Source organism: Glycocaulis sp. (assembly GCF_050485565.1).
GTDB lineage: Bacteria > Pseudomonadota > Alphaproteobacteria > Caulobacterales > Maricaulaceae > Glycocaulis.
Genome location: NZ_JBJHBQ010000002.1, coordinates 1 through 223141, shown reverse-complemented (window position 1 = coordinate 223141; position 223141 = coordinate 1). Strand labels below are relative to the sequence as shown.

The following is a 223141-nucleotide window of genomic DNA, read 5'->3' as shown; positions in this document are numbered from 1 at the left end:
GTTATGCCCTCCGGCGCTGGCAGATCATTCCAGATGGCCAGTGGCGCGGCATCAACCTTTTGAATTACCGCGTACTCCTGCCCTGCATACTCTTCGTCACGATAGCGCGCGCAGACCTGACGCAGGCTGGCGCCCTGCCCGTCATCGCCCTGTCGGCGGGCGGGATAATGCTGGCGCTCATCCTGTCGCTCGGCGTGGCAAGACTGCTCAAAGCTACAGCGCGCGAGACGGCGGCGCTGGTGGCGGTGTGCTGCGTGTGGAACGTGGTCCTGTTCTTCACCCTGGCCGACCGGCTGCAGGGCGCAGCCTCCACGCAGTGGACAGGCACCATCGCCGCCCCGGCGCTGGTGCTGGCAACGATCATCATCGTCATGGCCTTTGCTGGCACGCGCGATGGCGGCATGCGAAAGGCGCTGCCTGCGCTGGTGAGGGACCCGGTGCTGATCGCATGCCTGCTTGCCGTGGCCATCGCGCTGATCTGGCCTCTATTGCCGCCCCTGATGACGGCAGAAGCGGTGGATACCCTGCTCTCCCCGCTGGATCTGGCCGGTTATGGCTCGCTGGCACTGGTGCTGATCTGCATGGGCGCGGGGCTAGATTTCGCCGCCCTCAAGGGCCGCATCCGGCTTCTGTTCAGCGCGGCGGCGATCCGGTCGATTGCGGTGCCGCTATTCGTGCTCGCCGCTGCGGGCATGCTGGGTATAAACGGCAATGCAGAGACCCTGCTGGTGCTGGCCACGGGCGGGCCATCGGCGGCCTTTGTCTATGCGGTGGCCACCGAGTTCGAGGGCGAAACGGGGCTGACCGCAGGCATGATAACGCTCACGGTTCTGGCCAGCGCGATTGCCCTGCCTATCCTCACTGCGCTGACGCTTCTTGGCTGACGCCTATTGCCGGGCGGCCCGCACACCACTATACCGCGCAACCGCATGTGCGGCGGAGTGCTTGAATGGGACAGGGTGAATACAGCTACACCTTCCCCCATCGCGGACTGATAGCGGCGTCCGCTCTCAACCGCGTTGATCTGGAACTCCTTTTCGACAGCGCCCGCGCGCACCTCACCCGCAACCGCACCGAAGACAAGAAGCACCCCAGCCTCAAAGGGCTGACGGTCATCAACCTGTTCTTCGAGGCGTCCACGCGCACGCTCGCCAGCTTCGAGATCGCCGCCAAGCGCCTGGGCGCGGATGTCGTGAACTTCTCTGCTGGCAATGCCTCGCTGAAAAAGGGCGAGAGCCTGGCCGACACCGCCAACACGCTGGCCGCCATGCAGCCTGACCTGCTGGTGGTGCGCCATCAGAGCCCCGGCGCGGCAGCCTTCTTCCAGCAGACCACGGGCATCTCCACGATCAATGCCGGTGACGGGGCCAATGAGCACCCGACACAGGCCCTGCTGGACCTGTTCACCCTCACCGAACACCTCGGAGATATGGGCGGCAAGCGCATCGCGATTGTGGGCGATATTCTCCATTCACGCGTCGCGCGCTCGAACGTCGCCCTGCTTTCGCTGATGAATGCCGATATCCGCCTGTGCGGCCCCGCCAGCCTCCTGCCCGCCGACGCCGACCGCTGGGGCGCATCTGTATTCCATTCGGTTGAGGCGGCCATTGAGGGTTGTGACGCGGTGATGGTGCTGCGCCTGCAACGCGAGCGCATGAGCTCCGGGCTGATCCCGTCGGCACGCGAATACGCGGCGATCTATGGCCTCGACTATGCCCGCCTGTCGCTCGCCAATCAGGACTGCATTGTCATGCATCCCGGGCCGATGAACCGGGGCATCGAAATCACCTCCGCACTGGCCGACGACACGGATATCTCCGTCATCCTCGATCAGGTGGAGGCAGGCGTCGCCGTGCGCATGGCGGTGCTCGAACTGCTTGCGGGGCGCGGCATGCAGGAGATGGTGCCATGAGCGGCGGTATCTTCATCGCGGGCGCACGCCTGATCGATCCGGCATCGGGGCGCGACATGGAAGGTGATCTGCGCGTCGAGAACGGTGTGATCGACGCTATTGGCCCCGGGCTCTCCCCCGAAGCGGACGATCAGGTGATCGAGGCAGACGGCGCGGTGCTCGCCCCCGCCCTCATCGATATCGGCGCGCGTGCATCCGAGCCGGGCCGCTCCGGCATTGAAAATCTCGACACCACCATCCGCGCTGCTGCCGCAGGGGGTGTTGGCACGCTGGTCCTGTCCTCATCCAGCGGGGCTGGCCTCATCCGGCCTGAAGACATTGACTGGATCAGCTTTCGCGCGCTGCAGGCGCCGGTGCGCCTGCTCGGCGCGGCGCGCACGCACACAGTAGCTGGCGAGATGGCCGAGATCGGCCTGATGCTGCGCGCAGGCGCGCTGCTGGTCTCTGATGGCGGTGATCTGATCGCCGACACGCGCTTCCTGCGCAATCTTTTAAGCTATGCCAGCGCGTTCGACGCCTGGGTGGGGCTGACGGTGGAAGACATGCACCTCTCCGCCGGCACCATCGCCCATGAAAGCGCGATGGCAGTGCGTCTCGGTCTTCCTGCGCGTCCGGGCATTTCCCAGCGCCTTGGCGTGGAACGCCTCGCGGCGCTGGCCGAGTTGACGGGCGCGCGCATCCTGTTTGAACGCCTGACGACCGCTGACGGACTCGACGCGATGAAAACCGCCCGCAAGCGCGGGCTGGACGTCGCTGCCAGCGCGCCGCTCACTCATTTACTCTTCAACGAGGTGGATATGGGCGGGCTGGACCCCGCCTACCGGCTCGACCCGCCCCTGCGGAGCGAAGCCGACCGGCAGGCTTTGCTGGCCGCCATCGCTGACGGGCTGATCGACGTGATTGTGTCTGACCACACGCCGGTCGCGCTGGAGGCCAAGGCCAATCCCTTCTCAGATGCCGCGCCGGGATCATCCAGCCTCGAAGCGCTGATCCCAGTCCTGTGCACGCTGGATGCGGACGGACAGCTGCCGCTGGCCGCTGGCCTGAAAGCCCTCACCAGCAACCCGGCGGAGCTTTTGGGCCTGTCGCAAGGGCGGCTGGACGAAGGCGCGCCGGCCGATCTGGTGTTGTTTGATCCGCAAGCGCCCAATGTTTACGGCAAGGACGGGCTGGAAAGCCCCGCACCATCCGCCTTCTCGGGCCGCCGCCTCCAGGGCCGTGTCTTGCTGAGTGTCGTTGACGGGGCCATGGTGTACGCCCGGCCCGGATTTGCGGAGTAAGCCTTTTGCCAGCCGAAATCTTCCTGATCCTCGCTGCCGTCGGCGGCTATCTGCTCGGCTCCATCCCCTTTGGCCTGGTGCTGGTAAAGCTTGCTGGCCTTGGCGATATCCGCACCGTTGGCTCCGGCAATATCGGCGCGACGAACGTGCTGCGCACAGGCCGCAAGGATCTCGCGCTCGCCACTCTGGTGCTCGATAGCGGCAAGGCGGGCATCGCCGCGCTGATCTTCACCTTCGCGGTCTCGCCCACCGCCGGTCTCATCGCAGGCGGCGCGGCCTTTCTCGGCCATTGCTTCCCGGTCTGGCTGGGCTTCAAGGGCGGCAAGGGCGTGGCCACCTTCCTTGGCGTGCTGCTGGCCGTGCTGTGGCCGGTCGGTCTGCTGGTCTGCGCCACATGGCTCGGCATGGCGCTGGTGTTCCGGATTTCATCCCTTAGCGCACTCACCGCCTCCGCCATCGCGCCCGTACTGGCGCTGGCCTTCGTCCGGCCTGATGTGGCGCTGCTGGCCCTGTTCCTCGCAGCGCTGCTCTGGTGGCGGCACAAGGATAATATCGCGCGCCTCGTTCGCGGCGAGGAACCGCGCATCGGGGCGAAGAAGGCGTGAAGCGCACGCCGCTCAGCCCCGCCGGGCGCACCGCCTGGCTGAGACTGGCGCGCACGCGCGGGGTTGGCCCCGTCACCTTCAACGAGCTCATCAAGCGCTTCAAAACCGCCGAAGCCGCGCTGGATGCCCTGCCCGCACTGGCCAAAAAGGGCGGGCGCGCGACCGCGCTAGTGCCGGCCTCGCGCGATGAAGCCGAAGCAGAGCTGGACTGGCTGGACCGTATCGGCGCGCGGCTATTGTGTGCGTGCGAGCCGGACTTTCCGGCAGGACTGGCCGCCCTCGATCCGCCCCCGCCCGTCATCACCACGCTGGGTCCGCTTGATCTGACTGACCGCACCGCCTGCGCCATTGTGGGCGCGCGCAGCGCGTCGGGCGTGGGCCTGCGCTTTGCCGGTGATCTGGCGCGCGGGCTGGGCGAACACGGCGTTGTCGTGGTCTCGGGGCTGGCGCGCGGCATAGACGGCGCGGCGCATGCGGCAACGATAAACACCGGCACCGTAGCCGTGCTCGCTGGCGGGCTGACCAGCATCTACCCGCCAGAGCACCGCGATCTGCACGCGGCAATCGCCGAACAGGGCCTGCTGGTGAGCGAATCCCCGCCCGGCTACTCCCCGCAGGCGCGCGATTTTCCGCGCCGCAACCGGCTCATATCCGGGCTGTCCATGGGCGTTGTTATCGTGGAGGCCGCCGAGCGCTCCGGCTCGCTCATAACGGCGCGCTATGCGCTCGAACAGGGCCGCGAGGTGATGGCCGTTCCCGGCTCCCCGCTCGATCCGCGCGCCAAGGGCACCAACCGGCTCCTGCGCGAGGGCGCAGCCCTGATCGAAAGCGCCGATGATGTGATCACCATCCTCTCCGGCCTGCGCCGGGACAATGTGCAAGAGCGCGAGCGCAGCGATTATGAGGACGAGCCCGTACTGGACCCCGATGACAGCAGCGCCACCGACGCCGTGCGTGAGCGCGTTGCCGCCCTGCTCTCGCCTGCGCCTATCTCGCGCGACGAGCTGGTGCGCCTGTCCGGCGCGCCTGCCCGTATCGTGGCGGCAGCCCTAGTTGAGCTGGAACTGGCCGGACGCTGCGAGGTCGATCCCGGCGGTATGGTGCGCCTAGCCTGCTGAGCGGACTTTCGCGTTTCCGCCGCCGTTCATTTCGGCCAGAACCGTATCCAGCGCGGTATCAATTGCCAGTTTCGACTGATCGAGATCAGCCGCGCCAGCAAGCGCCGACATTGACCGCAACAGGTCAGCAAGATAGTCGGCAACCAGATTTGACGAAGCACCGGCAGGCAAGTCTGTGGGGTCGTTTTTCATCGGAGGGGAACCCGCTCAATCTGCTGCCCATCCAGTTAGCGGAAAATTACTTAACGTGCAATTTATAACAAACACATCTTTAACGTGCATCTTGCGATGACGATATCCGGCCATGTTGACTTGCGCCGGAACCACCCCCACTTTCGCGCGCCGGGCGGCCAGCCCCATCCCTCATGCAAAGGGCATTTAGCATTCCATGACTGTCGTCGTCGTTGAGTCGCCTGCCAAGGCCAAGACCATCAACAAGTATCTGGGCAAGGATTTCGTAGTCCTGGCGAGCTTCGGCCATGTGCGCGACCTGCCCGCCAAGGACGGTTCGGTCCGGCCCGACGAAGACTTCGCGATGGAGTGGGAGATCGATTCCCGTTCGGCTCCCAAGGTGAAGGCCATCGCCGATGCGCTCAAAGATCACGACACGCTGGTCCTGGCCACTGACCCGGATCGCGAGGGTGAAGCCATCTCCTGGCACCTTCTCGAAGCGCTGACCAAGCGCCGGGCGCTGAAAGACAAGACGGTCAAGCGCGTTGCCTTCAACGCCATCACCAAGAGCGCCGTTCAGGACGCCCTCGCCCATCCGCGTGATGTGGATATGGAGCTGGTGGAAGCCTATCTGGCCCGCCGCGCGCTCGATTATCTGGTCGGCTTTACGCTCTCACCTGTGCTGTGGCGCAAACTGCCCGGCGCGCGCTCAGCAGGCCGCGTGCAATCGGTGGCGCTGCGCCTGATTACCGAGCGCGAAGGCGAGATCGAACGCTTCGAGCCGAAGGAATACTGGTCCATCGAGGCAGATGTCCGCGCCGACGACTCGGACCCGTTCCGCGCACGCCTCTCCCAGTTTGACGGCAAGAAGATCACCCGCCTGAGCATTGGCGACGAACCGACCGCGCGCGCCGCCGAGGCCGCGGTGAAGTCCGCAGACTTCACCGTCGCTGCGGTCGAGGCCAAGCCGACAAAGCGCAACCCGCCCGCGCCCTTCACCACCTCCACCCTGCAGCAGGAAGCCTCACGCAAGCTGGGCTTTGACGCCCAGCGCACCATGCGCGTGGCGCAACGACTCTATGAGGGCATTGATATTGGCGGCGAGACGACCGGTCTCATCACCTATATGCGGACCGACGGCGTTTCGATGGATGGCAGCGCCATCCATCAGGCCCGCAAGGCCATTGGCGAGCGCTATGGCGAGCAATACGTGCCGGACGTGCCGCGCGCCTATTCCTCCAAGGCCAAGAACGCGCAGGAAGCCCACGAGGCGATCCGTCCGACCAGCTTCCTGCGTCATCCCTCCTCGCTGCGTCTGGAAGCCGATCAGGCCCGCCTGTACGAGCTCATCTGGAAGCGCGCCGTTGCCAGCCAGATGGAAAGCGCGCGGCTGGAGCGCACCACGATTGATCTGGAAGCAGACGGAGGCAAGCTCGCCCTGCGCGCCACCGGCTCTGTCGTGACCTTTGACGGCTTCTTCGCGCTCTACCGGGAGGGGCTGGACGATGATGCCGACGAAGACGGCGAAGCACGCCTGCCTGCGGTGAAACAGGGCGCTAGCGCCAAGGCCGATCAGACCTTTACCGAGCAGCACTTCACCCAGCCGCCGCCGCGCTACACCGAAGCCACGCTGGTGAAAAAGATGGAAGAGCTGGGCATTGGCCGGCCCTCCACCTACGCCTCCGTGCTCTCGGTGCTGCGCGACCGCGACTATGTGCGCATGGAAGACAAGCGCTTCGTGCCCGAAGACAAGGGCCGGGTCGTTATCGCGTTTCTGGAAAACTTCTTCACCCGCTATGTCGAATACGACTTCACGGCGGGCCTTGAAGACCAGCTCGACAAGGTTTCGGCTGGCGAGATGCCCTATAAAGAGCTGCTGCGCCGCTTTTGGGAGCACTTCTCGGCCAACGTCGAAGGCATTGCCGATTTGCGCGTCGGTCAGGTGATCGATGCGATGAATATCGCGCTGGCCCCGCTCATCTTCCCGGCCCGCGAGGACGGCAAGGATGCGCGGCTATGCCCGTCCTGCAATGTCGGCACGCTGTCGCTGCGCCTTGGCAAGCACGGCGCGTTTGTCGGCTGCTCCAACTATCCTGACTGCCGCTTTACCCGCCCGCTCGGCGGCAATGGCGAGGGTCAATCAGCCATCGAGGGTGACGGCGAGATCGGCCTGCACCCCGAACACGGCCAGATGATCTATCTCAAAGACGGGCGCTTTGGACCCTATCTGGAGATGAAGCTGGAGGGCGAGGACAAGCCGCGCCGCTCTTCCCTGCCCAAGGGCTGGGACCCGGCTTCCATCAATCTGGAAAAGGCGGTCATGCTGATCGATCTGCCCCGTCAGGTCGGGCCGCACCCTGATGATGGCGAAATGATCGAGGCCGGGCTTGGCCGCTATGGCCCCTTCGTCAAGCACGGTAAGACCTACGCCAACCTGCCTTCCATCGATGAGGTTTTCGAGATCGGCATCAACCGCGCCGTCACGCTGATCGAGGACAAGAAGGCCAATGGCGGGCGCGGACGCGCCAGCGCCGAACCGCTAAAAGAGCTGGGTGAACACCCCGATGGCGGCCCCATACAAGTCATGGCCGGGCGCTATGGCCCCTATGTAAAGTGGGCAAAGGTCAATGCCACCCTGCCCAAGGACGTAACGCCCGAGACCGTGACGCTGGAACAGGCGGTGGAACTGATCAACGCCAAGGCTGGTTCTGCCAAGGGCAAGCGCAAGGCACCGGCGAAGAAAGCCGCAGCGGCCAAAAAGCCTGCCGCGAAAAAGAAAACCGCCACGAAGGCGAAAGCAGGAAGCAAGTGACCCAGTCCCACGATCCTTTCAGGGATGGCGGATTTACCAGGGAAGCCGTGCTCGAAGCGATCCGGCTGGGCGAAGGCCGCTTCACCAAGCGCGAGATCGCAAGGTCTCTGGCCTTACGCGGGGATGCGAAGATTGCGCTGAAATCAGCGCTCAAAGTGCTGGAGACAGACGGCGAGATCACCCGCACAGGGCAGAAATCCTATGCCATACGCGGCGGCCTGCCGCCGGTGACCGTGGTGGAGATCGTGGACCGCGATGTCGATGGCGAGATGCTGTGCCGCGCCGTGCGCGCCGAGGGTGACAGCCCCGTCATCCGGCTGGCGCCCGGTCAGGGCAAGGGCGGCAGACGCGAAAGCGCGCTGGGCATTGGCGACAAGTTTCTGGCGCGCCTGGAAAAGGACGGCGATGAATACTACGCCACCGTCATGCGCACGCTCGGCCAGTCTGCGCACCGCATTTTGTGCGTCTATCGAGAGACGGGGCGCGGCGGCGCGCGGCTGGTGCCGGTGGACCGGCGCACCAAGCACGAGCTGATCCCCGCCAAGGGCGAAGGCACAGGCGCGAAGGACGGCGATCTGGTTATGGTGCGCCTCGCCTCCGAACGCGCGCGTGGGCTCAAAACCGGGGCTATCGAGGAAGTCATCGGCAGCGCGGACAGCCCGCGCGCTGGCTCCATCATCGCCCTGGCCGAACACGGCATTCCGCAAGGCTTTGGCGATGCCGAAGAAAAGGAAGTGCGGGCCATCAAGCCGGTCACGGCCAAGGATCGCGAAGACCTGACAGACATCCCCCTCATCACCATCGACCCGGCCGACGCCAAGGACCATGACGACGCGGTCTGGGCCGCGCCCGATGATGATCCGGCCAACAAGGGCGGCTGGGTGGTGATCGTCGCGATTGCAGACGTTGCCGCCTACGTCACCGGCGGTTCAGCGTTGGACAAGGGCGCAAGGAAGCGCGGCGTGTCGGTCTATCTGCCCGACCGGGTGGTGCCGATGCTGCCAGAGCGTCTGTCCAACGATCTGTGCTCGCTGCGCGAGGGCGAGAACCGCCCCTGCCTCGCCGTGCGCATGGTGTTCGACAAGAACGGCAACAAGCGCGCCCACCGCTTCCTGCGCGGCTGGATGCGCTCGGCGGCCAAGCTCTCTTACGAGGAGGCACAGGCCGCCATTGACGGCAAAGGCACCGGCAAGGCCGAGACGCTCAAAAAGCACGTGCTCGAACCGCTCTGGGGCGCGTATGCCGCGCTTCAAAAGGCGCGCGCGGTCCGCGAGCCGCTGGATATCGATGCACCGGAACGCAAGGTGCGCATTGGCGAGGACGGTTCGGTAATCGCAGTGGAGCGGCGCGAGCGCTTCGACGCCCACAAGCTGATCGAAGAAATGATGATCCAGGCCAATGTCGCCGCCGCAGAAGCACTGGAAGCGGCCCGCACGCCGCTCATCTACCGCGTCCATGACGAGCCGGGCACCGAGAAGATCGAGGCACTGGCTGACTTCCTGCCGACCGTGGGGCTTAGCTGGGCCCGCGGCGAGCGCCTGACCACGAAGCGCTTCAATCAGGTGCTGGAGCGGGCAAAGGGCGGGCCGCACTACGAGACGGTCAACGAGGTGGTGCTGCGCAGCCAGTCCCAGGCCATCTATGACACGCGCAATCTGGGCCATTTCGGGCTGAATCTGGAAAAATACGCGCACTTCACCTCGCCAATCCGGCGCTATGCAGACCTTACGGTTCACCGCGCCCTGATCCACGCCTTCAAGCTGGGACGGGACGGGACAACTGACGAGGAACGCGCCTCGCTGCAGGTAATCGCGGAAGAAACCACCTCCAACGAACGCCGCGCCATGGCCGCTGAACGCGATGCCGCCGACCGCTTCATTGCAGGTTTCCTCGCTGACCGCGTAGGCGCGGAATTTGAAGGACGCATTACCGGCGTCACGCGCTTTGGCGCCTTCATCCGCCTGAGCGAAACCGGGGCTGATGCACTCTGCCCGGTATCGCGTCTGGGCCGGGAATATTTCCATCACGATCCGTCCGCACACGCCCTTATCGGCGAAAATACCGGCGCGACCTACCGGCTGGGAATGACCGTCAATGTGCGTCTTAGCGAAGCAACACCCGTGACGGGCGGCCTGCTGGTGGACATACTGACCCCGCCAGAACCGGGCAGAAAACCAATGGGACGCCGCAAGGGCGGACGCCCTCCAGCGGGCCGGGACAGAGGCAACAAGGCGAGACGGCGGCGGTAGAGACGAAAAATACAGTGGCAAAATCCAACCCTTTCGATCCCACGCGCCACTCGGAAGGCAATGAACGCCCCGGCGTGAAGCCGCACCCCTCCGTGCGCAAGCCTGCGCTGGCAGCATCCCTGATCCTCACGCGCGAGCGCGCCAACGGAACGACCGAGATATTGTTCGGGCGGCGCTCGGGCGAGCATGTCTTCATGCCGCGCAAATACGTGTTTCCCGGAGGACGCGTTGACCGGACGGACGGCTATGCGCCGCTGGCCAGCGAACCGGCTGAGCCGGTGCTGGACGTGCTGACCCGCTGCATGAGCGAGCGCCGCGCCCGCGCCGCAGCCGCAGCGGCCATACGCGAGACGGCAGAGGAAACCGGGCTTCTGATCGGCGAGAGCGCGCCCATTTCGCGGGCCGGTCCGCAATGGAAACCCTTCACCCAGGCGGGCCTCGCCCCCGCCGCCGCGCCGCTGGAACTGGTAGCGCGCGCGATTACGCCGCCGGGCCGTCCGCGCCGGTTTGATGCCTGGTTCTTCCGCGCATCCGAGGAAGCTGTCGCCGGACGGGCGGATGATTTTCTGGCCGCAGAGCTGGAAGATGTGCGCTGGGTCTCGCTGGAGGATACCGGCGCGCTGGATCTGCCCATCATCACCCGCTTCGTGCTGGCCGAACTGGCCAGCCACATGAAGGGCCCTGCCCCCATTCGCTGCGCGCGCGTGACGCCCAAGGGTCCACGCGTCGACGAGCTATGAGCGCCCCGCGCAATACCAGGCGCGTACGCCCGGCAGCCGGAATTTTCGTGGTGGATGGCACCACAGGCCGTTTCGCCCTGCCCGCTCTGCCAGACGCGCTGCCAGACGCGCTGCCGCTGGCATTTTCGCCCGTGAGCGCACGTGCCGTAACCCATACGGGCGATGACCCGGATATATCATCACGCGCCCTTGGCGTACGCAGCCTGAGCCCCCGCGCCTTCACCGATGCGGCCTTGAGCGCGGCCCATGCGCAGCTGGGTCTGCTGTTCGCCTCTCCTGCACACGACGCCATGGCACAGCCCCCGCAGCCGGGCCTGTGGGGACGCGCAGCCCGCCACGGCCTTGCGCCGGACCGGCAGGGCCTGACCTATCTGGGACGCAGCGTGTTCACCCGCCCCAACGGCACGAGCTGGCATTTGCGCCTGTTCGCCATCGCCGCCTCGCGCGCCGTTCAGGCCCTGTTTCCTGTAGGGTCCGGCGGACGCGCCGTCTGGATCGAGGAAGAGGCGATGGAGGCGCACCTGGCCCAGCCGGAGCTGACCGCGTTCGTGCCGCTGGCCAGAGCCGCCGCATCGGGTGTGATCATCACGCCGCTGCAGGTGAGAAAACAGGCGGGACGGCTGCGCACGACCGGGCTATAGACTGGCCGCATGGCCCTCTCCTTCCTGATCAGCGACACCCATGCCCGCACCCGTTCGCTCTTCGTGGCGATCATGTGCGGTGGCCTTGCCGGGTGCGGGTTCGGCCTTCTCATGCCGCTGATCTCGCTCAATCTGGAAGCGATGACAGGCTCTGGCGCGCTGGCAGGTGCCAATGCCGCCGCCGCAGCGCTGGCCATGATCCTCACCACACCCTTCATTCCGGGCTTTTTCTCGCGCATCGCCCCGCGCGTCCTGCTGGCCGGCAGCCTCGCCCTGATTGCCCTTTGCATACTGATCTTTCCCGCCGTGCGTGAGGTGTGGGTGTGGTTCGGCACACGCTTCCTCATCGGCATCGCGGTCACCATCGTCTTCATCGCCAGCGAGACCTGGATCAACCAGCTGGCCAAGCCCGAACGGCGCGCTTCGCTGCTGGCGGTCTACGCCACCGTTCTGTCGGCGGGGTTCGGCTCCGGCGGGCTGCTGCTGGCATTGCTGGGCGCAGAAGGCTGGGCGCCATGGATAGCCGGAGCAACGATATACGCGCTGGGCGTGATCCCGGTCGTGTTCCTGCGCGGGCCGGGCCTGGTGCCGCCGAGCAGCGAAGAGGGCAGCCCGCTGGCCATGCTGAGCACGGCGCGCCTTGCCCCGGCTGCCATCCTCGCCGGCTTCCTGTTCGGCGCGCTGGAAAACAGCTTCTTCGCGCTGATGCCGGTGTATGGCGACCGGATCGGCCTGACGACCGTTATGGTGGGCCTGCTGATGACGACCGGCGCGATGGGCGCGCTCTGCCTGCAGATACCCATCGGAAATTTTGCCGACCGGGCCGGACGCCTGCGCACGCTGGGACTGATTACCATCGGCGCGGTTGCCATACCGCTCCTCATCATTGCGTCGAGCGGGTTCGGCTTTGCCCTCTTCCCGCTCATATTCCTCTATGTCGGCCTTGCCAGTGCCTTCTACACGGTCGGGCTGGCTGTAATCGGGGAACGGGTGCAGGCAGGCCAGCTGGCAGCAGCCAATGCCGCCTTCATCTTCGCCTATGGCACAGGGTCGCTGGTCGGGCCCATGATGGCCGGACTGGCCACGGACTGGATCAATCCGCACGGCTTCCTGCTGGCGCTGAGCGTGATCGCGGCAATCTATCTGCCCATGGCGCTTCGGAACTGGCGGAGCTGAACGCATCAGCGCCATTGACACCCTAGCGAACATGCGTATTTTCGCGCGCTCGCGAAGCGTCAGGTCCGGTCTGGCGCGGCAACCCAGTTTCAGGTGAGTGACATGGCCAAGCCGACAACCATCAAGATCCGCCTCAATTCGACGGCTGGCACGGGTTACTTCTACGTGACCAAGAAAAACGCGCGCACCATGACCGAGAAACTCGTGCTGAAAAAGTACGATCCGGTCGCGCGCAAGCATGTCGAGTTCAAGGAAGGCAAGATCAAGTAGATCTGCCCCTTTAGCGCATCTGCCGATTTGAGGAAGGCCGCGTGATGCTCACGCGGCCTTTTTCTGTGCCACCATCACCTGATTGCGGCCCGCTGCCTTGGCCTGATAGAGCGCGGCATCGGCGCGCGCGACAAGGCGTTCTGGCGTATCGCCATGCATGATCTCGGCTACGCCCGCGCTGGTGGTCGCGTCCACGCTGACCCCGGCACTGGAAATCCGGAAAGGCGTGCGCGCGATGGCCGCCCGCACGCGCTCTGCCGCTTCCGTGGCTTCGCGCTGGGTGGCACCGGCCAGCACCACCATGAACTCCTCGCCGCCATGACGCCCGGCAATGTCCAGCGCGCGCAGCTGGGTGTTCATCCGCTCGGTAAAGGCACGTATCACCTCGTCGCCGGCCTGATGGCCCCACGTGTCGTTGATGCGCTTGAAATGGTCAATATCAAACAGGATGACCGAGACCGTTTCGGCGCTCGCCTCCCATGCATCGACCGCCTGACGCAGGCGTGAGCCCATATAGCGGCGGTTATAAAGCCCGGTCAGCGGATCAATGACCGCCATCTCGAGGCTCTCTTCCAGACGCTCACGCAGCTGCTCGGCATAGCGCTTGCGCTTTAGCTGCGTGTTCAGGCGCGCCGCCAGCTCGCCCGGATCAACCGGGCGCGTCACCACATCGCTAACCCCCAGATCCAGCGCACGGACCATGTCCTGCGGCGTATCGGGGTCGACCACGCAGATGATCGGCGTGTGCCGGGTTACGGCGTCGGAGCGGATGCGCGCGCAGACCCGCAGCGCATCAAACTTTGCCGTCGCCAGATCGATCAGCACCAGCTCCGCCCCGGCCCGCGCGGCCTTCACCACGCCTGCCGGATCGCCAATCGGGCGCGGCGCAAAACCCTTGGGCAGTTTGGCAGACAGGCGCTCGGCGGCAATGTCGTCGCCAGCGGCCACGATAACAATCGCCGGGCCGTCCAGATCACCGTCCTCAACGCCATCATCGGTCAGCGTAGCCTCGTGGCGCAGGCGCAGCTCGTCGAGCACTTCCTTGAGGCGCAGCAGCGAGCGCACCCGCGCAAACAGGGCAACATCATTGACCGGCTTGGTGAGAAACTCGTCCGCGCCAGCTTCCAGCCCCTTCACCCGGTCCTCGCGCTGATCCAGCGCCGTCACCATGATGACAGGGATATGGCGGGTGGCGGCGTCGGCCTTCAGGCGGCGGCAGGTTTCAAACCCGTCCATGCCTGGCATCATGATGTCGAGCAGGATCATGTCCGGCATGGTGTCGCGCGCCTTTTCCAGGCACTCGGCTCCGGAAGACGCCAGCACGACATCAAAATACTCGGCCGACAGCCGCGCTTCCAGCAAGCGTCTGTTGGTCTCGATATCGTCGACTACGAGGATGCGCGCGCTCATGGGTCTGGCGCCTCCCTAACCGATAAATTTCCGGATTGTCTCGATAAAGCTCGTCACCGTGATGGGTTTGGAAAGATAGCCCTCGCACCCGCCCTCGCGGATGCGCTCCTCATCACCCTTCATCGCAAAGGCGGTGACGGCCACAACCGGGATACCGGAAAGGTCTTCATCGCTTTTGAGCCATTTGGTGACGTCCAGACCGGAAACCTCCGGCAGCTGGATATCCATCAGGATGAGATCGGGGCGGTGCTCGCGCGCCATATCAATGGCTTTCAGGCCCTCACGCGTCTGGAGGGTCTCGTAGCCGTGGGCCTCGAGCAGATCATGAAATAACTTCATGTTCAGCTCGTTATCTTCAACGATCAGAACTTTTTTGGACATGACCTGCAGCATGGCGACCGCGCGCTTCCCCCATTTGCCCCGCCTTTTGGCGTGAACCTTTTTCCATCCACTGCCGAGTAAACCCGATTTTCCTTAATCAACGATGAGTCGGGCGCTAGGAACCCGGTAAGGAACAAGATAAGAACGTGGCGAGGCCAAGGCAGGCAAGGGGCTGCGCATGATCCGCATCGGTGTCGATCTGGGCGGCACGAAGACAGAAGCCATCGCGCTGGGCGCTGATGGCACGCTTCTGGCCCGCAAACGGATCGCTTCTGCCTCCCGATACGCTGATGCCATCGAATCGATTCGCGCCCTTGTCGCCGATATCCGCCAGAGCGCAGGCAGCACCGCCGCGAGCGTTGGCATCGGTCATCCCGGCTCGATCAATCCGCGCACCGGGCTCGTCCGCAACGCCAACTCCTCCCACCTCAATGGCCAGCCCCTTCAGCGCGATCTGACAGACGCGCTGGGGCAGGAGGTGCGCTGCGCCAATGACGCCAACTGCTTTGCCCTGTCCGAAGCCACCGACGGCGCAGGCGCGGGGGCGCATTGCGTGTTCGGCGTGATCGCAGGCACGGGCGTAGGCGGCGGCATCGTCATTGGCGGACGCCTCCATGAGGGCGGCGGCCTTATCGCCGGTGAGTGGGGCCACACGGCCCTGCCCCGACCGTCCATCGAAGAAGTTCCCGGCCTCCGATGCGGATGCGGCCGCCTCGGCTGCGTGGAAAGCTGGTGCTCCGGCCCGGCGCTGGTACGCGACCACCAGCGAGTGACAGGCGAAAGCTTCACAGCCGACCAGATTGCAACAAAGGCCGCCGGGGGCGACGTGGCAGCGATGGCCACGCTCGACCGGCACGCTGACCGGCTGGCGCGCGCACTCTCCACCATCGTCAATGTGCTGGACCCGGATGTGATCGTGTTGGGCGGTGGATTGTCCAACCTGCCGGGCCTGGCCGCCGATCTGGAAACCCGCCTCGTGCCACATGTTTTCACCGACGAGTTTCGCACCCGCGTGGTGGTGAACCGGCATGGCGACTCCTCCGGTGTGCGCGGTGCCGCCTGGCTATGGCCGCTGGAAGCGCGATGAGCGGATATTGCCGGACCTGTTTTGCGCCAGCCTCCCCGCCGCGATGCGGGGCGTGCGGCTCGCGCAAGGTTTTCACCCATGACGAGCTTGATACGCTCTCGATAGCCCATATCGATTGTGATGCATTCTACGCCTCCATCGAGAAGCGTGATGATCCGTCGCTGGCCGACAAGCCGGTGATTATCGGCGGCGGAAAGCGCGGCGTGGTGGCCACCGCCTGCTATGTGGCAAGGCTGCACGGGGTGCGCTCGGCCATGCCCATGTTCAAGGCGCTAAAAGCCTGCCCGGACGCCGTGGTCATCTCCCCGCGCATGCAGGTCTATGCCGCCGAAGGCAAACGCATCCGCCAGATGATGGAGGATGTCACCCCGGCGGTGGAGCCCTTGTCCATTGACGAAGCCTTTCTCGATCTGACAGGCACGCAGCGCCTGCATGGAGCTTCGCCCGCTCTCACGCTGATGAAGCTGGCGGCACGCATCAAATCGGAGGTGGGCGTCACCGTCTCGGTGGGCCTTAGCTACAACAAGTTTCTCGCCAAGACGGCATCCGAGCTGGACAAGCCGGACGGGTTTTCCGTCATCGGCCAGGCCGAGGCGGCGGATTTCCTGCGCCCAAGGCCAGTGCAGAGCGTGTTCGGTGTCGGCCCGGCCTTTGCCGCCACGCTGAACCGGGATGGGCTCAAAACGCTAGGCGATGTCATCGCGCGCGGTGAGGAGGCGCTGATGCGCCGCCACGGGCCGTCGGGCGCGCGCCTCTGGCGGCTGGCGCAAGGCATCGACACACGCGCCGTTACGCGCGATGGCGAGCGCAAGAGCGTATCGGCTGAAACCACCTTCTTTGATGATATCGCCAGCCATGACGAGCTGGAAAAGCGCCTCTGGCCGCTTTGCGTGAGGGTGGCCGACCGGATGAAGGCGCAAGGCATTGCGGGCCGTGTCGTCACGCTGAAGCTGAAGACGGAAGGCTTCAGATCACTGACACGCCGGCGCACCCTGTCCCAGCCTGCCCAGCTGGCCGACACGCTGTTTCGCAACGGCCGGGAACTATTGCGCGCGGAAGCCCAAGGCCGGCGCTACCGGCTGATCGGCATAGGTTTCAGCGATCTGGAACCGGCCACGGGTGATACGCGCGATCTTCTGGATCCGGACGGGCCCAAACGCGCCGCCGCCGAGCGCGCCATGGACAAGGCCCGCGCCCGCTTTGGCCCCTCCGCCGTCATCAAGGGGCGCTCCCTGAAGGACAATTAGCGTTTGTTCACTCGGCCGCCCGGCGCTTCGGTGCTTGGCTGGCCACCGATACAAGGATGCACGACATGATCCATCGCTGTCCCTGGCCGGGCGAAGACCCGCTCTATGTCGATTATCATGACACCGAATGGGGCGTGCCGGAGCACGATGACGAGGCGCTGTTTGCCAAGCTGATCCTGGACGGATTTCAGGCCGGCCTCAGCTGGATCACCATTTTGCGCAAGCGCGAGGCGTTTCTGGAGGCTTTTGACGGCTTCAACCCGGAGACGCTGGCGCGCTATGGCGAGGCCGACATTGCCCGCCTGCTCGGCAATGCGGGCATCATCCGCTCGCGCGCGAAGATCGAAGCCTCGATAGGTAATGCAAAGGCCTATCTGGCCATGCGCGAACGCGGACAGGGTTTCAGCGACTATCTGTGGGGCTTCGTGGATGGCGAGCCCGTGCAGAACCGTTTCTCCACGATGAAGGAAGTACCTGCCGAAACACCGGTCAGCCAGGCGATGAGCAAGGCGCTGAAGAAGGAGGGCTTCAAATTCTGCGGCCCCGTCATCGTCTATGCCTTCATGCAGGCGACCGGGCTGGTCAATGACCATCTGGTCAGCTGTCACCGCCATGAGGAAGTGAAAAACCTGTCGAGGTCATAATGAAATCTGCCTTGAAACTTGCCATTCTTGGCGTTGGCCTTCTCACACTCGGCGCATGCGCCAACCGTCCACCCGTCCACGCGCTTGACCGCACTTGCGAGATGGGCGGACGCCATGGCGCTTCCGGCATACTGGAGCACCAGTGCACCGACGGCGACGGTGTCGTACGCGAGCGTCCGCAACCCATTCATCGCGTCATCAGCGGCCGTCGCAACGGCTGAATCGCGCGAAAGACCATCTTTTGTTGTGCGCAAGCCACATGCACGCAGAGCCATAATCGGCTATGGCCAAGGATCACCCGCCTCACAATGGTCGACACTGCACCGCTGTGAAGGCTAGGGTAACAAGATAGCGATCAGGAATCGTTCGGGGAAACCGATGAGTGAAGCCGTCATTCGCGCCACAGGTCTGTGGACGCCGCCCCATTCCATATCCAATGAAGAGCTGGTCGTGGCGTATAACGCCTATGCCGAGCACTATAACGCCCAGCATTCTGGCGAGATCGAACGCGGCGAGCTGGAGGCGCTGACCCCCTCCTCTGCCGAGTTTATCGAGAAGGCGTCGGGCATAAAATCACGCTATGTCGTTGAAAAAGATGGCGTGCTCGACATCACCCGCATGATGCCCAACATCGCCGAACGCTCCAATGACGAAGTGGCGATACTGGCCGAGATCGGCGCAAACGCTGCGCGCGATGCGCTGGAGCGCGCCGGCAAAACGCCAGACGATGTGGACGGCATCATCGTGGCCGCCTCCAACATGCAGCGCGCCTATCCGGCCGTGGCCATCGAAGTGCAGATGGCGCTGGGGATGGAGCACGGCTTCGGCTTTGACATGAATGTCGCCTGCTCCTCGGCCACGTTCGGCATGCAGGCCGCCGCCGACATGATCGCGGCTGGCAATGCGCGCGCCATACTGGTCGTCAGCCCGGAGATCACATCGGCGCACCTCAACTGGCGCGACCGCGACAGCCATTTCATCTTCGGCGATGTGGCCACAGCCGTGCTGCTGGAGCGCGCCGAGCTGGGGACAGGCGGCTGGCGCATTATCGGCTCGCGCCTGAAGACGCAGTTCTCCAATAATATCCGCAATAATTTCGGCTTCCTGAACCGCACCGAGCGCGCCACTGGCGACAACCGGGCGCTGCAGAACGGCTCGCCCAAGGATGACAAGCTGTTCGTCCAGGAGGGCCGCAAAGTGTTCAAGGAGGTCGTGCCGATGGTGTCGGACATGATCCGCGAGCACATGGACGATCTGGGGCTCGAGCCGGACCAGATGAAGCGCGTTTGGCTGCATCAGGCCAATATCAACATGAATCTGATGATCGCCAAGAAGGTGTTCGGGCGCGAGGCCGGCGGCGAAGATGCCCCGACCATTCTGGATGAGTTTGCCAACACATCCTCTGCCGGTTCGATCATCGCCTTCCACCGCCATTCCGACGATCTTCAGAGCGGCGACAAGGGCGTCATCTGCTCCTTCGGCGCTGGCTATTCAGCCGGCACGGTTTTTGTGGAGAAGCTTTAGATGAACCTGGCCGGCGAGACAGATCTCGCCGCGCGGATTCTGGCCAAGACCAACGAATATCTCGATTTTCCGAGCGTCGTTGGCCACGAGACACCGTTTCTCGATCATCTCGCGCGCGATTTTGCGGGGCTCGGCTTCACGCCAGAGCGCCTGCCCAATCTGTGCGTCATCGACACCGGCAAGCCCGGCCCGGTCTTCATCGCCCATATCGACCGCCATGGCGCGGTGATCGCGCCCGATGGCGCGCCGGTCTATGCCGCTCACGCGGTAAAGAACGAGAAATATGGCGAGGAAGCCGTCGCCAGCCAGGTGCTCGCCACCCGCGTCAATGAACGCTATGGCGGCGAGGAAGTCTTCGCCTATGACCGCAAGACCGGCGGACGGCTCGCCTATGGCGATGTCACCGGCGCGCGGCTGGACGGTGGCGGACGCATTGTCCTGGATATAGCGGGCCTGCCCGCCCTGCCCGCCGGCACACCCTTGAGCTTTGCACGTGCGCTGGACCGCAGTGCGGGTGGCCAGGTCTCCGGCCAGCTGGATAATCCCGTGTCAGTCGCTGTCCTGCGCATGGCGGCAGAGCTGGGGCTGGGCGGCGTCATTGTCTTCACCGCCGAGGAGGAAATTGGCCGCTCCGCTGCGCACTTCCTGCAATGGGCCGGTGAAGCGCTGTCCGCGCGCAAGGATATCGTCGTTCTGGATACCAGCCCGTTTGAGGATTCTGCTGCCATGCTGGCAGGCGCGGTGATACTGCGCCGGCGCGATGCCAGTGCCAGCTTCCACGAAGCGATGGTGGAGCGCGTCGAACGCGCCGCCGCCAGTGCTGGCGCGCCCATCATCTTCAAGGATGCCTTCATCGAGGCGGAAAATGCCGCCCGCGCGCGCCGTGGCCAGCCGCTCAAAAGCATCGGGGTTACAGAGCTTGGCAAGATCACCGCCCAGTCAAAGGGCGAGTTCACCGGGGCCAGCCTGCAAGTGCCGACGGTGAACTATCACTCCAATCAGGAAACCACCTCGCCGCGCGCGCTGGTGGCAATGCTCAAGACCGCGCTGGCCCTGACATCCTGACAAAAAGAACCCCGCCAGCGAACTGGCGGGGTTTTTAGTCAGGGAGGAACGGTAAACCAGGGTCGTCAGGCGCTCTCGCCATGCAGCGCGATATCGACCCCGGTAACTTCGTATTCTTCCTCGATGCGCAGCTTCACCACGCGCCCGATCAGGAAGAGAATGACAAAGGTGGCAATGGCGCACCACGCAGCGGCCGCAAGCGCGCCCCAGGTCTGCGTCCAGATCAGCATCCAGTTGCCCTCGATCGCGCCCGGCGTGCCGCCAATGGCTTCGACGGCAAACACACCGGTCAGCACCGCGCCGGCGAACCCGGCAATCCCGTGCAGGCCGAATGCGTCCAGGCTGTCATCGTATTTCAGTGTGCTTTTCAGGGCCGTGACGGCGAAATAGGCCGCCACAGCGCCAACAGCCCCCAGAGCAAAGGCCGCCTGCGGGCCAACAAAACCCGCTGCGGGCGTGATCGCGACAAGACCCGCCACAGCGCCGGAGGCTGCGCCCAGCACGGTCGGCTTGCCGCGCAGGATCCATTCCAGAGCGCACCAGACCAGCGCCGCCATGGCGGCAGCAATCTGCGTCACGAGGGCAGCATGGGCGGCAATTTCATCTGCTGCCAGCGCCGAGCCGCCATTAAAGCCGAACCAGCCAACCCAGAGCAGACCCGCCCCAATAACCGTCAGCACCAGATTGTGCGGCGGATGGCCTTCCTTCGGCCAGCCCCGGCGCGGCCCCAGCACCAGCGCCAGAACGAGCCCGGCAACGCCCGAATTGATGTGCACGACCGCGCCGCCCGCAAAGTCGATGACGCCCGCCTCATCCAGAAAGCCGCCGCCCCAGACCCAATGCGCAATCGGCGCATAGACCACCAGCAGCCAGACCGGCACGAAAATCACCCACGCCTTGAAGCTCATCCGCTCGGCCGCCGCGCCGGAGATAATCGCGACCGTGATGATGGCGAAGGTGAGCTGGAACAGGATGAAGACCGGCTCTGGCAACCCGTCCGCATCGCTGCCCGGCTCCAGCCCCGCCAGGAACAGCCGGTCCAGTCCGCCAATGAACGCGCCCTCCCCCGTCAGCGCGAGAGAATAACCAACCAGCGCCCATGTGATCGTCACCAGCACCGCAGCGGCCAGCGAATGCATCAGCGTGGACAGCACGCTCGTGCGCCGCACCATGCCGCCATAGAAGAGCGCAAGCCCCGGAACGGTCATCATCAGCACAAGCGCCGAAGCAGTGAGAATCCAGGCGGTATCGCCTGCGGAGAAGGCAGCGTCTTCCATGTGCGGATTACCCCTTGGCAGAAAACATGCGCCAAGCGTGCGTCCGCCTCTCGAAGCTTGTCAGCGTCCGGAGTTGTATTGCGCCGCAGCAAGGCCGGGCCTGCCGCGCGTTTGGGCGCGCCTGCCTGCTATTCGAGCACGGCGGTAGTGGCTAGCCGGCGGTGCCCCGCTTTGCAGCGAGCACGAAGGCTGCAATTTTGGCCGTGTCCTTGGTCCCCGGCTCCCGCTCCACGCCCGACACCGCATCCACGGCCATCGCGCCTGACGCAGCAATGGCATCGGCCACATTGTCTGGCGTCAGGCCGCCCGCCAGTATGAAGGGCAAGGCGTCAATGCCTTTGGCGAGGCTGTAATCATAGCCCTCGCCCCAGCCGCCCGGCCGGTCCGCGCCTGCGGGCGGTTTCGCATCAAAGAGGAGTGCATCGGCAAAGCCCGCATAGCGGCGGGCGCGCGCCACATCGGCGGCCCCGCTGACCGGCACGGCCTTCCACACGCCCTCGCGCGCATAATTGCGCACATCAAGGCAGCGTTCAGGGCTCTCCTGCCCGTGTAGCTGGATGATGTCGGGCGACAGCACGCGCAAGACCTGACCCAGCAGCGCGTCATCGGGGTCAACCAGCACCGCGACCGATTTCGCGCTGCCTTTGAGCGCCGACAGGCTGGCCGCCTCGGCCAGCGACACGCCGCGCGGACTTTTGGGGAAGATGATGAAGCCGAGATAATCGGCGCCCGCAGCCACGGCCGCACGTACCGAAGCCTCATCACTCATCCCGCAGATTTTCACAAGCGCGCTCATGGGAATGGTCCTAGCCCGCCCCCGACGGCCAGAAAAGAGACTACTTCTTCAGCAGGTCGCGGATCTCTTCGAGCAGCTCTTCATTGCGCGGCTTGGCGGGCGGCGCGGCTGGCGTCTCGTCCTTTTTCGCCTCCTGCATCCGGTTCATGCCCTTGATGAGCAGGAAAAGGGCAAAGGCCACGATGATGAAGCTGACAACCGCGTTGATGAAGACGCCATAATTGATCGTCGCCGCACCAGCCTCGGCCGCCGCCGCGCGTGAGGCATATTCCACCCCGTCCAGCGCCACGAAAAGTTCGGTGAAATCCACCCCGCCCAGCAGAAGCCCGATAGGCGGCATCAGGATATCGTTCACAAAGGACGAGACGATGGTGGAGAACGCGCCGCCCAGAATGAAGCCGACCGCAAGATCGACCACATTGCCGCGCATGGCGAATTTCTTGAATTCATTGAGCATGTTCAGGTCCTCCCGGTGAATCCACGGAGGAGCCTAGGCTGATTTCGGATAAGCGCCTAGCCGCAACGCCGCCGGGACGCGCGCCTTATGCCTTGCCGTCGACGCGCTCGCGCAATTCCTTGCCCGTCTTGAAGAAGGGCACATGCTTTTCCTTCACGGCCACGCTGTCGCCCGTGCGCGGATTGCGGCCTTGACGCGGCGGGCGATTACGCACCGAAAAGGCACCAAACCCGCGCAGTTCCACGCGCTCCCCGCGCTCCAGCGCCTGGGTGATTTCCTCGAATATCGAATTGACGATCCGCTCGACATCACGCTGGAAAAGGTGCGGATTGGCAGCGGCCAGTTTTTCGATCAGTTCAGACTTGATCATGGTTTCGCGTCCCCGGGATGACGAAGAGAGGAACCTTGGGACGGGTACCGGCCAAGGTCAATCGCTTCAAGGCAAAAAGAGTGGAAGCGGCAAAAGAAAATGGCCGGACCCGTAAAAGGTCCGGCCATTGCCTGTTACGCATCGATACGGACTATTCGTCCTTCTTGGTGTCCTGCTGTTTCAGCGCGGCACCGAGAATATCGCCGAGCGACGCACCGGACTCAGACGAGCCGTACTGCTCGACCGCTTCCTTCTCCTCGGCCATTTCCAGGGCCTTGATGGAGACAGATACGCGCCGCGCGCCCTTGTCGATATTGGTGATGCGCGCATCAACCTTGTCACCGACCGAATAACGCTCAGGGCGCTGCTCGGCGCGGTCACGCGACAGGTCGGACTTGCGGATGAAGGATTTCATCTGCCCGCCTTCGCCGAAGGAGACCTCGATACCGCCCGTGGTGATCTCGGTCACGGTGCAGGTCACCGTCTCGCCGCGCTTGAACCCGCCGGAATCTTCCATCGGATCGCCAGCCAGCTGCTTGATGCCGAGCGAGACGCGCTCTTTCTCGACATCCACGTCCAGCACCTTGGCTTCGACGATGTCGCCCTTGTTGAAGTCGGCAAGTGCCTCTTCGCCAGAACGGTCCCAGTCGATGTCGGACAGGTGGACCATGCCATCAATGTCTTCGCCGACGCCGATGAACAGGCCAAACTCGGTGATGTTCTTCACCTCGCCCTTCACGACCGTACCGGCCGGATGGGTTTCAGCGAAGATTTCCCACGGATTGCGCTGGGTCTGCTTGATGCCAAGCGAGATGCGGCGCTTCTCCTCGTCCACGTCCAGCACCATGACGGTGACTTCCTGGGAGGTGGAAACGATCTTGCCGGGGTGGATATTCTTCTTCGTCCAGCTCATTTCGGAGACGTGGACCAGACCTTCAACGCCCGATTCCAGCTCCACGAACGCGCCGTATTCGGCAATGTTCGTCACGCGGCCTTCAAAGGTCGCGCCCACCGGATACTTGGCGGCCACAGCATCCCACGGATCGGACAGAAGCTGCTTCATGCCGAGCGAGATGCGCTGGGTGTCCTTGTTGATCTTGATGATCTGGACCGTCACCGTCTGGCCGACCTCGACCACTTCGCTGGGATGGCCAACGCGGCTCCAGCTCATGTCGGTGACGTGCAGGAGGCCGTCAATGCCGCCCAGGTCCACGAACGCACCGTAATCGGTGATGTTCTTGACCACGCCTTCGCGGGTTTCGCCCTCGGCCAGATTGCCCACAAGCTCGGCGCGCTGCTCAGCGCGCGACTCTTCGAGCACGGCGCGGCGCGAGACAACGATATTGCCGCGCGGACGGTCCATTTTCAGGATCGCGAAGGGCTGTTCCTTGTTCATCAGCGGGCCGACATCGCGCACGGGGCGGATATCAACCTGGGAACCGGGCAGGAAGGCCGAAGCACCGCCCAGATCAACCGTGAAGCCACCCTTCACGCGGCCAACAATGGCACCGTTGACCGGCTCCTTGGCCTCGAACATTTTCTCAAGACGGTCCCAGGCTTCCTCGCGGCGGGCCTTGTCACGTGACAGCACCGCTTCACCGAGCGCATTTTCGATGCGCTCCAGGTAAACTTCGACCTCGTCACCGGCTTTGGGCGTGGTCGAGCCGGGGCCGGTGAACTCGCGCAGCGAGATGCGGCCTTCGGTTTTCAGACCCACATCGATCACGATCATGTCGTGTTCGACGGCGGTCACGGTGCCACGCACCACAGAGCCTTCTACAAGGTCACGGCCTGCAAAGCTCGCTTCGAGCATTGAGGCAAAATCGTCGCGGCTAGCCGCAGAGGAAGATGTAGCATTCATGCGAAAAGACAGTCTCCAGCTTATGCGTTTGTATTCCGGCCGGCCGGTTGTCTCCGGCGGTCTTGCTGCTTTGGAGAAAACGCCCCCTCGCAGCCGGAATGGTTAAGGTCTGGACACGTCTCCGCCACCGGTGCCCGGCGCTCCGGGCCCGTCGATCTCAGAGGAAAGGGGGTTGGAGGAGCCGGAGGGCCGATGACAAAATCGTGCCCGGTTAAACGCCCCGCCTGCCAAACGGGCAGAAGCGAAGCGCGCGCGTCCTTACTCCATCAGGGCTTTAAGCGCAAGCGGGAGAGGGTGTCATCGCCTCTCCCGCACGCACAAATGCGGCCCATAACGAGGCTCACGGCACAGCGCGCTAGCCCTTCAGCGATTTTGGGACTTCCGCCCTTTGCCAGAAGGCCAGCATGTTGCCATCCGGGTCCAGAAAGTCGGCAGACCAGCCGCCGGGCGCCTCGCTGACCGGCGTAACGATGGTTACGCCCTGCTCTGCCAGCGCGGTAATCAGATCATCAATGCCGCCTGCTTTCAGATCAAACACGACAATCGGCGTGTTGCCGGGGCGCACATCTTCGGACTGGAAGAAGATGAGCTGGGTACCCGGTATCAGATCGGCAATTAGCCAAAACGGCTCGGCTCCCTCATGGCGGGACACATCTAGGCCCAGCGTGTCACGATAAAAACGTTCTGTGCGCCCGATATCGGCCACGTTGAAGACTACGGCAATTTCATGGGGCCTGGGTATCATGGTTCAATCCTTCACAATTGCGCCTGCGCCTGTCGCGGGCGGACGCATCCCTGTTGCCGCCGCTTCGCCTTTTGTGAGCGCCTATGTGCGGAAAATCAGCAGATTGCCATCCGGGTCATAGGTGCCAAACGTGGCACTCCGCCGCGCGAGCATCGCGGGCATGCCCCTGCGCAGCAGGCCATGGGCAAGGTCAGGACGCAGCGCCGCAAACCCCTCCATCTCCACGCCGCCCGCCTGTGCAGCGCGCTTTAAAGCACGCAGGCGCTGGCGCAGGGCCGTATCGGAAAGCCCCAGCGCACTGCGGATTTCGGCGCGTGTATGCCCCGTCAGGGCGAGCGCAGCGACAGGACGCAAGGATGGGGAGAGGCTGCGCACCCATTCGAATACCGGGCTATTGGTCTGTGCATCCGCCGTGTCATCGCCATCCGGCGGCACATGCCCAGCCTCGCGCGCCTTGCGGCGCGCGGCGCTGCGCGCATCCATCCGGGCCTGATTACGGATCACGCCGCGCAGCCAGCGCCGGATCTGCACATCATCAAGATCAGCCCGGCCCGCTTCCAGCGCCGCCAGCAAAGCGTTCTGAACAAGGTCCTCGGCCTCATGGATGAGGCGCGAGCGCTGGCGCGCAAACGCCAGCAGATCAGCGTATGCCGGCTGCATCGCCGCCCTAGTGCGCGACCAGCAGGGACGGCCCGTCCTTGGCCCCCAGCAGGGTGCGCGTCACACCGCCAAAGATGAACTGGGCAAGGCGTGACTGGCCATAGGCGCCAGCGACCAGCAGGTCTGCGCCAGATGCAGCCTCAAGCAGCGCATCGCCCAGACTGCCCTTGGCCTCGACGGCCTGTGATTTCGCCTTGATACCGCGCGGGGCGAGCCAGTTGGCCAGCCGGTTGGGCGCGGCCGCTGCGCGGTCGGCATAATCGAGATTTTTCGGGCTGTGCAGGATTGTCACCTCCACGCCCTTGGTGAAGAAGGGTTCAGCGGCGAAGGCCGCGCGCGAGGCTTCACGCGAACCATCCCACGCCACGCAGATTTTCTTCGGCGGTATCGCCCCGCCGCGCGGCACGAAGAGCGGGCACGCCTCGTCAACGAGGCAGGAAGCCGTAAAGCCTGATAGTGGCCCCTTGCCGGCGGCGGCGTCCGGACAGGCAACCAGCATGCGCACCAGCCTTGCCTGCTGGGCGGCCTCTGACGGGCTGTCGGTAACGCGGCGGAAGGAAGCGTTCACGCCCCGGTCGTCCAGCGTTTCGAGATGGCGCTTCATGCGCGCCTCAGCCTCGACAGCGGCCTTGGCCGCCTCTTCGCGGACGGTTTCAATGGCGCTGGTGACCACCGAAGCACCGGCTGCGCCCGGTCCGGTCCACAGCATGTAGCTGGCCGGGTCCGGCTCCACGAACACGGCGCGTATATCGGCCTTGATCAGCGGGGCCAGCGCCATGGCGGCGGCCAGCGGCGTGTCATCGGCTTCATCACCCTGCAGGGCTACGAGAATGCGTTCCGGGTTCATGCCAGCCTCCATGTGCGTGTCCTTGTGCTTGAACTTACGCTAATTCCTTCTAGACCGGGAGGGGAGAAGCTGGCCCGCGACACGATTACTCACATGGCTCAACGCAAGACACCCACGCCCCCGCCCAGAGCCTGGCAGCGCATGCTGTCCGGGCGGCGTCTCGATTTGCTGGACCCCTCCCCGTTCGACATCGAGATTGAGGATATTGCGCAAGGTCTGGCGCGCGTGGCGCGCTGGAACGGGCAGACGCTGGGCGAGCACGCCTTTTCCGTCGCCGAGCACAGCCTGATCGTGGAGCGGCTGTGCGGCCAGATGGAACCGTCATGGCCGGCGAAATGGCGTATGGCAGCCCTGCTGCACGATGCGCCCGAATATGTGATCGGCGACATGATCTCACCGTTCAAGAGCGCGCTTGGCTTTGACTATCAGGCGTTCGAGGCAAAGCTGGAGCGCGCCGTGCACACCCGCTTCGGCCTGCCCGCCCAAATGCCCAAATATGTGAAGACCACCATCAAGAAGGCCGACCGTTTGTGCGCCTTCTTCGAGGCAGTGCAGCTGGCCGGGTTCAGCGTGGAAGACGCACGCGAGTTTTTCGGCAAGCCGCCTTTGGGTTTGCGGGTAGACATACCCGTGCGCTCCACCGCCGAGGTTCAGGGCGATTATGTCGCGCGCTTCGAAGCGCTGCTGCTCGCCATGGACGAGGAAGACCGCCCCGCAGGGCGAAAGGCGGGGCGCTCATGAGTCCCTCGCGTCCGCCCCTTCCGGTATCCAAGGGTCTGGTGGTCGGCCTGAACGCCGTGATCTTTGCCAGCGAGAATAGCGAGCCGCGCGTGCTGGTCACGCAAGGTCTTGCCACGCCCGAAGCCGCCCTGCCCTTCGGCCCGTTTGATCCCGATGCCCACCGCACCTTCGAGATCGGTCTGCGCGAATGGGTGCGCGGCCAGACCGGGTTCGAGCTCGGCTATGTTGAACAGCTCTACACGTTCGGCGACCGCGGGCGCGAGGCACCGCTAGCGGCCCTGACAGGGACCGCCGGCGCGCGCGTGATCTCGCTGGGCTATCTGGGCCTTGCCCGTGAAGCGCGCGAGCTGTCGGGCCTCGGCGCGCGCTGGGCGAGCTGGAACGAATTCTTCCCGTGGGAGGACCATCGCCATGGCCGCCCGCCCGTGATTGACGAGCTTCTCGCACCAGCGCTGCGCAGCTGGGCCGACGAGGCCGGTGCACCGGGAGGACGCGCCGCCCGGCTGGAGCGGGTACGTACGAATTTCGCGCTGGATGGCCTTGTCTGGAACGAGGAGCGCGCGCTCGACCGCTATGAACTCCTCTACGAGGCGGGCCTAGTTGCCGAGGCGGCACGCGATCAGGGCGAACCGGAACGCGCAGCCGCCGGCACAGGCCAGATCATGGCGTCCGACCACCGGCGCATTCTGGCAACCGCCATTTCACGCCTGCGCGGCAAGGTGAAATATCGCCCTGTAGTGTTTGAATTGATGGGAGAAACCTTCACCCTCTCCGAGCTGCAGCGCATGGTGGAGGGCATTGCCGGATTTGCCCTGCACAAGCAGAATTTCCGCCGTGCGCTGGACCGGGCAGGCTTCGTCGAAGGCACGGGCCGGTTCGAGGCGCGCACCGGCGGACGCCCGGCAGAGCTTTACCGCTTCCGCAAGGAGGCCATCAGCGCTGGCCCGGCACTGGGGCTGGCGATTCCAAGGTTGAAGTAGATCGCAGGCAAATCGGGTTGAGCACAGCTGTCCTCCCCCGTTTACGGGGGAGGTGTCGAGCGTCAGCGAGACGGAGGGGGGAGCTTTTTTGAATTACCCCCCCCTCGCCGCATCGCGGCACTCCCCCCGTGAACGGGGGGAGACACCAGAGACAGCCCGCTTGACAATACGAACGAACGTTCGCACATAAGCGGCATGCCACACGAAAAATCCACCCGGACCCGTATCGTCGAAACCGCGCTGGAGGAGATGTCCGCAGGCGGGCTTGCCACCTTGTCCATCGGCCATCTAGCCAAGGCGTGTTCCATGTCGAAAAGCGGGCTGTTTGCCCATTTCGGCGGCCAGGAAGCCTTGCAGGTATCGGTAATCGAGGCGGCCATCGAGCAATTCCGCCAGCAGGTGGTTGAGCCTGCCCGCCAGCAGAGCGGGACACTCGCGCGTATCGAAATGCTGGGCGCGAACTGGACAGACTGGCTATTGCGCGACCCAACGCGTCCCTGCCCGATCCTGCAGGCTGCTTTCGAAGCCCCAGCCCTGACGCCAAAGGCCGCAGAGCAGGCCCGGCAGGCCCGGCGCGGCTGGACAGACTGGGTGGAGCGCCTCGCCAAGCTGGCCATCCACGAGGGCGGGTTTGCCGCCGCTACCGACGCCAAGCGCTTCGCCTTCCAGTTCGAGGCCATCGGCGTTGGGTGCCAGTCCTGGTCCGTGGTTCAGGGGCGCGACGAGGCCGGACGGCTGACCCGCGCCAGCTTCACCGCCCTAATTGACAGCGCACGGGCGTGATCCGGCCATGAAAGTATCGATTGCCGTGGCCAACACGATGGCCGTTATCGCGCCGCGCCGCTTTCGCAATGTGGTGGCCAGCCGTTTCGTGCGCCCGCGTGCGCGCCAGCAGACCGATACGGGCCGGGAGTTTCTGGCAACGCTGGAAACCGGCTGGATCGAGGGTCCGCTGGGCCGCCAGCGCATCTATACCGGCGGCACCGGCCCGGCCGTCTTCTTCCAGCACGGCTGGGAGGCCGACGCAGCCGATCTCACCAGCCAGGCAGAGCACCTGCTGGCCAGCGGCTTTCGCGTGGTGCTGCTTGACGGGCCAGCTCATGGCGCTTCGGAGGGCGAGATTGCCACCCTGCCGCTCTTTGCCGAAGGGATTGGTGCGGCGGCCGCCACGCTCGGCCAGCCCTTCGCCGTCGTTGCCCACTCCATGGGCGCTGCCGCCTCGGTGATCGCGATGAGCGAGGGAGAGCTTGCCCCGCAAGCCTTCGTGGCGCTGGCATCCCCCTGCTCGCTCAGCGACAATATCGCGTTTCAGGCCGGATCAATGGGGCTGTCGGGCCGGGCCATCAGGCTGATGCAGGACGGGGTAGAGGCGCGGCTGAAAACGCCCATTTCCCGCTTTGACATAGCCCGCGACGCACCGGCCATGACCGCCCGCGCGCTTTTCGTCTACGGTGACAGGGATGCGATCGTCCCTGCGAGTGCGGGCGAAAAAGCCTCAAAGCACTGGCCGGGTGCCAGGCTGGACATCAGGCCCGGCCTTGGCCATCGCGGCGTCTTGCGCGACCCCGGCGTACTGGCTGAAGTGGCGCGCTTTCTGGACGGGGTGCGGGGGTAAAGCCCCTACGCCCCGATAATCCCGCCATCAAGGCGCCGAATCGCCACCGTGGCCGAGCGCGGCAGCGCGTCACCGCCATCCGGCCAGTGACTATCAAAATTGCCGCTGGCGAAGTCCTCCGGCGAGGTTGTCGCGCCGGGGTGCTGGACATTCACAAAGATGGTGCGCTGGTCTGGCGTGGTCACCACGCCGGTAATTTCCTGGCCCACCGGACCGGTCAGGAAGCGCCTGATCTCGCCGGTCTCCGGATTGGCCGCCAGCATGGCGTTATTGCCGAACGGGGTGTGATTGCCCTGATACATCACGCCTTCGGAGATATCGGTCTGGATCCAAAGGCGGCGATCAGCATCCATCCACAGCCCGTCCGGGCTGGAGAAGATGTTGGTGTCGTCCAGCGCATTGCCGTTCATGTCGCGGCTATCGCCTTCGGGGCCGGCCACCACGAACAGATCCCAGTTGAAACGCGTGGCGGTCTGATCGCCATCCTCGTGCCAGCGCACGATCTGGCCAAAGGAGTTCGGCCCGCGCGGATTGACGCCATCGGTCTGGTCTTCGCTGCGCTGCGTGTTGTTCGTCAGCGTGAAATAGACCGCGCGGGTGTCGAAATCGACCGTGCCCCATTCGGGCCGGTCCATCGGGGTCGCGCCCACAATGTCGGCGGCGGTGCGTGTGTTGATAAGCACATCGCCCTGATCGGCAAAACCATTGCTGGCATCGAGGCCGTTCTGGCCAAAGACCAGCGGCAGCCACTCACCCGTGCCATCATCATTGAACTTGGCGACATAGAGCGTGCCGGTATCGAGAATTTCGCCGCGCGTGACGCCGGGCTGGTAAAGCCCTTCGGAAACAAACTTGTAGATATATTCAAAGCGCGCATCATCGCCCGAATAGCAGACCACGGGCTGGCCCGCCTCGGCAGGGGCGAAAACGACGCCTTCATGGGCAAAGCGGCCAAGCGTGGTGCGTTTCACCGGCGTGGAGTCCGGATCAAACGGGTCGATCTCCGTCATCCAGCCAAACATGTTGGGCTCGTTGCGGTAATCGCCTGAGGGCGCGTCAGCCTTGGTGGAGGCGTCAAAGCGTACAAACCCGTCCGCGCCATCATCGGCCAGGTGCCAGTTGTGACGGCCGACATCGGTGCGCACGCCATAGCGGGCATGCTCACGCGGCAACTCGCCGTCCAGATTGACGAAATAGCCCGACCAGTTCTCTTCCGCCGCCATATAGGTGTTCCACGGCGTCACGCCGTGCGCACAGTTGGACAGCGTGCCGCGCGTATGGGTACCTTCCGGGCTGTAGAGCGTCGTCATCTTGGCATGACCGCGAGCCGGACCGGCAATTTCCATGCGGGTCAGCCCGGTGATACGCCGATTGCGCGGATCGGGAACGATCTGCCAGTTGCCATGGCCGTCATCACGCATGCGCACGACCGAGACGCCATGCGCGTTCAGCTCTTTGAGCACATGGTCGGCGTCGCGCGGTCCGGCGTGATTGGGCGTCGCCCAGGTGTGCAGCTCGCTACCCTGCGCCGAGCCATAATGCAGGAAGCGCGGCTCGATATATTCGTGATTGACGACCAGCAGCCCGTCCGTGGAGCTCCCCTCCCACGGATCATTGCCCTCGATCGGGAAGAAGTGCATGCCGTCATGGTGCATGCCGGCCTGATGAGCCTGATCCTCGCCGGTATTGTCCAGCCCGAAGGCGGGCATATGGCCGCTGATCGCGTCGCCCCAGCGATAGATGACTTTCGCCTCATACCCTTCAGGCACGACGAAGCGGTCCGTCGCATCCACCGGCACCGGGTTAAAGCCGAGCGTCGGGCCTGCAGAGGCCGCTTCGGCCTCATTCGCCCCGCACGCTGCCAGCGGAGCGGCAAACATGCCCGCGACCGTCACGCTCAGACCACCGCGCAAAATCGCCCGTCTGGAAAGCCGCGCTTCCACCACATCAGCAAACGGGCGATTTGCGGACTCATTGGCTTCCGGCTCGAAATCGGGATCGAGTCGTGTGGCAAGATCAGTCATGGCAGGCTCCGGGGAGTTTCTTCTTGGGATGCGATATGGGCCTAGCAGGCCAGTGTGACGAGGGTGTGATACAGGCAAAATGGTTTTCAGGGACGCTTTGCCGCAGTTTGCATGCCCCGCCCCTTGCCTTTGTCCGGCGCACACGCCAAGCCTTGCGCGATGAGCGATATAGCCCCCTCACCCATTCTGCCATCACACGATGACGTGAACCTGGACCGCGCCACAGCGATCCTCGGTGAAGGTGCACTTGTGGCGGTGCCGACCGAGACCGTTTACGGGCTGGCCGCCGACGCCACGAACCCGCAGGCCATTGCTGCGCTCTACGCAGCCAAGGGCCGTCCACGCTTCAACCCGCTGATCGCCCATGTGGACAGCGTTGAGCGCGCCCTGTCACTGGTTGAACTGTCACCTGTGGCGATTGCGTTGGCCAAAGCGGTCTGGCCCGGCCCGCTGACACTGGTGGGCCGTCACCGCGATGACAGTCCGGTGTGCGATCTGGCGCGGGCGGGCCTTGATACGCTGGCCGTGCGCTGGCCGGATTCGCCCGCCATGACAGGACTGGTATCGCGCCTGAACCGTCCACTGGCCGCGCCAAGCGCGAATCGTTCGGGCAGTGTCAGCCCGACAACGGCGCAGCACGTGGCGGACAGCCTGGGCAGCCGCGTCAATCTTATACTCGATGGCGGGCCATGCCGTATGGGACTGGAAAGCACGATACTGGCCGATACGCCGGACGGGCTTGTGATGTTGCGGGCCGGCGCGCTGGAGGCTGAACGCATCGAAGCACTCACGGGGAAAGCCCTGCAGCGGGCAGACGCCCAAGCCGCCATTACCGCGCCCGGCATGCTCAAGAGCCATTACGCGCCGGACTGCCCCTTGCGCCTGAATGTTACCGCGCCCGATCCGCACGAGACCTATCTGGCGTTTGGCAAGTGGCGCGGCACGGGCGCGCATGGCGTGCTGGACCTCTCCCCCACAGGCAATCTGGTAGAAGCGGCAGCACGGCTCTTTGCGCACTTGCGAAAAGCTGATGCACTGGGCAAACCCATAGCAGTGGCCCCGATCCCGCCAGAAGGGTTGGGCGAGGCCATCAATGACCGGCTTGCCCGTGCGGCCGCCCCGAAGGACAGCTGAGGCAAACAGAACCCACATGGACACTCAGGCAGCAAAATCACACTTCCCGCGCTCACAATGGATACCTGATGGTGTCTATGTCGTGCGCTTCCGCAGCCCGCTGGATCAGTCCGGCGGGGTCGTCACCGTCCGTAATGGCCGCGCGACGGGCGGCGATAGTGGCTATTATTATGACGGCTATCTGGAAGATGGCCCGGACGGCCCGGTTGCCCGCATGCTGTTTGTGCGCCACCGGCCAGAGACCATTTCAGTGGTCGGGGATGTGAGCCGTTTCAGGGTCGTCTTTGATGGCAGGATCGATGGCGCGCTTTACCTGCTGGAGGGCCGCATGGATCGCGCACCCGGCCTGAAGCTGACCGCCGTGATGACACGCCTGCCCATCGAAATTGAGGACTAGTTTCCTGCCATGAGCGGTCTGCCGCCTGCCCTCGCATCACTGACCGCATCGCTGGACCCCAAATCGTGGTCAAGTGATCCAGCCGAGCTGGAAAGCCATGCGCGCGACTGGCGCGGACGCTATGCGGGCGGCACGCCGCTAGTCCTCAAACCGGCATCGACCGCCGAGGCCGCGCGCATGCTGGCCGCCTGCAATGAGGCGCGCATCGCCGTGATGCCCCAGGGCGGCATTACCGGGCTGGTGGGTGCTTCCACCCCCGCCAATGAAGTTGTCATCTCGATGAAGCGGATGAATGCCATCCGCGAGATCGACACCGCCAACGAGTCCATGACCGTGGAGGCTGGCGCGGTGCTGCAAACCGTGCAGGACGCCGCCCGGGATGCGGGCAAACTCTTCCCCTTGAGCCTCGGCGCTCAAGGCTCTGCCATGATTGGCGGCCTGATCTCCACCAATGCGGGCGGCGTGCAGGTGCTGCGCTATGGCATGATGCGCGAGCTGGTGCTGGGGCTGGAAGCGGTGCTGCCAGACGGGCGCGTGCTGAGCGGGCTGTCAGGCCTGCGCAAGGACAATACCGGCTATGATCTCAAACAGCTTTTCATCGGCGCGGAAGGCACGCTCGGTCTCGTCACGGCCGCCACGCTGAAGCTCTTCCCGCGCCCGGCATCAGTGAGCGTCGCCATCGCGGCGGTCAGCAGCCCGGAAGACGCGGTGAACCTGCTGGGCCATCTCAAAGACCGCACGGGCGGTGCGGTCAGCGCGTTCGAGCTGATTTCCGGCTTCGCCATGGAGCTGGTCTGCCAGCACGTGCCCGGCGCCCGCTCGCCCCTTGAAGGCTCCCCGGACTGGATGGTGCTGATCGAGCTGTCGAGCGCAGAGGAGGAGCGCGCCGCCATTCTGATGGAAACCGCGCTGGAGAGCGCGTTCGAGGCCGGGCTGGTGTCTGACGCCGCACTGGCACAATCGGACGCGCAGGCCGCACAGTTCTGGGCGTTGCGTGAAAACGTGCCGGAAGGCGAACGCGCGCATGGCAAGGCCGCCAAGCACGATGTGTCCGTGCCGGTGTCGCGTATGGCAGCATTCATGCGCGAAGCAACCCAGCAGGCCGAAGGGCTGGTTGAAGGCTCGCGCGTGATCGCGTTCGGCCATGTCGGCGATGGCAATGTGCATTTCAATCTCGCCGCCCGCGAGGCCGGGGCCGGAGAGGATTTTATCGCACACGCTGCGCCCGCCACCCGGCTGATCTACGACCTTGTGGACAAGCATCACGGCTCGATCTCGGCAGAGCACGGCATCGGCATTCTCAAACAGGCCGAGCTGAAAGCGCGAAAGCCCGTAGAGGTGGAGCTGATGCGGACCATCAAGGCGGCGCTGGACCCCAACAACATCATGAACCCGCGCATACTCACCGGGCTGGAGTGAATCTGGACGGCCCGTGCCATTGGCAATTTCGGGGAACGCCCCTATTTCGATAGACACAATCACTGGAAATTGCAGGCGAGACCAAAACTTCATGCTGATCCTTCTCTCCCCGGCCAAGCAGCTCGATTTCGAACCGGCCCGCCCGGAGCTGGAGACCAGCCAGCCCGCGCTTCTGACCCGCACGGCAGAGCTGTCAAAGACCACATCGAAGCTGTCGCGTACCCAGCTGCGCCAGCTCATGCACATTTCCGATGATCTGGCCGCGCTGAATGTGGAGCGCTTCAAGGCGTTCGATCCCGAAAGCCAGGATGGCAAAGCCGCCGCGCTCGCCTTCGCGGGCGAGGTTTATCGCGGGCTGGATGCGGGCAGCCTGTCCAAGGACGATCTGCAATGGGCGCAGGACCATTTGCGGATTCTCTCCGGGCTCTATGGCGCCCTGCGTCCGCTGGACGCCATCCAGCCCTACCGCCTCGAAATGGGCACGCGCCTGAAAACGAAGAAAGGCGCGAACCTTTACGATTTCTGGGGCGACGATATCGCGCAAGAACTCACCCGCACGCTGGAAGGTCACGCTCATCCGGTCATCGTCAATCTGGCGTCGAACGAATATGCGAAGGCCGCACGCCTGACGAAAATGAAGGCGCGCGTCATCACGGTCGACTTCAAGGAAGAGAAGGACGGCCAGCTGCGCGCCCTGATGGTCTATGCCAAGAAGGCACGCGGCCTAATGGCCCGCTGGATCATCGAAAACCGGGTGGAAGACCCGGCAGCGCTGACCCGCTTCAATGTGGACGGTTACAAGCTCGACAAGGCCGGGTCAAAGCCGGACCGGCTCCTGTTCACGCGCCCGCAGCCGCCCTTGAAGAAAGGCTAGGCGCTACGGCGCAGCCTTGACAAAACCGGCGCAAACCGTCTTCTGCACCGCAACAATCCCCGACACAGGGCCGCATGGCCAAGGAGACAGGCATGGGTGGTCTGAGGACCGACTTGAGCGGACAGGCCGCAGTGATTACCGGCTCGACCTCCGGCATCGGTCTGGCGCTGGCGCGCGCGCTCGCGGCCAATGGCGCGAACGTCATGCTCAATGGTCTGGGCGATGAGGGAGAGATCGAGAAGACACGCAAGTCCATCGAGACCGAGTTCGGCGTGAAAGCGGCCTATAACGGCGCAAACATGCTGGACGCCGGCGAGATCGAGAGCCTGATCGCGGATACGGTGAAAGCTTTCGGCCGGCTCGATATCCTCATCAATAATGCCGGCATTCAGCAGGTTGCCCCGGTTGAGGAGCTCGCGCCGGAGAAGTGGGACGCGATTGTCTCGATCAACCTCACCTCCTGCTTCCACACCATCCGCCATGCCGTTCCGGTCATGCGCAAAGCCGGGCGCGGGCGCATCGTGAACATCGCCTCCGCGCACGGGCTTGTCGCCTCGCCCTACAAGTCGGCCTATGTCGCGGCCAAGCATGGCGTGATTGGCCTGACCAAAACGGTCGCGCTGGAAGTGGCCGAGGCCGGCATTACCTGCAACGCCATCTGCCCCGGCTATGTGCGCACCCCGCTGGTGGAAAGCCAGATCGCCGACACGGCAAAGGCGCGCGGCATTTCCGAGGAAGAAGTGGTGCGCGACGTGATGCTGAGCGCGCAGCCGACGAAGAAATTCGTCGAGTACGATCACCTGAACGGCCTCTTGCTCTATCTGGTGTCGGATTCCGGCGCATCGGCCAATGGCGCGGCCTTCCCGGTTGAGGGCGGCTGGGTGGCCGCCTGATGGCCATGCGCGCCAGAGCGGTCTCGCTGGCCCTGCAGGGCGGCGGCTCGCATGGTGCCTACACCTGGGGGGTGCTTGATGCCCTGCTGGAAGATGGCCGCATAACCCCCGAAGCCATAACAGCTACCAGCGCTGGCGCGATGAACGCCGTGGCGCTGGCCCATGGCTGGCTGGAGGACGGGCCGGACGGCGCGCGCGAAAGCCTTGAAAGCTTCTGGCAAGAGGTGTCCCGGCGCGGCGCAGCCTTCCGGCCCATGGTGCCGGGCGGGACATTCCTGAAGCTGATGCCGTTCTTCGACGCCTTCTCGCGCCTGACCAGCCCCTATGATCTCAACCCGTATAATCTTGATCCGCTAAAAGACATTCTGGACGCGCAGATCGATTTTGAACGGCTGCGCGCGCAAGACCAGATGGCGCTATTCGTCACCGCGACATGCGTGACGACGGGCCGCGCCGAAGTCTTTACCGGCAATCCGGCCCTGTGGCCGCTCTTCTACGCCGACACGCCGGGTGACCTGCTGATCGTGCACATCAATCCGCTCAAACGCCCCGGTACGCCCAAATCGGCCGACGACATCATGAACCGGGTCAACGAGATCACGTTCAACGCCTCGCTGATGGCCGAATTGCGCGCGGTCGCCTTCGTCAAGCGGCTGATCGAGGATGATCTTCTCAAGGACGCCGAAAAGGCCCGCCTGCGCAATCTGCACATTCACGCCATCCGCGCCGACGAGGCCCTGAAAAACTACTCGGCGGCCAGCAAGTACGACACGAGCTGGCACTTCCTGACCGGTCTGCGTGATGCGGGACGTCAGGCGGCGAAGGACTGGCTGGAGAACTGCCATGTCCATGTCGGCAAGCGCTCCAGCATCGACGTGCGCGGTGACTATCTCGGGCGCTGAGCGGCCCACTCCAGCCAGTCGCCGCCTTCCACGCGGGGATAGCCTGTCACTGGCAGGTTCCACACATAACCCCATGCCTCGGCATCTGGCGAAAGGAGGCGGACGCGTTGGCGCAGATAGCGCGAGCGGTCGGGCGCCTGCGGATCATAGTCCTCGAACGCGTCGAGCCGCGGAATGACCGACGGGTCGGCAACTTCAAACAGCTCGCCAATGACCGCGCCTTCTCCGGCCACCAGACCCGGATAACCGCCCAGATCATGGATCACACCGGGGATGCGGCACGGGCCGAGCGGCCTGAACGCGGCCTCCAGCCCGAACTCGGCAAAGCCGGACGCACCCTTGCGCAACAGGCCATAGACCGCGAACGCGTCTCCCGCCTTTACGGCGCTCATGCCCTGGCTTTGAAGAGCGGTTGCAGCTTTGCGTAGGTCAGCGAACGCCACAGCCACTCAAACGGCCCGAAGCGGAAGAGCTGCAGCCAGAGCGTCGAGACCACGAGCTGCGCTACCCAGATAGCCAGCACGATCTGCACCATCTCCACCCGGCTCACCTCACCGAACCAGCCAAGACCGATCCCGCCAATCGACAGGAAGACCAGTGTGAGTGACTGGGAGAGGTAGTTGGTGAAGGCCATGCGCCCCATGCAGCCAAACGGATAGCGGATCAGCTTCATGAAGGGCAGCTTGCAGATAATCATCACGACGGCCGCATAGCCGAGCGCGGTAGCAAGGCTCGACCAGTAATTGACGACCGTGTGGACCCAGAACTCCCGGAAATCGAACCCCGCCGCGATCATGTGCTGGCCACCCCACCACGATGCGGCAAGACCAACCGGCAAAGCAATGATGGCGACAAGCGCATAGCGGGCGATGTCCCACTTCGCCGTCAGGAAGCCGAGCTTGAACAGGGCCATGCCGATGAACATGACGCCGATAATGCGTCCGCCAAACAGGCCCGCACCCATGATCTGCCCCATGAAGGCACCGAACGCGTTGATGCCGAGGCGCTCCAGCCCGCCCGCCTGATAGGCAGCGATCACCTCCTGATAGGCTTCCGGCGTCGGCACGATGCCGATATCGGTGCCGCTCATATCTTCAGGAATAAGCGCCATTGCGCCTAGCGCAGCGAAGAAGAGCAGCCCGGCAATCGCGATCCAGAACAGGCCCCAGAACAGCAGCTTGCCAACGCTCATGCGGCGGAAATAGACCGCGATCATGCCGAAGATGGCGTAGCTGACGAGGATGTCGCCATACCAGATCACGTAGGCATGGATCAGGCCGATCAGGAGCAGCCAGCGCATGCGGCTAAAATGCACCTTGCGCGAGGCATCCGGCTCTTCGCCCACCATCAGGATGATCCCTGCCCCGAACAGCGCGGAGAAGAGGGTGATGAATTTCATGTCGAAGAAGACGTGGGAGTAGAACCAGACATCGATCGACGCGCCGGTAAAGAGCGGGTCCGACGTCAGGGACTGCATCGCTTCCATGGGAACGAAGAAGAAGGGGATGTTCATCACCAGGATGCCCATGATGGCAATGCCGCGCAGGACATCCAGGCTTTCATGGCGGTTCTCGGCCGTGACCGGGCTGGCGCTCATACGAATATCACTCCCCGCAAGAATCTGGGGCGCACGTTCGCCGCAAGGCACACAGTCTGGCAAGTAAAACCAGCCGCAGCCCCTCTACCTTACGAATATTTCATCCACCAAACGGTCAAAAAGCCTTGAGCAGCCGGGCAGGCACCGCCATAAGCGGCGTCAGGGATAGGGACCGAACCAATGCTCAGCATGGTCATTGATATACTTCATTGGGTCGCGGGCGCCGTACTGGCACTCGTGGGCATTGGCTATGACCGTGCTGAAGACTGCGCGCCGGCCGTCCGCCAGCACAGCTTCGATGAGGCCCGCTTCGTGGACGATGCGGCAGCCTTCCATTTCCACACCGCCGACGTCCGCGTAGAGCAGGTCCGCACCCCCCACGGTGAGGTGATGATCGTGGTACACACCGGCGCGGTTCAGGAAGTGTCGGGCTGCGCCGCAGCTCCCGCACGCCTGCCATCGGCACCGCCTCCACCGGTCTTGCGGCTTTAAATTTTCTTCATCTCGCCCTAGAACCAGCTTTTACGGTCAGCGTTGGCGCTGACCTGCCCCACGTGCTGTGATCGAGGCGAATTATGCCTGCCGACGATAACTCCGCTGCCAAATCTGCAAAATCCGCACAGCCGGTAACCCCAGCCGTGCTCAAGGATCCTGCAGAAGGTAAGGTGCCTGCCACGCGTACTGACGCCCGGCTGACTGCGCCGCCTGCACGCCCGGCTGGCGGCGGCGGATGGATTGCCTTTGCCGGGGCGGCCTGCGCCGCGCTGTGGCTCGGCGGCTCAGGGGCCTATCTCTACGGCTATGTGATTGATGACTTCACCGCGCTGAGCCCGGCTCAGCTGGCAGGCATCGCCATCTTTGCCGGCGCGCCCGCCCTGCTCTTCCTTCTCTCAGGTCTTCTGGGCGGCACCGTAGCGCGCGCCAGCGCGCAGATACGCTCGGTGGAGACCACTATAGCCCGCCTCGCCACACCGGCTGACACCCTGCAGGGCGAAGTACGCCAGATGGCCGATGCCGTCAGCCTGCAGGTCGGACGCATCAATACTGCGATGGACAGCGCACTGGCGCGTCTGGCAGCGATGGAAGAAGTCATCACCCACAATGCCGACAGCCTGGAGGACACATCAAAGGCAGCGCGCGAACGGGTAGAGTCACTCATGCGCGCCCTGAAGAGTGAGCGCGAGAAGCTCGCCGAAATCGCCGACAGTCTCGACGACAAGGCAGCGCTGATCGCGGCGGCCATCCAGGAACAGGGCGAGATGGTTGCCGCTGCCGCCGAGCTGGCAAACGAGAAGGCCAATGAAGGCGCCCTCACCTTGCGCGCTGGCGCCGAGCGCCTGTCCGGTGCCGGTGACGACACGATCAAGTCTGCCGAAAAAGCCTCCGAGATACTGGCCAAGCGCGCTGGTGACATGCGCGAACTGGCCGATACGCTCAAAAGCCGCAGTGACGGGCTGGACGCGGCCTATCTCAAGCACCGCGAACGCCTTGCCGAGGCCAGCGAGGCCCTGCGCAAGGAGCAGGAGAAGATCGCCTCGGCCCTCGACTTCCACAAGGCCGAATTGGCCACCCTGTCCAAGACTGCCGGAGCAGGCGCGGAAACCTTGCGCAAATCGGCCGAGGAGAGCGGCGCTGTCTTCACCCGCGCGGTCAATGACGCCATCACCCGCGCTTCCGCCCTGTCGAAAACGATTGAGAGCGAAACCCGCCTTGCCGCCGAAGCCAACGAGGCCATTCTCAACCGCCTGACAGAAACCGCCAGGGAAGCGCGCGAAGCGGCCACTGAGTCCGCTGAACGGTTTTCCGGGCAGGCGAGCGCCGCAGAAGCCGCGCTGGAACGGGTCAGCGAGGCCGGGTTTGAAGCCGCTCGCCGGTCCGACGAAGCCTTCCAGGCGCGCCTGCGTGAAGCCGAGCTTCTTGTCGATAAAGCCGCCAAGGCATCCGAAGAGGCAGGTGAAACGGTCCGCAAGCAACTCGCCGACACGCTGGAAGCGGCACGCAAGCAGGCCGACCATGTCGAGATGATGCTGCGTGACATGCGCTCGCGCTTCGACGATGCGCCCGCCGCAGCCCGCCGGGCAACGCTGGAGCTTGAACGCGCCCTGTCGGAGGGCCTCGCCAAGCTGAACCAGACCGCCGAAGACGCCTCCGAAAGCGCGCGCGAGATCGACACCATGTTCCAGGCGCGCGTGCGGCATAATTACGAGCTGCTGTCGGACTTCATGCTGCGCATGGGGTCGGTCGCCGGCGGACGCAAGCCGATCGATATCGCGCCCGATGAAGTGCCTGACCCGCTGAACGCCCGGCGCCGGACTGCCCGGCCGGCACCTGCGCCCAAAGACGATGAAGTGCGTCTGGAGGCGCGCGACCAGATCACCGGCGATGACGAGGACGAGACCGCCGAAGACCGTCCGCGCGATGAAAGGCTGGCGACCCAGGCCCGCCCCGAAGGCGGGTGGCGCTGGAAAGACCTGCTGGCCAATATGGAGCCGGATGAGGACGAGGAACCGCCTGCCAGCAGCCGGTCAAAACGCCCCAAACGCCCTGGCTAGCCTGCCTCGCCGGATGCAGCGCTGCCCGCCTGCGCGGCGGCATTGACCTGTTGCGACGCCCAGTCAGCCAGCTCGCTGGACATCTCCGATGCCGCGCGGCTGAACGCATCCACGATCAGGGCCTGACGATTGCCATCGGCGCGGCGCGACGTCTCGAATGTACGTGTACTGGCCACTTCGCGGTTGGCCGCGTCTACCAGGCGGGCGCGGATGGCCACATCCACACGCGGGGCCGCGTTGCTGCCCTGATCATAGACCGCCTCGAACCGGCGCAGCTCCAGACGCAGATCCCAGCTGCTGGCCACGCCATCATCCGGCCTTGCCGCGACGACAACGGTGGAGCGCCGGTCGATCGTGTCGATCACCAGCTCCTGGATGAGCACCGGCACCGCACTGATCCAGTTCGCCCCGGCCATGTAGGCGATCCGCCCCTCACCGGCATCGAGCGCTATGCGGTCGCCCGAAAGCGCGCGCGGCGCGATGGGCCGGCCAATGCGCACGACGGGCAGGTCATGGCTGGCCACTTCCGTCTCCGGCACATGGTTTGACAGACGGTAGAGTGCGCTCGTCTCTGACTCCGGCAGGAGCGAGATGCACCCGGAAAGCGCCAGCGCTGCGCCTGCCAGCAACAGGTTTCTTGCGGTCATTGGGGCACCTCGACTTCCTCGCCACGCCGCCGGGTCAGAAGCCCGCCGGGATCGTTTTCAAGATCGGCTGTCAAACGTTCAAGATTTTCAACCAGCTGCCGCAAGTCATGCGACGCCGCATTGAGCTGGTAAACGCCGTCAGTGGCGAATGTTTCCAGCCCCGGGCGCAGCGCGACCAGCGCGTCATAGGTTTCCATCGATGCCTGATTGACCGCGATGGACGCAGCCTCGGTCTCAGCCACCATCGGCCCCACCTCGTCGATCAGGAAGCGTTCTGCGGTCACGCCGAACTGTTCAATACTGGCCGCCGCCGTCGACATGTCGTTCGCAGCCCGCTCGATGGAGGCGATGGTATCGCGCATTTCGGCCATCATCGCGCCGTTCTCGGCCAGTTGACCTGAGACCACAGCAAGGTTCTCCAGCAGGGACGAGAACTGTTCCTGATTTTCTTCGTTGAGCAGCCGGTTTAGCAGCACGCCCGTGGTCTGGACCGTCTCCAGCAGCGTCTCACCGCCCTGAACCAGCAGATCAAGCTGGGTCTGGCGGGCATAGATGCGCGCCGGCCGGTCGCCAAAGCGGGTTTCCAGCAAGGGCGAACCGCTCTCCCCGCTTGAAATCTGGATGTAGGACAGGCCGGTCAGCCCTTGCGGCTCCAGCTGCGCAAAGCTGTCCACCCGGATCGGCGTGGTGGCGTCGATCCTGACGCGCGCAATCACTTCGCTTGTGTCATCAGGGTTCAGGCCCAGATGGGTAACCTCGCCGACCTGTATACCGTTAAAGCGCACCTCCGATGATGTGCGAAGCCCTCTGACCGGCCCCTCAAACACCACATCATACTGACGGAACTCGCGGTCGAACGAAGCCTGCGACAGCCAGACAAAGAACAGTCCGCCGGCCAGCGCCAGCAGGATGACGAACAGGCCGACCAGTGCGTGATGGGCACGGGTTTCCATTGTTCAGCTCCTCAATGCTGCCCGCCCGCGCGGGCCGCCAAAATAGCTCTGTATCCACGGGTGGGTATGCTGTGCCAGCCGCGCAATCGTATCCACCGCAATGATACGCTTCTCCGCGATCACGGCCACCCGGTCGCAAACAGCGTGCAGCGTATCAAGATCGTGCGTGACCAGCAGTATGGTCAGTCCCAGCGTCTGGGAGAGCTCGCGGATCAGCTCGTCAAACGCCGCAGCGCTGATCGGATCCAGCCCGGCCGTCGGCTCGTCCAGAAACAGGACGTCAGGGTCCAGCGCCAGCGCCCGCGCCAGCCCTGCCCGCTTCTTCATCCCGCCCGACAGCTCGGACGGATACTTGTTGGCGGCCTCCACCCCCAGGCCAGCCAGACCCAGCTTGAGATCAGCAATCTCGTCCATCAGGGCGGGCGGCAGCGAGACGTGCTCGCGGATCGGCACCAGAATGTTTTCCTTCACCGTAAGCGAGGAGAACAGCGCCGATCCCTGGAACAGCACGCCCCAGCGCCGCTCCAGTGCCGAACGCTCATCCGCTGACAGGCGCGACAACGCCACGCCATCGTAGAATATCTCGCCGCCATCGGGCTTTTTGAGGCCAAGAATGGCGTGAAGCAGCACCGACTTGCCGCTGCCCGAACCGCCGATAATGCCCATGACCTCGCCGCGCCGCACCTCAAGGTCCACACCATCATGCACGGTATGGCTGCCGAACCGGGTAACCAGCCCCCGCACCTCGATGACCGGACGCGCGCTCATATGTCGGCCTCAAGATACATCAGCGCGAACAGCGCATCGATGACGATGACCATGAATATCGCCTGCACCACGGACGCGGTGGTGCGCTGGCCAAGGCTTTCCACGTCGCCGCCAACCTTCATGCCCTGACGGCAGCCGATAATGGCAATCACCAGCCCGAACACGGGCGCCTTGGACATGCCCACCATGAAGTGGGACCAGTCGATCACATTCTGCAGCCGGGTCAGGAAGAAGGCCGGTGATATGTCCAGCGTCACCCAGGACACCAGCAGGCCGCCAAACAGCCCCGCCAGCATGGCCGCCAGCGTGAGCAGCGGCGCCATGACCACACAGGCAATCACGCGCGGCACCACCAGAACCTCATACGGGTTCAGCCCGATGACCCGCATGGCATCGATTTCCTGCTGCATCTTCATCGAGCCGATGGAGGCGGTGAAGGCGGAGTCCGAGCGGCCAGCCAGCATGATCGCCGTAATCAGCACGCCAAACTCGCGCAGGACCGAAATGCCCACCAGATCGACCGTGAAGACCGACGCGCCGAACGTTTCCAGCAGGCTCGCCCCCATGAAGGCCACCACCGCGCCGATAAAGAACGACAGGGCGGCGATGATCGGCAGGGCATTGATGCCGACGGTCTCCATCAGATGGACGGTCGGGGCCCAGCGCAGGCGCGACGGGTTCAGCAAAGACGCGCCGAGCGTCATCAGCGTGCGCCCGAAGAAGCCGAACGTGTCCCAGGCTTCGTCCAGCACCTGTTCGGTGCCTGCGCCCACCCGCGCCAGCAGGGTCTTCAGGCCCCAGCCCGAGCTTTCCTCCGGCGGACAATGGTCCATGCGCCTGTGGACTTCCCGGAGCAGCCTGGCAGCGACCGCATGCTCGCCGGTTATGCTGCTTTCCGGGATCGCGTCATTGCGCTGCCGGAGCGGGCGGCCAAGCAGATAGGCGCCGGAAGTGTCGATGCGGCCCAGCCCGGACACGTCGAGGCGTAACGCTTTCGCCCCGGAATCGCGTTCCAGCGCGCGGACCTGCCGGTCCATCTGACCGATGGTTTCCAGAAGCCAGTCCCCGGTGGGCTCAATGACAGCTCCGCCCTCCGTCTCGCGCAGCGCAAGGCGGGGCGGTGTCAGCGTCTGTGTCCCCGTGGCAGCCATAACCCTCCAGCTACAAGCAGCGCGGCTGCCTGGTGTTATCCGACGCTTCGCCGCCATTCCCAAGACTCAACCGGGCGATCTTGCAACATTCTCCGCACAATGACGCTTATCGGCCACGCCGTATCAGCCAGAATGCGCACAATCCGCCCAGTCCTGCCGGTATGGCCATCAGCGCGAACCCGGCCGTGCCGAAGGCAGCAAACGCCAGACCAGAGACGAAGGTTGCACCGGCCAGCACCAGCCCGCCCGAAAGGGCAGAGTTCACCGCCTGCGCGGTAGCCGACAGGCGTTCAGGCGCATGGTCAGCGGCATAGCGCAGAAAGCCCAGATAGGCGGCGGCAAAGCTGAAAGCGTGCAGTCCCTGCAAGGGGAAGAGCGCCCACAAGGGCGGCGACAGGGCCAGCGTCAGCCAGCGCACCACAGCCACACCGCCCGCCAGCGCCATCATCGCCGCCGGGCTCCAGCCTTTAAGCAGCCGCCCCCAGACCGCAAAGAAGATGATCTCCGCGCCTACCCCCGTCGCCCACAGCAGGCCAATCGCCCATGCAGGCACACCATCAGCGCGCCACGCCAGAGCCGAGAAGGCGTAATAGAAGCCATGTGCGCCCTGAATGAGGGCAGAGGCGGCAAAAGCCAGCGGCAGGCCCGCACCCAGCAGAACGCGCAAGGGAGGCGGCTCCTGACGCTCTGCTCCGGCTAGGGCATCGATGCGTCCGGCTGGCAGAAAAGCGGCCGCCAGCGCCGTCAGCGCCGCACTGGCAAGCACCCAGACCAGCACCGCTTCGCCGCCAAACGCGGAAATGAGCGCCCCTGTCCCCAGATTGCCAATGACAAACAGGGCAGAACCAAAGGCGCGCGGCACGCCGAACGCAAACCCCTCCTTGCGGGCCTGCCCCATGGCAAAGGCATCCACCAGCGGGATGACGCCTGTCATCGCCGCACCGCTCAAACCTGCCAGCACGAGGATGATAACAGGCGGCGTGTCGGGAATATGCGCCAGAAACACGCACAGCGCTGCCAGCGAGAAGGCCAGGATCGCATCGCGCCTGCGCGTCGCCCTGTCAGACCAGAATGCCCCCAGCGGGGCGACCGCCACCCGTCCCACCATGCCGGCAGCAGCGGCGATGCCTATCAGCTCCGGTGACAGGCCACGCTCGGCATACCAGACCGGCATGTAGGGCAGATACGCCCCGAAGCCGAGATAGAACGCGCCGTAAAACAGCGCAAAACGGGTATCGATGCGGGCGAAGAGTGCGGCGGGGCTAATCACCCGCGCGGTGTAGCGCGGCGCGGGCAGCGCGGGCAATGGGGGTGGGCGGTCGCCCCATCATCGGTGTCATCCCCCGGCCGAGCGAAGCGAGGTCCGGGGGACCCATGCCTGAAAAGCTGATGTCTGCCCTCTTCCTTGCTGGAATGGGTCACCCGCATAAAGCGGGTGATGACACTGGAGGGGAGTCAGCCCCCCACAGTAAACACTGTTCACATTGGCTCTTGGCGGATCGGGATTGCCCGTCTAGCTTCCCGCGCCAATGAAAGACCTTGCTGATTATCCCCTGTCACAGCGCCCCTTGCGGGTGCTGGTGACCAGCTATCGCTCCCACCCGCATGTCGGCGGGCAGGGCATTTATGTGCATGAGCTGACGCGGGCGCTCAAAGCCGCTGGCTGCGAGGTGAGTGTGGCGTCCGGCCCGCCCTACCCCGAGCTGGATGCCGGCATCGAGCTCATCAAGCTGCCCTCGCTTGATCTGTTTGCCGTCGATAACGCCATGCTGGCCCTGCGCTGGCGGCATCTGACCAGCCGGGCCGACCGCGCCGAGTGGCTCGCCCACAATACCGGCGCGTTCGGTGAAATGACGGCATTTGCGCTGCGTCTGGAGGATTTCATCACGCGTGAGGGCCACCGCTTTGACATCATCCACGACAACCAGACACTGGCCATGCCGATGGCGCGCATCGCGCAAACGCTGCCCGTTATCACCACCCTGCACCACCCGATTGCAATTGATCGCGATTTCGCGGTGGCCGGCGCACATACCCGGCTTGGCAAGGCCCTGTCCTGGCGCTGGCATTCCTTCGTGAATGAGCAGGCAAAGGCCGCCCGCGCCCTCACCCATTTCATCGCCGTTTCCGATGCCGCTCGGCGCTCCTACGCCGAGCGCACGGGCATGGATCCGAGCGGCGTACGCGTCGCCTATAACGGCATTGATCATGCCAGCTTCACGCCCGACCCGTCGGTAAAGCGCGAGACCGGCCTGATCGTCGCCAGCGCCAGCGCGGATGTGCCCATCAAGGGGCTGGACGTGCTGATCGCGGCGCTGGCACGCCTCAAGGACAAGCATCCGGCTGCCCGCCTGACCGTCATCGGACAGCTGCGCGAGGGACCAACCAAACGTATGCTGGAGCGCACTGGCCTGTCTGACAGGGTGAATTTCGTATCCGGACTGACGCGCGAAGAAATCGCAGACCTGCACCGGCGCGCCGCCGTCTTCGTGTCGGCGTCGCGCTTTGAAGGCTTTGGCTTTCCCCCTGCCGAGGCGATGGCTTGCGGCGCGCCGGTTATCGTGTCGGATGGCGGCGCGCTGCCCGAAGTTGCCGGAGATGCCGGGCTGGTCACGCCGGTCGGCGATGACGAGGCGCTGGCCGCAGCGATTGCCCGCGTGCTGGACGACGAAAGCCTGCGCGCTGCCATGAGCCGGGCCGGGCTGAACCGGGTGCGCACCCTCTTCCGCTGGGATCTGCATGCAGGGCTTTCCATCGGACTTTATCGCGATGTGCTGGGCCTCGCCGACGCCGGAGTGATTGCGGCATGATGACGATTGATCCTGATCGGCTGGAGCTTGCCGACGGCCAGCGCGTGCTGGACCTTGGCTGCGGGCGCGGGCGCCATCTGCATGCGCTCTACTGGCACGAACGCGCGCTGGATGTGACGGGGCTGGACCTCGACTTTGCCGATCTGGGCGCGGCGATTGACGGCTTTTTCGAGCTGCCGCCGCCGCCGGAAAACCCTCCGCGCACAGCCGTGTTCACGGTCGGGGATGCGGGCCGCCTGCCCTTTGCAGACAATAGTTTTGATGCCGTTATCTGCTCTGAGGTTCTCGAACACCTTCCCGATGTGCCACTGGCGCTGAGCGAGATCGACCGGGTTCTCAAACCCGGCGGCAAGTTTGCGCTATCCGTACCGCGCTACTGGCCGGAAAAGATCTGCTGGATGCTGTCTGAGGCATACCACAACACGCCGGGCGGGCATGTGCGCATCTTCAAGGATGGCGCGCTACGCAAACAGGTGGAGGCGCTCGGCTATTCCTTCCGCCACCGCCACTGGGTACACGCCCTGCACAGTCCCTACTGGTGGCTGCAATGCGCACTGTGGGAGCGGCGCGAGCAGAGCGGCATGGTGGCCGCCTACCGCAAAATGCTCGAATGGGATTTGCTGTCTGCGCCGCGCCTGACACGCTGGAGCGAGAAGGCCCTCAACCCGCTTCTGGGCAAGTCCGTTGCCCTCTATTTCGACAAGGCCCGCCCATGAGCCCGCGATCCGTCATAACCGGGCTTGATATCCGCGCCTGCGCCGACCGCATCGAAGCGCTGCAGCAGCGCGACGGCGCTATTCCGTGGGTGGAAACCGGCGTGTGGGACCCGTGGAACCACGGCGAAAGCGCCATGGGCCTTGCCGTGGCCGGACGGGTGGAAGGCGTGCACTTGGCGCTGGACGCGCTGGCGGCCCGGCAGGAAGCCGATGGCGGCTGGACCGGCGAGCTGGGTGCGGGCATTCCCATGGACGAGGCCGGCGAGCGCATTGCGCCCCCGCCCGTGCCGGTAACCGCGCGTGACACCAATTTTGCCGGCTATGCCGCCGTGACCGTTTTGCGTTGCGCGCTGGCGCTGGACGAGCCGCGCCTGATCGCGCGCTATTTCCCCATGGTCGCCCGCGCGCTGGATTTCGTGATGAATTTGCAGACCCGTCATGGCGATGTGGTCTGGCGTGCGCCCGATATCGGCCAGCCGCTGGAAGACGTAGACGCGCTGCGGGCGGGCAATTCCTCCCTGTTCAAGAGTTTTGAATGCGGCCTGCGCATGGCCGAAATCCTTGAAAAGCCCCGCCCCGACTGGGCCAGAAGCCGTGCGGCCATTGCCCGCGCCCTGACAGCGACGCCTGAACGCTTTGACCGCAAGGGCATCGACCGCTCCTCCTACGCGATGGACTGGTATTATCCGGTGCTGACCGGTGTGGTGACCGGAGCGGATGCCCGCGCACGCCTGGACGAGGGCTGGGACAAGTTCGTCGTCGCCGATCTGGGCTGCCGCTGCGTCACCGGCGAACCCTGGGTGACGGCAGCAGAAACCGCCGAGCTGGCACTGGCCTGCCTCAGTGCGGGGCGGCGCGACGCGGCACGCACACTGGTCAACGAGCTTGCGCCGCTGGCAGCCCCCGATGGCGGTTACTGGATGGGCTGGCAGTACGAAATTGGCGATGTCTGGCCCAAGGAACGCCCGTCATGGACCGCTGGCGCGATCATTCTGGCCGCCGACGCGCTGGACGCGCTGTCACCGGGTTCAGACCTGCTGGTGCGCCATGCCCGCGCGGATGCGTGGACTACAGGCGGCGCAGAAATTCGAGCGAATTGATCCGCTCCAGCGGCTCAAACAGCCCCGACGCCACAGCTAGCTTCCAGATCTCGTAAGGCGGCCGCCCGCCATCAGCCGGGTCCGGGAATACATCATGGATGGCCAGTATCCCGCCGCGCGCCACCTGGCCGGCCCACGCGCGATAGTCGGCCAGCGCCGTATCCATCGCATGCCCGCCATCGATGAACACCATGGCCAGCGGGGTGGCCCAGTTCGCGCCAATAATGGCTGACGGCCCGACCAGCGCGATAACCGTCTGCTCCAGCCCTGCCAATGCAATCGAGCGGCGAAAAGCGGGCAGCGTATCGACGCGGCGAAGTTCGCCGTCGAAATGGGCCGGATCGTGATAGCCCTCGCCCGGTTGGTGCTCTTCAGACCCGCGATGGTGGTCGAGCGCGTAGACGATACGCCCGGTCTCCTGCGCAGCCTGACCCAGCCACACGCTGGACCGCCCGCACCACGACCCGATCTCCAGAACAGGCCCGGGAACGTTCAGCGCACGGACATGGCGCGCCAGTGCTTCACCCTCCTCGCGCGCGAGAAAGCCTTGTACGGACTCAGGATCGAAACCGGTGCGCGTGTTCAAGGCAGGGTCAGCCGGTCAGGGCGTTGTTGGCTGCCCAGCGGCGGTCAGCCAGTGCGTCGGCCGCCTCGACAAGCCCTGTGATCGTACGGTCCAGCCGGGCGAGTGCCTCGCTCACCGTCACGCGCTGATTGGAGGTCAGGCCGGCACGCTCATCGACCGATACCGCCTGAAAGAAGGTGCGCGCGCGCCGGGCCGACGCAAGAACGGTTTCCACAGATGCGATATCCCGCACCAGCAGACTTTCGGGCAGCGGCGTGCGGGTGCTGGCCAGCACAATGGCCGCTTGCGAAACATCATCAACAAGATCACTGGCCAGAACGATGTCACCAGCCAGATAGGATGCGAGCGCATCGCCTGCCTGGCTGACATAATCGCCAATGGCATCGCCGCGCTCAGGCGCACCGCCGACAAGGCGGCCCAGCAGCCCGCGGGCCGAGCCGTCACCGCCCAGCGTCCACCCGCCAGCTTCTTCCTGGCGCATGCGGAAGGCCGCGATAGCGGTCCGCAGATCTTCCTGGGCGCTGATGGGCATTTCAGATTGCGGGCGCGCTGCGATGTCTACGGGCTGGCTGACGCATGCCGTCAAAAGCATCGCGCCTGCCATGGCGATCAACAATCCACCTAGCCTACGCGTTGCTGTCACAAGGCCCCCGGCCAGTAGCTGTGCTGCGATACACGGGCGTATCGCTTCCGCATTCGGATAAAACCTCATAGTGTTCCGATACTCAAAGCTAAATCGCATCCCAGACTGTTTATAGGGCCGCCCAATGGACACTTTGCGCAGACCAGAGAGGATCGGCCTTTACCCTCCGACTGAACCCTATCGCACCGGCATGATGGATGTCGGCGAAGGCCATACGCTCTACTATGAAGAATGCGGACGCGCCGATGGCGTTCCAATTGTTGCGCTGCACGGCGGACCGGGCGGCGGAGCAGCCCCCTCCATGCGCCGCTTTTTCGACCCTCACACCTATCGCATCATTATTTTCGACCAACGCGGATGCGGGCGGTCCAGACCCTTCTCCGACACACGCGCCAATGATACGCACCGGCTGGTTGCCGATATGGAAACCATCCGCACAGCGCTTGGCGTGGAGCGCTGGATCGTTTTTGGTGGTTCCTGGGGCGCTACCCTGTCGCTGGCCTATGCCCGCGCCTGCCCTGAACGGGTGATGGGCCTCATCCTGCGCGGCGTGTTCGGCTGCACCAGGGCGGAGCTGGACTGGTTCTACCGCAACGGCGCCAACCAGATTTTCCCTGATGCCTGGCAGGCGCTCACCAGCCGCCTCACGCCCGATGAGCGCGATGATGTCCTCCGCGCCTATCACGCCCGACTGCAGGTTGATGATCCCGACGCCCGTCATGAAGACGCGCTGGCATGGGCGCAATGGGAGAATGCCCTCATCAGCCTGTTGCCTGAAGGCGATGGCCCGGCCCCCGACCCGCGCCGCGCCGATGCGCTGGCACGGATGGAAACCCACTATTTCGTCAATAACGGCTTTCTGGAACGCGATGGCGTGCTTCTGGACGACACGGCGCACCTGACCGGCATTCCCGGTGTCATCGTTCAGGGCCGCTATGACATGGTGACGCCCGCGCGGACCGCCTGGCAGCTTCAACGCAACTGGAAATCAGCTCAGCTGCACATCATTCCCGACGCCGGCCATGCCGCAGGTGAGCCGGGCATCGTCGATGCGCTGGTGCGCGCGACCGACCGGCTGGCGGCAAAGCTGGGATAACAGCCCTTCGCGGCCTTGCCGCACCTCACACCCCCTCCGGAAAGAAAAAGCCCCGGAGCCGCGATGCGGTTCCGGGGCTTTTCAGGCGTTGCGTAAAGCTAGCCTTGCAGGCCCGGCAGGGTGACGCCGAAGGCCGAGGCGATACCCGCCGCAAGGATCAGGAACACGGCGATCGGCACCAGGAACCGGATCAGGAAGCGCCAGGTGTTGAACACCAGGTTGGATGCGCCAGCCAGTTCGTGGCGCATCAGCGAACGGGCAACGACCCAGCCGGTGAAGACCGCGATCAGCAGCCCGCCCAGCGGCAGGAACACACTGCCCGAAAGCGTATCCAGCAGATCGAAGAAACCACCGGAGAACGCCGCACCGCAACCTACCAGCCAGATGATCACGCCGAAGAAGACGGCCGAACCGGTCCTGCCAAAGTCGGTATGCTCTTCGGCGAAGGCCACCACGACCTGCAATAGCGAGATCGACGATGTCAGCGCGGCGATGAAGGCCAGCACGAAGAAGGCTGTACCGACATACTGCCCCCCCGGCATCTGCGCGAACGCGCTCGGCAGAGTCTGGAAGAACAGGGCCGGGCCTGCGGCCGGGTCCAGCGCGAAGGCGAAGACGAACGGGAAGATGGCCAGACCAGCCACGATTGCCACCATGGTGTCTGCACCGGTGATGATGACCGACGAACCTGCCAGATTGTCAGTGCGCGGCAGATAGGAGCCGTAGGTAATCATGATCGCGCTGCCGACACCGATGGAGAAGAATGCCTGGCCCAGCGCAGCCAGGAAGGTCTGCGGGCCAATCTCGGAGAAGTCCGGCGTGAACAGATACTCCAGCGCGCCGCGCATATCGGCGGTGAAGGCCGCATAGATCACCAGTGCCAGCAGCATGGTGAAGAAGAGCGGCATGAGGATCGTCACGGCACGCTCGATCCCCTTGGTCACGCCCAGCGAGACGATGCCCACCGTGACGATCATGAAGGCCGTGTGCCAGCCAATGACGGCATTGGTGTCGCCGATCAGCTCCTCGAACCGGCCTGCAACAACGTCAGGCGTCAGCCCCATGAACTGGCCGGTGGCCATCTGGAACACATAGGCCACGACCCAGCCGGCAACGACCGAATAGAAGCACAGGATGAATATGCCGCCCGCCATCGCGACCCAGCCGGCAACCGACCAGATTCCGGGCGCACCGGCGTTAAAGGCCATTTTCTGGACGGAACCCACCGCCGAGCGGCGCGCATGGCGGCCCACCGAAAGCTCTGCCATCAGGATAGGCAGTGCGATGAACACCACGCAGACAAGGTAGATGACGATGAAGGCGGCGCCGCCATTCTCACCGGCCACGTAGGGAAAGCGCCAGAAATTGCCGAGGCCCACTGATGAGCCGATGGCCGCCATCAGGAAGCCGAATCGTGTTCCCCAGGTGCTGTGCGCACCGCCGCCTATTGCCATGTGAGCTCCCCCGCTATGCAAGCGTGTGTGTTATGGTCTGATTTGGCGGGGAGACTTCCCCAGCAGGCTTGCAAGGTCAAGCGTGCTTAGCCGAAAAGACCTGCACCTCGCGGCGGCTCGGCCGCGCGATGGATGTGTGCACCAAGGATCAGCCCAAGCCCTGTCAGCACTGTGAGCATGACTGAACCGCCATAGGAAATCATCGGCAGCGGCACGCCCACAACCGGCACCAGCCCCATCACCATCGCCGTGTTGATGAACACGTAGAGGGCGAAAGTGGTGGTCACCCCCATTGTCACCAGACGCAGGAAGACGGAGCGGCACGACATCGCGATTATCAGGCAATGGCCCAGAATGAGCGCGTAGAGCACGAGCACGGCGATGCCGCCGATAAACCCGAACTCTTCACCCAGCATGGTGAATATGAAGTCGGTCTGCTTCTCGGGCAGGAAGTTGAGATGGGCCTGCGTTCCCTGCATGTAACCCTTGCCCGTCAGACCGCCAGAACCGAGCGCGATCTTGGACTGCATGATGTGATAACCCGCACCCAGCGGATCATTCTCAGGGTTCAGGAAGGTCATCACCCGTGCACGCTGATATTCTTCCAGCCCGTAGCGGATGAAGGCGATGCCCCCGGCCACACCGGCGATCATGCCCGGCACGATGACTTTCCAGCTCAGCCCGGCGAGGAAGACCATCACCACGCCTGTGGCCCCGGTCAGCACCGCCGTGCCGAGGTCTGGCTGCTTGGCAATAAGGCCGACCGGCAGGGCGATCATCAGGGCTGGCACAATCATCCCTCCCGGCGTCGACACGTTCTCAGGCGGCAGATCGTGGTAGTAGCGCGCCAGGGCCAGCACCAGGGCAATCTTCATGATTTCAGAAGGCTGCATGCGAACCGGACCTATATCGATCCATCGCTGCGCGCCCATCGCCGTCGCTCCGAACAGCTCCACCATGACCAGCAGGAAAAGCGCCGCGAGATAGGCAGGATAGGCCAGGCTCATCCACATGCGCGGCGGTATCATCGCCACCACCAGCATCACCATCAGCGCGGCGCCAAAGCGAGTGGCGTGGCGCACCGCCCAGGGGTCCCAGGCCCCGCCTGCAACCGAGTAGAGCATCAAAATGCCGATACACCCGGTCAATATGACCAGCAGCACAAACGCCCAGTTCAGCTCGAACAGCTTGGCGCGCAAATCACGTGGCACAGGCTGGGTGAATACCGGCACAGCTAGCCTCCCTGAGCCAGATTGATCGGTTCATGGCGGGCAGAGACAATGCCTGAGCGCCCAGCCGGGTCCCGCAGGATCAGCTCGCGCAGAATGTCGCGCGCAGGCTGGGCGGCGGAACGCGCACCCCCGCCGCCATGTTCGACAACCAGCGCAACGGCGTAGCGCGGAGCTTCGGCAGGCGCATAGCAGATGAAAAGCCCGTGATTGCGCAGACGCCAGGGCAGATCGTCCTGACTGCGCACGCCGCGCGCGCGCTCCTCCGCGCTGATCGAATAGACCTGGCTTGTACCGGTCTTGCCGGCCATACGCACGCCTTCGACACCCAGCCCGCCAAGCGACCAGTAGGACGTGCCGCCGGGCTCGTGGACCACACCCACATGCGCATTGTGGACCGCTTCGATATGAGCATCGTCAAAATCAAGCCGGGCAAACTGCGCAGGTCCACGCCGGGGGTAGAGCGTCGGTTCGACGGCCCGGCCCGTTGCCATGCGCGCCGTCATTACGGCGAGCTGCAGCGGAGAGGCCAGCACCGCACCCTGCCCGATACCGACATTATAGGTGTCGCCCATCGACCAGCCCTGCCCGGTACGCGCCCGCTTCCATTGCGGGCTGGGAAACAGGCCGCCAGCCTGCGACAGCATGGGGATGCCCACATCGAAAAGCTGGCCAAACCCCAGCTCCAGCGCCGTTTCGCGAATGCGCTCAATGCCCAGGCGCGACGCCACCTCGTAGAAATACGTGTCGCACGACACCTTGATGGCATCGTGCATATTGACCGGGCCATGCCCTTCGCGCCGCCAGCAATGGAAGCGCCGATTGCCCAGCTGCACCGACCCCCGGCAGGTGACGCGCTCGCCCGGGCGCATCACGCCGTGCCTGAGCGCAGCCAGCGAGATCACCCCCTTGATGGTCGAGGCCGGCGCATAAAGACCGTTCACCGCCTTGTTGAACAGCGGTCTGTACGGGTTTTCGTTGAGGTCGCGGAACTCCCGGCTGGGAATGCCCAGAACGAACAGATTGGGGTCGAAGGATGGCGTCGAGGCCATCACCACGATCTCGCCGGTGTGCACATCGAGGCCCACAACAGACGCGCTCTGCGTGCCCAGCCTTTCCGTAGCAAAGCGCTGCACTTCGGAATCGATGGTCAGCGTAACGTCACGGCCCGGCTCGGCCGGCCGGGACTGGTCTGGCAGCTCACGGATCACGCGGCCGAACGCGTTCACCTCAACCTTCAGGGAGCCAGCAGAACCGCGCAATTCCGCGTCACGCGCGATCTCCACCCCGGAGCGGCCGACACGGAAAGCGGGATGGCGCAGAAGCGGATCATCGCCCGCAATCTCCGGCGGAGCCGATTGCACATATCCGCCGATATGCGCGAAGGCCGCCGGCATAGGATAGGTCCGCACCTCGCCCACATCGGGCATCACGCCGGGCAGGTTTGGCAGATGCAAATTGACCCGGCTGAACGTCTCCCAGTCGACGCCTTCAGCAATGGTCACCGGCTGAAAGCGCGGCGTACGCGCCAGATCGCGCAATACCCGCTCCCGGCGAGCCTCACCAATATGCATGTACTGGGACAGCCGATCGAGGGCGAGCGCCGGGTCTCCGGCCTGCTCGCGGATCAGATAGATGCGGTAGCTGTCGCGGTTCTCGGCGATGGTTTCGCCAAACCGGTCGAGGATGCGGCCACGCGTTGGCAGCTGGATGCGGAAGGAGAACTGGTTGTTGTCAGAGAGAACGCGGTATTCGTCCTCCTGCAGGATCTGGAGCGTGTAGAGCTGGGCGCCAATACCGGCAAACGCGCCAACACCGCCCGCCCCTACCATGAAGGTGCGCCGGTTGAACTGGGCCTGGGCTTCCTGCTTGTCGCGCCGCATGGTCGCTCTTGGTCAAACCCTCATGAGAATGTCGTGCGTTCACGCTTGCGCGCAAACAGCCAGCAAAAGGCTGGAAACACGATAAGCGTTATCACAGCTTCGGTTACAAGGCTTGTCGGGTCTGCAGGCTGTCCGATGGACAACGAGCCCGTGACCCACGCCACAAGGCTGGCAATACCCGTCATTACCGAGAAGCGCGCAACGAGCAGGATAAACTCGCGCGCCGACGGCTCGGTGGAGCGCAGCCGCGCAATCGCAAACGCCAGCAGATAGGACAGCGCCCACATGCCGAGCGGGCCGCCGGTGAGCAGATCCTGAAACAGGCCGACGATGAAGATCAGCCAGGGCGGCACAAAATGCGGACGACGCACCGACCAGACAAACAGCGCAATCAGCGGGAATAGCGGAGCTGGAAAGCCCTGCCCTTCAGGAAGGCGCAAGGGCGCAGCGACCGCCAGCAGGCTCAGCGCGAAGGTCAGCGCCATTGCCGTCAGCACCGGCCAGGTGGAGTTGCGTTCCAGTGATGCGCGCATCTACTGCCCCTCCCCGTTATCGGCCGAAGGCTGGGCTGCGCTTGAAACAGCCGGTGCCGGGACGCCCTGCCCCTCAATCTCTTCGGGTTGTCCGTCAATGGTCAGAGCCGGAATGTCCTCCACCGGCGCTGCCACGGGCGTGAAGGGCCATATCCAGATCAGGTCGATCGGTGTCGCGCTGGAATACAAGACCACACGCCAGGCACCGCGCCGGTCGAGCACAGCCTCTCCGATCGGCAGGCCGCGCGGCAGGATATTGTCATCCCCGGAGGTGACAATCCGGTCACCCTCACGCAGGTCCGGCGCGCGGCCAAGATAGTCCAGACGAGGAAAATCGGTGTTGTCGCCAACCAGCATGGCGCGCGCATTGGACCTGTCAGCCATTACCGAGACGCGGCTATTCAGGTCTGTCAGCAGGAGGATGCGCGATGAGCGTGCGCCGACATCAATCGTGCGCCCCACCACGCCGTAAATGTTCAGCGCCGGATAGCCGGGTGCCACACCGTGCTCGGTGCCAACACCGACCAGACGCGTGCGCACGAACGGACCGCCGGTCTCTGTGACAGCCCACGCAGTAATGCGCTGGCGCGGCATGGGCGGATCCAGATTGAGCAATTCCTGCTGGCGGCGCATCTGTTCAGAATAGTTCAGCGCCACATCGCGCCAGGCGCGCAGCTCCGACATTTCCTGACGCAGCTCGCGGATTTCACTGGCCAGCTCCATCTGGCGGCGCCACCACGGACCGACATTGTAAAGCCCGCGCAAGGGCTGGGCGGCCACTTCCAGTAGCGGCAAGGACAGATCATTGAACGTGGCGCGGAACACCGTTACGGCCTCTACCCGGTCTTCCGACCGGTCGGCGGCTACCAGAACTGCCGACAAGGCAAGAAGCATGAGGAGAAGGGTCCGCGAAAAGCGGATCGTGTCGTCTGCCCCTTGCCGCGCTGAACGCCATTGCGCCACCGCCCGGCACCTCCTCTAGAGAATCAATCCCGCGCCGCCTAAACGGCTTCAGACAGTATGGGCCGCCAAATCTTGAGATTTTCCACCGCCTTGCCGCAGCCGAGCACGACGCAGGACAATGGCTCATCAGCAAGGCTTACCGGCAGGCCCGTACGGTCACGCAGTTCAGTATCCAGATTGCGCAGCAGCGCGCCACCCCCGGTCAGGACAATACCCTTGTCGACAATGTCGGCGGCCAGTTCCGGCGGTGTCGCTTCCAGCGCCTGCTTGACGGCCTCGACGATCTGCTCGACCGGCTCTGACAGCGCATCGGCAATCATCGCTTCGGTGACGGCGATCTCGCGCGGCACGCCGTTCATCAGGTCGCGGCCCTTGATCTCCAGCGTCAGCCCCTCGCCCTTCGGGGGCGGGCTGGCCGAGCCGATTTCCTTCTTGATGCGCTCTGCGGACGTCTCACCGATCAAGAGGTTCGCGGAGCGGCGGATATAGTTGATGATGGCTTCGTCCATCTTGTCGCCGCCGACGCGCACCGAGCGCGAATAGACGATGCCCGACAGCGACATCACGGCCACCTCGGTGGTGCCGCCGCCAATGTCGACGATCATGGAGCCGGTCGGCTCATCAATCGGCAGGCCCGCGCCAACGGCAGCGGCCATTGGTTCGTCGATGAGATAAACCTTGCGCGCGCCAGCACCCAGCGCGCTTTCATGGATGGCGCGGCGCTCCACGGCGGTTGCACCCGACGGCACACAGATGACCACCTGCGGCGAGACGAAGCTGCGCCGGTTGTGCACCTTGCGGATGAAGTGGGCGATCATTTCCTCGGCGACGTCGAAGTCGGCGATCACGCCGTCGCGCATCGGGCGGATGGCTTCCACATTGCCGGGCGTCTTGCCGAGCATCAGCTTGGCTTCTGCGCCTACAGCCTGAACGTGCTTGCGCCCTTTTTCTATCTTGTAGGCCACCACGGACGGCTCATTGAGAACAACACCGCGCCCCTTCACGTAGACAAGGGTGTTGGCGGTGCCAAGGTCGATGGCAATATCTGCGGAGAGAAGCCCGAAAACGCTGGAGAACATCGGTAAAGAAACCTGTGAGCCGTTGGCCATGAGCCGCCTCGCGCGAGCGAAGCGGAGCGCTATTTACCCTTGTGCGACGCGCCGTCCGTTAATGCAAGTGAGGACGTGCCGTCACTTGCGTCTGCAGCGCCTGTTCTTACACCTTCCGCAGCCTGGCCAGTCTGGGTTGAGCGCAGCCATTTGCGTGCCATCAGCATGGCAACAAGCCAGCCAAAAGCGGTCAGTGCAAGGATGGCCGCCACCCACAGCCCGCTGCCCGACAGGAGCGCAATCACCCCGCTGCCGGCAAACGTGACCAGCGCGATCTTGGGCACAATGCCGATCCCGGTACCGCCCATGAAGGCCAGAAACGTCATCTGTGACACGCCTGCGGCCATATTGACGACGATGAACGGGGCGGAGGGCACATTGCGGATGATCGCGCTCGCCCAGAATCCGTTCTTGCCGACGAATGCCGAGATGCGGTTGACGGTCTCACCGCCATAGCGGCGCACGACATCAGCGCCCAGCAAGCGGCCCGTCCAGAAATTGACCCCGGCCGACACCATGGTGCCGAGCCAGCAATAGACAAATCCGGTTGTCGGCCCGAAGGCCAGCACAGCGGCGGCAAACAGCGCAAACTGCGGCGCGCCCACATAGGAGAGGAGAGTGAACGCCAAAATGGTCAGCGGCAGCGCATACCAGCGCGACGACGCATCTTCGAACCAGACCTGGACATCGCCCGGCTCGACATTGAAGACGAAACGGCCAATCAGGAATATGGCGAGGACCAGCGCGAACAGGGCGATTGATACCGTGATGGCGCGCGCCGCACGCGCGTCCATTCCGGTCAGAAAGCTCATCAATCGGTTCATGAAACTCTCATAGCGCGTTCAATTGCGCCTTGCCATGCAGACCATGTGCCGCGCGCTGTTACTCCAGCCCCAGCGCCTTGCGCAGATAGCGGCCCGTCTCTTCCAGCTCGTGCTGACCGGCCTTTGCGCGGGCGGCGTGCAGACCGGCCCTGTCCTTCTCGAAATCAGCGACCCAGCGGCGGGCAAAATCACCTGAAACGACATCGGAAACGATATCGTCGAACACCGGCTTCACCGCGTCTGCAATGCGGGCCTCCACCTCGTGCGCGCCGAACTCGGCCGTGTCGGAAATGGCCGCATACATGCCCGCAATGCCGCGCCGGTGGATCAGCTCGGCGATATATTTCAGCTCATGGACGGTATCGATATAGGCCATGAGCGGGCTGATCCCGGCGGCCACCAGCGTTTCGTAACCTTGGCGCGCCAGCGCGCACATGCCGCCCACGAGTACGGCCTGCTCGCCCAGAATATCGGCCAGCGCCTCTTCGCGAAAACTGGTCGGGAAGATGCCGGCGCGCCCGCAGCCCAGCCCTTTGAGATACGCTTTGGCTATGGCTTCGGCCTGCCCTGACGCGTCATAATGAACGGCCCAGAAGCCGGTCAGACCGCCGCCGCGCTCAAAGCTCTCGCGCACCGCGCCGCCCGGCCCCTTGGCAGCGGCGAGGATGACATCACAGTCGGCGGGCGGATCGATCAGGTCATAATCGATGGAAAACCCGTGACAGAAGATGAGCCCCTGCCCGGCCTTGCGGTTAGGGGCGATATGGTCGGCCCAGATCGCGCCGTGTGCTTCATCGGCTGCAAGGATGGAAATATAGTCCGCGCGGCTAGCCGCCTCATCAAGGCTGACCACCTCAAACCCGTCGCCTCGCGCTTTGTCCGCTGAGGGTGAGCCATCGCGCAGCGCCACCAGCACGCCCTTCACACCACTATCGCGCAGGTTCAGCGCATGGGAGCGGCCATGATTGCCATAGCCGATAATCGCCAGCGTGACGGCCTGCAGCGGGGCCAAGTCGATATCGCGGTCATAAAGCGCGTCAGGCAAATTCATGGCGTATCCGTCTTGTCGAGATTGGCGATCATGCGGGCGAGGTTTTCGTCCGGCGTGACGGCGTCAAGCCGGGTCCAGTCGGCGTGCTGATTGGCAAACCAGGTGAACTGGCGCTTGGCATAGCGCCGGGAGTCGGTCTTGGCACGCTCCACAGCCTCTTCAAGTGTCAGCTCGCCGTCCAGATGCGCCAGCAGCGGGCGCATGCCAACCGCTTTCAGCGCCGGAAGCTGGCGGTCCAGACCTTTCGCGTGCAAGGCGCGCGCCTCGTCCAGCGCGCCGGCCTCTATCATGGCGTCAAAGCGCCGCTCTATGCGTGCGTAGAGCGCTTCGCGGTCAGGCCGCAGGGCAAAGCCCGCCCAGCTGCCCGGCGCAATTAGCGGCCGGGTATCGGCATGCAGCACGCTCAAGGGCTTGCCCGTTGTGCGCACCAGCTCGATCAGGCGCACAAGGCGCTGGCGGTCGCCAGGCTTGATCCGGCCTGCACCTTCAGCATCCAGACGCTCTGCCTCCGCGCGCAGGGCCGCATGACCAGCTTGTTCCAGCAGGCTCACCTCGGCACGCACCTTCGGCGGGATATCCGGCGCAGGCGCGATCCCATCTATGAGGGTTTTGAAGTAAAGCCCCGTGCCGCCGACGAAAATGGCAGGCACCCCGCGCTCCCTGAGCGGTTCTGCAATCTCCAGCGCCGCTCTTGCCCAGCGCCCCGCCGACCAACGTTCGGATGGATCGGCTTCGCCAAAAAGATGATGCGGTACGCCTGCGCGCTCGGCCTCGTTCGGCTGGGCAGACAATATGTCCAGCCCCCGGTAGAGCTGCATGGAATCGGCATTGATGATCTCGCCGCCCACACGCTGCGCCAGCGCCACTGCGAGCGCTGTTTTCCCCGACGCGGTCGGGCCGCCAAGAAAGATGAAGGGCGGCACGGCCACCTCCAGCAAAGCCTTATGGTCTAAGGCTTTGCAGAACAAACTGGCCCTGCCGGTTCAGGCTGAACAGCACCGGGCGGCCAGAATCGCCCGCCGCCGTGCGAGCGATCTGGCGGGCGTCATCCACCGTACTCACCCGCGTCCAAGCGATTTCCTCGACAACATCGCCAACACGCACCTTGCCCGCAGCGTCCGAGCCCGGCTCAACGGCTGTAACGACCAGCCCGCGCGCGTCCGGGTGCAGGCGATGCGCGCGGCGCAGCGCGTCGGTGATAGGCGCAAGCGTCAGGCCGAACACGGCGCGCGATGACGGCGCTGTACCCGGCTCATCCCCGTCTGCGCCCACCGGACGCTGCGGAGCCGCATCAGGTTCCTCGAGACGGGCAACTTCCACCTCCAGCGTCAGGGGTTCGCCCCGGCGCAATACATCGATACTGACACGCGACCCGATAGCGGTGTCAGCCACCATGCGCGGCAGCCGGCGATCATCAGGCACGATCTCGCCATTGAACGCCAGGATAAGATCGCCGCGTTCAATACCGGCCGCATAGGCAGGCCCGTCAGGGTCCACCCGGCTGACAATGGCCCCGCGCGGGCTGGCAAGGCCCAGCGCTTCTGCCGTGTCGGCGGTCACGGCCTGCACATTGACGCCCAGCCAGCCACGGCGGGTCTCGCCGTACTCTGATAGCTGGCGGATGATCGGTGCGGCGATGTTGGAGGGGATGGAAAAGCTGATACCGACACTGGCCCCTGTCGGCGAGAAAATGGCCGTGTTCACGCCCACGACCTGCCCGTCCATGTTGAAGAGCGGGCCGCCGGAATTGCCCCGGTTGATGGCCACATCGGTTTGCAGATAATCGTCATAGCGCCCGCCAATCTCGCGCCCGCGCGCCGAGATTACGCCAGCGGTGAGCGAGCCGCCAAGCCCGAACGGATTGCCAATGGCGATCACCCAATCGCCCACCCGCGCCGCATCGGAATCGCCAAAGCGCACGAAGGGGAAATTGCCGCTGCCGCCGCGAATGCGCAGCACGGCCAGGTCTGTGGCTGGGTCCACGCCGACAATATCGGCCGGCAGCGTGCGTCCGTCGGTGAAGACGACCTCTACGTCATCGGCTTCCTCGATAACGTGATTATTCGTCACCACCAGCCCGCGCGCATCGATGATGAAGCCGGAACCTAGCGAGTTGGCCACGCGCGGATTGTCGCCCAGAAGATCGTTGAAGCGTTCCAGTGGAGAGCCTGGCGGAAACGTTGGCAGATTGGCCCCGGAGCGCATGCGCTGGGCAGCCGATATGTTGACCACCGCCGGTGAAAGCTGATCGGCCAGGTCTCCAAAGCCTTCGCGTGGCTGGGCCATCGCCTGGGGCACACACAGCAGGAAGGCGGCGGCAATAACAGCCAGAACGGCACGCATGGGCGACTCCGGTAGCAAGACAGGTTCAGCTTAAGCTTAACGCGTTGTCCGCCATCCAACACCCCGCGATGCAGATGAGCCCTACCCCAGCGCGCGGCCAAGCCAGACGAGAATTACGCCCGCAGCAACCGCGCCCACGCCCGCCAGCCGCAGCGTGCCGGGTGGCACGCTGGCCGCCGCTTCGGCCATCCGCCGGGCGAGAGACGGAGCCAGCGCGTAGAGAAGGCCCTCGACAACCAGCACGAGGCCGATGGCAAGAACGATCCAGCCGAGCATGGCTCCGGCACTCATACCCCTAGTTCGGCGCCCCCGCCTGGTTCTGGAAGTAGCGGAAGAACTCCGAATCCGGGCTGATGATGATCGGCGTATTGTCCCGCAGGGCGAGATCATAAGCCAGCATCGAGCGGTAGAAGGCGAAGAAGTCCGGATCCTGCCCATAGGACTCCGCGAAGATCGCCGTCCGGCGGCCATCGCCCTCACCGCGGATACGTTCCGCTTCGGCGCGGGCATTGGCCAGGATGACCACCGCTTCACGATCCGCTTCGGCGCGGATCTGACGGGCGCGTTCCTCACCTTGCGAACGGATCAGCTGGGCTTCCTGCTGGCGCTCTGAACGCATCCGCTCAAACACCCGGTCCGCGATCTGCTGGGGCAGATCAGCGCGCAGGATGCGCACATCAATGACCTGAATGCCGAGATCCTGGGTGGCCACCTGTGCTTCGGCGGCGAGGCGGATGCGGTTCATCACCTGCGCGCGCTGGCCGGAAATGACCTCGCTGGAGGGGATGGATGCGATCACGCCGCGCAAGGAATCGTCCATGATGGCCGACAGGCGCTGCTGCAGGCCGCGCTCATCGCGCACGGTCTGATAGACACGCAGCGGATTGACGATGCGGTAGCGCAGGAAGGCGTCAACGACGAGACGTTCCTGGTCAGCGGCCAGTATCTCGGCCGGTGCCAGGTTGAACTCGACATTACGCTTGTCGAAATGCAGCACATCATCGACGAACGGGATCTTGAAGTGGAGACCCGGCTCCTCATCACCCGGCTCGTTGATGACCGCGACCGGGTTACCCAGCCGCAGGACAAGAGCCGACTCGCGTTCCGACACTGTGTAAGTGGCCGACAGGCCCACGATCACCGCGACAACGAGCAAAACGCCCAGGCTGATTAATACGATACGAGGCATATCAGCGCTCTCCCGTTCTGGATGCGGACCCGGTTTGCGTGCGGGCGGGACTGCGGTCCCGGCCCAGCTGGTCAAGCGGCAGGTAAGGCACTGCGCCGCTTCCGGCCTGCTGATCGAGAATGATCAGTTCAGACCGTCCCAGCACCTGCTCCATCGTTTCGAGGAAAATGCGCCGGCGGGTAACGTCCGGTGCCAGGCGATACTCGGTGAAAATCTGGTTGAAGCGGTCGGCCTGACCTTCGGCCTCGGCTATCACGCGCTCGCGATACCCGCGCGATTCCTCCAGCAGGCGCACGGCGTCACCGCGCGCTTCCGGGATCACCTGGTTGGCGTGGGCGGTCGCCTGCAGGGCGGCACGCTCGGCATCCTGACGGGCCGCGTCAACATCGCGGAACGCGTCGATAACGCTGGCGGGCGCAGACGCTTCACGCAGCTGGACCTCCAGCACCTGAATGCCGGAATTATAGTTGGCGAGCGTATCCTGGATGATCTGGCGCGCGCGGCGGGCAACATCGGTCCGGCCCGCCGTAATGATGGGCTGAAGCTCGGTCGTGCCGACAACTTCACGCATCGCGCTTTCGGCAACGGCTTTCACCGTGCCTTGCGGATCACGCACATTGAACAGGAAGTCGCGCACACCTTCGGGGTAGGTCAGGTCAACACGCCACTGCACCACGAAATCGATCTCGACGATGTTCTCGTCGCGGGTCAGCATCAGGCTTTCCTGCGGCGTGGCACCGACGGCGACCTCGTTGGTCGTCGTCACTTCCGGCAGCATCACCGTCTCGAACGGCACCGGCAGCTTGAACTGCAGGCCCGCGCCCGTGGTGCGCACATATTCGCCAAAGCGCAGGACCACACCCGCCTGTTGCGGACCAACAACGTACCAGGCAGAGCCCGGCCATGCGAGCCAGACAAAGAAGATACCCGCCGCGATCAGGCCAAGGCCCGGACCGCTGGAATCCTTGCCGCCACCGCCGCCGAACATGCGCCGGATACGTGCCTGCAACTGGGCAATGAACTGTTCCAGATCCGGCTCGCCGCCGCCCTGCCCGTTGCCAGAGCCACGCCGTCCGCCGCCGGGGCCTTGCCCCCACGGATTCTGGTTATTGTTATTGCCGCGCCGTCCGCCGCCGCCAGAGCCCCAAGGCCCCCCGCCGCCGCCTGCATTGTCGTTCCAGGGCATATACGTCCTCGTAACGGAATGAAAATTGATCGGTGTTGCCACGATATGTGGACGGATCGGCCCGCCGGTTCAAGTCAAACCGGCACCGGACGCAGTGCGCGATGCGTCACACCCGCTCCAGAACCCGCACCCCGAACCCGGCATCATCGCCCGGTGCCGGGTCGAAACGTTCGGCGCCAACCTCGCGCCATTCGAGCGGGTTCAGCATCGGAAAATGCGCATCACCCTCCGGCTCGAGATCGACTTCGGTCAGATGGATGCGGCTGACAGCGGGCAACAGGGCCGCATAAAGCGCCGCGCCGCCAATCAGGCATACTTCGCTGGCACCATCCTTCACCGCAACCTTGCGCGCAGCCTCCACCGCATCGTCCGCATCGGAGAAAACTTGCGCGCCTTCCAGTGCCGTGACGCTGCGTGAGACAACGAAATTGGCCCGGCCGGGCAAAGGCTTGCGCGGCAGGCTGTCCCACGTCTTGCGGCCCATGATGACCGGCTTGCCAAGCGTGACCGCCTTGAAATTCTTCAGATCAGAGGGAATGCGCCAGGGCAGATCATTGCCCCGCCCGATCACGCCATTCCTGGCCACCGCAACGACGATTGAGAGGGGGACGTCACTCAACACCGCCGCCCTACACCGCCACCGGCGCGGATATGCCCGGATGCGGGTCATAGCCGATGATCTCGATATCCTCATACTCGAAGGCGAAGAGATCGGTGACGTTCGGATTGAGCTTCAGCGTGGGCAGCGGACGCGCCTCGCGCGCCAGCTGACGCTCCACCTGCTCGACATGGTTTGAGTAGATGTGCGCATCGCCAAATGTGTGGACGAACTCGCCCGGTTTCAGCCCCGTCGCCTGCGCCACCATGGCCAGCAGCAGGGCGTAGCTCGCGATATTGAACGGCACACCGAGGAACAGGTCCGCGCTGCGCTGATAAAGCTGCAGCGAGAGACGCCCGTTCGCGACGTGGAACTGGAACAGGGTGTGGCAGGGCGGCAGCGCCATGGACGGCACATCGGCCGGGTTCCACGCCGACAGCACGAGGCGGCGCGAAGCCGGATTGGCCTTTATCTGCGCCACAAGGTCTGCCAGCTGGTCGATCTCTTGCCCGTCCGGCCCGGCCCAGCGCCGCCATTGCTTGCCATAGACGGGGCCAAGCTCGCCATTTTCGTCGGCCCATTCATCCCAGATCGTGACGCCGCGCTCCTGCAGCCATTTCACATTGGTCATCCCCTTGATGAACCAGAGGAGCTCGATCGCGATGGAGCGGAAATGCACCTTCTTGGTGGTCAGCAGCGGAAAGCCGTCAGCCAGATCACAGCGTATCTGGCGGCCAAACACGGTACGCGTGCCCACCCCTGTGCGGTCATCGGAAGGCGTGCCATTCGCCATCACATCGCGCAGCAGATCGAGATACGCCGCCTCAATGCCGGAGCGATGGGTCTGCGCGGGATGATGTTCGGCAAGGGCCATGGGCGGGACTTCTGATTCGGTGGTTTGTACGATTTGCAAGTGTGACGTCCGGGGAGGCTGCCGTCACCCGCTCGCGGAGGCTGTCCACAGCTAATTGCGCCTCCCTCCCTAAAATTGCCGGTGGCCCCTGCTGTTCACTTATGAACAAGATTTAATCAACGCAGCCGATTTCCCGCTTGCCTCCCCCTCTTCTGGATGGCAGCTTGCCCGAACCGGAACAAAAAGGGAATACTTCAATGATCGGATATGTGACTGTCGGCACGAATGACCTTGAACGCGCTTGTGCTTTCTATGACGCGCTCGCCAAGGAACTCGACACCCCGCGCATGATGGAGTTCGACACCTTCGTGGCCTGGGGCAAGCCGGGCGGAGCCGCCGGCATCGCTGCTACAAAACCGTTTGATGGCAATGCGGCCAGCGTCGGCAATGGCGTGATGGTGGCGCTGGAAGCGAAAGACAAGGAGCAGGTCCATCGGCTCTATGACATCGCGCTGGCCAATGGCGGCACGTGCGAGGGCAAGCCCGGCCCGCGCGGCGACAATTTCTATGCGGGCTATTTCCGCGATCCCGACGGCAACAAGCTGAATGCTTTCATCATGACCGGCCCGCTCGGCTAGTAAGCTAGCGGGTTTCCTCCCCGGAGGGCGGGCAGCTTGACGGCGCTGTCCGCCCCAGCCGGTTCAACAGGCTTGCGGGCAGCAAATGCCCACCTGTCCAGCCGACATCAAGGCCCGCCTCGCGCAGGCGCGCAGCCGTCCACACATTGCAGGTGTTGAAGGCGTGATAGGTGGAGCGGCCGGTGAAGAAGGCGCTGCCGCGCGCATCCAGCCCTTCGGCCACAAATCGGGGCGCGCCCGCCTCGTCCAGCGCCAGCTCGGCCTCCAGCGCCTCGACAATGATGGCAAGCGCCTCACCGGACAGGGCCACATCGCGGTATTCGCTCAAGTAAGCCTCGCGCGGATCACGGCCCAGCGCCGCGACATGCACGACAGAGCGCGTCGGCCAGGCAATGGCGGCAATGCTGTTGAGCGGGTTCACGCCGTCCACATACGCCCCCGCATCGCCCCAGCCGATTGAGAACCAGCGCGCATCGGGAAATGCCGTACGCACGGGCCCGTCACCGGGAAACGCATCGGCAGGCAGATAGAAATTGGCGTGCCAGCCAGTCGAACTGATGGCGGCCAGGTGACAGTCATCCGCGCTTGGCGCCGCTACCGGCGCAGGCCGGGTGCAGGCCGACAGCGCGAGCGCGAGGGCCGCCAGCAGGCCTGCCAAGGGGTAGAGCCGTGTCATGCCCTTTCATATCACGGCCAAACGCCCTATATTCAAGGGGTCCGCCTCGGCGGTCTATGGTGATAAACGTGCGTGTAATAACCAGACCGGACCCGGGTGCGATTCCCGGCGGCTCCACCAATCTCTTTTCCGCTGCGTTGGGCGGTGAGCATGGGGCCGATCAGGATCGACGGATGGGTAAAGACGTTGCTTTCACCCGCATGGGCTCCGTTATCAGCCCATTGTTAAAGTTGCCAACGACAACTTTGCTGAAGAAGTGCGTCTCGCTGCGTAAGCAGTGCGATCATTTCGCATCTTAAGTCCTCGGCTCTAGCAAGCCGCAGGCGGGGTTCGGGGGGCGCCTGGCAACAGAAGCCCCCTACTTCTCCAGATTTGCCGGCTGTCTACCGTCTGTGTGACCGTTCGCGGATCAGCACCGGCAGGAGCTGCGTCAGGGCCATATACAGCCCCGCGCCGAACGCCCAGCTGAGCGGCACGAACAATATGCCCAGCACATCGCGCGCTTCGGGGAAATTGCCGCCAATGCCCAGCACATAACCGCCAGTGGAGAGCTGATATATGCCGGCTGCATCCGGCGAGATGAGCCGCGCCGCTCCTGCGGCGATCACGAACAGCACCGCAGCGTAAAGAAGCCCCAGCACGCTGACGATAGTGGCTGTGCCTACGCCCGACATCGCCCCATAGCGCAAAGCCTCCACCACCCGGCGCGGATTAAGGGTGCGGGCGGCGCGGCGCGCAGCCTGACTGGCGATCTCTGAGGGAAGATAGTGGCCGGGCGGCCCGACGAGATCCAGGGTGCGGGCCACCGTTTCCGCGCTGGCATTGCGTCCGCCGTTAAGCGCCTCGATCACGCGCAATTCCACGTCGCGCCGATACTGACGCGCGAGGCTGCGCGGCAACCGGCCGAGCAGGATATCGGCTTCGTGCATGTATTCGGCGGCCAGAGCGCGGGCCGGTTCGTGTTCAAGCTCAGTCAGTCGTTCCAAGGCGGCCACCCCGTAATTTGCCGGTTAACCCTGACGGTAGCCGCATACTGGCGGCCACGAAAGGTGCGGCGGCGCGGATTTTCAACGATGCAAGGCGATTATCACGCCGGTTTGACATCCAGATGAAGCCCGCCTGCCGGACGCAAGGTGACCTGCATGGCCAGCTCGACCGCGCGTGCATCGGCCTGCGGCGCAAACTCCAGATCACGCACCATCGTGGCCAGCATGATGATGGCCTCCATCATGGCAAACCCCATGCCGATGCAGGCGCGCGGCCCGCCGCCAAAGGCCAGGAACTGGTAGCGGTCCGTGGGCCGCCGGTCGCGCAGCCAGCGATCCGGATCAAAGCGGTCAGGCTCATCCCAGAGCGTGGTGTGCCGGTGCAGGCAGTAAAAGGCGAGCAGCGCCACATCGCCCTTGCGTACAGGCCGTCCGCATATCTCCGTCGCACGCACCGCGCGCCTGGCCACCATGGGCGCGGGCGGATAAAGCCGCATCGCCTCTTCCAGAACCTGACGGGTGAAATAAAGCTGGCTGACATGCTCTGCCGATGCTGTCCCATCGCCCAGCACGGCGCGCGCCTCTTCGCGCAGGCGGGCCTGCGCTTGCGGCTGGTTGGCCAGCAGGTAGAGCGCCCATGTCAGGGCAATGCCGGTGGTTTCATGGCCTGCTGCCACAAACGTCATCACGCTATCGCGGATATCGGTGTCCGACAGGCCCTCGCCCGTTTCCTCATCACGCACCGTCAACAGCAGGCCCAGCAGGTCGGTGCCGGCATCAGACGCGGCCCGGCGCCGGGCAATCTGGCCCTCCACCGCCCGCCGGAAGACCTTGCGCGCCTTGCCTGCGCGCGCGGTCATCAGGCGCGGTGTCCATTCAGGCACCGGCGCAAGATCGGTAAGGCGCATGCGCCCGATTTCCTCCAGCAATATCTCTATCGCCAGCCTCACCTCGCCCCGGTCAAAGCCTTCCACATCAGAAAACAGCACGCGCTCGATAACGGCGAAGGTCGCATCGCTCATCACGCTCATGATTTCAGGCGTTTGCGGGGGTTTTAGCCGCTCCACCGCCATCGCCGCAGCCTCGGCCATGATGGGCGCGAACGGATCAAGGCGGCGTTTGAGGAAGGCAGGCTGCAACGTCATGCGCTGACGCCGCCAGCTTTCCCCGTGCGCGGTCAGGATGGCATCGCCCAGCACGGGGCGCAGCATGCGCTGGATCAGGGGCGATTTGCGCCAGTCCTCGAAATTGTCCTGCAGAACCGACTTCATCTCCGCCGGACCAGACAGATGATGAACCGACCGGCCGAGATATGGCCCGGTCAGAATCGTCTTGTCGAAGAGCGGAGCAGGCAGGATGGAGAGCGGATTCTCCCGCATCATCATGCCGGTTTTGAGAAGATTCGTGGGCCGTTCAAGCGGCGTCACCCGGGCAGGCTGAAAGCCGTCCGTCATACCGGTGTCACCCTTGGCTGGCATGGGTTTTTCCATGCGGCGATGTTTAACGCAGCAAGGCCGCTCCGGCTATTGGCGAATGTGCCAACAGTGTTGACCGATTGACGCAAGGAACGCGTCGGCTAGGCTCGGTTAAGAAAGCTCAAGGCAGGGGGAGACGCGGTGAGCAAGGACCTGATGCGGTATGACCGGCTTGCGCAGGACGCGTTGCGCGGCGTGATCCGTCAGGCGCTCAACAAGGCCGGCAGCCCCGAAGGTCTGCCCGGCGCCCACCATTTCTACATCTCCTTCAAGACCTCTGATCCGGGCTGTGACATCGACCCCAGCCTGGCCGAAGCCTATCCCGACGAGATGACGGTCGTGCTGGAACACCAGTTCTGGGATCTCGCGGCGGAAGAAGAATATTTCGAGGTGACGCTGAAATTCGGCGGCGTACCGAAATACCTCAAAGTCCCCTATCGGGCGGTGACGCGCTTCCACGATCCGGCCGTCGGCTTCCATCTGCATTTTGACTATGAGGCACCCGACGCAGCCAATGGCGCGGCACCCAGCGTGGCGGCCGGTGGTGGCGGCGCTGACGGCGAAGAAGGCACCGTGGTCAGCCTGGACGCCTTCCGCAAGAAGGACTGAGGTTCGGCTTAAGCGCCTCCCCGTCAGAGCAGCTTCATCTTCCTGAAAACGTAGGTGAGGATCACCGCGGCCACGATGATGAGCCCGGTGACAGCCGCAAACGCCCATTCCTCCTCGGCGAACGGGATGCCTTCGACATTGATGCCGAGCAGGCCGGTAAAGAGCGTCAGCGGCAGGAAGATCGCCGCCAGCGCCGACAGCAGCACCATATAGCGATCCATTTTCGCGCCGCGCGCCTCGACGATCTGATCCTGGATCAGCGCGGCCCGTTCGCGCACCGCTTCCAGTTCTTCGAGCACGCGGGTCGTCTTGTCGGCGGCCTCACGCACCCGCGAGCGGTCCCGGTCGATCAGCCAGCTCAAATCCTCGATGGAGAGCGTGGTCAGCGCATCACGCTGCGGGCCGATATAGCGGCGCAGGCGGATCGCCCGGCGGCGAACCTTCGCCAGCGCCCCGCGCTGGACCGCCTCCTCTTCCAGCAGGGCATCTTCGAAATCATCCAGCTCATCATGAAGCTCGCCGACATGGGGCTCCATCCGGTCGGCAAGCCGCTGGGCCAGCTTGGCCACCAGCTCACCGGGACTGACCGGCGCAATCCCGCGCTCAATCGCGCCAACAAGATCGCCAACCGCATGCAGCGGACGCACCCACACCCCGATCACCCGCGAACGGTCCACCCACAGCCGGACCGAGACCATGTCCTCCGGCTCGGCACCCTCCATCAGGTTTACCCCGCGCAGGATGATGATGGCCCCTTCCCCATGAACGGTGCAGCGCGGGCGCGTATCATCAGCCAGCAATGCCGATTGCAGGAAGCTGTCCAGCCCGCTTTCGCTCTCCAGCCAGGGCTGAGTGCGCGGGTCTTCACGTTGTAGATGCACCCACACGAAGGGCCGGCGTCCCTTGCCCTTGCTTTCTGTCTTCAGAACATCATCGGAAGGGGTTAGCGCATCGAGAGAGGCCGCTTCGGCTGCGCCTTTACCGTCCATGGCAAAGCACAGGACAGGCGGCAGACCGGTGGCGGTGTCAGGACTATCGCTCAGGGCCATTCTTCGGCCTTCCGTGAGTTTGCCTCAGGCCGCTTCCGGCACCAGCGGCACGGCGCGTACGCGCACACGCGCCCGCTCACCCAGCACCTTTTCGACGTGCAGGCGCTCCACCTGGCTGTCATCGTGGAAGACGACGCCGGTCAGCGCGTCCAGTACCGCCTTGGCGACATTGTCGACATCATGGACGGGTGAGCTTTCGGTGCGCTCGATGATGATGGTGACCTCATACGGTCCCCATTTCGGGCGCACGCGCTTGAACTCGGTGCGGAAGAACTCCCCGATCAGCGTCTTGAAGCGGCGCGACTGCGAGGTCAGCGCATCGACCCGCAGATGAAGCGATCCTGTTGGCGTGGCTACCTGCACCTTCCCTCTCCCGGACCATTCAAGGCCCTCATCCTGCAGTGCGTAGCCGTCTGCGGCTTGATCCCTCATGGCCCGATGCTACACACCCGATTCGATATATTCACCAGTGTCTGCGCGCTTTGGTCTTGTGGCAAGGCGCACAGGCAAACCAGACCCGCTGAGGAACACCATGTCTGCCATGCGCACCGAGACCGACTCCTTTGGCCCGCTTCAGGTTCCCGCCGACAGGTATTACGGCGCGCAGACCGCCCGCTCGCTGATCAATTTCAAGATTGGCGGCCAGACCATGCCGGTCCCGCTGGTGCGCGCGCTGGGCGTGGTCAAGCATTGTGCCGCCAAGGCCAACATGGCGCTGGACAATATCGATCCCAAGCTCGGCAACGCCATTGCAGCGGCGGCGCTGGAAGTGGCTGAAGGCAAGCTGGACGATCATTTTCCGCTGGTCGTCTGGCAGACCGGTTCCGGCACCCAGTCAAACATGAATTCCAACGAGGTGATCTCCAACCGCGCGATCGAGATGCTGGGCGGGGAGATGGGCTCGAAAGACCCGGTCCACCCCAACGACCATGTGAACCGCTCCCAGTCCTCCAATGACGTGTTCCCGACGGCGACCCACATCGCCGCTGCGCGCGAAATGCACTCAACGCTCGTGCCCGCCCTCAAAACCCTGCGCGATGCGCTGAAAGCCAAGTCGGATGCCTTCAAGGACATCATCAAGATCGGCCGCACGCATTTGATGGACGCGACGCCGATCACGCTGGGTCAGGAATTTTCCGCCTATGTGGCGATGGTCGATAACGGCATCCGCCGCGTGGAAGCGGCCCTGCCCGCGCTTTACGAGCTGGCGCAAGGCGGCACGGCGGTTGGCACCGGCCTCAACGCGAAGCCGGGCTTTGATGTGAAGTTTGCCGAGGAAGTCGCCAAGCTGACCGGCCTGCCCTTCGTGACGGCGCCCAACAAGTTCGAGGCGCTCGCCACCAAGGACGCGCTGGTGGAGGCACATGGCGCGCTGAACTCGCTTGCCGTATCGCTGTTCAAGATTGCCAATGATATCCGGCTTCTGGGCTCCGGCCCGCGCTGCGGCATTGGCGAGCTGTCCCTGCCTGAAAACGAGCCGGGCTCGTCCATCATGCCGGGCAAGGTGAACCCCACCCAGTGCGAGGCGATGACCATGGTCTGCACGCAGGTCATGGGCAATAACGCCGCCGTCACGTTCGCCGGCAGCCAGGGCCATTTCCAGCTCAACGTGTTCAAGCCGGTGATGATCTACAACGTGCTGACCTCCACGCGCCTGCTGGCCGACGCGGCGATCAGCTTCACCGAGAACTGCGTGGTCGGCATCGAGGCCAATGAGGCGCGCATCGCCGACATCATGGAGCGCTCGCTCATGCTGGTGACGGCGCTGGCCCCGAAGATCGGCTATGACAATGCGACGACGGTCGCCAAGACCGCGCACAAGAACGGCACCACCCTGCGCGAGGAAGCGATCCGGCTCGGCTTTGTCACTTCGGAAGAATTTGACGAGGTGGTGCGCCCCGAGCAGATGATCGGACCGAAATAATTGGCCGAAATCGTCAATCTTCGTACCGCGCGCAAGCGCAAGGCCAGAGCGGCGGCAGCCAAGGACGCTGCCGCCAATCGCGCCGCCTTTGGCCAGACGAAGGCGGAAAAGCTGAAACGCAAGGCCGAGACCGACAAGGCCGCCCGCGATCTCGACGGCAAGAAGCGGGAGTAAGAATACGCTGTCATCACCCGCATTATGCGGGTGATCCATGCCTGTAAAGAAACTACGCCCTCGTCCTTCGAGCGCCACTGCGTCCGCTAGGATGAGGGCTTAGGTGTGCTTTTCCCTCACCCTGAGGGTGAGCGAAGCGAACGTCTCGAAGGGCGAGGGGAAAGCAACCCCTCAGGCATGGGTGGCCCGGATAAACCGGGCCATGACACTTATGTAAGATCCCCCTACTTCCCCCTCAGAGCCGAAATAGTCCGCCCCGGCGCGATCTCTTCCACATCACAGATCAGGTGGAGAAGCGCCGGCTTGCCGCAATTTTTCGCCTGCTCGAAGGCGGCGGGGAAATTGTCGAACGACTCCACGCGTATGCCTTCACAGCCAAAGCTCTTGGCGTAGGCCACAAAGTCCGGATTTTTCAGCTCGGTTCCTGAGACGCGGCCCGGATATTCGCGTTCCTGATGCATGCGGATCGTGCCATAGGCGCCATTATCGGCGACGATGAAGATGACATTCGCGCCGTACTGCGCGGCGGTCGCCAGCTCCTGCCCACACATCAGGAAGCAGCCATCGCCATTAACCGAGACGACCAGCGCGTCCGGCTTGGCGAGCTTGGCTGCGATGCCCGCGGGCACGCCATAGCCCATCGCGCCGGAGGTCGGCCCCAGCTGGGTGCGGCATTGCTTGTGGCGGTAAAAGCGATGCAGCCAGGCGGCGTAATTGCCTGCGCCATTGGTGAGGATCGCGCTTTCGGGCAGATTGTCCGACAGCCAGCAGAACATTTTCGAGAGGTTGAAGCCGCGCTTCACCTCTACGACCGAGGAGAAAGCCAGAAACTCCTCGTGTGCGGCAGCGGCCTCACCGGCCCAGGCGCTGGAATCCACCTTGATGTGGGCGAGCGCGTCAGCGGCAGCCGCCACCGTGGCGTTAATGGCAAGATCAGGCTGGTAAACGCGGCCCAGCTCCTGCGCGCCGGGATGGATATGAACCAGCGTCTGGCCCTCCAGAACGGGCGGTTTTAGAATGGAATAGCCCGAGGTCGTCATCTCGCCGAGGCGCGGGCCGAACACGATCAGAAGGTCTGCCCCCTTCACCCGGTCCACAAGCTTCGGGTTGGGCCCGACGCCGAGATCACCGGCATAGTTCGGGCCCATATTGTTGTAATGATCCTTGGAGCGGAAGGAGCACGCCACGGGCAGATCATTGTTTTCGGCGAAGCGGCGCGCCTTCTCCACCGTCTCGCCGCTCCACTTGGTGCCGCCATAAATCACGAACGGACGCTTCGCCTCTGCCAGCAGGGCTTCGAGCCTCGCGATATCGCCCGGCGCAGGCGCGGCATGAGCGGTTTCCACCCTGCGGATGGCCGGCGCGTCGGCCACCTCGGTGAGCATGTCTTCAGGCAGCGACAGAACCACAGGGCCGGGACGGCCATTCATCGCAGTGGCGAAGGCTCTGGCCATGTATTCGGGCACGCGGGCGGGATCGTTTATCTCGGCCACCCATTTGCACTGATCGCGGAAGAAATGCGTGTAGTCGACTTCCTGAAAGGCTTCGCGATCCTTCATGTCGCGCGCCACCTGTCCGATGAGCAGGATCATCGGCGTGGAGTCCTGAAACGCCGTGTGGACACCGACGCTGGCTTGCGTGGCGCCGGGTCCGCGCGTGACCATGCAGATGCCGGGACGCCCCGTCAGCTTGCCATGGGCTTCCGCCATATTGGCCGCACCCGCCTCCTGACGGCAGGTGATGAAGCGGAAATCCTTGCCCTTGTCGTAAATGGCGTCCAGCAGCGCCAGATAGCTCTCACCCGGCACGCCAAAGGCCAGATCGGCACCATTGGCAAGCAAGGCATCGGCGAGGTGCTGGGCACCAGTCTGACGGGGCATGGGATTTCCTTTCAGAAAAATATCTGCGCTGCCCCGCTTGCTAGCCGCGACCGGCTGGCGGGGCAAGTTCGGGCTGCGTTGTAGCTCACCTCGCCGCAACTCGCGAGATTGAGGACTGGCAAGCTATCCCCTTATCCGCACGCCAAGCGACACGGTACGCGGCTCACCGGGGAAATAGCGATAGCCGCCAAAGGCAAAGTCGGCGCGCTCGGCATAGCGTGTATTGGCCGCGTTGCGCAGCGAGGTGAAGAGCTCCACGCCCTCGCGCACCTGCATCGCGCCGCGCAGATTGACCAGATGGTGACCGGCATAGACCGCATCATTGGCCGCATCGGCGAAATACTCGCCCACATGCACCCATTCGGCTTCGAGGCGAACCGCGTCCACCGGTTGCCAGTTCGCCCGCAGATTCCACAGCCATTCCGGCGCGGTATCCACGCGGTTGCCGCGCTCGATCACCTCGAATGCCTGCCCCACCGGGCGGTCAAAATCGTAATTGTGAATGGCCCAAGTGAGCGCGCCGGAAAGCGTAAGCCGGTCTGTGAGTGGCCACACGGCCTCAATCTCCACACCCTCATGTGTCGTGCGCCCGTCCGTGACATTGAGGCCGTCCGCATCACGGAAGAACACATTGCGCTTGATCATGGTGAAGGCGGTCAGCTCCAGCGCCAGACCGTCAGGATGCGACAGGCGCAGGCCCGCCTCCAGGCTGTCGAGCACTTCGGGTTCGATATTGTCGATCTCCTGACCGGGCTGAAGCCGGTAGAGCTCGTCGGTCTGCGGTGCACGCACGCCGCGCGCGGCACGCGCAAACGCCCGCCAATTGTCTGCAAAGCGCCACACAAGCCCCGCATGGGGCGCAAAAGTCGTGAAGCTGTCGGAGCGGTCCGGCAGACGCAGGAAGCGCCCTATCGCGCCGTCATCGGTGTTGTTGGTGTAGTCAAACCGGGTGGTCTCCAGCCGCGCTCCACCTTCAATCTCCAGCACGTCGGTGAGGGCGTGGCGGCCCATCGCGAACACCGCGCCGGTCAGCGCCTCCACGTCATAATCGTAATGGATGCCTTGCGGGAACGCGCCGAAGCTCGGAAGGGTCTGATCCTCGATCAGATAGCCGCGCGTCCACTCGCCATCCGCGCCGATGGTCAGGCTGCCTTGCGATGTCTGGCGCGTCAGGGCGGACTGTGCTCCGATACTGTCATGGCCGGTAAATTCCAGCGCGCGCGAGGGCAGGAAATGAAGCCGGAACTCCATATCATTGCTGCGCGCATAGACGGCCCCTGAAAGGCTCCACAGCTCCGATATGGCGTGATCGGCGTGCAGGCTGACCCGCAAAGCGCGCGCATCGCGGAACGCTTCAGGGTTTGAATTGCGCCGCGACAGCGCTTCATCGCGATAGGCTTCAAACCCGTTCACGAAGGTCGCGGTTTCCTGCTCCAGATGGATCATGCTGGCGCGCGCGCTCCAGCGCGTCGGCCCCTGCCCCCAGTCCAGACGCGTCTGAAGGCCGGCACGCAACAAGGAGGCATCGTCCCGCCACCCGTCTTCAGAGCGCACGGAAAGCCCGATATAGCCATCGCCAAGGCGGGTTGCGCCGCTGGCCTCTGCCGTGACGCGCACGCGCCCATAGCTGCCCACTTCCAGCTCCGCCCTGCGGGGGGCAAGGGCCGGGTCCGGCGTGATGACATTGACCAGGCCATGCAGCGCGTTGGAACCATAGACCGCACCGCCCGGCCCGCGAATGATCTCCACCCGTCCGGCCAGCTCGTCTACCGCCTCGAACAGGCCGTTAATATTGGCAAAGGCAGGCGCGCGCAGGGAAATCCCGTCTTCAAGATAGAGAAACGATCCCGCGCCCGCGCCAGCGCTCAACACTGGCGAGCGGATGGCGGTGAGATGCTCTGCTCCATTGCCGCGATGGATATGAACCCCCGGCGCGCGGTTGAGCAGTTCGGCCACGTGCTGGGCGCCCACGGTCTGGATCGTGTCGGCATCGATCACCGCCACCGGCACTGCCGAGCTGTCGCGGACCTGAGCACTGCGCGTGGCGCTGACCACGATCACCTCGTCTGCCACCCTGCCCGGCACATCCTGCGCCATCGCGCTGCCGCCGGCAGCGGCCAGCACCAGTGCACAGGCGCGCGCCGCGCTTGACGCAAGGCCTTGCCAGCCTAGGGTTACGCCAGTTTTTTCGGGGGTTGAAATCATGAGTCTTTTCCGGTGCCTCCTGGTCGGCCTGGTCGCTGTTTTCGCGTTGCCGGCCAAGGCTCTGGCCTATGAGCCCAGAGCGTTAGTTGAGCTTATAGGCCAGGATGTCGAGTACGACAGCGCAGTCCCCTTGCCCGAAGACGTCACTGGTTTTGCCGTTGGCGAGATCATTTACACCCCCGACATGATCGCCGCCTATATGCGGACGCTAGCCTCCACGTCAGATCGGGTGACGGTCGACAGTGTCGGCCGCTCCCATTTCGGCCGCCCGATCATGCGGGTCACAATTACGTCACCAGAGAACCACGCGCGGCTGGACGAGATCCGCGAGGCCCAGCACGCCATCTCCGCCGCCGGCAACACCGCCGCCATCCCGGACGACCACCCGGTGGTGATCCAGTTCACGCATGGCGTGCACGGATCAGAGCCCTCGGCCTCCGACGTCATCATGCCGCTTCTCTACTTCCTGGCCGCCGGACAGGGTGCGGAAGTGACTGATATGCTTGATCGTTCCGTGATCCACCTGATCGGCCCGATCAACCCGGACGGCGCGGAGCGCTTTGCCAGCTGGACCAATATGCACCGGGCGCGGGTGCCGGTGGCCGATCCGCAGCACCGCGAGCACTTCAATGAATGGCCGTGGGGGCGGACGAACCATTACTGGTTTGACCTGAACCGCCAATGGCTGCCCGTAACCCAGCCCGAAGCGGTGGCGCTGGTGCGCGCGACGCGTGAATGGATGCCCAATATAGCCGGGGACTTCCATGAGATGTGGCCGAACAGCACCTATTTCTTCTCTCCCGGTCCGCCCGACGGCCTGCACCCTCTGCTTTCTAGGGCCGGACTTGAACTTAACCAGCGCATGAACAGCTTCCTTAGCGAGCAGCTGGACAGCGAGGGCGCGCTCTATGTCAGCGAGGAGTTTTTCGACGATTTCTATCTCGGCTATGGCTCCAGCTATCCCGGTCTGGTCGGCTCGGTGCCTTATCTGTTCGAGCAGAGCTCGGTGCGCGGCATCGTTCAGGAAACCGAATTTGGAACATTGCGTTACGACGAGAAGGTAGGCCAGCAGGCCCGTGTCGGCCTGGCCCTGATCCGCGCCGGCCTTGCCAATCGCGAACGGCTTCTATCCTTCCAGCGCGATTTCTATCGCGAGAGCGCCCGGCTGGCGAACGCCGCGCCCAATCTAGCCTATGTGTTCAGCTCCGCCGATAGCGGAAGACTCAATGATTTCCTCGATATGCTGGATGTTCATGGCATCGAGGTTCATCGCCTCAGAGAACGCACCCGGCTGAGCAATACAGATTTCGACCCCTCAAACAGCTATGTAGTACTGGTCCGCCAGCGCGAGTTCCGCGTGGTCGAAGCCCTGTTCGAAACCCGCATCGTCGACGACATGACCGAGTTCTACGATGTCTCCGGCTGGACCCAACCCTTGGCCTATGGCCTTGATTTTGCTGCGGTTCGCCCCGGACTCTTTGCGCCGAACCTCGCCGGTGAGCGCGTCACTCCGGCTGACCGGGCCGTCCCGGCCCCTGAGCGCACCGATTATGCCTATGTCATTGACTGGACTAACTTTTATGCGCCGCGCGCGCTCTACCGCTTCCTGGAGGCAGGCATCCGCGCCCGCATGGTGCCTGATGCCATCACCGTAGCTACGGCGGATGGAGAGGTCTCTGTCCCGCGCGGTTCGGTGGTCATTCAGGTGCGCCAGCAGGACGTCGATCCCGATACTGTCCACGCCCTTGTCCAGAGGACAGCCGGAGACGGCGTGCGCGTGATCGCGGCCACCAGCGGGGCGACGCGTCAGGGCTCTGATCTGGGCGGCTTTGCGCTGAGCAATGTGCGCCGTCCGGAGATATTGCTGCTCACCGGGCGCGAGCAGGATGTAAACGCAACCGGCGAAATCTGGCACCTGTTCGACCACGAACTGAACATGCCGGTTTCCATGATTGATATCAGCGAGTTCGCCCGCGCTGATCTCAGCCGCTACACCCATATCATCCTGCCCAACGGTGGCTATGGCGGGCTTGACGAGGCCGACGCCGAACGGCTGGGGCAATGGACGCGTGCCGGCGGCGTGCTGATCGGCATTCAGGGCGGGGCCGATTTTGCCATCCGCAATAGCCTCACGGCTGCCAGCTGGGCGGAGAGAAGCGGGGACAATGGGGGCAATAATGCCCTCGCCTATGACACCCTGTCCCAGTGGGATACCGAGGAGCGTATCTCCGGCGCTATCTTCGGCACAGATGTGGATCTCTCCCATCCGCTGCTCTACGGGCTGACCTCAAGCCGCCTGCCAGTGCAACGCCAAAGCACGCGGGGCTTTGCGCCGGGCGACAATCCCTTTGCGATTCCAGTACGTTATAGCCGAAATGGCCTGCTGTCCGGCTACACCTCGCAAGCAAACATCCAAGCCTTACAAGGACTTGGCGCGGTGCATGCCGAGCGGCGCGGGCGCGGCGCGGTGATCCTGTTTGCAGACAATCCCTATTTCCGCGCCTATTTCCGCGGCTCGGCGCGCGTACTGACAAATGCCGTCTTCTTCGGGGACACATTCCGCAATCCGGCCCGGCGCAGGCCCACCGCCGAGTAGACAAGTGCAGGCGCCGTCACGTCTTTTCGTGGCGGCGCTTCAATTCCTCCGCGACGTCGGTGAGGGATAGTCCGCGCGCTTTTAAAAGGACAGTGAGGTGGAAAATCAGGTCCGCCGCCTCGCCCGTCAGGGCGGAGTTATCCTCGCAAACGCCAGCGAGCGCCGTCTCGACGCCCTCCTCCCCCAGTTTTTGCGCTACCTTATTGATTCCCTTGGCCAATAGCCGGGCGGTATAGCTTTCCTCCGGCGAACTATCCGCCCTTCTATCCACGATTGCCGTTAGCTCACCGATGAAAGCCAGCGCCGGGCCGGGATAATCACCAAAGCAGGAGCGCGTGCCCAGGTGACAGGTCGGCCCCTCGGGGACCGCCTGCACCAGCAGCGCGTCACGATCGCAATCAACGGCGAGGCCAGCCAGGCGCAACACATCGCCGGAGGTCTCGCCCTTGGTCCAGAGCCGGTTTTTCGAGCGCGACCAGAAGGTTACGAGGCCCTTTGCTTGCGTCACCTCCAGCGCCTCGGCGTTCATATAACCCAGCATCAGCACCTCGCCGGTCGCGGCGTGCTGGACGATGGCAGGCACCAGCCCGCCACCCTTTTCAAAGTCGATTTGCTCCGCAGAAAGCGGGGAGAGTTCATCGCTCATGGGCGCACCTCGATGCCGGATTGTGCGAGATAGGCTTTCAGATCGGGGATGGAAATCACGCCCTTGTGGAAGACGCTGGCCGCTAACGCCCCGTCAACATTGGCCTTTTTGAACGCGTCCGTGAAATGGTCCATCGCGCCCGCCCCGCCAGACGCAATCAAGGGTACTGAACACACCTCACGGGCGGCAATTAGCTGTTCAATATCATAGCCTTGGCGCACGCCGTCCTGGTCCATGCAATTGAGCACGATCTCGCCCGCCCCGCGCTCTATCACCTCTTTTATCCATGATAGCGTGTCGCGTTCGCTGGTCAGGGTCCGGTCCGGGTCGCCGGTATATTGGTGGAGCCGGTTTATCCCCCCAATTTTTCGGCTATCCATGCCGACAACCACACACTGGCTGCCAAATTCTTCCGCCAGCGCATTGATCAGATTGGGGTTTTCAAGGGCCGGGGTGTTGATGGATATCTTGTCTGCCCCCGCATGCAGGCGCGCACGGGCCGCCGCTACTGACCGTATGCCGCCGGCCACGCAGAACGGTATGTCGATCACCTGCGCCACGCGGCCCACCCAGAGGGGCTCCACCTCCCGGCCCTCAGGGCTGGCCGAGATGTCATAGAAGACCAGCTCGTCCGCCCCCTGCTTGGCGTAAAGCCTTGCCAGATCTACAATATCGCCGACCACCTCGTGATCCTTGAAGCGCACGCCCTTGACCACCTTGCCATCGCGCACATCGAGGCAGGGAATGATGCGCCGGGCTAGCATGCCAGCGCCTCGGAGAGCGTGAAGCGGCCCTCAAAGAGGGCGCGGCCGATGATTACTCCGCCCATTTTGAGGGTCTTGGCCTGCCGGATATCATTCAGCGTGGCGACACCGCCGGAAGCCTGCCAGGCGATCTCTGGCCGGGAGGCCACAAGGCTCTGATAAAGCGGGATATTAATGCCCTCCAGCATGCCGTCCCGCCCGGTGTCGGTCGCCAGCGCATGGCGCAGCCCGTGGCGTTGATAGGCTTGCAGCAACTCCCCCAACGTTATCCCCGCTTCCTCGGTCCAGCCCTTGACCACCGGGATGGGGATATCCCCCTTCATGCGCACATCGAAAGCGGCGGCAATAGCCCCTGCCCCATAGCGGACAAGCCAGCCCGAAACCCGCGCAGGATCGGTGACGGCGAGCGAGCCGATCACCACCCGCGATGCGCCAGAATCCAGCAATGATTCAATGTCTTCGCCCGTGCGTACGCCGCCGCCCGTCTGCACCTTGATGCCCGTCGCGGCCACGCTCTCGACGAGGGATAACTGCCGCCTCTTGCCGTCGCGCGCGCCGGACAGATCAACCAGATGCAGCCATTCTGCCCCCGCTTTGAGGTAGCTGCGAGCCACGGCTGCGGGGTCATCGCCATAGTCGGTAACGGCGGCGAAATCCCCCTTTGCCAGGCGCACTACCCGCCCCTCGAGGACATCTATGGCTGGATAAAGTATCACGCTTTAACCCTTGATAAAATTGGACAATATACGCGCGCCGACAGCGCCGGAGCGTTCGGGGTGGAACTGGCAGCCGGCAATGTGTCCATGACGGACCATCGCGCTTATCCGCGTTCCGTAAGCCGTCGTGGCGAGGGTCGATGCGCCTTCGGGCACGTAAAACCCGTGGACAAAATAGACATGCGCCCCCTCCTCTATCCCGGTCAGAAGCGGGTCTGAACCGGGCTGAAAGCTGAGGGTATTCCAGCCCATGTGCGGCCACGGACCCGCATCAGACGGGCCCAGACGCTCCACCCGGCCGGGGATAAGCCCCAGCAGGGAAACGGGAGCACCTGCGCCGCTATCCTCGTCACTTTCCCCGAACAGAAGCTGCATACCCAGGCACACACCTAGCAGGGGCCGGGTGTCGGATCGCAGGGCATCGGCCCAGCCGCTAGCCTCCAGCGCGCGCATTGCGGGGCCAGCCGCGCCCACGCCCGGCAGGATAAGTTTGTCCGCGCGCGCCGCCTCTCCCGGTGTGGCGGCGAGGACAGGTTCGACGCCGAGCCGGTTCAGCGCATAGCGCACGGAGGCGATATTCGCGGTCGAGGTATCGATGAGGGCGAGGGTCATTCCATCACCTCTGTCATCCTCCGGCCGCGTAGCGGTCCGGGGGAGCCATGCCTACCAAGTGCATGTAATCCAGAGCTTTCAGGCATGGGTGGCCCGGACAAGCCGGGCCATGACAACGGTATATTGCCGTTCAAACTCCCTTGCGTTTTCCCGGCGCAAGCCGGGATCCAGCTTTTAGCTCCGCAACGCATCCGCGTTGCGATGTTCCGCGAAAAGTCGCGGGCGCGCGTTCGCGCTCTTCGGACGGCGTAACGCCGTCCGCAAGGCCGACCGGCCGCCGGGCACTTTTGCCCGAAGCGACGCACGGATGTGCGGAGCATCAGCAAACGAAACTGGGCACCGGCTTTCGCCGGTGAAACGCGCGGTGAAAGCATGGACAAACCAGCCCCGCACCCCATCACAATACCCCCTTCGTGGAGGGGATAGAGGCGCCCTCAATCCGGATGGCCTGGCGAAGCGCGCGGCCAAACGCCTTGAAGCACGCCTCGATCATGTGGTGGGGGTTATCCCCGCTCACCTCGACATGGATGGCCGCTTTCAGGGTTTCGGAAATCGAACGGAAGGCGTGCGCGCACATATCCACCGGGTAATCCCCCACCCGCTCGCCGGGAATCTCGCCATCGAAACGCAAGAAAGGCCGCCCCGACAGATCGATCCAGACGCCCGCACGCGTCTCGTCCATGGGCAGGGCAAAGCCAAAACGGGCAATGCCGGCCTTGTCGCCGAGCGCCACGCGGATCGCCTCGCCCAGCGCCAGGCACACATCCTCGATCGTGTGGTGGGTATCGACCTCAATATCGCCCTCGCACACCACGTCGAGGCGGAAGCCGCCATGGCGGGAGACCTGTTCCAGCATGTGATCAAAGAAGTGGACGCCGGTTTCAAACCGCCCGCCCTCACCGTCGAGATCGATGAAAAGCGCGATGTCGGTTTCCTTCGTGGTGCGCCGGATGGAGGCCGTACGCGGGGCTTTGAGGCCACCCAGATAGGTGGCCAGTGCCTTGGCTTCGGCGAGCGTCAGCACCCAGGCGGTGAAGCCCTCGCTTGTCTCCTCCAGCTTCAGCCCCAAAGCGGCGAGGCGCTGCGCCAGAGCGCCCTTATCGGTGCCAGAAAGGGTGAGTTTATCCCCCTCTCTATCCACCTGCGCCCCGGTCAGTTCACCCATTCGCGCAGCACAGACACACATCAGCGAAACATACTGATCCCATTCAGCTTTCGCCGATGCAATCCCGGCTGGCGAGAGGCGCGATACTATGTCGGGGGCCAAATGTGGGTATGGCAGGGCCGATTTAACGGTGAGTTTGGCCGCCAGCGCGGGATTTCGCGTATCTATCACCACATTATCGCTGATCTCGCGGCCCAGCCGGTAGAGCGTAACGCCTTCTTTCGACGGGCTTTCCAGCGCCGCGAGGCCCTCAGCCAGACGGCTGGCATCGAAGGATGTATCCACACCTTCGAGCGTTTGCTGCGCTGCAGCGGCGTTCGGGGCGAGGACGAGCGCGGCGGGGTCGCACCCCAGAATATCCGACAGCCGGGCGAGGAGGGCTTTGCGGGATAGTTCCGCCCTTATCCCCGCCCCTTTGGAGAGGTCTATAATGGCGCTCATGTCAGATCATCTCCTCTTGCGCCTTTTCCCGGCGCACGGCCATGGCGAGCCGGTGCGCGTCCAGCCCTTCAAGGGCGGCCAGCCGCTCGACCACCGGCGCGATGGCGGCAGCGCCCCTCGCCTCGAAACGCAAGACGCTCGTGGTCTTCTGGAACATCTCGACACTCACCCCGCCATAGGCGCGCGCAGCGCCAGCAGTGGGCAGGGCATGGTTCGGCCCGGCGGCGTAGTCGCCAGCGGCCTCCGGCGTCCACGGACCGATGAATATGGACCCGGCGTGGCGGATCTCACCGCAGAGCGCTTCCGGATCGGCTGTCTGGATGATGAGGTGCTCGCCCGCATAGGCATTCGCGGCCGCCACCGCGTCCGCTTCATCCCTTACGAGGAATGCCTTGGACGCGGAAAGCGCCGCAAGCGCGATGTCACGCCTCGGCAGACCCTCAAGGCGGGCTTTCAGAGCGCTTTCCACCAGGTCGACGAACCCTTCGGAGAAGGCGATGAGGACGACTTGAGCCAGCCGGTCATGCTCTGCCTGGGCCAGCAGATCGAGGGCGACAAAGTCCGGGTCCGCGCTGTCATCGGCGATGATGATGACCTCGGACGGGCCCGCGGGAAGGTCAGTCGCCGCGCCGCCCGGCGTCTGCGCGAGAAGGGCCTTGGCGGCTGCGACATAGGCATTGCCGGGCCCGAAAATCCGGTCAGCGCGGGGCAGGCCCGCAACGCCAAGGCCGAGGGCCGCCACCCCGTGCGCGCCGCCAAGCGCATACACCTCATCAAGGCCAAGCAGGCCCGCCGCGCCAAGAATGGTGCGGTCCGGGCCGCCCTCCCCGACTGGCGGGGTGAGGACGGCAATGCGGGAAACGCCCGCGATTTGCGCGGGGATGGCCAGCATGACCAAAGTTGAGACCAGCGGCGCGGTGCCCGCAGGCACGTAAAGCCCGGCCACGTCCAGCGGCGTGACGCGCCGCTCCGCCACGCCGCCGGGCCATGTTTCGAGGCAATAGGATTTATATCCTTGCTGCGCGTGATAGCGGCGCACGGCATCGGCGGCAGCAAGGATCGCGCCCTTGTCTTCCGCGTCCAGCGCATCGGCAGCGGCTTTGAGATCACTGACCGGTACGCGGAAATCGTCTGGCGCATAGCCATCGAGTGCTTGCGCATAGCGGCGCACGGCTGCTTCGCCCTCGGCGCGCACCTCGGAGAGGATGCGGCCAGCCACCGCAAACGCATCCGAGCTGTCGCTCGGACGGGCCATCAGGGCCGCGCATTCCTCAGGCGACAGCTCCGCCCAGACATATCGGGTCAGCAGGCTCATCGCTTACGCCATCATCTTTTCGATCGGCAGGACGAGGATGGAGCGCCCGCCCGCGGCCTTGATCTGTTCCAGCGTCGACCAGAACACTTCCTCCGTACACACCGCATGGATAGCGACCACATCATCGCGGCCCACCACAGGGGCCACGGTTGGCGCATCGGCGCCGGGCAGCACGGCGCGGATCTCGTCCAGCCGGTCTTTGGGGGCGTTCAGAAGGATGTATTTGGTCTGGCGCGAGGCGATCACGCCCTTGAAGCGCTCCACCAGCAGGTCCAGCGTCGCGCCCCCGCCATTGAGGGCTTCCGGGTTGGCGATCAGCACCGCCTCGCTCTCCAGCACGGTCTCGAACGCGGCCAGCCCATTGGCTTCCAGCGTAGCACCGGTGGAGACCAGATCGCAGATCGCATCGGCGATATTCATGCGCGGGGCGACCTCTACCGAGCCGCCCATCTCCACGATCTCGGCTGAAATGCCGCGCTCTGCCAAGAATTTGGCCGTCAGGGCGGGATAGGAGGTGGCGATGGCGCGGCCCTCAAGATCTGCCACCGACTGCACAGGCCCTTCCAGAGGCGCGGCGAGTTTGAGCGTGCATTTGGCAAATCCCAGCCGCTGGACGATTTGCAAGCCCGCCACGCGCGGCGAACGCGCCGCCGCCTCGGCCAGCACATTCTCACCGACAATGCCCACCCCGCACGCACCGGACGCGACGAAGCTGGGGATATCATCATCGCGGATCAGCATCAGATCGAGCGGCACATTCTCCGCCCGGCGCATCAGCGCGTCACGCGCATAGGCGAGCTTCACGCCCGACTGTTTCAGGAGATCAAACCCTCCTTCAGCGAGCCGGCCGCTCTTTTGCACGGCCAGGGTCAGGCGTCCGGCGCTCATCGGGTCTTTTCCTTCATGCGGTCGAGGATCAGGCGGTAGCCCTGGTGCGGTTCCTGCGCGAGGAAGCGCGCCACGCGCGTGACCGTTGTGGTGGAAACGCCGGTCTCGGCGCTGATCTCCCGGTAGGACCGGCCCGCCTCCAGCAGCTGCGCCACGCGCCAGCGCTCGGCCAGCGCGTCTCGCTCGCCGGGCGTGGTGAGGTCGGTGAGGAAGCGCGCCATCTCGCCTGCATCCTTTGCCGCCAGTAGCGCCTCGCACAGCGCGTTGAAATCACGGGTCTTTGTTTCCCTGTCGAGGCGCATCACGCCCTCCTTTTCATCCCTTTTCCGCCATCGCCATACGGGCTCCCGGCAGATTGTCCTTCCCACGCCCGGCACTCCCTCCGCCCAGCCCGGCCCGTATGCGCCTGCCCTGTTGCGCCGCCGGGTGACACAGGGCGGACGTCGCTGGGCCAGACATCGCTGGTACGGACGTCAGAGAGATGGCCAACACAGGGCCAGACGCCGCTAACCCGGACACCTCATCCAGCCTCGCCACGCTGCACCAGACCACGCCGCCCCAGACCACGCCGTGACACCTCTATAACGTGTTAGCGCGATAATACAATGGGTCGAGAGCAGTGGGCGGGAGATGAGAGGTGGAGGTGGGCGCGCGGGTGCAGCGAGGTATGGAGGTGGAGGTGGGGGTGGGGGGGCGTGGGGGTGCGGCCGAAAAGGGCGGAGAGGAGGGGGACGCGTGGGATGGAGGTATGGGGCTTTGAAATTCCCTCTACCGGGGACTCCGGTCAGGGCGGGGGACCCATGGAATAGAGTAGGGGTTGGAAGCTGGACCCGGCTCTGCAAATGAGGCGAAGACCTCTCTGCCGCCCCGCCTGCCCACGTGAAAACAGGGACGCCGGTATCCATGGCGACCTGTTCCTGAAGAACAGGCTGGGTCTCCCGTCGGGCGGGAGACCTAAGGTATTGATGCATTTTCAAAGATTCTGCCCGTTTTGCCGTGGACCTCTCCACCTTAGCCCGCCCCGGCCCGGCTCTTGCTTGTTCCTTCCCCAAAGCCCGCAAGGGCCGAAGAGGGATGTGCCGTGATGAAACAGGTTCTGGCCGCATTGAGTTTGGCAATCGCCGCTGGCGCGCCCGCACTCGCGCAAAACGCCGGCGAGATTGCGCGCGTGCAGGCGGGCGCTTCGTGCACCGGGTGCAATCTGTTCCAGGCGGATCTGGCCTATCGCAACCTGCCGGGCGTGGACCTTTCAGGCTCGCGCCTGCGCCAGGCGGATCTCTCACTCTCCACCATGAATAATGCGCGGCTGGCACAGGCCGATCTGTCCATCGCCAATCTGTTTGGCGGCCGGTTTACCGGGGTCAGCTTTGCCGGGGCCAATCTGGAGCGCGCCACGCTGGTCGGCGGCTATTTTGGCGGCGCGGATTTTTCCGGCGCCAACCTCACCGGCGCGAATATTTCCGGCGCGGAAATGCAGGGTGCGCGCGGGCTAAGCCAGAGCCAGCTCAACACCGCCTGCGGGGACGCCTCCACCCGCCTGCCGGGCACTCTTCGCGTTCCAGCGTGCACGGCTTCGCGCTAGACATTTCCCATTACTGCAATTTAAGTCGCTCTTGCCTGCGCCGGGGAGTAGGGAAAAGGGCATGAAGTTGCGCATATTAGCCATTGCTGCGCTTTTTCCGCTGACGGCGCTGACCGCGCCGCTCGCAGCGGCTGGCGATCTGGCGGAAAACGCGCAAACCGTCCGCGCCGAGCGCGACGCTGATCCACAGCGCCGCCTGGTCATTGGCGGTGAGTGCGCCTCATGCGATTTCAGCGACGCCAATCTGGCCGGCGCCCATCTCTATCGCGGCAATTTCGCCAGCGCCGATTTTTCCGGCGCGCAATTGCTCGGCGCGCGCTTTGCCAATATGCGCCTTGATGGCGCGAATTTCTCTGATGCGTCCATGCGCGAGGTGCGCCTGTCTAACGTGACGATGAGCAGCGCTAATCTGGCAGACGCCAACATGACCGACATGCGCGCCCATCAGGTGACGCTGCAGGGTGCCAATGTCAGCAATGTGCGCATGACCGGGGCCAGCCTTGTGCAGGTAAGCCTGCAGGGGGCCAATCTGCGCGATGCCGATCTGAGCGCGGCCACGATACGCTCCAGCGATATGCGCGCGGCCAATCTGAACAATGCGCGCCTGACCAATGTGGTGATGCAGCACATCATCATGCACCAGGCAAACTTGCGCGACGCCGCAATGGAAGGCGCATTCCTCGATCATGTGGACCTGACCGGCGCACGCCTGCGCGGGGCCAATTTGACCGGCGCGCGCTTCCGCTCGGTAAACCTGACCGGCGTGGACCTGTCACGCACGCTGGGCCTGACCGCGCAATTGCTGGAAAAGGCGTGCGGTGACGAAACAACGCGCCTGCCTGACAACATGAATATTACGCTGGCTGCCTGTGAGGACGCCCCGCCCGGCATCCGTCCGGTGGATGAGCGCGCCTTTATCGCTGAAGCCGAGGCGCGCCGTCTGGCGCAGCTGGAAGCCGCCCAGGAAGCCTTTGCCGATGCGCTGGCCAGCGTGCAGTCGCGTGCCATGGCCGCTGGCGGGCTTGAACGTGAGGCGATGGAGACCGCGCGCGAAGCCTTGCGCGAAGCGGCCCGCGCACAGGCCGAGCTGGCCCGCGCACGCGCGCATTCGGGCTGGCAGTTCGAGATGCAACGCTCTGAACTGGGCGAGCCCATGCAGTTCTGGCTGGAGGGCGCGACACCGCCCCAACCGCCCACGCCCCCTGCCCGCTCCGAGCGGCCCGACCGGCGGTAGCTACCCTTTTTTAGTTTCCGCAACGCATCCGCGTTGCGATGTTCCGCGAAAAGTCGCGGGCGGCCGGTCGGCCTCTCGGGCCGCAGAGCGGCCCGCAAGCGCGACCGCGCGTCCGAGCTAATGCGAGGCGCGACGGGGCGGATGCCCCGGAGCATCAGGGAAGAATGCCCTACCCCTTCTTCGCGTCGGGCAGCACGGTGCGCAGGTGCAGCTCGCGCAGCTGGCGCGCTTCCGGATAAGCTGGCGCGTTCATCATCAGATCGCGGGCCTGCTGGTCTTTGGGGAACATCACGATCTCGCGCAGGTTTTCGACGCCCGCCAGCAGCATGACGATCCGGTCCACGCCCGGCGCGATACCCCCGTGGGGCGGAGCACCATAGCGGAAGGCGTTCAGCATGCCGCCAAAGGCTTCCTCGACCACTTCGGGGCCATAGCCGGCAAATTCGAAGGCTTTGAGCATCACATCGGGGCGGTGGTTACGGATCGCGCCAGACGACAGCTCCACCCCGTTACACACAATGTCATACTGCCAGGCTTTCAGGCCCAGCAGCGTGTCGGAGTCCTTGGGGTCGAGCGCCATGAAGGCCTCGGCCTCCATTTGCGGCATGGAGAACGGGTTGTGGGAGAAATCGACCTTCTTCTCGTCCTCATTCCATTCATACATCGGGAAGTCGACGATCCAGCAGAAGCGGAACACGTTCTTCTCGCACAGATCGAGCTCACGCCCGACAATGTCGCGCGCGCGGCCCGCAAAGGCGTACATGTCTTTGGGCTGGCCCGCGACGAAGAAGACGGCTTCACCCGATTTCAGACCAAGCTGGTTGCGGATGGCGTCGGTGCGCTCCGGCCCGATATTCTTGGCGATGGGGCCAGCGCCTTCGAGCTGCCCGCCCTCTTCGCGCCAGAAGATATAGCCAAGGCCGGGCTGGCCTTCTTTTTGCGCCCAGCTATTCATCCGGTCGCAGAACGCGCGTGAGCCGCCCGTCGGTGCGGGGATCGCCCACACTTCGACAGCCGGGTTCTTCTCGATCATCCCGGCAAACACCTTGAAGCCGGAACCGGCAAAATGCTCGGTGACGGCCTGCATTTTCAGCGGGTTGCGCAGATCCGGTTTGTCGGAGCCATAGGTGCGGATCGCCTCGGCGTAAGGAATGCGCGGGAATGCGTCATCGCTCACTTCGCGGCCATCGGCGAACTCACGGAAAAGGCCCGCCAGCACCGGCTCGATCACGCCGAACACGTCTTCCTGGTCGACAAAGCTCATTTCCATGTCGAGCTGGTAGAACTCGCCCGGCGCGCGGTCGGCGCGTGCATCCTCGTCGCGGAAACAGGGCGCGATCTGGAAATAGCGGTCAAAGCCGGAGACCATGATGAGCTGCTTGAACTGCTGCGGGGCCTGCGGCAGGGCGTAGAACTTGCCCGGATGGATGCGCGAGGGGACCAGATAGTCGCGCGCGCCTTCAGGGCTGGAAGCGGTCAGGATCGGCGTCTGATACTCGACGAAATTCTGCTCGATCATGCGGCGGCGGATGGAGTCGATGATTTTGGAGCGCAGCACGATGCGCTTGTGCAGGCTCTCGCGGCGCAGATCGATATAGCGGTGTTTCAGGCGCACTTCCTCGGCCCAGTCCGGCTCGCCGAACACGGCCAGCGGCAGCTCTTCGGCCTCGGACTGGACGGTCAGCCCTTCCACGCGCAGCTCCACCTCGCCGGTGGGCAAATTCTTGTTCACCGTGTCCTCGCTGCGGGCAACCACCTTGCCGGTCAGCGTGACCACGCTCTCCACACGCAGGCGCTCAAGGCGCGCAAAATGCTCTGAATCCGGCTCCAGCACGCACTGGGTAAGCCCGTAATGATCGCGCAGATCGATGAACAAGAGGCCACCATGATCGCGCTTTCTGTGCACCCAGCCAGAGATGGTGACATCATTGCCCACGTCGGTCTTGCGCAGCTCGCCGCAGGTATGGGTGCGCCAATGGGTCTTGGTAACGGACATGGGTCAGGGCTCTTTGGAACGAGAGTGGAAACGGGTGACGGAACCCGCCCGGAAACAAGGGACGGAAATCAGCGCGGAAAAGGCATCGCCACGCCGCCAATGTCAAGGCGGGGACGCGGTTTCAGGCAAGATCAAGACGCCCCAGCGGCGCTCCGACCAGTCCGCTGACCAGAGCCGCCTGTATGCCCGGCGCGGGCCAGACCTTGGAGACAGGCCCGACCAGCCGGTCGCGCAGGAAGGGGATGAAGCGGCTGTCAGACTGGTAGACCGGCGTGAAGAAGGCCGTCAGCACCTGATAGAGCCAGACATGGAAGCGCCGATAGGCGATCGCGCGGGCGATGGCGCCGGGAACATCCGAACTCTCGCGGAAGGCCAGCGCGAGCGCCCACGCATCCAGCAGGGCCATATTTGCCCCCTGCCCCAGCTGGGGGCTGGCCGAGTGCCAGGCATCGCCGATATGGATGAGGCCCGTTTCGCCGGGTTTTTTCAGCGTGCGATGCGCATAACGGGCAAAGATGAGCTGGTCTGTGTCCGTGATCTGCTCCAGCAGCGGCTCGACGGCCGGCCAGACGGCGCGCACTTGCGCCTTCCATGCCTCCAGCCCCGCCTCGCGCCACGCGGCCACATCCGCGCCTTTTATCGACCAGAACAGCGCCGCCTTGGCCTTCGGGTCATGCGGCGCGGTGCCGATGGGCAGGACGCCCGCCATGATGGAGGCGGCGCGGTATCTCTGCTCCAGCGCGTGGGGGTTCAGCTCGGACGCATCCGGCCAGTCAAGGCTCGCCCAGAGCGCGCCGTATTCCAGCTCCTTGCCCGTCGGCGGGGCCAGCGGCGTGCGCGTGCCCAGCGCATCGACAATCAGGTCAAACGGCCCCTCGCGGCTCCCATCGGCCATCACCAGCGCGCGCTGGCCGTTTGCGCCAAGCTCGCTGCCAATGATCTCGGCGGATGTATGGACAGGAATGGCCTCGGCCAGCACGGCGTCATAAAGGATCGAGAACAGCGCCGCGCGGTGAATGCCGAGCCCCACGCGCAAGGGCTTGCCAAGGGCGCTGTAGCGCACGTCCAGCACTGTCGCGCCCGACCGCACCGCCTTGCCAAGAAGGCGCTCCACGCAGGCCGCATGGGCCTTTAGCGCGGTGTCGAGACCCAGCCTTTCCAGCACCGCCAGCCCCGTCGGCTGGATCAGAAGACCAGAGCCAATCGGGCGCGGCGTTTCAAACCGCTCATAGAGCGCCACGCGGTGGCCATCACGATGCAGCAGCAGCGCAGCGGCAAGCCCGGCCGGGCCACACCCGGCAATGGCGATGTTCTTTGGCGGCATGCGCCCTCCCCTTTTACGGAATCGCTGCGCGTTCCATCATAGCCCCCTCACGCGGCAAGGGAGAGCGCCCTGCGAACGCATATCTTCCATTCCGGCTACTGGTTCATCTCGGTGATGATGGGCCTGCTGGTCGTTGCGCCCGCCACCCTGATCCCCGGACGCTGGGCGACGGTTGGCGCGATCTGGCTCTATTGCCGCGCCATGACCGGCTGGATGGCCCTTTGCGGGCTGAACCTGCTGGTGCGCCGCCTGCACGTGCTGCCCGATACCGAGCCTGCGGTGATCGCGTCGAAACACCAGTCCTGGGGCGACGGGATATGCCTGGTCTCGCGCCATCGCGAGCTGACCTATGTGATCGGCGATCACATGCTCAAATACCCGCTGGTGGGCTGGATACTCACGCGCGCCGAAGCCGTGGTGGTCGATAATGCGGGCGGCAAGCGCACCAATGGCGGCCTTGATACCGGCTTGCAGGCGCTTCAACGCTCTGGCCGTGATGTGCTGATCTACCCCGAAGGGGGATTGAGCGAGGTTGGCCGCAAGAAGCGCTACCGGCTGGGCGTCTATCAGCTGGCAAGGGTGCTGAACCGGCCCGTCATCCCGGTTGCTACCAATCTGGGTGTGTTCTGGCCACAGCAGAAATGGGAGTTCCGTCCCGGCCTCGCGATCATCGAATTCCTCGATCCCATTTATCCCGGCGATGACCCCAAAGCCTTCATCGCCGCGCTGGAAACCGCCATCGAGACGCGTACAGCGGAGCTGGTAAAGGCGGGGCGGAGGGGGATGGGGTAGCTCTTTCGTCGTTCCCGCGCAGGCGGGAACCCAGAGCCATTTGGCACTGCCTTCGCTCCATGATTTCTGGACCCCCACCTTCGTGGGGGTGACGAGGTTGAGAGGCCAGAGGGAAAAATCACTCCCCGCCGAACCGCGCCTTCCACTCCTCCACCGAGGCATCCTCGATCTTGGCAAAGAGCACATCGGGCGGGGTGATGGCGTGGCCGTGCGGCAGGGCGTCCAGCAGGGTCTTGTCCTGCCAGTCCGGCCAGCTGCGCCTGTCTTCAGGAACGCCGAGCGCGTCCAGAACCTTCTTGGCCGTGTCGGGAATGATGGGCTGGGCGATAATGGCAAACAGCGCCGCCAGATTGAGGCCGGTGCGCACGCCCACGGCCGCCGCATCGACATCGCTCTTATACTTTACCCACGGCTCGGCCTTCGTCAGGTATTCATTGCCTGCAGCCCAGATGGCGCGGGTCTCGGCCGCCGCCTTGCGGTACTCCATCGCCTCATAATGGGCGCTGAGCGCTTTTAGCCGTTCGGACAGCTCGGCCGCGATCCAGGCTTCCGCCTCGCCGGGTGTGCCGGCGGCTGGCACCTGGCCGTCGAATTTCGCCGCGCAGTATTTGGTGATCCGGTTGACGAAATTGCCCAGCACATTGGCGAGATCGGAATTGATGACGCCCTGAAAGCTCTCCCAGGTGAACTGGGTGTCAGAGCCTTCCGGCGCATTGGCCGTCAGATACCAGCGCCAGTAATCAGACGGCAGCAGATCCAGCGCCGCATCCATGAACACGCCGCGTTTCTGGCTGGTGGAGAACTTGCCGCCATACCAGTTGAGCCAGTTGAAGGCTTTGAGGCGGTCAACGAGCTTCCACGGTTCTTCAGAGCCGAGGATCGTCGCGGGGAAGCTGACCGTGTGGAAGGCGACATTATCCTTGCCCATGAACTGGACGTAGGAGACATCGCCCGCGCCCTTGTCGTTGCGCCACCAGCGCTCCCAGTCATTCCCCGTCGCCTTCGCCCATTCAGCGGTCGCCGCGATATAGCCGATCGGCGCATCGAACCAGACATAGAAGACCTTGTCTTCAAAGCCATCGCGGGGTGCGCCATCCTTTGTCACCTTCACGCCCCATGAGAGGTCGCGGGTGATGGTGCGGTCGCGCAGGCCCTCATCCAGCCATTTATAGGCGATGGAGCGGGCGAGCTGCGGCCAGTTCGTGGCCTCGTCCACCCATTGGCGCAGGCGCGGCTCCATCTGGCTCTGGCGAAGCTGGAGATGGCGCGTATCGCGCACTTCCAGATCACGCGAGCCGGAAATGGTAGAATAGGGATTGATGAGATCGGTCGGTTCGAGCAGCTTGCCGCAATTGTCGCACTGGTCGCCGCGCGCTTTCTCATAGCCGCAATTGGGGCAGGTGCCCTCCACATAGCGGTCCGGCAGGAAACGCTTGTCGGCCTTGGAATAGATCTGCTTTTCAACGATCTCGGCGATCAGGCCGCGGCTTTCCAGCACTTCGGCGAAGTGCTGGGTCAGCTGCGCATTTTCCGGCGAGGAGGTGCGGCCGAAATAATCCCAGGACAGGGCAAAGCGCTCGCCAATCTCTTTCTGGATTTCGTGCTGTTCGTCACAATAGGTGCGCACATCCTGGCCCGCAGCAGCGGCGGCCAGCTCTGCCGGCGTGCCGTGCTCATCCGTGGCGCAGATATAGAGCACCTCATGGCCCCGCATCCTCTGGAAGCGCGCATAGACATCGGCGGGCAACATGGAGCCGGCCAGATTGCCCAGATGCTTGATTCCATTGATGTAAGGCAGGGCGGAGGTAATCAGTATGCGGGCCATGGCGGCGAATCCCCGATGGGCGTATGGTTAAGGCTGGCGCGATTTGCGCCAACAAGGACAGTTCGAGGGCGGAGCAATAGCCGCCCCGGACGGGGAGGAAAACACTCATGCCCAGAATTTTCGGTCACGACCTTCTAGCGGTCATTGCCGCAGCGGTCGCTATCTACGTCATAGGTTTTCTCATCTACGGCCTTCTCTTCTCCACCTTCTGGATGGAGCAGTACGGCTATACGGCCGACAGCTTTGCCGGCCATGAATGGAAAATGTTCCTGGGGCCGGTCATGCCCATCCTCACCGTGCTGGGGCTGGCCGCCCTGTTCCAGACGGCGGGTGCCAGCGGATTGAAGGCGCATTTGCGCATTGGATTCATCGTCTGGGCAGGCTTCTCATTGAGCACGCTGCTTTACGGCTTTGCCTATGGCATCGCGATGACCAAGGGCGCGCTCGCGCTCGATGCGGTGCATCTCCTGCTGGGCATTCTGGCGGCTTCGGCCATTCTGGTCTGGCGCAAGTGAGGCTTTGACACTGTGTGCGGCAGCGGCGCGCTTGCCCGGCGCGCCGCTTTCGTTTTATGACGCAGCGCGCAATGCGCATTGGCCGGCGTAGCACAGCGGTAGTGCAGCGGTTTTGTAAACCGAAGGTCGGGAGTTCGATCCTCTCCGCCGGCACCATTTTTTTCTTGTCCTCCCTCGCCTCCGCTCGGTCGGTGCGGGCAAAAGTGCCCGGCGGCCGGTCGGCCTTGCGGACGGCGTTACGCCGTCCGAAGAGCGCGAACGCGCGCCCGCGACTTTTCCAATCTAAGCGCTGACCCATCCACCGGGGTCCCCCGCCCCGCCTGTCCCCGTGAAAACGGGGAACGGGGGACCCAGAGATAAAAAGCTGGGTTCCCGCCTGCGCGGGAACGACGAGAAGATGAGCAGGCTGCCGGGATTGATGCCTCCTCACGCGCGTTTCACCGGCGTAAGCCGGTGCCCAGTCTGTTTCTGGATCCCGGCTCTCGCCGGGAAAACGCGAACATGTTGGACCGTCCAATCACCGCCGCGCCCCTCCCCCTCGTCATTCCGGCCGCAGCGAAGCGCTTATCTGGAATGACGAGATCGGACGTTGTAGCGGTTGTCATTCTCCGGCCGAGCGCCAGCGAGGTCCGGGGAACCCATGCCTGCAAAGAACAATGCAAGCTGAAATTCTCAGGCATGGATCACCCGCATGCGCGGGCGATGACAATCTGTTGGAGTGGCCGATGCCCCTTAAACGGACCAGGCATCCCGAACAAAAAAAATGGCCCGGCAGAGCCGGGCCAGTCAGGGAGGACTTGTCACCAGCGGCGAGGGATTGGCCCCTCGCCTGCCGGAAATCTGTAGGCGCTAGAAAACTAGCGCTGGGACTGCATCAGCTCGACGGCAGCCGCGAAGCGCTCGTTGAGCGGCTTCAGTGAGTCTTTCATCATCGAGGACACGTGGTCGGAGACCGTGTTCACGCTGGCCAGATAGGCTTCCAGCGAGGATTTGGTGTAGTCGGACTGGATCTCGATCACTTCCTGGACCGACTTGGCAGAGGCCAGCGACTTGGCGGCAACCATGCCGTCCTCCATCGACTTCTTGGCATAGCCGGCGGCCAGAGCGTTCAGCTCTTCAAAGCCTTTCGAGGCGGTGGTCGCAGAGGCGATCACGGCTTCGACCGAGTTCTTGTGGAAGGCGCTGAGATCGTTCACAGCGGCCATCGACTTCTCGATGCCGTCTTTCACAGCGTCGTTCGACGCGGCGGTGAAGGTTTCAAACGTTTCCTTGGCGAGATCTTTCTTGGCAGCGGCCATGACAGTGTTTCCTTGTGCAGCGCCCGTATACTTACGGGGGGCGGAGGGCTTACGGGACGCGGGTTTCTTCGGGGACGGCGCCGCTTTCTTCGCAGGTGCGGCAGCCGTTTTGGCTTTGGTTTCAGTTTTCGCAGCAGGCGTCTTGGCCTTCGGGGCGCTGGCCGCCGCCTTCGTCACAACGGGTTTTGCTTCCGGTGTGGCGGTCTCGGCTTGGGTGTTTACAGCGTCGGTCGGCATGGGACTGGGTCCTGCTGGCTAGTTCGCAACTGCAGCAAATATGTGGAATCGCCCCTGCAAAGTCAAGAAATTTTTGTGCAGCGCACCATTTCCCTTTTGTGTAAGGCGGTTAACGGCCCGTCAACGCATTGCGGTGATCGTGCGGGCCTATGAAACTTCGTCATCTCGCCGCCTGTCTTGTGGTGTTTGCGCTCGCGCTTCTGGTGCCGGGCGCGCCTGCCTTTGCGCAGGACCGGTACGCCGCCTTCGTGGCGGACATGGATACCGGCGAAGTCCTGCATGCGCGCCGGCCTGATGCGTCGCGCTACCCGGCCTCGCTGACCAAGATGATGACGCTCTACATGCTGTTCGAGGCGCTGGAGCGCGGCGAGCTGACCCTTGCCACCCAGCTGACCATGTCGGCTGAAGCCGCCTCGCGCCCGCCCTCAAAGCTGGGTGTGCCCGCTGGCGGCACGATCAGTGTCGAGACGGCGATCCGCGCCCTCACCATACGCAGCGCCAACGATGTCGCCGTGATGGTGGCCGAGCGGCTGGGCGGCAGCGAGACAAACTTCGCCTCCGCCATGACCGACCGCGCCGTGGAGCTGGGCCTGACGGCGACCGTGTTCCGCAATGCCTCCGGCCTGCCTGATGCCCGCCAGCGCACCACCGCGCGCGACATGGCGCGGCTGGCCCACGCCCTGCACCGCGATTTCCCCCAGTATTTCCACTATTTCAACGAGCGCAGCTTTTCCCATGCGGGCCGCACCTACACCACGCACAACACGCTTGTTGGCCGGGTGCGCGGCGTGGACGGTCTGAAAACCGGCTATATCCGCGCGTCAGGCTTCAATATCGCCGTCACCGCAGAGCGCGATGGCCGCCGCCTCGTCACGGTGGTGATGGGCGGCGCTACCGGACCGGTGCGCGATGCGCACGCGACCGAGCTGGTCGAAGCGGCCTTCTCCACATTTGATGCCCGGCGCGACGGCATGATCCTGGCCAGCCTCAACTCCCCGCGCATCAGCCCGATCCGCGAACAGGAAATCCTCACCGCCGAGCTGTCCGGCCTGCCCGGCCCCACCGCGATGGGGTCAGCCGCTGCCGGTAATGGCGAGGCGGCTCCGCCGGTGCGCATCGTGGTCGAGGATATCCCGGATCTTGCCCGTCCGGGCCGCGATGCGGGCAGTGACAGGGTACGCTTTGACTCAACGGCTCCGGCAACGCTACCCGTAGCATCCGCCAGCCAGCCCGCCCCCAGAGCGTCCAGCGGCGGCTGGGCGGTGCAGGTGGGCGCGTTCGGTTCGCGCGCCGTGGCGCAGGCACGTCTTGAGACGGTGCTCGGCCTTGCTCCTGCCCTGTCCGGAGCCACGCAGGTTACCGAAGAAGTGGTGCGCGATGGCCGCTCGCTCTGGCGGGCACGCTTTGAAGCGATAGACCCGGCCACGGCCCGTCAGGTCTGCGCCGACCTTGCCCGGCTTAACGAAGCCTGCTTCGCCGTCAATCAGGGCGCGTAAGACCTAATCCCCGATCAGCAAATCACGCGCCATCTGCACACGGCGGGCGAGCGCGCCGCTGCCGCCGGTATCGGGGTGGACCTTCTTCATCATCTCGCGATAGGCGCGCTGGATCTCGTCATGGCTGGCACCAGGCTCTACACCCAGCGTGGCGCGTGCCTCGGCAATGCTCATGGTCTCGCTTTGTGAGGCGCGTGATTGGGCGCGGCCCGTGCCATCCTGCCCGCCACGGCCAAGCCCCGGACGCCCGCGCCATGTGCCGGTCAGCAGAAAGCCGATCCCGGCCAGCACCATCGGCACACCCAGAATACCCATGCCGCGCATCGTCATCAGCACGCCGAGCAGGATCACGAAGACCGCCGCCACGCTGCGCCCGATCTTCACCACGGACGAGGGCTTGGCCCTGGCAAACAGCCAGGCCAGCAGCACCATCGCGCCCAGCGCGATCAGAACTCCAAACAGAATATTCATTCCGGCGCCATCAGAAGGGGAAGGGTTTTCCCGCCAGTGCCGGCAGTTTGAGCACGATCAGCAGATCACGCAATTCCTGGCGCGCGGCGACATGGCTCATGGTGAAGGGAATGGCCGAGCCGCTCTCGGTCAGGTCCAGCAGGGTCAGGCCCACCGGGAACAGCTCGCGATAGATGACGCGCTCTGAAAAGCCCGGCGCAATGCGAAAACCGATCCGTTCAGACAGCTTGCGCAGACCATCGGCCACACGGCGCGTATTGCGCGCATCCAGCGTGGAGACCCGGTTGCGCATCACCACCCAGTCGATGGGCTTTTTATCGCGCGCGACGCGTTGCTTGCGGCAATTCCACACCATTTCCGAATAGACGCTGGGCCGGCCCACTTCGAAGGTTTCCGGGTCGACATCGGCCAGCAGGTCGAAATCGACAAAGCTGTCATTGACCGGGGTGATGATGGTGTCCGCCGAAGAATGCGCCAGGCGCGAATAATGCGTGTCATGGCCGGGCGCATCGATGACGATGAAGTCGCTGCGGGCCTTCAGGCTGGCCAGTTCACGTTCCCAGGCGGCACGCTCCTCGGCCTCGGCCACATCCATGTCGCGCGACAGGCTGGGGCGCATCACCACCTGATCGGGAATGGGCAGGTCCACGCCGCGCGTATTGGCCCAGCGCGTGCGGTTTTCCAGATGGCGGGTGAAGCTGGCCTGACGCAGATCAAGATCAATCGCCGTCACCATATGGCCCATGCGCATCAGGGCAATGGCCACGTGAATGGCAACGGTGGACTTGCCCGCCCCGCCCTTCTCATTGCCCACGACGATCACATGCGCCTCGCGCACGCCCGCGCGCGGTGCCTGCGGCGTGGTGTTACGTGAAATCTGCAGGCCGGCCGGTGAGTTCATGGGCGGAGTGGTTCCGAAACGACGCGTCTTCACTCAACAGATAACCCTGCCCGCGCGCCACGCAAACACATGATGCAGACAGTCAGTGAATCACTGTGAGGAGAGAATGGGCGTGCCGTCAAATGCCGTCACCGCACACCAGCTCTGCGCGGCCTGTATCACCCGGCAGGCAGCAGCCGCCTCGGACGGGCTGTCAAAGGGGCCAGCCAGCAGGCGCAGATAGACGCCGCGTTCGCCGAGATCAGCCGGCACATAGCGCGCCTGCAGCCCGGAAAGCGAGGCGTGCTGACCCTGCATCGCCCGCCAGCCCTCGGCCACATGGCGTTCCTCCCGGTAGGAGGCCAGATGTATGCCATGCAGCAGGCTTAGAAGGCTCTGCCCCTCGCCCGCATCAGGAGCCGGCACCAGCGCCAGCGACGCTTCATCGGCCTCTGCGGGCGGTTCTTCGGCCAGCGGCACACCGCGCGCGAGCGCGGCTTCCAGCGCGTCCATTTCGCCGGTTACATGCGCCAGCACAGGGTCATTGACGCGCGCCGCCGCGTTCAACGCGGCGGCAAGGCGGAGCGCCTGCTGCGCATCGGGCGGAGCATCACGCCCGGCATGGCCGCCGGTGACGCTACACGCGCCCAGCGCCAAAGCGCCGAAGATGGGAAGAGCCAGTCTGATCATGTCGCGGGCAATGTGCGCCGAGTCGGTGCCTTGCCTCCAGCATATTGCTCCGTCTAGCTTCCCGGCGCTGTCTTGCGGAGTTCCTTCATGCTGCCTGCCCTGCACTGCCCCGCCGTCCATACTGCCGAGGGCCTCGCCCGCGAGATCAGCCAGTGGCGCGCAGACGGCCACAGGGTAGGCTTTGTGCCGACCATGGGCGCGCTGCATGAGGGCCATATCGCGCTGGTGCTGAAAGCGATGGAGGTGTGCGACCGCGTGGTGGTGAGCATTTTCGTCAATCCCACCCAGTTTGCCGCGCATGAAGACCTGGGCACCTATCCGCGCACGCTGGAGGCCGATTCCGCCCTGCTGGCCGCTGCCGGTTGCCATCTGCTCTATGCGCCCTCGGTGGAGGAGGTCTATCCGGACGGGTTTTCCACCACCGTATCGGTAGAGGGACCTTCCATCGGGCTTGAAAGCGATGCCCGGCCGCATTTCTTTGCCGGCGTGGCGACCGTAGTGGCGCGCCTGTTCGGACAGGTCCGCCCCGACATCGCCGTGTTCGGCGAGAAGGATTATCAGCAGCTCATGGTGATCCGCCGCATGGTCAGCGATCTGGCTTTGCCGGTGACAGTGCTGGGCGTGGAGACCAAACGCGAGGCGGACGGGCTCGCCCTCTCCTCGCGCAATGTCTATCTCTCGCCCGCCGAGCGCATGCGCGCAGGCCGCCTCAACGTGATCCTGCGCGATCTCGCCCACGCTCTGGAGGATGGCGAACCGGCGGCAAGAGCGCTGGAACATGCGCGCATTCTGGCGTCATCGGTGTTTGACGCGGTCGACTATATCGAGGTGCGTGACGCTGACCGGCTGGAAATTGTCGGCGAAGGTCCGCTGGCCCGCCCGGCGCGCGTGCTGGCCGCCGTTCGGGTCGGCAAGACGCGCCTCATCGACAATGTGCCGGCAAACCCGGCACGGCGGGGGTAGTTTTTAGTTCCACAACGCATCCGCGTTGCGATGTTCCGCGAACCCCCGATCGGGGCAGGCAGTCGCGGGCGCGAAGGCCCGTCCCCGGCCCCGATCGGGGGATCGCGCTTTTCGGCGCTGCGCGCCGGGAAGTCGGCAGCACTCAACGCTACCTTTTCCTGCGTTTCCCCGACGAAAGTCGGGGTCCAGAAAAACGCTGGGCACCGGCTTTCGCCGGTGAAACGCGCGTGAGGAGGCATCAATCCCCGGCAGCCTGTTCATCTTCTCGTCGTTCCCGCGCAGGCGGGAACCCAGAGCCACGACCACCGTCTGAGCCCTATGATCTCTGGACCCCCACCTGCGTGGGGGTGACGAGGGGAAGGGCGAAGAGCCGGCAAAACCCCTACCACGCCCCCATTTCGATCAGCTTGGCGCGCAGATCATCGGGCAGATCCTCGCCCCCTGAAGCGGGCGAGGACAGGTCAGGCGGGGCGTCGGCGCTGGTCAGATAGCGCCAGCCCTGAAACGGCTTTTTCGGGCGCGGCGCGGTGCGGATGAGTTCGCGGTCCAGCCAGATGCAGCAGCGCGAAATGCCGTCACTGCCGGTCACTTCTTCCAGCCCGATAATGCGCTGGCGCACCTGTATCACGCGCTTGATGACCCAGTAGAGCGAGCCGCCATCGAGCAGCTCATCGCCCCGCTTCGGGCTCATGCGCGTGACGTGATACATGGGCTTGTCGCCGGGCGCGATTTTTGCGCGCCACGCCTCGAGGTCCTCGATCGTGTCGGCACCGACGCACAGCTTGATGAGATTAAGGCTCATGGAGCCAGAGCTAGGGCGAAACCGGCCTTGCGTCAAAGCCTCAGGCCCGTTCCAGTGCACCCGCCAGTGTCATGTCGGAAGCCGGCGGCTCTTCGCGGCGCCTGCGCACCGCACCAGCGGCTTTCGCCGTGCGGGATATGGCCAGCTTCACAGCTGCGCCCAGCCCGCGCGTATCGGCGCTTTTCGGGTTCAGCCCGGCCCGGCGCATCAGGCCGTTGGCGTGCAGCACGCCGTTCTTCACCAGCGATTCCTGCGTCACCACTTCCAGCACGAGCGTCACCGACAGCTCATTGCCAAAACTGATCCGGTGGGGGGCATGCAGCGGCCAGGCGGCAAAGCATCCGCGCTCCATGGTGAGACGCGCGGCCTCGCTGTCCCATGACGGGTCATAGGGCAGATCCTCGCTCCCCTCGCCCAGCAGCACGCCTTCCAGCGCCCGGTCACTGACCCAGGGATCACGCGGCGGGTAGATGAAAACCTGCTGCGAACCCCTCACCTGGAACATCATGGTTTCGGAAATGTCCGAATGCAGGAAAACCTGTGTGCCCGGCGAGGCGATGACAACGCCGCCATAGGCGCGCAAGGGTGCCCAGCCGGGATTGAGATGGCGCAGCTGGTCCATCATGGCGGCGAAAACCGGTTTCAGCGCGCTATCAGTATCCAGCGCGTGGCGGGCATGCACCCATAGCCGGGTCTGGTGCACGGCCTCGATCAGATGATGGCCGGGCAGATGCCGGCAGACCGGCACATCGCGCCAGCTCGACCGCTCGGCCGGATCGCGCCCCATCGTGCAGACATCCAGATTGTCCCGGTCGTGCCGGTCCAGCATCGAGGCCAGCGCCTCATCGGTGAAGAGCGGCAGGCGGGCAAGCTGGTGGCGGGCGCTGACCACGCCTCTGGCAAACTCGCTGCGGTGATCCTCGCTCCAGTCGAGCAGTGGCGGGGCCACGCGGGTGCGCGTTGCCGTGGCCATCAGGCGCGCACGCCCAGCGGCGCATTGGGGTCTATCTCGAAGCGGTAGCCACCCTCGTGCGGCGTCTCCACCGGCACGCTGATCCCCGCCTTGCGCATCAGCGCCCCGGCAACATAGCGCGCCGTGCGGTTCAGCCCATGGGTTTGGGCGATGCGCGGCGGTTGCCAGCCAAAGCGGCGGCGCATCACGCCATTGAAATACATCGCGTTATTCTGCACCCGCGCTTCCGGCGTCGTGTACTCGGTCGCCAGCGAGATATTGAGCGTGCCCCTGTTCTCCACGCGGTGGGGCGTGTGCAGCGGCCAGCAGATCATCTCGCCCGGTTCCAGATCGAAATACTTCACGTGATTTTCCGCTTCGGGGCGGTAGTTCAGCTCGTCATTGAAGGCGTGCAGCAGCACTTCCTCGCGCTCGGCATCGCTCGCCACATCATCATGGTGGGGATAGACGAAGACGCGCTTCTTCCCGCTGATATGCCACAGCATGGTGTCGGTACGGTCCATGTGAAACGGCACCTTGGCCTGCGGCGAGGAGACGATAAGCCCGCCCAGTATGCGCACCGGATGAAAGCCCGGATTTTTGTCCTGCAGCTCAGTGAACATCTGGTCCAGCAGGGCGCGGTATTCGTCGTGAATGCCGAACAGATTGCGCAAGTTTATCCAGAGCCGGCCGGACTTTACCGCGCGGATCAGCTCCTTGCCGGAAAGCCTGCCCGGATCGCCTGTCTTCCAGGAGCTGCGGCTACCTGTCTCGTCCATCGTGGCAAAATCGGCGTATTCGCGCGGGTGAATCTCGATCAGGCGCTCGATCGCCGCCTCGCTGAACAGGGGCGAGGTGTGCAGATTGTGCGTGGCGCGGGTAATGCGCTCACGAAAATCGCTGCGGGTCTGATCAGTCCAGTTTGCCAGAACGTGCATGGCCGAAACCTTTTTCGCTTCTGTCCGGATCAGGGACAGCGTGAGGGGATCGGGCATACATCATGCGAAGGACGTGCCAGTTTTAGCCCGGGCGGGCGGTCGCCCTTGCGGCGCTGCGCGCCGGTGAAGAGGCTAGAGAGCGGGTCGGCTTAAGGCCAAGAAGCCGGGGTTCCCCGCCCCGACCGGGAACCCAAGAAAATCAATGAGGCTGGCATCCCATTTGCGTTTTCCCGGCGAAAGCCGGGACCCAGAAAAAAGAACTGGGCACCGGCTTTCGCCGGTGAAACGCAAGTTTTGGGACAATGAAAGGCTATGGGGCCCGGCTCGGCGGCGCCCCTGCAGAACTTCTAAATACGTCCCAACGTCGTCATTCCGGCGCAAGCCGGAACCCAGCCTTTTTACAACAACTGGGTTCCAGATAAGCGCTGACGCGCTTTCTGGAATGACGAATGAGGGGAGTGATGAGGGAAAAGCCCCTAACCCTCCTCCGCCAGCGCGACCAGCACATCGCCTTCATTAACCTGCTGGCCCTCGGCGGCGTTGACCGCATCCACCACGCCGTCGCGCGGGGCGGTGAGCGCCATTTCCATCTTCATCGCCTCCATCACGGCGAGCGTCTGGCCCTTGGTCACCGCGTCGCCCGGCTTCACAGACAGGCTCAGCATCTTGCCGGGCATCGGCGCCTTGATGGCATCGCCGCCCGCCAGCGCATCGGCATCCACGGCGGCGTCGTGATCGCGCACCAGCACGGCCTGCCCCTGCAGGGTGACGAGAAGCCCGTCGCGGTGATGCTCCACCCCGGCCAGCAGCGTATCGTCCCCATGGACGAACTCCACCACGCCGCCCTGCCCGCCGGGATAGTATTGCGCGTCACTGAGCTGGAGCGCGTCACCGTTCACGCTGACGCCGCCTTCGGTGAGGCGCACGGACAGACGCTCCCCGCCCGCATCAAAGCCGTACTCCACGCGCGGCGCGGCGTTGAGGCGGAAACCGGCCAGTGTGTCCCACGGATCGCTGCCGCCCTCTTCGCCTGACAGCACCAGCGCCGCCACGCCGTAATGCAGCGCAGGCAGGCCCGGCGGCACGAGCTCGTCCAGATGGGCCTCGATAAAGCCGGTATAGACATCGCCTGCGCCGAAGTCCGGATGCGCCAGCGCGCGGCGCAAGAAGCCTGCATTGGTACGCACCGGCCAGACGCCGACATCGCTGTCTATGGCGTCGATCAGGCGCTCGATGGCTTCCTCGCGGTCGCCGCCATGGGCGATGATCTTGGCGATCATCGGGTCATAGAACATGGTGACTTCGCCGCCCTGCTCCACGCCGGAATCCACGCGCACGCCCTCACGGCCCTCGGGCAGGTCGAGGCGCTCCAGCACGCCGGTGGAGGGCAGGAAGCCGGACACCGGGTCTTCGGCATAAAGCCGCGCCTCGATGGCGTGCCCCGAAAGCGTAATCTCGTCCTGCGCCGGGACATGCCCGCCAGAGGCGACCTCCAGCTGCAGGCGCACCAGATCAAGCCCGGTGACCATCTCGGTCACGGGGTGCTCCACCTGCAGGCGGGTATTCATCTCCATGAAGTAGAAGCCGTCCGCGCGCAGCGCGCCGGAGCCATCGACGATGAACTCCACCGTGCCTGCGCCCGCGTAGTTCACAGCCTGCGCGGCGCGCACGGCGGCTGAGCACATGGCTTCGCGCACCTCTTCGCTCATGCCGGGCGCGGGCGCCTCTTCCAGCACTTTCTGGTGGCGGCGCTGGAGCGAGCAGTCACGCTCGAACAGATGGACCACCTGGCCATGGCTATCGCCGAACACCTGCACCTCGATATGGCGCGGGCTGGTGATGTATTTCTCGATCAGGACGTTCTCATCGCCGAAGCTGGAGGCGGCCTCGCGCCTGCAGCTTTCCAGCGCGGCGGCGAAATCGGCCGATTTCTCCACCTTGCGCATGCCCTTGCCGCCGCCACCGGCCACCGCCTTGATGAGGACGGGATAGCCGATTGTGTCAGCCTGCTTTTTGAGGAAATCCGCGTCCTGATTATCGCCGTGATAGCCGGGCGTGACCGGCACACCGGCCTCTTCCATCAGCGCCTTGGCCCGGTCTTTGAGACCCATCGCCTCGATGGCTTCCGGGCTCGGGCCGACAAAGATGATTTTGTTCTTCGCGCAGGTACGGGCGAAGGCGGCATTCTCCGACAGGAAGCCATAGCCGGGATGGATCGCGTCCGCGCCGGTGTCTTTGGCCGCCTTGATAATGCGCTCGGCGATCAGATAGCTTTCGCGCGCAGGCGACGGGCCGATATGCACCGCCTCATCAGCCATTTTCACGTGCACCGCGTTCGCATCGGCATCGGAATAGACCGCGACCGTGGCAATACCCATCTGGCGCGCCGAGCGGATCACACGGCAGGCGATTTCCCCGCGATTGGCGATGAGGAGTTTGGTTATCATGGGCGCGCCCTCAATTTTCTGATCAGGTCTGTTGCGGCGTTGTCGGCGATCAGGCGCGCAGACGCAAGCGCGGAGCGGAAGCACGATGCACAGCCGCCACCAGCACGAAGCTGATGATCATCAGCAAATACCAGGAGCCGAGCTTGGCGAACGAGACCATGTGCCAGCCCGCCTCCTGCCCCGGATAGGTCCAGGCGCGCGCGAACGTGCCGATATTCTCGGCAAACCAGATGAAGAGCGCCGTCAGAATCGCAGCCAGCAATAGCGGCATGCAGCGGTGCACCCTGTCTGGCCGGAACCAGATCACGCACGGGCCATAGATCAGCGCACTCAGCGCAAACAGGCCGAGGCGTATGTCCAGCGTGAAGTGGTGGGTGAAGAAATTGACATAAATGGCAAGAGCCAGAAGGCCCTGCAGCCACAGAGGCGGGAAGCGGTCAAACCGAAACTCAAACAGGCGCCAGACCCGCGCGATATAGCTGCCGACCGCCGCGTACATGAAGCCGGAAAAGAGCGGCACGCCCGCGATGACGAGAATGGCACCCTCTGCTTCGGGATAGATCCACGACCCCATCGCCACCTTGAAGATTTCCATGATCGTCCCGACAACGTGGAATACGGCGATGACGCGCGCCTCCTCCCAGTTCTCCAGCCCGAAGGCGAGCATGCCAATCTGGATGAGAATAGCGGCAAGGGTCAGGAAATCATAACGGGCGAGCGGCGCATCGGCCGGGTAAAAAAGGAAGGTCGCCAGAAGCAGGGCGAGCATGAGCGCACCGAACAGGCAGGCCCAGCCCTGCTTGATACCAAAGGCCAGAAACTCGAACGCATAACCGCTCCATCGCCCGCGCACGAGGCGCGCACGCAAGGTTTCGCGACGCGCGTGAAACGCTGCTTCCAGCTGGCGCAAGGAGAGCATGGGGAGGGCCGGCGCGGCGCGTTACTTCACCCAGCCCGGCTTGCGCTTTTCAAGGAAGGCGGCAAGGCCCTCGCGGCCCTCCGCGCTGACGCGCCGGTCGGCGATGAGTTTGGCCGTGTGCTTGCCCAGCCGGTCATCGATCTCCTCACCATAAACATCGTCCACCAGCGCCTTGGAGGCGGCGACCGCACCCGGCGCAGCGGCAAAGACCAGCTTGGCGACCATTTCCAGCGCATCATCGAGATCATCGGCGCTGTCCACCACATACTGGGCAAGGCCAATTTTATGGGCGAACTCGCCGTCAAAGCCCTCTGCTGTGGCAAACAGCGCCTTGGCCCAGCGCGGGCCGATGGCGCGCACCACAAACGGCGAGATAGTGGCCGGCGTCAGGCCGAGGCGCACTTCGGAGAAGCGGAATTTGGTGTCTTTCACCGCGATGGCGACATCGCAGGCCGCTACCAGCCCGGCCCCGCCGCCCATGGCCGCGCCCTGCACCAGCGCCACGGTCAGTTGCGGCAGATCGTGCAGGCGGCGCAGCATGCGCGCCAGTCCCAGCGCGTCTTCCTCGTTATCGTCATGGGTCCAGTCGGCGGCCGCCTTCATCCATTCCAGGTCTGCCCCGGCGGAGAAGCTGGGACCGGCCCCGCGCAGGACCACCATGCGCACCTCGTCAGTATTGGCGCGCAGCGTCTCGAACATGTCCGACAGGGTGGCGATCACATCGGCGTTGAAAGCGTTGTGCTTCTCTGGCCGGTTCAGCGTGATAATGGCGGTGCCGCCCGGCGTGACGGACAGAAGGACATCGTTCTGGCTCATGGGGGAGGCTCCTCGTCGCTGCGCGCGTAAATCGCGTGCTTTGCGCCATCATTAGGCCAGTGACGCGCCCAAAGCAAAGCGCCCCGGCCAGATGACCGGAGCGCTTTTCATGTCAGCACGGGAAAAAGGCGCCAATCCCCCGATCAGCGCCCCTGCCCATCGTCTTGCAACTGCCTAGCGGCGGAAGATGATGCTCTTGATCAGGAAGAGCACGATCAGGGCTACGAAATAGCCCAGCGCCAGAAAGGCAATATACTGCCAGTAGCTCATATCGGCCACCGCCGGCATCGAGAAGGCCGCCTGGTCACGCACCATCGGCAGCACCTGGTCGACCACCACATGGATGATGACACCCACCACGGTGAAGATCAGGATTGCGCCAAAGCTCTGCATCATCAGCGCCATCACGACGGCAATCACGCCCATCTGGATGCCAAGCTCGGTCCAGTTACCCGGCCCGTGAATGTCCAGCCCGACACGCAACCACGCCCATACAGGCTCCAGATAGCCCCATACAGTATCAAGAATTTCCATTGTATTTCCCCTCATTCGCCAGCCCGAACGGGCAGTCCCGCCCCGAACCGTGCCAAATTCTTACCAAAAAGCAAACAAAAACGCACCTTGCACGGGCGGGTTGAGCGCCCGTCATGCATAGTGCAGAGCAGCAATTCTACCGTTTAAGGAGCAATCGCTTCAGCAATGCCAGCAGGCTGATGACGATCAGATACCCTGCCAGCAGCGCCGCCACATACCGCCAGAACGGCATGGAGAGCACGTCCGGCAGGCGCAACGCCGCGTTGTTTGCCAGCACAGGCAGCAGCGCATCCACGACCAGATGGACCAGCGTTGCCCCGAACACGAAAACGATCAGCCGCCCCCAGGAGGGCAGCAGGAAGGCCGCCACAAGGGCGATGATAAGCCCCTGGACCCCGTTGACCGTGCTAAATCCCTGCCGGAAAAAATCCAGTACGGGTTGAAGTGCATCCATGAAATTCGCCCCCCGGCTTTGCTTGGATATGGTTAATCCATAAAACCGGGCCGGGACGCGATTGGCAAGGAAAAGCTGGCCGCGCGCGCCGCTGCTTACTTCCCGGCGCGTCCGAGCGCACGCATCTTGTCCAGCATGCGCTTGCGGTTTTCAGCGCTGAAATCAATGGCACCGAAAATCGTGTGCTGGACGGGTTTGAACCCCGCCATCTGGAAAATGCCGGCCTCCAGCGCTTTCAGGGAATGGGCGCGGTAGAAGATGTTGTAGGCAAAACCGGGCATGCCCATCGTCATCACGATCCGCGCCGACTTGCCGCGCATCCGCTTGGCCGGCCACGCGCCCTTCACCTCGGTCTTTACGAGGAAATCATTGCGGGCCAGATGCTCCAGAAATGCCTTGGTGCGCGCAGGCAGCGTGCCAAGCCATAGCGGATGGACCAGCACCATGTGATCGGCCCGCTCCAGCATGGCCTGAACGGCAGCGACATCGACCGGCGGCGGCGTGACGAAGGCTTGCGCATTTTCCAGAAACGCGAAATCCAGCGCGCCGATATCCACCCGCGCCACCGCATTGCCGCCCTCGTGCGCGCCCTCCTGATAGGCATTGCACAGCGCGTGACAGAACCGCTCCTTGGAAGGGTCTGGATGTCCGTTAACAAGCAGGATGGAACGCGCCATATCTCAAATCTCCACAAGAGGTGTGGGGACATTAGCGTGCAGCGCTCACAAACGCCATGCGGCAGTTTGGAAGGTTCAGCCTGCCTCGCAGCGGCTAAAGCCTGAATAACTGGCGGAGCCGGTCAGGTTATGGGTCTGCAGCATGGCAACAGCGACGATCGCGTAGTGATTGTCTGCCACCACGACGGGGCCATCCGGCCAGGCGGGGCGGAAATTGACCCGTGTCTGGTAATCGCGAATACGCACGACGGCGTTGGGCCGGAAGCTCGACGGAGCCGTGACCTCCCGGAAGGCCACCATGGCGGTCTCCGGATCAATGCCCACCTCCGCGACGACATTTTCCGCGATGTCAAAACTGAACCCGCCGCCCGCAAGCGGAACCCTGACCGGCTGGAACTGGTAGATGGCCAGCCCATCTTCCCAGCGCACAAAGCGCGGCGTGTCAGCGCTCTCCAGAAGGCGCTCCGGCGACGGCCGGATCATCTGGCGCGGATCGTCCGGCAAACGCTCGGCCAGTTCCGGCTCGACAGGCTGGGCGGCAGCATCCACCCAGCTCGCGGCCTCCGCCTCCTGCTGGTAGAGGAAACCGCCATTCTCGTCCCAGCTGGGCGCGTAGGCAAAGCCGCACACCTCGCCTGCGCGCTCATTATGGATCTGGGCGGTGGCCAGAGCGCGCTGGAACAGGTCTGCGGGCGGCTCATCGGCCAGCGCAGGGCTGGTAGACAATAGAAGGGCGGGGAGAATCACGGAGCAGCGCAGGAATTTTTTCATGGGCGCATGATTATCCCGGCGCGCGCAGCGGGAAAGCGGCTTTTGCGCTTTCCTACCAAGATTTAATCGCCCGGAAGGGTGGGGCGCTTCCCCGCCTGTCATTCTCGGGCCGAGCGGCAGCGAGGTCCGGGGAACCCATGCCTCTTTTTGTTTCGCAACGCATCCGCGTTGCGATGTTCCGCGAAAAGTCGCGGGCGGCCGGTCGGCCTAGCGGCCCCTGACGGGGCCGGACGGGTATGAGCCGTTCCAGAACCGGGGTCCCGGCCCCCGAGCCGGGATCCATTTTCTCGTTTTCCCGGCGAAAGCCGGGATCCAGGAAAAGACTGGGCACCGGCTTACGCCGGTGAAACGCGGAGAGTGACTACGGCCTTACCCGCTTCATACGGCAACCAGCTCACGTTCGATCTGGTCTTTCAGCGCCGGATGCAGGCAGGTGCGCGGCACGGCATCGACCGTCAGCCCCAGCCGCTCGGCGAGCAGCACATCAAGCTCTGCCAGACGGAACAGGCTCGGCACCGTCTCGAAATCCAGAACGATATCGAGATCACTATCCGGGCGGTGTTCGCCGCGTACACGGGAGCCAAACACACCGATAGCCGCCACCCCGAAGCGTTGGCGCAGTTCGGGCTTGAGCGCTCTCAGGCGGTCAATCAGGGTCGGATCAGACGTGCTCATACCGGCAGTATAGCACTCCCCCGCGCACCCTTACATCCTGAACACGCCAAACCGCGTCTTCTCGATCGGGGCGTTGAGGCAGGCCGACAGCGCAAGGCCCACCACGTCGCGGGTCTGGGCGGGTGCGATCACGCCATCATCCCACAGCCTTGCGGTGGAATAATAGGGCGAGCCCTCGGCCTCGTATTTCTCGCGGATCGGGGCCTTGAAGGCGTCTTCATCTTCCGCGCTCCATTCCTCGCCGCGCAGCTCCATGCCATCGCGCTTCACCGTTGCGAGCACGCTGGCGGCCTGCTCCCCGCCCATGACCGAGATGCGGGCATTGGGCCACATGAAGAGGAAGCGTGGGCCATAGGCGCGCCCGCACATGCCGTAATTGCCCGCGCCATAAGAGCCGCCAATGATGATGGTGATTTTCGGTACCCGCGCGCAGGACACGGCCGTGACCAGCTTGGCCCCGTCCTTGGCGATGCCGCCGGCCTCATACTTGGAGCCGACCATGAAGCCGGTAATGTTCTGCAGGAAGAGGAGCGGGATGCCGCGCTGGCAGCAAAGCTCGATGAAATGCGCGCCTTTGAGCGCGCTTTCAGAGAAGATCACGCCATTATTGGCGATGATGCCGACCGGCATGCCGTGCACGCGCGCAAAGCCGCACACCAGCGTGTCACCGTAAAGCGCCTTGAACTCGTCAAAACGCGAACCATCCACCAGCCGGGCGATCACCTCTCGCACATCATAGGGCGTGCGCACGTCTGACGGGATCACGCCGTTGAGCGTGGCCGGATCGATGGCCGGGGCTTCCGGCTCGGCCAGATCCATGTCCACGCGCTTGACCGTGTTGAGCCCCGCCACGATGCGCCGCGCGGTCTGCAGGGCATGATCGTCATTGGCGGCATAGTGATCGACCACGCCGGACCGGCGGGCATGCACATCCGCGCCGCCAAGGTCTTCAGCCGAGATCACCTCGCCGGTTGCGGCCTTCACCAGAGGCGGACCGCCAAGGAAAATCGTCCCCTGCTTCCTCACGATGACGGTCTCATCGCTCATCGCAGGCACATAGGCGCCGCCTGCCGTGCACGAGCCCATGACGACAGCCACCTGCGCGATGCCTTCGGAAGAGAGCGTGGCCTGATTGTAGAAGATGCGGCCGAAATGCTCCCGGTCGGGGAAGACATCGGCCTGGAAGGGCAGGTTCGCGCCGCCCGAATCGACCAGATAGACGCACGGCAGACGGTTCTCGCGGGCAATCTCCTGCGCACGCAGATGCTTCTTCACGGTCAGCGGATAATACGTCCCGCCCTTCACCGTGGCGTCATTGCACACGATCATCACCTCGCGGCCCGACACCCGGCCAATGCCGGCAATCATGCCCGCGCCGTGGACATCGCCCTCATACATGCCGTTGGCCGCCAGAGCGCCAATCTCCAGGAACGGCGTGCCGGGGTCCAGCAGGCGCTCCACGCGCTCGCGGGGCAGCAGCTTGCCGCGCGCCAGATGCTTCTCGCGCGCCCGCTCCGGCCCGCCCAGCGCGGCTTCAGCGGTGCGCGCCTGCAGCTCGGCTACCAGCTCGTCCATGCGTGCGGCATTGGCCTTGAAACTGTCGGAGGCGGGATCGAGCTTGGAGTTGAGCTGGGTCATGGACGGCTTCCTGATGCGGCAAATCTTACTACGCGCTGCTCTTAGCCGGTAAAGCCCGCAAAGAGCAATGTGAGGCATGCGGACAGGAAAATGCACCAGGCTTGCATCCAGCCTGATAATGCGCTGCATCATGGACGTCAGGCACATGGCTCACCAAAAGGTCCACTCTCATGCTGAAAATCCTCACTGGCATGCTCGCTGCGCTGGTTGGCGCTACATCTGCCCTCGCCCAGCCCGCTGCATCAGGCAGCGATACGCAGGTCATGGTGCTAGGCACCTTCCATTTTGACGGGGGCGGCCGCGATTACGTGAACCCGGAGGTGGACGACTTCCTCTCCCCGCAGCGCCAGCAGGAAATCGCTGACATACTGGACCGCATCGAAACCTTCCAGCCAGACCGCATCATCGTGGAGCTGGAACCGGAACACGAAGACTGGATCAATGAACGCTACCGGGCGTGGCGCGCGGGCGAAGCCGAGCTGACCGTCAATGAACGCGACCAGATCGGCCTGCGGCTGGCGGCGCGTATGGGCCATGAACAGGTATGGGCGGTGGACTATCAGAACGGGATGGACTTCCAGGCCATGATGGGCGCCGCGCAGGCCGCCGGACAGACACACCTGCTCGAAGGCTTCCAGCAGACGATTGGCGACGTGGAAGCATTTTTCTCGCGGAACGCCGATGGCACTATCCGGGAGCGGCTGATCGACGCCAATTCGCCCGAAGCGATGGGATTTCACCAGATGTATCTGACACTGGCACAGGCCGGCACGGTCGATGATCCCGTTGGCGCACACCAGATGGCCGCTTGGTGGGGGCGCAACATGGTCATTTTCGCCCGCATCGCGCAGATCTCCCAGCCGGGCGAGCGGGTGCTCGTTGTCTATGGTTCAGGCCACAAATACCTGCTGGACCAGTATCTGGAGGGAGCGCCCGGATTTACCCTGATCGACCCGCTGGACTATCTGCAATAGCCGTCCAGCCCGACCGGCACTGATATCGCGCTGGCATGCCCGGCCTCCCCGTCAGGAGCAGGTGCCTCACCTGCCCTTGAAACCGGCCGCCCACAACCTTTAGGACAGGGGCATCACAATCCTGGAGGGAATTATGAACGTCTTACACAACAGCCTTGCCACCCTGGCCATCGCTGCGCTGACCGCAGGAGCCAGCCACGCCCAGACGGACCACCCGGCGAATGCCATTTATGACGGGCTGACGCTGGGCATCGAGATCAATACCGATGAAATGTGCGAGATCGCCGATCCCGATCCGATATTCGGCAATGTCGTTGCCTCGCTGGATGCGCACGGGCTCGGCTTTGAACGTGAATCCGAAGACACCACCTCCATGGTGCAGGTGAGCGTACGGGTATATGGCAGCGAAAATCATGGCTGCTCGGCCTTTGCTGCCGTGGAATTGCTGCAGCAGGTCGACGGCGTGGCGGTCGATTACTCGGACGAACCCTTTAGCGGGTGGGTCACGCTGGGGGCTTTCTATTCGCCCATGGTGCCTACCGGCCTGACCGGTGACGCGTTCAACACCGCCCTGGCGCAATGGCTCGGTGAGGATCTCTTCGGACTCTGGGGCATGCTGCTCGAAGACCAGGACAATGAGGACGAGTAGATCACCGCATTGACCACTGGCATGCCCGGTCTCCCGGTCTAGAGTAGGCATCTCACCTGCCAGCCGGGAGACCCTCCATGTCCTATACCAGCTTCGCCTTGTCATCAGAGGGCCCCATCGCCCGCCTGACCCTGAACCGTCCCGACAAGCGCAACACGATGACGCCCGCCTTCTGGCGCGAACTGCCCGATGCGGTGAACACCCTGTCGGATGCGGGCGAAACGCGCGTCCTGATTCTGGACGCTGAAGGCCCGGTCTTCACTGCGGGCATGGACATATCGGTGTTCTCCGACCCGAACGCGCTGACCACCGACACGGCAGCCACGCGCGAAGCCTTCATGGACGCTGCCATGTCCTTGCAGGATGCGTTCACGGCGTTTGAGCGTGCACGCTTTCCGGTCATCGCCGCCATGCAGGGGCCGTGCGTGGGCGGCGGGGTGGACATGGTGACGGCGTGTGATCTGCGCTATGGTACCAGCGATGCCTGGCTGCGCATCGAGGAGACCAATATCGGCATGATGGCCGATGTCGGCACGTTGCAGCGCCTGCCGCGCCTGATCCCGTCGGGTATTGCTCTGGAGCTGGCGTATACGGGCGAAACACTGAGCTCCGAACGCGCGTATGCGCTGGGCCTTCTCAATGGCGTGCTGCCCGACGAAGCGGCCCTGAAAGCGCATGTAGACGCCGTGGCAGCGCGCATTGCCAGCCGCCCGCCTCTGACGATTGCGGGCATCAAGAAATCCCACCTCTATTCGCGCGACCACTCGGTGGCCGACAGTCTCGAACATGTGATGACACTGCAGGCTTCCATCTGGAATCCCCATGATATCGTGGAGGCGATGGCTGCCCGGTCAGACAAGCGCGATGGCAATTTCACGCCGCTCGCGCCGGTCAAAAGGCTGGGTCAGGACACGTAAGTTTCAAGGAACCGGGGAGTTCAAACATGACCAATACCCTTCGCCAGCGTCTTTCAGGCGCCGCCCTGTCGGCCCTTCTGCTGGCTGCGCCGATAATGGCCGCGCCAGCCCTTGCCAGCGTGGCCACGCAGGACGCAGCAGCCGAGCAGAGCGAAAGCCAACGCCTGAACGCCTGGTTTGAACAGGTCGAGCAGCAATCCCTCGACCGCAGCCCGCTGATGAAGGCCTATCGCGGCATTATCGATGAGGACTATGGGCTGTGGGGCGATTTCAGCAATGAATTCGCCGAGGAAAGCTTCCAGATCGGCGAAGATAATCTCAGCTATATGCGCGAGAATTTCGACTTTGACGCGCTGGATTCCTCCGCCCAGCTGAGCTGGCGGCTGTTTGAGTACGGCCAGGAGAACGCGCGGGCGAACAATCCCTTCCGCCGTCACGGCTATGTCTTCCACCAGATGAGCGGCATGCATGCCAACATCCCGGTTTTCCTGACCACCATTCACCGCATCAACTCGCTGGAGACCGCCGAAGCCTGGGTCAGCCGTGCAGGCAGTGTGGACGAGGTGATGAACACGCTGATCGACGAGGCCGAGGCCCGCTTCGAGATGGGTATCCAGCCGCCGCGCTGGATGTATGACTACATCATCGAGACCGCGCAGAACGTGATCTCCGGCGCGCCGTTCGACGGCGAAGGCGATAATGTCGTCTGGGAAAGCTATGAGCGGAATATCAACCAGATCGATATCAGCGCGGAAGACCGCGTGCGCCTGCTCAATGAGGGCCGCGAAGCCCTTCTGGGCTGGGTCGCACCCTATGAGCGCCTGATCGGCGTGATGACGGCCCAGCGCGAGAGCGCGGCCGCCGGTGACGGCGTGTGGCGCCTGCCCGATGGCGAGGCTTTCTACAATGCCCGCCTGGCCCACTTCACCACCACAGACCTGACAGCGCAGGAAGTCCATGATCTGGGCGTGGAGAATGTGGAGCGCATCCATCGCGAGATGGAAGCCATCATGGAAGAAGTGGAATTTGAGGGCAGCCTGCAGGACTTCTTCGTGTTCATGCGCGAAGACCCGCAATTCTACTATCCCAACACCGATGAGGGGCGTCAGGCTTATCTCGATGAGGCAACCGCCATCATCGAGCGCATGAATGAGCGCCTGCCCGAATACTTCATCACCCTGCCCCAGCACGAGCTGGAAGTGCGCCGGGTGGAGCCCTTCCGCGAAGCGTCTGCCGGCAAAGCCTTCTATTCACGCCCCGCTGCCGACGGCTCACGCCCCGGCATCTATTACGCAAACCTGCGCGATATGGCCGATATGCCGATCTACCAGATGGAGGCGCTGGCCTATCACGAGGGCAATCCCGGCCACCATATGCAGCTGGCCATCATGACCGATCTGGAAGACGTGCCCTCCTTCCGCCGGTTTGGCGGCTATACCGCCTACACCGAAGGCTGGGGCCTCTATACCGAGTATCTGCCGCTGGAAATGGGCTTTTATGAAGACCCGTATTCCAACTTTGGCCGCCTTGCGATGGAGCTGTGGCGCGCCGCCCGCCTCGTCGTCGATACCGGGCTGCACTACAAGCAATGGTCCCGCGAGCAGGCCATCGAATATCTGGTGGAAAACACGCCCAATCCGCGCGGTGACGCCACCAACGCCATCGAGCGCTATATCGTCATGCCCGGCCAGGCGACCGCCTACATGATCGGCATGCTGGAAATCCTCGCATTGCGCGAGCGCGCCGAGACAGCGCTTGGCGATGATTTCGATATCCGCATGTTCCACGAAGTGGTCCTGCGTGATGGCGCGGTGCCGCTGGCGATACTTGAAGAGCTGATCGATGAATGGATCGCCGAAGTACAGGCGGGCTAGGAACGACACGCGTGATCGAAGGCGCATGCCATTGTGGACAGGTGCGCTGGTCAGTCCCCGGTGATCCGGACTGGCTGACGAGTTGCACCTGTTCATACTGCGCACGCACCGGCGCGCTATGGGCCGCCTACGCGGCCCATGAGGTGACGCTGGACTACCAACCCAGCGCCGTGATCCGCTACGAGCAGGGCGACCGCACCCTCGCCTTCATCTCCTGCAGGACATGCGGCTGCACCACCCATTACGAGAGCAATGACCCCGCGCCCGATGCCCGCATGAAGGTGAATATGCGCATGGCCGTGCACTACGATTTCACCCATCTGGCTTTGCGGGTGTTCGACGGCGCGGACTCATGGCGGTATCTGGACGAATGACCGGGTAGCGCGTTACGCAACCCGGCAGGGGTGCGACCATCATGGACATGAAGCTTGGCTTTCTTCCCTTCCTGAACCGGCTTGAGAAAGCCGCGCTGAAGGCTGTGGAGGCCGAGGTGGAATGGTTCTGCCTGCCTGCCGGCCAGACCCTGTTCGAGGCGGGCGAGCCGGCCGATGCCTTCTATCTGGTGCGTTCCGGCGCGCTGGCGGCCTTTCGCACCGGGGCGGACGGGCTGCCCGAACTGGTCGGCCATATCCGCGCGGGCGAGCCGATTGGCGAGATGGCGCTGGTCGAGGACCGGCCCCACTCGGCCAATATCTACGCCCTCAGGGACAGCGAGCTGATCCGCCTGCCCAAGGCCGCGTTCGAGAAGCTTACCCGCCGCCATGCCAGCCTGATGCGCGAGCTGGCGCGCATGATGCTGTTCCGCCTGCGCGGCGGCACGCTGCGCTCCAAGGCCGAGCCGCGCGTGTTTGCGCTGATCTCCACCTCGCCGACCATTGATCTGACCTTGCGCTCACGCCAGCTGAAAGACGCGCTCGCCGCGCTGGGGCGCAAATGCACGATTATCGGCGAGGAAGGCGATGTGATACCGCCCTCACAGCTCGACGAGGCCGAGCGCGCCGGCGATATCATCATCCTCACCGCGCGCCTGAATGACGTCTCGTGGGCGCGTCAGGCGATTGGCCGGGCAGACCGGGTCTGGCTGCTGGCGCGTGGCGATGCCCGGCCCTCTTTGCCCATCCTGCCCGAAGACCCCTCACCGGCCGCAAAACTGCGCCTGATCGATGTCGTGCTGCTCCACCATGGCGGTGCCAGAAGTGTCGCCACGCCGCAGGAATGGATGGACGCCGCCGAGGCCGCGCGCTGCTTCCACTGGCGTCAGTTCGAAGCCGGCGATGTCGCCCATCTGGCGCGCACCATGGCGGGATGCTCGGTGGGGCTGGTCCTGTCGGGTGGCGGCAGCCGGGCCTATGCCCATATCGGGGCGATCCATGCTTTTCGCGATCACGGGATCGAGTTCGATTTTCTGGCCGGCACCTCCATGGGCGCGATCATCGCCGCCGGTGTCGCCATGGGCTGGAGCAATGACGAGATCGATACCCGCATCCGCAAGGCGTTTGTGGAATCCAGCCCCTTGAGCGACTGGACACTGCCCGTAGTCAGCCTGGTGCGCGGCAAGGAGGTGGAAAAGCGCCTGGCCGAGCATTTCGGCGATATCGACATTGCCGATCTGCAACGCCCCTTCTTCTGTGTCTCCTCCAACCTCACCGATGGCAGCGTGCGCGTGCACCGGCGTGGGCGGCTGCGCGATGCCTTGCGCGCCTCTCTCGCCATTCCGGGGCTTTTGCCGCCCGTGATCGATGGCGAGAACGTGCTGGTCGACGGGGCGGTGTTCAACAACTTCCCCATCAAGGAACTCAAATCCAGCCATCGCGGCGCGAATATCGGCGTGGACGTGACCCGCAACAAGGCAATCAACCCGAAAGATTTCATCAATCCGCCGGGCTTTTTCGGCTGGGTGCTGCGCCATGGCCTCTCTGATCCGCCACCCATCGCCTCGCTGCTGATGCGCGCGGCCACCGCCGCCACGATGGACGAGCACGCCGAAACGCGCGAGGCCGCCGACATGCTGGTCCTGCCCGATATCGAGATGGATCTGCGCGAATGGCGCCGATACGACGACGCCATCGTGGCGGGCTATGAAAGCACGATGGCCATGCTCAACAGCGCCGATCACCGCCTGATGGCGCGCCTGAAACCGGGGGGTTAGCGCGCCTGCACGATGGTGGCCGACGTATCAACCGCCGACCACGCCGTATCACAGGTGACAATTTTGCCGCCACGCGTTTCGCCAAGGGCCAGGCAGGCGCGGTCACCCAGAGACAGGCCGAGCGCGCGGGTGCGCGGCCTCAGCGACGCCGCTGCCATGGCCTGCGCCTCGTCAAAATCGATAACCACAAGCCCGATGGACGCGATGGCCGCCTTGACGGCTTCCTGCGGTGCGCCCTTCTCCATCAGCTTGCCCGCCACCTCGCTCAGATTGACCGCAGACATCACCGCGCCCGGCAAATAGCGTTCGACATGCCCGGCGCCCGGCTCGCCAAGCAGAACCGCCAGCAAGGCGGAAGCATCAAGAACCGCGCCCTCACCCGTTTTCACGGGCCGCCTCCGCGCGGCGGTCCGCGATCAGCTCCTCAGACAGGCTGAGACCGGGTTCCAGAAACGGCCTTAGAAGCGCGCGTGCCTTGTCGGCTGCGCGCGAGGGCGGCAACAGCTCCAGCCCGTCTGCGCCAGCATTGAGCACCAGATTGCTGCCCTCCTGCAGGCCGAACCATTCCCGGAACGCCGCCGGTATCAACACCCGCCCGGCACTATCAACGGAAACTGTCACGCTATCGGGTTGTATCGGCACCGCATTGGCTTTCTCCTCATCGGCCACGAGGACATTGCGCACGTGCTGATAGCGGATATCCAGCGCGCGGGCGATATCGGCGCGCTTCAGGCCCTGCTTGGCCAGCGCACGTATCCGCGCCGACTTTGTGGGCAGATGGGCCACAGAGGCTCTCAAGTCCTGCACTGTCTGATGCACCATGACACTCTCCATCAGGTTTGCTGGAGATATTGACGCAAACAATCATTTTTGTCAATTTCAGGTGTTAATAGTGTAAAATATCTAGTCCTGGCGTTTCACCGGCGCAAGCCGGTGCCCAGTTTATTTCTGGACCCCGACGTGCGTCGGGGAAACGCGATGGCGTTCCTCTCGCTCTTCGTCACCCCCGCGCAGGCGGGGATCCAGAGATCATAGAGCGAAGACTATGCATGCGGCTCTGGGTTCCCGCCTGCGCGGGAACGACGAGAGGGGACACGAAATCGCGTCTTACGCGCTCTCGCCGAAGAGTTCCCGGCCGATCAGCCAGCGGCGGATTTCGCTGGTGCCTGCCCCGATCTCATAGAGCTTGGCATCGCGCAGGAGGCGGCCCGTCGGGTATTCATTGATATAGCCATTGCCGCCGAGAATCTGGATGGCATCGAGCGCGCATTGCGTCGCGGCCTCGGCCGCAAACAGGATCGCGCCGGCGGCGTCCTTGCGCGTCGTCTTGCCCGCGTCACAGGCTTGCGCGACGGCGTACACATAGGCGCGCGACGCGTTCATGCGCGTGTACATGTCGGCGATCTTGCCCTGTACCAGCTGGAACTCGCCAATGGCTTTGCCGAACTGCTTGCGCTCATGGATGTAGGGCATGACCACATCCATGCATGCCTGCATGATGCCGACAGGACCGGCAGAGAGCACCGCGCGCTCATAATCGAGCCCGCTCATCAGCACGCGCACGCCCTGACCCACGCCGCCAAGCACGTTGTCTTCGGGCACTTCGCAATTATCGAAGACAAGCTCGCCGGTTTCAGAGCCGCGCATGCCCAGCTTGTCGAGCTTCTGGGCGACGGAGAAACCCTTCATGTCCTTCTCGATCAGGAAGGCGGTGATGCCCTTCGAGCCGCCATTGGGATCGGTCTTGGCATAGACCACCAGCACGTCCGCGCTCGGCCCGTTGGTGATCCACATTTTCGAGCCATTGAGGACGTAGCGGTCGCCTTTCTTCTCGGCCTTCAGCCGCATGGAAACAACGTCAGAGCCTGCGCCCGGCTCGCTCATGGCGAGCGCGCCGACATGCTCGCCGGAGACGAGTTTGGGCAGGTATTTCTCCCGCTGCGCGTCATTGCCATTGAGCTTGATCTGGTTGACGCACAGGTTTGAGTGCGCGCCGTAGGACAGGCCCACCGAAGCCGATGCGCGGGAGATTTCCTCCATCGCGATCACATGCTCGAGATAGCCAAGGCCCGAACCGCCATATTCCTCGCCGACGGTAATGCCCAGAAGGCCCATCTCGCCCAGCTCGCGCCAGAGATGATGCGGAAACTCGTCCTTCACATCGATCTCGGCGGCCAGGGGCGCGATTTTGTCGGAAGCAAAGCTGCGCACGGTGTCGCGCAGCATCTCTGCGGTCTCCCCCAGGGGGAATTCCAGCGTCGGGTATTGGTTCGATATCATGGCAGGCGGGATACCACGCCCGCCATTATGGTCAAGCGTGGACTGCCTTTACTCGCCTTCTGGCGGGCTGGCTTCGTTCGCCGTATCGGCGCTTTCGGCGGCCGCTTTGGGCTGGCGCGTGCGGGTGAGGAGTATCCAGGCCGAGGTGATGGTCAGGGCTATGCCCATAGCCGCCGCGACCGGACCCAGAAGGCCGAAATCGACAATCTCCGGGTCGGTGCCGCGCTCGATAATCGTCCACAGGCCAAAGCCCGTCATCGCCACACCGACAGCCAGATTGGCCACAAACAGCCATGTGCCATTGCCGGGCGCTTTGGCCGGTGCAGCCGGGCCGGGTCCGGCTTGCGGCAGTTCAGGCGCCGGAGCGGCCGTACCCATCAGAACGCCGGGGTGAATCTCATCGCTATCAACCGCCTCGTCTTCTTCGGGCATGTCGGCGGGACGGCCCACGGCCTGCACCTCACCGGAGAAGCCGGCGCTGGGGGCGGGCGAATCGGCGCTGATGGCAGTCGGCTGCACCGCTTCCGGCGCAGGGGGCGTGACAGGAGGCGTGACAGGGACCGCGATATCGGTGCGCGTAATCGTCACCGAGGAGATCGCCGCATAAACCGGCACCGGGCCGACCTTGTAACGCGGCTGTTCCGGCTCGGCGGCGGGCTGGGGCGCTGGCGCCGGGGCTTCCGGCTCGGCGCGCTGCATGAAGCTGAAGCCCAGACGGGCATCGCTTGCCACCGGGGTTTCCTCGCGGGCGGGCGCATCTGCCGGAACGGCCATGGTCTCTGCCATTTGCGCGTTCATGCGCGCAATCACGCTGCCGGTCGGGTCGTCCAGCTCGTCAGGGGCAAGAGCCGGCGCTGGCGAAGGCGTTTCCTCTTCAGCCGGAGCTGGTTCGGTGGCCGCTTCGGGTTCTGGTTCTGCTTGCGGTTCAGCCAGCGGCTCTTCAACGGCCTCCGGCTCTGGCGTGTCATCCTCGAGCACCATGCCGCCCGGCTCTGGCGGGTCGATAAATTCCAGCTCCAGATCGACTAGCGGGCCGATGCGCGGCGCGGGGTCGGCAGCTTCGGCTTCCGGCTGCGGCGGCGCTGCGGGCGCAGGCGCCGGTTCGGCTTTCTCCTGCAAACCTTTGAGATAGAGAGCCTTTTCAGCGGCGCGGCGGCGCACAAGGCGCTCGGAGACGACCAGACGGCCATCTTCCTCGGCGCGCACCCAGGTTTCCAGCGCGGCAGCCGCCTCCAGATGGCGGCCATCGCGCGCAAGACGGGCCACGTCCGACACCTTGAATGCGCCCGGACCGATTGAGCAGGCAAAGGATACCAGCGCGTCGCGCACCGAACCTGGCAGGTCCTCGCCCACGGCCTTGTCGATGGCCTGTTCGGCCTGGATCACATCATAGAGAAGCAGCAGCTCGGCATCTTCACGGCTGATGCGTGCGCCTTCCTTGGCGGCGGCTGTATGACCGTAGCCCAGCGCCCAGCGCCGCCCACGGCGCAACGCGTCGCCCAGAAAGGGTTCATGGGTCTTGATGAGTTCGCGCGCGGCGCGGCTGGATTTCAAGCGCGGCTTCATAAGTGTCCCGTTCCGAAACGCCCGTAAGGGGCCTTTGCGGTATCGTTGCAAATTGGTTGCCGCGTTACTGGCTGCGGCCCAGAACGTCCACCGTCGACAGGGCGGTGAAGGGCGCAAACACCCCGCCGCCGACACCGCCACCAATCAGAAACACAGCGCCATCAAGAACCGAGGCGGCGGCCTCTGTGCGCGCGGCTGTCAGCGATCCATCCTGGCGCCAGCTGCGCGCGCCCGGCTCTATCGCGAAAACCGTGGCGTATGTGGAGCGCAGATCATCGCCGCGCCCACCCAGCGCCAGCAGGCGGGTACCGTCAAAGACAAGCGCATGACCGGCGCGGGCAGCGGGCAGGTCCGGTCCGCGCCGCCAGTCCTGCCTGTCGATATTATAGATATCCACGCGGGCAACGGCCCGGCGGTCCACAATGCCGCCCGTCACCCAGATTTCACCGTCCACCAGCGTGATACCGGCATCGCGGCGGCGCAGATCGGAGGGCGCTTCAAGAGCGGCCCATTCGCGTGTATCGATGTCAAAAACGAAGATGCCGCCCGGCTCCTCGATGCCGCCAACGGCATACAGCCGATTCTCATGGGCCACCATGGCGAAGGCTGCGCGCGCGGCCGGCATCGGCGTCTCGCTCTGCCATACATCCATTTCCGGATCGTAGGACCACATCTCCGCTATCGGCGCGCGGCCCGATTCCGAGCTATAGCCGCCCGCCGCCCAGATGCGCCCGTCAGCGGCGGCAAACCCGAAACGCTCCAGCCCTTCCGGCAGCGGCGAGAGAGGGCGCCAGCGATGGATCTCGCTGTCATAAACCTCGAAATTGTCGCGCGGCGTCACCCGCCCTGCCCCGCCTGCGGCATAGATATGCCCGTCCATCGCCACGGCGGAGAGACCGGCGCGTGCGCTCTCCAGCTCTGGCCCGCTGCGCCAGCCCGCATGCAGGACCAGCCCGCTGCTGGCCTCATCCTGGCCATGGGCAGCAAACGGCAACGGGCTGGCTACAACCAGTACCAGAGCGGCAGCAGACAGGCAGGCAAGAGAGACAAAACGGCGCAAAGACAGCACCCTCCGCACAGCGAACGACCAGAGCTCAACCTTCCCTCACCGGAAGGCAGGATTATGGCCAAGAGCCTACTGTGTGCAGCCCGGCAAGGCGAGTGGTCAGATGAAGCGCGCGGACCAAAAAGAAAACGCCCGGTCCGCGAAAGGCGAACCGGGCGTCTTTTTCATATCTCTCCGGCAGAGAGAAAATGGTGCGGCCGAGAAGACTCGAACTTCCACGGGTTGCCCCACAGCGACCTCAACGCTGCGCGTCTACCAGTTCCGCCACGGCCGCAAACTGGGAGACGGGCGTTTAGCAAGACCCAAGAGGAAAGGAAAGCCCTTCACTGCGCGAGCGCGCGCGATTTTCGCGGACACCAGAGGCCGCGTCAGACCGCGAAATAGTCGTGCACATCAGCCGCTTCGGTGATCGACACGGCGATATGGTCGCCCTGGATCACGATCTCGCCGCGCGCGATGGGGTGGTTATTGGCGAGAATCCACACTTCCTCGTGCTCGGCAGCATCAAGGGGAATCACCGCGCCGCGTCCCATCCGCAAAAATTGCTGGATGGGCAGGCGCGAACGGCCCAGAAGAACCGCAATTTCTATCTGCACAGCGCCGAGCTGACTCATTGGATGCTGGTACCTTGTCCCGCGTTTTGTCCCGCCGCACACCCTCACTTGAAAGCGGCGCGTTTACACACGATGTTCCGGGCCGGTTTCCGAGGCGTTAAGCAATGCAACAAAAACCAGCTGGATGGGCAGTTTCTGCAGCCCCGGTCGACTATGACGCCGCCGTCGCGGCGATGGAGGCGCGCGTGGCCGCCATTCATCGCGGTGAGGCGGGCGAGCTGGTCTGGCTTTTAGAGCACCCTGCCCTCTACACCGCCGGCACCAGCGCGGACGCCTCAGACCTGCGCGAGCCGGAGAAATTTCCCGTCTACCGCTCCGGGCGGGGCGGCGAATACACCTATCACGGGCCGGGCCAGCGCGTGGCCTATGTGATGATGGATTTAAGGGAGCGCGGCCGCGATGCGCGCCAGTTCGTCAATAATCTCGAAAACTGGATCATTGGCGCGCTGGACCGGTTCAATGTGAAGGGGGAAAAGCGCTGCGACCGGATCGGGGTGTGGGTGGACCGCACGCCCGTGGGCGGCCCGCCGCGCGAAGACAAGATTGCCGCCATCGGTATCCGCCTGCGCCGCTGGATCTCGTTTCACGGCATCGCGCTGAATGTGGAGCCGGACCTCTCCCATTTTGGCGGCATCGTCCCGTGCGGCATCACCAATCCCTCTTATGGCGTGACGAGCCTGACCGATCTTGGGCTGCCCGTGACCATGGACGATGCGGACTTCGCGCTGAAACAGGCATTCGTGGAGATTTTCGGCGCCGTAGAGGACGAGGCACCGCCGGTTTAGGGGGTAACGATAACGTTTTCTCCCCCCGTCTACGGGGGGAGTGGCCCGAAGGGCCGAGGGGGGGGGATTTTGAAAAGAAAAGTTTCCCCCCTCCGTCTGGCAAGCCAGACACCTCCCCCGTAAACGGGGGAGGAAACCCGTTCGCAGCATCTGGAAAAGCCCCCCCTCACACCTTGCGGGGCAGGCGTGCAAACCAGAAGCCGATAGCAAATATGGTCAGCCAGAAGGCGACTGCCGACGGCCAATCTCCAGCCGAGAACGCGGCCAGCGTATCGGCCTCATTCTCGATCATCAGCTGCTGGAAGCCGGCGATGAGCGCCTCATCCTGCCCGGCGGCCTGCACCTGGGCGGGATCATTGATGTCCACGCCCTGCGCTTCGAGATATTCCATGAAGCCCGGCAATATCGCCAATGTCACCGCGAAAACGGCAACGATTGTCTTCACCGCCACGCCCGCCGCCAGCGGCACGATCACCAGCGGTCCCTGCCGCCCGGCATCGCGCAGCCGGTTGATGTGAAGCGCGGCAAGGCAGAACAGGATCACCAGCCAGCCAAACATGGCCAGCCCTGCGTCCAGCAGGGTCAGGCGCAGCGCGTCGGCAAGGGCGATAAAGCCAAGGCCAAGCCAGTACGTGTCGGCGTCAGCGCGCGTGTCGGGCAGAAGTATGGCTCTGAAATTGAACGGCACGCGGGGGACTCCAGGCTGCGGTCTGTCGGCAGACCCGCTTCTAGCCCAAGCCGCTGCGCCGTCAAATGCAAACGGGCGCGGGTTTGGCACCCGCGCCCGCCTCGCAAGCTCAAAGCAGAGCTGTTTTCGGCCTACTCGCCAGACACCGCGTCTGCGGCAGCGGCTACGACGCCTTTGGGATTGGGGCCGTGCTGGTTCACGCCCGGCTGGCTGTCCATCACAAAGAAGATGATGAGCACGATGAAACCCACCAGCGGGATCAGGCCGATCAGCAGCCACCAGCCCGACCGGCCGGTGTCATGCAGGCGGCGCACACCCACCGCGATACCCGGAATCAGGCTGCCCAGAGCGAACAGGCCGGCCAGCATCGGAAAGCCGAAGAGCGCATTGTCGATGGAGAAAAGCACGATGTAGACGATGATGTAGAACAGATACCACCACCAGTATTCACTGCGGCGCGCACGGCCCTGAAAGCCAGCATAGTTCGTATAGACCGATTTTACGGCATCCATAAAATTCATGGTGTTATCCCTTCGGGGCTGGTCAAAAACACGGGGATCGGCGCGCGCGGGGCTTGAGGGGGCCGGAAACGCGATTCAATCCTTGGTCCAGCGTCGGCCCCCAAGGCAGGGATGGTCAACAAAAAACCGGAAAAAAAGTTACTCCAGCTCTACCAGCAGCTCGTCTGCGGCAACGCTGTCGCCCGCCTTCACGCTGACGGTTTTCACCATGCCGTCGCGCTCGGCGCGCAGCACGTTCTCCATCTTCATGGCTTCGACGGTGAGCAATACCTCGCCCGCCTTCACCTCGCGGCCCGGCTCCACCGCCACCGAGACGATCAGGCCCGGCATCGGGCTGATGATCTGCTTGCTGGTATCGGGCTCGGGGCGTTCGGGCAGGCGCGCGGCCAGCTCGGCAATGCGCGGGGAATAGACCCGCACCAGCGCGGAAAAGCCCCGGTGGCGCAGCCAGTAACCTTGAGTGCGGTCTTCCACCGACAGGCTGAAGCTCTCCTTGCCGAGCTTTGCCTCGAACAGATGATTGCCCGGCTGCCAGCCGGTTTCCAGATTGAGCGGTTCCGCGCTGAGGCCCGGCATGTAGACGGTGGCGGCAAATCCGCTCTCCCGGCCCGGCTCTACCGTGATTTCGACGGCAAACTGCTGGTCATCGATCAGCACCGTCCAGTTATGCGGCTTGCCATTGCCCACGCCCGGCGTGATGCGCCCGGCAATGCGCGCCGCGCGCTCCACGAAGACGGTGTGGATCAGGGCCGATGCGGCCACAAAGGCGCGCCACTGGCTTTCCTTCGGCGCGGTGCCGTGAAAGCCATCGGGGAAATGCTCCTCGATATAGCCGGTGTGGATCGCGCCTTTGCGAAAATCGCCCTCGTCCAGCACAGCGGCCAGGAAAGGCGCGTTGGACTGCAGGCCGGCCACGTCCAGCCGGTCCAGCGCAGCCGCGAGGGCGTCGATGGCTTTCTCGCGCGTATCGCCCTGCCCGATCACCTTGGCAATCATCGGGTCGTAGAACATGGAGATTTCATCGCCCTCGCGCACACCAGAATCGATGCGCAGCGTGCCCGGTCCGCTGGGGCCTTCAGCCGGTTCCACATAGCGCACCAGACGCCCGATGGAGGGCAGGAAGCCGCGATACGGGTCTTCGGCATAAAGCCGCGCCTCAACCGCCCAGCCCTTGATCGCCACATCCTTTTGCGCCAGCTCCAGCTTTTCGCCAGCGGCGACGCGGATCATCTGCTCAACCAGATCAAGCCCGTGGGTTAGCTCCGTGACCGGGTGCTCCACCTGCAGACGCGTATTCATTTCAAGGAAGTAGAAGTTCTTGTTGGGGTCGACGATGAACTCCACCGTGCCGGCGCTGTCATAATCGACCGCCTTGGCGAGCGCGACGGCCTGCTCGCCCATCTTCTCGCGCGTCTTCTTGTCGAGGAAGGGTGACGGCGCTTCTTCGAGAACCTTCTGATTGCGCCGCTGGACGGAGCACTCACGCTCATTGAGGTGGATGACATTGCCATGCTTGTCGCCCAGCACCTGTATCTCGATATGGCGCGGCTTTTCGACGAATTTCTCGATCAGTATGCGCTCATCACCGAAGGAGGATTTGGCTTCGGAACGCGCGGCGCGGAAGCCCTCGCGTACCTCGCTCTCATCCCACGCGATGCGCATCCCCTTGCCGCCACCGCCAGCCGACGCCTTGATCATAACCGGATAGCCGATATCACCGGCCACCTCGACGGCCTGCTGGTCATCGACGATCTCGCCCTTGAAGCCCGGCACGGTGCTGACACCGGCGGCGGCCGCCAGCTTCTTGCTTTCCAGCTTGTCGCCCATGGCCGAGATGGCGTGCGGGTTCGGACCGATCCAGCCAATGCCCTCTTTTTTCAGGCGCTCGGCAAACTTCGCGTTCTCCGACAGGAAGCCGAAACCGGGATGGACGGCCTCTGCGCCGGTTTCCTTTACCGCCGCGATGATCTTTTCCATGTCCAGATAGGACTGCGCGGGCAGTGATCCGCCGAGAAACACGCGTTCATCGGCCATCTCCACCGCCAGGCTGTCGGCATCGGCCTCTGAATAGACGGCGACGGTCTTTATCCCCATGCGCTTGCAGGTCTTGATGACGCGAACGGCAATCTCGCCGCGATTGGCGATGAGGATTTTCTTGAACATGAATGTGCCAGCCGGACTGAAGGGACAGGAATGATTGTGCGGGAGGGTTTAGCGCGCCCCGCAAGATAATCGCAAGCGCCCGGCGCGCGGCGGCGCCATCAGGAGGCGGAGAGCTTGCGATGGGCCTGGCGCGCGCCATAGAGGCTAAGGAGCACATAGGTGCCTGAGAAAGCGATCTGCGGCCACGATCCCATCATCACGCCATAACTGCCCCAGAACAGTGATGAGGCCGCCGCCAGCAGCAGGACAAGGCGCATATCGCTCTGCAGGCGCGAGGCGACCGCCACCACCGATCCGATGACGGCCACCAGATCAGCCCAGCCGGGGTTCAAAAAGAGCAGGATCACGCACGCCCCGCCCAGCAGAGCCCCCAGCACCGGCAGGCCCGCCCGGCCAAGCTTCAGTGCCGCCAGATCAAACAGCGCATAGGCCCAGCAGAACAGCACGCCCCCTGCCCCGCCCAGAAACACATAGTGCGTGCCTGCGATGAGGTTTCCCGTCATGTCGGAAATCAGAAAGCCGGGCTTTGTCTTCATCCGCGTGGACAAAAGGATGAAGGCAAAGCCCACAAGGCCAAGCGCATTGATGGCGATGAGGGCGGTGTCCATGCACGATCATCCAGGGCTGTTGACCGCCCGGCGATACGCGCACCCTGGCGCTCTTGCAAGCGCGCCTTGACGGGTGATGACAGCCGGAGGCAGCCTTGGGCCAATGCGGGCGCGACGCAAATGACGCCCGGCACACGCACGGGAGGAGACCGGCCATGGCCGCTTCACACATCAAGGTAACGCCCAGCGGCGCGAGCCTTGGCGCATCGGTTACCGGCGTTGATCTGTCAAAACCGCTAAGCGCAGACGAGATTGCCGCCATCCGCGCAGCGTGGCTGGAGCATCTGGTGCTGGCCTTCCCTGACCAGCCCATGAGCCATGAGGATCTGGAACGGTTCACCCGGTATTTCGGACCCTTCGGCGATGATCCCTTCATCGCGCCCATCGAGGGCCATCCCCACATTATCGAGGTGAAGCGCGCGGCGGACGAGAAGGCGTCCGTCTTTGCTGCCGCCTGGCATTCGGACTGGAGCTTTCAGGACACCCCGCCCGCGGGCACTATCCTGCATTCCAAGATCACGCCGCCCGTGGGCGGAGACACGCTCTTTTGCAATGGCTATGCGGCCTGGGAGGCGCTGTCAGACGAGATGAAGGCGAGGCTGGAAGGGCTGGAAGCGATCCATTCCGCTGCCCTGGCCTATGCGCCCGACGGGGTCTATGGCGAGAATGACGCCAAGGACAGGTCCATGACCATCCGCGCCGCGCCGGAGGCCCGCAACACCAAGGCCCACCCAATCGTGCGCGTGCATCCGGAAACCGGGCGCAAGGCGCTTTTCATCAATCCGGGTTATGTGAAAACGGTCAAGGGCCTGACCGACGAGGAAGCCTTCTTCCTGCTGGTGGAGCTCTACGCCGTCACCCATGATGAGCGCTTTGTCTACCGCCATGAATGGGAGCCGGACATGCTGCTGATGTGGGACAATCGCTGCACCCAGCACATGGCGACGGGCGGCTATGACGGCCATGCCCGCCTGATGCACCGCACCACGGTGGCCGGGCCGTAGGTTCGCGCGATCAAAAATAACCGGGTTCCCGGGCTTGACCCGGGATCCATTTCTTATCTCCGCAACGCATCCGCGTTGCGATGTTCCGCGAACACCCGCCTGCGCGGGCACAGGCAGTCGCGGGCGGCCGTTCGGCCTAGTGGCCCCTGACGGGGCTGGGCTGGCTCCCCGGCGCGATAGCGCCGCAAGCGCGACCGCGCGCCCGCAGCTTTAGCGAGGAGCGACGCACGGATGTGCGGAGCATCAGAAAAAAGGCATGGGTCCCCCGGACCGCTACGCGGCCGGAGGATGACAGAAAATGTAATGCCCTCCCCCGTGAACGGGGGAGAAACCACTAGCAGCCCCTACGGCTTTCTGAACCGCAGGGTCATGCGGTCGCTTTCGCCGATGGACATGCGCTCCTCGCGATCCTCATCGGTACCGGCAAGGGTAGGCAGCAGCGCCCACACACCGATCTCGTGATCGGCCGGATCATCCGGGTTGGCGTTGATCTCTGACGACGCCTCCAGAATGAAACCGCGCGCCTCGAAGGCCGCGATGACATCGGCTTCACGCAAATAGGCCCGCGAGCCATCGGCGCGCTCATCGGTTTCATCGGCTGGCGCACGGTGCTGGACCACGCCCACCGTTCCGCCGGGCCTTAAAAGGGTCCAGGCATCATCCACCGCCACATCCATCTCGCCAAAGCGGGCCATGTTGTGCAGCGCGCGGACATAGAGCACCACGTCGGCCGTACCGGCTGCGCTATCGGGAATGGAGCCCAGCGTGTAGGTGCCGGCGGCCTGACCACCCCATTCGGCGGCCATGCCGGGGAAGCCCGCTTCCCAGCCTTCAAACCTGGCGCGCTGCTCCTCGCTCATGTTCGGGAAAATCTGCTCGAATATGCCCATGGAGTAGTTCAGGCCGTAATACTCGCCTTCAGCCGCGAGCCAGGGCGCAAGGATGCGGCCATACCAGCCCGTGCCTGGCAGCGCCTCGACCACGGTGTCGCCCGGCTGGACACCGAAGAACTCCAGCGTCTCGCGTGGATTGCGGTACTGGTCACGGGCGCGGTCGGCCTCGCGCCGTGGATCGGCCAGAACCTGCTCCAGCGACGGCGCGTCCATCGCCGCCTGAACCTCGTCTTCGACCGCACCGGCAAGGTCAGAGAGCATGTCTTCGGCATCTTCTGCAGTGCTCTCAATCGCATCGGCGGCTTCATCGACAGCTTCGTCGACAGCTTCATCAGGGGCCTCGTCGACCGTCTCTGGCGCCTCGCCATTGCAGGCGGCCAGAAGAGCAAGGCTAGCAACACTGGTGAGAAATACACGCATGAAGAATCCTCCCTGAAAGCGGCCGCTAACCGGCCTTATGGGGCGAAATCTACCACGTCAGCGGTGCTTTTGCATGGAATGCCGCTAGAAAAGCGAGCCTTGCGCCGAAGAACCGGCCTTGGCGGGCCTGGATTTGCTGGCCGGTTTTTCCTTGCGCGGCGGGGCTGCACCGCCCGCAATCGCGGCCGCGCGCTCGCCATCATGCAGGCGCAAGGTGACACCGTCGCCGGGCGCCAGATCACCGGCAGAACGCACCAATCTGCCCTTCGCATCCTCGACAATCGCGTATCCGCGTTTCAGGACATTGTGATAGGAGAGCGCCTCCAGCGTAGAGGTCAGCGCCGCCAGCCTGCGGCCATCATCGCCAAGCCGTCTAAGCTTGGCCGCACGCATGCGCTCTCCGGCCTGTGCGAGCCTCTGGCGGCGTTCAGCGATCTCGCGCTTGAACGCCAGCGGGCGAAGCTGCACCGACAGGCGCTCCACTGCCGCCCGGCGGCGTTCGATCCCCAGCGCCTGAAACCGGACCAGATCGCTCGTCGCGTAATCCAGTTTCTGGCGCGCATCGCCCAACAGGCTTTCGGGCCGGGGCAGACCACGCGACGCCGAACGCAGATCGGACTCCTTGCGTTCCACCGTGCGCAGCAAGGCACCTGACAATCGCCCGCGCGCGCCCTCAATGCGCTCCATCAGCTCGCGGCGCACCGGCACGGCCATTTCGGCTGCGCCTGTAGGCGTCGGCGCACGCCGGTCAGAGGCAAAATCAATCAGCGTGGTATCGGTTTCGTGGCCGACAGCGGAGATGAGCGGTATCGCGGAGGCCGCAGCGGCGCGGACCACCACCTCCTCGTTGAAGGCCCACAAATCCTCCACCGAGCCGCCGCCGCGCGCGACGATCAGCACATCGGGGCGCGGCACCAGCCCGCCGGGCTGAAGCGCGTTGAAGCCTTCGATACCGGCGGCGATCTGGGCCGCTGCCCCCTCGCCCTGCACCAGCACCGGCCAGATGAGGACATGCACCGGAAACCGGTCATCCAGCCTGTGCAGAATGTCGCGGATCACCGCGCCCGTGGGCGATGTCACCACCCCCACCACGCGCGGCAGATAGGGGATGGCGGCTTTTCGCTCTGGCGCAAACAGGCCCTCGGCGGCCAGCTTGCGTTTACGCTCTTCCAGCAACGCCATCAGCGCGCCTGCGCCCGCAGGCTCCATGCGCTCGATGATGATCTGGTATTTGGACCTGCCGGGGAAGGTGGAAAGCCGCCCCTCGACAATCACTTCCAGCCCCTCTTCCGGGCGGAAGGACAGCGCCGAGACCGACCCTTTCCACATCACGCCGTCAATGACGGCTTCAGCGTCCTTCAGGTCCAGATACATATGGCCGGATTTCGGAACCGTCACCCGGCCCAGCTCGCCGCGCACGCGCACATGGCCATACTCGGTCTCCACCGTGCGTTTGAGCGCGCGGGCAAGATCGGAGACGGTATATTCCGGTGCGTTGGTAAGGTCGGTCATCTCGGCTCTTGAGTCGTTTCGGCGCCAGACTAGCCGTAATGCCGCCCGGCGGTCGACAAGAGGCGTGCAGCCCCGCTAAGAGACAGCCATCGCTTTAAGGACAGCAGGGGCGGCCATGAACATCCTCATCATCGGCTCTGGCGGGCGCGAGCATGCGCTGGCCTGGAAGATCGCGCAGAGCCCCCTCGTGGACACGATCTGGTGCGCGCCCGGCAGCCCGGCCATTGATCTTCTGGGGCCGTGCTTTGATGTCGCCGCCGATGATGTGGAGGGTATCCAGAAGCTCGCTTTGCAGCTCGAACCGGACCTCATCGTGATCGGGCCGGAAGCCCCGCTCGCCAAGGGCCTTGCCGACATGCTGCGCGCGCGCGGATTTGACGTGTTCGGTCCCTCCCAGGCCGCAGCCCAGCTGGAAGCCTCCAAGGGCTTTGCCAAGGACCGCATGGCCGCCTATGGCGTGCCGACCGCGCGCTATGGCCGCTTCACCGATGTGGCGGCTGCAAAGGCCTTCCTCGACACGCTCTCTGCGCCCTTCGTGCTGAAAGCCGATGGCCTCGCCGCCGGCAAGGGTGTGGTTATTGCCGAAACGCGCGAAGAGGCCGAGGCGGAGCTTTCCGAGATGCTGTCTGGCAAGTTTGGCGGCGCATCGGCAGAGCTCGTCATCGAGGAGTTCATGGAGGGCGAGGAAGCCTCCATCTTCGTCATCACCGACGGGATCAATTATCTGACCCTGCCCGCCGCTCAGGATCACAAGCGCATCGGTGATGGTGATACCGGCCCCAATACAGGCGGCATGGGCGCCTATGCCCCTGCCCCGGTGATGACGCCCGCACTGATGAAACGGGTGGAGGAAGAGGTGACCGTGCCGATGCTGCGCGGCATGGCCGGTGACGGCATGCCCTATCGCGGCGTCTTGTATATCGGCGTGATGGTGACACCGGACGGCCCGAAAGTGGTCGAGTTCAACTGCCGCTTTGGCGATCCGGAATGTCAGGTGCTGATGATGCAGATCGAGGCCGATATCGTGCCGCTTCTGCTCGCGGCATCCACCGGCGGCATGCGCGCCAGCGAGTTTGCGCAGCTATTGCCGGTCGAAGCCAATCCGAAACCCGCCGTGACAGTGGTGATGGCCGCGCCGGGCTATCCCGGCACGCCTAAAAAGGGCAGCACAATCAGGAATTTGCACCATGCCGGTCATGGCGAAGGCGTGATGATCTTCCACGCCGGTACCGCGCTCGATGCAGACGGCAATTTCATCGCCAATGGCGGCCGCGTGCTGAACGTCACCGCGACCGGCGAGACGTTGCGCGAAGCTGTGGACAGGGCCTATGCGGCCATTGGTGAGATCGACTGGCCCGAAGGCGTCTACCGCCGCGATATCGGGTGGAGAGGGTTGTAAGCAGCCTGTCATCCTCCGGTCGCGAAGCGATCCGGGGGACCCATGCCTCTTTCGGTTCCGCAACGCATCCGCGTTGCGATGTTCCGCGAAAAGTCGCGGGCGCGCGGTCGCGCTTTTGGGCCACTTGGCGACTCTCAGGCATGGATGGCCCGGATAAACCGGGCCATGACAGCGGAGAAAATTACCCCTCCACCTCTTTCGGCTCGACCATTTTCACCGCAAGGATGGAAAGGCCGTAAAGGCCGAACATCGCCGCGGCGAGGAATATCTGGCTGATCGGATCGGGCGGGGTCACGCCGCCGCGACCGCCTCGATCTCAAGAAGCCACGCTTCATCGTAGATGCCAGCGATTATGATGGTCAGCGCGGGCGAATGATCGCCAAGCACCTCCATGCGCACCGCCGCGTTTTCGTCGCGGAAACGGCGGTCTGAGAGAAAAATCGTTACCTTCACCAGATTTTCCGGCCGCATGCCTGCAGCAGCGAGACGGGAGAAGACGTTGCGCCAGGCGAGCCGCGCCTGATCAGCGAAACTGTCCGGAACAGCCCCGGTCTCGTCTGCAGGCACCTGCCCGCTGATAAAGAGAAGCCGCGTGGTCCCGGCCACTTCCAGAGCCTGCGCGTAAGAGGCGGATGTCGGGTCAATGAATCGTGTTTTCATCGGGGTGCCTTCCGGTGAGATGTGGACGCTGCGCCGCGATCCAGTATTGATCGGCTGCATGGTGTGCCTATCGCGCGAGTGCCTGACGGGTCCACCGGCAGAATGCCGGAACAGCCGTTTTTTTTGCCGAAGGACAGAAAGCCGATGGATGCGATTGATCAGCAGATCATCGAGATGCTCCGCCGCGATGCGCGAGCGCCGCTGAAAGTTATTGCAGCCGCAGTCGGGCTGGCCCGAAGTTCGGTCGCAGAGCGCATTGCGCGTCTCAAAGCGGCTGGCGTGATCATCGGGTATCGCGCCGAAATCGCCCCGGAACACGCAGGCGGGGCTGGAGCGGTGGTGCTAATCGAACTCACCAGCACGCCGCAGCCCGAAACCGTGGCACGCATCGTGGCCGATTCTGCGGTCATGCGATGTTACTCGCTTGCTGGCGGAATCGATCTTCTAGTCGAGATCAGCACGGCGCACGGCAAGGGCCTCAACGAAATCCGCGATCGCCTTTGCGCGCTATCTGGTGTCAGCGCGGTCCGGACCCATTTCATCCTGAGGCGGGAGAAAGGGTGATCGGGGTGGAAATGCAGCCCCCTACCCCTCAACCTCTTTCGGCTCGACCATTTTCACCGCAAGGATGGAAAGGCCGTAAAGGCCGAACATCGCCGCGGCGAGGAATATCTGGCTGATCGGGTCTGGCGGCGTCACAAAACCCGCAAAGACGGCAATGCCGACCACGGCAAACTTCCAGAAGCGGATGAGCTGCCCCGAATTGACGATCCCCACCTTGCCCAGCAGGGAGAGCAGGACCGGCAGCTGGAAGGATATCCCGAACGCCAGAATGAGCGTGGTGACGAGATTGAGATATTCCGACACGCGCGGCAGGAGCTGGATGGCTGTGCGGCCCTCCTCTCCGGTCTGCTCCTGACCCAGCGCAAAGCCCATCACGAAGGGCAGGATGAAGTAATAGACAAAGGCGATGCCGGCCGCGAACAGCACCGGCGAGGCAATCAGGAAGGGCGCAAAGGCGAGGCGCTCATTCTTGTAGAGGCCGGGGCGGACAAAGGCCCAAACCTGATAGGCGACCATCGGGAAGGCCACGATGATGGCGCCAAACAGAGCGAGCTTCAGCTTGACGAAGAAAAACTCCAGCGGGCCTGTGAAGATGAGCTGGAGCTGCAAATCCTCACCGCGCACCTGACGTGCCGCCTCTTCAAACGGCACCAGCAGGATGTTGTAGATCCACTCGGCAAAGGCAAAGCAGAGCACGAAAGCCAGCGCCACCGCGCCCAGCACCCAGATCAGGCGGGTGCGCAGCTCGGTCAGATGCTCCATCAGCGGCGCGCGCGAGGATTCCACCTCGTCATCGGTCTCCGGCCCTTGCGGGGCTGCCAGCTTCTCGCCTGACATGGCCTAGGCGTCCTTACGCGTTGCAGACGGCTCGGCATCCGCCTTGCTGGTCTCACTGGCATCCGTGTCCAGCGGCAGCATCGCCTCATCACCCAGCGCAGGCTTGGCAGGGGCAGCCGCGCGCGGATGCGGCTTGTCCAGCGCAGAGCGCTTCAGATCGGCTTCCGCCGCGCGCAATTCTTCGGTGACTTCGGAAACCGGATTGGCCTTCTTGAGCGCCTCGACTTCCTTCTTCAGCTCGGCCAGCTCCGCCTCGCGGCCAAGCTCGTCAAAACTGTTCTGGAAATCGCGTGCCATGGCCCGCATCTGGCCGATAAAACGCCCGGCCTTGCGCATCATCAGCGGCAGGTCTTTGGGACCCACGACCACAAGGGCGAGGATGACGATGATGATAAGCTCGGCAGCGCCAAAGCCGGGGTTCATGGAACTCTAGCTCCCGGTGCTCCTACGAGCCCGTCCGCTCGTCTTCGCGCGTCTCTGCAGAGATGCTGGCGGCGGGGCGCTCTTCGGCGGCGTCCTCGTCCTTGCTGTCATCTTTCAGCCCCTTGCGGAAGGCCGTGATGCCCTTGGCGAAATCACCCATCATCGCGGAAATCCGTCCGCGCCCGCCAAACAGGACGAGCACGAGAATGCCAACGATGACAAAAATGCTCCAATGCGGTCCCATATGCGCTCTCCGTGCGGGAATGCCGTTACGGCCACTGGCCTATACCCGTAAAGGATTATCGCGCAAGGGTCCAATAGCGGGTTCAGGTGGGGCTGGCCCGTTGCTTTTCCCTGATCCTTCGAGACACTCGCTTCGCTCGCCCTCAGGATGAGGGAAAAGCTCCACGCCCTCATCCTGAGGAGCCCGAAGGGCGTCTCGAAGGATCAGGGCGACTACCCCCTACTCCTCGCGCTCGTCCTCGGCGCCTTCAAGGAAGTCGAGATGGAAGTGTGCGCTGTCTTCATCGTCCAGCGGGTCTTCGTTATCGGCAAGCCGGGCGGGGTCCGGAATATCGAAATTGGCCGGCAGGCGTGAGGAGAGCAGCCCGGCGGCCTTCAGATCACCCAGCCCCGGCAGATCAGTGATCGCAGCGAGGCCGAAATACTCAAGGAAGGCGTCGGTCGTGCCGAAGGTGACAGGACGGCCCGGACTGCGGCGGCGGCCGCGCAGGCGTATCCATTTCAGCTCAAACAGGAGATCGATCGTGCCCTTGGAGACGGCAACACCGCGTATCTCCTCGATCTCGGCGCGCGTGACCGGCTGGTGATAGGCGATGATGGAGAGCGTCTCCAGCGCGGCCTGGGAGAGCTTTTTCGGCTCCTCGCGGATTTCCGCCAGCAAATGGGCGAGGTCCGGCGCGGTTTCAAACCGCCAGCGCCCGCCCACCTCGCTCAGCCGCACACCCGCATCGGCATATTTCTCCTGCAGGGCGGCGATGGTGGCGGGAATGTCAGTGCCCGCAGGCAGGCGCGCGGCCAGCGTTTCAGCGTCCAGCGGCTCGGATGCGGCAAACAATAGCGCCTCGGCCATGCGCAGGGCCTGCTGCGAGGGTTCGGCGACAGCATGCGGACCAGCCTGCCCGTCCCCGCCCTGCGGGCCTTGGCGCGCGCGCAGGCGGGCAATCGCTTCGGCAATCGGATCGCTCATGGACGCCCCTCCTGCCCGCGCATCCAGATCGGGCCGTAGACCGCCTCCTGACGCAACGCCGCCTCACCATCCTTGGTGATTTCCAGCGCCGCCAGCAGCGAGGACGCCATCAGCGATTGCGGCGGCGGCGCATCCGGCCCCAGCTCGTCCGCGCCCGGCAACAGGCTGTCCAGCCGCTCCCAGCCCGTCAGGCGCTTTGAGAGCAGGCTGAGGCGCGCGCGGGCCGCTTCCAGGCTGTAAACCTTCGGCTTTTCCGGCTCATAGGTGGAGAAGGCAAACTTCTCGCGCGTACCGGCATAGGCTTTCAAGAGGTCAAACAGGCTCGCCTCGTATTGTGGTGCGCGGATGGAGCGCACGCCTTCGGGCGCACCGCGCTCGAACACATCGCGCTTTAAGAGATGCCGGTCGTAAAGCGCTTCCCCGCCCGCCCGCATCGCATCAAGACGCATCAGCCGGAAGGCGAGCGCAGCCGCCATCATTTCCGGCTCCGGCTCATCACTTTCCGGGCGCGGTTTCGGCAATAGCAAGCGCGACTTCAGATAGGCGAGCCACGCCGCCATGACCAGATAATCAGCCGCAATATCAAGGCGTTTCTCGCGTGCCGCCTCGATGAAAACGAGATACTGTTCAGCCAGCGCCAGGATGGAGATTTTCGCCAGATCCACCTTGTTCTTGCGCGCCAGGTGCAAGAGCAGGTGCAAAGGGCCTTCCCAGCCCTCGATATCGAGGATCAGCGCGCTGCCCGTGTCCTCGGCCTCGCCTGCCGCTTCAAAGCGGACATCTTCCTCGAACAGATCACTCACGGTGCTGGTGCCTCCAGCCCGGCCTCGATAAAGCAGCGCGCCATGGCGTCATTGGTGGCGGCAGCGTCCAGCCCCTGGGCCGTACCGCGCGCCTCTTCGGCCGCCTTTGCCCGCTCCAGCGCCTTGCCGGAGAGCGTGATGGCGGCGTGTGCCACCTCCACCATCTCTGCGCGCTCGCCATTGCAGTGGAGCAGCATGTCGCAGCCCGCGCTGAGCGCCCGCTCGCCGCGCTGGCGCAGCGTGCCGTCGAGCGCCTTCATGGAGAGATCATCGCTCATCAGCAGGCCGTCAAAGCCCATCTCGCCGCGAATAATCTGCGCGATGACGTCTTTGGAGAGCGTGGCGCAGTTTTCCGGGTCAATCGCGGTGTAGGTGACATGGGCCGTCATCGCCATTGCCGCCATTTCCGCCACGCCCTTGAAGGCGGCAAAATCGGTTTCGTGCAAGGTCTCGTGATCCTCGCGCACGACCGGCAGCGCAAAATGGCTGTCGGCATCCGCGCGGCCATGCCCCGGTATATGCTTGATGACACCGGCCACGCCCTGATCCTTCAGGCCCGCCAGCGCCGCGCGCGCCATCTCGGCAACCGGGCCGGGTTCGGCGTGAAAAGCACGGTCGCCAATCACCGCGTCGGCACCGGGAACGGCAAGATCGACCACCGGCGCGCAGTCGCAATCAATGCCCAGATCACGCAGCTCCTGCGCCAGCAGGCGGTGGTTCAGGCGCACAGCCTCCAGCGCCAGTTCCGGCTCACGATCCCACAGCTCGCCAAAGCGCGCAGCAGGCGGCGCAGCGCGCCAGAGCGGGGCTTTGAGGCGCTGCACGCGCCCGCCCTCCTGATCGATGAAGATCGGCGCATCGCGGCCCACACAATCGCGCAGCTCGCCCATCAGCCGGATGATCTGCTTTGGCCGGTCGATATTGCGGGCAAAGACGATGAAGCCCCACGGGTCCGCATCGCGGAAGAAGGCTTTCTCCTCCGGCGTCAGGCTTTCACCCATCAGGCCGTATATAGCCGCCGTCACGCTCATCGGGCCGCCACCAGACAGTCCTGCCCGCGCGAGGAAAGCGTCTGGCAATAGCGCGAGGCGTCATCGCGCGTTTCAAACGCGGCAATACGCAGACGGTGATAAATGCCGCGCGCGCCCAGATTGGCCTCGACAATGGAGGGGTTCCGCCCGGACGCCAGATCAGGAAAGCGGGTCACGAACGATATCCACGCCTCTTCGGCCTCCTCGACCGTGCGGAAGGCGGCGATCTGCACCACGAAATTGCCGCTGGCGCTGGTGGCCGGCGGGGCCGGACGCGGCTCTTCGCGCGCAGGCTGGCGCTCCTCTGCGGGGCGCTCTGCGGGCTGGCGCGTTTCCGGTTCGGGCGGTGTGTCCTCGACAACCGGCTCGCCCGGTTCAGTGGCTTCCTCGCGCGGCCCCTCCTCACGTGGCAGCGCCAGCCGGTCGGCATCTTCGGTCTCAACGGTCAGGGCCGGACGCTCCGGCTGGACCACCGGCTCTTCCGGGCCGGGCCGGACAGCCGGATCAATTTCCACCGTCTCGACCGCGCCGCGTTCACGCTCGCGCAGGGCATAGGCTTCAATGTCCTGACCCGGCGTTTCAAACCCGCCCGGATCCTCCGGCGCGGTGCGCCAGGGCTGGCTGTCAGCGGTCAGGATGGGCGCGGTATTACGCTCGCGCACGCCCAGATTATACGCGCTCCAGACAACGCCGAGGAACAGCACCAGCACGATGGCGGCGGCCAGCAGCAGGATTGGCCCGCGCCGCCCCTGCCCGTCATCGCGGGCATCGAACGTGTCGTAGGCGTCCGGATCGTAATCGGTCGAGTTTCGGTCCCGAGAGGGCATGGTTTTCCCGTTGACGGCGATGGGCGCGAATCAGTGCACGCGCCTCTGGTTAACAGAGTATCAATTAGTGGCCGGCCATGCGCGGGTGCAGCGCGCAGCTTCCACAGGTTTCAGCGCCAGGCTTCCACGTGGAAGAGCTGGCGATGTTGATCGATCGCATAGCGGTCTGTCATCCCGGCGATGTAGTCGCACACCACACGCGCCGTCTCCGGACTGCCGGGCGTATCGGCCTGCCGGTGGAACTCGGTCGGCAGCAGGGCAGGATCATTGAGGAATGCCTCAAACAGTTCTCTCACGATCCGCTTGCCCTTCTCCTTGGCGCGCTTGACCTTGTATTGCAGATACATGTTTGCGTAGAGGAAGCGGCGCACCGCCGACAGCTGCACCAGCATGGTCTCAGAAAAGCTGACCACCGGGTGGTCCAGCGCGCGCACCGCTTCGGGACTATCCACGCCCGAAGCCGCCAGCCGCGCGCGGGTTTCCTCCAGCACATCATTGACCATCAGCCCAATGAGGCGGCGGATCGCCTCGTGAATGGTCAGGCTGGTGCCGATATCGGGATATTGCTCACGCACGGCCCGGAACACATCGCCCACCAGCGGCAATTCCATCACCTCGTCGAGCTTCAAAATCCCGGCGCGCAGCCCGTCATCAATATCGTGATTATTGTAGGCGATATCGTCTGACAGGGCGGCAATCTGGGCCTCAACCGAGGAATGGGTGTGCAGCTCCAGCCCGCGCCAGTCCTCATAGGCGGTAAAGCCCCAGGGCAGCTTCGCCGGATCATCGCCCTTCTTCATCAACGGGCCGTTATGCTTGACGACGCCCTCAAGAGTTTCCCAGGCCAGATTCAGCCCGTCAAATTCGGGATAGCGCCGCTCCAGCAGGGTGATGACGCGCAGCGTCTGGGCGTTGTGGTCGAACCCGCCAAAGCCCTTCATCGCGTCGGCAAGCCCGTCCTCGCCGGAATGACCAAAGGGCGGATGACCGAGATCATGGGCGAGTGCGGCGGCTTCCGCGAGGTCCTCATCAACCTGCAGGGCGCGCGCCAGCGTGCGGGCAATCTGGGAGACTTCCAGCGAATGGGTCAGGCGGGTGCGGAAATGATCGCCCTCATGGGCGACGAAAACCTGCGTTTTCTCTTTAAGGCGGCGAAAGGCCGTGGAGTGGATGATGCGGTCCCGGTCACGCTGGAAAGCCGAGCGCGTCGCGCTCTCGGCCTGGTGGTGCAGCCGCCCGCGCGTTTTCGCCGGATCGCAGGCATAGGGCGCGCGGACAAACACCATCAACATCACTCCTTCACGGGGCCAGCCCTTCCATCGGCGGCCCTCTACGTCCATATATCGGGTGTATTGCCAGTCGGGAACCGTTGAACGCCATGAGCGAAGCCCAGATCAGCCTGTCAGAGACAGCCGCCCGCCGGATCCTTCAGATCCTGAAAGGCCAGGACAAGCAGTTCCTGCGCGTCTCGGTGATTGGCGGCGGGTGTTCCGGCTTTTCCTACCAGTTCGATCTGGAGAGCGAGCGCAGCGACGACGATCTCGCCATCGAGCGCGACGGTGCCACCGTACTCGTCGACACGATGAGCGTGGATTTCCTCAAAGGATCAGAGATCGATTATGTCGACGAGCTGATCGGCGCGTCCTTCCGCATCCACAATCCCAACGCGACGGCTGCCTGCGGCTGCGGGACGAGCTTTTCGATCTGATTTCTCCATAACTTTCCGGGGGCTGAACCATGGACGTTATCGACGCTCTGAAGCGCCGCATTTCCACGCGCGCCTTTCTGGATACGCCGGTCAGCGAGGCGGAGGTGCGCGAACTTCTCGACGCCGCGCGCTGGTCGGCCTCTGGCGGCAATCTCCAGCCCTGGCAGGTGCATGTGGTGGCCGGTGTTGCCCGCCAGCGCGTGATCGACGCGGTACAGAAAAAGCTCTCCACCGATCCCTTCACCAACGAATCCGCCTTCCCGGTCTATCCGGAAAGCCTTTGGGAGCCCTATCGCTCGCGCCGTTTTCAGGTCGGCGAGGACATGTATGAGCTTCTGGGCATTCCGCGCGAGGACAAGGGCGCGCGCCTGGCGCACCTGATGGCGAACTATGATTTCTTCGGCGCGCCGGTGGGCGTGTTCTTCTCGATCGATGAGCGCATGAACCCCAATCAGTGGGCGCACTTAGGCATGTTCATGATGAGCTTCTGCCTCGCCGCTGAGGCCAAGGGCCTTGCCACCTGCATGCAGGAAGCGTGGACGGTGCATTGCGAAACCGTGGCAAAGGCGCTTCGTATCGAGAAGCCCCAGATCGTCTATTGCGGGCTGGCGCTCGGCCATGCCGACAAAAACGCGAAGGTGAACCAGTTGCGCACACGGCGCGCGGACGTGGATGAATTTGCGAGCTTTGAGGGGTTTTAGGGGTCCAACCATTGTCATCTTCCGGCCGAGCGCAGCGAGGTCCGGGGAACCCATGCCTGAGAAGAACGATCATGCTGGAAGACCAGAGGCATGGGTGGCCCGGATAAACCGGGCCATGACAGGAATGGGAGTCCTCAGCCCCCCTAAACCCCGCACGTGAACTCCCCCGCGCAGAAGGTTGAGATCGCCCACATATACCCGGTCAGAAGGCCCACCCAGAGAAGGGACGGCAGGAAGACCCACGCCACGCCTGCGCCGGGCCTGCGCGTCCAGAACACGATCCAGCCGATGAGAAGCCCTGCCCCGGCCACGAACGGTCCGGCCAGCAGGAAATACAGCACCACACGCATGAGATCGCGGTCCGCACCGCTTTCCACCGCGCCGGAATAGGCCATCATCGATGCGGCGCTTGTCGCCGCGCCGAACAGCGCGACCGCCGCTGCAGCCACACTTGCCAGCAACAGGGTGAGAACTGCTAGAAAGGTGATGCGCCGGCGCCGGCCGGAAATGTCGTCCACCGGGTCTGCGTTCATGTCCGGCCCCGATCAGCCTGAAATACCCAACCCTCGACCAAGGCAGTCTAGCATGACTCTCTCAATCGCCACATGGAATGTGAACTCCATCAAGGCGCGCCTGCCCAACGTGCTCGAATGGCTGGGCGAGGCAAAGCCCGATATCGCCTGCCTGCAGGAGATCAAATGTCAGGATGAGGGCTTCCCGCGCGAGGAGATCGAGCGGCTGGGCTATAATATCGAGACGGTGGGTCAGAAGAGCTATAACGGCGTCGCCCTGCTCTCACGTTTTCCTATCGAGGAAGTGGCCGAGCGCGCCCTGCCCGGCGGCAATGGCGAGGAAGAACAGGCCCGCTATATCGAGGCCGTCATCAGCGCGCCGGGTGGCCCGGTGCGCGTGGCGTGCATCTATCTGCCCAATGGCAACCCGGCTCCGGGGCCGAAATACGATTACAAGCTGGAATGGATGGCGCGCCTGCACGCGCACGCGGCGAAGCTCCTGACCTATGAAGAACCGCTGGTTCTGGCGGGCGATTACAATGTCATTCCGCGCGATGCCGATGTGCATGATCCGGCCGCCTGGGAGGGCGATGCGCTGACCCTGCCGGCCAGCCGCGATGCCTTCTTCGCGCTGCAATGGCTGGGCTTTACCGAAGCCTTCCAGCATCTCGATGGCCGCGCGCACCAGTACACATTCTGGGACTATCAGGCCGGTGCGTGGCAGAAGAATAACGGCATCCGCATCGACCACCTTCTGTGCTCGCCGCAGGCCGCTGACCGCCTGAAATCCATCGAGATTCACAAGGATGTGCGGGGCAAGGAAAAAGCCTCCGACCACGTGCCCGTGGTCGGGACTTTTGACCTCTAAAGCCGCCTGTCTAGGCCCGCTGAAAATCGTAGAAATCGCCGCCCAGACCCATGATGCGCGTGAGCGCATCCAGCGCCGCACGGCTTTCATCCACCAGCGCGGGATCGGTCAGCTCCGTCAGGCTAAGGCTCTCACGGTAATGGGTCTTCGCCCAGTCCGTCAGCGCGGCAAACAGCCGGTCATCGAGCATCACGCCCGGATTTACCGCCTTGAGCTGCGCCGGAGTCAGCACGACACGCAGGCGCAGGCAGGCCGGTCCGCCGCCATTCCTCATCGACTGGCGCACATCGGCAAAGTCCACGCGCCCTATCGGGCCGTTGCCTGCCACCATGCGCTCGCAATAGCGCCGCGTGGAGGCGGTCTCTTCGGTCTCTGTGGGGGCTAGCAAGACCATGCGGTCTTCGCCCGGCCAGCTCAAGAGCTGTGAGTTGAAGATGTAGCTGGTTATCGCATCGCCAATCGGTACATCGGCCTCCGGCACTTCCACGAAGACCGGATCAAACAGCCCCTTGGCCGCCGCGCGGATAGCATCGAGCGTGGCTTCAGTGTCCTCGAATGCCAGCTCGTGGAAAAACAGGACCGGGCCATTGCCGACACACACCACATCATTGTGGAAGGCGCCCGCCTCGATGGCGGCGCGCGACTGGCGCACGATGACGGTGCGTTCAGGGTCCAGCCCGTGGCGGCGGGCAATCGCCTCACACGCCTGCTTGGTCTGGCGGGCCGGAAAGCGCGCCTGCCAGCTTTCAAACGCATCACGCCCATAGACCAGGATTTCCACGCCCGGCGCGCCATGCTCGGCGCACAGGCGCACATGATTGGCCGCACCTTCATCGCCAAAGGCGGCCTGCATCGGCAGCGGGTCATGCACCGCAAACCGGCTGTCATCGGGGAAGATGGCGCGCAAGGCCCGTGCCGTCTGCGGCCCCTCGATGGAGCGATGCAGGGTGGAGAGAAGATTGGCCGCGCTCATATGCAGCCGGCCATCTGCCGTGTCTGCGCTGGGCGAAACAGTGGCCGCATTGGCCGCCCACATCGGACTTGCCGAAGCCATATTGCGCGCCAGCACCGGCGCGCGGCGAAAGGCGCTCTCCCAGACTTGGGCGTCGCTGCCGGTAAAGCCCAGCGCGCGAAGGCCGGGGATGAAGGGGCGCTCATGCGGCGGCAGGAAGCCCTGCACCAGCCCGGCATCGGCAAGGCGTTTCGCCTTGGCCAGCCCCTCCAGCACACCGGCGCGCGGAGCAGCAATATTGCCCGCATTCTTCGCGCTGGCGAGATTACCTTCGGCGAGGCCGGCATAATTATGCGTCGGGCCGACCAGCCCGTCGAAATTGGCTTCCACGGCACTCATCAGATGCCTTTCACCGGCAGGGGCGCAAGCTCAGGCGCGGCCTGTGTCGCGACCGGATAGGCGCAGTAATCCGCCGCATAATACGCGCTGGGGCGCAGATTGCCGGACTGGCCCGGCCCGCCAAACGGCATGGAGGACGCAGCTCCTGTGGTGGGCCGGTTCCAGTTGACGATGCCGGCGCGCGAACCCGCCCAGAAGCCCTTCCACAGAGCCGCATCATCGCTGACCAGCCCTGCAGCAAGGCCATAGGCGGTGTTGTTGGCCACTTTGAGCGCATCCTCAAAGCTCTTCGCCCGGCGCACCTGCAATAGCGGACCGAAGACCTCGTGATCGGGCGTTTCAAGGCCGGTCACATCGATAAGTGAGGGGCTGACAAAGGCGGGGCCGGCATCGAGCCGCTTTGCTTCCAGCAGCACCTTGCCGCCGAGCGAAGCCAGATCAACTTGCGCCTTGATGACGGCATCAGCGGCATGCGGCGTCACCAGCGGCCCCATGAAGGGTTCAGGATTGGTATTCCACGCCCCGATGGTCAGGCGCGCGGCCATGTCCGCAACCGCGCTGACCACCGCATCACCGGATGCGCCCTCCGGCACGATAAGCCTGCGCGCGCACGAGCAGCGCTGGCCCGCGCTGATATAGGCCGAGAGGATGGCGATGCGGGCCGCCGCGTCGGAATCCTTCGCATCCCAGACCACGAGCGGATTATTGCCGCCCATTTCCAGCGCGAGCTGGATGCCGGTGCGCCCGGCAAACTTTCTGTGGATGAAGGCGCCCGTCGTCCAGGAGCCGGTGAAAAGCACGCCGTCGAGCTCCGCATCATCCAGCGCGGCTGCGCCGGTCTCGCGCGCACCCTGAACGAGATTGAGCACGCCTGCGGGCACGCCCGCCGCCTCCCAGCATTCCACCATCAGCGCAGCCGTGGCGGGCGTCAGCTCGGAGGGTTTGAAGACCAGCGTATTGCCTGCCAGCAGCGCAGGTACGATATGGCCATTGGGCAGATGGCCGGGGAAGTTGTACGGCCCCAGCACGAACAACACGCCCAGCGGCTTGTGGTCCAGCACGGCTTCGCCAAACTCGGACGCTTCCACGCGCCGCCCAGCCCGCTCCTCGCGCGCCTTGATCGAAATGGCGATCTTGCCGGCCATCGCGCCAGCCTCGCCTTGCGCTTCCCATAAAGGTTTGCCCGTCTCGCGAGAGATCAGCTCGGCAAACGCATCCTTGCGCTCGACCAGGATCGCGCCGAAGCGCTCCACAATGGCGCGGCGGGTGTCGAAGTCTGTCAGCGCCCAATCGGCAAATGCCGCGCGGGCCGCGGCAAAAGCCGCGCGCACATCGGCCGGGGCGGCAGCATTGCCACTCCACACCGTCTCGCCGCTCGCGGGATCCAGAGAGGCAAAGGCCTCGCCTGCGCCCTTGCCCCATTCGCCGTCGATAAAGAGGCTGTTGCCGCTCATGTATTCACCCATACTCTTGCTGTGTTCCCATCGCCCAGATCGAGCGCGCGCCGCACGTCATCACCCAGCGCGACCGTGTTCTCGCTGACGCGGACCTCGCACCTGACGAGGCGGAAATCATCCATCCGGTCGGTGGAGACCATCGCCTCTACCGTCTCACCGCCGGCCTCGCCGACCGTCAGCACCCGGCTTTCGCGCAGCGTGCGGATACGCTCCACCGGGCAGTCCACCAGCGGGCCGCCATCGAAAATATCGACATAGCGGTGATATTCGAACCCTTCCCACTCCAGCAGCCGCTTTGCGTTCACGCCGTGCGGATGGGTCTTGCCCATCACCTCACGCACGCCCGGCGGCAAGTGATCGAGATAGATCGGATGGGTGGGCATCAAATCGAGAATGAACTGGTTGTCGGTCGAGGCGCTCATCCGGTCGGCCTCGTCAAACGTCATGCGGAAGAAGGGCCGGGTGACGTGGTTGTAGAAAACGGACTCGCCCGCCTCATCGACGACGCCGCGCAATTCTGCCACCACGCGCTCGCCGAACTGCGACCGGTCTGCGCCGATCAGCAGATAGCGTGACTGCGCCATCAGCCGCCCTGCCCCGCGCCCGCGCGCCGCGTCCGACACGAAGAGCGAGCCAACTTCGGTGCAACCGGCAAAATCATTGACCAGCATCATCGCTTCCATGTCGAAACGCTGGCCCGCCTCCTTGGACGCTTGCGCGAAGGTCATGATCTTGAAGTCGAAATACGGCTTCTTGATCCCTACTGCGGCTTTGACCGCCGCCGTGCCGAGCACCTTTCCGCTCTCGGTATCCTCCAGCATCAGCTGATAGGCCGCGTCGGAACGGTCAGGGATTTTCCCGGCAAACGCCTGCTCAGCGCGGCTGAGCTTTTCAGCCAGCGCATCGGCGCTGACGGCCAGGCTGGTAAAGCCCGTCCCGGCCGAGGCAGCCAGTGCGGTAAAGGATGAATGATCCGCGCTACGCGCCGAACGCACCATCAACATGGCCGTATATTCCTGTTCCTAAAGGGCACGGGCGAGCGCCCGCGCCTCGCGGGCATCGAACTCGCCTTTGGCAAATTTCATCAGCATGACCGCCGACAGCTTCGCCTTCTCGGTGAAACTTGAGAGCTTGGCGATCTCCCGGTCTGAATGGATATCAGCGCCGCGAACGCCAAGCGTATCCACATTCGGACAGCCTGATGCCCACAGATTATTGCCCTCGCAGACACCGCCGGTCGGGTTCCATTTCAGGTCCAGGCCGATGGTGCGGCCCGCCTCACGCGTCCATTCAAACATGCGCAGGTTTGCCGGCGTCATCGGCTTGGGCGGGCGGGTAAACCCGCCATGCAGATCGGCCATGATGCCGTCGCGTGTGTTGATCTCGGCTACCGCCTTCTCAAGACCGGAAAGCACCCAGCGCGCATCATCCTCATCACCCACGCGTACATTGAAGCGAACGACGGCCATATCCGGCACCACGTTGGGCGCGCCGCCGCCATCAATGCGCGAGACATTGATCGTCACCGCTTCACGCTGGCCGTTGAGCCCGTCTATCGCCTTGGCGAAGGCCGCCCCGGCGACAATGGCGTTGCGGCCCAGATGATGCTCTCGCCCCGCATGGGCAGCCCGGCCCTTCACCCGCAGGGAGAAATTGCCCGAGCCTTTGCGCGCGCCGGCCAGAGACCCGTCAGCCAGCGCGGGCTCATACGTCATGCCGACATGGGCCTTGGCACCGAGCGCCGCCAGCACCGGGCCGGAGCCGAGCGAGCCGATTTCCTCATCCGGGCTGATAAGCACGTCAAAGCCCAGATCCTTCGCCCACGGGCTGCGCTCTAGCGCCAGCAGGCCATGCAGCATGACCAGAAGCCCGCCCTTCATATCCGCCACGCCGGGACCGTTGAGCGTATCACTGTCCACATCACGGCAGGTCTGGAAGGGGTGATCGGCGGCAAAAACCGTGTCCGAATGACCCGTCAGTACCACGCGCACCGGCGCATCGGGGCGAGCCGAAACTTTCAGCGCGGGCGTGTACTCCACCGGCCTGATCTCGCCATCGGGCTTGACGGTTTCAGATGGCGCCAGTTCGACAGTTTCCATACGGGCGTCGAGCCGTGAGAACGCGTCCTTCAGCTCGGCCTGCATCGCCTCCAGTCCTGCCGCATTGCGGCTGCCCGAATTGATATCCGCCCAGCGCCGGACGGTGGCGATCATGGAATCGCCTTGCCCGTCTATCCAGCCGAGGACGGATTTCTCATCCGCCGATAAGGTAAGCGCGCTCATCTATGCCTGCCCGGTATTCTGCTGCATGCCGTATCAGACGTGTGAAAGCGCCTGCTCGAGATCGGCGATCAGATCGTCTGGATGCTCGATGCCGATGGATACCCGCACCATGCCGGGCGAAAACTTCAGACGCTCGCGCAGGGCCGGATCAACGCCCGAATGGGTGGTCGAGCCGGGATGACAGATAAGCGTCTCGGTGCCGCCAAGGCTGACCGCCAGCTTGATGACCTTGAGCGCATTGAGCATGCGGAAAGCCCCCTCCTGACCATCAACCACGTCGAAGGCGAATGTGGAGCCGTGAAACTCGCCCGACTGGCGCTGATGCACGGTGTGATCGCGTGATCCCGGCTCCAGGAAGCCGAGATAGCGCACCTTCTCCACCTTCGGGTGATCTTTCAGATAGGCAGCGACCTTTGCCGCACCGTCAAACGCGGCCTGCATGCGCAGGGTTACAGTCTCCAGCGAGCGGGCCAGCATCCAGCACGTATTGGGATCGAGATTGGTGCCAATGGCCGACCGCAGCTTGCGCACCGGAGCCATCACTTCGCTCGAACCCATCGCTGCACCGCCAATAAGGTCGGAATGCCCGCCAATATATTTGGTCAGCGAGTAGATGACGAGATCCGCGCCGTGCGCCAGCGGCGACTGGCCGATAGGGCCAAGCACGGTGTTGTCGACGACCACTACCGGGCGATGGCCCTGCCCCTTGGCGATCTCGTCGGCCAGCGTCTTCATCAGCGCCAGATCGACGATCTCGTTGGTCGGGTTGGTCGGGGTCTCGGTATAGATCATCGACACGCGCCCGCGCTCCATCGCGGCTTCGGCCTGTGCGCGGATTTCGTCGTCGGGCGCGCCCGCAACGAAGTCCTCCATCGCGATACCGTAATTGGGCATGATATTGCGGATCAGCGTCTCGGTGCCGCCATAGAGCGGGGTCGATTGCAGCACCACATCGCCCGCCTTGGCAAAGGCCAGCAGGACTGTGGAAATCGCGCCCATGCCGGAGGAGAAGACACACGCCTCCTCCGCGCCATCAAACAGGGTCAGCCGGTCTTCGAGCACTTCCACATTGGGATTGTTGAAGCGCGAATACATCAGGCCCGGTGCGGCCGGATCACCGTCCACCGCGCGTCCGCCCATCACGCGGAAGAAGGCCGCGCCCTCTTCCGCACTCGAAAACACGAAGGTCGAGGTCTGGAAGATGGGCGGCTTGATCGCGCCTTCAGAGAGCTTGGCGTCAAAGCCATAGCTCATCATCAGGGTTTCCGGCCGCAAGGGCCGGTTGCCCAGGGCGCGCTTACGATAGGGGGTTTCGGGTTTGCTCATCTGAGGGCCTTTTCAAATTCGGTTGGTGTCATGTCGCGGCGCAATTGCGCACGGCGCACAGGAAAGCAGGTATCCCGCCCGGCCATGACGTCATGGCCCTGTCTTGCGCCGTGGCGGCAGGCGGGTCAACCCGGCGCGAAGACGCTGCGCCAGCGCAGCAAAGGATTACTGGCCAGCGGGGCCTTGGCGCAAAGAAGAACGGCCCGGTGAAAACACCGGGCCGTCCATCAGGCATTCAGACTATGGAGCGTGCGACTAGCGCAGATCCATCGTCACTTCCGCACGACGGTTGAGCGGCTCGCGCACACCGTCACGGGTTTGAACAGCCAGTTGGGTCTGACCAAACGCGTTCAGAGAGATCGAACCCGTCGGGACGCCCAGACGAACCATCTCGTCACGAACCGCGCGGGCGCGGCGCTCGGAGAGGCCCTGGTTGTAGGTGGCCGAACCAGACGTGTCGGTGTGACCGTCGATCTGGACGCTGGCCACGCCGCAGTTGCGGGCGTTGTTGACAGCGTTGTTGACCACTTGACGGGCTTGATCCGTCAGGTTGGCACGATCCCACTCGAAGTACACCACGAACTGCGCGTCTTCGCATGCCGGCGGAGGCGGCGGCGGAGGCGGCGGAGGAGGCGGAGGCGGCGGGGGCGGCGGGGGCGGAGGCGGCGCGGGCGGAGCGGCAAACAGATAACGCAGGCCGATCCAAGCCTCGTGGCCACGCAGCGAACCAACGCTACCATTGCCGTAGGAGGTGGAGCCGTAACCGAAATAGCGATACTCGGTATCGAGCATCACGTTGTCGGAGAGCACCCAGCCGATACCGGCCAGGAGGTGGTAGCCCAGAGCGCTGTCATCGCCACGGATTTCAACCGGGACAGACCCAGGCACGACCGTACCCGTGCTGACGCCAACGGCGGAGAAGTGCGAACGCACATAACCGAGACCCGCGCCGACATACGGACGATACCAGTCAGAACCGGCAAAGTCGTAGATGGCAGACGCCATCAGCGACCAGGCGTGAACAGAGCTGGTGCTCTCTTCAAAGTTGCCCATGGCACCGGTCTGGTTGAAGCGGTGAGCCAGCTCACCCTCAAAGCGCCAGTTGTTGGGACCTTGATAGCCAAGCGCGAGCGCTTCGCGGAAATTGCTTTTGCCGCTGATTTGACGGCTCGGATTGGCCGTGAACTCAGGGCTGGTGACATTGGCATCGCCAGGAGCGCCATAACCAAGAGCACCGCGGACGTACCAGCCTTCCTGAGCTGCCGCTACGGACGGCAGAGCAAGAAAGGCACCGACAGCAGCAGCTGTAAGAAGCCTATTTTTCATAATTCCCCCTCCGGACGCGGAATACGTCCTTCGTTGAGCGTGATGTACAAAGCGCCGTTTGGACGCACGAAACAGCCGGAACCCGGCGCTTCTGCTAATGGATTAGCGGATTTCTAACGAAGATGCCAGTGCTTCGGTTCCAAAAAGAATACCGCTCACGCCAGTATTCCGCGTTCTTTCAGCCCTGCAATGTCAGTTTGTGACATCGCGAGGCGTTCTTGCAACACTTGGAGCGTGTGCTCTGCGAATCGTGGCGGGGCCTTGTCATATCGCGGCGGCGTCGCCGCCAGACGCATCGGATTTGCCACCAGCGTCGCCGTTCCCGACCCCGTAACATCCATTGCGAATGTCAGCTCGCGCGCCAGCGCCTGTGGCTCTGAAAACACACTGTCGAGCCCTTGAATCGGTCCGCACGGTATCCCTGCAGCGTCGAGCGCAGCGCGCCAGTCGTCACTGGACCGGCTGCGCATGATGCGGGCGATTTCGCCGCACAACTCTTCGCGGTATTCGACGCGGGCCGCGTTGCGCGCATAGCGCGGATCATCGGCCCATTGCGGGCATCCCAGCACGCCGGCAAAGGCGCGGAACTGCCTGTCAGCGCCGACCGCGACCGCAATGCGGCCATCCGCAGTCGGAAAATCCTGATAGGGAACAATATTGGGGTGCCGGTTCCCCATCCGGCCCGGCACCTTGCCGCCGACAAGGAAATTACACGCCTGATTGGCCAGCATGGCCGCCTGCACGTCGAACAGGGCCATGTCGATATACTGCCCGCCCTTGCCCTGATCGCGTGCGACAAGAGCGGCGAGTATCGCACCAGCGGCATAGACACCGGTGAACAGGTCAACGATCGGCACACCAACCTTCACCGGTGCATCCTCACCCGTCACGCTCATCAACCCGCCCATCGCCTGGATCAGAAAATCATAACCGGGCAGGTGCGCATTCGGGCCGGTCTGACCAAATCCCGTCACCGAGCAGTACACAATAGAGGGATTGTCAGCTTTGAGCGTTTCGTAATCCAGACCAAAGCGCTTCAATCCTCCGGTCTTGTAGTTTTCAATCACGACATCGCTTTGCGCGGCGAGCTTGCGGATGATCGCCTGCCCCTCAGGCTCGCGCAGATTGACCGCGATGGAGCGCTTGTTGCGGTTGGCGCACAGATAATAGGCGGCATCGCCCTGCCCGCTGGCTTCGTCGGGCATGAAGGGCGGCCCCCAGCCGCGCGTATCATCCCCGCCATCAGGATTTTCCACCTTGATGACGTCCGCGCCCAGATCGCCCAGTATCTGGGCGCACCACGGGCCTGCCAGCACGCGCGAAAGGTCGAGCACCTTGATATGGGACAGTGCGCCGTCGGTCTTTTCAGTCATGGGTTTTCGTTTCTCACAAAGGCCATACAAGAAGGATCATGGGTACGCCCACCGCCACGACGACGACTTCCAGCGGCAGGCCAAGCCGCCAGTAATCGCCAAAGCGGAACCCGCCAGGCCCCAGGATAAGCGTGTTGTTCTGGTGGCCGATCGGCGTCAGGAAGGCGCACGAAGCCCCCACGGCCACGGCCATCAGGAACGGGTCGGGACTGACTCCCATGGCGGCAGCAAGGCTGATCGCGACGGGACACATCACCGCCGCAGTCGCGGCATTATTCATGAAGTCCGACAGCGTCATCGTGACCACCAGAATGATCGCCAGCACCAGAACCGGCCCGGCCTGCCCGGTGAGGGACAGGAGCTGATCGGCCAGAAATCCGGCAGCGCCCGTAGTTTCCAGCGCTCCGGCAACCGGAAGGAGCGCGCCCAGCAACACGATGACCGGCCAGTCGACATTGTCGTAAACATTGCGCAGCGGAATGATCCGCAGCACCATCACAGCCAGCACGCTGGCGGCAAATGCCAGGGCGGCGGGCAGCGTTCCGGTTGCCGCCAGCGCCACAGCGCCGCCCATGATGACGGCAGCGGCAATCGCCTTGCGGGCGTCGGGCAGGCGCAAAGGCCGTTCTGCCAGCGGCACACACCCCATGTGAGAGGCAAATTCTGCCAGCGCCTCCTGGCTGCCCTGCAAGAGCAGTACGTCGCCCTCTTTCAGCTTCATCGTGCGCAGACGCGCCCGCGAATGCGTGGCATTGCGCGAAACCGCCAGCAGATTGACCTGAAAGCGGGTGCGCAGGCGGATATTGCTGGCCGAGCGCCCGGCAAGCGCCGAACCGGGCGATATCGCATACTCGGCAAGGTGAACTTCATCAGCATGGACAATGCGCCGGCGGTCGCCGGGCGCTGCCTCTTCGGGCTGGACGGTCTCGTCTGCGTCTTCCTCGTCCTCAGGGACCGTGGAGGCTTCTTCTTCAAGCTGCAGGCCCAGCGCCGACAGCGCCGATGTCAGCCCCTCCGGATCCGCCTCGATGACAAGCAGGTCTCCGGCCTTCACCTTGCGGTTGGCATGGGGAGAGGGATAGCGGGTCTCGTCGCGGATGAGGGCCAGAACCTTCGCACTGGCTTCATCCAGCTTGGCCTGAAGCTCGCGCAGCGTCTTGCCGTTGGCCGAGCTGTCATCGAGCACGCGGGCCTCGGTAAGATAGCTGCCCGTCTCGAAGCCTTCCGCTGACGGAGAATGACGGCGCGGCACCAGCAGCCATGACAATGCGAACACGAAGAGAATACCTGCGCCCGCCACCGCCAACCCCACGGGCGCAAAGTCGAACATGGCGAACGGCCCGGGACCGGCCTCTGCCCGAAAGCCCGACACGATCAGGTTGGGCGGGGTTCCGATAAGCGTTGTCATGCCCCCCAGGATCGACGCGAAAGAGAGCGGCATCAGCAGGCGTCCCGGCGGCAGTCCCTGCTTGCGCGCGATCTGCAACGCTATGGGCATGAGCAGGGCCAGTGCGCCGACATTGTTCATGAACGCCGACAGGAAGGCGGCCAGCACCGACAGCGATATCAGCATCACCGCCGGGGGCGCGTTTTTCGGCAGCACGGTGCGCGCGATCACATCCACCGTCCCGGCCGATTGCAGCGCGCCGGACAGGATCAGCACGCACGCCACGGTAACGACGGCCGGATGACCGAACCCGGCAAAGGCATCCCCTGCAGGCACGAGGCCCAGCAGGACACAGGCCACCAGAGCCGCCAGCGCCACCACATCATGGCGCAGCCTTCCCGAAAGGAAGAGCGCCATCGTGGCAGCAAGTACTATTCCCAGAAGTATGATCGGCAGGGCCATTTGGGGTTCACCCACAGGTGCGCGCTTAAGTCCATGACGTCATGGACTTAAGCGCGCCGCCCTGCAAGGGGCCGGACTAGAAAGGTGTCAGGTCTGCCATCGCGGCAAAGATTGCCAGCGAAACCGCTGCCAGCCCTGTCAGGACTATTCCGCCCAGCGTGCCGATGGCCATGCGCCCTGAAGACAGGCGTGCACCGGCCACCAGGAACAGAGCCGCCAGACCCGCAAGCCCGCCCAGCAATATGGCCCAAGCGCCTATCCGGGCCGGACCGGCAAACCCGGCGATCAGCAGGATCGGGGATATCTCGCTGGTATGCCAGGCGGCATAGCCAAGCACCGCAAGACCGCCAACGCCAAGCGCCGCTGCAACAACGCTGGCCGCCCGCGCGCCGCCGGTATTGGCAGACGCGTTGCGGTCAATACGGCGCAGAACGAATGCCACCGGGAACACGATCAGCGCGATACCGAGCAGGAGCGCAGAGATGCCGCCCCATGCGAGGAAAGCGATGAAGCTTTCCGGCTCTTCTTCCACGCCCACAATCGCGCGAGCTACAAAGCGCGATGTCATCGGAATGACGAAGGACGGTTCGCCATTGGCTGTTTCCACACACGAAATGTCCAGCTCGGCAGACGGATCGTCGAAAAACGCCACCATGACCTCGGCCGTACACTCGTCCGAACGGGTAGGCCCGTGCCCGGCGAACGGCACTTCGAGATACTGGCCATTGGTAAAGCCCGGCATGATCTGGCGGGCAAGATCAGGCGGCGTGACCGGATCCCACGCCCCGTTCACGATAAGTGACGGGCCGTCAAAGCTGACAGGCATATAGTCTGCCCGGTCGCGCAGCCCCATCCCGTACTGCTCGCACAGGGCCTGACTGGCCGCCGCGCCCTCAACAGAACCGATGAGGCCGGCAAGCCCCGGCACCTCGCCCATGTCTTCGGCGATCACCTGCGCACTCTGCCAAGTGTAACCATCATTGCAGGAAATGGCCGCATTCATGCCCGGGGAGAAATCCCCGCCGACTAGGTCTCCGCCGCCGCCCAGCGCAATGGCGGTGAACACCGTCTCGTCGCGGCGCTCGGCCGCGCGCACCATCGCGTTCAGAACAGCGGCCAGTCCCGGATAGGTGCTCTGCTCATACATCATCATGAAGGGCGCAAAGGCGATGGCCTGGCCACCAACGCTCACTTCGCCGCCGGGGAAGACTTCCGTGTCGGACACCGTCACGACAACCGGATTTTCCTGCAGCGAGGCGATAGCCGCATAGGTGCGCGCCTCCAGATCCGGATAGGCGCGGGCACAGGCCGCATCGCCCTCACACGTCGTCACGATGTGCTCCAGTACGCGCGCCGCCCAGCGGTGAATGCGCATCAGGTTTTCCAGATCGTTGGGAACGATGGCATCCAGCACCAGCGCGCGAATACCCTCCGCGTCGACACGCGTCAGCATCTGGCCCAGATGGGAGCCATAGGAAATGCCCCAGACATTCCAGCTTTCATAGCCCAGCGCCTCACGCAGCGCGCGCACATCGCGGGCATTTTCCACCGTGTTGTAGGCCGACAAATCCACGCCCTCGGCCAGCGCGCGCTCAAAGCAGCGGGCAAGACGGCGGCGCTCGAACTCTTCCTGCTCGGCCGTGTTGCGGGCAACGTTCAGCGCAGGCTCTTCAAGAGAATAAAGCGGGCAGAAATCACCCGATTGCGTGATGCCGCGCTGCTGCAGGATGTACACATCGCGCGTCTCGGTGGCCGCATGATCGACAAAGCGCTCCACATAGCTCGGCACACCGACGCCCGGCCCGCCGGTCAGATAGATAATGGGGTCGGCCAGCGGCTCGTAGGCCTCCTCCTCGCCATCATCTGGCTCGTCACCGTCTTCATCTTCCGGCCCGCGCGCGTGGATTTTCACGTACAGAAGCTGGATGACGCGGCTGGTCTCGGCCTCACGGTTTTCGCGCACGGCCAGCAGCCCGCAGCTTATCTGGCCCGGCTCATAGTCAATGGTGTCGCGGAAGGGACAGATGACGGGGACGGTATCGCCTTCGGCAAGATTATGGAGGGTCGGTGCGGGCAGGCTTTCCAGCAGGGAGGACGCCGCCTCTTCAGGCGCAGGCGCTTCGTCGGCCGCCTCTTCTGATCCCGCCTCCTGGCCAGCCGTTTGCGCGTCTGCAGGCGGATCAAGCTCCTCCTGCGAAGCCCAGCCAGCTGCCGAAACACCGAAAATGAGCGTCAGCGCCGCCAGAGCGCCCTGCCAGTCGCGAACCATCTTATTCCCCCATCGCGTGCGCCGCGCCCTCACTGACCGGCGTTAACCACCCGCCACACTAGCGCAAGCAAGACGGCCCGCAAGCGGGCAATAAAACGGTCACACCCGCTCCACCACCATCGCGCTGCCAACGCCGGACCCGCCATGGGCGACGATGAGACCAAGGCTGCCGCCAGAGCGCTCCAGCCCGCCCAGCATGGTGGCTAGCAGGATCGCGCCGGATGCTCCCATCGGGTGGCCCATGGCCAGATGCCCGCCTTCCGGGTTCACCTTGTCCATGTCGGGCTTGTAATCGCGTTCAAACTTCACCGGCGTGGCCGCGAAGGCTTCCATGAACTCGATGCGGTCAAAGTCGGAGAGTTTCAAGCCGGTCTCTTTGAGAATTTGCTCCATCGCGGCGAAGCCTGCGGTGAGCTGCAGGACCGGATCACCGGTGGCTTCAACAGCCGCGCGGATGCGCGCCTTTGGCTTGATACCGGCCGCCTCGCCCGCGCCCTTGGAGCCGACCAGCGCCAGCGCCGCGCCATCGCACACGGGCGGGCAGTTGGCGACCGAATGGACATGGTTGATCGCGTTCAGCTCCGGGCGGGCTTTCAGCATCACCGCATCGAAACCGGCAGCGCCCATCTCGGCGAAAGCGGGCGCAAAACGGCCAAGCCCTTCTGGCGTGGTACCTGCGCGCACGCTTTCATCCCGGTCGAGCATGACCTGCCCGTCTTCACCCTTGATGGCGATCACCTCGGAGAGGCCGCCCCTCTCCCACGCAGCCGCCGCGCGATTGTGGGAACGCGCCGTCACAGCGTCGAGATCATCCTTGGAAAAGCCTTCCATCGTCGCCATCAGATCAGCAGACAGCGCGACCGGCACATAGCGCAGCGCGGCGGCGGTTTTAGCGTCAGCATAATAGTGCGCCTTGTCGCCCATGAACGGCACCGCGCTCATCATCTCCACCCCGCCTGAAAGGCGAAGCCGGTCATCGCCGCTTGCATCTGCTTCGCTGGCCGCCATGCCGACCGCCGTCAGGCCGGACACACAGTAATTATTGATGGTCAGCGCCCGCACCACATCGGGAAGGCCCGCATGCAGGCGTGTGACGAGCGCAATATGGCCGCCTTGCGCGCCCACCTGCCCCACACAGCCGAGCGTCAGGCTGGCCGCCTGGCTGACCGCATCCGCGCCATTGCGCGCCGCAAGCGCTTCGATGAGCTGGCCTGTCAGGGCGTGGGGTTTCAGGGCGGCAAGCCCGCCATCGTCCTTGGCCTTGCCACGCGGCGAACGGACAGCGTCATAAATATAGGTCTGGGTCATGGGGAAGCTTCTCTGATAACAAACTCTCTTTTGTCATCACCCGCTTCATGCGGGTGACCCATGCCTGCAACGAACGAACACGCGGAACGGTCTCAGGCATGGGTGGCCCGGACAAGCCGGGCCATGACAATGATTGGACCTAAACCCCGATCACGAAAGACACATTCGCCGTGCCGGAGCCGCCGACATTGAAGGTGGCGAAGGTTTTCGCGCCCTCCACCTGCATATCGCCCGCCCTGCCCGAGGTCTGGCGCGCAGCGTCCAGCGCCATGCGCACGCCGGTCGCGCCAACAGGATGGCCAAGCCCGATCAGACCGCCGGACGGGTTCACCGGCAACTTGCCGTCAAAGGCGATTGTTCCGTCCTCCACCGCCTTCCAGCCCTCGCCGGGCGCGGTGAGGCCGAAATGCTCGATCGCCATGTATTCGGTGACGGAGAAGCAGTCATGCGTCTCGATACCGTCAACATCATCGGGGCCTGAAATGCCCGCCCGCGCATAGGCATCCATGATGGCCTTGCGCGTCCATGGCAGGGCGTAGCCACCCTCTTTGCGCGACTTTTCCAGCTTGGCTTCCATCAGCAGAGGCGCAGTGGTGTGGCCCCAGCCCTTCAGGCGCGGAATGGCCGCCAGCTCCAGCCCGCGCCGCTTTGCATACTCACGCGCGGCCTTCTCGCCCGCCAGCACGATAACGGCAGAACCGTCCGTCACCTGCCCGCAATCAGAGCGGCGCATCCAGCCTTCGATGACCGGATTGGCCTCGTCATCGCGCGCGAAACTACCCTCGGCGAACTGCCAGGCCCGCGTCTGGGCGTTGGGATTGCGCTTGGCATTGTCGAAATTGATTTTCGAGATCGCGGCCAGATGCTCGTATTTCAACCCGTAGCGGCGGTCATATTCTTCGGCCAGATCAGAGAACATGGCAGGCCAGAGATAGCGCGCGCCCAGAGCCTCGCGCCCCGCCCACGCGGCTGAGCCAAGATGCTGCGCCGCCGTTTCGCCCGGCACGTTGCGCATCATCTCCACGCCGACCACCGCGACCGTATCGTAATGGCCAGCGAGGATGTCGCTCATGGCCGCCAAGATCGCCATCGAGCCGGAGGCGCAGGCCGCCTCGTGGCGGCTGGTGGGCTTGCCTTCAAAGCCCGGATCGACATGGCCCATGAAGCCGCCCAGCAGCCCCTGCCCGCAGAACAGCTCACCGGCGAAATTGCCGACATGCACCGCGTCGATCTCTGCGGCGTCCATGTTGACATCCGCCAGCGCCGCGCGCGTGGTGTCCGCAATCAGGTCGAACAGCGATTTGTCATTGCGCGTCCAGTTGGCGGCAAAATCGCTCTGCGCGCCGCCGAGGATGAAGACGGGCCCACTCATGCGCCCTGTTCCTTCGCGATTTCGACGAGCCGCCAGCGCAGCACCTTGTTCAGCGGATTGCGCGGCAGCGCGTCCACAAGGATCATCTGCTCGGGCAGTTTGAAATTGGCGATCTCCTTGGTCTTGAGGAACTCGACGATCTCTTCGAGCGTCACCGTCTCACCCTCCTTGGGCACGGCTGCGACCCAGATGCGTTCGCCCATCACCTCGTCAGGCATGCCGAACACAGCCGCCTCGGCGAGCTTGGGGTGGCCTTCCAGCAGCGTATCCAGCTCGGCAGCGGAAATATTCACCCCGCCGCGGATGATGATGTCCTTGGCCCGCCCCCGGAAGGTGAAGAAGCTATCGTCATCAGCGGAGATCTGGAACAGATCGCCCGTGCGGAAATAGCCCTCGCGATCGAACACTTCCTTGAGCTCAGCATCGGTGGACCCCCAATAGCCTTCAAAGACCGACGGGCCGCGCACCAGCAGCTCGCCATCCTCGCCCGGAGCAGTGACAGTCTTGCCGGTCTCGATGGAAACCAGCTTTGTCTCGACGCGCTCGTGCATGGGGTTGGCAAAGCTCGCACTTTTGTGGCCGAAGCGCGGAAAGGCCGTGGCCCGCAAGGCGGGATCAGGCACGTCCTCCGGGCCGGAGCACAGCGAAATACCCTCATTGGAGCCGAACAGATTGACGATCTCGACGCCGCGTTCCTGCCAGCCCTTGACCATGAATTCCGACAGCGGCGCGGAGCCGGACCCGATCACGCGCAGCTTTGACAGATCGAACTGGTCCAGCAGCCCCTCCTGCTTCAGCAGCATGGTCAGTACCGCAGGCGGCGCGATGGTCGCCGTCACCTTCTCGGTGACAAGCTGCTTGAGGAAGACCGGCAGGTCGAACGGGTGATGGAGAACCAGCGTGCCTTCGCTGAGGAGCCAGGAGACAAGCATGCCGCCAATCGCGGCCATATTGGTCATCGGAAACGGATTTAGAAGCACGTCATGTTGCTGGATCGCCATGCCGTGATAGGTCGCCGGGCCGATGGCCAGCCAGTGATTATGCGAACGCGGCACACCCTTTGGCACGCCTGTGGTGCCAGACGTCCAGCAGATGGTGAAACAATCGTCCGCCGTGCCTTTTTCCTTCGTGGCCGAACCGCCAAGGCCAAAGAGACCTTTGCGGGTATTGGCCCGGCTGATCTCGGCAGAGAAGTCGACAAGCCCGTCCCCGCCGCCATCCATGGACAACACTTTGGCGCGGTCTCCGGCCACCGCCTTGCAACCCTTGGCAAGCTCGCGGTCCTTGAACATTTTTGACGCGATGAACGCACGCGGACGCACCGAGTCCATGGCGTGGCGCAATTCATGGCCGGCATACTGGACCGGTACGGGGCTGAGAATGATGCCCAGCTTGGCGCACGCCAGATAGATCGACAGCGTGTCGGCGACATTGGGCATCTGCATGACCACGCGGTCGCCCTTGGTCAGCCCCTGCTGTTTCAGGGCGGCGGCGGTGCGCTCCACCTCATCGGCGAGATCGGCCCATACCAGACGGCGCGGCTTGCGGCCCGTCAGCGCTTCGCGATCAGGCGGATCGATAACCGCCAGCGCCTGGGGGCGGCTTACCGCCGCGCGCAGGAAAACGTCGTAGAAGGTGTCGTCGCCCCACCAGCCAGCTTTGCGGTATTCGGCGATCTTCTTCGGCGTTGCGAGCTTCATGGGTCTGGACCTCCCCGTACTGGTTATAACAGTCATCACAGCAAAGAACCCGCGCGCGCCTCGTTTGCCGGGCGCGCTTCGGGTCTTGCGTCAATCTGGCGGGCTAAAGCCGTTCAGGCCCAGCCCATTTCCGTTCCCGGCACCCAGGTGGAGTGGAAGCCGGCCGGCACCCGCGAGGGCAGGATCACACGGGCCACCGGCCCTTTCGCGATGTCCTTCGCGTCAATGACATGACACTCCGACTGACCATCCACCTCATTGGTGATGAAGGTGATGAGATAACCATCATCCTCGTCGCCATTGGAGTTAAGGCGCGGCGCAAACGGACTTTCGGACCCGTACCAGCCATCCTTGAACTTCAGGCTCTGGGACGACCCTGTCTGGGTGTCGAACTTGATAAGCCCGTCAAATACCATGGTCTCGCGATTGGTCGGAATGGAGACATGGTAGGAATAGCGCGATTTGCGGCCCGCCACATCCGCGCTGACGGTCGGAAACTCGGCATTGCGGTCGTCCAGCCATTCCTCGCGCGTCTCACCGGTTTTCAGGTTGAACTTCCAGCGGTGGAAGCGCGCTTTCAGGAGCAGGAAGGCCATCATGCGCGAATACATGCCCTGGCCGGGCTTGGATTCCGGGCACGGCTCGGTCACCCGGCAGCCCTCCATCACGATCCAGTCGCCTTCCTCCCACGAATTGGTGACGTGGTAGATGTAGCAGGGCGAGGCTTCGAACCAGCGCACATCGCCTTCCTTCCCGTACTTCGGGATCACACCAAAGCGTGACGGCATATCGGGATAGAAAGTCACCTTGTGGATGCCGCGCGGCAGAAGCTCGGGATCCCAGAACAGCGGCAGATCGTGCAGGATGGCGTAGTTTTCCGTCATCGCCATGTCGTGCGGCAGGCGCGGACCCGGCACGTCGATAGGCACGTTGCGGATCATCTGACCTTCGCGCGACACCACATGATAGGTCATGTAGGGCGGTTTGGTGTTGTAATCGAAGAAGAAGAGCTCGCCGGTGACCGGATCGGTCTTGGCGTGGGCTGACACCTGACGGGTCAGCGCGCCGCCCCAGGTCTGCTCGCCCAGCGTCTCGCCGGTCGCCGGATCAAGGCGCACCGGAACGCCCGCCTGATACCACAGCGCCAGCACCTCGCCATTATGCCAGATGAGGTCGGTATTGCCCGAATCCTTCAGCCAGCCGTCCGAGCCCGCGCCCGGAGGGGCATTCGGGTCAGGATGGCCCATATAGCCCGGCCATTGCTCCTCGCCTTTGGCGGCATTGGCGTTGAAATGCGCAGTGCGCACAAAGCGCGAGCGATAGCTCGCCTTGCCATCCTTGAAGGCGATGGTGTGGACCATGCCGTCGCCATCAAACCAGTGATGCTTGGACTTGGGCGCATACACCTGATTGGGACCATTGCGCATATAGGCACCGCACAGATCGGCCGGAATCTCGCCAATGACTTTCAGCTCATGGGCCGTGGTCTCATGGGCCACCGGCGCGTAGAGGCCGCGCAGATAGGCATTGTCGATATCGGCAAGCCAGGAGGGCGCATCGCGCTCCATACGGCCATTGGGATCATGCACCGGGGCGTTCATTATGCGCACTCCTTTCCAAACCGAGACGGGGCGCAACACCCCCGTCCTCGTGTGATCCATATTCACGCGCGAGCCGCGCCACGATGGCGCCTAGCGGCTCAACCGCACTGACAGACCCGACCCCCTGACCGGCAGACCAGACATCCTTCCAGCCTTTCAGGATTTTCGACGGATCATCAAACTGCACCCGGCCCTTTTCGGGCAGGTTTTCCGGGTCCAGCCCGGAACGTTTCAGGCTTTCCTTCAGCCAGCTGGCCGGCACGCCCGTCACCGAGGCGGACACTACAATGTCGGACGCGCCAGAACGCACCACCATGTCCTTGTAATCGGGATGGGCAAGGCTCTCTTCGGCCGGAATGAAGGCAGTACCCATATAGGCCAGGTCCGCGCCCATCGCCTCGGCAGCGCGTACGCCGCGCCCGGTCGAGATACCGCCCGCAACCGCAATGATGCCGTCGAAAAAGCCGCGCACGGCCTCGATGAAGGCGACATTGGCCACCTGACCGGTATGTCCGCCAGCGCCCGCACACACCAGCACCAGCCCATCCACGCCAGTCGCCGCCGCCTTGGCCGCAAACTCCACCGAGTTCACATCGGCAAATACCAGCCCGCCATAGGCATGAACCGCTTCCACTACGCGCTGCGGGCCGCCAAGCGCCGTAATAACAATCGGCGGCTGATACTTCTTCACCAGCTCCAGCTCGGCATCAAAGCGCGGATAGGAGGAATGGCAGATCATGTTGTAGGCCCAGGGCGCATCCTCATCGGTCAGCGCCTCCGAGATAGCCTTCATCCAGGCTTCCACATCTTCTATCGTGCGGCAGTTCGGCCCCGGAAACGAGCCGATCACACCAGCGCGGCACGCAGCAAGCACCATGTCCGGCCCGGACACGAGAAACATGGGCGCGGCTACCAGCGGCAGGCGCAGACGGCGTTCAATCGTGTCAGGCAAACGGCTCAAGCGAACTATCCCTGCAGTGTTGTGGCCTTCATGTGCGAGGTCACTTTGTTAGCGAAACTAACTCTAGACGGTTTTGCCGGACGCCTCAACCCCGCAAGGGCGTTTGCGTAATGAAATTCGTTGGTTTCTAGTGCTGGGATGGATTCCCGTCTCAAACAGATGATTCAGAACAATCCCGTCTCCCATGCCATGGACGTGGTGGGAGAGGCGTGGACCATGCTGATCCTGCGCGAGGCATTCCGCGGCGCACGCCGCTTTGATGACTGGATGGAGCGGCTGGCGATTGCCCGCTCTGTGCTGGCGCGCCGGTTGAAGACGCTTACCGATGCCGGGCTGCTGGAGCGCCGCCCCTATCAGCAGCGCCCGGAGCGATTCGAATATGTGCTGACCGCCATGGGGCGCGATCTCTACGGCGTCGCCATCATGCTGATCTTCTGGGAGCAGGACTGGTCGCCGCGCTCTGATCCCGCACGCGCGATACGCCTGGTAGCCCGTGACGGGTCAGGGCCTATCGACCCCATCATGGCAGGCGAAGACCTGAAAGCCCCCATCCTGCCCGGCGATGTCCTGCCCCGGCCCGGGCCCGTACCCGGCAAGGCCCCTGCGCTGAAAGAAATGCGCCGGCGCAAGGTGCAGCCCGCCATGCGCGCCAGCGGCAAACCCATCGAGCTGGGCATTGAGCTGTTCGGCGATTACTGGACCAATCTGGTGCTGGCGGCCTGTTTCTACCGGGTGCGCCGCTATGATGATTTCCTCAAAACGCTGGGTGTCTCCACCAGCGTGCTGGCAGACCGGCTTGAGGGGCTTGTCTCGCACGGCATTCTGACCCGCAAGCGCTACCACACACGCCCTGAGCGGTTTGAATATGTGCTAACCGAACGCGGACGCGCGCTCTACCCCACCGTGCTGGCCTTCTTCGCCTGGGGCGCGCGCTGGCTGTGTGAACCGGGTAAGCTGCCCGTTGAACTGGTCTCGCAGGCCACGGGGCAAACCGTCCTGCCAGTCCTGCGCAATGCGGTTACGGGCGAGGAAATCGATCCGCGCAGCGTGCGCCCCGTTCCGGCTCATTCGGCCAGTCAGCGTGCGGCCATGAGCGCCGCGCAGTAGAACACGGCAAGGAGGCTCCCATGAAAGCCCCGCGCTTCGAGAATATAGACGCTTATCACGCGGCGCAGGCAGAAACCGACCGCCAGATATGTGATACGCTCCGGCGGGTGATCGATGACGCCCTGCCCGAAGCCGAGAACAGGATCTGGCACGCCCACCCGGTCTGGTTCCTCGATGGCAACCCGGTCACGGGCTATAGCAAGCTGAAATCCTGCGTGCGCCTGCTGTTCTGGAGCGGGCAGTCCTTCGAGACACCCGGCCTGAAGCCTGAAGGCACGTTCAAGGCCGCCGAGGCACGCTACACGGCACCTGATCAGATTGACGAAGACCTCCTGCGCCGCTGGCTGGCCGAGGCGCGCACCGTGCAGTGGGACTACAAGAATATCGTCAAACGCAAAGGACGGCTGGAGCGGCTGGTTTAAAATGAGAAAAGGGCGGCACAGCGGTTTCTCCCCCCGTTTACGGGGGGAGTGGTCCGAAGGACCGAGGGGGGGATTTCACAAAAGCTCCCCCCTCCGTCAGCTGCGCTGACACCTCCCCCGTAAACGGGGGAGGAAAACGAACACCCTCCCACCAAAAAGGGCGGCACCTTGCGGCACCGCCCTTCCCGTCTTGCGTCTGTCCCCGAAAGACTATCCGCCCAGACGCATCCGGAACTGCGCGCCGAACGTGCGCGGCGGCGCAAACACCGTGAACCCGATATCGAGGTTCTTGATGATGTGGCTGGGATAGAGCTCGTCAGTGAGGTTGCGGCCCCACAGCGAAATATCCCAGTTGGCATCGTCCGGTCCCCAGCTCAGCCGGGCATCGACCGTGCCATAGGAGCTCACCAGCGTTTCAGGCGCATTGGACGGATCGAAGTAATAGTCCCCCGTCCAGTTGTAATCGACACGCGCGCGCGCCGTGCCTGACGCCACCGGAAGCTCCAGCGCTGCGTAGACATTGTACTGGTGCTCTGGCGAGCGGGTCAGCTGGTTGCCGTTATAGGGCAGCACGCCGAGACTGGAGACCGCGTCTGACGTGTACTGGGCATCCAGATAGGCATAAGAGCCGCCGAACTGGAAGTAGTCATTGGCCTGGAAGGCGAACTCCGCTTCAACCCCGCGGATTTCCGCGTCCGCATTCGAGGTCGACAGGGCAAGACCCAGCAGTTCGTAAACCTGCAAGCTCTGATAGTCCGTGTAGAACGCCGCCAGATTGAAGATGCCCCGGCCTTCGGCGAAGGTCGATTTCATCCCCACCTCGAAATTGTCGAGAATTTCAGGGTCGAGCGGCGTCGTGGCCTGCGCCGCGCTTTGCGCCTGGCTGGGATAGAGGCCGGACTTGTAGCCCCGGTCATAGGACGCATAGAGCATCACATTGTCCGATGCCTGCCAGTCCAGTGCCAGCCGCCAGGTCGGCTCGGTCCAGCTTTCGCTGCCCGAAGCGCCGGCCGGATAGGCTACCCCCGGGGGCGGGCCGAGCGGAATACCCGGGAAAGGCCCGCCGGGCGTCGCATTGTCCACGCCGCGGGCGAAGATTTCCTTGGAGTCGTAGGTAAGCCGGCCGCCCACGGTCAGGTTCAGCGTATCGGCCAGCGGCATGGTGAGCTGGGCAAACACGGCGGCAGACTGGTTCGTGGCTTCCTGGAAGAAGGTCACATCGCCCGATGCAATCGGAGGCAGCGGCGCACGGGCGTCCACGATAAACTGCTCATTGCGGTCCACTTCCTCGTGGAAGAGGTAGAGGCCGGCCACCCAGAAGGCACCATTGTCGAGCGTGCGCGACAGGCGGAATTCCTGCGTGAACTGCCAGGCTTCGTCTTCGTTGATGTCTTCAATGCGCAGCACATAAGGCGGCACAGGCAGACCGCCCAGATCATCAAACCAGGAGAATTCAAGACCGCGATAGGAGGTCAGCGAGGTGAAATCCATATCGCCGAAACTCGTGTCGGCGCGGAAGAGAACACCCCAGCTATCGCGCTCCTGGAAGGTGGACGGGTCTGAGAAGCTCTGGCGTTCATTGAGACCCGCCCGGATCGCGCCGATCAGCGGAACGAAGGCCGGGTTCGTATTGGGTCCAAGCACCGGAACGCGCGCCTGACCGTCGGTTCTGTCACGCGCATAATCGGCCTGCGCCAGGAAGCTCCAATTGCCGGCATCCCAGCTTACCGCCCCGCGAACGCCCCAGGTGCTCGCCCCGCCAAGGTCAGACCCCGAAGGCACGCTTTGCGAATAGCCGTCATGGGCCTGATAGAGAAAGGCCAGACGCCCCGCAGCGCCTTCGCCCAGCGGACCATTGAGCACGGCGCTGAACAGGCGGTCATTATAGTCGCCATAGCCGAAGGTGAACTCTCCAAAGGACTGGGTGGCGTCCGGGCGGGCGGAGATGATGTTGACCGCGCCGCCAGCCGCGTTGCGGCCATAGAGCGTGCCTTGCGGGCCGCGCAGCACTTCCACGCGCTCGATATCAAAGAAGCTGAGCGCACCGCCACCGGCCCGGCCGATATAGACCTCGTCGATCGATACCGCGACAGACGGGTCGCCGGCCGCAGAATCCGACGTGGAGCCGATGCCGCGGATATAGAGCTGCGGCTCACCGATATTGAACCGTGTCATGGTGAAGCCCGGCGTACGGTCGGCAATGCCCTCAACGCCCGCAATGGACGAATCGCGCAAATCCGCTGCGCTGAATGCGCTGACGGCTACCGGCACATCCTGAACGGACTGCTCGCGGCGCTGGGCCGTCACGGTGATGATTTCGGCAGACTGCGCAATCGCGGTGCCTGCCGAGGCCAGCGCTCCGGTCAGTGCCATGGCACCGACAGACAGGCGCAGCCACGCTTTTGATCTGTTCACTTGGAACCTCCCCTGTGTCTCTTTTGGATTCCGGCCATGGGAGCGGAATCGCCCGCACGACCGTATCGCCGCCACCATAACTTCAATAAACGAACTAACTCAAGGTGACTTTTTTAAAGAAACTATCATCAACGCAGCTGGTGTGGCGAAAAAGCCGCCTCAGCCGGGGCGGCGCATCTGCACCACACGGAAGCGCGGAGCGACGAAAGCGAGATCCGTCAGGCTGGCATTGCCCGCCGGATTGAGCCCGGTGACATGATAATCTGAGTACGCGCCCATGAAGTTCATCGGCATGCCCCGGTCGATATTGATGCTGAGCGAGGCCCCGGCGGCGAGATAGTCCGGCTCGGCGGCGTCGATGAAGCTTTCATCGGTCGAATAGAGATAGGAGGCGATGGCCCCGCGTGTGCGGGCCTGCGAGGTGGCAAGGCGCACGCCCTCTGCCGCGCTGTCCACCGGAATCACGAAGCTGACCGGGCCGAAGCGCTCCTCGCCGTAGAAATCCTCGTTCTTCGCGTCGCATTCGATCAGGACCGGGCTGGCCGTCCGTGCATCCGGGTAGTCCGAGTTCGAGACCGGGCCGGAACGGCGCAATATATTGCCCTCCGCCTCGCCCTTCGCCGTCATCGCCTCGACATTCTCGATAGTCGCGTCGGCCTGCACGGCGGCAGCGATGGCAGGCCCCAGCGTGTTGTCGCCCGCGATCTTGTCGATGGCAGACACCAGCGTCTCCACCGCGTCGTCATAGGCAATCGTGCCATCGGGCGTCTGCACGCCCGAACGCGGAATGAAGACATTCTGCGGCGCGGTGCACATCTGGGCGGCGAACGTCACCATGGCGCGCGCGACCGTGTGCGCGACGCGGCCAAAATCATTGGCGGAGTGAATGACGACCGAGTTGCAGCCCGCCGTCTCGGTGAAGACCAACCGTCCGGGGCAGTTGTTTTCGATCCAGGTGCCAAAGCGCTGGGAGCCGGTATAGTCCACGATCCGGCAATCAGCCTGCTCCAGCAGCTTCATGGTGATCTGGTCCAGGGGTTCGTCGGCGGCCAGCAGCACAAGGTTCGGGTCATAGCCCGCCTTCTCCAGCACTTCGCGGCAGGTGCGCACCGCCATCGCGACCGGCAGCACGCCCGTCGGGTGCGGCTTCACGATCACCGGATTGCCGGTCATCAGATTGGCCGTCATCGCGGGGTAGGCGTTCCACAGGGGGAAGGTCGCGCAGCAGATCACCACCGCCGGGCCCAGCGGCACGCGCATATAACGCTTGTTCAGCCTGACCGGTTCGGGCTCCAGAAAGCGCTTGGTCCAGCTTGCCGTCTCCGGCACGTCTTCCATCGCCTTCATGGCATAGACCAGCGCTTCCAGCCCCCGGTCGAGCGCGTTGGCGCCGGAGCCTGAGAACGCCATCACATAGCCCTGCCCCGCCGTGTGCATGGTGGCATGCGCGTTCTCGAAAGCATTCCTCTCCATCGCGAACAGCATTTCGGTGATGATGCCGGCGCGTTCCTCGATGCTGGCCTTCATCCACCCCGCCATGGCCTTGCGCGAAGCGGCAAACAGCGCCGCCGGATCGGATTTGGGATAGGTGATGCCCAGCGGCTGGCGCGTATAGGGCGAAACCTCCGCGCCCAGCGTGCCGACAGTGCCGGGCTGATCGAGATCGAACGCCTTGCCGAGCTGGGCGTCAAAGCGGGCCTTGCCGAGGCGCGGTGCGTCTTCACCGTGCAGTTTTGCGCTGGGCGATTCCCTGAACGGGCTCCAGTGATCGCGCGTACGCACCGCCTTCAGGGCCGTATCCAGCGTCTCGCGATGTTGCTCGTAAAGATGTGCGGTGTGCGCCATGGACCAGACCCCTATAGTGAATTTTTTCTCTTGCGAAACGATTGCATAACCGACGGTTCGCGATAACGTTGACGAAGAAAGTATCTTTATCGAAGTTACCGGGCAACCCGCCTGCGAGAGGTTTTACGGCGTGCAAGGCATGGACAGCATTTTCATCACGGGTGCCGCCATGACCGCGCTCGGCAAACATCCCGCACGCTCGGTGAAAGACCTGACGCGCGAAGCGGTAACGGCTGCGCTGGCCGATGCCGGGCTGACGCCAGAGCGCATTGAAGCGGCCCTCTTCTCCAACACACGCCAGCCCATGCTGGAGGGCCAGAATGCCGTACGCGGCGAAATCGCGCTTGCTCCCTTGGGCATTGAAGGCATCAGAATCGTCAACGTGGAAAATGCCTGCGCGTCCGGCTCCTCTGCCGTCGCGCTGGGCACCGCCATGATCCGCGCAGGCGAAGCCGAAACCGTGCTGGTCGTTGGCGCGGAAAAGATGGTCTTCCCAGACCGCACCGAACAGGTCATGGCCGCTTTCCGCGGCGGCACCGATATCGAACGCATCGAGGAAACCGCTAGCACGATGGCGGCTCTGGGTGCCGGCCTGATCCCGGCAGACGCCGCAGAAGCGCCCCGCAGCTTTTTCATGGACATCTATGCCGGCATCGCCCGCGCCCATATGGAAGCGTTTGGCACCACGCGCGAGCAGCTCGCCATGGCCGCCGCCAAAAACCACACCCACGCCGCCGCGAACCCGAATGCACAATACCGCACGCCCTTCACCATGGATCAGGTGCTGGCGGACAAGCCGGTGATATGGCCGCTGACGCGCGCCATGTGCGCGCCGGTCAGCGATGGCGCAGCGGCCCTCGTGCTGCAATCGGCGAGCGCCGCAAAAGGCAATAAGCGCGCGGTCAGGCTCGCAGGCATGGGCTGGACGACGGCCCGCGCGCGCGCCATCGATGACTGGGACGGGCATCTGGGCAAGCGCGCGGCTGATCTGGCTTGCGAGGCGGCGGGCCTTGGCCCTGCCGACATGCATATCGCCGAGGTCCACGACGCGACAAGCTTTGCCGAAATCCTGCAGATTGAAAATCTGGGGCTCTGCCCGCGCGGGCAAGGCGGGCCGTTCACGGCCTCCGGCGCGACGGCGCGCGGCGGCCACATTCCGGTCAATGTAGGGGGCGGGCTGGTCGCCAAGGGCCACCCCGTAGGGGCCACGGGGATTATCCAGATCGCGGAAATGTGTGCCCAGCTGAGAGGGGAAGCAGGCAGTATGCAGGTTGAAGGCGCGCGCGCTGGCGTTTGCGAGAATGGCGGCGGGTTTCTGGGGGTGGAGGAGGCCGTCACGCTGGTGACGGTGCTTACAGTATGAAACGCAATACGCTGGACACCCAACCCATAGCCCTGTTCTGGGACGCGGTGCGCCGTTTTCCCGACCACGGCGCAGCATGCGAGTACGACGCCGAGGGCCGCCTGATCGGCAGGATCGGATTTTATGCCCTGTCTGAACGGGTGCGCAGCCTGGCCTCCCATCTGGCCAGCCGGTTCCCGCCGGGCGCGCGTATCGCCCTGTCCGCCCCCAACACGATCGACCATGTGGCGGCCTATCTGGCGATCCAATCGGCGGGGCTGGTCTGGGTGCCGCTGAATCCCAGCAACGGGCCGCAGCTTAACGCCGCCGCTCTGGAGAAGGTGAAGGCCGATCTTGTGCTGGCCGGACCGGCAGAGGCGGACATCCTGCGTTCATGCGCGCCCGGCGTGGAAACCATCCCGGCTGATCTGCCGCCCGCTCCCGGCTTTGAGCCACTGGCGCGCAAGCCCGAAGACACGATGGCCATCAAGTTCACGGGCGGATCCACCGGCGAACCCAAGGGCGTGATCCAGTCCAACCGCTCGGTGATGGCCAATATCATCAATATGGAGGATCGGTTTGGCCGTGAGGGCATGCCGGTATTCCTCGCCTGCTCCCCCCTCACCCATGGCGCATCGCATTTCGTCCTGCCGGTGCTGGCGCGCGGCGGGCGGCTGGTGCTGGTCCACAAGAGCGACCCGAACCTGCTTTTGCGCCTGCTGCATGATGAGGCGGTGACCGAAAGCTTCATGGCACCGACCCTGATCCTGCGCCTGTGCGCGCTGATGGACCGGCCGGTAGCTGCCCCGGCGCTAAGGCGCATCATCTACGGGGCTGCCCCGATGCCTGCCGACCAGTTGCTGCGCGCCCAGCGCACGTTCGGCCCGCGCATCGCCGGGCTTTATGGCCAGACCGAAGCGCCCATGACCATCGCGGCGATCACCGAGGCCGAGCTGGCAGAGCCGCGCCTTGCCAACTCGGTCGGCAAGGCGGGGCGCATATGCGAGATCGCCATTATCGGCCATGAGGGCGAGACACTTCGCCCCGGCCAGACGGGCGAGATTACGGTCAAGGGACCGCTTCTGATGGACGGTTATCTGGGCAATCGGACGCGCACCCAGGACACGCTGCGCCGGGGATGGCTGCACACCGGTGATCTGGGCCATCTCGACCGTGACGGCTATCTGTTCATCACCGGACGGGCCAGCGACATGCTGATTTCCGGCGGCTACAACATCCATCCGGCAGAAATTGAGGCTGCGCTGCTGACCTTGCCCGGCATTGATGAGGCGTGTGCCTTTGCGGTCCCCGATCCGCAATGGGGAGAACGGCTTGAGGTCGCGGTCACCCCCGTTCGCGGCCAGACCCTTGATGGCGCGCAGCTCATGCCGCTCGCGCGCGAGCTGCTGGGGCCGGTAAAATCGCCCAAGGCGATCCACGTCCTGGCGCGCCTGCCGCGCAATCCGGTTGGCAAGGTGACGCGCTCCAGCGTACGCAGCGTTGTGTATCCCTCTTCACCGGACAAGCACGCCAGCAAGACATGACCCTGCCCGACCGACTGATGCACCATTTTGGCAGCGACGAAGCGCACAAGCGCTTCTGGGGCCTGCTGGACGCGCGCGTGCTGGAACTGGGGGACGGGCGTACACGGCTGGAAATTCCGGTCGCGAAACACTGGCTAAATCTCAATAACGCTGTCCATGGCGGGGCGAGCGCCGGCTGGCTGGATCAGGTGGCGGGTCTTGCCACCAACACGCTGTGCGGCCCCGGAGAGGTCTTCGTGACGGCAACGGCCAACCTGCAATACCGCCGCCCGTTTGCGCCCGATGACGGCCCAGCCCTTGCCAGCGCGGAAGTCACCGCCAGGACGGGCCGCAAGGCAACCACCCGTGCGCGTATCGCCAACCGGCACGGCGATGTGACGCTGGAGGGCGAGTTTCTGTTCATCCTGACGGCGCGGCGCGAAACCGTGACGCAGCCGCCAGCCCATCGCGCCGATTGATAGCGCCGCTGGTCGGCGCTAGGTCTTCAGGCTGATATTCACGCAAGGAACGCCCCACCATGATCCATCCGGCAGCTTTGACCTCTCTGGCAATGGCCTTGATGCTCGCAGCCTGCGGAGAGAGCGACGCCCCTGCCCCGGGACCGCAGCCCCAGACCCATGGCGGCGCACCGGAGACCACGGCAACGCCGCAGGAGGCCGCCGCCATCCTTGCAACGCTGGGCGAGCCTTACGCCTCTGCCAATCTGGATAATGGCCGGCGCCTGTTCCGGCGCTGTGCCTCCTGCCACACGCTGGGCAGTGGCGAGCGCCATCTGGTCGGCCCCAACCTGCATGGCATGTTCGGGCGCGAAGTCGGCGGGGCGGAAGGCTTCCGCTTCTCGCGCGCACTGGAGCAGGCCGATTTCGTCTGGACAAAGGCCGAGCTGGACGAGTGGCTGGCCAATCCGCGCACCTATCTGCCCGGCAACCGGATGAGCTTTGCGGGCCTGCGCAACGATGCAGACCGCGATGACCTCATCGCTTTCCTCGCGGTGGAGACGCGGCGCTAGTCAAGCGCGCCAAGCTGAGCGGTTATCGCCCACCCGCCTTGTTGTTCAGTTACGGCGGCGCTGATGATGTTCTGTCCCGCGCGCAGGCGGACCGGCACGCCGTCAAAATGGCCCACCGTACCCAGGAAACGAAAATCACGGGACTGAAAGCTGGCATCGCCCACATAAACCAGATCTCCGTTGACATAGATTCGCGTCCGATCCGAGAACCCGAAGCGCAACAGCATCATCGCGTCGTTCTCGCTGTGGATCACCGCTTCAGCGAGAACCGTGTCGTGTTCAGATGATCTGGTGGCGAGTTCGGAAAGATTGGCGATACCACGATGGCGCGCTTCAACGGTTCCGGCCACGCCAGGCAGTGTGCTGCGATCCAGACTGTAGACACCAGCCAGTTGCGCTTCACCAAACGGCGCGGAGACCCGCCACTCCGCTATCAGCCCTGAAACATGAGCAGCGGACTCGTCCGGCAATGAAAACCCGCCAACAAACTCAAGCAGTTCAGGCGTAGCTCCGGCAACAACCTCCACCGCGCGTATATCGCGCGCCGAACGCAGGCCCCAAAAGCCGATACGGCCTGAAACGGTCTCACGCTGAAGGGCAAATATGGGCAGGACCGTATCGCCAACACGCAGAACGGCGCGGTCGCCTGCAAGGGACAGCTCGATATCGACCCAAGTCTCAAGCGGGAATTCCGCCCGGCCGGTAAAGCCCTCACCCTGGAATATCTGCCAGGCGTCGATCGCGTTATGGCGAGGTGTGTAGTGCCAGGCATCCAGCTCGCCGGCCCGGTGATGGCGCAAATAGACGATCTCACCATTCTCCGCATCTTCGGCGCGAAACAGAATGCCGCTGAACCCGCGCGACGCATCCATGCGTATTTGTGCCCGGATTACGCCATCCTGCAGGGGTGGGACATCCGCCCAAACCACGCCCCCTAACAATCTGACGGTATCATGTGCGTCTGCGACCAACGCGATGTCAGCACCAGCATCGGCGACAAGACGGACATCATCGGTTGAATGCGAAGCCGTGATGGCCAGGAAAATCGGCACTAGAACTGAAGAGATCATGCAAGCCTGCCCCCGATGTGCGGGTGAGCGTTCTTGCTCACCAAGCCGAAAAGCAGACTTACATGCAGCTTGCCTCCACCGGCTCGTTACAAAACCGTAGGCTCACAAACCTGTGAGAATGACCAGCCTACTCGGCTGGCTGCTGGCCCGGAGCGGCAATCGCATCGGAGCCGCCAAGGCTCTGGCCGCGCTCACGCGCTTCCTTCTCCAGCTGGCGCGACACCCAGTTCGGCGTCTTGGTGTACTTGCCAAACACCGCATAGGCGGTCGGCACCACGAACAGGGTGAACAGCGTTGCCACCAGTACGCCGGTAAAGATCACCACGCCAATGGTGATACGGCTTTCAGAGCCCGGCCCGTAGGCCATGACCAGCGGAAACGCGCCAATGGCGGTGGAAATGCCGGTCATCAGGATGGGACGGAAACGCGTGGCCGCAGCCTCCAGCGTCGCCTCGGCAACGCTCATGCCCTCCTCGCGCATCTGGTTGGCAAATTCCACGATCAGAATGCCGTTCTTCGCCGCCAGCCCCACCAGAATGATCAATCCGATCTGCGAATAGATATTCAGTGAGGAACCGGCCATGTAGAGGCCAAACAGTCCGCCTGCGACGGCCAGCGGCACGGTGAGCATGATGATGAGCGGCTGGATGAAGCTTTCAAACTGCGCCGCCAGCACCAGGAACACGATCAGCAGCGCCATGCCGAACGCAAACAGCATCGCGTAGTTGGATTCCAGAAACTCGCGCGCGCTGCCAACATATTCGGTTGCCATGTCAGCAGGCAGTTCGGCGCGGGCATAGCTGTCCAGCCAGTCTATCGCCTCTCCGAGCGTATAGGTGTCACTCAAGGTCGCTGACACGGTGATGGAGCGCTGCCGGTTCAGACGGTTACGGGCCTGCGCCTCGCCGGTCTCGCGCAAGGATACCAGGTTGGAAAGCGGGATCAGCTCGCCTGCGCCCCCGCGCACATAGAGCATCTCCAGATCCGACTGGCTGGAGCGCTGTTCGCGGCGGTTCTCGGCAATGACATTATAGGCTTCGCCCCGGTCGATGAACTGGCCCATGCGCCGCGAACCCAGATGGGTCTGCAGGGTGCGCCCGATATCGGACACCGACACACCCAGCGCCGCCGCCCGCTCCCGGTCGATATCAACGACAAGGCGCGGCGAGGTAGGCTCGTAATCCTTGCGGGCGCGCAGAAGGCCCGGATTGGTCTCTTCGATGGTCGCAATCAGCCGGTCGGCTTCCCGGTCAATCAGGTCGTAATCGGGGCCTTGCAGGACGAACTGGATATCGTCTCCGCCGCCGCCCCCGCCGCCAAGCGAAGACCGCATCGACGCGAAGGCGCGCACACCGGTCAGCTGCCCCAGGCGCTGATTGACCTCGTTGACAATCTCCATGCCCGGACGGCGTTCACCCCAGGGCGTCATCGTGCCGACGACAATGCCGCTGGAAAAGCTGGAGCCGCCGCCACCAAACCCCGGCACGACAACCAGCACGCGCCGCAGCTCGCCCGCCTCGACATACTCCATGAGAATGTCTTCGATGAGGGCGGCCTGCTCGGCGGTGTACTCGAAGCTGGCACCGTCTGCGGCGCTGAAGCGGCTGAAGAAATTGCCCCGGTCTTCAGGTGGCGTAAGTTCGCTGGGCAGCTGGTTGAACAGGAAGACCGATCCGCCCACAGCCGCCACGATGAACGGAATGATCAGCCAGGGCAGCGACAGCACGACGTCCAGCGATTCCCGGTAGGCGTTGCGCAGCTTGCCGACACCCTTGTCGACCCAGCGCGCCGGACCGCGCACACCCTGGCTCGGACGAACCAGCTTGGAGCTCATCATCGGCGACAGGGTAAGCGCAACGAAGCTCGACAGGACCACCGCGCCAGTGATCGCCACGGCCAGCTCGGTGAAGATGCGCCCGATAAGACCGGGCAGCACAACCAGCGGAACGAAGACCGCCACCAGCGTGGCCGTCGTAGCGATAACGGCAAAGAAGACCTGCCGCGCCCCCTGCAAGGAGGCCAGCTTGGGTGGCTCGCCCAGATCCACCCGGCGCTGGATATTCTCCATCACCACAATGGAATCGTCGACCACCAGCCCGATCGCCAGCACGAGCGCCAGCAGCGTCAGGATATTGATGGAGAAACCGAAAGCGGCGAGCACCGCGAACACGCCGATCAGGCAGACCGGCACCACGGCAGCGGGAATGACGGCGGCGCGAAAACTGCCGAGAAACAGGTAAATGACCAGCACAACCAGCGTCGCGGCAACGGCCAGCGTGCGCCACACCTCGTTGATGGACTCCCGGATGAACACCGTGTCATCGGAGGCATTGAGCATCTGCATGCCTTCGGGCAATTGCGGGCTGACGCGCTCCGCCTCGGCGCGGATCGCATCGGACACGGCCACGGCGTTCGACCGGCTCTGGCGGATGAAGCCGATACCGATCATGTTCTGGCCATTGCCCCGGAAAAGCGCGCGCTCCTGCTCGGCGGCAAGCTCCACATCGGCAATCTCGCCCAGCCTGATGATATGGCCATCGCCGCGCGTTATCGGCAGCCGGCGGAAGCTGTCCTCGGTCGCAAACAGGCGCTCCACCCGCACCACGAGCTGGCTGGACACGGTCTCCAGCGACCCGCCCGGCAGTTCGACATTCTCCGCGCGCAGCGCGTTCTCGACATCGGCGACTGTCAGCTGGCGCGCCGCCATGGCTTGCGGGTCGAGCCAGATACGCATGGCATAGCGGCGTTGCCCGCCAATCTGCACACGCGCAATGCCGTCAATGACGGAAAAGCGGTCAACCAGGAAACGGTCGGCATAATCGGTCAGCTCTTCAGCCGTCATCGATTCCGACATCAGATTGTACCAGAGGAAGGGCCGGGCGTCGGAATCCTGCTTGGTGACGACCACCTCTTCCACGTCAGGCGGCAATTGCCGCCGGGCGCGCGCCACCGCTTCGCGCACATCGTTCGCAGCCGCTTCCAGATCCCGTCCGAGGCGGAAGGTTATGGAGATGCGCGACTCGCCGTCCTCCGAGCGCGAACGGATCGTATCAATGCCTTCAATACCGCCCAATGCGCCTTCAATGGGCTGCGTCACCTGATTTTCCATGACCTCGGCATTGGCACCGGGAAAGTCCGCGCGCACCGAGACAACAGGCTGGTCCACATCAGGCAGTTCGCGCAGCGGCAGATCGCGGATGCCCAGAATGCCGAACACCACGATCATGGCGCTGGCAACAAATGCGATAACCGGACGGCGGACGGCTATGTCAGAGAGTGTCATCGCTGCGCGCTCCCGGCGGCGGCTCCCGCAGACGCAGCCGCAACGGCGTTGCTCGCCGTGCGCCGCCCGTCTCCATCCTCACGCGGTGAAACGCGCGCGCCATCGCGGATGCGATGCACGCCCTGACGCACGATGACTGTTCCGTTCTCGATACCTTCGAGCACTTCCAGGAAACCGTCAGCGCGCGCGCCGACGCGGATTTCCCGTTGCACGGCATAATGGCCCGCCTCATCCTCTGACACGGTGAAAACGAACACTTGGTCGCGCAGGCGTGTGATCGCCGTTTCAGGAATGGACGGGCGGGTGCGCGGATCGCGGCGCACCTGAACGGTCATCAGCAAACCCGGCCGCAAGCGCCCGTCGGCATTGTCGATTTCCGCCCTCACGGTTACCGCCCGCGTGGCAGGGTCAATACGGCTGTCGATCTGGGTAATCAGGCCGGCAAACTCTTCACCGGAAAAAGCCGATGTCAGCGCGACGATTTCCATGCCCGCCGAAACGGTGGCCAGAAAGCGCTCCGGCAAGGTGAAGTCGAGCTTGATGACAGACGTATCATCCAGCTGCGCAATCGTATCACCGGGACGTACCAGCTGGCCCAGGCTGACCGCGCGCAGGCCAACCACACCATCGAAAGGCGCACGGATAAGCCGGTCGTCAACGCGGGCCTCCAGCGCCGCAACGCGGGCGCGGGCGCGCTCTGCATTCGCCTGGATTTCTTCAAGCCGTGACCGGGGCGCGACGCCGCGCTCTGTCAGGTCACGGATGCGCACCAGCTCCTGCTGCGCCTCGCGAAGCGATGCACGCGCTTCTGAAAGGCCGGCCACCTCCTCGGCATCACGCAGCTCAACCAGAATGTCACCGGCGGCGACGCGCTGGCCGGAATCGAAATGGATGCGTGAAATGGTGTCGGAGATCTTGGCTGTCACCAGCACCGACTCATTGGCGTTGGCCGTGCCCAGCGCCTCGACAATGTCGGCAAAGCTGCGCGGTTCAACCTCATAGAGGGCGACCGGCGTCGCCATGCCGCGCATCTGACCGCCGCCGCCTGAATTCTGCGACACGGCCCGCACGACTACCGCAGCCGCCATGCCGGCAAACAGAATGGCTACGACAATCAGGAAAATGGCACGGCGCATGGTTTGCTCTCTTTTTCTTCTGCGTAGCGATATGCGTCGCGCGTTACAAAAAGCAAAATGAATTCGCCGTGATGAGCACTTGCCCGCCCCGTAACGGGCCGCAATCGCCCGCCTTCAGAACCGCCGCCAGAGGCGAACGAGCGCTGCTGTCTCACGCGCCGAATTTTCAGTCTGCAGCGTACCCAGAATTCCTGCCGATATCGAAAACCCTGCCGGGGCGTCATAAATGGCGCTGATCTGGGTGCGGTGCCCGGAATAGGCCGGTATGCCCGGACGGCTGCCAGCGCTTAGCGAGAACGTCTCCGCCATGACACGCCAGCGCAGCGAGACCGGAACACCAACAGCCGTGTCCAGACGCCACTCCTCGCCTCCACGTTCAGCCAGGGAACGCCGGGCGATCTGTACATCGAAAAAGCTGTCCCTGCCGAACCCGCGCCCGGCCAGCAGCCGCACCTCGACATCGCCGCCGCCCGTGCCAAAACGCTGATTGTTCCGGTTTTCGCCGCCGGACTCAAACGTTCTGGAAAGCTGGGTGGAAAACGCCCATGGGCCAGCGTCCAGAAGCTTGAAGCGCAAGCCCGCCTCGGTGCCGCCAATCGCAATCAACGCGCTTCTGAAGGCCGAATCCGAAACATCATCGGGCGCGGCCCGTGTCTCGCTAAGGGACTGCAGTGCCAGGCGGCCGACCAGTGTCACCCGGTCCAGCAGGCCATATTCGGCATAAAAGCTGACCTCGGACTTGCGAAGCTGCGTGCCGCCCGGCGCCACCAGCCAGTGCGTGGAATAGCCCGTCAGCAAAATCCCGTCGCCGCGCTTTTGCGTCCACGCGCCAGCTTGCGCCTCACCGGCAAGGACAGCCGCCAGCAAGGGCGCACAGGCCGCTATCGCCCATGAGCCGCGCACCGGAGGATACGCTTAAGCGTCATACCCCGGCGACTGACGATCAACACGGCCACGCAGGGCCGCCCACGCGATTTCCTTGAAGAACTCGTTGGTGAAGGCCTGCTCGCCCTGGGCATAGACCCGGTCCTGCATGTCCTTGCCCCATTCGACCAGCTCTGCGCCCTGCGCCAGCGTCTGCATCTTGCAGGCACGCTCCAGCATGTACATGCGCACATAGCACGAGAAGGGATGGTCGCCCGTGGTCAGCGTGCCGTGATTATTGAGGATCATCAGGTTCTTGTCGCCAAGATCGGCGACCAGACGCTCCTTCTCATCCTCTTCCAGAGCGATGCCCTCATAGCCGTGATAGGCAACATCCTTCATCACGGTCATGGCGCTCTGCGAAATCGGCAAGAGGCCACGCTTCTGGGCAGACACCGCCACACCCTGATCGGTGTGCAGGTGCATCGCCACTTTCACGTCCGGGCGCGCATGGTGAATGGCCGAGTGGATGGTAAAGCCCGCCGGATTGATACCGTACTGGCTGGGCGGCAGGACATTGCCGTCAATATCCACCTTGACGAGGTTTGAGGCCGTCACATCCTCGAACAACAGGCCGAACGGGTTGAGCAGGAAGTGCTCCTCCGGTCCCGGCACGCGCATGGAGATGTGGGTGAAGAACAGATCGTCCCAGCCATGCATGAAGACGAGCCGGTAAAGCGCGGCCAGATCGCAGCGCGCCTTCCATTCCTCGGCTGAAACCTGATCCTTTACCGAAAGCTGGGCGCGGTCATCCATGACATTTCTCCCGTGCGGACCCGTCTGACGGGTCTCTCGCTGATCATTCAGTCAAGAATTGCGCGCCAGCGCATGCAGGTCAAATCAACTCGGCGGCGCCCGCGGCTATTCACCGCTCCATCGCGCCCTTGCCGGCCAGAATCTTCGGCCGGAATTTCCCGATGCGGGCGATGCGGGTCGCAGACGCCTTGGCCGAGCCGATATTGATCACATAGCTTTTCTGCCGTCCGGGGGTGAGCGCGTGAAACGCCTCGGCAAGCTCCGGGTCATGGTCCAGCGCCTCCGCCAGTTCCTCAGGTAATTCAAGCGCGTGATCTTCCCTGGCAGGTTTGATGCCCGCTTCGGCATAGCCCATGGCTTCAGCCAGATAGGCGCGGATGACCGGTTCCAGTGCCTTGACCTGCGCGTTGTCACGAAAACGGATCATGTCGGCGTGACGGGTGTTTGGGCCTTGCTTCTCCAGCACGCCCTCGGGATCCTTCATCAGGGCCGCGTTGAAGAAGCTCAGGCGGAAATCGCCACGGAATGCGCCGATGATCGCGATATTGCGGCCCGCATGCATGTAGCAGGGATGGCCCCATTTTACCGTTTCGGTGAGCCCGGCCTCGATGCACAGCCGGCGCAGAGCCTCAAGGCCGCCCGCCCATTGACGGGTGGAACAGTCCGGCGTGGCGAACCGGTCGCAGCGCCCGCAGCCTTTGGCGAAATAATCGGCGACATCCGTAATCATCGCGCGGTCCATGATCGCTAGGCGTCCTTCGCCAGGCGCAGCCCCGTCATCTGCCATTGGGCCTGCGGGGGGAAGAAGTTGCGATAGCTGGCGCGGACATGACCCGGCGGCGTCAGGGCAGAGCCGCCTTTCAGCACGAACTGCCCGCACATGAATTTGCCATTATACTCGCCAATCGCGCCGCCCTGCGCGCGATAGCCCGGATAGGGCGCATAGGCCGAGCGCGTCCATTGCCACACCCCGCCAAACAGGCTGGCCTGATCGGCGGACGCGGGGTGCAGCCAGCCATCAGGCGTCATGGCGCGGGCGCTTCCGGCATCGAACCGGCGCGCGGCCAGCTCCCATTCGCGTTCCTCCGGCAGGCGGTAGCCGGTCCATTCGGCAAAGGCGCTGGCCTCGAAATAATCGAGATGGCTGACAGGCGCGGACGCGTCCAGCTCGCGTTCTCCATGCAGGGTAAACTCGCGCCATTCGCGCTCGCTGCCGCGCCAGTAGAGCGGGCAGCGCCGCCCCTCGGCCTGCACCCGCGCCCAGCCGTCAGACAGCCATAGCGAAGCGGTATCATATCCGCCATCGGCAATGAATTGCGCGTACTCGCCATTCGTGACGCAATGGGTGGACAGCGCAAAAGGCGCCAGCCATGCCTTGTGGCGCGGCCCTTCATTGTCAAAGGCAAATCCGGTGTCCCCGGCCCCGAATTCATCCAGCCCGCCGGCAAACTCCAGCCACCCGGCCAGCGCGCCGGGCTGGGCCGGCGGCGATGCCGGTTCGCTGTAGATTTCGCCAAACGGATTGACGCTCAGCACATGCTTGATGTCGGTCAGGATCAGCTCCTGATGCTGCTCCTCATGGGCGATGCCGGTTTCGATCAGTGCGGCGATCCGTTCCAGATCAGCCTCCCCGCAACTCTCCAGAAGGCGCTCCATCGCGCCATCTACATGGGCGCGATAGGCCATGACATGGGCAATGCCCGGCCGGGTGATGTGACCGCGCGCGGCGCGCGGCTGCCGGTCGCCCAGCGCCTCGTAATAGGAATTGAACAGATAGCCAAAGCGCGGATCAAAAGCCTCATAACCCGGCAGGTGCGGCTCCAGCAGGAAAGTCTCCCAGAACCAGCTTGTATGGGCCAGATGCCATTTGGATGGCGACACATCCTCCATGGTCTGCGCGCCCATATCCTCATCTGACAGGACTGATGTCAGCGCGGTGGAGCGAGAGCGGAGCGCCTGAAAGCGCCCGATCAGGTGCGCGCGCATCGCATGCCCCGGATCAGCAGAGGCCATGAGTGCGGTTTCAATAGCCATTTCGGACTCGTCTCCGTCTGCTTGCCGCGCAAGTCTGGCATACGCCCGGAGAGCCGGAAAGGTGCACGGCACGCGTGATCGGCGCTTTCGGCCCTTGCATGCACCCACCGGCACGGCTTGAATGCGCTTTACCGTTTGTCCCGATTGCAGGTTTTTGCCATGCGCCTGGCCTTCCACGCCGCTGACCGGCCCGACGCGCTGAGCGCACGCAATGCGCTGGTGGAGCGCTATGGCGATTGCCCGCTGCTGGAAGCAGATTGCGTGATCGCGCTGGGCGGAGACGGCTGCATGCTCGATGCGTTGCATGCCGTGATGGGCCACAACATCCCCGTTTACGGGATGAATTTCGGCTCGGTCGGTTTCCTGATGAATGATCCGGTGCATGATGATCTGCCCGCGCATCTTGAGGCCGCCGAGACCGCAATCATCCATCCCTTACGGGCCAAAGGCTCCAATGTGCACGGCGAGACGTTTGAATCGCTGGCCATCAACGAGGTCTCTCTCCTGCGCCAGACCCGTCAGACCGCCAAAATCCGTATATTCATTGACGATATCGAGCGCATGGAGGAGCTGGCAGCCGACGGGGTGCTGGTCTCCACGCCAGCGGGCTCTACCGCCTATAACTTCTCGGCCCACGGCCCGATCCTGCCGATTGATGCCAGCCTGCTGGCCCTAACCCCTATCAGCGCCTTCCGGCCGCGGCGCTGGCGCGGGGCTTTGCTCAGCCATGCCAGCACCGTGAAGTTCGACGTGATAGAGCCGGTTCACCGCCCGGTTGCCGCCGTCGCAGACAATCGCGAGTTTCGTGATGTGAAATCTGTGACCATCGAAGAAGCCGATGATGTGACGCTTACCATGCTGTTTGATGCCGGCCGGGCGCTGGATGAACGCATTATTCTCGAACAGTTTACCTCCTAGGCCCTGCCCTCATAATGGTTTGGAGCGCCCGCTTAGCCGTATATTAAGCAAGTTGCCCGTAGGGTTTGCCTCCAACGGGGATACTGAGAACGAGGTAGCGTTTTGGCTGGAGAACTTCCTGCCGACATGGCCTTCACCAAGTTGCGCGTGCTGCTGGTTGATGACAACGCAGCCATGCGCGGGCTGGTGCGTGCGGTGCTTGGCGCTTTTGGCTGTGAGAATGTGTTTGAAGCGGCCGATGCCAAGCGCGCGCTGGGCATTTTGTCGGTTGAGCAGATCGACGTGATTGTCACTGACTGGAAGATGGCACCTGTCGACGGTCTGGCGCTCGTTCGCCATCTGCGCAATCCGGAAAAGAGCGCCAACCCGTTCATTCCGATCATCATGCTGACGGCCTATGCCGAGCCTTCGCGGGTGCGCGAAGCGCGTGATGCCGGCGTTACAGAGTTTCTCGCCAAGCCATTTTCTGCCGAGCAGCTTTACAAACGCCTGCAGGTGATCGTGAACCGCCCGCGCCCTTTTGTGCGCACCAAGGTATTTTTCGGCCCCGACAGGCGGCGTCTCAACAATGAGTATGAAGGCCCGGAACGCCGCGAAGATGCGGCACTCTAGTGTGACAGGGGAAGGGACAAGGCCATGACGCAACGCGAACGACCCATCGAGATCATCAACCCGCCCAACATGCTCAAGGTGAAGGTGGGCGGGCGGATTGCGCCAGCAGATCCGGCAGCCATCGCGCGCGCCGAGGCCGCACTTGCCGAAATGAAGGAAGAATTCTCCGGCTGGCTGGCCGAAGAAGTCGACAAGCTGGAAGCCGCCCTCGACAAGGTACAGGCCGAAGGGCTGACCAGCGACGCGGGCGACGAGCTTTTCACCGTTGCACACGATTTGCGCGGCCTTGGGGCCACCTATGATTTTCCGCTGGTGACGCGCATGGCCGCCTCCCTGTCGCGCCTGGTGGAAACAGGTGAGAAGCGCGAGCTGGTGCCTGTGCAGCTGGTGGAGGCCCATGTCGGCGCTATCCGCGCGGCCCTGCGCCAGAACATCCGCACTGACGATCATGCCGTGGGCCGGACTCTGGCCGAGGAACTGGAAACCCGCGTGATTGATCTCGTCGGCGCGCCAGCCTGACCGCAATTGCAGCTGACAGAAGGACCGGTCAGCCTGCCTTCAGGGCTGCCGGCGGGGCGATATCGTCCGTAACGGCGCGCATATCCGCTTCCAGCCGCGCCATGCAGTATTCCAGATCGGCTTCCGGCGCGCCCTGGAACTGGGTGAAGATGCGCTGGGTCAGCGCCGCCCTGAATTTCACAATATCTTCGGGTCCCTGCCCGCCAATCTCCAGCGAATGATAGGCGCTCACCGACGCGCGCACGGCCGGCAATATACGCCGCGGCAGACCGGAACGCTCAAACACCGCGTCCAGCCCCAGCGGTCCTGCATCATGGATCAGCAGCCACGCCTTGGCGTGCGGTATCCCGGCAAGCTCGGCCATGCAGTGCTCGAAAAAGCTCATATGGCCGCGGAACAGGGCACGCAGGATCAGCGAAGGCGTCAGCCGCCCGTTCATCTGCAATTGCTGCACGAAGCGGCGCGGATCAGGGGTCAGCCCTGCCTGCTCGACCAGATCGACAGTCGCGCGCTCGCGTGTGGTTTCGGCCAGCTCGACGGCCAGTTGCGCCGGCAGGGCGTGGCGCGAAACGAGGCGCTCCACTGCGGCCTCTGAAATCACGTTGATGAGCTTTTCGGTGACTTCGATCGGCAGGCTGGCTCGCTCGACGAAATTCTCCAGCATGGCAGGCTGGTCGTGATAGCGCTCAAAAGTCAGGGCGTAGGAACCGGCGTCGAAATGCGCGCCATCATTGGCGATCACACGCTGAACCGCCGGGTCTGCACCGCGCATGACCAGTTCGCGCACCACCTTGCCCGGCACTTCCGCGCGTCCGGCGATGGCCAGCTGGCGGATGACGATGCCCGAACGGACAATCTCGGTGAGGTCTTCCTCCGTCAGCGAAGGCGAACCGGCGATAACCGGCACGGCAATGGAATCGATATCGGCGGCCAGCTTGCGCGCGACCTCGCGCGGCAGGCTCGGTGAGCGCGCCAAGGTGACCGACAGCGCGCGCCGCACGATCTCTGCCGCGTCATTGGCAAGGACTTCCAGAATGGCATTGGCCGCGGCGCGGTCACTCTCCGACAGGCCCGGCATGGAGATGCGGGCGCATATCTTGCGTGCGGCGAGGGCACGGCCCTCATCGTCCTGCGCACTGGCAAGGCGGGCAACGTCCTCACGGGTGAGACGCGCTCTTAAAGCCTTTACGCTCATGGTCCCATACTCCCAAGCAACAAGGACAACCGGCACCAGGAAGCGTGCGCCTGAAATCTTAACGGGTTATTGCTGCGCGTCAGGCAAACCGTCAGGAGCGCCGCCCCCGGCTGCGCAGCGGCATGTCCAGCGTGTTGAGAATTTCCATCACAGCCGGAGACAGAACCGCGCCCGGTGCGCCGCCCGTCGCATATCCCGAAACCCCGGCGCGAAGATTCTCGCGAACGCGCTGCAGGCTGGCACCGGCCTGTGTATCGGCCACCATGCTCGGCGCCGTAACCGTATCAGGCACATTGGCCACCGGCCGCTCGCGGGTCAGAAATGACAACAGCTCCGAAGCGCTGCGCGGGCGGGCACCGTCAAAGAATACGCGCCGGTTGGCCGAGGCCGCATCGGGAAACAGGGCATCGGCGCGCATGTCCGGATTGGTATGCGCCGTCTCGATCAGGCGTGCGGCGCGCGATGCGCCCAGGAAGTGGGCCGCATAAAGCTCGCCGGTAGTGGGTTCACGCCCCGTGGCAGAGCGCAAGATCGCCGCATTCTCCGCCGTCAGCTCGCCCGCCATGAGACTGGCCGCGCGCGGATCAAAGCGCATGTCGAGAATTTCCTGGCGGCGCGCGGGATCGTCCACGACAAAACGGCTGCCATCCTGACGCACCGAGGCGGCCATATCGCCATAACCATGCCGCTCGCCATGCCGGGCGACCATGGCAAGCCAGGTCTGCTCGATGAACTGGAACATGCCGGACGCGCTGGACGTGCTGGCACGCGCGCCCGCATCGAAATTGCTTTCGCGGGCCGCCGTACGCATCAGAAAGTCGAAATTGGCACCTGTGGCGCTGGCTGCATCTGAAATCAGCCGCGACGGCGAGAATGTATTCTGCAGCTGGCCTGCCAGCGCGTTGCCAATGCGGTCGGGCATGAGAACGGTACGCTCCGGTAAAAGAATCGCTTGGCCACCATCTCACCCGGCGGAGGATAAGCCTTCGTTAACCGTGTCCGGCGCGAACGGGGCAAGAAGCGCACCCACCCTGCCCTCATCGATCAGCGCGGCCAGGCCGTCAGCCAGCGCCGGGGCCAGCATGACACCGTGCCTGTAGGCACCCAGCGCCACGACAAGGCCCGGCTCGGCCAGACCGGCGCGCGGCATCAGACCCGGCAGGGCCGGACGGATACCGGCCCAGTGCGCCAGCCGGGGCATCGCAGCAATGTCCGGCAGATAGCGGGACGCGCGCTCGACCAGCGCTGCGGCCATGTCCGGCTCTGTCCCGGCATCGCTCCTGCCCGGCTCGACACTGGCACCCACCAGCAGACGCCCGCCGGGCTTGGGCGCAAGATAGACGTCGCCCGCGCGCAATAGCGGCCAGTCAGCCTGCGCACCCGCATCCAGCATCACGGCCTGCCCTTTGACCGGATAAATGCCCGCCGCAGCGCCGTGCAGGTCTGCAGCCGCCCAGCCAGCGGCCAGCACCACGACATCAGCCTCGCCAATCTCTCCGGTAGCGAGCCGGACCTGCCAGATGTCACCCTGGCGCCGCAGCGCGGTCACGCGCGCGTTTTCGCGCATATCGATGCCGCGCCCGGCCAGTGCCGCCATCAGTGCAGAGATCAGGTGCGGCGCGGACAGTTGCGCGTCGCCGGGCAGAAAGACCGCGCCGTCTGGCAGGGCAAGCCCCGGCATGCGGGCCCGGACCGCGCCGGCATCAAGAGAAACCGCCTCGATATCCCTGCCTGACAGCCACTCAGCCATGCCCGTCTGGCGTACCGGTATCAGCGCGCCACAGGCCCTGTAGGCCACATCCATACCCGTCTCGGCAGACAGGCGGTGCGCCCATTCCGGCCAGAGCGACGCGCTGTGCCGGGCCAGCGCGGCAAACGCCCCGGCCAGAGGTGAGGCGCTGTCTCGCGCCTCCCAGATTTCCGCTCCGGGGGCGATCATGCCGGCAGATGCCGCCAAAGCGCCATGACCTGCCTTACCAGCGTCACAAATAAGGGTATTAATTCCCCGTAAGGATAGCGCATACGCCAGTGCAAGCCCGGCTGCCCCGGCACCGATTATGCACACGCGTGGAGCGTTCTTACGCATACCAGCCTCTCTGCAGGAACCTCCGGTTCCGGACAGGAACACAAAATGACAGGAAAGGTTCGCGTTACCATGGCGGTGAAACTCGAAACCATCTCTCGTATAGCCGCAGCTATAGCGGCTGCAGGCGCTGCAATCACCCTGTCCGGCACAGCCATGGCCGGTGAAAGCGTGCAGTCGGACCGCTGCGTGCAGATCGGCTCCATCAGTGGCTATTCGGTCATTGATGACCGCCATCTGATCCTGCGTTCAGGTGCCAGCCGGTATTTCCTCGTCACCACGGCCACGCGATGCTCGGGGCTGAATTTCGGTGTGGAAATCGCCACCTCGATCACCGGCAATCAGCGCATCTGCCAGCCCATGAGCGAGTTCGTCATTCCCGATGACGGATGGCGCTGCCGGATTGCGTCCATCGAGGCGGTCGACAGCGAAGATGCAGCGCGCACCCTCGTCGAGGAGCGCCGCGAAAGCGGAAACTGACGCAGATCAGCCCGGCGTCTGGCTCGCCAGACGCACCGGGCTGACGCGCTCTGCCCCTTCGGCGTCCTCATCGACCCGTTCCAGCGCAATACGGCAATCGGCCAGAAACCGTTCGCCGGCATTGTCGCCCTGGCGTGACCAGGGCCGTGACAGGGTGCGCGAATAGAACGCCGTAACAGCGGCGCGCCACACACTTTCCGGCCCGTCCTCATCCTCGCGCTCACCGCACGCTTCCAGAGCCATCTCGAACACGCGCTGCAGGCATTCCAGCGCCGGAGCGGCATCCTCCAGCCGGGTGCGGGTTTTCCCGTCATGGCCGGCATCAAGACGGCGCTCGGCCTCGCGCAGCGCGGCAAGGTGGCGGCGCGTCAATGTCATGGTGGGGGTATCGTCGCGCAGATGAGCCGCGTCCGGAACCAGACCGGCAAGCTGGCCGGTGAGGCGCAGCCCCATCTGCAGGTCCTGCCGCAGCCGGGCAATCTGGGTGCGGCGCGTCTGCAAGCGCTTCTGGTCGATCAGCGCGCGCCCGCAATCCTCCAGAAGGCGCCAGAGCGCCATTTTCTGGTCCGCATCGCCAATGGCATGGCGCTCGCAGATCCGGTCGATATCGGCCTCTTCATAAAGCTCGCCATCATCAAGGATGATAAAGCTGGTGCCGGTTGTGCTGGTCAGTCTCGCCATGCCTGCTCCCTGCCCCGGCCCCTCAACCGGCATCGTGTCTTTGGGCTGCCCCTCTGTGACAGATTAACCTATTGTTAAGCAAGCCGCGCGCTGCAAGGCGCAAACGCTCAGCACTTTCCTGTGGAAAATGCTGAACGCCACGCCAGTCACACAAGCCGGCCTGATACGGCTAGTCCTCGTCTGTGCGGTTTGCCGGGTCGTGTTCGGCAAACCAGCGCAGGTTTTCTGCGACCACCATCAAAAGGCGGCTGGGCCGTGAAGCGGTGATCCCGTGGGGCGCGCCGGGGATGACAACCAGCCGGGTCGGCACATCCCGGATACGCAGTGCGGTGTAGTATTGCTCGGACTCCGAGACCGGCGTGCGCAAATCATCGCCGCCGACCATCACCATGGTCGGCGTTGTGACATTGCCGACCAGAGAAAGAGGCGACCGGCGCCAGTACGCTTCAGGGTCTTCCCACGGCGGTGCATCAAACCAGAAACGATAGAAGACATTTGTCAGGTCGGCGTGGAGGACAAAGCTGCCCCAGTTTATCACCGGCTTGACGGTCGAAGCCGCCGCAAACCGGTCTGTATTGCCCACGATCCACGCCGTCAGCACGCCGCCGCCTGACCCGCCCGACACGAACAGCCGGTCCTCGTCGATATAGCCGCGCGCAATCAGGGCATCGACGCCGCCCATAAGGTCGTCATAGTCATTGCCGGGATAGCTGCGGTCGATGAGATTGGCGAATTCCTCGCCATAGCTCGTTGATCCGCGCGGGTTTGTGTAGATCACGACATATCCCGCAGCAGCCATGAGCTGTAACTCTGCGGTGAAGGTCGGGCCGTACGCGGCAAATGGGCCGCCATGGATTTCAAGAAATAGCGGGTAGGTCTGGCCGGGATCGAATCCGGGCGGGTGAAGAACCCAGCCCTGTATCTGACGCCCGTCATGGGGCGAAGCCCACCAGATTTCTTCGGCATCAGACACATGCCGCCGCGACAATAGCTCCTCGTTAAGCGAGGTTATGCGCCGCAGCCCGCTACGCCGGTCTCCTGCAGCCACTTCAGCCGGGCGCAGCGGCGACGAAACGGCTCCGGCAAACCTGCCCGTCCGGGGCGAAACCGAAAACGTCCCGCCAGCATACGGAACACCGAAACTGGAACCGCCCAGCCCTTCGCCCAGCACCTGGACATCGCCGTTCAGCGTAATCAGAGCGATCTTCACCTCACCCTGATCGACGAAGGAGACATAGACGCCGCGCCCGTTCTGCGCCCACACCGGGTTGGCAAGGCTGCGGTCAAAATCAGCTGTGACCACACGCGAATTGCTACCGTCAATGTCCATCACATAGAGGCGCTGGGTCTGGAAGCCGAGATAGCGCTGATCGTATCCGAGATAGGCGATCCGGCGTCCGTCGGGCGACACAGCCGGAGAGCTGTCCGGTCCCCGCCTGTCAGTCAGTTGCGTGATGGTGCCGGAGGCGAGATCGATGCGGTGCAGCTCGGTGTCTGCTGGAGACGCGTTGCGGCCGGGCCTGCGGTCAGCAGAGACAATCAGGGCCGATCCATCAGGTGTCCAGGCAAAGTCGGCAGCAACGCCCTCGGTGTCATCTGTCACTTGAACGGGTGTCCCGCCCTCCGCGGCGGTTACAAATATCTGCTGTACGCCGTGGGGCACCAGGCCCCGCCCGTCGGCGCGGAACACCATGCGCTCTTCCACCCGGGCAGGCTCGGCCCATTGCGCACCCTCGGGGCGTGACGGCAGGGAGGCTGGCGACGGACCCGAACCGGGGGAGAAGCTGGCAAAGGCCAGCCGGTTGCCATCCGGGGACCACTGCAGTCCCGCCGGCGCGCCCGGCAGGCGGCTGACCGCTGCATCACGGCTGCTGGACACCCAGTGCAGGCGCAATTCCTGGATTCCGCCCGTACTGGCGACATAGGCCAGCCTGCCACTGTCAGGCGCCCAGCGCGGGCTGGTGAAGTCTGCCGAAGCGCTGGAGGCGACAGGCATATGGTTGCGCCCGTCATAGTCCACTATCCAGATGCTGCTGCGGGCCCGATCGGTCATGATATCGTTGGTCCGGCGTACATAGGCGATACGCTGACCGTCTGGCGAAATCTGCACGTCCGCTGCCGCTTCCATCGCGAACAGGTCCACAGGCTGTAGCGGCCCATGATCGCCGTCCTGCGCATGAGCTGCCATGCAGAGCGTGGCGGCGGACAAAACTACAAGGAAACGCAACAGCATATTATCCCTCCCCGGATTTGTGGGGGAAGGCTAGGTCGGAATGAGGGGTGTTTCCATTGGCCGTCTGCGGTTGTCACGCATATGTGACAACACCGCTGCCGCCTGATGTGCCGCGGCGCGAAAACGCCAGCTTGTCACGGCAGTTGAATGGTACCGCCTCCCCGGCTCGAACGGGGGACCTCTAGATCCACAATCTAGCGCTCTAACCAACTGAGCTAAGGCGGCACTCAAAACCCGGCGCGAGGGCGATGCCTCAAGGCGGCGGGAGCGCTGACATAGCGCCGCCGGACCTGCGATGCAAGACCGGCGGCCATGTGATGTAGCTCAGCGTATCAGGCGTAGCCGCTCGACGTGATATGGCTCTGCAAAGCCTGCATGCGCTGGGCGTCCGACGGGTGCGTCGACAGGAAGGCGGGCGGGCCGCCCGAACCACCGCTGCGTGCCATCATGCCGTTCCAGAAGGTAAGCGCTTCGGTGGGGCGGTAATTGGCACGGGCCATATAGTCGGTACCCAGCCGGTCAGCCTCGTATTCGTGGCGGCGCGAATAGGGCAGCAGCACGCCGAAGGTCAGCCCCGCGCCCAGCACACCGGCCCACATGCCGGCATTGCTCACCCCACCCTGGTCCAGCGCGACGGCGGCAAGTCCGGCCCCCACGCCGGCTGCCATCTGCTGGGAAGCGCGCTCCTGCGCGTGACGGCCTGCCACGTGGCCGGCCTCGTGGCCGATCACGGCGGCCAGCTGGTCGTCATTGCCGGTCACATCCAGCAGGCCCGAATAGACCGCCACCTTGCCATTGGGCAGCACCCAGGCATTGACCTGGTCATTGTCGAACACGACGAACTCCCAGTCATGCTGGGTCATGCCGGAGCTCTGCGCGATGCGCTGGCCGACCCGGTTGACCTGGTTGCGCTTGCTGGCATCGCGGGTGACGCGTTCCTGTTGCAGCGATTGCTGCCATGTCTGCTGGGAGAGCTGGGCGATCTGGGCATCAGAGACGAGCATGAGCTGGCTGCGGCCCAGCTCCGGATTGTGCGCCGTACACCCGGCAACGAACGGCACAACCGTACCAACAGCGAGCCCCATCAGCAGCTCGCGCCGGTCCATGCGCACCGGCGGCAATGCGGGATCAATTTTCAGTTCGTTATTCATCACCACTCCCCCTTCAGGACAATGACGGGCGCACCAGGATTCATTTTTCCGGCCCGCCACGATGGAAACAATTGTCCCGAGAAGTTAAACATAACCCGGACCGCTACGGAACTGTTTCCGTTGCCCCCTCGCCTGCTGGCAATACCGGAGTTCACATCATGCGCCGCCTGCTTATGATTCTTCTGGTCCTTGCGGGGATCGCTGTTGCCGCCGCCCTTCTGGTTCCGGCGCTGCTCACCCCGGAAAACTGGCGCGGCGAAATCGAGCGGCGGGCCAGCGAGCAGCTGGGGCGCGAGGTGAGCATTGGCGGCGAGATCGGCCTGACCATATTGCCCTCCATCCAGATCAGTGCAGGCAATGTTTCGATCGGCAATGCGGATGGGTTTGGCGAGGAGGCGTTTGCAGAGCTCTCCGAACTGCGCCTGGGCCTCGCCCTGTGGCCGCTGTTTTCCAACCGGGTGGAGGTCAGCGAGTTCGTGCTGGTCGAGCCGGTTATCCGTCTTCGCGAAAACGCGCGCGGCAATAACTGGACATTTGCCTCCGCTGAGGAAGCGCAAGCTGCGCCGTCATCCGACAGTAATGGCGGCTTCCGCCAGCCCGGCGCACTTCCCTTCGACGGGACGTTCTCCGGCATCCGCATTGAAAACGGCGCATTGAGCTATTCCGACGGAACCGACACCTGGGACGTTTCGCAGCTCAATGTCCGGCTGCATGCAGAGGATCTGGACCGCGAAGCGCGCATGGATGGCGAGTTCGTGCTGCGCGGCGAGAGGATTGCTTTCGACACCCGGCTCGGCGGCCTGCGTCCGTTCATGGAAGGGCGTGAAACCCCTCTGACGCTGGAGGTCCGCTCCAGCCCGCTTACCGTGAGTTTCGACGGCAATGCGCTGGAAAGCAGCACGTTTGATCTGGCTGGCGACGCCAGTGTCCAGACCGACATTCCCGGTCTCGCGCGGCTTGCTGGCGAGCCCTTGCCGCCCGGCTCGGCCCTGCGGAGCGCATCGGCATCCGGGCGCCTGACCAGCGTGCCGGGCGAGATCCGCTTCGAGAACGCAAGGCTGCGTCTCGACGAGATTACCGCAACCGGCTCCCTGACCGTGCAGACGGAGCGTGAGCGCCCCATGCTGACCGGCCAGCTGGTCATTCCTGTCCTGAACCTCAACCCCTATATGCCGGCCGAACAGTCCGGCACGGCCACCGGCGGTCAGCCTGAATGGAGCACCGAGGAAATTGATCTGGCGGCCCTGAGCCTGGTGGACGCTGATCTGCGTCTCAGTGCCGGACGGCTGATCTTCGGCGATGTGGAGGTAAGCGAGGCTGCCGTCCATGCCCGCCTGACCAATGGGCGCCTCGTGGCCGACCTGTCACGCTTCACGCTGTATGGCGGCAGCGGATCGGGACAGCTCGTTGTCAATGCCCGTGGCGCGACGCCCAGCTATTCGCTGAACGCCCGGCTGCAGGGCCTGCAGACCCAGCCCTTCCTTGGCGCAGCAGCAGACTTCTCGGCGCTGCGCGGGCTAGGCAATTTCACCATTGACCTGACCAGCTCGGGGGCCAGCACGGCAGCGATCATGCGGTCGCTGTCGGGCAGTGGTAATCTGCGCCTGAGCGATGGCGCGATTGAAGGTTTCAACCTTGCACGCATCCTTCGTGGCGTGCAGACCGCCATCACGACACGTCAGCTGCCCCAAGGCTTCGGGCCGGAGGAGGAGACCGATTTCAGCGAGCTGGGCGGCACGTTCAATATCCGCAATGGCGTCCTGTCGAATACCGATTTGTCCATGCTCAGCCCGCTATTGCGGGTTACCGGCACAGGCGAGTTCAATCTGGTGGAACAGTCGATGGACTACCGCATTTCGCCGCGCGCCGTCGCCTCACTGGCTGGCCAGGGCGGCACGCCGGAGCTGGGCGGCATTGCCGTACCCGTCCGGATACGCGGTAATTTCGCCAACCCGTCGTTCAGCATCGATTTCGAAGCGGTTGCCCGCGAGCTGGCGGCCGGTCAGGCGCGTGGCCTGCTCGACCGCATCCTGCCCGGCCAGCGCTCCGGCGAGGGTGAAGGCGAAGAGGACGAGCAGCAGTCACAACCCACCCCGGCCGACGTGCTACGTGGCCTGCTGGACCGCCAGCGGCGCAGCGGGAGTGATGACGGCAACTGACGTCACACGCGCGTGAACAGGCGGGGGTTTTGCTTGCGTCGGCGCAAGCCAGCGCCATGATGCCGCTCAAGAAGCAGCCCCACACAAGCTGACGGGGCGAAGGGGAGCATCATGAAAACGCTGAACGCACTTCTGGCCGCAGGAGCCGTCATGGCCTTTACCCATCTGATCCCGGCGAGCGCCGCGCAAACCTTCCATCCTGGCGACCGGGTGACGGGAGACCACTTCGCCACCCGCTCGCCCATTCAAGCGGTCAATGGCGTAACCGCCTCCGCGCAGCCACTGGCCAGCATGGTCGGCATCGACATTCTAAAGGCTGGCGGCAATGCGGTCGACGCCGCTATCGCGATGAACGCTGTGCTGGGCCTGATGGAGCCGGTCGGCAACGGGATTGGCGGCGATATTTTCGTGCTGGTCTATGATCCCGAGACGCAGCAGGTCTACGGGCTGAACGGCGCAGGCCGCTCGCCCATGGGGCTCGACATCGAGACCGTGCGCGCCAATCTGACGCCGGAGGGGACAATCCCGCCTGTCGGCCCGCTGGCCGTCTCGGTCCCCGGTGCCGTTGATGGCTGGTTTGCCCTGCATGAGCGCTTTGGCCGTCTGCCGATGGAGCAGGTTCTGGCGCCCGCCATCCGCTACGCGGAGGAGGGCTTCCCGGTCAGCCACACCATTGCCTATTACTGGGAGCGCAATATGCGCATCTTCCAGGAACGCTATGAGGCAGGCCAGTTCAGCGAGTTCGACAATGCCCGCGCAACCTATCTGAACGCTGACGGACGCGCGCCCGCCGAGGGCGAGATTTTCCGCAATCCGGATCTGGCCCGCACCTACCGCCTGCTCGCTGAACAGGGGCGGGATGCCTATTACGAGGGCGAGATCGCCCGCACGATAGACGCCTATATGCGCCGTATCGGCGGCTGGCTACGCTATGAGGACTTTGCTGCCCACACTTCAGAATGGGTGGACCCGGTCACGGTCAATTACCGCGGCTATGATGTCTGGCAGATGCCGCCGCAGGGCCAGGGCATGAGCGTGCTGCAAATGCTGCAGATACTCGAAGGCTATGACCTTGCCTCCATGGGCTATATGAGCGCCGACACGCTGCACGTGATGATCGAGGCCAAACGCCTCGCCTTCGAGGACCGGGCGCGTTTTTACGCTGACCCGGCTTTCCAGCCTGCACCTGTGGAATGGCTCCTGTCAGACGAATATGCTGCTGAACGGCGCGCCCTGATCTCCATGGAGCGGGCAATGGAACAGGTGGGTCCGGGTGATCCGCCCCAGATCGAGCACAATGACACGACCTATCTGAGCACCGCCGATTCCAGCGGCATGATGGTGTCGCTGATCCAGTCGAACTATCGCGGTATGGGTGCCGGTATCGTGGCCGACGGGCTGGGCTTCATGTTCCAGAACCGGGGTGAAGCCTTCTCGCTCGACGACGATCACCCCAACGTATTCGAACCGGGCAAGCGCCCCTTCCACACCATTATTCCCGGCATGGTGACCTATGAGGGCCAGGGCTATTTGAGCTTTGGCGTGATGGGCGGCGCCCTGCAGCCGCAAGGCCATGTGCAGGTGCTGTCCAACATGATCGATTTCGGCCTGAACCTGCAGCAGGCAGGCGATAGCGCGCGCTGGCGCCATCATGGCTCCACAGAGCCGACGGACGCGCTTGGCACGCCTGCCGGCCTTGGCGTGGTGCATCTGGAAAGCGGCGTGCCACAGGACGTGCGCGAGGAGCTGGAGCGCCGCGGCCATGTTCTCGCAGGCAGCGATGGCGGGTTTGGTGGTTATCAGGCAATCCGCCGCGATCCGGTGACCGGTGTGCTCACCGGCGCATCAGAAATGCGTACCGACGGCGCCGCAATGGGCTATTAGAGATGAACGAAAGCACGTAAGCGCTTTCATCGGGGGTTCACGGCGCGAAGATCACTCTTTCTGCCATGAACAGGCTGGAAAGGGAGTATCCGTGATGAACCTGGCCAAGTGTATTCTTGCATTGGGAGCGGCGGCGGCCGCTTTCGTGCTTGTCCCGCTAGATGCCGAAGCCCAGCGTGGCCGGCCCGGAGGCGGCGGTGGCGCGCCGGTCATCGAGTTTTTTGAAGGGCCAAACTTCACCGGGCGCTCCATTCGCCTGGACGGGGATGCGCCCGACTTTCGCCGGATGAACTTCAATGACGTGCCCAGCTCCTTCCGGATATCGAGAGGCTATTGGGAGATCTGCTTCGACATCAATTATCGCGGCCGCTGCCAGATTTTCTGGCAGGACGCCCCGCAACTGACCGGCGGCTGGAACAACCAGATCAGCTCGGCCCGTCCGGTTGATTTCCGCCGGGGCGGACGCGAGGCGCTGATGATGTTCTCCGAGCCGAATTTCGGCGGCGAGGCGCGCCTCATCATGGACAATGTGTCGAACTTCAATTCGATCCAGTTCAACGACCGTCCGCGCTCCTTGCGCGTGCTCAGCGGAGAGTGGATCGTCTGCCAGCACGCCAATTTCGGCGGCCGCTGCGAAACGCTTCGCAATGAAGCGTCCGACCTGCGCCGCATGGGCCTTGACCGCGAGATCAGCTCGGCCTCCCCGACCTCGCAATACAACCCGCCTACGCCCGCTCCCAATCCGGGCTTCAACCCCGGCCCTGGTTCCAATCTGCGTCCGGGGTCAGTTTTTGGCGGCACGCGTGGCGCGCAAAGCACCTATTTTGCCAATCCGCGCATTAGCGGGGCTCCGGTCGCGCGCTGCATGAGCAATTTCAACAACTCGGCCTGCGATCAGGTGACGGCGGACGCGCTCTGCCGGGGTGAAGGCTTCCGCGGTGCGGCCTACTACACCATCACCGACCAGGGGCGCGGCAATCACTACTTTATCGGTGATGCCCGCACCGCGCAGTCCAACGGCGCCCTCGCCGACGTGCTGTGCGTCAGGTAAGCGCATAAAAAAAACATGCGCCGTGCAGTTCGGCCCCTCGCACAAGCGGGGGGCCTTGCTTTATCTTGCCGGAAAAGTTTATCGAATCCGGAGCGAGCCATGCCTGTGCAGGATCCCGTAATCGCCGAGCAGACCCCGGCGGCTGACCATACGATTGACCAGTGCTGGGACCGCTATTCCGCCGAGGAGCACGGCGTGTGGGACACGCTCTACAAGCGCCAGATGAAGGTGCTGCAGGGCCGCGCAGCGCCGGAACACTTCAAGGGGCTGGAGCTTCTCAATCTGAATGAGGGCGGCATTCCCGATTTCCGCCGCATGAACGAGAAGCTGGAAAAGCTCACCGGCTGGACCGTGGTCGCCGTTCACGGCCTCATACCCAACGATGTGTTCTTCGATCATCTGGCCAACCGCCGCTTTGTCGCCGGGCGTTTCATCCGCGATGCCGACAAGCTGGACTACCTGCCCGAGCCAGACATTTTCCATGACGTGTTCGGCCATGTGCCATTGCTGACCCAGCCGGTCTTTGCCGACTATATGCAGGCTTACGGCAAAGGCGGCGCGAAGGCTGCCAAGCATGACATGATCGAGAACCTCACCCGGCTGTACTGGTACACGGTCGAGTTCGGCCTCATCAACACGCCCGAAGGCAAGCGCATCTATGGTGCCGGCATCGTCTCCAGCCAGTCAGAATCGGTGTTTGCACTGGAGGGCCGCTCGCCCAACCGCGTTCACTTCGATCTCGAACGCGTGATGCGCACCGACTACCGCTACGATGATTTCCAACAGACCTATTTCGTCATCGACTCCTATGACGAGCTGATGGAGGCGACAGCCGGGCAGGATTTCGACCCGATCTACGCCCGCTTGAAAGGCCAGAGCGACTTCAAGGCCAGCGACATCGTGGACGGCGAGAAGGTCTACACCACAGGCACGCAGGAATACGCAAAAGCGGGCGGTCTGGCCAAAGGGGCCAAATGGGTGTGAGCGCGTTTACGCCATCCATTCAGGCTTTTCATCCGGTGCCAGCACCAAGGCGATAATCTCTTCGATCAGCTCAAAGTCGCGATATAGCGTCTCGACCCGCTCGCGCGCGTTCAGCGGTTTGAAGAGCGATCCCGGCTCGAACAGATTGCCTGTTTCAGCGGCCAGTAACAGCTCGCCTCTGCCGAACCCGTCAGCCAGCGCCTCGTCAAAGACGCCGCGCACATTCTTGCCCTTGAGCGCCGTCTCCAGCGACAGCACCCGCTCCATGAAGGTTGGCGTCATCAGATAGCGCGCCATCACCTGATCGGTGCCGTAGACCTGAAAGATGCGCTCAAATTTCGGGTCGACCAGGCCGATACGCTCCAGCCTGCGGCCATTGGCTGACCGCATCAGGCCGTCCAGCGCGTTGAATATTCCCTGATCGCGGGTGATCAGGGTGACGCCCTCTATGGTCCGGGGAAAGGCAACACGGATCAGAACACCGCGAAACACGGTGACGTAATAGGTACGCTTGCGGCTGCGCCGGCGCTGCCTCAGCACCGCCTCGTAGAGTTCGAACTCTGCACCGTGGGCCTCACCGGAAAAATGGTCTTCAAACTCGCGCTGGTCGGAATTCGGGATCAGGCCGTGGCTGCGGAAACTGTCAAAGTGCGCGGGATTGCCGGGCTTTGGCGCGTAGCGCAGATCAAAGGCGGCGGCCAGCCGGTTGTTCAGCCCGTGCTTGACCTCGGTGCGCAAGGCGTGAAAGGGCGCGGAGACAATCCCGATAAGGATGCTGACAAGTATGATGGCCGCAAACACCGCCAGCCCGCCGGGCAGTCCCAAGGCCGACAGGACCAGTATCACCGCCAGCCCGCCGGGGACCACGGCGACGATCCCGGTAATTAGCCGGCGCACCACCGCCTCGCGCCGGCTCTCCAGCCCCGCAAGCCAAGGCTCCAGCTCAGTCCAGATACTGTCAAAATCACGCAAAACACCTACCCCGCAACGAAACAGACGCCCTTTTTAGGGGGCGTCTGTAACAGCTTCCAGCCCCAATCGGGCGTGTGTTAGTCGGTGTCAGCCTAGCGGCGGCGGCGCGCCACGCGCTCGATCTCTTCCTGCACCTTCGCCTCGACGATGGCAGGCAGGTTTTCATCCAGCCATTGCTTGAGCATCGGGCGCATCAGCTCGCGCACGATACCTTCAAGCGTCTGACCGTTATGGCTGCTCACGCGCAAATTCTCCGTAAGCGCGGCAAACGCGCCCGCAGCGGCGCTTGCAGCCGGTTCGGCCAGCAGGCTGTCATCATCTTCAGCCGGTGCCGGGGCAGCGGCAGGTTCAGGTGCTTCAGCCATGACGGGTTCCGGTTCTGGCTCAGGTTCGGGTTCAGGGGCCGGCGCGGCTTCTTCCTCGCGGTCAAGGATCATCAGATCGTCCGCAATGGCCATGGGCGAGGTGCCTTCACCCTCTTCCTCAACCCGGTCGGTCAGCTCCAGGACATCGTCATCAACGGCGACCTCCTCCGGCTCCGGTTCAGGTTCAGGTGCCGCCTCAAACGCCGGCTCCGCTTCCGGTTCCGGTTCCGGCGCAGCTTCCGGCTCCGCTACAGGCTCAGAAGCAGCAGGCGCAGCCTCGGCTTGCGGCTCATCATCCTCGTTGATGATACGCCGGATGGAGGCCAGGATTTCCTCCATGGTCGGTTCTTGTTCTGCGTTGCTCTGGGCCATGAAACAGGTCCTTCGGATGGTCGCGAGGGGTTGCTTGACACTTGACCAAGCTTGGAATGCCCTCGCCGGGATGTCCAGCACTTGCGTGCGCTGAATAGACCCTAATTACCGCCCGTTAAAGGGAAGTTAGGCCAGAATCGGCGGTTTTCGCCTGCATCGGCCTCTTCGTAGGGCTCCAGACCCAGCTGTGTCCCCGTCAGCCTGCCCATCGCCTGCAGCAATGCATAAGCCGCGACCTGATAGTCGCGCTCGGCCCGGACCAGCTCCAGACGGGAATTGAGCAATTCCTGCTCGGCATTGAGCACATCAAGCGTCGTGCGCAGACCCACAAATGCCTCTTGGCGCACGCCCTCAAAGGCAATCTCGTTAGCACGCACCGCCTGACGGCTGGAGATGATCACCGCTTCGGCCGCCAGATAGCTGTTCCATGCATTGGAAATGCCTTCAGCCACCGCTCGGCGCACATTGAGCACCTGCAGACGCGACTCATCGGCCACGGCCACCGCCTGACGCACCCGCGATTCGTTGAGACCGCCTGTGAAAATCGGCATGGAGACACGCGCACCGACGGTCACCGAGCCGCGCCCGCGGCCTGTGAAGTCCGATTCGCGCGATTCCGACGCCGAAGCCGACAGCGCCACGTCCGGCCGCAGGGCGGAACGCGCCACGCGGATACCCGCCTGGCTTGCCTGTTCATTGAACAAGGCCGCCAAAAGCAGCGGATTGTTTTCCAGCGCCACATCGGCGGCAATCGCCAGCGATTCTGGAACATCGGGCTGGCCCTCGGGCTGCTCGACATCCAGCGGCGTAATGCCCGTCACCCGTTCATAGCCCGCCCGTGAGGCGGCCAGAGTCGCCTGCGCGGCAGAAAGCTGGGCCTGTGCGCCTGATACGCGTGCCTCGGCCTGCGCCACATCGGTACGGGTGATTTCACCCACCTCGAAACGGTCACGCGCGGCACGCAGCTGCTCGGCCAGCACGTCTACGTTATTGCGGCGGATATCAACGATTGCGGTATCGCGGACGACATCCAGGTGAGCGCCAATCGCCGACAGCATGACATCCTGCTCGGTGCCGACAACATTCCACCGGCTGGCCTCGATCCGGTTCAGGGCCTGATCCACCGAGGCATCTATGCCGCCGCCGGAATAAAGGCTCTGGCTGGCACTCAGCGAGTAGCTGACATCACCGCCACTGCCGCCGCCGGATCCCGGCCCCCAGCTATCGCCATCGGAAATGCCGGCACTGGCCGACAGGCTGGGCAACCGCGCCGAGCGGGCCTGCACCACGCCTTCACTGGCCTGACGCAAGCGCGCGCGCTCCGCAGCCAGTACAGGGCTGGTCCGATAGGCAGCTTCAAGCGTTTCGTTAAGCGTCTGGGCGTTCGCACCGGCAGCCAGACCGCCTAGGCCCAGCCCGGCGGCCAGCATCAAGGTAATTGGAAATTTCATGCGTCCCTCTCACGGTTCACGACCACCCCGGCCCCGTCTACATGGGCGCTATGCCCTGAAATTCCATCCCCGCGCAGCGATTGCCAAGCAAAAAAGTGAACACTGTTCACTTTTTATCACAGCGAGAATTCAGGCTCGCGTTCAAAGCCGGGCAGAACCGATGTCATCGAATCAAACACAGCCCGGCTGCCGACAACCCCGTCCTTGCGCGTATAAATCTTTGCCCGGCCAACACCGTTTTCCCGCACGATCACGGCCAGGCGGCCATTCTCTGCAAGCTGTGACAACCATGCGTCCGGCACGATCTCAACAGCACCATTCACGAGTATAACGTCGAACGGGCCCTGGTCCGGCGCTCCCCTTTTCACATCGCCAGTTACGATCACAGCATTATCCGCTCCGACATCGCTCAGAGCGTCTTCAGCCTTGGACGCAAACGATTCACTGGACTCAATGCCGATCACCGTTTCGCACAGGCGCGACAGAATGGCGGTGGAGTAGCCCCGCCCGCAGGCGAGATCGAGCGCGAGATCACCGGCTTTCACGCCTGCCGCCTGCACCAGCTTGGCAAAATCGCGCGGACGCATGAAACGCCGCCCCTCGCCCAGATCAATCTCCATGTCGCCATAGGCCGATCCGGCCATTGAACGGGGCAGGAAGCGCTCACGCGGGATAGCCAGCATGGCATCTTGCAGACGCCTGTCGGTCACATCTGCGGGGCGGACCTGGCTGGCAACCATCTGCCGGCGCGCTTCAGCAAGCTCACTCATGGGAAATACGTCCGCATTAAATCCAAGGATGGCCGCTTATATCGCGGCCCGGCAACAAAGTGCAACGCGCGCGCTGACCGGCAACTGCCACCTGTATGCGGACGGCCTGCAAAGCGCGTTGCAGCGCGCGGGCCGCGTCGCTATAGCTCTATCCCCACCACAAGAGGCGCCATGGCGGAGTGGTGACGCAGAGGACTGCAAATCCTTGTACCCCGGTTCGATTCCGGGTGGCGCCTCCAACTCCCTGCCCCTTGGCAAAAATCACGCGCCTTGGCGTGCGTGGGGATGACCGGTTACCCCGGCCTTCTCAAGCTCGCCGTCCAGCCGGCCCGTCACCCACAGCCAGAACATCTTGTAATCGCCGATCAGCGACCAGAGCGGATAGGTGAAGGTGGCCGGCTTGTTACGCTCGATGAAGGCGTGGCTGACCCAGGCGAAGAAATACCCGCTCACCGGCACCAGCAGAAGGCCCCACCAGGTCTGCGTTACCAGCGCCCAGATCAGGACCAGTGGCGCCGCCACCGTGCCGACAAAGTGCCAGTAGCGCGTCGCCGGAATGGCGTGTTCGCGCAGATAGAAGGGGAAAAAGGCCGAAAAGCTCGTATAGCGGCCATTGACCATCCCGGCATCGTCCTGTGTCTCATTCATCGGCTGACCTCCCGAAGGTGTAGTGTTTATGGCGGGCAGGATAGCCCAGCTTGCCTGTCCCGGCGAGACGCGCGTTAAGCTCCCGGTCAGAGCGGTGAGTCATTTCTCTCACACGCCTTCCAGCGTTAGCGAGATATTAACCATCGAATCGTTAATGTGATCTCGTCTTCTTCATGAAGACACCCCACCATCCACCCATGCCTTTTCGGGAGCCTCACGGCTCCCGATTTTTTTTGTGCGTATTGCGGCGGCTGAATCTTCTGCCCCGATTAACGGCAAAAGCGTCTTGCGGGACACAACCCGTATTGCTAAAGACCCCACCTCGCTTGCGAGAGTGTTCCCCGGTAGCTCAGTTGGTAGAGCAGCGGACTGTTAATCCGCCTGTCGCTGGTTCGAGCCCGGCCCGGGGAGCCATCGCACCGAGTTTTCCAAAAGCCCGGCCAGCCCTGCCTGAAACGCGTATCGCGTCAGGCGCCGCGAAACAGCGCGGGCGGTATTCTGAACGCGAAAAAATAATCGGCATCGCCAGGACCGGGCTTCCAGCTGGTCAGTCCGGCATGACTGGTTTTCGCATGGCACGGGTCATGGCCATGCACCCGGCGTAAGAGCGGCCTTGCGCCTTTCAGCACCCCGTCAGGCAGATGAGCGGGAAAGTGCAGGCGCATCCTCGACGCCCCTGCCCGCCTGGACACACCCACAAAATGGCGCAGCAAGGCCGATTGCGCGCGTACACCATCTGCGCAGGGCGACCCGGCCCAGTCGACGACCTCCGCATGATCAAGGCGTCCGGGCGCAGCCTTGGTCAGCAGCAGGGCCGCGACGGCCAGCACCCTGCCCTCCAGCCTCGCAACCACATATTCCATGCCGCCCCTGCGATCCGGGTCAGCGGTGCGGTAGCGCAAGGTTGCCTGGCTGATCTGGCGCGACATGTGTCCAGCAGGCGCAAGCGCGGCCAGTTCCTCATCCGAAACCGTGTCCAGCGGCTCGAACACCACCTCGCCGCGCCGCCCGCTTATGTCGAAGGCAAAATCGGCGCGGCAGTCGAATCGCTCTGCGCCATCGCCGCCCGGCCACGCTGCCAGCAGCATCTGGTCGGGGCGGAACACCCATTCGGCCCATTCACGGCCCCGTTGCCCCAGCCACGCCCTGGCGCCCACACGGGCCAGCAAGGGCGCAGACAGCGCATTATTGTTCAGCGTCACAAACGCATCCACGTCAGGCTGCGCCAGGCCATGACGGATGAGCTTCAGACCGGCCAGCTGCCCGGTCTGCGCCCGGTCGGTTACAACCGTGTGGCCGGTGGCGATGACGTAATTCTCGGTGCCGCACCTGTATCGATTGACGAAATTGCCCAGAAATCCGCTCACGCGTCCGCCGGACTCGGCAACCCATCCCGGCGCGATATCGCCCTGGTCGGGATTGCCAAACAGAACCCAGCGCCACCCCTCAAGCGAGCGCGCAGGAAAGCCGCACGAATCCACCAGCCGCACAATGGCCGGCAAATCGGCTTCACTGACCTGTCGAATCGCCACTGCGGCCATGCCTGTCCCATCCCTTCGAAGACAGGAAATACAGCGCGTTATATGAGAAATGGTTTACAGGGATGGAGGGAACCCGTTCCGCAGCATGGCGTTATCGACCGGCATGAGCCACATTCAAGACACTCAAATCCGGACAGCCACAGTCCGATCGATCTCGCGTGTGGGCGTGGTGATAAATCCCAATGGTGGCAGCGTACCCGCCGACGGGCGCGACACTATCGACGCCATTCTGGCCGAAATGGGCGTGCCGGCCCATTTTGAAATCGTCGATCACGACTGTGAAGCGGCCTGCCAGCGCGTTCTGGAGCAGGATGCCGACATCATCATCGTATGGGGCGGAGATGGCACGGTGGCGTGCGCGCTGAACACGCTCGGTCCCGATGATCCGCCTGTGCTGCCACTGCCGGGCGGCACCATGAACATGCTGCACAAGTTTGTGCACGGGGCCGATATCGATCCCGGCACATGCCTGAGAACCGTGCTGGAAAACCCCGTCGAGATGGACATCGCCGCCGGAGAGGTGCTGGAGCACCGCTTTTACGTCGGTGCCCTGCTGGGCGGGCTGACACGGCTGGCGGCCCCGCGCGAGGCGCTGCGCAATGCCGACCTGTTGCAGGCTGTTACCGAGTTCGGCGAGGCAGGCGCGTTTGGCCTCGACACGCCCATGCGCTGCCTGTCCGATACCGGCGCCCGCCAGGATGCGCAGGCACTGGGCATCTTCCTCTCCGAAGACCCGGCCCGGCCCGGTTTCGATGTACTGGCAACAGCGCCTGAGAGCCTGCTTGATCTCGCCTATACGGGCCTTACCGGCCTGCTTGCCGACTGGCGCAATGCCTGGGGTGTGGAGCGTGGATTTGCCGCGAGGGTGGACGTCGAAGCGCTTGAATCCTCAGGCATCGAGGCTACGCTGGATGGAGAACCCGTCACCCTGCCGCGGCACGCCCGTTTCACGCTGGTCAGGAAAGCAGCAAGAGTGCTGACAGCACGCGGAGCATGATGCGCATCTTTCAGCTGGCCGATCTGCATTTTGGTACCGAGGACCCCGGTGCCATGAATGCGGCCGCCGAATTGATATCCGCCGCCGCGCCCGGCGCGCTGATGATCTGCGGCGACCTCACCCAGCGCGGCAAGCGTTCGGAGTTTGAAGCGGCAAAAGGCTGGCTTGACCAGTTCGACGTGCCGCAGCTTGTCGTGCCAGGCAATCACGATACGCCGCTCCTGAACGCGGTCTCGCGCGTCTCCCAGCCATTTTCGCGGTTTGCTCGCTATTTCTCCGACCGCAGCGCACCTCTTGATATCGGACCCTGGCGCGCCGCCGGACTGAACTCGGCGCGCGGCTGGCAGGCCAGGTCAAACTGGGCGGAGGGGTCGATCAGCACGGCCCAGCTGAAGATCGCGCTTGGCGAGATCGGTGAGCAGCCGGGTATTCTGGTATGCCACCACCCGCTCAAACCGCCCGCCACCGCACCGCTGCGCACACGGACTGCGCGCGGGATCAAGGCAAGCGCCATGATTGCGCCCAGCCCCGTACGCCTGGTCCTGTCCGGTCATGTCCACGGCGCGTCGGCAGACCTGCACAGCTATTCGCAAGGCTCCTATCTGTCGCTGACGGCAGGCACACTGTCCACGCGGCTGCGCGAGGGGCAGCCTTCCTTCAGCGAGATCGTTCTGGACGGAGAGAGTGTGGAGGTGACGGCCCATCGCTTTGACGGCAAGCGCTTTGCTCCCCACACGCTCGGCCAGTTCAGGCTCGGCCCTGACGGCACGATTGCACAGGCGCGTTGAGCGCTACCCGCCAACCAGCTTCTTCAGCCAGCTGAACCGGCCCGATGGTGCCGCTTCGCCCGTCGCGCCGTCCTGTCTGCCGGAGAGCAGAAACGCGTCTGCCTCCTCCACCGTATGGAACAGGCCAACATTGCGCCCTGCCCGGAGAAGTTCCTCGGTAAAAACCTCTATGAAACGGGCATCATTGCTGTGGCCCGGACGGACAATCGCAAGAGCCAGGGTGGGCGGCGTCTCGCGGGCAAACATGCGGGCCAGCTCAGGGGCTTCTGAATGCGAGATGAGTATCTCGGCCCGGCCCATATCCATAAGGACTTCGCGCGCGCCCTCATCTTCCACCAGAGCGGCGTAAAGCGCGAAGGATTCCATCGCGTCCTGCCAGTCGACACTGCCTTCACGTTCAGACGTGATCCGCCAGTTCCGAGCCTTTACAGAACGTCCCATGCGCCCCCCTCCAGCAGCAATAACCGCGCGCACCCTAGGGACGAGGCGTTTACAGGAGCTGAACCCGCCAGTGGGGACTACAGTGCGCGCTCGCGCGCGGCGGTGGCGGCACGCACCTGGCGGGCCGCGTCCACGGCCTTGATCTGGCGGTCCCACATGGCCGCATACTTGCCGCCCAGCGCCACCAGCTCCTCATGCGTACCCTGCTCGGCGATGGAACCTGCATCCAGAACGTAGATCTTGTCGGCGCGGGCGATCGTGGAGAGCCGGTGCGCCACCGAGATCACCGTGCGCCCCTTCATCACCTCGTCGAGCGCTTCTTGCACATCGCTTTCGGTTTCGGAATCCAGAGCCGATGTGGCCTCGTCAAGGATCAGGATGGGCGGGTCTTTCAAAATGGCGCGCGCCACACCGACACGTTGCTTCTCACCGCCGGAGAGTTTCAGCCCCCGCTCGCCCACACGCGTTTCCAGGCCGTCCTGCAAATCCTCCACGAAGGCACGCAGACGCGCCCGGTCAATCGCATTCCAGAGTTGCTCCTCGGTGGCATCAGGGCGCCCGTAGAGCAGGTTCTGGCGCAGCGTATCGTTGAACAGCACCACATCCTGCGGCACCAGCCCCAGAGCGTTGCGCAGGCTCTCCTGCGTCACGTGCGCGATATCCTGACCGTCAATCAGCACGCGGCCCTTGTCAGGGTCAAAGAAGCGCAGGAGCAGGCGCAGCGTAGTGGACTTGCCAGAACCGGACGGCCCCGCAATCCCCACGAACGTACCGCCCGTGACATCAAAGCTCAGATTGGCAACCGACCGCGAGCGGCCCTCATGGGCAAACGACACGTTCTCAAAGGACATCGCGCCGTCGGCCACGATAAGCTCTGCTGCGCCCGGCCTGTCCTGCACGTCCGGCACCAGGGTCAGCGTCTCGAAAAGACGTTCCAGATCAATGGCGGCCTGGCGTATCTGCCGGTAGGCAAAGCCCAGAATGTTGAGCGGCTGATAGACACTCATCAGCAGAAGGGTCAGGGCCGCGACATCGCCCGGCTGCAACCGGCCTTCCAGCGCGAGCAGGGCCCCGACCAGCATGACGGCGAGAAGCCCGCCATTCATAATGGCCGCCTGCACGATATTGAGCGTCTGCAGGCTCTGGTCGGCCTTGGTTGCCGCCACCGCATAGCGGCCGCGCGCCTCGTCAAAGCGGGCCGATTCGCGCCGCTCGGCGGCAAAGGCTTTCACCGTCTCGAAATTGCCAAGGATATCGACCGCGCGCGCATTGACCTCGCTGTCGGCCTCATTCATCTGCCGGCGCAGCTTCACGCGCCACTCGGTCAGGAACCATGTCACCAGCGCATAGGCCGCAACCGCGCCGACAATAATGGCCGAGAATATCCACCCATAGCGCAGCGCCACGATGACGGACGCCAGAATCAACTCGATCACCGCCGGCACAATGTTGAAGACCAGATAGCGCAGCAGGAAATCGACCGCCCCCGCGCCCCGGTCGATGATCCGGTTCACGGCACCCGCCCGGCGTGTCTGGTGATAGCGCAGCGACAGGGACTGCACGTGCAGGAAGCCCTTCAGCGCGACGATGCGCTGGGCATCCTGCGAGACGCGCGCAAACATCATGTCGCGCAATTGCGGTGCGGAATTGGAAGCAAACCGCGCCAGCGCATAGGCCACGAACGCGCCGCCAAACGTCCAGAACGCGACCGTCGCCCCGGCATCCACGCCATCAATGAGCGCATTCAGGCCATCACCGAAAAGAACCGGCGCCAGAACGGCGAACATCTTGGCCACGACGGTGAGCAGGAATGCCACCACCATGCGCGTGCGCCAGCGTGCCATGTCCCGTGAGGCGAGGATGCCCACAACACGTGCGATGGCTTCGCCCAGCCGCCCCTGGGGGAGCTGACCGTCGGGCGTGGTGACTACATCGCTCGGTGTTGCCATACAGCATGCATAGGCTGATTAGCCTTTGGCAACAATGCCTTTGAAGGGGCAGCGCGGCAAAACTAGCCTTCGTCCGGCGTGGCCAGAACCTGGCCCGGATAAATCAGGTCCGGATCACGAATCTGCTCGCGATTTGCCTGGTAGATGACGGTGTACTGAAAGCCGTCACCATAGAGCCGACGCGCGATACGCCAGAGCGAATTGCCCGGCTGCACGACAACTCTCTGGCCGCCAAGAGCCAGCTGCTCCCGGCTGGCGCGCTCAAACGGCAGCACGATGACGGCGGTGACGCGGCCCTCATCGTCCAGCTGGTCAAGCTGGAGATCATAGACGCCCGGTTCAAAGCCCGTGCTGGCCGAAACGCTCCAGCGGCCAGCGGCGTCAGCCTGCGTTTCGGCAACAATCTCGCCATTGGCCAGAATGCGCACACCGGCATTGGGCTCGGCGCGGCCGGAGAAGATGACCGAGCCATTCTCGTCATAATCCACGGTTTCAAGGACCAGCGGACCAACGCCGATACCATCCTGCGGGCCTTGCAGGACGCGGCTCGCCTCACCCGGACGGCCGAGCACCACCAGAGGTGTTTCATCGCGGGACGCAGGAACCGAGACCACGACAACCTGATCGGAGCGCACTTCCTGACCATCCGGCGTGCGCATGAGAAGGCTCAGCTCAACCGTGCCGGTGGGTAGCGGGTTTTGCAGGATGATGACCCATTCGCCCGCCGATGTGATGGCGGTGCGGGTCAGTTCGTTCTGATTGGCCAGCAGCGCCACCTCGGCGCCCGGCGCGCCGCGCCCTGCAATCACCGCATTGCCGCGTGCATCCACGCGCACCACATCAAAGCTGGGCGGGGTAAGGCTGGTCGCGGGCTGGCGCGGTGCTTCGCGTTCAACCTGCTCGGACGCTTCAGGCGCGGCGGGCTGCGGGTCTGCCGCAGGGCGCGTCGCAATATAAACGCCAGCTGCCGCTATCGCGGCTACCAGCAGGACCGCAGCTATTATGAAAGACCGCGTGGCCGCCATGTGACGTCTCTCCTGAACGCGCATCCTGTTAAAGAGGATACGGGGGTCTAACCTTGTCGGCCGCAAACCTTGCAAGGTGCGGGCCGCACGGGCGCTGATCCCCCAGCCGGTCCATTACTACACAGGCGCCATGGCAAAAATAGGGAGGGACTGCAGATGAGTCCCTCCCCGCTTTTTCACGTATTGCGCGTGCAATATCAGGCGCGTCCCGCTTTCAACCCGGCCACAACCTCCTGAAGCTGGGTGAGCGCCGTGCCCCACCCCTCATGGAAGCCCATATCCACATGGCGTTTGCACCCCGCCTCGTCCTTGTGCAGGGCATAGGCGGTGTAGCGCGTACCCTCGCCTTCCGGTTCGAAATAGATGAGCGCGGAGAAGAAGGAGTCAGGCTTGGGCCGCCAGTCATCGTCCAGCGCGTCGGTAAAGGCGATCAGGCGCTCGGGCTGCACATCAATGAACATGCCCTTATTGTCGAAATCCTTGCCCTCAGGCGAGCGCATCACCGTATGGAAAAGCCCGCCGGGGCGCAGAACCATGTCTGCGGCCACCGTTTGCCATGGCCGGGGCGTCCACCATTTCACGAAGTGCTCCGGCTTGGTCCAGGCCTCCCACACCAGTGCGACCGGCGCGTCGATATAGCGGCTGATCTCAAGGTCCAGAGAAGGGTTGAGCGTGGGGCGATTCATGAACTTATTCCTTGTTTTTCAGTGATATGACGTAGGCGTCAAACTGGTCGAACCGGCTTTCCCAGATGGCGCGCTGGCCGCTTAACCAGTCCTCGACCTCGCGCAATGTCTCCGTTCTCAACGCACAGATGCGCACCCTGCCCTCCTTGCGTGTGGTGATCAGCCGACCGGCCTCCAGCACTTTGAGGTGCTGCAGCACGGTCGGCATGGCCATGGAGAAGGGCCCCGCGATCTCCGAAACCGATGCCGGCCCTTCCATCAGGCGCGCAATCACCGCCCGCCGTGTGGGATCGGCAAGCGCATGGAAGGTTGTGTCGAGAGCGGGTTTTTGGTTAGCCATACGACTAACTATTTGCATCTCGACAGGCAGGTCAAGACACTTAGGTGTGTGGCTCAGTTTTTTGGTGTGGCGGTTGGCCACTCTGCAGTATCGTGATCGGGATGCTGGTGCGACGATTGCCGGGCAAGCTCCGCGCCCTCGGGATCGTCCTCCTCGGTGCTTCCAAAGTTCGGCAGGGAGGCAAGCTGGTCCACTTGCGGCAAGCGCCCCTCAATCCCCAGCTCGAAGTCCAGCGGCACAGAGGCCGGGTCGTCAAACGCACCAATGGAAAGCGAAATGTGGGCATTGCCCTCGCGGAAAAAGCTCATGGGCGTGCCGCACGCCGCGCAGAAGCCGCGTTCAATGCCTTCAGAACTCGAAAACACGGACGGCTTGCCGCGTGTCCACTCGAAATCCGTCAGAGGCACGCCGACCAGCGCCGAGAAGAAATTGCCGTAGGCTTTCTGGCACATACGGCAATGGCAGACATGAGCATTATCGCGAATCGAAGCCGCCCGGAACCGGACCGCACCACACTGGCATCCACCTGTCCGCACTGTGCCCATGCGCCCCTAAACCCCCAGCTTTTTCCTCAGGATCTCGTTCACGGCCTGCGGATTGGCCTTGCCGCCCGTGGCCTTCATCACCTGACCGACAAACCAGCCTAGCGTCTGCGGTTTGACCTTCACCTTTTCGGCCTGCTCAGGATTGGCCGCGATCAGCTCATCCACCACCTTCTCGATGGCGCCGGTATCGGTGACCTGTTTCATGCCGCGCGCTTCGACGATCGGTTCAGGGTCGCCGCCCTCGGCCCAGACGATCTCGAACACGTCCTTGGCGATCTTGCCGGAAATGACATTGGAGGTGATCAGGCTGACCAGCTTTGCCAGCTGTTCCGGGCTGACCGGGCTCTCGGTGATGGAAAGCCCTTCCTTGTTCAGCCGGCCAAAGAGCTCGTTATTGACCCAGTTGGCAGAGAGCTTGGCATCCGCGCCTGCAATCACGGCCTCGAAATAGTCTGCCCGGTCCTTGTCAGCCGTCAGCACCGAGGCGTCGTATTCGGACAGGCCCAGCACCTCGACAAAGCGCTTGCGCTTGGCTTCCGGCAGTTCGGGCAGGTTCACGCGAATGTTTTCGATGAAGCTCTCTTCCAGCTCCAGCGGCAAGAGGTCAGGATCGGGGAAGTAGCGGTAATCGTGGGCTTCTTCCTTGGAGCGCATGGCCCGCGTGACGCCGGTATTGGCGTCAAACAGGCGCGTCTCCTGATCGATCTTCCCGCCCTCCTCGATAATGTCGATCTGGCGGCGGGCCTCATACTCGATGGCCTGCATGATGAAGCGCAGCGAGTTGACGTTCTTGATCTCGCAGCGCGTGCCCAGATGCTTGAAATCGCCGGTCTCGCGGAATTTCTCGTACTGGCCGGGACGGCACACAGACACGTTCACGTCCGCACGCATCTGGCCCTTTTCCATGTCCCCGCCGCACGTATCGAGATAGCGCACAATGGTGCGCAGCGTGCGCACATAGGCCGCCGCCTCCTGCGGTGAGCGCACATGCGGCTTGGAGACGATCTCCATCAGCGCCACGCCGGAGCGGTTGAGATCCACATAGGTTGCGTTCGGATCGAGATCGTGGATCGACTTGCCCGCATCCTGTTCCAGGTGCAGCCGCTCGATACCGACCGTGAAGCGCGAGCCATCATCGCGCTCGCACACGATCTCGCCCTCGCCCACAATCGGGAACTGGAACTGGCTGATCTGATAGCCCTGCGGCAGATCAGGGTAGAAATAATTCTTCCGGTCAAAGCGCGAGAAGCGGTTGATCTGCGCGTTAAGGCCCAGCCCGGTCTTCACCGCCTGCTCCACACAGCGCTGATTGATGACGGGCAGCATGCCCGGCATGGCCGCATCAACGAGGCTGACATGAGTATTGGGCGCAGCCCCGAACTCGGTGGACGCGCCGGAGAACAGCTTGGCGCTGGAGAGCACCTGCGCGTGGACTTCCAGACCGATCACGATCTCCCACTCCCCGGTGGCGCCAGGCAGGGTGTAACGGTGGGTGGCATCATCAAGCGGCATGGCAAGTCTCATCAGGTGAAGGAATGATCATTCAACGCATGTAATGTCGCGACGACGCGCATTTGGCTAGGGTTTTTCCTCAGAAGCTGACGGACTGTCATCCTCCGGGCGCGAAGCGATCCACTGGCTCTCCTTTTTTCCTCCCCCGTTTACGGGGGAGGTGGTCCGAAGGACCGGAGGGGGGAAATCTTTCTCAATAATCCCCCCTCGCCGCTTCGCGGCACTCCCCCGTGAACGGGGGGAGACATCCCAGGCGGCCCGCTAAATGCCCTCTCACCCACCGCTTGGCTGGACGATGACCGCGCCAGAGCGCTCCCCGCTCTCCACGCGCTCATGGGCCTTCACTGTGTCTTCCAGAGACCAGACAGAATCGATGAGCGGACGCAAAAGCCCCGCTTCCAGTGCGCTGGTAATGTCAGCTACGGCACTGGCGCGCTGTTCGGGCGTGATCGCATAGAGGAAAACACCGTGCAGGGTGACATTGCGGAACATGAGCGGATAGGCGGCAAAGACCGGCTCGCGCACGCTTTCCGAGCCATACCAGGCAATCGTGCCGTGCTCGGCAATCATTTGCGCTGACTGGGCGAGATTACCGCCCAGCTCTACCTCGACGACATGGTCCACGCCTGCGCCCTGCGTGTCGGCCAGAACCGCTTCCACCACATCCTGCTGGCGGTAATTGATGACATGATCTGCCCCGGCGGCCATGGCGATGGCGGCCTTGGCGGCGCTGGAAACGGTGGTGATGATTTTCTCCGCACCCGCCCATTTGGCGATCTGGATCGCGCTGTGGCCGACCGCGCCAGCCCCGCCGGTGACCAGCACGGTCTTATCCGCCACCCCGCCATTGCAGAACAGGGCGCGATGAGCCGTCATGGCCGGAATGCCCAGCGCCGCCCCGGCCTTCACCGATATCTGGTCAGGCAGAGGCACCGCATGCTCGGCAGGCAGCACACACACTTCCGCGCAGGTGCCGCCAACGCGCTTATAGGCCGCGCTGAACAGCCAGACCCGCTCGCCAAGGCGCGCAGGGTCCACCCCCTCGCCCACGGCCTTGATGATCCCTGCGCCATCGGAATGGGGGATTTGCAAGTCCGCAGTCATCGGCCCGCGCGCGCCGGAGCGGATCTTCACGTCCGACGGGTTCACGCCCGAAGCCTGCACCGTGACGGCCACTTCGCCGGGACCTGGCAAAGGTTCCGCGCGCTCGCCCAGCGTCAGCACCTCGCTGGCTGCGCCCTGGCGTTCATACCAGATGGCTCTCACTGGTCCTCGTCCCTCTCCGCACGGCGCTGTTCATCGGCCAGCCGGTCCACCCAGACCTTCATGCGCCGCGCAAACAGGATGGTGCCAATGCTCGCCGCACCCAAGAGGAAAAGTGCCGCACCGATGGCTTTGGGCGCGGTCTCATCACCAAACCGCCCGGCCAGCATGGCCGCGCCGAGAATGGTGATGCCGCAAAGCGGGATGAGCAGGACTGTGGGGTTCATGAAAATCAGGGCTGCAACAAGCGGCCGGGACTAGCCCGCCTTGCCCTCACGCTCTTCGCGCTGACGGCGCAACTCGTTTTTGAGTTGACGGGCCTGCTCGCCATAGAAGACGGCCACGCCAATACCGAAGGCCAGCATGAAGCCCAGTACGATCCAGGCGGTCAGGTCATCCATGTCCGGCTCGCTCCTGCTGTATCGTGCGGTCCACTTCGATCACGACGTGCGCCAGAAAATGCAACACCGCCGCCCCCACAATATAGGCGATGTTGGTGCCCAATGCACCATCACCGAACAACGCGAACGCCGCAGCGCCCAGCGATAGTGCGTGCAGCGCATCGCGGAAAAGCTGGGCGTGTGCGCCCATCACTCCCCTGCCTCGTCCTCAAACCCCAGCACGCCGGGCTTTTCCAGCGCGTCCGCAATGCGCGAGAGGTATTCGATAACGACAGCGAGAAGGAGAATGGGGGTCAAAGACGCGAGCATATTTATCAACGACCACACGAGACTGCTGTTTCCGCCAACAATCTCAAATCCGATCAGCGCAACACCCCAAGCGCCCATCGCCAAGGTGAGACCTGCCAGAGCGAGCGCGACCTTATTGCGGAAGAACCGGATCAGACTGCCTTTCATGCCGGCTTCCCCTGTGATTTCGCCAGCCTACGCAGCCGACCAGATATGGCCGCGAGCTGAAAAATGATGAGGCCCAGTGCGATCATAAGAAGTCCTCGCGCCATCGAGCCGACGAGGAACGGATATTCAAGCGCTGACACAAGCGTTTCCAAGCCACTCCAGCCTGTCAGCCCGTCCCACAACGCCGTTGCGATGCAGATCGCTCCAAACAGCAAAAACACGCCGGCAGGAAGACGCAGCATCTCACGCATGCTCAGAGCTCCTTGCCGCGAGTATCGGCCTTTGACCGAAGGAAGCGCAGGTCGGAGGCCATGCGCGAGACGTATTCGGCGGCTATTGCCAGAAACAGGACAATGAATCCGGGCACAAAACTGTGAAAAACCGAGCTGACCGGAATGTGCCAACGACCCTCGATACTCATCGAGTCGCCAAACGGATCGACGGTCTGCATGGCAGCGATCCACCCGGCTACTGCCCCAATCACGCCAAACCCCATCAGAATGACCGCCAGCACCGCCGCAATGCGGGCAAAGGGCTGTCTGAAGAAATTCAGCGCGTCGCGTATCACCACCATCTCTCCGGCTTGGCGCTGAACCCTGCCGCATCTTCAATCGCGGCGGCAACGGAAAACATGGTCTCCTCGTCCAGCGCGCGGGTGATGACCTGAAGCCCCAGCGGCAGGCCCTGCGCATCAAGGCCCGCAGGCACGCTCATCGCCGGGATACCGGCGATATTGGCCGTCACCGTGAAGATGTCATTGAGGTACATCTCGATCGGGTCGGCCTTGGACTTGGAACCGATGCCGAACGCGGCGCTGGGCGTGGTGGGGGTGAGGATGGCGTCCACCTTTTCGAACGCGGCCTGGAAATCCTCATAGATGCGGCGGCGCACTTTGAGCGCCTTCACATAATACGCGTCGTAATAGCCCGCAGAGAGCACATAGGTGCCAATCAGGATACGGCGCTGCACTTCCTTGCCGAAACCGGCCGCGCGCGTCTTCTCATAGGTGTCGATCAGATCCTCGCCCTCGACGCGCAGGCCATAGCGCATGCCGTCATAGCGCGCGAGGTTGGAGGAGGCCTCCGCAGGGGCGATGATGTAATAGGCGGGCAGCGCGTATTTCGTCATCGGCAGGGAGATGTCGACGATCTCGCACCCTTGCGCCTTCAACCACTCCACGCCCTTTTCCCAGAGCGCGTCGATCTCGCCCGGCATGCCATCCACCCGGTATTCCTTCGGCACGCCGACGCGCAGGCCTTTGACCGGCTTGTCGCACGCGCCGAGCATGTCCGGCACGGCGCCGGGATAGCTGGTGGAATCCTTCGGATCATGGCCCGCCATGGTCTGGGTGAGCAGCGCGCTGTCGCGCACCGTCTTGCCGAACGCGCCGGGGTGATCGAGTGAAGAGGCGAACGCCACCACGCCCCAGCGCGAGCAGCGGCCATAGGTCGGCTTTACGCCGACAAGACCGGTGAAGGCCGCAGGCTGGCGGATGGAGCCGCCCGTGTCCGTCCCCGTCGCGCCATAGCCGATATCGGCAGCCAGCGCCGACACAGACCCGCCGGACGAGCCGCCCGGCACCAACTTCTCTTCGGAGCCCTTTGCCCGCCACGGATTGACCACGGGGCCGGTCGCGGCAGTCTCATTGGACGAGCCCATGGCGAACTCGTCCATGGAGGATTTGGCCACCATCACCGCGCCCTCGTTCCAGAGGTTCTGCGTAACGCTGGATTCGTATTCCGGCTTGAAGCCTTTGAGGATGTTGGAGGAAGCCGTGGTCTCCACGCCCTTCACCGCGAACAGATCCTTGATGACCAGCGGCACGCCTTCCAGCACGCCCGCCTCGCCCTTCGCCCGGCGCGCATCAGAGGCTTTGGCCATGGAAAGCGCATGCTCGGGATCGATCACGGTGAAGCAGTTGAGCGGACCTTGCGCGGCCTCAGCCGCCTTCACATGGGCGGCGGTCAGCTCCGCGCTGGAGACATCGCCACGGCTGAGCGCGTCGCGGGCTTCGAGGAGGGAGAAGGAGAACAGGTCAGTCACGGAAGCATTCCTATGATTGGCGGGAACTGCGAAGGTCGGCAGCGTAAACGGTGTGGGCTCTACCTAAGGGTGGGGCTGTATCTTCGGTGTTCAGTGCGGCGGTTAACGCAGCTATCCCTCGGCCAGGATAATGGTCACGATAAGTTTCGAGAAATTCGAGTTCGTCTATCGACTGCAGAGCCTTGAGCACAGCTTGAGCGACACTTACCGCAGAAGTCGTGCATTCGATCAATATTTCGTCCAATTCTCCATCTTGATCGATCCAAGCGTCTTCAACTCTCAGGGCACGAAAAACAAATCGACCGGTCTCGTATTGGCCCACCAGACGCCAAGCATCACCCTTGCCAAAGCCATCGAAAGCACAGCTTTCACGTATTGAACCCAGCGCCAGCGCACAGCCAAATCGGGCTAAGTTCGTGAAAGCCCGCGTTCCATGCCCAAAGGGACCGATCTTGATGACATTCTCACCGACCGACAGTTCGCAGCAAGCTTCCAGCTTGTGCTCAAAGACAAATCGGAAAGCTATATCTTCAGTGTAGGGTGGAAGTTCGGTCATCACTCCACGCTCTTCGGGACGACGAAAAAGCCTTCTTCGGCCTTCGGCGCGTTTTTCAGCACCTTTTCGGGGATTTCCCCGTCGGTCACCTTGTCCTCGCGCATGGGCAGCGGAGTGGAGACCGGCGTCGTCATGGGCTCTACGCCGTCCACATCCACCTCGTTCAGCATCTCGACCCAGTCGAGGATGCCATTCAGCTCGCCAGTGAGCTTGGCCACACGGTCTGTAGGTTCGGCGATACGGGCGAGCCGGGCGATCCGGCGGACATCGTCCTCGGTAACGGACATGAGACGCGCACTCCACATGGGTCAGGAAAACGAGCGGCCTGAGTAACAACGCGCATGCCCGCGCGCAAGCGCCCTGCCCTCAACTCTGGCGCTAAGGCGCGCCCTATGAGTAGAGTGCCGCCAACCTGAACACCGCGCGCACCGGATGGAGCATTCGCCATGGCTTTCAACTTCGCCCGTTCCTTCATTCCCGCCTTTGCGGCCGCTACCGCGCTGGCGCTGGCTGCCTGTGGCGGCAATTCAGGGGCCAGTGACAACCGCAGCGAGTTCGAGCGCGAAGGTGACTTCGCCCGTGGCTCGGTCGATGCGCCGGTGGTGTTCATCGAGTACGGCTCGACGGCCTGTGGCGGCTGCGCCGCCTTCCATCAGGGCGTCTATCCCACGCTGAACCAGTATGTCGAAGACGGCACGGTGCGGCTGGTGTTCCGCGAAATGCTGACCGGCTCGGCCGAGCTGGCGCTCGCCGGTTTCATGCTGGCGCGCTGCGCGGGCGAAGAGCGCTATTTCGACGTGCTCGACGTTCTCTTCGAGCAGCAGCAGGCCATCTTCATGGCGGCACAGCGCGGTCAGGCCCGCCAGCAATTCCAGACCATTGCCCGCTCTGCCGGCCTGTCTGACCAGGAATTCCGCGCCTGCATGTCCGATGAGAGCG

At 63.9% G+C, this 223141-nt stretch carries 218 protein-coding genes, 5 tRNA genes, 1 other RNA gene and 1 pseudogene (1 of these 225 cut by a window edge); 78 read left to right on the top strand and 147 right to left on the bottom strand.

Features of this window, described 5'->3' with window-relative positions; genetic code table 11:
* From ACQ5ID_RS03225 to dprA, 5 genes are all read left to right on the top strand, one after another.
* On the top strand, window positions 1-884 hold the 3' portion of the coding sequence (locus ACQ5ID_RS03225; RefSeq protein WP_429911036.1) for an AEC family transporter. It extends 55 nt beyond the left edge of the window; only the last 884 of its 939 coding nucleotides appear in the window; the start codon falls outside the window, past its left edge; it ends in the stop codon at window positions 882-884.
* 65 nt (window positions 885-949) lie between these two features.
* Window positions 950-1912, top strand: coding sequence for an aspartate carbamoyltransferase catalytic subunit (locus ACQ5ID_RS03220; RefSeq protein ID WP_429911035.1), 963 nt, complete (start codon window positions 950-952; stop codon window positions 1910-1912).
* On the top strand, window positions 1909-3192 hold the full coding sequence (locus ACQ5ID_RS03215; protein ID WP_429911034.1) for a dihydroorotase: 1284 nt from the start codon (window positions 1909-1911) through the stop codon (window positions 3190-3192). Before ACQ5ID_RS03220 ends, ACQ5ID_RS03215 begins: the two co-directional genes overlap by 4 nt.
* Complete coding sequence (gene plsY / locus ACQ5ID_RS03210) at window positions 3180-3797, top strand: glycerol-3-phosphate 1-O-acyltransferase PlsY (RefSeq protein ID WP_429911152.1); 618 nt, start codon at window positions 3180-3182, stop codon at window positions 3795-3797. The genes ACQ5ID_RS03215 and plsY overlap by 13 nt, the downstream gene beginning before the upstream one ends.
* A complete protein-coding gene (dprA, locus tag ACQ5ID_RS03205; protein WP_429911033.1) occupies window positions 3794-4915 on the top strand; it encodes a DNA-processing protein DprA in 1122 nt (373 codons plus the stop codon). Before plsY ends, dprA begins: the two co-directional genes overlap by 4 nt.
* Here dprA and ACQ5ID_RS03200 read toward each other — a convergent pair.
* Window positions 4904-5107, bottom strand: a complete 204-nt coding sequence (locus ACQ5ID_RS03200; protein WP_429911032.1) for a hypothetical protein — start codon at window positions 5105-5107, stop codon at window positions 4904-4906. The two genes, dprA and ACQ5ID_RS03200, sit on opposite strands and share 12 nt — an antisense overlap.
* Window positions 5108-5303: 196 nt before the next feature.
* Between ACQ5ID_RS03200 and topA the strand changes: the two genes are divergently transcribed.
* From topA to rpmG, 6 genes are all read left to right on the top strand, one after another.
* Window positions 5304-7898 carry a type I DNA topoisomerase gene (topA, locus tag ACQ5ID_RS03195; RefSeq protein WP_429911031.1) on the top strand — a complete coding sequence of 865 codons (2595 nt, stop codon included), beginning with the start codon at window positions 5304-5306 and terminating at the stop codon, window positions 7896-7898.
* Window positions 7895-10147, top strand: a complete 2253-nt coding sequence (rnr, locus tag ACQ5ID_RS03190) for a ribonuclease R (protein WP_429911030.1) — start codon at window positions 7895-7897, stop codon at window positions 10145-10147. The genes topA and rnr overlap by 4 nt, the downstream gene beginning before the upstream one ends.
* 14 nt (window positions 10148-10161) lie before the next feature.
* Window positions 10162-10887: an NUDIX domain-containing protein gene (locus tag ACQ5ID_RS03185; RefSeq protein WP_429911029.1), complete on the top strand. Its 726-nt coding sequence runs from the start codon at window positions 10162-10164 to the stop codon at window positions 10885-10887.
* On the top strand, window positions 10884-11528 hold the full coding sequence (locus ACQ5ID_RS03180) for a hypothetical protein (RefSeq protein ID WP_429911028.1): 645 nt from the start codon (window positions 10884-10886) through the stop codon (window positions 11526-11528). Before ACQ5ID_RS03185 ends, ACQ5ID_RS03180 begins: the two co-directional genes overlap by 4 nt.
* 9 nt (window positions 11529-11537) lie before the next feature.
* A complete protein-coding gene (locus tag ACQ5ID_RS03175) occupies window positions 11538-12704 on the top strand; it encodes an MFS transporter (protein WP_429911027.1) in 1167 nt (388 codons plus the stop codon).
* A gap of 102 nt (window positions 12705-12806) precedes the next feature.
* On the top strand, window positions 12807-12974 hold the full coding sequence (gene rpmG / locus ACQ5ID_RS03170) for a 50S ribosomal protein L33 (RefSeq protein WP_009800672.1): 168 nt from the start codon (window positions 12807-12809) through the stop codon (window positions 12972-12974).
* Window positions 12975-13022: 48 nt separating this feature from the next.
* Here the strand turns inward: rpmG and ACQ5ID_RS03165 are convergent, their stop codons facing one another.
* Entirely contained in the window at window positions 13023-14384 is a 1362-nt protein-coding gene (locus tag ACQ5ID_RS03165; protein WP_429911026.1) for a PleD family two-component system response regulator, read from the bottom strand.
* A gap of 15 nt (window positions 14385-14399) precedes the next feature.
* A complete protein-coding gene (locus tag ACQ5ID_RS03160) occupies window positions 14400-14765 on the bottom strand; it encodes a response regulator (RefSeq protein WP_429911025.1) in 366 nt (121 codons plus the stop codon).
* 178 nt (window positions 14766-14943) lie between these two features.
* On the opposite strand from ACQ5ID_RS03160, the gene ACQ5ID_RS03155 reads away from it, so the two are divergent.
* The 6 genes from ACQ5ID_RS03155 (at window position 14944) to ACQ5ID_RS03130 (ending at window position 20332) form a co-directional block, all read left to right on the top strand.
* A complete protein-coding gene (locus ACQ5ID_RS03155; RefSeq protein WP_429911024.1) occupies window positions 14944-15852 on the top strand; it encodes an ROK family protein in 909 nt (302 codons plus the stop codon).
* Window positions 15849-17099 (top strand): DNA polymerase IV, encoded by a 1251-nt coding sequence (locus ACQ5ID_RS03150; protein WP_429911023.1) that lies wholly within the window; start codon window positions 15849-15851, stop codon window positions 17097-17099. Before ACQ5ID_RS03155 ends, ACQ5ID_RS03150 begins: the two co-directional genes overlap by 4 nt.
* Window positions 17100-17164: 65 nt before the next feature.
* On the top strand, window positions 17165-17743 hold the full coding sequence (locus ACQ5ID_RS03145; RefSeq protein ID WP_429911022.1) for a DNA-3-methyladenine glycosylase I: 579 nt from the start codon (window positions 17165-17167) through the stop codon (window positions 17741-17743).
* A gap of 11 nt (window positions 17744-17754) precedes the next feature.
* Window positions 17755-17964: a hypothetical protein gene (locus ACQ5ID_RS03140; RefSeq protein WP_429911021.1), complete on the top strand. Its 210-nt coding sequence runs from the start codon at window positions 17755-17757 to the stop codon at window positions 17962-17964.
* 157 nt (window positions 17965-18121) lie between these two features.
* Window positions 18122-19267 (top strand): beta-ketoacyl-ACP synthase III, encoded by a 1146-nt coding sequence (locus ACQ5ID_RS03135; protein WP_429911020.1) that lies wholly within the window; start codon window positions 18122-18124, stop codon window positions 19265-19267.
* Complete coding sequence (locus ACQ5ID_RS03130) at window positions 19268-20332, top strand: hypothetical protein (RefSeq protein ID WP_429911019.1); 1065 nt, start codon at window positions 19268-19270, stop codon at window positions 20330-20332. It begins immediately after the preceding gene.
* A gap of 65 nt (window positions 20333-20397) precedes the next feature.
* On the opposite strand, the gene ACQ5ID_RS03125 is transcribed toward ACQ5ID_RS03130, so the two are convergent.
* The 8 genes from ACQ5ID_RS03125 to ACQ5ID_RS03090 form a co-directional block, all read right to left on the bottom strand.
* Window positions 20398-21609, bottom strand: a complete 1212-nt coding sequence (locus ACQ5ID_RS03125; RefSeq protein WP_429911018.1) for an ammonium transporter — start codon at window positions 21607-21609, stop codon at window positions 20398-20400.
* A 151-nt stretch (window positions 21610-21760) separates the two neighbouring features.
* Window positions 21761-22405 (bottom strand): phosphoribosylanthranilate isomerase, encoded by a 645-nt coding sequence (locus tag ACQ5ID_RS03120; RefSeq protein WP_429911017.1) that lies wholly within the window; start codon window positions 22403-22405, stop codon window positions 21761-21763.
* Between the two features lie 40 nt (window positions 22406-22445).
* Window positions 22446-22862: a large conductance mechanosensitive channel protein MscL gene (mscL, locus tag ACQ5ID_RS03115; RefSeq protein ID WP_429911016.1), complete on the bottom strand. Its 417-nt coding sequence runs from the start codon at window positions 22860-22862 to the stop codon at window positions 22446-22448.
* Between the two features lie 85 nt (window positions 22863-22947).
* Entirely contained in the window at window positions 22948-23232 is a 285-nt protein-coding gene (locus ACQ5ID_RS03110) for an integration host factor subunit beta (protein ID WP_429911015.1), read from the bottom strand.
* Window positions 23233-23383: 151 nt separating this feature from the next.
* On the bottom strand, window positions 23384-25093 hold the full coding sequence (gene rpsA / locus ACQ5ID_RS03105; protein ID WP_429911014.1) for a 30S ribosomal protein S1: 1710 nt from the start codon (window positions 25091-25093) through the stop codon (window positions 23384-23386).
* A gap of 355 nt (window positions 25094-25448) precedes the next feature.
* A complete protein-coding gene (locus tag ACQ5ID_RS03100) occupies window positions 25449-25838 on the bottom strand; it encodes a VOC family protein (RefSeq protein WP_429911013.1) in 390 nt (129 codons plus the stop codon).
* 81 nt (window positions 25839-25919) lie between these two features.
* Window positions 25920-26498 carry an RNA polymerase sigma factor gene (locus tag ACQ5ID_RS03095; protein ID WP_429911012.1) on the bottom strand — a complete coding sequence of 193 codons (579 nt, stop codon included), beginning with the start codon at window positions 26496-26498 and terminating at the stop codon, window positions 25920-25922.
* A gap of 7 nt (window positions 26499-26505) precedes the next feature.
* A complete protein-coding gene (locus tag ACQ5ID_RS03090) occupies window positions 26506-27345 on the bottom strand; it encodes a universal stress protein (protein ID WP_429911011.1) in 840 nt (279 codons plus the stop codon).
* Window positions 27346-27438: 93 nt separating this feature from the next.
* On the opposite strand from ACQ5ID_RS03090, the gene ACQ5ID_RS03085 reads away from it, so the two are divergent.
* The 4 genes from ACQ5ID_RS03085 to ACQ5ID_RS03070 all read left to right on the top strand — a co-directional run bounded on the left by ACQ5ID_RS03085 (window position 27439) and on the right by ACQ5ID_RS03070 (window position 30681).
* Window positions 27439-28086, top strand: coding sequence for an HD domain-containing protein (locus tag ACQ5ID_RS03085; RefSeq protein ID WP_429911010.1), 648 nt, complete (start codon window positions 27439-27441; stop codon window positions 28084-28086).
* Entirely contained in the window at window positions 28083-29066 is a 984-nt protein-coding gene (locus tag ACQ5ID_RS03080) for an NUDIX hydrolase (protein WP_429911009.1), read from the top strand. The genes ACQ5ID_RS03085 and ACQ5ID_RS03080 overlap by 4 nt, the downstream gene beginning before the upstream one ends.
* Before the next feature lie 195 nt (window positions 29067-29261).
* A complete protein-coding gene (locus ACQ5ID_RS03075; protein WP_429911008.1) occupies window positions 29262-29849 on the top strand; it encodes a TetR/AcrR family transcriptional regulator in 588 nt (195 codons plus the stop codon).
* 7 nt (window positions 29850-29856) lie between these two features.
* A complete protein-coding gene (locus tag ACQ5ID_RS03070) occupies window positions 29857-30681 on the top strand; it encodes an alpha/beta fold hydrolase (protein WP_429911007.1) in 825 nt (274 codons plus the stop codon).
* Between the two features lie 5 nt (window positions 30682-30686).
* Here the strand turns inward: ACQ5ID_RS03070 and ACQ5ID_RS03065 are convergent, their stop codons facing one another.
* Entirely contained in the window at window positions 30687-32705 is a 2019-nt protein-coding gene (locus ACQ5ID_RS03065) for a PhoX family protein (protein WP_429911006.1), read from the bottom strand.
* 159 nt (window positions 32706-32864) lie between these two features.
* On the opposite strand from ACQ5ID_RS03065, the gene ACQ5ID_RS03060 reads away from it, so the two are divergent.
* The 6 genes from ACQ5ID_RS03060 to ACQ5ID_RS03035 all read left to right on the top strand — a co-directional run bounded on the left by ACQ5ID_RS03060 (window position 32865) and on the right by ACQ5ID_RS03035 (window position 38324).
* On the top strand, window positions 32865-33839 hold the full coding sequence (locus ACQ5ID_RS03060) for an L-threonylcarbamoyladenylate synthase (RefSeq protein ID WP_429911005.1): 975 nt from the start codon (window positions 32865-32867) through the stop codon (window positions 33837-33839).
* 16 nt (window positions 33840-33855) lie between these two features.
* Window positions 33856-34236, top strand: a complete 381-nt coding sequence (locus ACQ5ID_RS03055) for a hypothetical protein (RefSeq protein WP_429911004.1) — start codon at window positions 33856-33858, stop codon at window positions 34234-34236.
* Between the two features lie 9 nt (window positions 34237-34245).
* On the top strand, window positions 34246-35655 hold the full coding sequence (locus ACQ5ID_RS03050) for an FAD-binding oxidoreductase (RefSeq protein ID WP_429911003.1): 1410 nt from the start codon (window positions 34246-34248) through the stop codon (window positions 35653-35655).
* A gap of 91 nt (window positions 35656-35746) precedes the next feature.
* Window positions 35747-36529 (top strand): peroxide stress protein YaaA, encoded by a 783-nt coding sequence (gene yaaA / locus ACQ5ID_RS03045; RefSeq protein WP_429911002.1) that lies wholly within the window; start codon window positions 35747-35749, stop codon window positions 36527-36529.
* A gap of 92 nt (window positions 36530-36621) precedes the next feature.
* Entirely contained in the window at window positions 36622-37422 is an 801-nt protein-coding gene (locus ACQ5ID_RS03040) for a 3-hydroxybutyrate dehydrogenase (RefSeq protein ID WP_429911001.1), read from the top strand.
* Complete coding sequence (locus ACQ5ID_RS03035; RefSeq protein ID WP_429911000.1) at window positions 37422-38324, top strand: patatin-like phospholipase family protein; 903 nt, start codon at window positions 37422-37424, stop codon at window positions 38322-38324. Before ACQ5ID_RS03040 ends, ACQ5ID_RS03035 begins: the two co-directional genes overlap by 1 nt.
* Here ACQ5ID_RS03035 and ACQ5ID_RS03030 read toward each other — a convergent pair.
* Together ACQ5ID_RS03030 and ACQ5ID_RS03025 are read right to left on the bottom strand one after the other, a co-directional pair.
* Window positions 38309-38716 carry a gamma-glutamylcyclotransferase family protein gene (locus ACQ5ID_RS03030; RefSeq protein ID WP_429910999.1) on the bottom strand — a complete coding sequence of 136 codons (408 nt, stop codon included), beginning with the start codon at window positions 38714-38716 and terminating at the stop codon, window positions 38309-38311. The genes ACQ5ID_RS03035 and ACQ5ID_RS03030 overlap by 16 nt on opposite strands.
* Window positions 38713-39921, bottom strand: coding sequence for a DUF418 domain-containing protein (locus ACQ5ID_RS03025; protein WP_429910998.1), 1209 nt, complete (start codon window positions 39919-39921; stop codon window positions 38713-38715). The genes ACQ5ID_RS03030 and ACQ5ID_RS03025 overlap by 4 nt, the downstream gene beginning before the upstream one ends.
* 180 nt (window positions 39922-40101) lie before the next feature.
* Here ACQ5ID_RS03025 and ACQ5ID_RS03020 point away from each other — a divergent pair, with 180 nt between their 5' ends.
* Together ACQ5ID_RS03020 and ACQ5ID_RS03015 are read left to right on the top strand one after the other, a co-directional pair.
* Window positions 40102-40413 (top strand): hypothetical protein, encoded by a 312-nt coding sequence (locus tag ACQ5ID_RS03020; RefSeq protein WP_429910997.1) that lies wholly within the window; start codon window positions 40102-40104, stop codon window positions 40411-40413.
* Window positions 40414-40559: 146 nt separating this feature from the next.
* Window positions 40560-42473 carry a hypothetical protein gene (locus ACQ5ID_RS03015; RefSeq protein WP_429910996.1) on the top strand — a complete coding sequence of 638 codons (1914 nt, stop codon included), beginning with the start codon at window positions 40560-40562 and terminating at the stop codon, window positions 42471-42473.
* Here ACQ5ID_RS03015 and ACQ5ID_RS03010 read toward each other — a convergent pair.
* The 5 genes from ACQ5ID_RS03010 to ACQ5ID_RS02990 all read right to left on the bottom strand — a co-directional run bounded on the left by ACQ5ID_RS03010 (window position 42470) and on the right by ACQ5ID_RS02990 (window position 47298).
* Window positions 42470-43120: an ABC-type transport auxiliary lipoprotein family protein gene (locus ACQ5ID_RS03010; RefSeq protein WP_429910995.1), complete on the bottom strand. Its 651-nt coding sequence runs from the start codon at window positions 43118-43120 to the stop codon at window positions 42470-42472. The two genes, ACQ5ID_RS03015 and ACQ5ID_RS03010, sit on opposite strands and share 4 nt — an antisense overlap.
* Window positions 43117-44073: an MlaD family protein gene (locus ACQ5ID_RS03005; RefSeq protein WP_429910994.1), complete on the bottom strand. Its 957-nt coding sequence runs from the start codon at window positions 44071-44073 to the stop codon at window positions 43117-43119. Before ACQ5ID_RS03005 ends, ACQ5ID_RS03010 begins: the two co-directional genes overlap by 4 nt.
* A gap of 3 nt (window positions 44074-44076) precedes the next feature.
* Window positions 44077-44841 (bottom strand): ABC transporter ATP-binding protein, encoded by a 765-nt coding sequence (locus tag ACQ5ID_RS03000; protein WP_429910993.1) that lies wholly within the window; start codon window positions 44839-44841, stop codon window positions 44077-44079.
* Window positions 44838-45992, bottom strand: a complete 1155-nt coding sequence (locus ACQ5ID_RS02995) for an MlaE family ABC transporter permease (protein ID WP_429910992.1) — start codon at window positions 45990-45992, stop codon at window positions 44838-44840. The genes ACQ5ID_RS03000 and ACQ5ID_RS02995 overlap by 4 nt, the downstream gene beginning before the upstream one ends.
* A gap of 106 nt (window positions 45993-46098) precedes the next feature.
* Window positions 46099-47298 (bottom strand): MFS transporter, encoded by a 1200-nt coding sequence (locus ACQ5ID_RS02990; protein ID WP_429910991.1) that lies wholly within the window; start codon window positions 47296-47298, stop codon window positions 46099-46101.
* A gap of 223 nt (window positions 47299-47521) precedes the next feature.
* On the opposite strand from ACQ5ID_RS02990, the gene ACQ5ID_RS02985 reads away from it, so the two are divergent.
* From ACQ5ID_RS02985 to ACQ5ID_RS02975, 3 genes are read left to right on the top strand one after another with little or no spacing between them, the layout of a single operon-like run.
* On the top strand, window positions 47522-48802 hold the full coding sequence (locus tag ACQ5ID_RS02985) for a glycosyltransferase family 4 protein (RefSeq protein WP_429910990.1): 1281 nt from the start codon (window positions 47522-47524) through the stop codon (window positions 48800-48802).
* Window positions 48799-49518 (top strand): methyltransferase domain-containing protein, encoded by a 720-nt coding sequence (locus tag ACQ5ID_RS02980; RefSeq protein WP_429910989.1) that lies wholly within the window; start codon window positions 48799-48801, stop codon window positions 49516-49518. The genes ACQ5ID_RS02985 and ACQ5ID_RS02980 overlap by 4 nt, the downstream gene beginning before the upstream one ends.
* Window positions 49515-50618, top strand: a complete 1104-nt coding sequence (locus tag ACQ5ID_RS02975; RefSeq protein WP_429910988.1) for a hypothetical protein — start codon at window positions 49515-49517, stop codon at window positions 50616-50618. Before ACQ5ID_RS02980 ends, ACQ5ID_RS02975 begins: the two co-directional genes overlap by 4 nt.
* Here ACQ5ID_RS02975 and ACQ5ID_RS02970 read toward each other — a convergent pair.
* A complete protein-coding gene (locus tag ACQ5ID_RS02970) occupies window positions 50587-51204 on the bottom strand; it encodes a class I SAM-dependent methyltransferase (protein WP_429910987.1) in 618 nt (205 codons plus the stop codon). The genes ACQ5ID_RS02975 and ACQ5ID_RS02970 overlap by 32 nt on opposite strands.
* Before the next feature lie 7 nt (window positions 51205-51211).
* Complete coding sequence (locus ACQ5ID_RS02965) at window positions 51212-51808, bottom strand: hypothetical protein (RefSeq protein ID WP_429910986.1); 597 nt, start codon at window positions 51806-51808, stop codon at window positions 51212-51214.
* Window positions 51809-51971: 163 nt separating this feature from the next.
* On the opposite strand from ACQ5ID_RS02965, the gene pip reads away from it, so the two are divergent.
* A complete protein-coding gene (gene pip / locus ACQ5ID_RS02960) occupies window positions 51972-52943 on the top strand; it encodes a prolyl aminopeptidase (protein ID WP_429910985.1) in 972 nt (323 codons plus the stop codon).
* A 98-nt stretch (window positions 52944-53041) separates the two neighbouring features.
* On the opposite strand, the gene ACQ5ID_RS02955 is transcribed toward pip, so the two are convergent.
* From ACQ5ID_RS02955 to ACQ5ID_RS02885, 15 genes are all read right to left on the bottom strand, one after another.
* Window positions 53042-54397 (bottom strand): sodium-dependent transporter, encoded by a 1356-nt coding sequence (locus ACQ5ID_RS02955; protein WP_429910984.1) that lies wholly within the window; start codon window positions 54395-54397, stop codon window positions 53042-53044.
* Between the two features lie 86 nt (window positions 54398-54483).
* Window positions 54484-55629, bottom strand: a complete 1146-nt coding sequence (gene rodA / locus ACQ5ID_RS02950; RefSeq protein WP_429910983.1) for a rod shape-determining protein RodA — start codon at window positions 55627-55629, stop codon at window positions 54484-54486.
* 2 nt (window positions 55630-55631) lie between these two features.
* The gene (mrdA, locus tag ACQ5ID_RS02945) at window positions 55632-57509 is read right to left on the bottom strand and encodes a penicillin-binding protein 2 (protein ID WP_429910982.1); all 1878 of its coding nucleotides are present in this window, start codon (window positions 57507-57509) and stop codon (window positions 55632-55634) included.
* A gap of 20 nt (window positions 57510-57529) precedes the next feature.
* On the bottom strand, window positions 57530-58042 hold the full coding sequence (gene mreD / locus ACQ5ID_RS02940; RefSeq protein WP_429910981.1) for a rod shape-determining protein MreD: 513 nt from the start codon (window positions 58040-58042) through the stop codon (window positions 57530-57532).
* The gene (gene mreC / locus ACQ5ID_RS02935; RefSeq protein ID WP_429910980.1) at window positions 58043-58936 is read right to left on the bottom strand and encodes a rod shape-determining protein MreC; all 894 of its coding nucleotides are present in this window, start codon (window positions 58934-58936) and stop codon (window positions 58043-58045) included. It abuts the gene before it with no gap.
* Between the two features lie 107 nt (window positions 58937-59043).
* A complete protein-coding gene (locus ACQ5ID_RS02930; protein WP_127566449.1) occupies window positions 59044-60084 on the bottom strand; it encodes a rod shape-determining protein in 1041 nt (346 codons plus the stop codon).
* 59 nt (window positions 60085-60143) lie between these two features.
* Entirely contained in the window at window positions 60144-60938 is a 795-nt protein-coding gene (locus ACQ5ID_RS02925; RefSeq protein WP_429910979.1) for a TVP38/TMEM64 family protein, read from the bottom strand.
* 58 nt (window positions 60939-60996) lie between these two features.
* Window positions 60997-61989: a ketol-acid reductoisomerase gene (ilvC, locus tag ACQ5ID_RS02920; protein ID WP_429910978.1), complete on the bottom strand. Its 993-nt coding sequence runs from the start codon at window positions 61987-61989 to the stop codon at window positions 60997-60999.
* Window positions 61986-62912 (bottom strand): tRNA (adenosine(37)-N6)-dimethylallyltransferase MiaA, encoded by a 927-nt coding sequence (gene miaA / locus ACQ5ID_RS02915; protein WP_429910977.1) that lies wholly within the window; start codon window positions 62910-62912, stop codon window positions 61986-61988. Before miaA ends, ilvC begins: the two co-directional genes overlap by 4 nt.
* Before the next feature lie 19 nt (window positions 62913-62931).
* A complete protein-coding gene (locus ACQ5ID_RS02910) occupies window positions 62932-64332 on the bottom strand; it encodes a Do family serine endopeptidase (protein ID WP_429910976.1) in 1401 nt (466 codons plus the stop codon).
* Between the two features lie 81 nt (window positions 64333-64413).
* On the bottom strand, window positions 64414-64623 hold the full coding sequence (locus tag ACQ5ID_RS02905) for a DUF2065 domain-containing protein (RefSeq protein ID WP_429910975.1): 210 nt from the start codon (window positions 64621-64623) through the stop codon (window positions 64414-64416).
* Window positions 64624-64627: 4 nt separating this feature from the next.
* Complete coding sequence (gene hflC / locus ACQ5ID_RS02900; protein WP_429910974.1) at window positions 64628-65521, bottom strand: protease modulator HflC; 894 nt, start codon at window positions 65519-65521, stop codon at window positions 64628-64630.
* 1 nt (window position 65522) lies between these two features.
* Entirely contained in the window at window positions 65523-66707 is a 1185-nt protein-coding gene (gene hflK / locus ACQ5ID_RS02895; RefSeq protein WP_429910973.1) for an FtsH protease activity modulator HflK, read from the bottom strand.
* 106 nt (window positions 66708-66813) lie between these two features.
* Window positions 66814-67329 carry a dihydrofolate reductase gene (locus ACQ5ID_RS02890; RefSeq protein WP_429910972.1) on the bottom strand — a complete coding sequence of 172 codons (516 nt, stop codon included), beginning with the start codon at window positions 67327-67329 and terminating at the stop codon, window positions 66814-66816.
* Between the two features lie 7 nt (window positions 67330-67336).
* Window positions 67337-68179: a thymidylate synthase gene (locus tag ACQ5ID_RS02885; RefSeq protein WP_429910971.1), complete on the bottom strand. Its 843-nt coding sequence runs from the start codon at window positions 68177-68179 to the stop codon at window positions 67337-67339.
* Between the two features lie 236 nt (window positions 68180-68415).
* Here ACQ5ID_RS02885 and ACQ5ID_RS02880 point away from each other — a divergent pair, with 236 nt between their 5' ends.
* Window positions 68416-68796 carry a VOC family protein gene (locus tag ACQ5ID_RS02880; protein WP_429910970.1) on the top strand — a complete coding sequence of 127 codons (381 nt, stop codon included), beginning with the start codon at window positions 68416-68418 and terminating at the stop codon, window positions 68794-68796.
* Between the two features lie 4 nt (window positions 68797-68800).
* Here the strand turns inward: ACQ5ID_RS02880 and ACQ5ID_RS02875 are convergent, their stop codons facing one another.
* Window positions 68801-69472 carry a DUF2459 domain-containing protein gene (locus tag ACQ5ID_RS02875; RefSeq protein ID WP_429910969.1) on the bottom strand — a complete coding sequence of 224 codons (672 nt, stop codon included), beginning with the start codon at window positions 69470-69472 and terminating at the stop codon, window positions 68801-68803.
* Here ACQ5ID_RS02875 and ssrA point away from each other — a divergent pair.
* Window positions 69473-69835: a transfer-messenger RNA gene (gene ssrA, locus ACQ5ID_RS02870) on the top strand.
* A 20-nt stretch (window positions 69836-69855) separates the two neighbouring features.
* Here the strand turns inward: ssrA and ACQ5ID_RS02865 are convergent.
* Both ACQ5ID_RS02865 and ACQ5ID_RS02860 read right to left on the bottom strand, forming a co-directional pair.
* Complete coding sequence (locus ACQ5ID_RS02865) at window positions 69856-70458, bottom strand: hypothetical protein (protein ID WP_429910968.1); 603 nt, start codon at window positions 70456-70458, stop codon at window positions 69856-69858.
* 101 nt (window positions 70459-70559) lie between these two features.
* Window positions 70560-71936, bottom strand: coding sequence for a cytochrome P450 (locus ACQ5ID_RS02860; protein WP_429910967.1), 1377 nt, complete (start codon window positions 71934-71936; stop codon window positions 70560-70562).
* A 153-nt stretch (window positions 71937-72089) separates the two neighbouring features.
* Between ACQ5ID_RS02860 and ACQ5ID_RS02855 the strand changes: the two genes are divergently transcribed.
* The gene (locus ACQ5ID_RS02855; RefSeq protein ID WP_429911151.1) at window positions 72090-72542 is read left to right on the top strand and encodes an SspB family protein; all 453 of its coding nucleotides are present in this window, start codon (window positions 72090-72092) and stop codon (window positions 72540-72542) included.
* Between the two features lie 23 nt (window positions 72543-72565).
* Here ACQ5ID_RS02855 and ACQ5ID_RS02850 read toward each other — a convergent pair whose 3' ends face one another.
* Window positions 72566-73591, bottom strand: coding sequence for a zinc transporter ZntB (locus ACQ5ID_RS02850; RefSeq protein WP_429910966.1), 1026 nt, complete (start codon window positions 73589-73591; stop codon window positions 72566-72568).
* A gap of 24 nt (window positions 73592-73615) precedes the next feature.
* The gene (locus ACQ5ID_RS02845; RefSeq protein ID WP_429910965.1) at window positions 73616-74023 is read right to left on the bottom strand and encodes a RusA family crossover junction endodeoxyribonuclease; all 408 of its coding nucleotides are present in this window, start codon (window positions 74021-74023) and stop codon (window positions 73616-73618) included.
* Window positions 74024-74123: 100 nt separating this feature from the next.
* Between ACQ5ID_RS02845 and fumC the strand changes: the two genes are divergently transcribed.
* Together fumC and ACQ5ID_RS02835 are read left to right on the top strand one after the other, a co-directional pair.
* A complete protein-coding gene (gene fumC, locus ACQ5ID_RS02840; RefSeq protein WP_429910964.1) occupies window positions 74124-75515 on the top strand; it encodes a class II fumarate hydratase in 1392 nt (463 codons plus the stop codon).
* Entirely contained in the window at window positions 75516-75689 is a 174-nt protein-coding gene (locus ACQ5ID_RS02835; protein ID WP_429910963.1) for a DUF4169 family protein, read from the top strand. It begins immediately after the preceding gene.
* A 224-nt stretch (window positions 75690-75913) separates the two neighbouring features.
* Here ACQ5ID_RS02835 and ACQ5ID_RS02830 read toward each other — a convergent pair whose 3' ends face one another.
* On the bottom strand, window positions 75914-77569 hold the full coding sequence (locus ACQ5ID_RS02830; RefSeq protein ID WP_429910962.1) for a thiamine pyrophosphate-binding protein: 1656 nt from the start codon (window positions 77567-77569) through the stop codon (window positions 75914-75916).
* Between the two features lie 123 nt (window positions 77570-77692).
* Window positions 77693-79774 (bottom strand): TonB-dependent receptor, encoded by a 2082-nt coding sequence (locus ACQ5ID_RS02825; protein ID WP_429910961.1) that lies wholly within the window; start codon window positions 79772-79774, stop codon window positions 77693-77695.
* Here ACQ5ID_RS02825 and ACQ5ID_RS02820 point away from each other — a divergent pair.
* Window positions 79773-82370 (top strand): M14 family zinc carboxypeptidase, encoded by a 2598-nt coding sequence (locus ACQ5ID_RS02820; RefSeq protein WP_429910960.1) that lies wholly within the window; start codon window positions 79773-79775, stop codon window positions 82368-82370. The two genes, ACQ5ID_RS02825 and ACQ5ID_RS02820, sit on opposite strands and share 2 nt — an antisense overlap.
* Before the next feature lie 16 nt (window positions 82371-82386).
* On the opposite strand, the gene hisIE is transcribed toward ACQ5ID_RS02820, so the two are convergent.
* The 8 genes from hisIE to ACQ5ID_RS02780 all read right to left on the bottom strand — a co-directional run bounded on the left by hisIE (window position 82387) and on the right by ACQ5ID_RS02780 (window position 89219).
* Complete coding sequence (gene hisIE, locus ACQ5ID_RS02815; RefSeq protein ID WP_429910959.1) at window positions 82387-83016, bottom strand: bifunctional phosphoribosyl-AMP cyclohydrolase/phosphoribosyl-ATP diphosphatase HisIE; 630 nt, start codon at window positions 83014-83016, stop codon at window positions 82387-82389.
* Complete coding sequence (gene hisF / locus ACQ5ID_RS02810) at window positions 83013-83780, bottom strand: imidazole glycerol phosphate synthase subunit HisF (protein WP_429910958.1); 768 nt, start codon at window positions 83778-83780, stop codon at window positions 83013-83015. The genes hisIE and hisF overlap by 4 nt, the downstream gene beginning before the upstream one ends.
* Window positions 83774-84496 carry a HisA/HisF-related TIM barrel protein gene (locus ACQ5ID_RS02805; protein ID WP_429910957.1) on the bottom strand — a complete coding sequence of 241 codons (723 nt, stop codon included), beginning with the start codon at window positions 84494-84496 and terminating at the stop codon, window positions 83774-83776. The genes hisF and ACQ5ID_RS02805 overlap by 7 nt, the downstream gene beginning before the upstream one ends.
* A 3-nt stretch (window positions 84497-84499) precedes the next feature.
* Window positions 84500-85108: an imidazole glycerol phosphate synthase subunit HisH gene (hisH, locus tag ACQ5ID_RS02800; protein ID WP_429910956.1), complete on the bottom strand. Its 609-nt coding sequence runs from the start codon at window positions 85106-85108 to the stop codon at window positions 84500-84502.
* Between the two features lie 397 nt (window positions 85109-85505).
* Window positions 85506-86714, bottom strand: coding sequence for an imidazoleglycerol-phosphate dehydratase HisB (gene hisB, locus ACQ5ID_RS02795; protein ID WP_429910955.1), 1209 nt, complete (start codon window positions 86712-86714; stop codon window positions 85506-85508).
* Window position 86715: 1 nt separating this feature from the next.
* On the bottom strand, window positions 86716-88029 hold the full coding sequence (hisD, locus tag ACQ5ID_RS02790; protein WP_429910954.1) for a histidinol dehydrogenase: 1314 nt from the start codon (window positions 88027-88029) through the stop codon (window positions 86716-86718).
* Between the two features lie 3 nt (window positions 88030-88032).
* Window positions 88033-88917 (bottom strand): ATP phosphoribosyltransferase, encoded by an 885-nt coding sequence (hisG, locus tag ACQ5ID_RS02785; protein WP_429910953.1) that lies wholly within the window; start codon window positions 88915-88917, stop codon window positions 88033-88035.
* On the bottom strand, window positions 88914-89219 hold the full coding sequence (locus ACQ5ID_RS02780; RefSeq protein WP_429910952.1) for a YerC/YecD family TrpR-related protein: 306 nt from the start codon (window positions 89217-89219) through the stop codon (window positions 88914-88916). Before ACQ5ID_RS02780 ends, hisG begins: the two co-directional genes overlap by 4 nt.
* 782 nt (window positions 89220-90001) lie before the next feature.
* Here ACQ5ID_RS02780 and ACQ5ID_RS02775 point away from each other — a divergent pair.
* Both ACQ5ID_RS02775 and ACQ5ID_RS02770 read left to right on the top strand, forming a co-directional pair.
* Window positions 90002-90499, top strand: a complete 498-nt coding sequence (locus ACQ5ID_RS02775) for a pentapeptide repeat-containing protein (RefSeq protein ID WP_429910951.1) — start codon at window positions 90002-90004, stop codon at window positions 90497-90499.
* A gap of 61 nt (window positions 90500-90560) precedes the next feature.
* The gene (locus ACQ5ID_RS02770; protein WP_429910950.1) at window positions 90561-91733 is read left to right on the top strand and encodes a pentapeptide repeat-containing protein; all 1173 of its coding nucleotides are present in this window, start codon (window positions 90561-90563) and stop codon (window positions 91731-91733) included.
* Between the two features lie 169 nt (window positions 91734-91902).
* Here ACQ5ID_RS02770 and aspS read toward each other — a convergent pair whose 3' ends face one another.
* Both aspS and ACQ5ID_RS02760 read right to left on the bottom strand, forming a co-directional pair.
* Complete coding sequence (aspS, locus tag ACQ5ID_RS02765; protein ID WP_429910949.1) at window positions 91903-93729, bottom strand: aspartate--tRNA ligase; 1827 nt, start codon at window positions 93727-93729, stop codon at window positions 91903-91905.
* A 121-nt stretch (window positions 93730-93850) separates the two neighbouring features.
* Window positions 93851-95053: an FAD-dependent oxidoreductase gene (locus ACQ5ID_RS02760; RefSeq protein ID WP_429910948.1), complete on the bottom strand. Its 1203-nt coding sequence runs from the start codon at window positions 95051-95053 to the stop codon at window positions 93851-93853.
* 114 nt (window positions 95054-95167) lie between these two features.
* Between ACQ5ID_RS02760 and ACQ5ID_RS02755 the strand changes: the two genes are divergently transcribed.
* Window positions 95168-95845, top strand: coding sequence for a lysophospholipid acyltransferase family protein (locus tag ACQ5ID_RS02755; RefSeq protein WP_429910947.1), 678 nt, complete (start codon window positions 95168-95170; stop codon window positions 95843-95845).
* A 118-nt stretch (window positions 95846-95963) separates the two neighbouring features.
* On the opposite strand, the gene metG is transcribed toward ACQ5ID_RS02755, so the two are convergent.
* Window positions 95964-97670, bottom strand: coding sequence for a methionine--tRNA ligase (gene metG / locus ACQ5ID_RS02750; RefSeq protein WP_429910946.1), 1707 nt, complete (start codon window positions 97668-97670; stop codon window positions 95964-95966).
* A gap of 107 nt (window positions 97671-97777) precedes the next feature.
* Between metG and ACQ5ID_RS02745 the strand changes: the two genes are divergently transcribed.
* Together ACQ5ID_RS02745 and ACQ5ID_RS02740 are read left to right on the top strand one after the other, a co-directional pair.
* On the top strand, window positions 97778-98185 hold the full coding sequence (locus ACQ5ID_RS02745; RefSeq protein ID WP_429910945.1) for a DUF1761 domain-containing protein: 408 nt from the start codon (window positions 97778-97780) through the stop codon (window positions 98183-98185).
* An 81-nt stretch (window positions 98186-98266) separates the two neighbouring features.
* Window positions 98267-98341: transfer RNA gene (locus ACQ5ID_RS02740), tRNA-Thr, on the top strand.
* A gap of 701 nt (window positions 98342-99042) precedes the next feature.
* Here the strand turns inward: ACQ5ID_RS02740 and ACQ5ID_RS02735 are convergent.
* A complete protein-coding gene (locus ACQ5ID_RS02735; protein WP_429910944.1) occupies window positions 99043-99483 on the bottom strand; it encodes a phasin family protein in 441 nt (146 codons plus the stop codon).
* Between the two features lie 386 nt (window positions 99484-99869).
* On the opposite strand from ACQ5ID_RS02735, the gene ACQ5ID_RS02730 reads away from it, so the two are divergent.
* Window positions 99870-101216, top strand: coding sequence for a serine hydrolase (locus tag ACQ5ID_RS02730; RefSeq protein WP_429910943.1), 1347 nt, complete (start codon window positions 99870-99872; stop codon window positions 101214-101216).
* Window positions 101217-101219: 3 nt separating this feature from the next.
* Here the strand turns inward: ACQ5ID_RS02730 and ACQ5ID_RS02725 are convergent, their stop codons facing one another.
* The 3 genes from ACQ5ID_RS02725 to ACQ5ID_RS02715 form a co-directional block, all read right to left on the bottom strand.
* On the bottom strand, window positions 101220-101687 hold the full coding sequence (locus ACQ5ID_RS02725; RefSeq protein ID WP_429910942.1) for a J domain-containing protein: 468 nt from the start codon (window positions 101685-101687) through the stop codon (window positions 101220-101222).
* 10 nt (window positions 101688-101697) lie between these two features.
* Window positions 101698-102588: a division plane positioning ATPase MipZ gene (locus ACQ5ID_RS02720; RefSeq protein ID WP_429910941.1), complete on the bottom strand. Its 891-nt coding sequence runs from the start codon at window positions 102586-102588 to the stop codon at window positions 101698-101700.
* Between the two features lie 90 nt (window positions 102589-102678).
* Window positions 102679-103257, bottom strand: coding sequence for an SPOR domain-containing protein (locus ACQ5ID_RS02715; RefSeq protein ID WP_429910940.1), 579 nt, complete (start codon window positions 103255-103257; stop codon window positions 102679-102681).
* Window positions 103258-103344: 87 nt separating this feature from the next.
* Between ACQ5ID_RS02715 and panC the strand changes: the two genes are divergently transcribed.
* Window positions 103345-104220, top strand: a complete 876-nt coding sequence (panC, locus tag ACQ5ID_RS02710; protein ID WP_429910939.1) for a pantoate--beta-alanine ligase — start codon at window positions 103345-103347, stop codon at window positions 104218-104220.
* A gap of 382 nt (window positions 104221-104602) precedes the next feature.
* Here panC and ACQ5ID_RS02705 read toward each other — a convergent pair whose 3' ends face one another.
* The 12 genes from ACQ5ID_RS02705 to ACQ5ID_RS02650 all read right to left on the bottom strand — a co-directional run bounded on the left by ACQ5ID_RS02705 (window position 104603) and on the right by ACQ5ID_RS02650 (window position 115843).
* Window positions 104603-105022 (bottom strand): DUF1489 family protein, encoded by a 420-nt coding sequence (locus ACQ5ID_RS02705; protein WP_429910938.1) that lies wholly within the window; start codon window positions 105020-105022, stop codon window positions 104603-104605.
* A gap of 40 nt (window positions 105023-105062) precedes the next feature.
* On the bottom strand, window positions 105063-105995 hold the full coding sequence (locus ACQ5ID_RS02700) for a hypothetical protein (protein ID WP_429910937.1): 933 nt from the start codon (window positions 105993-105995) through the stop codon (window positions 105063-105065).
* Window positions 105995-106912: a hypothetical protein gene (locus ACQ5ID_RS02695; RefSeq protein WP_429910936.1), complete on the bottom strand. Its 918-nt coding sequence runs from the start codon at window positions 106910-106912 to the stop codon at window positions 105995-105997. The genes ACQ5ID_RS02700 and ACQ5ID_RS02695 overlap by 1 nt, the downstream gene beginning before the upstream one ends.
* Before the next feature lie 476 nt (window positions 106913-107388).
* On the bottom strand, window positions 107389-109359 hold the full coding sequence (locus ACQ5ID_RS02690; RefSeq protein WP_429910935.1) for an acetyl/propionyl/methylcrotonyl-CoA carboxylase subunit alpha: 1971 nt from the start codon (window positions 109357-109359) through the stop codon (window positions 107389-107391).
* Window positions 109360-109408: 49 nt separating this feature from the next.
* Complete coding sequence (locus ACQ5ID_RS02685) at window positions 109409-110278, bottom strand: DUF817 domain-containing protein (protein ID WP_429910934.1); 870 nt, start codon at window positions 110276-110278, stop codon at window positions 109409-109411.
* A gap of 21 nt (window positions 110279-110299) precedes the next feature.
* Window positions 110300-111094, bottom strand: a complete 795-nt coding sequence (locus tag ACQ5ID_RS02680; RefSeq protein ID WP_429910933.1) for an enoyl-CoA hydratase-related protein — start codon at window positions 111092-111094, stop codon at window positions 110300-110302.
* Between the two features lie 174 nt (window positions 111095-111268).
* Window positions 111269-111628 (bottom strand): hypothetical protein, encoded by a 360-nt coding sequence (locus ACQ5ID_RS02675; protein WP_429910932.1) that lies wholly within the window; start codon window positions 111626-111628, stop codon window positions 111269-111271.
* 136 nt (window positions 111629-111764) lie between these two features.
* Window positions 111765-112082: a hypothetical protein gene (locus tag ACQ5ID_RS02670; RefSeq protein ID WP_429910931.1), complete on the bottom strand. Its 318-nt coding sequence runs from the start codon at window positions 112080-112082 to the stop codon at window positions 111765-111767.
* Between the two features lie 95 nt (window positions 112083-112177).
* Window positions 112178-112759: an NAD(P)H-dependent oxidoreductase gene (locus tag ACQ5ID_RS02665; protein WP_429910930.1), complete on the bottom strand. Its 582-nt coding sequence runs from the start codon at window positions 112757-112759 to the stop codon at window positions 112178-112180.
* A 75-nt stretch (window positions 112760-112834) separates the two neighbouring features.
* Window positions 112835-113530 (bottom strand): hypothetical protein, encoded by a 696-nt coding sequence (locus ACQ5ID_RS02660; RefSeq protein WP_429910929.1) that lies wholly within the window; start codon window positions 113528-113530, stop codon window positions 112835-112837.
* Between the two features lie 378 nt (window positions 113531-113908).
* Window positions 113909-114205 carry a nucleotidyltransferase family protein gene (locus tag ACQ5ID_RS02655; RefSeq protein WP_429910928.1) on the bottom strand — a complete coding sequence of 99 codons (297 nt, stop codon included), beginning with the start codon at window positions 114203-114205 and terminating at the stop codon, window positions 113909-113911.
* Window positions 114206-114235: 30 nt separating this feature from the next.
* Window positions 114236-115843 carry a carboxyl transferase domain-containing protein gene (locus ACQ5ID_RS02650; RefSeq protein ID WP_429910927.1) on the bottom strand — a complete coding sequence of 536 codons (1608 nt, stop codon included), beginning with the start codon at window positions 115841-115843 and terminating at the stop codon, window positions 114236-114238.
* 170 nt (window positions 115844-116013) lie between these two features.
* Here ACQ5ID_RS02650 and ACQ5ID_RS02645 point away from each other — a divergent pair, with 170 nt between their 5' ends.
* The 6 genes from ACQ5ID_RS02645 to ACQ5ID_RS02620 all read left to right on the top strand — a co-directional run bounded on the left by ACQ5ID_RS02645 (window position 116014) and on the right by ACQ5ID_RS02620 (window position 122406).
* Window positions 116014-116817, top strand: coding sequence for a DUF5694 domain-containing protein (locus tag ACQ5ID_RS02645; RefSeq protein WP_429910926.1), 804 nt, complete (start codon window positions 116014-116016; stop codon window positions 116815-116817).
* 133 nt (window positions 116818-116950) lie between these two features.
* Window positions 116951-117466 (top strand): hypothetical protein, encoded by a 516-nt coding sequence (locus tag ACQ5ID_RS02640; RefSeq protein ID WP_371394821.1) that lies wholly within the window; start codon window positions 116951-116953, stop codon window positions 117464-117466.
* A 77-nt stretch (window positions 117467-117543) separates the two neighbouring features.
* Window positions 117544-118383 carry an enoyl-CoA hydratase-related protein gene (locus ACQ5ID_RS02635; protein ID WP_429910925.1) on the top strand — a complete coding sequence of 280 codons (840 nt, stop codon included), beginning with the start codon at window positions 117544-117546 and terminating at the stop codon, window positions 118381-118383.
* A gap of 26 nt (window positions 118384-118409) precedes the next feature.
* The gene (locus tag ACQ5ID_RS02630) at window positions 118410-120257 is read left to right on the top strand and encodes a DUF885 domain-containing protein (RefSeq protein WP_429910924.1); all 1848 of its coding nucleotides are present in this window, start codon (window positions 118410-118412) and stop codon (window positions 120255-120257) included.
* A gap of 11 nt (window positions 120258-120268) precedes the next feature.
* Window positions 120269-120631 (top strand): GFA family protein, encoded by a 363-nt coding sequence (locus ACQ5ID_RS02625; protein ID WP_429910923.1) that lies wholly within the window; start codon window positions 120269-120271, stop codon window positions 120629-120631.
* 41 nt (window positions 120632-120672) lie between these two features.
* A complete protein-coding gene (locus tag ACQ5ID_RS02620) occupies window positions 120673-122406 on the top strand; it encodes a patatin-like phospholipase family protein (RefSeq protein ID WP_429910922.1) in 1734 nt (577 codons plus the stop codon).
* Here the strand turns inward: ACQ5ID_RS02620 and ACQ5ID_RS02615 are convergent.
* The 7 genes from ACQ5ID_RS02615 to ACQ5ID_RS02585 form a co-directional block, all read right to left on the bottom strand.
* Window positions 122403-122795, bottom strand: a complete 393-nt coding sequence (locus ACQ5ID_RS02615; RefSeq protein WP_429910921.1) for a type II toxin-antitoxin system VapC family toxin — start codon at window positions 122793-122795, stop codon at window positions 122403-122405. The genes ACQ5ID_RS02620 and ACQ5ID_RS02615 overlap by 4 nt on opposite strands.
* Window positions 122782-123228, bottom strand: coding sequence for an AbrB/MazE/SpoVT family DNA-binding domain-containing protein (locus tag ACQ5ID_RS02610; RefSeq protein WP_429910920.1), 447 nt, complete (start codon window positions 123226-123228; stop codon window positions 122782-122784). Before ACQ5ID_RS02610 ends, ACQ5ID_RS02615 begins: the two co-directional genes overlap by 14 nt.
* 285 nt (window positions 123229-123513) lie before the next feature.
* The gene (locus tag ACQ5ID_RS02605) at window positions 123514-124686 is read right to left on the bottom strand and encodes an isovaleryl-CoA dehydrogenase (protein WP_429910919.1); all 1173 of its coding nucleotides are present in this window, start codon (window positions 124684-124686) and stop codon (window positions 123514-123516) included.
* A gap of 48 nt (window positions 124687-124734) precedes the next feature.
* Complete coding sequence (locus ACQ5ID_RS02600; RefSeq protein ID WP_429910918.1) at window positions 124735-126252, bottom strand: glycoside hydrolase family protein; 1518 nt, start codon at window positions 126250-126252, stop codon at window positions 124735-124737.
* A gap of 64 nt (window positions 126253-126316) precedes the next feature.
* A complete protein-coding gene (locus ACQ5ID_RS02595) occupies window positions 126317-127312 on the bottom strand; it encodes a Kelch repeat-containing protein (protein WP_429910917.1) in 996 nt (331 codons plus the stop codon).
* A 195-nt stretch (window positions 127313-127507) separates the two neighbouring features.
* Window positions 127508-127592: transfer RNA gene (locus ACQ5ID_RS02590), tRNA-Leu, on the bottom strand.
* Window positions 127593-127686: 94 nt separating this feature from the next.
* Window positions 127687-127932: a FliM/FliN family flagellar motor switch protein gene (locus ACQ5ID_RS02585; protein ID WP_429910916.1), complete on the bottom strand. Its 246-nt coding sequence runs from the start codon at window positions 127930-127932 to the stop codon at window positions 127687-127689.
* Between the two features lie 104 nt (window positions 127933-128036).
* Between ACQ5ID_RS02585 and lipB the strand changes: the two genes are divergently transcribed.
* Window positions 128037-128717, top strand: a complete 681-nt coding sequence (gene lipB / locus ACQ5ID_RS02580) for a lipoyl(octanoyl) transferase LipB (protein ID WP_429910915.1) — start codon at window positions 128037-128039, stop codon at window positions 128715-128717.
* Window positions 128718-128883: 166 nt separating this feature from the next.
* Here the strand turns inward: lipB and ACQ5ID_RS02575 are convergent, their stop codons facing one another.
* The 4 genes from ACQ5ID_RS02575 to ACQ5ID_RS02560 form a co-directional block, all read right to left on the bottom strand.
* Window positions 128884-129405 carry a hypothetical protein gene (locus ACQ5ID_RS02575; RefSeq protein WP_429910914.1) on the bottom strand — a complete coding sequence of 174 codons (522 nt, stop codon included), beginning with the start codon at window positions 129403-129405 and terminating at the stop codon, window positions 128884-128886.
* Window positions 129406-129536: 131 nt separating this feature from the next.
* The gene (locus tag ACQ5ID_RS02570; protein WP_429910913.1) at window positions 129537-129926 is read right to left on the bottom strand and encodes a DUF805 domain-containing protein; all 390 of its coding nucleotides are present in this window, start codon (window positions 129924-129926) and stop codon (window positions 129537-129539) included.
* 138 nt (window positions 129927-130064) lie between these two features.
* Entirely contained in the window at window positions 130065-132089 is a 2025-nt protein-coding gene (locus tag ACQ5ID_RS02565) for an acetyl-CoA carboxylase biotin carboxylase subunit (protein WP_429910912.1), read from the bottom strand.
* A 98-nt stretch (window positions 132090-132187) separates the two neighbouring features.
* Complete coding sequence (locus tag ACQ5ID_RS02560) at window positions 132188-132697, bottom strand: YgjV family protein (RefSeq protein WP_429910911.1); 510 nt, start codon at window positions 132695-132697, stop codon at window positions 132188-132190.
* 155 nt (window positions 132698-132852) lie between these two features.
* Between ACQ5ID_RS02560 and ACQ5ID_RS02555 the strand changes: the two genes are divergently transcribed.
* Window positions 132853-133701: a TauD/TfdA dioxygenase family protein gene (locus tag ACQ5ID_RS02555; RefSeq protein ID WP_429910910.1), complete on the top strand. Its 849-nt coding sequence runs from the start codon at window positions 132853-132855 to the stop codon at window positions 133699-133701.
* A gap of 344 nt (window positions 133702-134045) precedes the next feature.
* Here ACQ5ID_RS02555 and ACQ5ID_RS02550 read toward each other — a convergent pair whose 3' ends face one another.
* Entirely contained in the window at window positions 134046-135014 is a 969-nt protein-coding gene (locus tag ACQ5ID_RS02550; RefSeq protein ID WP_429910909.1) for a class I SAM-dependent methyltransferase, read from the bottom strand.
* Window positions 135015-135098: 84 nt separating this feature from the next.
* A complete protein-coding gene (gene xseA / locus ACQ5ID_RS02545) occupies window positions 135099-136526 on the bottom strand; it encodes an exodeoxyribonuclease VII large subunit (RefSeq protein WP_429910908.1) in 1428 nt (475 codons plus the stop codon).
* Between the two features lie 115 nt (window positions 136527-136641).
* Here xseA and purD point away from each other — a divergent pair, with 115 nt between their 5' ends.
* Complete coding sequence (gene purD, locus ACQ5ID_RS02540) at window positions 136642-137925, top strand: phosphoribosylamine--glycine ligase (protein ID WP_429910907.1); 1284 nt, start codon at window positions 136642-136644, stop codon at window positions 137923-137925.
* A gap of 181 nt (window positions 137926-138106) precedes the next feature.
* Here purD and ACQ5ID_RS02535 read toward each other — a convergent pair.
* A pseudogene (locus tag ACQ5ID_RS02535) lies at window positions 138107-138220 on the bottom strand (twin-arginine translocase subunit TatC); the annotation flags it as partial.
* The gene (locus ACQ5ID_RS02530; RefSeq protein ID WP_429910906.1) at window positions 138217-138585 is read right to left on the bottom strand and encodes a RidA family protein; all 369 of its coding nucleotides are present in this window, start codon (window positions 138583-138585) and stop codon (window positions 138217-138219) included. The pseudogene ACQ5ID_RS02535 and the gene ACQ5ID_RS02530, both read right to left, overlap by 4 nt.
* A 102-nt stretch (window positions 138586-138687) precedes the next feature.
* Here ACQ5ID_RS02530 and ACQ5ID_RS02525 point away from each other — a divergent pair, with 102 nt between their 5' ends.
* Window positions 138688-139149, top strand: a complete 462-nt coding sequence (locus tag ACQ5ID_RS02525; protein WP_429910905.1) for an Lrp/AsnC family transcriptional regulator — start codon at window positions 138688-138690, stop codon at window positions 139147-139149.
* A gap of 21 nt (window positions 139150-139170) precedes the next feature.
* Here the strand turns inward: ACQ5ID_RS02525 and tatC are convergent, their stop codons facing one another.
* The 8 genes from tatC to ACQ5ID_RS02485 form a co-directional block, all read right to left on the bottom strand.
* Complete coding sequence (tatC, locus tag ACQ5ID_RS02520; RefSeq protein WP_429910904.1) at window positions 139171-139986, bottom strand: twin-arginine translocase subunit TatC; 816 nt, start codon at window positions 139984-139986, stop codon at window positions 139171-139173.
* Between the two features lie 3 nt (window positions 139987-139989).
* Window positions 139990-140409 carry a Sec-independent protein translocase protein TatB gene (gene tatB, locus ACQ5ID_RS02515; RefSeq protein ID WP_429910903.1) on the bottom strand — a complete coding sequence of 140 codons (420 nt, stop codon included), beginning with the start codon at window positions 140407-140409 and terminating at the stop codon, window positions 139990-139992.
* A gap of 22 nt (window positions 140410-140431) precedes the next feature.
* Window positions 140432-140653, bottom strand: a complete 222-nt coding sequence (locus ACQ5ID_RS02510; RefSeq protein ID WP_127566289.1) for a Sec-independent protein translocase TatA — start codon at window positions 140651-140653, stop codon at window positions 140432-140434.
* 219 nt (window positions 140654-140872) lie between these two features.
* On the bottom strand, window positions 140873-141619 hold the full coding sequence (gene scpB / locus ACQ5ID_RS02505; RefSeq protein WP_429910902.1) for an SMC-Scp complex subunit ScpB: 747 nt from the start codon (window positions 141617-141619) through the stop codon (window positions 140873-140875).
* Window positions 141616-142422, bottom strand: a complete 807-nt coding sequence (locus ACQ5ID_RS02500) for a segregation and condensation protein A (RefSeq protein ID WP_429910901.1) — start codon at window positions 142420-142422, stop codon at window positions 141616-141618. The genes scpB and ACQ5ID_RS02500 overlap by 4 nt, the downstream gene beginning before the upstream one ends.
* Window positions 142419-143453, bottom strand: a complete 1035-nt coding sequence (nagZ, locus tag ACQ5ID_RS02495) for a beta-N-acetylhexosaminidase (protein WP_429910900.1) — start codon at window positions 143451-143453, stop codon at window positions 142419-142421. The genes ACQ5ID_RS02500 and nagZ overlap by 4 nt, the downstream gene beginning before the upstream one ends.
* Entirely contained in the window at window positions 143450-144280 is an 831-nt protein-coding gene (locus tag ACQ5ID_RS02490) for an SPOR domain-containing protein (protein WP_429910899.1), read from the bottom strand. Before ACQ5ID_RS02490 ends, nagZ begins: the two co-directional genes overlap by 4 nt.
* Before the next feature lie 110 nt (window positions 144281-144390).
* Window positions 144391-145572 carry a deoxyguanosinetriphosphate triphosphohydrolase gene (locus ACQ5ID_RS02485; RefSeq protein WP_429910898.1) on the bottom strand — a complete coding sequence of 394 codons (1182 nt, stop codon included), beginning with the start codon at window positions 145570-145572 and terminating at the stop codon, window positions 144391-144393.
* A gap of 86 nt (window positions 145573-145658) precedes the next feature.
* On the opposite strand from ACQ5ID_RS02485, the gene erpA reads away from it, so the two are divergent.
* Window positions 145659-145988: an iron-sulfur cluster insertion protein ErpA gene (gene erpA / locus ACQ5ID_RS02480; RefSeq protein ID WP_429910897.1), complete on the top strand. Its 330-nt coding sequence runs from the start codon at window positions 145659-145661 to the stop codon at window positions 145986-145988.
* A 29-nt stretch (window positions 145989-146017) separates the two neighbouring features.
* Window positions 146018-146689: a nitroreductase gene (locus tag ACQ5ID_RS02475; RefSeq protein WP_429910896.1), complete on the top strand. Its 672-nt coding sequence runs from the start codon at window positions 146018-146020 to the stop codon at window positions 146687-146689.
* Window positions 146690-146832: 143 nt separating this feature from the next.
* Here the strand turns inward: ACQ5ID_RS02475 and ACQ5ID_RS02470 are convergent, their stop codons facing one another.
* Window positions 146833-147222, bottom strand: coding sequence for a hypothetical protein (locus ACQ5ID_RS02470; RefSeq protein WP_429910895.1), 390 nt, complete (start codon window positions 147220-147222; stop codon window positions 146833-146835).
* 52 nt (window positions 147223-147274) lie between these two features.
* Between ACQ5ID_RS02470 and ACQ5ID_RS02465 the strand changes: the two genes are divergently transcribed.
* Complete coding sequence (locus ACQ5ID_RS02465) at window positions 147275-148069, top strand: exodeoxyribonuclease III (protein WP_429910894.1); 795 nt, start codon at window positions 147275-147277, stop codon at window positions 148067-148069.
* 10 nt (window positions 148070-148079) lie between these two features.
* On the opposite strand, the gene astB is transcribed toward ACQ5ID_RS02465, so the two are convergent.
* From astB to ACQ5ID_RS02395, 14 genes are all read right to left on the bottom strand, one after another.
* Window positions 148080-149423 carry an N-succinylarginine dihydrolase gene (gene astB, locus ACQ5ID_RS02460; protein ID WP_429911150.1) on the bottom strand — a complete coding sequence of 448 codons (1344 nt, stop codon included), beginning with the start codon at window positions 149421-149423 and terminating at the stop codon, window positions 148080-148082.
* The gene (gene astD / locus ACQ5ID_RS02455) at window positions 149420-150874 is read right to left on the bottom strand and encodes a succinylglutamate-semialdehyde dehydrogenase (protein ID WP_429910893.1); all 1455 of its coding nucleotides are present in this window, start codon (window positions 150872-150874) and stop codon (window positions 149420-149422) included. The genes astB and astD overlap by 4 nt, the downstream gene beginning before the upstream one ends.
* Complete coding sequence (locus ACQ5ID_RS02450) at window positions 150871-151881, bottom strand: arginine N-succinyltransferase (RefSeq protein WP_429910892.1); 1011 nt, start codon at window positions 151879-151881, stop codon at window positions 150871-150873. The genes astD and ACQ5ID_RS02450 overlap by 4 nt, the downstream gene beginning before the upstream one ends.
* 18 nt (window positions 151882-151899) lie before the next feature.
* The gene (locus ACQ5ID_RS02445) at window positions 151900-153159 is read right to left on the bottom strand and encodes a hydrolase (protein WP_429910891.1); all 1260 of its coding nucleotides are present in this window, start codon (window positions 153157-153159) and stop codon (window positions 151900-151902) included.
* A 33-nt stretch (window positions 153160-153192) separates the two neighbouring features.
* Window positions 153193-154485 (bottom strand): cystathionine gamma-synthase family protein, encoded by a 1293-nt coding sequence (locus ACQ5ID_RS02440; RefSeq protein ID WP_429910890.1) that lies wholly within the window; start codon window positions 154483-154485, stop codon window positions 153193-153195.
* Window positions 154486-154740: 255 nt separating this feature from the next.
* Window positions 154741-155811: an OmpA family protein gene (locus tag ACQ5ID_RS02435; RefSeq protein WP_429910889.1), complete on the bottom strand. Its 1071-nt coding sequence runs from the start codon at window positions 155809-155811 to the stop codon at window positions 154741-154743.
* Window positions 155812-155966: 155 nt separating this feature from the next.
* A complete protein-coding gene (locus tag ACQ5ID_RS02430; RefSeq protein WP_429910888.1) occupies window positions 155967-157184 on the bottom strand; it encodes a CaiB/BaiF CoA transferase family protein in 1218 nt (405 codons plus the stop codon).
* Window positions 157185-157197: 13 nt separating this feature from the next.
* Window positions 157198-159033, bottom strand: a complete 1836-nt coding sequence (locus ACQ5ID_RS02425) for an SLC13 family permease (protein WP_429910887.1) — start codon at window positions 159031-159033, stop codon at window positions 157198-157200.
* 76 nt (window positions 159034-159109) lie between these two features.
* Window positions 159110-161302: an alpha/beta fold hydrolase gene (locus ACQ5ID_RS02420; RefSeq protein ID WP_429910886.1), complete on the bottom strand. Its 2193-nt coding sequence runs from the start codon at window positions 161300-161302 to the stop codon at window positions 159110-159112.
* A 99-nt stretch (window positions 161303-161401) separates the two neighbouring features.
* Window positions 161402-162610: an acetyl-CoA C-acyltransferase gene (locus ACQ5ID_RS02415; RefSeq protein WP_429910885.1), complete on the bottom strand. Its 1209-nt coding sequence runs from the start codon at window positions 162608-162610 to the stop codon at window positions 161402-161404.
* Window positions 162611-162749: 139 nt separating this feature from the next.
* Window positions 162750-163982: an acetyl-CoA acetyltransferase gene (locus tag ACQ5ID_RS02410; protein ID WP_429910884.1), complete on the bottom strand. Its 1233-nt coding sequence runs from the start codon at window positions 163980-163982 to the stop codon at window positions 162750-162752.
* Window positions 163979-165682: a class I adenylate-forming enzyme family protein gene (locus tag ACQ5ID_RS02405; protein WP_429910883.1), complete on the bottom strand. Its 1704-nt coding sequence runs from the start codon at window positions 165680-165682 to the stop codon at window positions 163979-163981. The genes ACQ5ID_RS02410 and ACQ5ID_RS02405 overlap by 4 nt, the downstream gene beginning before the upstream one ends.
* Before the next feature lie 113 nt (window positions 165683-165795).
* A complete protein-coding gene (locus ACQ5ID_RS02400) occupies window positions 165796-167283 on the bottom strand; it encodes a carotenoid oxygenase family protein (protein ID WP_429910882.1) in 1488 nt (495 codons plus the stop codon).
* The gene (locus ACQ5ID_RS02395; RefSeq protein ID WP_429910881.1) at window positions 167264-168244 is read right to left on the bottom strand and encodes an NAD(P)H-dependent flavin oxidoreductase; all 981 of its coding nucleotides are present in this window, start codon (window positions 168242-168244) and stop codon (window positions 167264-167266) included. Before ACQ5ID_RS02395 ends, ACQ5ID_RS02400 begins: the two co-directional genes overlap by 20 nt.
* 138 nt (window positions 168245-168382) lie before the next feature.
* Here ACQ5ID_RS02395 and ACQ5ID_RS02390 point away from each other — a divergent pair, with 138 nt between their 5' ends.
* Window positions 168383-169351: a winged helix-turn-helix transcriptional regulator gene (locus ACQ5ID_RS02390; protein WP_429910880.1), complete on the top strand. Its 969-nt coding sequence runs from the start codon at window positions 168383-168385 to the stop codon at window positions 169349-169351.
* A gap of 20 nt (window positions 169352-169371) precedes the next feature.
* On the top strand, window positions 169372-169773 hold the full coding sequence (locus ACQ5ID_RS02385; RefSeq protein ID WP_429910879.1) for a DUF1801 domain-containing protein: 402 nt from the start codon (window positions 169372-169374) through the stop codon (window positions 169771-169773).
* A gap of 210 nt (window positions 169774-169983) precedes the next feature.
* Here the strand turns inward: ACQ5ID_RS02385 and ACQ5ID_RS02380 are convergent, their stop codons facing one another.
* Both ACQ5ID_RS02380 and paaN read right to left on the bottom strand, forming a co-directional pair.
* Window positions 169984-172188, bottom strand: a complete 2205-nt coding sequence (locus ACQ5ID_RS02380; RefSeq protein WP_429910878.1) for a TonB-dependent receptor — start codon at window positions 172186-172188, stop codon at window positions 169984-169986.
* Between the two features lie 159 nt (window positions 172189-172347).
* A complete protein-coding gene (gene paaN / locus ACQ5ID_RS02375) occupies window positions 172348-174033 on the bottom strand; it encodes a phenylacetic acid degradation protein PaaN (protein ID WP_429910877.1) in 1686 nt (561 codons plus the stop codon).
* A gap of 139 nt (window positions 174034-174172) precedes the next feature.
* Between paaN and ACQ5ID_RS02370 the strand changes: the two genes are divergently transcribed.
* The 4 genes from ACQ5ID_RS02370 to ACQ5ID_RS02355 are packed head-to-tail and all read left to right on the top strand — an operon-like array spanning window position 174173 to window position 177928.
* Window positions 174173-175396 carry a thiolase family protein gene (locus ACQ5ID_RS02370; RefSeq protein WP_429910876.1) on the top strand — a complete coding sequence of 408 codons (1224 nt, stop codon included), beginning with the start codon at window positions 174173-174175 and terminating at the stop codon, window positions 175394-175396.
* A complete protein-coding gene (locus ACQ5ID_RS02365; RefSeq protein ID WP_429910875.1) occupies window positions 175393-176919 on the top strand; it encodes a class I adenylate-forming enzyme family protein in 1527 nt (508 codons plus the stop codon). The genes ACQ5ID_RS02370 and ACQ5ID_RS02365 overlap by 4 nt, the downstream gene beginning before the upstream one ends.
* On the top strand, window positions 176916-177377 hold the full coding sequence (locus tag ACQ5ID_RS02360) for a PaaI family thioesterase (protein ID WP_429910874.1): 462 nt from the start codon (window positions 176916-176918) through the stop codon (window positions 177375-177377). Before ACQ5ID_RS02365 ends, ACQ5ID_RS02360 begins: the two co-directional genes overlap by 4 nt.
* Before the next feature lie 59 nt (window positions 177378-177436).
* Entirely contained in the window at window positions 177437-177928 is a 492-nt protein-coding gene (locus tag ACQ5ID_RS02355) for a c-type cytochrome (protein ID WP_429910873.1), read from the top strand.
* Here ACQ5ID_RS02355 and ACQ5ID_RS02350 read toward each other — a convergent pair.
* The 7 genes from ACQ5ID_RS02350 to egtB all read right to left on the bottom strand — a co-directional run bounded on the left by ACQ5ID_RS02350 (window position 177925) and on the right by egtB (window position 187131).
* On the bottom strand, window positions 177925-178998 hold the full coding sequence (locus ACQ5ID_RS02350; RefSeq protein WP_429910872.1) for a hypothetical protein: 1074 nt from the start codon (window positions 178996-178998) through the stop codon (window positions 177925-177927). The genes ACQ5ID_RS02355 and ACQ5ID_RS02350 overlap by 4 nt on opposite strands.
* Before the next feature lie 127 nt (window positions 178999-179125).
* A complete protein-coding gene (locus ACQ5ID_RS02345) occupies window positions 179126-182281 on the bottom strand; it encodes an efflux RND transporter permease subunit (RefSeq protein ID WP_429910871.1) in 3156 nt (1051 codons plus the stop codon).
* Window positions 182278-183417, bottom strand: coding sequence for an efflux RND transporter periplasmic adaptor subunit (locus ACQ5ID_RS02340; protein WP_429910870.1), 1140 nt, complete (start codon window positions 183415-183417; stop codon window positions 182278-182280). The genes ACQ5ID_RS02345 and ACQ5ID_RS02340 overlap by 4 nt, the downstream gene beginning before the upstream one ends.
* A 114-nt stretch (window positions 183418-183531) precedes the next feature.
* Window positions 183532-184320, bottom strand: coding sequence for a hypothetical protein (locus ACQ5ID_RS02335; RefSeq protein ID WP_429910869.1), 789 nt, complete (start codon window positions 184318-184320; stop codon window positions 183532-183534).
* Between the two features lie 12 nt (window positions 184321-184332).
* Entirely contained in the window at window positions 184333-185097 is a 765-nt protein-coding gene (locus ACQ5ID_RS02330) for a class II aldolase/adducin family protein (protein ID WP_429910868.1), read from the bottom strand.
* A 109-nt stretch (window positions 185098-185206) separates the two neighbouring features.
* Window positions 185207-185827 (bottom strand): YdeI/OmpD-associated family protein, encoded by a 621-nt coding sequence (locus ACQ5ID_RS02325; RefSeq protein ID WP_429911149.1) that lies wholly within the window; start codon window positions 185825-185827, stop codon window positions 185207-185209.
* Between the two features lie 17 nt (window positions 185828-185844).
* Window positions 185845-187131 carry an ergothioneine biosynthesis protein EgtB gene (gene egtB / locus ACQ5ID_RS02320; protein ID WP_429910867.1) on the bottom strand — a complete coding sequence of 429 codons (1287 nt, stop codon included), beginning with the start codon at window positions 187129-187131 and terminating at the stop codon, window positions 185845-185847.
* 159 nt (window positions 187132-187290) lie between these two features.
* Here egtB and ACQ5ID_RS02315 point away from each other — a divergent pair, with 159 nt between their 5' ends.
* The 3 genes from ACQ5ID_RS02315 to ACQ5ID_RS02305 all read left to right on the top strand — a co-directional run bounded on the left by ACQ5ID_RS02315 (window position 187291) and on the right by ACQ5ID_RS02305 (window position 189180).
* A complete protein-coding gene (locus ACQ5ID_RS02315) occupies window positions 187291-188049 on the top strand; it encodes an NAD kinase (protein WP_429910866.1) in 759 nt (252 codons plus the stop codon).
* 126 nt (window positions 188050-188175) lie between these two features.
* Window positions 188176-188661 carry a response regulator gene (locus ACQ5ID_RS02310; protein ID WP_429910865.1) on the top strand — a complete coding sequence of 162 codons (486 nt, stop codon included), beginning with the start codon at window positions 188176-188178 and terminating at the stop codon, window positions 188659-188661.
* Window positions 188662-188685: 24 nt separating this feature from the next.
* Window positions 188686-189180 carry an Hpt domain-containing protein gene (locus ACQ5ID_RS02305; RefSeq protein WP_429910864.1) on the top strand — a complete coding sequence of 165 codons (495 nt, stop codon included), beginning with the start codon at window positions 188686-188688 and terminating at the stop codon, window positions 189178-189180.
* Between the two features lie 28 nt (window positions 189181-189208).
* Here ACQ5ID_RS02305 and ACQ5ID_RS02300 read toward each other — a convergent pair whose 3' ends face one another.
* From ACQ5ID_RS02300 to ACQ5ID_RS02290, 3 genes are all read right to left on the bottom strand, one after another.
* A complete protein-coding gene (locus ACQ5ID_RS02300; protein ID WP_429910863.1) occupies window positions 189209-190375 on the bottom strand; it encodes a DUF2336 domain-containing protein in 1167 nt (388 codons plus the stop codon).
* Window positions 190376-190466: 91 nt separating this feature from the next.
* Window positions 190467-191297 carry a hypothetical protein gene (locus ACQ5ID_RS02295; protein WP_429910862.1) on the bottom strand — a complete coding sequence of 277 codons (831 nt, stop codon included), beginning with the start codon at window positions 191295-191297 and terminating at the stop codon, window positions 190467-190469.
* A 42-nt stretch (window positions 191298-191339) separates the two neighbouring features.
* On the bottom strand, window positions 191340-192461 hold the full coding sequence (locus tag ACQ5ID_RS02290) for an NAD(P)/FAD-dependent oxidoreductase (protein ID WP_429910861.1): 1122 nt from the start codon (window positions 192459-192461) through the stop codon (window positions 191340-191342).
* 45 nt (window positions 192462-192506) lie between these two features.
* On the opposite strand from ACQ5ID_RS02290, the gene ACQ5ID_RS02285 reads away from it, so the two are divergent.
* Entirely contained in the window at window positions 192507-192938 is a 432-nt protein-coding gene (locus ACQ5ID_RS02285) for a DUF6491 family protein (RefSeq protein WP_429910860.1), read from the top strand.
* A 6-nt stretch (window positions 192939-192944) separates the two neighbouring features.
* Here ACQ5ID_RS02285 and ACQ5ID_RS02280 read toward each other — a convergent pair whose 3' ends face one another.
* From ACQ5ID_RS02280 to ACQ5ID_RS02265, 4 genes are all read right to left on the bottom strand, one after another.
* On the bottom strand, window positions 192945-193619 hold the full coding sequence (locus ACQ5ID_RS02280) for a hypothetical protein (RefSeq protein ID WP_429910859.1): 675 nt from the start codon (window positions 193617-193619) through the stop codon (window positions 192945-192947).
* Window positions 193620-193788: 169 nt separating this feature from the next.
* Complete coding sequence (locus tag ACQ5ID_RS02275) at window positions 193789-195852, bottom strand: prolyl oligopeptidase family serine peptidase (protein ID WP_429910858.1); 2064 nt, start codon at window positions 195850-195852, stop codon at window positions 193789-193791.
* 148 nt (window positions 195853-196000) lie between these two features.
* Window positions 196001-196077 (bottom strand) — tRNA-His (locus tag ACQ5ID_RS02270).
* A gap of 107 nt (window positions 196078-196184) precedes the next feature.
* Window positions 196185-196937, bottom strand: a complete 753-nt coding sequence (locus ACQ5ID_RS02265) for a M48 family metallopeptidase (RefSeq protein WP_429910857.1) — start codon at window positions 196935-196937, stop codon at window positions 196185-196187.
* Window positions 196938-197161: 224 nt separating this feature from the next.
* Here ACQ5ID_RS02265 and ACQ5ID_RS02260 point away from each other — a divergent pair, with 224 nt between their 5' ends.
* The 4 genes from ACQ5ID_RS02260 (at window position 197162) to phhA (ending at window position 203081) form a co-directional block, all read left to right on the top strand.
* The gene (locus tag ACQ5ID_RS02260) at window positions 197162-199162 is read left to right on the top strand and encodes an AsmA family protein (protein ID WP_429910856.1); all 2001 of its coding nucleotides are present in this window, start codon (window positions 197162-197164) and stop codon (window positions 199160-199162) included.
* 111 nt (window positions 199163-199273) lie between these two features.
* Window positions 199274-201046 (top strand): gamma-glutamyltransferase, encoded by a 1773-nt coding sequence (gene ggt, locus ACQ5ID_RS02255; RefSeq protein ID WP_429910855.1) that lies wholly within the window; start codon window positions 199274-199276, stop codon window positions 201044-201046.
* Window positions 201047-201140: 94 nt separating this feature from the next.
* A complete protein-coding gene (locus ACQ5ID_RS02250; protein ID WP_429910854.1) occupies window positions 201141-202097 on the top strand; it encodes a beta/gamma crystallin-related protein in 957 nt (318 codons plus the stop codon).
* A 99-nt stretch (window positions 202098-202196) separates the two neighbouring features.
* Window positions 202197-203081, top strand: coding sequence for a phenylalanine 4-monooxygenase (gene phhA / locus ACQ5ID_RS02245; protein ID WP_429910853.1), 885 nt, complete (start codon window positions 202197-202199; stop codon window positions 203079-203081).
* 6 nt (window positions 203082-203087) lie between these two features.
* On the opposite strand, the gene ACQ5ID_RS02240 is transcribed toward phhA, so the two are convergent.
* The 4 genes from ACQ5ID_RS02240 to ACQ5ID_RS02225 form a co-directional block, all read right to left on the bottom strand.
* Window positions 203088-204053 (bottom strand): DUF3137 domain-containing protein, encoded by a 966-nt coding sequence (locus ACQ5ID_RS02240; protein ID WP_429910852.1) that lies wholly within the window; start codon window positions 204051-204053, stop codon window positions 203088-203090.
* A gap of 92 nt (window positions 204054-204145) precedes the next feature.
* Window positions 204146-204790 carry a DUF2497 domain-containing protein gene (locus tag ACQ5ID_RS02235; protein WP_429910851.1) on the bottom strand — a complete coding sequence of 215 codons (645 nt, stop codon included), beginning with the start codon at window positions 204788-204790 and terminating at the stop codon, window positions 204146-204148.
* A gap of 101 nt (window positions 204791-204891) precedes the next feature.
* Window positions 204892-206241: a TolC family outer membrane protein gene (locus ACQ5ID_RS02230; protein ID WP_429910850.1), complete on the bottom strand. Its 1350-nt coding sequence runs from the start codon at window positions 206239-206241 to the stop codon at window positions 204892-204894.
* Window positions 206242-206357: 116 nt separating this feature from the next.
* Window positions 206358-207011: a protein-L-isoaspartate O-methyltransferase family protein gene (locus ACQ5ID_RS02225; RefSeq protein WP_429910849.1), complete on the bottom strand. Its 654-nt coding sequence runs from the start codon at window positions 207009-207011 to the stop codon at window positions 206358-206360.
* A gap of 165 nt (window positions 207012-207176) precedes the next feature.
* On the opposite strand from ACQ5ID_RS02225, the gene ACQ5ID_RS02220 reads away from it, so the two are divergent.
* Window positions 207177-207250, top strand: a tRNA-Cys gene (locus ACQ5ID_RS02220).
* Window positions 207251-207272: 22 nt separating this feature from the next.
* Here ACQ5ID_RS02220 and ACQ5ID_RS02215 read toward each other — a convergent pair.
* On the bottom strand, window positions 207273-207659 hold the full coding sequence (locus ACQ5ID_RS02215) for an Mpo1-like protein (protein ID WP_429910848.1): 387 nt from the start codon (window positions 207657-207659) through the stop codon (window positions 207273-207275).
* Window positions 207660-207997: 338 nt separating this feature from the next.
* Here ACQ5ID_RS02215 and ACQ5ID_RS02210 point away from each other — a divergent pair.
* Window positions 207998-208073 (top strand) — tRNA-Asn (locus ACQ5ID_RS02210).
* A 53-nt stretch (window positions 208074-208126) separates the two neighbouring features.
* Here the strand turns inward: ACQ5ID_RS02210 and ACQ5ID_RS02205 are convergent.
* Window positions 208127-209200 (bottom strand): hypothetical protein, encoded by a 1074-nt coding sequence (locus ACQ5ID_RS02205; RefSeq protein ID WP_429910847.1) that lies wholly within the window; start codon window positions 209198-209200, stop codon window positions 208127-208129.
* A gap of 103 nt (window positions 209201-209303) precedes the next feature.
* On the opposite strand from ACQ5ID_RS02205, the gene ACQ5ID_RS02200 reads away from it, so the two are divergent.
* Together ACQ5ID_RS02200 and ACQ5ID_RS02195 are read left to right on the top strand one after the other, a co-directional pair.
* Window positions 209304-210197 carry a diacylglycerol/lipid kinase family protein gene (locus ACQ5ID_RS02200; protein WP_429910846.1) on the top strand — a complete coding sequence of 298 codons (894 nt, stop codon included), beginning with the start codon at window positions 209304-209306 and terminating at the stop codon, window positions 210195-210197.
* Complete coding sequence (locus ACQ5ID_RS02195) at window positions 210194-210985, top strand: metallophosphoesterase family protein (RefSeq protein ID WP_429910845.1); 792 nt, start codon at window positions 210194-210196, stop codon at window positions 210983-210985. The genes ACQ5ID_RS02200 and ACQ5ID_RS02195 overlap by 4 nt, the downstream gene beginning before the upstream one ends.
* 3 nt (window positions 210986-210988) lie before the next feature.
* Here ACQ5ID_RS02195 and ACQ5ID_RS02190 read toward each other — a convergent pair whose 3' ends face one another.
* The 17 genes from ACQ5ID_RS02190 to gatC form a co-directional block, all read right to left on the bottom strand.
* On the bottom strand, window positions 210989-211426 hold the full coding sequence (locus ACQ5ID_RS02190; RefSeq protein ID WP_429910844.1) for a hypothetical protein: 438 nt from the start codon (window positions 211424-211426) through the stop codon (window positions 210989-210991).
* 77 nt (window positions 211427-211503) lie between these two features.
* Complete coding sequence (locus ACQ5ID_RS02185) at window positions 211504-213375, bottom strand: ABCB family ABC transporter ATP-binding protein/permease (protein ID WP_429910843.1); 1872 nt, start codon at window positions 213373-213375, stop codon at window positions 211504-211506.
* A 62-nt stretch (window positions 213376-213437) separates the two neighbouring features.
* A complete protein-coding gene (locus ACQ5ID_RS02180) occupies window positions 213438-214400 on the bottom strand; it encodes a LysM peptidoglycan-binding domain-containing protein (protein WP_429910842.1) in 963 nt (320 codons plus the stop codon).
* Between the two features lie 197 nt (window positions 214401-214597).
* Window positions 214598-215086 (bottom strand): SRPBCC family protein, encoded by a 489-nt coding sequence (locus tag ACQ5ID_RS02175; protein WP_429910841.1) that lies wholly within the window; start codon window positions 215084-215086, stop codon window positions 214598-214600.
* Window positions 215087-215090: 4 nt separating this feature from the next.
* Complete coding sequence (locus ACQ5ID_RS02170) at window positions 215091-215426, bottom strand: ArsR/SmtB family transcription factor (RefSeq protein WP_429910840.1); 336 nt, start codon at window positions 215424-215426, stop codon at window positions 215091-215093.
* A 53-nt stretch (window positions 215427-215479) separates the two neighbouring features.
* Complete coding sequence (locus tag ACQ5ID_RS02165) at window positions 215480-215971, bottom strand: GFA family protein (RefSeq protein ID WP_429910839.1); 492 nt, start codon at window positions 215969-215971, stop codon at window positions 215480-215482.
* A gap of 6 nt (window positions 215972-215977) precedes the next feature.
* Window positions 215978-217483, bottom strand: coding sequence for an Asp-tRNA(Asn)/Glu-tRNA(Gln) amidotransferase subunit GatB (gatB, locus tag ACQ5ID_RS02160; RefSeq protein WP_429910838.1), 1506 nt, complete (start codon window positions 217481-217483; stop codon window positions 215978-215980).
* A gap of 273 nt (window positions 217484-217756) precedes the next feature.
* A complete protein-coding gene (locus ACQ5ID_RS02155; protein WP_429910837.1) occupies window positions 217757-218749 on the bottom strand; it encodes an NADPH:quinone reductase in 993 nt (330 codons plus the stop codon).
* A complete protein-coding gene (locus ACQ5ID_RS02150) occupies window positions 218746-218973 on the bottom strand; it encodes a hypothetical protein (RefSeq protein WP_127566162.1) in 228 nt (75 codons plus the stop codon). The genes ACQ5ID_RS02155 and ACQ5ID_RS02150 overlap by 4 nt, the downstream gene beginning before the upstream one ends.
* A 30-nt stretch (window positions 218974-219003) precedes the next feature.
* Entirely contained in the window at window positions 219004-219147 is a 144-nt protein-coding gene (locus ACQ5ID_RS02145; RefSeq protein WP_170175478.1) for a hypothetical protein, read from the bottom strand.
* Window positions 219140-219337 carry a hypothetical protein gene (locus ACQ5ID_RS02140; RefSeq protein WP_127566160.1) on the bottom strand — a complete coding sequence of 66 codons (198 nt, stop codon included), beginning with the start codon at window positions 219335-219337 and terminating at the stop codon, window positions 219140-219142. The genes ACQ5ID_RS02145 and ACQ5ID_RS02140 overlap by 8 nt, the downstream gene beginning before the upstream one ends.
* Entirely contained in the window at window positions 219337-219603 is a 267-nt protein-coding gene (locus tag ACQ5ID_RS02135; protein WP_429910836.1) for a hypothetical protein, read from the bottom strand. The genes ACQ5ID_RS02140 and ACQ5ID_RS02135 overlap by 1 nt, the downstream gene beginning before the upstream one ends.
* Entirely contained in the window at window positions 219600-219854 is a 255-nt protein-coding gene (locus tag ACQ5ID_RS02130; RefSeq protein WP_429910835.1) for a hypothetical protein, read from the bottom strand. Before ACQ5ID_RS02130 ends, ACQ5ID_RS02135 begins: the two co-directional genes overlap by 4 nt.
* Window positions 219855-219856: 2 nt before the next feature.
* Entirely contained in the window at window positions 219857-220171 is a 315-nt protein-coding gene (locus ACQ5ID_RS02125) for a hypothetical protein (RefSeq protein ID WP_429910834.1), read from the bottom strand.
* Window positions 220168-221646: an Asp-tRNA(Asn)/Glu-tRNA(Gln) amidotransferase subunit GatA gene (gene gatA / locus ACQ5ID_RS02120; protein ID WP_429910833.1), complete on the bottom strand. Its 1479-nt coding sequence runs from the start codon at window positions 221644-221646 to the stop codon at window positions 220168-220170. The genes ACQ5ID_RS02125 and gatA overlap by 4 nt, the downstream gene beginning before the upstream one ends.
* A gap of 10 nt (window positions 221647-221656) precedes the next feature.
* Complete coding sequence (locus tag ACQ5ID_RS02115; protein WP_429910832.1) at window positions 221657-222202, bottom strand: hypothetical protein; 546 nt, start codon at window positions 222200-222202, stop codon at window positions 221657-221659.
* Window positions 222202-222489: an Asp-tRNA(Asn)/Glu-tRNA(Gln) amidotransferase subunit GatC gene (gene gatC, locus ACQ5ID_RS02110; RefSeq protein ID WP_127566156.1), complete on the bottom strand. Its 288-nt coding sequence runs from the start codon at window positions 222487-222489 to the stop codon at window positions 222202-222204. Before gatC ends, ACQ5ID_RS02115 begins: the two co-directional genes overlap by 1 nt.
* A gap of 159 nt (window positions 222490-222648) precedes the next feature.
* On the opposite strand from gatC, the gene ACQ5ID_RS02105 reads away from it, so the two are divergent.
* Window positions 222649-223141 (top strand): thioredoxin domain-containing protein (locus ACQ5ID_RS02105; RefSeq protein WP_429910831.1); only part of this gene is annotated, 493 nt, incomplete at its 3' end.

What these genes read in the sequence shown, in the direction of transcription:
- ACQ5ID_RS03220 (WP_429911035.1), top strand. Translation starts at nt 950, where the DNA reads ATGGGACAGGGTGAATACAGCTACACCTTCCCCCATCGCGGACTGATA.
- ACQ5ID_RS03215 (WP_429911034.1), top strand. Translation starts at nt 1,909, where the DNA reads ATGAGCGGCGGTATCTTCATCGCGGGCGCACGCCTGATCGATCCGGCA.
- ACQ5ID_RS03200 (WP_429911032.1), bottom strand. Translation starts at nt 5,107, where the DNA reads ATGAAAAACGACCCCACAGACTTGCCTGCCGGTGCTTCGTCAAATCTG.
- topA (WP_429911031.1), top strand. Translation starts at nt 5,304, where the DNA reads ATGACTGTCGTCGTCGTTGAGTCGCCTGCCAAGGCCAAGACCATCAAC.
- ACQ5ID_RS03180 (WP_429911028.1), top strand. Translation starts at nt 10,884, where the DNA reads ATGAGCGCCCCGCGCAATACCAGGCGCGTACGCCCGGCAGCCGGAATT.
- ACQ5ID_RS03175 (WP_429911027.1), top strand. Translation starts at nt 11,538, where the DNA reads ATGGCCCTCTCCTTCCTGATCAGCGACACCCATGCCCGCACCCGTTCG.
- rpmG (WP_009800672.1), top strand. Translation starts at nt 12,807, where the DNA reads ATGGCCAAGCCGACAACCATCAAGATCCGCCTCAATTCGACGGCTGGC.
- ACQ5ID_RS03165 (WP_429911026.1), bottom strand. Translation starts at nt 14,384, where the DNA reads ATGAGCGCGCGCATCCTCGTAGTCGACGATATCGAGACCAACAGACGC.
- ACQ5ID_RS03160 (WP_429911025.1), bottom strand. Translation starts at nt 14,765, where the DNA reads ATGTCCAAAAAAGTTCTGATCGTTGAAGATAACGAGCTGAACATGAAG.
- ACQ5ID_RS03155 (WP_429911024.1), top strand. Translation starts at nt 14,944, where the DNA reads ATGATCCGCATCGGTGTCGATCTGGGCGGCACGAAGACAGAAGCCATC.
- ACQ5ID_RS03150 (WP_429911023.1), top strand. Translation starts at nt 15,849, where the DNA reads ATGAGCGGATATTGCCGGACCTGTTTTGCGCCAGCCTCCCCGCCGCGA.
- ACQ5ID_RS03145 (WP_429911022.1), top strand. Translation starts at nt 17,165, where the DNA reads ATGATCCATCGCTGTCCCTGGCCGGGCGAAGACCCGCTCTATGTCGAT.
- ACQ5ID_RS03135 (WP_429911020.1), top strand. Translation starts at nt 18,122, where the DNA reads ATGAGTGAAGCCGTCATTCGCGCCACAGGTCTGTGGACGCCGCCCCAT.
- ACQ5ID_RS03130 (WP_429911019.1), top strand. Translation starts at nt 19,268, where the DNA reads ATGAACCTGGCCGGCGAGACAGATCTCGCCGCGCGGATTCTGGCCAAG.
- ACQ5ID_RS03125 (WP_429911018.1), bottom strand. Translation starts at nt 21,609, where the DNA reads ATGGAAGACGCTGCCTTCTCCGCAGGCGATACCGCCTGGATTCTCACT.
- ACQ5ID_RS03120 (WP_429911017.1), bottom strand. Translation starts at nt 22,405, where the DNA reads ATGAGCGCGCTTGTGAAAATCTGCGGGATGAGTGATGAGGCTTCGGTA.
- mscL (WP_429911016.1), bottom strand. Translation starts at nt 22,862, where the DNA reads ATGCTCAATGAATTCAAGAAATTCGCCATGCGCGGCAATGTGGTCGAT.
- ACQ5ID_RS03110 (WP_429911015.1), bottom strand. Translation starts at nt 23,232, where the DNA reads ATGATCAAGTCTGAACTGATCGAAAAACTGGCCGCTGCCAATCCGCAC.
- rpsA (WP_429911014.1), bottom strand. Translation starts at nt 25,093, where the DNA reads ATGAATGCTACATCTTCCTCTGCGGCTAGCCGCGACGATTTTGCCTCA.
- ACQ5ID_RS03100 (WP_429911013.1), bottom strand. Translation starts at nt 25,838, where the DNA reads ATGATACCCAGGCCCCATGAAATTGCCGTAGTCTTCAACGTGGCCGAT.
- ACQ5ID_RS03095 (WP_429911012.1), bottom strand. Translation starts at nt 26,498, where the DNA reads ATGCAGCCGGCATACGCTGATCTGCTGGCGTTTGCGCGCCAGCGCTCG.
- ACQ5ID_RS03090 (WP_429911011.1), bottom strand. Translation starts at nt 27,345, where the DNA reads ATGAACCCGGAACGCATTCTCGTAGCCCTGCAGGGTGATGAAGCCGAT.
- ACQ5ID_RS03085 (WP_429911010.1), top strand. Translation starts at nt 27,439, where the DNA reads ATGGCTCAACGCAAGACACCCACGCCCCCGCCCAGAGCCTGGCAGCGC.
- ACQ5ID_RS03080 (WP_429911009.1), top strand. Translation starts at nt 28,083, where the DNA reads ATGAGTCCCTCGCGTCCGCCCCTTCCGGTATCCAAGGGTCTGGTGGTC.
- ACQ5ID_RS03075 (WP_429911008.1), top strand. Translation starts at nt 29,262, where the DNA reads ATGCCACACGAAAAATCCACCCGGACCCGTATCGTCGAAACCGCGCTG.
- ACQ5ID_RS03070 (WP_429911007.1), top strand. Translation starts at nt 29,857, where the DNA reads ATGAAAGTATCGATTGCCGTGGCCAACACGATGGCCGTTATCGCGCCG.
- ACQ5ID_RS03065 (WP_429911006.1), bottom strand. Translation starts at nt 32,705, where the DNA reads ATGACTGATCTTGCCACACGACTCGATCCCGATTTCGAGCCGGAAGCC.
- ACQ5ID_RS03060 (WP_429911005.1), top strand. Translation starts at nt 32,865, where the DNA reads ATGAGCGATATAGCCCCCTCACCCATTCTGCCATCACACGATGACGTG.
- ACQ5ID_RS03055 (WP_429911004.1), top strand. Translation starts at nt 33,856, where the DNA reads ATGGACACTCAGGCAGCAAAATCACACTTCCCGCGCTCACAATGGATA.
- ACQ5ID_RS03050 (WP_429911003.1), top strand. Translation starts at nt 34,246, where the DNA reads ATGAGCGGTCTGCCGCCTGCCCTCGCATCACTGACCGCATCGCTGGAC.
- yaaA (WP_429911002.1), top strand. Translation starts at nt 35,747, where the DNA reads ATGCTGATCCTTCTCTCCCCGGCCAAGCAGCTCGATTTCGAACCGGCC.
- ACQ5ID_RS03040 (WP_429911001.1), top strand. Translation starts at nt 36,622, where the DNA reads ATGGGTGGTCTGAGGACCGACTTGAGCGGACAGGCCGCAGTGATTACC.
- ACQ5ID_RS03035 (WP_429911000.1), top strand. Translation starts at nt 37,422, where the DNA reads ATGGCCATGCGCGCCAGAGCGGTCTCGCTGGCCCTGCAGGGCGGCGGC.
- ACQ5ID_RS03030 (WP_429910999.1), bottom strand. Translation starts at nt 38,716, where the DNA reads ATGAGCGCCGTAAAGGCGGGAGACGCGTTCGCGGTCTATGGCCTGTTG.
- ACQ5ID_RS03025 (WP_429910998.1), bottom strand. Translation starts at nt 39,921, where the DNA reads ATGAGCGCCAGCCCGGTCACGGCCGAGAACCGCCATGAAAGCCTGGAT.
- ACQ5ID_RS03020 (WP_429910997.1), top strand. Translation starts at nt 40,102, where the DNA reads ATGCTCAGCATGGTCATTGATATACTTCATTGGGTCGCGGGCGCCGTA.
- ACQ5ID_RS03010 (WP_429910995.1), bottom strand. Translation starts at nt 43,120, where the DNA reads ATGACCGCAAGAAACCTGTTGCTGGCAGGCGCAGCGCTGGCGCTTTCC.
- ACQ5ID_RS03005 (WP_429910994.1), bottom strand. Translation starts at nt 44,073, where the DNA reads ATGGAAACCCGTGCCCATCACGCACTGGTCGGCCTGTTCGTCATCCTG.
- ACQ5ID_RS03000 (WP_429910993.1), bottom strand. Translation starts at nt 44,841, where the DNA reads ATGAGCGCGCGTCCGGTCATCGAGGTGCGGGGGCTGGTTACCCGGTTC.
- ACQ5ID_RS02995 (WP_429910992.1), bottom strand. Translation starts at nt 45,992, where the DNA reads ATGGCTGCCACGGGGACACAGACGCTGACACCGCCCCGCCTTGCGCTG.
- ACQ5ID_RS02985 (WP_429910990.1), top strand. Translation starts at nt 47,522, where the DNA reads ATGAAAGACCTTGCTGATTATCCCCTGTCACAGCGCCCCTTGCGGGTG.
- ACQ5ID_RS02980 (WP_429910989.1), top strand. Translation starts at nt 48,799, where the DNA reads ATGATGACGATTGATCCTGATCGGCTGGAGCTTGCCGACGGCCAGCGC.
- ACQ5ID_RS02975 (WP_429910988.1), top strand. Translation starts at nt 49,515, where the DNA reads ATGAGCCCGCGATCCGTCATAACCGGGCTTGATATCCGCGCCTGCGCC.
- ACQ5ID_RS02965 (WP_429910986.1), bottom strand. Translation starts at nt 51,808, where the DNA reads ATGGCAGGCGCGATGCTTTTGACGGCATGCGTCAGCCAGCCCGTAGAC.
- pip (WP_429910985.1), top strand. Translation starts at nt 51,972, where the DNA reads ATGGACACTTTGCGCAGACCAGAGAGGATCGGCCTTTACCCTCCGACT.
- ACQ5ID_RS02955 (WP_429910984.1), bottom strand. Translation starts at nt 54,397, where the DNA reads ATGGCAATAGGCGGCGGTGCGCACAGCACCTGGGGAACACGATTCGGC.
- mrdA (WP_429910982.1), bottom strand. Translation starts at nt 57,509, where the DNA reads ATGCGGCGCGACAAGCAGGAAGCCCAGGCCCAGTTCAACCGGCGCACC.
- mreD (WP_429910981.1), bottom strand. Translation starts at nt 58,042, where the DNA reads ATGCGCGCATCACTGGAACGCAACTCCACCTGGCCGGTGCTGACGGCA.
- mreC (WP_429910980.1), bottom strand. Translation starts at nt 58,936, where the DNA reads ATGCTTCTTGCCTTGTCGGCAGTTCTGGTAGCCGCCGACCGGTCGGAA.
- ACQ5ID_RS02930 (WP_127566449.1), bottom strand. Translation starts at nt 60,084, where the DNA reads ATGTTCTCCAGCGTTTTCGGGCTTCTCTCCGCAGATATTGCCATCGAC.
- ACQ5ID_RS02925 (WP_429910979.1), bottom strand. Translation starts at nt 60,938, where the DNA reads ATGAACCGATTGATGAGCTTTCTGACCGGAATGGACGCGCGTGCGGCG.
- ilvC (WP_429910978.1), bottom strand. Translation starts at nt 61,989, where the DNA reads ATGAATTTGCCTGACGCGCTTTATGACCGCGATATCGACTTGGCCCCG.
- ACQ5ID_RS02910 (WP_429910976.1), bottom strand. Translation starts at nt 64,332, where the DNA reads ATGCGTGCCGTTCTGGCTGTTATTGCCGCCGCCTTCCTGCTGTGTGTG.
- ACQ5ID_RS02905 (WP_429910975.1), bottom strand. Translation starts at nt 64,623, where the DNA reads ATGAGTGCCGGAGCCATGCTCGGCTGGATCGTTCTTGCCATCGGCCTC.
- hflC (WP_429910974.1), bottom strand. Translation starts at nt 65,521, where the DNA reads ATGCCTCGTATCGTATTAATCAGCCTGGGCGTTTTGCTCGTTGTCGCG.
- hflK (WP_429910973.1), bottom strand. Translation starts at nt 66,707, where the DNA reads ATGCCCTGGAACGACAATGCAGGCGGCGGCGGGGGGCCTTGGGGCTCT.
- ACQ5ID_RS02885 (WP_429910971.1), bottom strand. Translation starts at nt 68,179, where the DNA reads ATGGCCCTTGCCGAACATCATCCCGCGCAGACCCATCGCTCCGGCATT.
- ACQ5ID_RS02880 (WP_429910970.1), top strand. Translation starts at nt 68,416, where the DNA reads ATGATCGGATATGTGACTGTCGGCACGAATGACCTTGAACGCGCTTGT.
- ACQ5ID_RS02875 (WP_429910969.1), bottom strand. Translation starts at nt 69,472, where the DNA reads ATGACACGGCTCTACCCCTTGGCAGGCCTGCTGGCGGCCCTCGCGCTC.
- ACQ5ID_RS02860 (WP_429910967.1), bottom strand. Translation starts at nt 71,936, where the DNA reads ATGCCAGCCAAGGGTGACACCGGTATGACGGACGGCTTTCAGCCTGCC.
- ACQ5ID_RS02855 (WP_429911151.1), top strand. Translation starts at nt 72,090, where the DNA reads ATGCGGTATGACCGGCTTGCGCAGGACGCGTTGCGCGGCGTGATCCGT.
- ACQ5ID_RS02850 (WP_429910966.1), bottom strand. Translation starts at nt 73,591, where the DNA reads ATGGCCCTGAGCGATAGTCCTGACACCGCCACCGGTCTGCCGCCTGTC.
- ACQ5ID_RS02845 (WP_429910965.1), bottom strand. Translation starts at nt 74,023, where the DNA reads ATGAGGGATCAAGCCGCAGACGGCTACGCACTGCAGGATGAGGGCCTT.
- fumC (WP_429910964.1), top strand. Translation starts at nt 74,124, where the DNA reads ATGTCTGCCATGCGCACCGAGACCGACTCCTTTGGCCCGCTTCAGGTT.
- ACQ5ID_RS02830 (WP_429910962.1), bottom strand. Translation starts at nt 77,569, where the DNA reads ATGCCCCGTCAGACTGGTGCCCAGCACCTCGCCGATGCCTTGCTTGCC.
- ACQ5ID_RS02820 (WP_429910960.1), top strand. Translation starts at nt 79,773, where the DNA reads ATGAGTCTTTTCCGGTGCCTCCTGGTCGGCCTGGTCGCTGTTTTCGCG.
- ACQ5ID_RS02825 (WP_429910961.1), bottom strand. Translation starts at nt 79,774, where the DNA reads ATGATTTCAACCCCCGAAAAAACTGGCGTAACCCTAGGCTGGCAAGGC.
- hisIE (WP_429910959.1), bottom strand. Translation starts at nt 83,016, where the DNA reads ATGAGCGATGAACTCTCCCCGCTTTCTGCGGAGCAAATCGACTTTGAA.
- hisF (WP_429910958.1), bottom strand. Translation starts at nt 83,780, where the DNA reads ATGCTAGCCCGGCGCATCATTCCCTGCCTCGATGTGCGCGATGGCAAG.
- hisH (WP_429910956.1), bottom strand. Translation starts at nt 85,108, where the DNA reads ATGACCCTCGCCCTCATCGATACCTCGACCGCGAATATCGCCTCCGTG.
- hisB (WP_429910955.1), bottom strand. Translation starts at nt 86,714, where the DNA reads ATGAGCGCCATTATAGACCTCTCCAAAGGGGCGGGGATAAGGGCGGAA.
- hisD (WP_429910954.1), bottom strand. Translation starts at nt 88,029, where the DNA reads ATGAGCCTGCTGACCCGATATGTCTGGGCGGAGCTGTCGCCTGAGGAA.
- hisG (WP_429910953.1), bottom strand. Translation starts at nt 88,917, where the DNA reads ATGAGCGCCGGACGCCTGACCCTGGCCGTGCAAAAGAGCGGCCGGCTC.
- ACQ5ID_RS02780 (WP_429910952.1), bottom strand. Translation starts at nt 89,219, where the DNA reads ATGCGCCTCGACAGGGAAACAAAGACCCGTGATTTCAACGCGCTGTGC.
- ACQ5ID_RS02775 (WP_429910951.1), top strand. Translation starts at nt 90,002, where the DNA reads ATGAAACAGGTTCTGGCCGCATTGAGTTTGGCAATCGCCGCTGGCGCG.
- ACQ5ID_RS02770 (WP_429910950.1), top strand. Translation starts at nt 90,561, where the DNA reads ATGAAGTTGCGCATATTAGCCATTGCTGCGCTTTTTCCGCTGACGGCG.
- aspS (WP_429910949.1), bottom strand. Translation starts at nt 93,729, where the DNA reads ATGTCCGTTACCAAGACCCATTGGCGCACCCATACCTGCGGCGAGCTG.
- ACQ5ID_RS02760 (WP_429910948.1), bottom strand. Translation starts at nt 95,053, where the DNA reads ATGCCGCCAAAGAACATCGCCATTGCCGGGTGTGGCCCGGCCGGGCTT.
- ACQ5ID_RS02755 (WP_429910947.1), top strand. Translation starts at nt 95,168, where the DNA reads ATGATGGGCCTGCTGGTCGTTGCGCCCGCCACCCTGATCCCCGGACGC.
- metG (WP_429910946.1), bottom strand. Translation starts at nt 97,670, where the DNA reads ATGGCCCGCATACTGATTACCTCCGCCCTGCCTTACATCAATGGAATC.
- ACQ5ID_RS02745 (WP_429910945.1), top strand. Translation starts at nt 97,778, where the DNA reads ATGCCCAGAATTTTCGGTCACGACCTTCTAGCGGTCATTGCCGCAGCG.
- ACQ5ID_RS02735 (WP_429910944.1), bottom strand. Translation starts at nt 99,483, where the DNA reads ATGGCCGCTGCCAAGAAAGATCTCGCCAAGGAAACGTTTGAAACCTTC.
- ACQ5ID_RS02730 (WP_429910943.1), top strand. Translation starts at nt 99,870, where the DNA reads ATGAAACTTCGTCATCTCGCCGCCTGTCTTGTGGTGTTTGCGCTCGCG.
- ACQ5ID_RS02725 (WP_429910942.1), bottom strand. Translation starts at nt 101,687, where the DNA reads ATGAATATTCTGTTTGGAGTTCTGATCGCGCTGGGCGCGATGGTGCTG.
- ACQ5ID_RS02720 (WP_429910941.1), bottom strand. Translation starts at nt 102,588, where the DNA reads ATGAACTCACCGGCCGGCCTGCAGATTTCACGTAACACCACGCCGCAG.
- ACQ5ID_RS02715 (WP_429910940.1), bottom strand. Translation starts at nt 103,257, where the DNA reads ATGATCAGACTGGCTCTTCCCATCTTCGGCGCTTTGGCGCTGGGCGCG.
- panC (WP_429910939.1), top strand. Translation starts at nt 103,345, where the DNA reads ATGCTGCCTGCCCTGCACTGCCCCGCCGTCCATACTGCCGAGGGCCTC.
- ACQ5ID_RS02705 (WP_429910938.1), bottom strand. Translation starts at nt 105,022, where the DNA reads ATGAGCCTTAATCTCATCAAGCTGTGCGTCGGTGCCGACACGATCGAG.
- ACQ5ID_RS02700 (WP_429910937.1), bottom strand. Translation starts at nt 105,995, where the DNA reads ATGGCCACGGCAACGCGCACCCGCGTGGCCCCGCCACTGCTCGACTGG.
- ACQ5ID_RS02695 (WP_429910936.1), bottom strand. Translation starts at nt 106,912, where the DNA reads ATGCACGTTCTGGCAAACTGGACTGATCAGACCCGCAGCGATTTTCGT.
- ACQ5ID_RS02690 (WP_429910935.1), bottom strand. Translation starts at nt 109,359, where the DNA reads ATGATAACCAAACTCCTCATCGCCAATCGCGGGGAAATCGCCTGCCGT.
- ACQ5ID_RS02685 (WP_429910934.1), bottom strand. Translation starts at nt 110,278, where the DNA reads ATGCTCTCCTTGCGCCAGCTGGAAGCAGCGTTTCACGCGCGTCGCGAA.
- ACQ5ID_RS02680 (WP_429910933.1), bottom strand. Translation starts at nt 111,094, where the DNA reads ATGAGCCAGAACGATGTCCTTCTGTCCGTCACGCCGGGCGGCACCGCC.
- ACQ5ID_RS02675 (WP_429910932.1), bottom strand. Translation starts at nt 111,628, where the DNA reads ATGGAAATTCTTGATACTGTATGGGGCTATCTGGAGCCTGTATGGGCG.
- ACQ5ID_RS02670 (WP_429910931.1), bottom strand. Translation starts at nt 112,082, where the DNA reads ATGGATGCACTTCAACCCGTACTGGATTTTTTCCGGCAGGGATTTAGC.
- ACQ5ID_RS02665 (WP_429910930.1), bottom strand. Translation starts at nt 112,759, where the DNA reads ATGGCGCGTTCCATCCTGCTTGTTAACGGACATCCAGACCCTTCCAAG.
- ACQ5ID_RS02660 (WP_429910929.1), bottom strand. Translation starts at nt 113,530, where the DNA reads ATGAAAAAATTCCTGCGCTGCTCCGTGATTCTCCCCGCCCTTCTATTG.
- ACQ5ID_RS02655 (WP_429910928.1), bottom strand. Translation starts at nt 114,205, where the DNA reads ATGAGCACGTCTGATCCGACCCTGATTGACCGCCTGAGAGCGCTCAAG.
- ACQ5ID_RS02650 (WP_429910927.1), bottom strand. Translation starts at nt 115,843, where the DNA reads ATGACCCAGCTCAACTCCAAGCTCGATCCCGCCTCCGACAGTTTCAAG.
- ACQ5ID_RS02645 (WP_429910926.1), top strand. Translation starts at nt 116,014, where the DNA reads ATGCTGAAAATCCTCACTGGCATGCTCGCTGCGCTGGTTGGCGCTACA.
- ACQ5ID_RS02640 (WP_371394821.1), top strand. Translation starts at nt 116,951, where the DNA reads ATGAACGTCTTACACAACAGCCTTGCCACCCTGGCCATCGCTGCGCTG.
- ACQ5ID_RS02635 (WP_429910925.1), top strand. Translation starts at nt 117,544, where the DNA reads ATGTCCTATACCAGCTTCGCCTTGTCATCAGAGGGCCCCATCGCCCGC.
- ACQ5ID_RS02630 (WP_429910924.1), top strand. Translation starts at nt 118,410, where the DNA reads ATGACCAATACCCTTCGCCAGCGTCTTTCAGGCGCCGCCCTGTCGGCC.
- ACQ5ID_RS02620 (WP_429910922.1), top strand. Translation starts at nt 120,673, where the DNA reads ATGGACATGAAGCTTGGCTTTCTTCCCTTCCTGAACCGGCTTGAGAAA.
- ACQ5ID_RS02610 (WP_429910920.1), bottom strand. Translation starts at nt 123,228, where the DNA reads ATGGTGCATCAGACAGTGCAGGACTTGAGAGCCTCTGTGGCCCATCTG.
- ACQ5ID_RS02605 (WP_429910919.1), bottom strand. Translation starts at nt 124,686, where the DNA reads ATGATATCGAACCAATACCCGACGCTGGAATTCCCCCTGGGGGAGACC.
- ACQ5ID_RS02600 (WP_429910918.1), bottom strand. Translation starts at nt 126,252, where the DNA reads ATGAAGCCGCGCTTGAAATCCAGCCGCGCCGCGCGCGAACTCATCAAG.
- ACQ5ID_RS02585 (WP_429910916.1), bottom strand. Translation starts at nt 127,932, where the DNA reads ATGAGTCAGCTCGGCGCTGTGCAGATAGAAATTGCGGTTCTTCTGGGC.
- lipB (WP_429910915.1), top strand. Translation starts at nt 128,037, where the DNA reads ATGCAACAAAAACCAGCTGGATGGGCAGTTTCTGCAGCCCCGGTCGAC.
- ACQ5ID_RS02570 (WP_429910913.1), bottom strand. Translation starts at nt 129,926, where the DNA reads ATGAATTTTATGGATGCCGTAAAATCGGTCTATACGAACTATGCTGGC.
- ACQ5ID_RS02565 (WP_429910912.1), bottom strand. Translation starts at nt 132,089, where the DNA reads ATGTTCAAGAAAATCCTCATCGCCAATCGCGGCGAGATTGCCGTTCGC.
- ACQ5ID_RS02560 (WP_429910911.1), bottom strand. Translation starts at nt 132,697, where the DNA reads ATGGACACCGCCCTCATCGCCATCAATGCGCTTGGCCTTGTGGGCTTT.
- ACQ5ID_RS02555 (WP_429910910.1), top strand. Translation starts at nt 132,853, where the DNA reads ATGGCCGCTTCACACATCAAGGTAACGCCCAGCGGCGCGAGCCTTGGC.
- ACQ5ID_RS02550 (WP_429910909.1), bottom strand. Translation starts at nt 135,014, where the DNA reads ATGCGTGTATTTCTCACCAGTGTTGCTAGCCTTGCTCTTCTGGCCGCC.
- xseA (WP_429910908.1), bottom strand. Translation starts at nt 136,526, where the DNA reads ATGACCGACCTTACCAACGCACCGGAATATACCGTCTCCGATCTTGCC.
- purD (WP_429910907.1), top strand. Translation starts at nt 136,642, where the DNA reads ATGAACATCCTCATCATCGGCTCTGGCGGGCGCGAGCATGCGCTGGCC.
- ACQ5ID_RS02530 (WP_429910906.1), bottom strand. Translation starts at nt 138,585, where the DNA reads ATGAAAACACGATTCATTGACCCGACATCCGCCTCTTACGCGCAGGCT.
- ACQ5ID_RS02525 (WP_429910905.1), top strand. Translation starts at nt 138,688, where the DNA reads ATGCCGGAACAGCCGTTTTTTTTGCCGAAGGACAGAAAGCCGATGGAT.
- tatC (WP_429910904.1), bottom strand. Translation starts at nt 139,986, where the DNA reads ATGTCAGGCGAGAAGCTGGCAGCCCCGCAAGGGCCGGAGACCGATGAC.
- tatB (WP_429910903.1), bottom strand. Translation starts at nt 140,409, where the DNA reads ATGAACCCCGGCTTTGGCGCTGCCGAGCTTATCATCATCGTCATCCTC.
- ACQ5ID_RS02510 (WP_127566289.1), bottom strand. Translation starts at nt 140,653, where the DNA reads ATGGGACCGCATTGGAGCATTTTTGTCATCGTTGGCATTCTCGTGCTC.
- scpB (WP_429910902.1), bottom strand. Translation starts at nt 141,619, where the DNA reads ATGAGCGATCCGATTGCCGAAGCGATTGCCCGCCTGCGCGCGCGCCAA.
- nagZ (WP_429910900.1), bottom strand. Translation starts at nt 143,453, where the DNA reads ATGAGCGTGACGGCGGCTATATACGGCCTGATGGGTGAAAGCCTGACG.
- ACQ5ID_RS02490 (WP_429910899.1), bottom strand. Translation starts at nt 144,280, where the DNA reads ATGCCCTCTCGGGACCGAAACTCGACCGATTACGATCCGGACGCCTAC.
- ACQ5ID_RS02485 (WP_429910898.1), bottom strand. Translation starts at nt 145,572, where the DNA reads ATGTTGATGGTGTTTGTCCGCGCGCCCTATGCCTGCGATCCGGCGAAA.
- erpA (WP_429910897.1), top strand. Translation starts at nt 145,659, where the DNA reads ATGAGCGAAGCCCAGATCAGCCTGTCAGAGACAGCCGCCCGCCGGATC.
- ACQ5ID_RS02475 (WP_429910896.1), top strand. Translation starts at nt 146,018, where the DNA reads ATGGACGTTATCGACGCTCTGAAGCGCCGCATTTCCACGCGCGCCTTT.
- ACQ5ID_RS02470 (WP_429910895.1), bottom strand. Translation starts at nt 147,222, where the DNA reads ATGAACGCAGACCCGGTGGACGACATTTCCGGCCGGCGCCGGCGCATC.
- ACQ5ID_RS02465 (WP_429910894.1), top strand. Translation starts at nt 147,275, where the DNA reads ATGACTCTCTCAATCGCCACATGGAATGTGAACTCCATCAAGGCGCGC.
- astD (WP_429910893.1), bottom strand. Translation starts at nt 150,874, where the DNA reads ATGAGCGGCAACAGCCTCTTTATCGACGGCGAATGGGGCAAGGGCGCA.
- ACQ5ID_RS02450 (WP_429910892.1), bottom strand. Translation starts at nt 151,881, where the DNA reads ATGTTGATGGTGCGTTCGGCGCGTAGCGCGGATCATTCATCCTTTACC.
- ACQ5ID_RS02445 (WP_429910891.1), bottom strand. Translation starts at nt 153,159, where the DNA reads ATGAGCGCGCTTACCTTATCGGCGGATGAGAAATCCGTCCTCGGCTGG.
- ACQ5ID_RS02440 (WP_429910890.1), bottom strand. Translation starts at nt 154,485, where the DNA reads ATGAGCAAACCCGAAACCCCCTATCGTAAGCGCGCCCTGGGCAACCGG.
- ACQ5ID_RS02435 (WP_429910889.1), bottom strand. Translation starts at nt 155,811, where the DNA reads ATGAAAAATAGGCTTCTTACAGCTGCTGCTGTCGGTGCCTTTCTTGCT.
- ACQ5ID_RS02430 (WP_429910888.1), bottom strand. Translation starts at nt 157,184, where the DNA reads ATGACTGAAAAGACCGACGGCGCACTGTCCCATATCAAGGTGCTCGAC.
- ACQ5ID_RS02425 (WP_429910887.1), bottom strand. Translation starts at nt 159,033, where the DNA reads ATGGCCCTGCCGATCATACTTCTGGGAATAGTACTTGCTGCCACGATG.
- ACQ5ID_RS02420 (WP_429910886.1), bottom strand. Translation starts at nt 161,302, where the DNA reads ATGGTTCGCGACTGGCAGGGCGCTCTGGCGGCGCTGACGCTCATTTTC.
- ACQ5ID_RS02415 (WP_429910885.1), bottom strand. Translation starts at nt 162,610, where the DNA reads ATGACCCAGACCTATATTTATGACGCTGTCCGTTCGCCGCGTGGCAAG.
- ACQ5ID_RS02410 (WP_429910884.1), bottom strand. Translation starts at nt 163,982, where the DNA reads ATGAGTGGGCCCGTCTTCATCCTCGGCGGCGCGCAGAGCGATTTTGCC.
- ACQ5ID_RS02405 (WP_429910883.1), bottom strand. Translation starts at nt 165,682, where the DNA reads ATGAAGCTCGCAACGCCGAAGAAGATCGCCGAATACCGCAAAGCTGGC.
- ACQ5ID_RS02400 (WP_429910882.1), bottom strand. Translation starts at nt 167,283, where the DNA reads ATGAACGCCCCGGTGCATGATCCCAATGGCCGTATGGAGCGCGATGCG.
- ACQ5ID_RS02390 (WP_429910880.1), top strand. Translation starts at nt 168,383, where the DNA reads ATGGATTCCCGTCTCAAACAGATGATTCAGAACAATCCCGTCTCCCAT.
- ACQ5ID_RS02385 (WP_429910879.1), top strand. Translation starts at nt 169,372, where the DNA reads ATGAAAGCCCCGCGCTTCGAGAATATAGACGCTTATCACGCGGCGCAG.
- paaN (WP_429910877.1), bottom strand. Translation starts at nt 174,033, where the DNA reads ATGGCGCACACCGCACATCTTTACGAGCAACATCGCGAGACGCTGGAT.
- ACQ5ID_RS02370 (WP_429910876.1), top strand. Translation starts at nt 174,173, where the DNA reads ATGGACAGCATTTTCATCACGGGTGCCGCCATGACCGCGCTCGGCAAA.
- ACQ5ID_RS02365 (WP_429910875.1), top strand. Translation starts at nt 175,393, where the DNA reads ATGAAACGCAATACGCTGGACACCCAACCCATAGCCCTGTTCTGGGAC.
- ACQ5ID_RS02360 (WP_429910874.1), top strand. Translation starts at nt 176,916, where the DNA reads ATGACCCTGCCCGACCGACTGATGCACCATTTTGGCAGCGACGAAGCG.
- ACQ5ID_RS02355 (WP_429910873.1), top strand. Translation starts at nt 177,437, where the DNA reads ATGATCCATCCGGCAGCTTTGACCTCTCTGGCAATGGCCTTGATGCTC.
- ACQ5ID_RS02350 (WP_429910872.1), bottom strand. Translation starts at nt 178,998, where the DNA reads ATGATCTCTTCAGTTCTAGTGCCGATTTTCCTGGCCATCACGGCTTCG.
- ACQ5ID_RS02345 (WP_429910871.1), bottom strand. Translation starts at nt 182,281, where the DNA reads ATGACACTCTCTGACATAGCCGTCCGCCGTCCGGTTATCGCATTTGTT.
- ACQ5ID_RS02340 (WP_429910870.1), bottom strand. Translation starts at nt 183,417, where the DNA reads ATGCGCCGTGCCATTTTCCTGATTGTCGTAGCCATTCTGTTTGCCGGC.
- ACQ5ID_RS02330 (WP_429910868.1), bottom strand. Translation starts at nt 185,097, where the DNA reads ATGGATGACCGCGCCCAGCTTTCGGTAAAGGATCAGGTTTCAGCCGAG.
- ACQ5ID_RS02325 (WP_429911149.1), bottom strand. Translation starts at nt 185,827, where the DNA reads ATGATTACGGATGTCGCCGATTATTTCGCCAAAGGCTGCGGGCGCTGC.
- egtB (WP_429910867.1), bottom strand. Translation starts at nt 187,131, where the DNA reads ATGGCTATTGAAACCGCACTCATGGCCTCTGCTGATCCGGGGCATGCG.
- ACQ5ID_RS02315 (WP_429910866.1), top strand. Translation starts at nt 187,291, where the DNA reads ATGCGCCTGGCCTTCCACGCCGCTGACCGGCCCGACGCGCTGAGCGCA.
- ACQ5ID_RS02310 (WP_429910865.1), top strand. Translation starts at nt 188,176, where the DNA reads ATGGCCTTCACCAAGTTGCGCGTGCTGCTGGTTGATGACAACGCAGCC.
- ACQ5ID_RS02305 (WP_429910864.1), top strand. Translation starts at nt 188,686, where the DNA reads ATGACGCAACGCGAACGACCCATCGAGATCATCAACCCGCCCAACATG.
- ACQ5ID_RS02300 (WP_429910863.1), bottom strand. Translation starts at nt 190,375, where the DNA reads ATGAGCGTAAAGGCTTTAAGAGCGCGTCTCACCCGTGAGGACGTTGCC.
- ACQ5ID_RS02295 (WP_429910862.1), bottom strand. Translation starts at nt 191,297, where the DNA reads ATGCCCGACCGCATTGGCAACGCGCTGGCAGGCCAGCTGCAGAATACA.
- ACQ5ID_RS02290 (WP_429910861.1), bottom strand. Translation starts at nt 192,461, where the DNA reads ATGCGTAAGAACGCTCCACGCGTGTGCATAATCGGTGCCGGGGCAGCC.
- ACQ5ID_RS02285 (WP_429910860.1), top strand. Translation starts at nt 192,507, where the DNA reads ATGACAGGAAAGGTTCGCGTTACCATGGCGGTGAAACTCGAAACCATC.
- ACQ5ID_RS02280 (WP_429910859.1), bottom strand. Translation starts at nt 193,619, where the DNA reads ATGGCGAGACTGACCAGCACAACCGGCACCAGCTTTATCATCCTTGAT.
- ACQ5ID_RS02275 (WP_429910858.1), bottom strand. Translation starts at nt 195,852, where the DNA reads ATGCTGTTGCGTTTCCTTGTAGTTTTGTCCGCCGCCACGCTCTGCATG.
- ACQ5ID_RS02265 (WP_429910857.1), bottom strand. Translation starts at nt 196,937, where the DNA reads ATGGGGCTCGCTGTTGGTACGGTTGTGCCGTTCGTTGCCGGGTGTACG.
- ACQ5ID_RS02260 (WP_429910856.1), top strand. Translation starts at nt 197,162, where the DNA reads ATGCGCCGCCTGCTTATGATTCTTCTGGTCCTTGCGGGGATCGCTGTT.
- ggt (WP_429910855.1), top strand. Translation starts at nt 199,274, where the DNA reads ATGAAAACGCTGAACGCACTTCTGGCCGCAGGAGCCGTCATGGCCTTT.
- ACQ5ID_RS02250 (WP_429910854.1), top strand. Translation starts at nt 201,141, where the DNA reads ATGAACCTGGCCAAGTGTATTCTTGCATTGGGAGCGGCGGCGGCCGCT.
- phhA (WP_429910853.1), top strand. Translation starts at nt 202,197, where the DNA reads ATGCCTGTGCAGGATCCCGTAATCGCCGAGCAGACCCCGGCGGCTGAC.
- ACQ5ID_RS02235 (WP_429910851.1), bottom strand. Translation starts at nt 204,790, where the DNA reads ATGGCCCAGAGCAACGCAGAACAAGAACCGACCATGGAGGAAATCCTG.
- ACQ5ID_RS02230 (WP_429910850.1), bottom strand. Translation starts at nt 206,241, where the DNA reads ATGAAATTTCCAATTACCTTGATGCTGGCCGCCGGGCTGGGCCTAGGC.
- ACQ5ID_RS02225 (WP_429910849.1), bottom strand. Translation starts at nt 207,011, where the DNA reads ATGAGTGAGCTTGCTGAAGCGCGCCGGCAGATGGTTGCCAGCCAGGTC.
- ACQ5ID_RS02215 (WP_429910848.1), bottom strand. Translation starts at nt 207,659, where the DNA reads ATGAATGAGACACAGGACGATGCCGGGATGGTCAATGGCCGCTATACG.
- ACQ5ID_RS02205 (WP_429910847.1), bottom strand. Translation starts at nt 209,200, where the DNA reads ATGGCCGCAGTGGCGATTCGACAGGTCAGTGAAGCCGATTTGCCGGCC.
- ACQ5ID_RS02200 (WP_429910846.1), top strand. Translation starts at nt 209,304, where the DNA reads ATGAGCCACATTCAAGACACTCAAATCCGGACAGCCACAGTCCGATCG.
- ACQ5ID_RS02195 (WP_429910845.1), top strand. Translation starts at nt 210,194, where the DNA reads ATGATGCGCATCTTTCAGCTGGCCGATCTGCATTTTGGTACCGAGGAC.
- ACQ5ID_RS02190 (WP_429910844.1), bottom strand. Translation starts at nt 211,426, where the DNA reads ATGGGACGTTCTGTAAAGGCTCGGAACTGGCGGATCACGTCTGAACGT.
- ACQ5ID_RS02185 (WP_429910843.1), bottom strand. Translation starts at nt 213,375, where the DNA reads ATGGCAACACCGAGCGATGTAGTCACCACGCCCGACGGTCAGCTCCCC.
- ACQ5ID_RS02180 (WP_429910842.1), bottom strand. Translation starts at nt 214,400, where the DNA reads ATGGCGGCCACGCGGTCTTTCATAATAGCTGCGGTCCTGCTGGTAGCC.
- ACQ5ID_RS02175 (WP_429910841.1), bottom strand. Translation starts at nt 215,086, where the DNA reads ATGAATCGCCCCACGCTCAACCCTTCTCTGGACCTTGAGATCAGCCGC.
- ACQ5ID_RS02170 (WP_429910840.1), bottom strand. Translation starts at nt 215,426, where the DNA reads ATGGCTAACCAAAAACCCGCTCTCGACACAACCTTCCATGCGCTTGCC.
- ACQ5ID_RS02165 (WP_429910839.1), bottom strand. Translation starts at nt 215,971, where the DNA reads ATGGGCACAGTGCGGACAGGTGGATGCCAGTGTGGTGCGGTCCGGTTC.
- gatB (WP_429910838.1), bottom strand. Translation starts at nt 217,483, where the DNA reads ATGCCGCTTGATGATGCCACCCACCGTTACACCCTGCCTGGCGCCACC.
- ACQ5ID_RS02150 (WP_127566162.1), bottom strand. Translation starts at nt 218,973, where the DNA reads ATGAACCCCACAGTCCTGCTCATCCCGCTTTGCGGCATCACCATTCTC.
- ACQ5ID_RS02145 (WP_170175478.1), bottom strand. Translation starts at nt 219,147, where the DNA reads ATGGATGACCTGACCGCCTGGATCGTACTGGGCTTCATGCTGGCCTTC.
- ACQ5ID_RS02140 (WP_127566160.1), bottom strand. Translation starts at nt 219,337, where the DNA reads ATGGGCGCACACGCCCAGCTTTTCCGCGATGCGCTGCACGCACTATCG.
- ACQ5ID_RS02135 (WP_429910836.1), bottom strand. Translation starts at nt 219,603, where the DNA reads ATGAAAGGCAGTCTGATCCGGTTCTTCCGCAATAAGGTCGCGCTCGCT.
- ACQ5ID_RS02130 (WP_429910835.1), bottom strand. Translation starts at nt 219,854, where the DNA reads ATGCGTGAGATGCTGCGTCTTCCTGCCGGCGTGTTTTTGCTGTTTGGA.
- ACQ5ID_RS02115 (WP_429910832.1), bottom strand. Translation starts at nt 222,202, where the DNA reads ATGACCGAACTTCCACCCTACACTGAAGATATAGCTTTCCGATTTGTC.
- gatC (WP_127566156.1), bottom strand. Translation starts at nt 222,489, where the DNA reads ATGTCCGTTACCGAGGACGATGTCCGCCGGATCGCCCGGCTCGCCCGT.